Consider the following 230,686-nt stretch of genomic DNA (forward strand, 5'->3'; position numbering starts at 1 on the left):
ACGTAACCAGGTCATATAACGGGAAACGGCTCTTTTGATCGAGGTATAAATAGGCATGGTTTTTTAAATCCACATCTTGAATATGCCAGCCTGAATGATCCATTTTTAGGGGCTTCAGGATATACTTTTGGGTAAACTCTGCATAAGAAAGGCCCGATTTAAGTTCAATAAGATATGCCGCCAGTGCCGAGCCAATGTTAGAATACGAAGAAACGCTCCCTGCCGGGCCTTCACCAAAATTGGCCTTACTATAGTATTGGCCTTGCGGCGATAAATAATTGTAAAAGAACTGGGTTAAAGTTGTATCCTTTAATTTATCACCAAAACCCATTTGGTTCAGGGTTTTTATCGAAACACTGTCATAAGCCCTCAGCTTAGGATAAAAATGATAACAATAATGGTATATCTCTGGGTTATCAATAATCCCCGATGAATGGTTGGTTAACTCTCTGATAGTTATTTTTCCGTTGGGATCGTTAGGGTTAGTTAGCTTAAAAGGCAGCACATCATTAATATCGGTCTCCAGCGTAAAATATTTTAGTTCGATGGCTTTCATCAATGCAACAGCAATAACAGTTTTGCTTACCGAGCCAATGTTTTGAATTGTATTGGCCGAATAGGGGATTTGGTTAGCCACATCTGCATAGCCAAAACTATGGGAGTAGCTAACCTTATTACCATCGGTCATGATCACATACATGCCAGGCAGGCTTTCCTTCGTAAAAGCCTGTTGTAATTTGATGGTTAAAGAGTCTGGTTGGGTTTGCGCCTGGATGCCGCTGGTTATAAGTGCAAGGGTTAGCACACAAAGAAGTGTTTTCAAGGTTTTATAGGTTTTCATACGTCTATATTACAACAAACAGCATATAAACCCCTATCGATCAATGAAAATTATTTTATGTTCTGCTATGATAGTCGCGAACAGGTAATGGTATTCAACAAAAAAGGCCTTGTGAATAACACAAGGCCCAATATTTATTCGCCTAAAGCGGTTTTGAAATCGTCGAGCAAATCGTCGAGGTCTTCAATACCTACCGAGAGGCGGATCATGCTTTCAGGAATGCCCATTTCTGCACGGCGCTCGGCACCAAGCTCAAAGAAAATGGTTTGTGCAACCGGTATGGCCAGGGTACGTGTATCACCAAGATTGCTTGATTTTACAACCAGTTTCAGTTTATTTAAAAATGCCAGGCAGTCTATACTTTCATCAAGCTCGATGCTCATCAAGCCGCCATAGCGTGTAAATAACTCACCGGCCAATTCATGCTGCGGGTGCGATTCAACGCCCGGGTAAAATACCTTTTTAACTTTTGGGTGATTATCGAAATATTTAGCCAGTGCCAAAGCGTTGCTGCAGGCACGGTCAAGGCGCAGGGCCAGGGTTTCGGCACCAACAGATATTGTGTGCGCGGCCTCGGGTGATAAAGTGCCGCCGGCGTCACGTAACCCTTTCTTACGGATCTGGGTCATGCCCAGGTTCTCTGGTTTTACAGCTGCTTTAAATCCGGGGAAAATATTGGGGTAGTTTGCCCAATCAAACAAGCCGGTATTCGTAACCGCGCCACCGAGGGCGTTGCCATGACCGCCAATGTATTTGGTAAGCGAGTTGATCACCAAACTGGCTTTAACATTAACCGGGTTAAACAGGTATGGTGAGGTCATGGTGTTATCAACCACGTACATAATGCCTTTTTCTTCGCACAGATCGCCAATGTTTTTAAGGTCGGCAATTTGCGTGGCAGGATTGGCAATAGTTTCAACAAACACCATGCGGGTATTTGCTTTTACCGCCGCGCGTACATTATCAACCGAGGTAGCATCAACAAAATCAATACTGATACCCATATCAATAAAGGTTTGGAAAATACTGCGGCTGTTCCCAAACAGGAACGAGCTGGCTACGATATGGTCAGTGCCTTTAATAAGGGCCATCACCGTTGCCGAAATTGCCGCCATACCGGTTGAGAAAGCGATACTTGATACCCCATGTTCCATTTGGGTTACCTTTTGCTCCAGAGCGGTAACAGTAGGGTTACCCTGGCGTGAATAAGCGTAACCACTTTTTTTATTTTGGAAAATATCAACCAGGTCCTGCACATCCTCGTGCCCGTAGGTTACAGAGGTGTGGATGGGTTTATGTAATGAACCATGCTCGGGTTTACCAAGCCGGTCGGCATGTAATATGGTGGTAGTGAAGCCTTTTTTTGTACTCATTTTAAATCCTATTAATTAGATATACATAATAGCGGTTGCGAACTTAATTAATTACGCACTAATTACACGAATGGAATTAGCACTAATTGCACGAATGATATCTAATTGACACTAATATTAATAGCGCGCGAGTAAGTTTATAACGTTTATAATCTGATCTAATTACACGATTATCTTATCTATAGCAAGTAGGATCAGTGAAATTAGCCTAAATTGTGGGCAGCAATAAAAAAAGAAATTAGTGTAAAAATTATGAGGGCTGTACTACAACGCGTTACCCAGGCAAGCTGCACAGTAGATGGAAATGTTACAGGCGAAATAGCCGCCGGATTTTTAGTTTTATTAGGAATTGAGGACGCTGATACTACCGAAGACCTGCAATGGCTTGCTAATAAAATTACAGGCATGCGTGTTTTTGGCGACGAGAACGGGCTTATGAACAAAGCCCTTGCCGATGTTAACGGGAATATACTGTTGATATCCCAGTTTACGCTTTTTGCCCAAACTAAAAAAGGAAACCGCCCGTCGTTTCTGCGGGCTGCCAAGCCGGATAAAGCGATCCCAATGTACGAACAAATGGTTCAAACGCTTGAAACATTAACAGGCAAAAAAATAGCTACGGGGATCTTTGGCGCGGATATGAAGATCAACCTGCTTAATGATGGTCCGGTTACTATTATAATGGATACGAAGGATAGGGATAACCATTAAAATAATCCCCCGTCATTGCGAGGTACGAAGCAATCCCCGATTTGCAGATCCACCCTGTATAGTTTGGGATTGCTTCGTACCTCGCAATGACGATGTTAAATAGAAACGCAAACAGGTAAAGACTACGCCAAGCCCTCTTCAATCCTTGCCTGCAAATCTGCTTTAAAAGCATCATCAAGTTTCAGCTCATTTTTTAGCGAATCATGAAATAGCTGCTGCACCATATCATTGATAGCGCGGCTTTGTTTATTGTATAATACACACACGCCGCAACCGGCCAGGTGAATGCGCAGTTCCATTTCCTCGCGGAAGGTAAGTCGTTTAAGCTGCTTTTTTTCAATGAGAAAAGTGGCTTGTTTACAGTTATATATAATTTTTTTTAAATAGCTCATTTCAGTTTAATTCCAGTTTTTTTGAAGGCATGCCCTCAGGTTAACTTTTGCCCGGTGAATGATAACCCAGAAGTTGGCCTGGCTAACATGCAGTTCGGTACAAATGTTTTCGGTAGCCGCATCGTCTATGTGTTTCATGGTAAATACCGCGTTCCACAGGGCAGGTAATTTTTGAAGGCATTTTTGCAGGATGCCGTTCAATTCTTTTTTTAACAAAGGGTCCTGATCATCCATTGCCGCGATGGGCTGAGGAGCATATTCAGCTTTCCAGTGCCCATTGTCTTCCTCAAAAAAATCATCTTGCTCCTGAGCTGCTTTATTAGCCGAAGCTATAGCTAAACCAGATGACTTTTTGCGGTATACATCAATAATTTTATTTTTAAGGATAGCGGTAAGCCACGTTCGTTCGGTGCTTTTGCCCTCAAACCGGTCCACTTTTTCAAGGGCTGCCAAAAAAGTTTCCTGTACCAGGTCTTTGGCCGTGTCCTCATCGTTGATGCGCACAATGGCGTACATATACAGGTAATCGGCATAGGCGGCAACCCATTTATGTGGGTTTAATACATTAGTTTCGGTTAACATGAAATGCGGTAATGCTAATAAAATTACAGGCTTAGTCGGGCGCTGGGCTTAATCCTTACAAAATAAGTTCAAATTTATTTTATTTTAATCCAAGACATTCCTGATGATTGCTAAGTTACGCTACATGCCTTGATTTGAGCTTATTATGCCGATATTTATATCAGTCAAAAAAAGTTAAAAATTATTGTAAGGTTATCCCCATGAACCCGACAAAGCAGTAAAAAACGTATATCATTTAATCTAAGTGAAATGAGAAAGATCAGAATACTTGCGTTTGTGCCGTTTGTTATAGGTGCAGTAATCGTTTCTGTTGCATTTATAAATTGCAAAAGCGGGGCTAAAACCAGCCAAAACGATAATTTAAAGTTTGATGGTAAAGGTTTTGCCCTCGTTGAACTATTTACTTCCGAAGGCTGTTCAAGCTGCCCGCCTGCCGACGAATTGGTAGCCAAAGTTCAAAAAGAGATTGGCGATAAGCCCGTTTATATTTTAGCCTACCATGTTGATTACTGGAACCGTCTTGGCTGGAAAGACGTTTTCAGTAGTGCCGATTATTCAAAACGGCAAAATGAATATGCGCGTTGGTTAAACCTGTCGCAGGTTTACACGCCGCAAATTGTGGTTAATGGTAAAACGGAGTTTGTAGGTTCGCAGGAGGAGCGTTTACGCAGCACTATTAAAAGCGGCTTGCAGGGGAGCGGCAGTGTTCAATTAAACTTAGGTGTTACTCTTAATGCGAATAATACAGCTTCGGTACAATACAAAGTTGAAGGCAATACCGGGAGCGCACCTAATGTGATATCAGTGGCATTGGTACAAAAACAAGCTGTTGTAAAAGTTGAGCGTGGTGAAAACGGCGGCCGCACTTTGGCCCACGCTCAAATTGTACGAAACCTTCAAACTATGCCTTTAAACAAAAACAATGGCAGCGCAACTATTGCTTTGCCTGCCGGGGTTGAGGCCCGGGGATGGGAAGTAATAGGTTTTGTGCAAAATACAAGCAACGGTGCTGTTTTGGCAGCATCGAAAAGCCTGTTCAAAGTTTCGGCGGATGTGGAGCGACAAGATAAAAACATACAATAGTTGTGTTGAATAGCATTAAGAGCATTTAGATGAAAGTAATTAAAGAGAAACACACCCTGTTAATGCGTTGGACGCATTGGGTAAACTTCCCCATCCTCACCATCATGATCTGGAGTGGCTTACTCATTTACTGGGCCAACGATACTTACACGTTCACGCTCTTCGGTGTTACTTTTATTCGCTTTTTTCCGCAGGGTTTTTATGATGCGCTGCACATTCCCCGGCGGCTGGCCGAGGGCATGGCTTTCCACTTTTTGTTTATGTGGTTTTTTGCGCTGAACGGCTTTCTGTATGTTACATATACCATTATATCGGGCCGGTGGCGGGAGCTGTTGCCAAGCCGGCACTCGTTTAAAGAAGCCTGGCTGGTGGTTTTGCACGACCTGCATATCCGCAAAACGGCCCCACCTCAAAACAAATACAATGCGGCCCAGCGTATTGCCTATACGGCTATTATTGTTATGGGCTTTGGCTCGCTGATAACAGGGCTGGCTATTTACAAACCGGTACAGTTTAATTATTTGGCCTGGCTCTGCGGCGGGTACCACCTGGCCCGTATCTGGCATTTTGTGCTTACTATTGGCTATGTGCTGTTTTTCCTGGTGCATGTTGTACAGGTAATACTTGCCGGCTGGAATAATTTCAGGTCGGTTATTTCGGGGTTTGAGGTGATAGATGAAAAACCGCAGCCCGCTATTCAAATTCAAAACGATGAAACTAATGAAAAAGCTGAATAAGGGTTTCAGTAAAAACAAAGGCCCCAAAAAGGAGCTTACCGTTGAGCAGAAGATCAGCCGGCGCAATTTTATCTCCTTCGGCAGCTTCCTGGTATTGGGCGGTGCCGCATATGGCGGCTGGCGCTGGCTTTATACTTCGCCCAATGAGGTGCCGGGCATTACAGGAGATGCCCACAAGCCATTACGTGCGGTGCTTAATGCCAACGAAAAGGTGGTTCGCCAGCTATACAGCAATAAAAACCTGGTAAAAACCTATCCAAAGGAAATGGCGGCGAAGGTGGTGCGCCACAACAGTGATATAGGCTCGGATGGTTTGATTGATGTAGACAACTGGAAACTGTCGGTCAAAAAGCAGAACGGTGAGCTCTTGAATATCGGTATCGATGAAATAAAGAAACTTCCTAAAACCGAGATCATTTATGATTTTAAGTGCGTAGAGGGCTGGGACCAGATTTCGCACTGGGGCGGTGTAAAATTTAGCGATTTTATAGCTCACTTTAAGCTTGATGCCGAAACCCGGTTTGAGTATGTAGGCATGGAAACGCCTGACAAGGAATATTACGTGGGCGTTGACATGCCAAGCGCTATGCACCCGCAAACCCTGCTGGCCTATGAGGTTAACGAAAAACCCTTGCCTCCAAAGCATGGCGCACCGCTAAGGCTCATTATCCCTGTAAAATATGGCATCAAAAACCTGAAACGGATAGGCAGCATTACTTTCAGTAATAACCGCCCCCGCGATTACTGGGCCGAACAGGGTTATGATTATTACGCAGGGTTGTAAAACAACCGGTTAAACCTCCATTATATATTGATGTAATATTTGCATATTGCATTAAATGCCAGCCAATAAACTACCACTTTCCAAACAGCTTGCTTATGCCTGCGGAATGATAGGGTGGAGCATCATGACCAATATTATCATTGTGATGCTGCCTTACTTTTACCTGCCGCCAAACAATGCCGGGCTTACTACGCTGGTACCTCAATTGTTGCTTTTTGGCCTGTTCAATATCATGTCTGTGATTACAGCTTCCGGGCGGTTGGTGGATGCTTTTTTTGATCCTTTTATTGCCTCGCTAAGTGATAAAAGCGAAAATCGTCGTGGGCGGCGCATTCCTTTTATGCAATGGGCTGTTTTACCTGCAGCTTTATTTTGCGGATTAACCTTTTACCCCATGGTAAAGGGCGAAAGTATCCATAACGCTTACTGGCTTACCTTTACGCTTATTTGCTTTTTTATGGGTGCTACGGCCTATATTATCCCGTACAACGCCCTGCTGCCGGAGCTTACCCGCACGGGCAGCGAAAGGGTTAAACTATCATCATTACAACAGGTGGGTTTTGTGATAGGGATTATCCTATCGGCCATGGTCAATAACTTTGCCGACTGGGTACAACGCTTTGCCGGTACCCTCAATCGCGATACCTCCGTACAGTACACCATTTGGGGGCTGGCCATATTTGCCGGGCTGGTGATGCTCGTGCCTGTATTCACCATTGACGAAAAACGGTATTCAAACGGTCACCCATCGCACTTGCCGCTATTGCCTGCTATTCAAAAAACCTTTGAAAACCGGAATTTCAAATATTACCTAATATCCGATTTTTCGTACTATATGGCATTAAGCATCATATCAAGCGGCTTACTGTTTTTTTTAAAATCGTTGTTAAATCTGCCCGAATCTATGGGCGGAGAACTTATGGCTACGATGGTATTGGTATCACTGCTGTTTTATCCGCTGGTTAATTACCTGTCGCAAAAGATTGGCAAAAAACCTATCGTGCTTTTTTCGTTCGGGCTACTGAGTTTGATTTTTGTAGCGATATTTTTCCTGGGCAAACTTCCATTTACACCGCAGGTGCAAATCTATACGCTGGTTATCAGCGCATCGTTTCCGCTGGCCTCGCTGGGTATTTTGCCCAATGCGATACTTGCCGAAATAGCACAGAACGAGGCTAAACGTACCGGCGAGAATCGCGAGGGGATGTTTTTTGCGGTTAAATACCTGTTTGTAAAACTGGGCCAAACACTGGGTATTGCATTGTTTGCGTTTTTAACCATTTACGGAAAAGACCCGGGCAACGATTATGGCCTGCGCCTGAATGGCATTTGCGGTTGTGTACTCTGTTTGCTGGCTTTTGTTTTCTTTAACCGGTTCAGGGAGCGTAGGAACAGGGGCAAAAAAAGAACCGCTCATCATTGAGCTTCAAATCCCGCCAGACCTTAAAGGCAGGTAACATGTTGCTGTGCGGCCTGAATCGGCTGTTTATCGGTTTGCGCTTCAGCAACACAGGCAAAAAGAAGCGAAGCCATCAAAATGACTATGAGGTATTTGATTATAGTTGCGCTCATTTTCCTTTGCCGTTAAATGTGTTATAAAACAATTTGCCCTTGTAGAATAAAAAAGGCCTGCCATTTGTTTTAAATGCAGGCCTTCAGGATATCGGTGTAAAAGCAATATTACACCAGGTTCTTTTTAATATAACTGATACTTTGTGCAATGCTTACAAACGGATCGCCCGGGCAAACATCCTGCTCAACAAAGAAATATTTGAGGCCTGATTTTTTAGCCTGGGTAAAGATCTTTTTAAAGTCGATAACCCCGTTGCCAACTTCAGTAAATTTCTTTTCAGGGGTTTTGTCCATATCCTTAACATGCCAAAGCGGGAAACGGCCCGGGTGTTTATCAATAAGGGCGATTGGGTCCTGGTTTGCTTTATTAACCCAATACAGGTCCATTTCCATTTTTACCAGGTCTTTATCGGTGTTCTCCAAAAGGATCTCATATGGGTATTTACCGTTTTCCTGTATAAATTCAAAGTCGTGGTTGTGATAGCAAAGCTGGATACCCGCGCCTTTACAGGTTTCGCCGGCTATATCAAGCATGTTGGCCACGTTTTTATAATGGTCAAGATTGCCGCGTTCAGATTGTGAAAGATATGCGCAAACCATGTATTGCACACCGGCTTCGGCGGCGTCATCAACGGCTTTTTTCCAGTCGTTCATGATGGTTCCTTTTTGTTGTTCGCCGTTAACCAGCTCCTCGCCTAAACGGTAATGCGCGCTGGGCATGATGAGGCCGTTCTGTTTTAAAACATTTGCAAAATCGCCGGGGCGCATGCCATAAAACAATTCGGTACCGGTATAAGTTGCACCTTCAACAGATGTGAAACCTGTTTTGGCAACCTTTGCCAATGCAGCAACAGGGTCGGCAGCCATTGCATCACGCACAGTATATAATTGTAAGCCTATATATTTTTTATCATATGCAAACAAATTAGGAGCTGCCAACAGGCCTGCTGAAAGTAGCGCCGAAGTTTTTAGAAAAGATCGTCTGGTAGTCATTGGTTTATGATTTTTATGATTGGTTGTGTAAATATAACGCATTAAAAATGCCAAAACAAAGACCGAAATTACGCCGATTGGTTTAATGCAGAGGTATAGTATTGTAATTTTTACAGGCTTAGCTGAATATTTATAAAAATATACAAAAAGAAAAAGCCGCTGTGTGGCGGCTCTTCATATGCTTTGGGTAAAGTATTATCTTCCTTTTTTAATGTTGGGAAACTTCATTTTATAATCCACATCAACCATGCCTTTTGATATATCGTTAAGCTTTTTTTCGATAAGCCGTTTACGTAACGGGCTTAGCTTATCGGTAAACAATTTGCCTTCAATGTGATCGTATTCGTGCTGGATAACACGTGCGGCCATGCCCTTAAAAGTTTCTTCATGGTGTTTCCAGTTCTCGTCATAGTATGACATGCGTACAACCGGCTTGCGGTATACATCTTCACGAATATCCGGAATGCTCAGGCAGCCTTCGTTAAAACTCCATTCCTCACCGGTTTCTTCCAGTATGGTAGCATTGATGAACGCTTTTTTGAAATCTTTCAGTTCCGGTTCGTCATCATCAAAAGGGGTGGCATCCACTACAAATAAACGCATTGACATGCCTACCTGCGGCGCTGCCAGGCCAACACCACGGGCCGTGTACATGGTTTCAAACATATTTTCAACCAGTTCTTTTATATGCGGATACTCGTCGGGCTCTATAGCTGTTGCTTTCTTTCTTAAAACAGGATCACCGTAGGCAATGATAGGATACTTCATCTTGCAAAAATAAAGGATTATTGCTTAGGCTCAAATAGCAAAGTGATCAGGCGGTTATTATCAAAAATTTCATTGCTGATGGTCAGCAATTGCTCGGCACTTACCAGGTTAATTTTTGCAAAGATCTCTTCGAGAGTGTCAACACGGTTAAAATCAATCATGCTTTTGGCCATGGCTATAATGAGGCTCATGCGGTTTTCTTCCGCTAATGCTATTTGCCCGATAAACTTTTGCCGGGCCTGGTGCAATTGCAAACTGCCCAGCTTTTGTTCACGCAGCTTTTTCAGTTCCTTATGAATCAGTTTTGAAGCTTTGTTCGCTTTTTCGGTATCGGTACCAAAGTAAATAGAGAAGATGCCGGTGTCAGTTAAAGGGGTGTAATTTGATTCGACAGTATAGGTTATACCATGTTTTTCCCTGATTTCGAGGTTGAGCCTGCTGCTCATGCCCACTCCGCCCAGGAGGTTGTTAAGCAATAATAAGCCCCATTTATGCTCATGCGACGATGAATAAGCCTGTGTGCCTATAATACAGTGCGTTTGTGAGATAGGTTTGTTAACGATATGGATACTACCCGTACTTTGTACGGGCTTTACCCGAGTTTTTTGAAGCTCATTTAAAGGCACATGGCCGAAATACTTTTCAGACATGGCCACCAGTTTCCTGAACTCATAATTGCCGTGTACAGCAAAGATCATTTCGGTTGTATTATAGTTTGCCGCTATAAACCCCCGGATGTCGTCCCCGTTAAGCCTGCCAACGGTTTCGGGCGTACCTAAAATGTTTTGGCCCATGGGGTGCTCCTTAAACAGCAGCTCTTCAAAATCATCCTGTATGGCTTCTTCCGGTTGGTCAAGATAGGAAGCTATTTCATCTAAAATGACACCGCGCTCTTTCTCCTGTTCATCATCCGGGAACGTGGAATGAAATAATATATCCTCAAAAAGATCCATAGTGCGGTCAAGGTGCTGGTTAAGCAACGACGCGTGGATGCAGGTATATTCTTTAGTGGTATAAGCGTTAAGATCGGCGCCAACAAGCTCGAGCCTGTTGAGGATCTGGCTGGTGTTACGGCGTTCGGTTTCTTTAAACAGCAGGTGCTCAATAAAATGGGCAAGGCCTTCCTGTCCCGGAGCTTCATCGCGCGATCCCGCGTTTACAATAAAGCAACAATGTGTAATTGCCGATGGCCAGTGCTTATACAGTATGCGGATACCATTAGGTAAAGTATAAAGTTGATAGTCAATCATTCGGCTGCAAAGATAAGCTTATATGTCACAATTATTTTTCACGCTATTGTAAGTGATTAATAGTATTTTAGGCGCTTAAAATCCAATTTCGCCGGGATTAATGTAAACGGCGGAATTATACTGCCTTTAAAAAACACAAACTAAACCCAATGACAAAACAAATAGCCGATCTGGAATTTGAGATACTACTAACTGCCGATAAGATTGAAGAACGTATTAAAGCCATTGGCATACAATTAAATGAAGATTATAATAATAGCATACCCGTTTTTATAGGGGTACTCAACGGCAGCTTTCTTTTTATAGCCGACCTGATCAAACAAGTGAGCATTCCCTGCGAAATTAACTTCACCAAATTAGCATCATACTATGGCGGCACCTCCAGTACGCTAAAAATACGGGAAGATATTGATTTAACGGTTGATATTAAGGGACGCGATGTACTTATTATTGAAGATATTGTTGATACGGGCAATACAGCTCACTATCTAATCCAGAAACTGAAGGAAAGAGAGCCCGCCTCATTAAGGTTATGCTCATTATTATTAAAGCCGGCCGCTCTTCAAAAAAAAATAGAGGAGCTTAAGTATGTGGGCTTTGAAATAGGAAACGAATTTGTAGTAGGTTATGGCCTTGATTACAAGGAAATGGGGCGTAATTTAAAAGATATTTATAAAAAAGTAGGATAAGAATAAACAGATCTTAACAGAAAATGTAGCGGTTGCTATTGAGGGATAGTACATTACGGGTAATTTTTTTAACAACTGATTAAAACAATAGCTCCCTTGTTTCGTTTTAGGGTTTATGAAATATACATCTTTACTTTTATCAGGCTGCATAGCAGCATCGTTTTTGTTTTCTTCATGTGATAAAAAAGGGCCGGCTACTTCAACTGTTGCTATTACCATAACTGATGGCCAGACCGGCGCTGCATCGGCAGGTGCAACAGTAAAACTGTATGATGATGTAAATAAACCCAATACCGGGGAAGCGCCCTCATACACACTTACTACGGATGCGTCAGGAAAAGCGACCGCAGTAGTTGCCTATATAGGAGAGTATTACATTGTTGCTGAAAAAGGAACCCAAAAAAGCTATTACAATGGACTGATTCCGATAGGTATTTTTAAAACCCAGGCCGATATTGACAGCAGCCCTAAACAAACACCTGCAGCGATAATTGGCTCAGTGAAATTTAAAGATACCAATAACGATGGCGTTATCAACGACTCAGACAAAGCAAAAGCACCGAATTTGTTTTTACAAGAAGGACAAACGCTTAATTACAGCTTAGCGGTTTATTAATTTACAGAGAGACTCATTTTATAGTAAAGCTACCGGTGAAAATCGGTAGCTTTACTGTTTAATAGAAAGGGCTGTTTTTTTTAAGCAATCAGCATTTCTCAATTAATGAAAAGAATATTTATCAGTCTGGTTGCTATCCTGCTTTTAATAGTTGTTGTTATGTCATTAACTGGCTATAACCTCGCTATTCCGGTGTCGCAGATTAATAATAATAGGCTCAATCCCTTATTGCCTAAAGTAAAGCCGGGCGAAAGGTTACAGCTCTTTTCAAATTGTGATTTTTCAAAAGACGATTGGACTGCCTATATAGTAATTGCGCCCGAAGATTTTGACGGTCTTAATCCTCTTATGAGAAAAAGGATTTGCTGGAAAACAAATAGCAGAACCCTACTGGCTCAAATGAAAAAAAACTGGGTTTTTAAATATCGTGAAAATGATGATATGGCTACAGTAAACAGTTCTTTTTACCTTATACGGGATGGGCATATGGTTTTTGAATCGGGAATAGTACTGGATAAAAATAACCAGGGCTTACAGAACTTAAATTACGGTTGGATGCAGCCGGTGGACGGTACCGCTTTTGTAAATGTTTGCAGAGGCTTTGAGAAAATATACTGGCCCGTCGTGCTTTTTTAATTGGATATAATCGATCACGTATAACATTTGCCTATTTTGCATATCATGCTCGTAACCATAAAAGGATATTACGAAAAGGGTGTATCGTTATAAGCGAAGATGCACCTGTGCAATCATTATTTTCCTTTGCATACCTGTTGTCAGGTCCTCACCACAACTTTTCACCATTGTTGGAATCCCAATGCATAGAAAGACATTATGTTGTTGTGGGGCACGACAACAAGAGATGGTTATATTATCCCCGCCACCTCGCTCAGCATTCTCACCGCCTCGTCAACGCTGTCAATTCCCTCAATGCCCAATCGGAGCGTGTTTTTAACTTCTTTCAAATTGGTGCGCCTTGGGTTATTCTTCACAAAGTCGAGCACATTACGGAAGGCCTCGGTTTCAAAGTAACTTGATTGCTGGTTAGTAATAAAATAACCACGCAAAACGTTTTTCTTAAGCGAGATTTTTTCAAAACCGATGGCCTTGCCCAGCCATTGCAGGCGTAGGGTATTGAGTAAACCGTCAACCTGGGCCGGCACCGGGCCAAAACGGTCGTGCAATTTTTGTTGAAATGCCTGCAGTTCCACCTCGTTTTCCAGTTTGGAAAGCTCGGTATACAGGTTATATCGCTCGGAGAGATTTGTTACATACTCATCGGGGATGAGGATCTCCAGGTCGGTATCAATTTGGGTAAAAGAAATATAGGGGCGGGGCTTATCCTCTGGGAATACGCCTTTAAACTCATCTTCCTTAAGTTCCTGTATGGCTTCGTCGAGGATCTTATGATACATTTCAAAGCCAATTTCGGCAATGAAGCCGCTTTGTTCGGCGCCAAGCAGGTTACCGCTGCCGCGGATGTCCAAATCCCTCATAGCCACATTGAAGCCGCTGCCCAGGTCGCTGAATTCTTCAATGGCGCTCAGGCGCTTGCGCGCCTCGCTGGTTAACGTTGACAAAGGCGGACTTAGCAAATAACAATACGCCTTTTTATTACTCCTGCCCACACGGCCGCGCATCTGGTGCAGGTCGCTCAATCCAAACATATGGGCGTAGTTGATGATAATGGTATTGGCATTGGGAATGTCCAGGCCGGCCTCAATAATGGTTGTAGCTACCAACACATCATACTCGTGGTTCACGAATTTAAGCATTACATCTTCCAGATCGTCACCTTCCAATTGGCCGTGGGCTATACCTATACGGGCTTTCGGTACCAGCTTACGGATCATGCCGCCCAATTGCGGCAGATCGGCCACGCGATTGTGGATAAAGAACACCTGCCCGCCGCGGTCTATTTCAAATTCAACAGCTTCCTTAATCAACTTATCATTAAATACGTGCAGCTCGGTAACAACCGGCTGGCGGTTTGGCGGCGGAGTTGATATAATAGAAAGGTCGCGTGCACCCATTAACGAAAAATGAAGCGTTCGCGGAATGGGCGTTGCCGTTAAGGTAAGCGTATCCACATTAGCGCGCATCTGTTTCAGCTTCTCTTTGGTCGATACGCCAAACTTCTGCTCTTCGTCAATGATCATCAGGCCAAGGTCTTTAAATTTCACATCCTTGCTTACCAAACGATGTGTGCCTATGATGATATCTACTTTACCTTCTTTTAGTTTCTCCAGGGTATCCTTGATCTGCCGGGTTGATTTAAAGCGGTTAACATAATCAATATTGGCAGGAAAACCTTTGAGCCTGTCGGTAAAAGTTTTGTAGTGCTGCGCTGCCAGGATGGTTGTTGGTACCAGAATGGCCACCTGCTTGCTATCGGCAACGGCTTTGAAAGCAGCACGGACCGCAACTTCGGTTTTGCCAAAACCCACGTCGCCGCAAATAAGGCGGTCCATAGGGTGGGGCGATTCCATATCTTTTTTAAAATCGGCAGTGGCTTTTTCCTGGTCGGGAGTGTCCTCGTACAGGAATGATGCCTCCAGCTCGGTTTGCAGGTAGCTATCGGGCGAAAAGGCATTGCCATGCTGGGCTTTACGAAGGGCGTAAAGCTTGATCAGGTCGCGGGCTATGTCCTTAACTTTTTTTTTTGTTGTTTTCTTCAAACGTTCCCAGGTGTCGGTACCCAGTTTGTTCATTTTGGGAACGGAACCTTCTTTGCCGCTAAATTTGGAAATGCGGTTAAGTGAGTTGATATTCACATACAGCAGGTCGTTATCAGCATAAATCAGGCGGATCATTTCCTGTTGTTTGCCGTTCACGTCAACCTTTTCCAAACCTGCATATTTGCCTATACCGTGATCGATATGGGTAACATAATCGCCAGGTTTAAGGTCGCGGAGCTCTTTTAGTGTAATAGCTTGGGAACGCTGGTAGCCCTTGCGGGTTTTGTATTTATAGTAACGGTCAAAGATCTGGTGATCGGTATAGCAGGCTATCTTTTGCTCGTGATCAATGAAGCCTTCGCGTATGGAGATGCTTACCGGCGTAAATTTTACCGTTTTGTCCAGGTCGTCCAAAATGGCGTATAAACGCTCAACCTGTTTGGCCGAATCGGTAAAGATGAAGTTCTCTATCTTATCAGTCTCGTTGTTTTTGAAATTGTGAATGAGCAGCGTAAAGTCCTTATTAAATGATGGCTGCGGACGCATATCAAAATTGATAGCGGTAGCATCATGGTAAAAGAACTGCTTTCCAAACTCTACCACAGGGAAATCATGCAGTTGATCACCAATCAGTTTTTCGTCGGTAAAACCAAATTTGGGATCTATCCAATCAGGGTTTTGCGCTTTTTCATCTGCAGAGAGGGCCTTCCAAAGGTTCACAGCTTTTTTGTACCCGGTTTGAATAATGTCCAGCGTAAACTGAACGTCTTTGATCCATACCTGGGTACCTGCTTCAACATATTCAAGCAGGGAGATATTATTCTCCGTTAGAAATTTAGATTGTACGTTGGGAACAATGGTAATGCTTTTAACATGCTCAACCGATAGTTGGCTCTCGATTTCAAACGTACGGATCGACTCAATGAAATCACCAAAAAACTCAACCCGGTAGGGGAGCATATGCGAAAAAGAAAAGATATCAACAATACCGCCACGGATAGAAAATTGCCCCGGCTCATATACAAAATCAACCCGTTCAAAATCATACTCTATCAAAAACTCGTTGATGAAATCAATACTGAGCTTGTTGCTAACGGCTATTTCGAGGGTGTTTTTTTCAAGCGATGAACGATCGATCACCTTTTCGGCCAAAGCCTCGGGATAAGTTACAATGAGCTGGCCATATTCTGAGCTGTGGTTAAGCTCATTCAATACCTCGGCACGGGCCAGTACATTACTGCTATCGGGCTGGGTAAATTCAAAAGGCTTGCGGTATGATGAAGGGAACAGCAGGGCTTCTTTACCGGTAAGGTTTTCCAGGTCGGCCTGGAAATAACCTGCTTCTTCGCGGTCGGGCAGTACAAATACCATGTGTTTGTGCTGCAAAAAATACAATGCTATCGCCATGGCCGAATCACTTGATCCCACCAAACCACGTAGCTGTACCCTTGGATTTTTTGATGCGTTAAGCGCAGTAGCCAACGCTTTTATCCTGTCATCAGCCTTATATCTGTCTAATATATCACGGATGTTCAAACCGCGGCAAAGATAAACAAAAAAGGAAAGCCAAAATAAAAAAGCGCCAGGCTAAAAATTAATGCAAACAATATGAGGGCTTATTTACTTTTTAATGATAAATTTATGTATGTAAACGCGCATACCGATTTATAAATCAATCTTAATTATATAATTATGAAGAATGCAGTGTTATCAGGGGGTATCATCGGCGTATTAAGTATCATCTGGATCTTTGCTATGCCACGGCTTGGCGTTATGCCGCAAAAAGACGTTGTGGCCCCAGTCGAATACTTTTCATTTATTATACCGGCTATCGGGCTTTTTTTCGGCATCATGAGTTATCGAAAAAACGAGTGTAATGGGCAGATGGGCTTTTTGGAAGCTCTTTTTCAAAGTTTTAAAATATTAATTGTAGGCGGCATCATCGCCGTTTTCGGCTCAATACTTTATATCAGCTACGTATCGTCATCCGGTGCTAACATAAAGGATTTTTCTGAACGGATTTTTGGTGCGTTAATAGTTGGGGTACTGCTCGCCTTCGCGGTATCATTATTATTCACCAACAAAGCAAACAAACTTGATTAAACGTTATTTTTCAAAATATTTTGAACTCTTGTTCTGGATAGCGGCGATGCTTTCATTGGCGATGACCTCGCCAACCGAAGCATCGCACTTTACTCTGTGCCCTCTTAAGCTGATGGGCATAGGCTGGTGCCCGGGCTGCGGCCTGGGGCATAGTATTATTTATCTTTTCCACGGCGATATCAGCAATTCGTTCCGCGCCCACTGGCTTGGCATCCCTGCTGTAGCAGTGATCTTTAACCGGATTTATGTGCTTACCAAAACAAGGCTCCTGGAAAGGAATCAGTTTAAGAGCCTTACCTAAATTTTATAAATCATATCATTGCGAGGAGCGGGAGGGGTATGAGCAGGGCGCGACGTGGCAATCGCATGCTATACAGAGTGGCCATGTTTCCGTGCAATTGCTTCTTTCTGTATAATGATGTGATTGTAAGTTTTTGAGTATTAGGTGCGTTTTTGATCGATATTATAAATTGGGGCGTTGCCTGCGGCCCGTGCTATCCGCTCATACTGCGCAGGCATTAGCCACAGGCCGGTATCCGCTCCTATCACTAACGCGGCCCCAGCGCACTATCACCAAAATATACTTTATACGCCATCACGGTTTTTTTTTGGGATTTCTCAGGTCGTTTCTTACAGCAATGACATTTTATTGCTACTCCTATCCTCGGTAAAATTTCCACGCTACTTTTCACCGTTAAAACCTGTCATTTCACCGACTACTTATCTCCGCTAACCTATCTCCCTTAGGCGTTTTATGAGCACCACTGTACCTTTATATCATAAAACAATCGCAAACTTTAAAACTTACTGAAATGAACGCTTATCAAAATCCATATATGTCTTTCGACGGTATCACTCCCGAAGAATATACATTTCTGCAACAGGCTACTGCCTCATTAACAGAAAACCAGGCTCGCACTTTTATGTCATTTTATGCCAGCAAAAGGCGCAATCCGCAGGATATCATGTTCGCAACGCTTGCAGGTTTCCTTGGTGTATCAGGTGTACAGCGTTTCATGACCGATCAGATCGGTATGGGGATCCTTTATTTTTTCACAGCTGGTTTTTGTTTCATCGGTACCATTGTCGACCTGATCAACTACAAAACCATCGCCAACGATTACAACAGGCAAATGGCTTACGAAAGCTTCAACATAGCTAAAATGAGCAACTAAATCCCTTTAAGGGTATAGTTTCACTATATATCAAAAAAAATCCACCTTCTGTTACGAGGTGGATTTTTTTGTTAAAAACAATCGTCATTGCGAGGAACGAAGCAATCCCCGACTTGAAGGTAAACCATGCAAGGCCGCCCTGTATAGTTCGGGATTGCTTCGTTCCTCGCAATGACGATTTAAGATTGGAAAGCCTTTACTTCATCGATTTTTCCCTTATCGCCTTAAACTCCGAGCCATTTTTCCAGCCGGGGAAGGTTGTTTCGTTACCCAGCTTAGTGCCAACTTCATAAAGGATATTAGCTATCTGTGCCATGCCTGTGGCATCCATAGTATCGGTGTAATTATCGGCCTGTTGGTGATAGCGGTTGTCGCCATAATCTTTTTGTTTAGCTTCGCCGTAGCTGCCGTCGTGTACTGCGCTGATGCTGCCATTGTTAATGTCAAGGGCCGGTACACCAACCTTGGCAAAGTTAAAATGGTCCGACCGGTAGTAGCTGCCAGAGCCGGGGTGCCTGTCGCCAACAGTGCTAAGCCCTTGTGCTTTTACTATTTCGTCAACATAATCTTCCAAATCGTTTTGACCTTTCCCGGTTACAGCAATGTCTTTGGTTTCGCCGTAATCGCCCAGGGCATCCATGTTGAGATCGGCAACTGTTTTGTTAACCGGGTAAATGGGATGGGTGGCATAATATTCCGAACCCAGTAAACCCTGCTCTTCGGCTGTAACAGCTAAAAATACAATAGAGCGTTTGGGCTTTTCTTTGGCCTTGTTAAATGCTTTAGCCACACTGATAATAGCAGCCACACCATCGGCATTATCAACAGCGCCATTGTAAATGCTATCACCTTTGGCGTTAGGCTTGCCTATGCCCAGGTGGTCCCAATGGGCGGTGTATAATACATATTCGCCCGGCTGTGAACTGCCTTTAAGTGTGCCGATCACATTGTGCGATGTGGAATACTTTAACTGGTTGTTGATGGTTAAAGTAACTGATTGCTTAAGCGGAATGGCTTTAAAATCTTTTTTACGGGCCAGGGCGCGGAAATCGCCGGTTATGCCCACTTCAGCTAAAAGCTTTTTACCCATATCTTCGGTGATCCAGCCTTCAACCTTGCAGCGGTTCATGTGCTTGTCCTTTTGCTGCAGGTAAAGTTTGGCACCTGTGTTACTGTTGGATACCACTTCCCAGCCATAGCTTGCAGGCTCTTTTTGGTGGATGATAAGCACCCCTGCAGCGCCCTGACGCGCGGCTTCCTCGTATTTGTAAGTCCACCGGCCGTAGTAGGTCATCGTATCGCCTTTGAAAAATGTAGGATCGCCGTTTTTAAAGCCCGGGTCGTTCACCAGCACCACAACAGTTTTACCTTTAACATCAAGTCCGGCATAATCATTCCAGTGATATTCGGGAGCAACAACACCATACCCGGCAAAAACCAGCGGGGAGTTTTTAAGCGTTACCGAATCAACCTCGCGGCGGCTGAAGGTTACGAAATCTGTAGTAGCATGCAGACTGAGCGGCGTTTTACCGCCGGTTATTTCCATGACAGGAGATGGCGTACTGGTGATCTGCACCATGGGCACATCCTGGAAATAGCTGCCATTGTTACCCGGTTCGAGCCCGGCCAGTTTAAACTGCTCCGAAATGTATTTGATCGCCTTGTTTTCGCCGGCGGTGAAAGGTTTGCGGCCCATCATGGAATCATTGGCTAAAGCCGAGATGTATTTTTTTATTTCGGCCGCAGTTATGGCCTTTTCGGCGGGCACGCTTTTATTATTTTGGCAGCCTGCAAAAATAGCAAGGCCACCAATAAGCATCAGGTATCGGTGTTTGATTTTCATATGATATGAGTTTTCGGGAAAGGATCGAATTTACGCAAATCCCGGTCAATTATCCAATCATTGAAACGTTGAAGAAATTATCGCCACAAATTTTTCCGAATTAATCGAATTGCACGAATTTTTCTTTCCTCACTCAGGGAAATAGCTTTTAACCAGTTGTATATTGAAAAGCAATAAATGAAAATTTTCACACTAATTTTTACGTATTAATCGAGTTACACGAATTGAATTAATTTGAGATTCGTGTAATTCGATTAATTGTGGACAGCATGCAAAGCATTTGTGTGAAAATTTTTCAGTGTGAGATTTGTAAAACAGATCGAATTGTTTAAAAACGATTGCCCTGTTTCTGCACCACGATTTGCGAAGTTGGAATTAATTGTATTAGATGGCCAATTGATTCATGTATTATTATTGCTTCAGCTCAGGCTTGCTTAGTTTAATAATTTGCCAGGCCACTTCCGCACTTGATAATGCAACCAGTGCAAAAACAGCAGCCGAAAGGGCCTTCGGTGTTGAGCTTAATGCCCCGCCAAGTGCTACGCTGTAAACAATAAATGGCAACAGCATTATTAGGCATAGGCCGGTAACGCTAAGCGGGATGCGGAAAGGCCGCTCTTTCATCGGCTCCTTGACGCGGAGTTTTACGAGGGCGATGTATTCTAAAGAAAGCCCCGCGCCGTAAACGGTTACATCAATGATGAGCAGATCGGCAAAAGTCCACAATACCATAAAACTCACTACTATGGAGCAAATGATGATGGAAACAAAAGGTGTTTTAAAACGCGGGTGCAGTTTGTTAACTCCTTTTGGAAGTAAATTATCTTCAGACATTACCTGTGGCACTCGTGATACCGATAACAATACAGCGGTATAGATCCCGAGGGTACTGGCCATACCGCCTGCTGCAACTACTATACCCAGCCAATGCCCGCCAATCAATTCGCCTAATGCAGGAAACCCATTTTCGGTTAAGGTATCATGGTTAATGTCCGATTGCTGGGCAACCCAGATGGCAAAAAAGTACACCACCATTACCAACGCGAAAGCTGTAAAAATAGAAATAAGGTAGGAGCGTACGGGTTTTTCAACTTCTTCGGCATAGGTGGTTACATTATCCCAGCCCAGGCAGTTCCACATTACGGTGTACAATGCCATGCCAAACGATGGAAAGCTAAGTCCTTTTAATGATGTTGCGGGGATATGCATTGACCCGCTGTGGTGATAAATACCTAACGCTATCAATAATATAATGGGCGCAAGTACAGCTGCGCTTAAAAACAGCGAAACCCTACCCACCGGCATAATGCCTAAAATATTTAACCCGGCTGATGCCCAGATGATCACCAAACAAACCGGGATCTGAAAATCCAACAATTCGGGGAAAAAGAAACCGGAGTATTGCACAAACAGCACAGGATAAATTGCAAGGTCGACAAAAGTATAGAGCCAGGTCCACCAGCCCTCAATAAAACCCCAGTGGGTGCCGAGGGCATATTTTACCCATTTGTAATAGCCGCCGGTAACAGGCATCATACTGTTAAGCTCAAGCACTGTAAATATGGCTGGCACATCCCACATTAACGGGGTTATGAGCAGGATGATTAGCGCGGCATGATCGCCTGCATAACTTAATAGCGGCTCAAGGCCGTAAGGGCCACCGGATACAGTAAAAAAAATAACAGCGACAAGCTGTATCGGGCGTATTTTTTTTAATGAGGTTGCAGCGGGCATCGTTAATTACTCTTCTTTGGCTTTTCTTTCAGATAAAAAGGGCTTTGAATTTTTTCTTCTGTATAAATGGAGCTTCGTAATGCCTTGAGTTGTTGCTCTGCCGCTTTTTTTAATGAAAGTAAGCGTTGTAGTTTTTCAATCCCTTGCTCAATTAATATAGCATTGTAACCTTCAAGGTTTGATAGGACAAGTAATTGATGCGCATCGGCAAGGTCTCGCATGTTTAATCCTTTTAAATGAAGCTTTGGGTTTGCATCACGCCATTGTTTTGCGGTATAGCCAAATACACTAACGCTTAATAAATCAGCCTCACTTGCGTAAATCAGCCATTCTTTATCTTTTTCAATATTTAATGGGGGAATAACAAATTCTTTGACGGCAGACGTATGTATGGTGTAATTAGCTTTTGATAAAAAGCGACGATAATCCCATTCTGATCCAAGGCGCTTTTGTTCTTCATCCTTGAGTCTTTGAAATTCTTTTACTAACAGTAATTGAAATCGTGGACTTATCCACATCCCAAATTGAAAGGCAATATCCTTGTGTGCGTAGGTGCCGCCGTATCTTCCGGCTTTTGCGGTAATCCCAATGGCATTAGTTTTTTGTATCCATTCTTTTACTGATAATACAAAACTATTACTGCCTGCCGCATTTTTAATTATACCGAATTCGGTATAATTAAAATCCTTATTGTATAATGTCTCCCATTCGCCCAGATATTCAATTGTGTTTTTTACACTGAGCCACTTAGTAATAATGATATTTTCATGTTGGCTTTTGGCCATATCGGTAAGAGAAATAAAATCATCGTTATTAACAGAAAAGAAAGAAATCTCAATGCCTTCAACTTTAATTTTACTCATATAGGAATGGGTTTAAGCAGGAATATCATAAGCTATAAAAATATAACTTATGCGTTAATATTTTATTTTTTATTGAGCTGAGGATAGGGGGGCAAAAGAAAGGCCAGCTTTTCAGCCGACCTTATTGATGGGATCATTCATAATGCCCTCGTAAAGAGTAAATATTTGTTTTTTTGGAAGACCTTGTTTCCAGATTTTTCCAATACTCAAAATCCCGGATAGCTTTTTCGTATAAGTCTATTTCCATAGGTCGTCGGTGTTTACCCTAACGCCTTTTTTACCTGCTTTTCGTGCTGTTTCACCCGCTAATACCTGTTCAACAAAATCGGCATTGTATGAACCCGTTTCATGCTTCTCAAAATTGATCTTAAGAGCTTTTAAAAAAGCTTTGACAGCAGCTGATTGTTCTTTGTTTTCAGGATGTACAATGAATGTTTCCATAAACAAATTTAATTAATAAATACCAATTGGCATTAACCTTAGATAAAGAAAGGCAAGCTTCTCAGCCAGCCTTTCCCTGTAAATAGTAGTTTTTATATGCTTAACCACTTCTTCCTAACAGCCAATTGCTGCTCGGTTGGGCTATCAAGGGTAACAATATTGTATTTAACGCGGTTGCTTTTCAGTAGGGTAACCGGTAGGGTTATAGCTTGCCCGTCGCGAGTCACGGTAACCTCAATTTTATCGCCGGGATTTTTACCATTGATCAGGGTTGCAGCATCAGTAACCGGCGTTCCGTCAATAGCAGTGATCTCGTCGTTTACGTTAATGCCATCAATATAAGCGGCAGTACCACGCTGCACGCTCGTAACAATAATTTTTTTAGCTGCGGTTGTTGTAGTAGTGATACCTAAAGCCGCATCGTTTTTATCGGCCAGTTCATCCTCTACCTTATAACCGGCATAACCTAAATATTTATTATAATCGATAGGGGTTAGACCATTGATGTATCTGGCATAAAAATCATCCAGTTTTTTACCTGCAAATTTTTCAAAGGCTGCTTTAAACTCAGCATCGGTATAACCGCGCTTTTTGATTTTATAATACTGGGTGTACATGTACTTCATGGCATCATCTAACGAGTATTTGCCTTTGCTGTCGTTGATGATCTCCAGATCAAGCATCATACCAATGATTGCCCCTTTGTTGTAGTATGAAATAGTAGTATTGTTAGAGTTTTCGTTAGGGCGGTAAGCTTTGATCCAGGCATCAAAGCTTGATTCGGCAACGGTTTGTACATTTTTTCCGGGTAGGTTTTCCAGAACATTGAACTCGCCCTCCAAAACATCAAAATAATTCTGAACCGGGAACAGTTGCGTACGGCGTACAATGATACCCTGGTAGTACTCGGTAAAACCTTCGGCTATCCACAAATTGGTAGTATAGTTTTCATTGTCATAATCAAAAGGGCCTAACACAATCGGGCGCAGGCGTTTCACGTTCCATAAGTGAAAATGCTCGTGGGCAACAAGGCCTAAAAAGCTTTGATATCCTTTATCGTTGGTGTAGTTATCGCGAGATGCTCCTAAAACTGTTGAGCTCAGGTGCTCCAAACCACCACCATTACGTTGGCGGTTATGTACAATAAATACATAGTGTTTATTGGGGTTTTCGCCAAAAACAGCTGCTTCCTGGTCAACAATTTTGTGGATATCGGCTTTTAATTTTTCCTTATCATAATTGCCGCCGCCGTACATGCAAATTTCATAATGAACACCAGATGCATCAAATCCAAAAACATCCTGGTTGCCTACTTCAATTGGCGAATCGAACAGGATATCGAAGCTTGGTGATAAACGGGTAAACGGATCATTATTCACCATATCGAGGCTTGTTGAAACTTTATCCCAGTTTTTATATGGTTTGATGTGGATGATAGCGGGCGAATGCAGCATGCTGGCCGGGTAAATAAAGATGCCCGTAGTGGAAAGGAAGCCATGCGAGGCATCTATAAAGCTGGTACGTACGGAGAGCTCAAAGGCATAAACCCTGTATTTTACCGTTACCGATGAAATTCCTTTTGTAACAATTTGCCAGGTATTCTTATTGATTTTGGGTGCTGCAACGGGTTTGCCGTTAGCTTCAGCAGTTAATGATTCGATGTTTTTTGCGAACTCGCGCACCAGGTATGAGCCCGGTGTCCATACCGGCATTTTGAGCTCAAGGGTGTTTTGCTGAAGGCCGGTAATATGCATTTCAATATCAGCATAATGGGCCTGGGCTTCAGGAAACGAAACATTGTAGGTAATCTGAGCGCTGGCGGCGGCTTTGCTGATAGTAGTACTCATAATAAAAATCGTTAGAAAAAATAACGTGCGTAGGTTGGTCAGTTTCATGGCCGCAATTTATAAAATATTATATAATCAGTTATGTATGTGGCGTTACAGCGCCCTAAACACCGTTGTAAAATGGTTGATACATGCAACTATTGTTGATATTATGCTATTAGTTTTACATCGATTTTTAAGTAAATGGAACTGATTGAACCTATTTCGCGCAAGCTGATACGCTTAGGTAAACTGTACCTTAATGTACTGGTAAAGCATACCGTTCACCTGGATGTTACCCGGTATCACTATATACTTTCGCTCATTTACTTTCATGACGGGCAACTTACCCAAAACGCGTTGGCACATCTGCTGGGCAAGGATAAATCGGCTATGGTAAGCATCATTAACCTGCTTACAGCAAAAGGCTTTGTTTACCGCGAAAACAACCCGAACGACAGGCGGCAGCAATTGCTTCGCGTTACCGATAAGGCAAAACTGGCCGTTCCGCAGATCATTGAAACGTTTGAAGCCATCAACGCAGATATTACCGAAGGCATATCCGAAGCCGATATGCAGGTATTTGAAAGCGTACTTACCCGCATGCATAAAAATTTAAAACCATTGATATCACCCGAAACAACCCTACAAGCTAAATCACACACGGATTAAACAAAGTATGAAAACGAAATATATTATTTACTCGGCGCTGGCCCTGCTGGTTGCCTATTTAGTTTACAATAAATTTTTTAGCGAAGGGGCAAAGAAATCGGCCGCGGCTATGGCTTCGGGCAAGGGTGATAAGAAAAAAAGCGGCAGCCCGGTAGGAGTTAAAGTAATGATAGTTAAAGATACTGCCGTAAACAACATTATTGATATTACCGGCACCATTGATGCCAATGAAAAGGTAAGCCTGATAAGCCAAACAGCAGGTAATATTACCGGGATCTATTTTAATGAAGGCACTAAAGTAACAAAGGGCCAGTTGCTGGTTAAAGTGTACAACCAGGACCTGGAAGCATCGTTGCAGCAAAACCAATACCAGGTGGCATTGGCAAAACAACAGGAAAGCCGCAACCGCCAGTTGCTTCAAAAAGAAGCTATAAGCCAGGAGGAATATGATACTTCATTAACATCATTAAATTCGTTAAAAGCTGCCGCAAATGTAATTAAGGCGCAGATTGCCCGTACCGAGATCCGGGCGCCCTTTTCGGGGACTATCGGTTTAAGGAATGTTAGCCCGGGCAGTTACCTCTCGCCATCATCGCCTATTGCCGATCTGGTTAATATCGATCCGGCAAAAGTAACCTTTGCTGTGCCTGAAAGGTACCTTTCTATACTTGGCCCCGGCAGTAAGATCAGGTTCAAAACAGAAAGCTCGATGGAGAGTTTTGTGGGTACAGTGTATGCCATTGACCCTTCAATTGATGCAAGCTCGCGCACTATTACTGTGCGCGCTAAGGCACCCAATCCTAAAGGGATCCTTACCGCGGGCAGCTTTGCCAAGATCAATTTAACGCTTGATCAAATTCCTAAAACCATTTTGCTGCCAACAGAGGCGGTTATTCCCGATTTGAAAAGCAGCCTGGTTTGGATCTACCACAATGGTAAAGCCATGTCAAAACCGGTAAAAACAGATCTGCGTACCGATACAAAGATCCAGGTTATTGAAGGCTTAAAGCCTGGCGACAGTGTGGTAGTATCGGGCCTGATCCAAATGCGGCCAAAAGTGCCTTTGAAAATTTTAAAAGTTATTAAATAAACCAATATGAGTTTATCCTCAGTAAGTATTAAGCGGCCGGTATTGGCAACAGTAATGTCTGTGGTTATTGTTGTATTTGGTATTATCGGCTATAAGTTTTTGGGCGTGAGGGATTTTCCTTCGGTCGACCCGCCCATAATTTCGGTATCAACCAGTTACTCCGGTGCCAATGCCGATGTAATTGAATCGCAGATCACGGAGCCGCTCGAAAAATCCATTAATGGTGTTCCGGGCATCCGCAACATTTCATCAACCAGTTCGGTTGGGCAAAGCAACATCACCGTTGAGTTTGACCTTGATGCCGACCTTGAAACCGCTGCAAACGACGTGCGCGATAAAGTGGGCCAGGCCCAGCGCCAGTTGCCGCAGGATATTAACGCCCCGCCAGTAGTAACCAAGGCCGATGCCAGCGCCGACCAGATCATTACGCTTACCGTGAGCAGTGACACCCGTAACATAAACCAGCTGGATGATTATGCGGAAAATGTGCTGCTGGAAGGCTTGCAAACCATCCCCGGCGTAAGTACCATTAACGTACAGGGACAGCGCCAGTATGCTATGCGCCTATGGATAGACCCTGCCAAGCTTTCGGCACTTGGCGTTACAGCTACCGACATTGGTGCGGCTTTAGCTAAAGAAAACGTAGAGTTGCCTGCAGGTAAAATTGAGGGTAATAATACCGAAGTTACCATTAGGGCTTTGGGCAAACTGGCAACGGAAAAAGATTTTAATAACCTCATTATCCGTGCCGACAGCAACAGGGTGATCAGGCTGAGCGATATTGGTTATGCTGTGTTGGGCTCTGCAAACGAGGAAACCATATTTAAAGAGTCGGGGGTGCCGATGGTTGCTTTGGCCCTGGTGCCGCAGCCGGGAGCTAATTATGTACAGATAGCCAAGGATTTTTATACCCGTTTGGAGCAGATTAAAAAAGATCTTCCGCCTGATATTTCGGTAAAAGTGGCTTTGGATAATACGAGGTTCATTAACCAGTCGATATCTGAGGTGCAGGAAACGCTGATCGTGGCCTTTGTACTGGTGGTAATTATCATCTACCTTTTCTTCCGCGATTGGCTGATCGCTTTCCGCCCGCTGATAGATATCCCGGTATCATTGATCGGTGCGTTCTTTATCATGTACATCTTCGGGTTCTCTATTAATATCTTAACCCTTTTGGGGATAGTGCTGGCGACGGGCCTGGTGGTGGATGACGGTATCGTAGTAACGGAAAATATCTATAAAAAAGTAGAGGCGGGCATGGCTATCCGTAAAGCGGCTTTTGAAGGTTCGGCCGAGATTTTTTTCGCGGTAGTATCTACATCGGTTACACTGGCAGCTGTGTTCTTGCCTATTGTGTTTTTACAGGGTTTCACCGGCCGTTTGTTCCGCGAGTTTGCGGTAGTAGTGGCCGGAGCGGTGTTGATATCGGCATTCGTGTCCCTGTCATTAACACCGATGCTTAACGTAAAGCTGATTCGCAAAAACCAAAAGAAATCAAGGTTTTACGAAAGAACGGAGCCGTTCTTCATTAATATGACCACTTCATATACCGAATCGCTCATTAAGTTCATGAAGCGGAAATGGGTGTCATTTGCTATTCTTGCGGCATCTTTGGTGATTATCGGCATCCTGGTAAAAGTTATCCCATCCGAACTTGCCCCGCTTGACGATCGTAGTTTGCTCCGTTACAGCGTTACCGGTTCGGAGGGCGCTACCTATGAGTACATGACCCGGTATATGGATAAGGTATCTAACCTGGTTGCAGATTCAATTCCGGAGGCCAATGTTAACCTTGAAATTGTTTCGCCATCATTTGGTGGTGGCGGTGCTTCAAATACCGGCTTTGGCAGGGTAGGGCTTGTTGCTCCTGATAAACGTGTGCGCACCCAACAGGAACTTGCCGACTGGCTGAATGGTAAACTACGCAAAATGCCCGATGCACGTGCCATTGTGGTGCAGGAGCAAACTATCAGCGGCGGTGGTTCGGGCTCAAAAACCTCGTTGCCGGTGCAGTATGTTATCCAAAACCAGGATTTTGAAAAGATCCGTAAAGTGCTGCCAACGTTTTTTGCCGAGGTATCCAAAAGCCCGGTTTTCCAGGGAACGGATGTTAACCTCAAATTTACTAAACCCGAGTTGCGCGTGGTTACCGACCGTGAGCGTGCCCGTGACTTAGGTGTTTCGGTTGATGATATTGCCCAAACGCTGCAATTATATTATAGCGCAGGCCGGCTCGACTACTTCCTGATAAACGGTAAACAATACCAGGTAATAGCACAGGTTGACCGCGCTAACCGCGATCAGCCGCTTGATCTGAAATCAATTTATGTGCGCAGCTCAAAAGGGACGTTGGTTCAGCTGGATAACGTAGTTAAAACATCCGAAGGCGCCACGCCTCCGGCCATTTACCATTTTAACCGTTATAAATCGGCAACACTTTCGGCCGGTCTTGCTCCGGGTTATACTGTAGGCGATGGTATCAAGGAGATGGACAGGATCTCCAAAAGCTTACTTGACGATACATTTAGTACCGCGTTAAGCGGCCCCTCACGTGACTATGCCGAAGGTTCGTCAAACATTCTTTTTGCTTTTGGCTTTGCCTTGCTGCTGATCTACCTGGTACTGGCGGCCCAGTTTGAAAGCTTTATGGATCCGCTTATCGTGATGCTTACCGTTCCGCTGGCTATTTCGGGTGCGTTTTTATCACTGTGGTTGTTTAATCAAACCCTCAATATTTTCAGCGAGATTGGGATCATCACCCTTGTAGGTCTGGTAACTAAAAACGGTATTCTTATCGTAGAGTTTGCAAACCAACGGATGGAACAGGGCGTAGCCAAATACGAGGCAGTTATTGAAGCGGCAACGGCGCGTTTACGCCCCATATTAATGACCAGCTTAGCCGTGGTGCTTGGTGCTGTGCCAATTGCGTTTGCATTGGGTGCCGGTGCAAAAAGCCGTGTTTCATTAGGGATTGTGATTATGGGGGGGATGCTGTTTTCATTGGTGTTAACCCTTTACATCATCCCGATGATGTACCTGCTGCTGGCTGCTAAAACCCGTAAAGACCATGACCACGACCCTGAGGACCTGGCTGCAGAGGCTGAAATAGCCGAAGCTGCCCGTCACCCGCACCATCAAGAACCTAAACTGATCGAAAACTTGTAACATAATATGATGATCAAGAAAATAGCCTGCCTGGTTTGTTGTTTCGCTATGATATCAACCATGGCTTTAGCCCAGCAGGATGCACCCTTACTTACTTTAAAAGATGCGGTTGAAATAGCGCTGAAAAACAACTATAATATCAAGTTGTCGCAAAACAACTCAACCATAGCATCAAATAATGTTACACTTGGTAATGCCGGGATCTTGCCGGTGGTTACCGGCGACTTTAACGACAATAACAGTCGCCAAACAACCAAGCAAACCCGTAATGATGGTACGGTTAACAATATCCGCAATGCCAAAAACTCCAATAATAATTATGGGGTAAACCTTAACTGGACAATTTTTGATGGCTTTGCCATGTTTGCAAATTATGATCAGCTAAAGCAAATGGATAAACTGGGAGTACTGCGATTACAGGATACCATACAAAGGACGGTGGCCAGTGTTATCGATACTTATTATAATTTGATCAGCCAAAATGAACAGATCAAGGCATTAAAAGGAGCTATTGATATTTCCCGCACGCAGTTGCGCATTGCCAATGATAAGTTTGCTGTAGGCAGGGCTTCGCGATTGGAAGTATTGAATGCCCAGGTAAACCTGAATACAGATACCGGCAACCTGGTGATCCAGTACCAGCAATTCAAGACAACCAAAATACAGCTTAACCAGTTACTGATCCGCGACCTGCAAACCGATTTTTCTGTTGCCGATACCATTGTAATTGATGAAAAGCTTGCGCTGGCCGATGTGCTTAACAACGCGCAACTGCAAAATCCGGCGATATTATCGGCACAAATAAACCAGCGCCTGGCCGAGATCAATCTTAAACAGGTGCGCGCTACACGGTATCCGCAGGTGGGGGTAACATCGGGATATACTTTTACCAACAGCAAAACACCGGCAGGGTTTACCTTGTCGCAAAATGTACATGGCTTTAATTACGGCCTCACCGCAAGCATTAACATTTTTAATGGCTTTAACCAAAACAGGCGCGAAAAGAATGCCAAGATCCAGATTGACAATGCCGGCATTGCCGCTAAACAAACCAAACTGGATATTGAAAGCCAGATCAACAGCTTGTTTGTGGCATACCTTTCGGGGCTTGACCTGGTAAAGCTGGAAGAAGCCAATGTAAACCTTAACAAAAAAAACCTGGATATTACGCTTGATAAGTATAAGTTAGGTAATATTACCCCGCTTGAGGTAAGGGAAGCACAGCGTAACTATCTTGACGCACAATCAAAATTCTTTGCTGCGCAATACCAAAGTAAACAGGCCGAGATCATGTTAAAACAGATAACAAACAGTATTAACATCAAATAAAAAATATTTTAATAGTAAGTTTAAAAACTTATTTTTGAATCATGACCGCGCCTTTCAAAACCTGTATGCTTATTGATGATAACTACATTGATAGCTTTATAACACGCCGGGTTTTGGAAAGCAGCAACTTTGCCGAAGATATCATTGTGCGTCACTCGCCAATGGAAGCTATTGAATCATTAAAAGATGGATCGGTGAACCCCGACGTTATTTTTTTAGATATCAGGATGCCAATAATGACGGGTTTTGAGTTTCTGCACGAATTTGCCGGTTTGGATATCGCTAAAAAAGGAATAAAAATATATATGTTATCGTCATCGCTTGATCCTACCGATATCAGGGACTCGGAAGATAATAAGCATATTACACAGTTTATTCATAAGCCACTTACTGTTAAAGCGCTCGAAGAAATTTGTCAATGATCTTAGTAGCAGATAGCGGATCATCAAAAACTGATTGGTTGCTGACCGTTTCAGACCAGGAAAGCCGCTCATTCCTTACTGCGGGATTAAACCCCTATTTTTTAACCGAAAAAGAGATAGCCCGCATTGTGCTGGAGCAGGCCCCTGAAATGGTGGCGTTTGCCGGCGAAATTTCTGAAATTTATTTTTTTGGTGCCGGATGCAGCAGTCCCGACAGGCACGAAATAGTATCAAATGCCCTGAGCACGCATTTTAGCAAAGCCTATATCAGTGTTGACAGCGATTTGCTGGGATGCGCTTATGCAACCTGTGGCCAGGAAAAAGGGATTTGTTGTGTGCTGGGCACCGGCAGTAATATCTCCTTTTTTGATGGCGAAGATATCTATGACGGGCAGCATGGCCTTGGTTTTGTTTTGGGCGATGAAGGTGCCGGCACATGGTTTGGCAAAAAGCTGGTTACCGATTTTTTATATGGCAATATGCCGTATGATATCAGCCAGCAATTTGATAAGGCCTACCACCTGAACAAGGAGATCGTGATCAAAAATGTGTATCAAAAGCCGAATGCCAATACCTACCTGGCATCGTTCAGTAAGTTTGTAAGCGAAATAAAGGCCACCGAATACGGACATTCCATGTTGGTTGACGGGTTGGTTGAGTTTATTGAAACCAATATTAAATCGTACCCCGAATACCACAAGTATAAATGCCACTTTGTGGGCTCCATAGCTTATTCGTTCTCCGAAGAACTTATTTCATTATGCCGCCTGCACGGCGTAAAAACCGGCAAGATCATCAAACACCCCATCAATGACCTGATGGCCTTTATCCTGAAAAGGAATGAAATGGCAACGGAGGAGTAGGCTGAATTATACCCGCGACAAAATTAAAACCGGGTCATGCTGAGCTTGTCGAAGCATAGTGGGCAGGCCTTTGCGCGCGAGTCTTCGACAGGTTCAGACTGACAGGCCCTTTTTCGTTTATTTTACCTTCAGAGCCTCCGGATTTAAAATAACTCAATATTTCACCAGTCCTAACTTATCATGGATAATCGTGTCGTTGGGCTTACAAGTCTGTCTTTAACGCTCGCCAGCATATTTACCCCCCCCTCCATTTGTCATCCCAGCCTAATAAAAATTAATTCAGGAACGATTGTTCCAAAATGGGTTTATATTTGTGGAACGATTGATCCAAAATTAAATTAATCTTCCAGAAAATGAAAAAATTAGAAAACAAGGTTGCAGTAGTAACAGGAGCTTCAAAAGGAATTGGCGCAGGTATAGCTAAAAGTCTGGCTTCGGCAGGTGCTGCAGTAGTAGTAAATTATGCATCAGATAAAAATGGTGCTGATAAAGTAGTGGCCGAAATTACCGCCGAAGGCGGCAAAGCTATCGCCGTACAAGGCAGCGTGGCAAAGAAGGCCGACGTCGACCGTCTTTTTGCCGAAACCAAAGAAGCGTTCGGTGGTGTTGATGTTTTGGTGAACAATGCGGGTGTATACCAGTTTACACCAATAGAAGCTGTAACCGAAGAAGAATTTCACCGCCAGTTTGATATCAATGTACTGGGCTTATTGCTTGCTACCCAGGGAGCGGTAAATAGCTTTGGCGATAAAGGCGGCAGCATAATCAACATAAGCTCAACGGTAACCCGTATCACTCCTCCACAAAGCGCTATCTATACCGGTACCAAAGGCGCGGTTGATTCTATTACCCAGGTTTTGTCAAAAGAGCTTGGCCCTAAGAAGATCCGTGTGAATGCCATCAACCCGGGCATGGTCGAAACCGAAGGAACACACACCGCAGGTTTTATCGGCAGTGATTTTCAAGCACAAATTGAAAGCACCACACCGCTTGGCCGTATCGGTCAGCCGGATGATATTGCACCTGTTGCCGTATTCCTGGCATCTGATGATTCTCGCTGGTTAACCGGTGAAATTATCCTGGCCAGTGGCGGTGTGAGATAATCATGCCTGTAAAACCCGGTTAACGTAAACGGGGAAGGGTATAACTAAACAATTAATTAAAAATGAATAGCTTTGCCCAAAACGGGTAAAGCTTTTTTGTTATGGCACGAAGTAAAGATTTTGATGAAGCCGAGGTATTAAGCAAGGCCGTTTGCATTTTTTGGCACAAGGGCTACAATGGCACGTCTATGCAGGATTTGGTTGACGGCCTTGGCATCAGCCGCTCAAGCCTGTATGATACTTTTGGTGATAAACACGCTTTATATATTAAAGCTTTGGATAGCTATCAAAAGGCGGGTGGAAACCAGATGTGTGATATTATCAATAATTCAGCATCGGCCAAAGAGGCTATACAAAAGCTTTTAGAGCTTACCATGCGCGATTTGCTAAACGATGAACAACGTAAAGGCTGTTTCATGGTAAATGCCGAAATTGAACTGGCATCGCTGGATGCTGAAGTTAAGAATGTGGTATGCCGAAATGAGCAGCAGTTTGAAAACGCGATTCTTAGTGCCATAAAAAAAGGACAGGCAAGCGGTGAGATTCGTAACTCCCAGGATTCCCTGGCATTGGCCCGGTTCATCATGAATGCGGTAAGGGGCATGCAGGTATCAGCTAAAGCCACGGCCGATAAGGCTTTTTTTGATGATATTATAAAAACCACCCTTTCTGTACTTGATTGAAAGCCTTTAAGTTGGCCTCCTAAGCTGTTAACGTTTGCTTCTTCCTCAATCTCATCCCCAGTAAAAATAATATGCCAATGCCTGCCAATACGCTGCCGGCTTGCGGAATATAATCGCCGTGTTTAACATAAAATGTGAGCTCACTGTTAAGGTTGATATCTTGCTTGATCGAGGTTTTAACCCACCATTCGGTATGTTTAACCACATCGCCACGTTGGTTTATGAAGCCCGAGATGCCGGTATTAGCCGATTGGCAAACCCAGCGGCGTGTTTCGATAGCCCGAAGTTTGGCATAATCTAAATGCTGGTCCTTGCCCGAGGTATTTTCCCACCAGCCATCGTTAGTAATAATGGCGATGAACTGAGCGCCCTTTTTAACCGAGCGGGCAATGTAACCTCCCCATATCGATTCATAGCAAATAACCGGATCAACCCCGATGCCGCTTTGCGAATAAAGCACTTTTGCATCTTTTTCGGGAGCATAGTTGCCGGTAGCACCGCCTAAATGTTCAAATACGGGTTTCAGGAATGAGAGCGCATCGCCAAAAGGCAGTGATTCGGCTCCGGGTACTAACCGTGATTTATGGTAAGTTTGAATCCTGTCGCCATTTTCAATATTGAGGGCTGTGCTGTAAAAGTCTGCGAACTGGTCGCCGCCCCATGGTGATGGAACTGCCGTTGGTGTTGCCCTGTTGTTATATAGCCTGTATGTTTCAGCGCCGGTAACCAGGTTGCCATTAGGATATTTCCGTAAAAAAAGCTGGGCCTGCTTAATAAAATCATTTTGGCCTATCTGTTCCTCGTTAATATAAACAGGCGCGGGGATAGCTGTTTCGGGCCATATAAAAAATTCGGTATTGGGTTGGGCCACCTGTCTTGAAAGCTGGATCAGGATCTCAAGTTGTGAAGCAGGGGGAATGGTGCCATCTTTCTCGTACGGATCTATATTGGGCTGGGCAATAACGATGTTTGATGGGTTTACTTCTTCAACATAGTTATGATAAACCGATAATGAATAGCCAAGAGGCACTGTTACAACAATTACAATCGCCATGATCAATGCCATTCTGTGGCGTTTGGTTTGAGCTTCGCGAAGACTTGTATAAATTAAAAAAGCCAGGATATTTACAACCCAGATCCATAAAGTGCCGCCGTATACGCCGGTATATTCATACCATTGAACCCATTGATGCGATACGGCAAAACCGTTACCAAGCGTCATCCACGGAAAGTAGAGATCCCAGCTTTGATGCAGGTATTCATACCCGATCCAGAAGCAAACTAAGCCAATTAGTGCAACCCAGCGAGGGGCAACCAGTCTCAACCGGTAATACAGCCAGAAAGCCGTCGCCATCAACAACGGCCCAAGCGAATAGGGGATAAGGGTAATGGGTATGGCTACAACCTCGCCCACTATTTTTAACGCGTTATAAACCCAGTAAACAGATAATGAGTTCCAGATAAAAAAGCCGATGAAAGTTACATTAAATACCCGCCTGCCTTTTTTAGGTTTATCATCATTAATAATGTTTTCAATGGCCAGCAGCATAGGCACAAAGCCAATGAAAAGTAAAAACGTAGTATAAGGAGTAGGTGGCCAGGCTATCCATAAAAGCAAGCCAGATAGTATGGCTAATGGTAGGTTTTTTTTCATGTAGAATATTATTCTTATTCGCTGTTTTGATAACGAATTAGTTTTTATTCCCTCCCCAGGGAGGGGTGCGTTTGGAATGAGCGATGGCAGGGAGGGGTTATACGTTTGTACAACTGCTGCCTACTAATGAAACCCCTCCCTACACCCTCCCAGGGGAGGGAATCGCACTGCCCTCTTCTTTTGGTTCGAACTTTATGATAACGATACTACAACCCTTTTAGAGATTACCACTTCTGCGCTTCCATTTTTAAGTCTTCCGCGCTTATAAACCTCATTTGTTCAATATCATCGTTCCCTGCCTCCAAATCTTCATTATATGTCATTATGGATTGCGGTTCTTCATTCAATTGAAACTCAATTTCCATAAGCTTCAGGCTTTTCAACAACCGCATTTCCTTTTCATGATCGTTAATTTTATCAAGGTCGATGATCAATTTCATATACTAAGTAATGTTTTGAAAATGGAGTAAGCTACTCTTCCTGCTCATCCCTTTCATATTTCCCTTTTGCCGGTTTAGCCGCTGCGCCGGCCACGCACATCACAAACTCGCCTTTCATGGGGTGCGTTTCAAAGTATTGTTTTACTTCAACTACAGTGCCGCGCACGGTTTCTTCAAACATTTTGGTAAGCTCGCGGGATACCGAGATCTGCCTGTCGGCCCCAAAATAGGTGGCCATCTCATCCAGTGTTTTTAGCAAACGGTGGGGCGACTCATATAGTATGATGGTCCGCTCTTCTTCGGCCAAAAACTTGTACCGGGTTTGACGGCCTTTTTTTAATGGCAAAAATCCCTCAAAACAAAACTTGTCGGTAGGAAAGCCCGAATTTACCAGGGCCGGCACAAAGGCGGTAGCGCCTGGCAGACATTCCACAGCGATATTAAACTTCAAAGCCTCGCGTACCAGGAAAAAGCCCGGATCGGAAATAGCCGGTGTACCGGCATCCGAAATAAGCGCGATATTTTTCCCCTGCAGCAAAAACTTAATGATCTCGTTGCTTGATTGATGCTCATTATGTTGATGATGCGCGAATACTTTTTGATGGATCTCGAAGTGTTTCAACATCGGGGCGGAGGTACGGGTATCCTCTGCCAGTATCAGATCAACCTCTTTCAACACGCGGATAGCCCTGAAGGTCATATCTTCCAAATTACCTATCGGGGTGGGGACTAAATATAGTTTGCCTATGGGATTGTTCATGTTGTTTGAGTCGATAGTCGATAGTCGATGGTCCATGGCTCTTCATCGTTCCGGGCTTACACCGCTAACGTAAATTACTATGGACTATCGACTATGGACTATCGACTTATTTATATCTTTGCCTAAAAAATAAAATAATGCTGCAAGTTAGTTATATCCGTGATAACCGGGAACAGGTTTTGGAACGTTTGGCTGTAAAAAATTTTAAACAGCCCCAACTGGTTGATGAAATAATTGAGCTGGATGATAAACGCCGCTCCACTCAAACCAGTATGGATAATGTTTCGGCCGAGGCCAATGCAGCTGCAAAACAAATAGGCGAGCTGATGCGTGCCGGTAAAAAAGAAGAAGCGGAAGGCCTTAAGGGCAAAACCGGTGCCTGGAAAGAAGAGATCAAAAAGCTCGGCGATCTGCTTACCATTACCGAAGAGGAACTTTACCAGAAACTGGTATTGCTGCCCAACCTGCCACATAGTTCAGTACCCAAAGGCTTAACTCCTGAAGACAATGAGGTGGTATTGGAAAACGGTACCAGGCCCGAATTACCTGCCGATGCTTTACCACACTGGGAACTGGCCGCTAAATACAACCTGATTGATTTTGAACTCGGCGTTAAAATAACCGGCGCTGGTTTCCCTGTATATAAAAACAAGGGGGCTAAATTGCAACGCGCCCTGATCAATTACTTTATTGACGAAGCCGAAAAAGCAGGCTACAGCGAAGTAAGCGTGCCGCTGATGGTGAATGAAGCATCCGGCTTTGGCACATCACAATTGCCGGATAAAGAGGGACAGATGTACCATGTAGGTGTAGATAACCTGTATCTGATCCCTACCGCCGAGGTGCCTATTACTAACCTGTACCGTGAAGTGATATTGAAAGAAGATCAGTTACCGGTGCGTAACTGCGGGCATACGCCATGTTTCCGTCGTGAGGCCGGTTCATATGGCGCACACGTTCGCGGACTGAACCGCTTGCATCAGTTTGATAAGGTAGAGATAGTAACCATTGCCCATCCCGATAAATCATACGAAATATTGGAGCTGATGAGCAGCCATGTACAAGGACTGTTACAAAAGTTAGGTTTACCATACCGTGTATTACGCCTTTGCGGTGGCGATATGGGTTTTGGTTCTGCCTTAACTTATGATATGGAAACCTGGAGCGCGGCACAACAACGCTGGCTGGAAGTTTCATCAGTATCAAACTTTGAAACCTTCCAAAGCAACAGGCTTAAACTGCGGTTCCGCAATGCCGATGGTAAAACGCAGTTAGCACATACGCTAAACGGCAGCGCGCTGGCCCTGCCGCGTATTGTTGCTACTTTGTTAGAGAACAACCAGACTGAAAAAGGTATTAAAGTGCCTGAGGTGCTTGTGCCTTATACGAAGTTTGAATGGATTGATTAGCCCCCGGCCTCCTAAAGGAGGAGGTCAAAAGCATAGCGCCCCGGTACATTTGTTGTGCCGGGGCATTTTTTTTCTTGCGATGGTTTAAACATGGGTTAGCGTTTATAACGCGACTGGCCATGCAATAGCCAAACCAGATTAAGCGCTCATTACAAATGAGCGCAAGTTGTTAAGGCCTAAAGCCAAACCACTTTTTGAAAGCTTTCGTGTTCGGCTCCGATGATATCCCTGTATAGTTCAGGCTTCCTGGCCTGAATGTAACGATAGCCACCGGCTTTGGTTAGCTTATCAGGAGTTAGTTCGGCCAAAACTAATTCATTGTCTAATGATCTGCATTCGGCCATAATATCACCGTACGGGTCAATGATCATGGAGCAGCCATTTTTTAGCTGGTCATCGTCCATACCTATCGGATTGGCGAATACTGCATAAATTGCGTTATCATATGCCCGGGCAGGTAACCATTTCATTAACCATTGCCTGCCTTTAAGACCGTCAAATTCCTGGCGAAGTAACACTGTATTTGCTTCTTTGTCTTTCCATAATTCTGGGTCAACAAAACCGGCGCCCGGTCGGGTTGATGGTGTGCACATGGTGACGTGCGGCATAAAAATAACCTGTGCACCGAGGAGGGTAGTTGCACGTACATTTTCAATTATATTATTATCATAACAAATCAATATGCCGCATTTCCATCCATACAAATCAAATACGGTATATGCTGTGCCGGGTAAAAGATGCGGGTTGATAAAAGGGTGCAGCTTACGATGTTTGGCAATGAGTCCGGTTTTATCAACGCATACATAAGCCTTGTAAAGGTTGTCATCTTTGTCCTTTTCAAACAACCCGGCCAGTATGGCAATGTCGTATCGCCGGGCGTATTCGGTTAATGTGGCGATGCTTGGCCCGCCGGGGATTTCTTCGGCCAGGTCAAGCATTTGTGCTTTATTAAGTTTCCGGGCAAAGGTATAGCCTGTTATCGAGCATTCATGAAAAGCTATTGCTTGGGCACCTTGTGCCGCGGCATCCGCTGTCATTTTTTCAATAACTGATAAATTATAAGCTTTATCACCGCTTCTGTTTTCAAATTGAGCAGTGGCGATTGTTAGGTTTTCCATACGCTGATTATCTTTTTCAAAACTACCAGAGCCGGACCTGAAAGCATTGTAAAAAACCGACAAACGCAATTTTAAACCAACGGCATAAAGTTTATTGCCAAAAGATTGTGATTGGCTTTGTATTGCAGGGGAGTAACGCCTGTGTGTTTCCGGAAAAAGTGATTAAGATGCGCCTGATCGTAATATCCGCAGGCATAACTCAATGAGCTTAGCTCTTTTATTGAAGATAGTTTTTGAAGTTGTTTAAGATAGGTTTGAAACTTTACGGCATCAATAAATTTTTTAGGAGAAAGACCTACTTCCTCATTGAATTTGCGCTCAAGTTGCCGTTCGGTTACGGGCATCACATCAAGTAAATTTTTAACATTGATGATACCCTTGCTTGTATGAATGATGCTTATAGCCTGATCTGTAATGCCGGCGTGTTTTCCTTTCGAAGCCGTTTTGTTCAATAAAAACTGTTCGGCAATTGCCGCAGCTGCCTGGAGGTTAGCTGTATTTGCGATCCGGTCTTCAAGTTCAAGGGCTTCTTGCCCGAAAAGGTCTTTTAACGGTACGGTATTGTTAGTTAACTCATAGGTCGCCACATCAAGTAAAGATAGTAAAGCATTAGGTTGTAAAACCACAATCAGCATAGCCAGTTCGCCAACCGAAGTAATATCATTATAATGAGTTATTTGTCCGTAAACAAAACTGCCCGGTTGCTTGCTGGCAAGGGTATGTTGTTGGTTATATTGGAGTAAAGGATCTTTCAAATGAAACACCATCCCCGGATTACCGTCCGAAAACAGGCGGTAATTCATGACAACCCGCTGATTATGCGCTATAATTAAATAGTGCTTAACAATACCCGAAAGCAAGGGATGTGGGGCTATTTGCATGGTGATGTTGAGCCAGATCCTAAAAATAAATAAAAATGTGGAACTGTAGGCGATAGCTTTCACCCATGACATGTTAAAAAAGATCATAATAAAGCCCTGGTGCATTGCGCCGAGGCTTTATATTATTGTTTAATTAAGAAAAAGTAAAATTCTTTTTCCTTAAAATAGAAATGGCATCTTCTGCAAGATCTTCCGTGAGCCCTACCGATGGGCTGGTTAAAACAAGGTTATGTTTTATATTTTCAGGTAATCCATTTAGCATTTTATCATCGTCGATAATCACAAACTCTTGACTCGGTTGATGTTTCTTTTTATACCATTCCAATATTTCTTCAGTACGTGTCTTTTTTAAACTATTTGTCGTCAGTCGGTGAACCTTTTTAGGGCTAATCCCTCTCGTCTTTAATAGATCTTTCCATTCGGCGACTTTATACTTCGATTTATGTGAAGTAGTTAATATTACAGAGGCATTAGTTTCCGCTATAATATGTTGAAGCGCCTTTACCGCCCTTGAATTAAATACGGGAAAGCCGTCGGGCATAAACTCAGGTTTCTTCCACGAGTTTGCTGGGACTAATACTCCATCTATATCTAATAAAATCAACATAATACAAAATTACTACTTATTCGTCATTAGATGTTATTCGTCTTAAAAATTCCAATTCTAATTTATTGTACTCCGCGTCTAATCTATTTAGGTGTTCAATTCCAACAGCAGAATCCCAATCATTTTCATCAAACTCAATTTGGTTCCATGGGGTTTCTTTGGTTGCCGACGTTAAGTTAGTCGCCACTTGTCCCAGCTCAAAATTCATGATCAAAGAACTTAAGTATCTGTGATGCCCATCTATAATCAATTTGCCGCATATTTTTATCTCGCCAAATTTTACATGATGTTCCATCTTGCTACACATTCTTGAGATTATGGGTATAGATAATCTGGATTGCGTTGGAATAAAAGGAATATTATTAGTTGCAATAAATTCCACAATAAACTGCGGTGTGATTTTTTTCATTTTATGTGATAAAAGTTAGGTTGCTTCTAAAGCAATTTCCACTTCCTCCTTAGAGCCTGCGGGCTAATATTTCCTGTAAACGTTATAAAGAATATTCAAATCCAGCTGTGTCATTACCGGTGTTTCATCCGTTTGTACAAAGTGCCGCTTAAAGGCAACAATGGCTACCGGGAGATTGCTGATATCATAGCCAATAAGCTTCAACGCCGTAGCATAATCAAAATTATCGGGCGGAAGCTCCAGCAGTTCTTCGCGCCAAAAGCCGAAGCCTTTTTGAGCTAACAGCTTCCACGGAAATAATGGCCCCGGATCGGGTTTGCGCAATGGCGCTATATCCTGGTGCCCTATAAAATTAGCCTGCGGAATGTTATAGGTTTTCTTCAATTGAGCCAGTAAAGCTAACAGGCTTTTTACCTGTACATCAGTAAAAGGCTCGTGCCCGTTATTGTCAATCTCAATGCCGATGGAACAGCTGTTCATATCGGTAATACTGCCCCATTTGCTGATGCCGGCATGCCAGGCCCGCAGGTAATCATTAAGCATGTGGTAAACCTTGCCGTCTTTGCTTACTACATAGTGTGCGCTTACCTGCGGCTTTACCAGGGTAAAAGTATTGAGGGTTTGTTTAACCGAATCCTGGGCGGTGTAATGGATAATGACATAGTTGGGTTTGCGCAGGTTGAAATTCACGGTGCCGACCCACTCCGAAGGGATGGCGCCTCCCGCGCTGTCAACCAACATGGCCGGCTGCTCGCGGCTAATTACCTCTACCAGTGAATCGGTTTGGTTGTGGTACACTTTATTGGTGGCAGCGAAAGGCTGTACTTTAGGCGAGCATGCGCTAATGGTGGCTGCAACTGCCATAAATAATAAAATGTATGTATTTTTCAAACTTTGATTCTCCCCTGATTAAGAATTTCTCCCTGATGATTTAAACAAGTATACAAAAAACCTTGATCCGTTTGATTTAAAGACTTTCTGATTTTATCAGGTAATCCGCAAATCAATCGAATCAAGGTTCAGATAGCTCATCTCTTTGGAGATAGCCTATTAGTTTTATATTTTCAGCAGCATTATATAGCTGTTGACCGCCTGATTACGCCTAACAGAAGCGCGATAATAGCTATCACCAGCAAAATGTGGATCAGGCCGCCTACCGTTGTAAAAAATACGCCGATTGCCCATCCTATTATAAGGATGACTGCAATGATATACAGGAGTGAGTTCATAATACTTTGTTTTAATTAATGATTTTCATAGATATTAGTATAATAACTGTGACCACTGAAAAGTTTTAGATTTTGTGTTTTTTAGGGGAGATACAGCTCATTTAACGTTGTGTTTTGTAGAGATTTATTCCCGGTGTATCTTTAGGCACCTTACCTCATAAAAACGATGAAATATTTTCTGCTGCTTATCTGCCTGCTGCCCGCCGGGCTTGTGTTTGGCCAGTCGAAACTGCCGGTAATCAAAGCCACTTCTAAAAAAGTAGCCATCAATGATGGTGGATTTTTGGATAAAAATGCATGGTCGCTTTCGCCAAAAACACGACCGGACATTTATACTGCCGATAGGACCCGGGAAACTAAATGGGTTACATTTTTTACCGATATCGATTCGATAAGGGTAAAGGTTAAGCCCGGCACAAGGTATAACTTCGTTGTCCTGCTTAACGGTAAGGATTCATGTTATACGCAAATAGCAAGCGCTATACCGCCGGCGGATGAACAGCAAATCAATCCCAACAAAAGCGACACCATTCCCTTTAAACTTACAGCCTATAATGCCATTGCGGTAAAGGCAGTGATGAATGATACCGACACTTTATCTCTTCACTTTGATCTAAGCTCATTTGACTTTCATTTAACAAGGGATGCCATATTAAATAAAACGAAACTGCTGCCTAACCAGGCTGATGTTTTGGCCGGTAAAGCAAAGCCAAATTTTAATGACATGAGCAAAGCTTTGAAGCTGCAAATCGGCACATCAGTTTGGCACAACCTGGAAATGTTGCCCACAAACATAACCTCGACTGGAATGGATGGCCGTTTTGGTTGGAACCTGTTTGAGGGTAAACAGGTAGAGGTTGATTATGATAACAACCGTATCATCATCCGTAATAAAATGCCTAAAAACTTAAACGGTTATGAACGCTCGAAGATTGGGTTTATCCATTCGTTCCCATATGTTACCGGTACGTTTGAAATAGACGGCAAAAAATACACCGGCAATTTTTCTATGGATACGGGATCCGAGCAGTCATTGATACTGGATAGTGAATGGGCTGTTAAAAATAATTTCCCCAGGGATCTTAAACTCATCAAATCATCCACCATCAGCGATCCGCGCGGGGTAAAATACGAAATGAAGATTGTAGAAACACCACTATTCAGGCTCAATGGATTCCCTGTTAGTAATGTGCCGGCCATTATGCTGAGCAATAAAAACCCGATGGGTTTTGAAATCAACTATTTGGGGAACGGTCTTTTAAAACGGTTCAATATGATCCTCGATTTTAAGAATGATTACCTGTACCTGAAGCCTAATAAATTATCTACCTGAAATAGAATTTAGTTTCCGGCAGGTACCGCCCAGCTTTGCCCGTCTAAAACCGGGTTCACATCCATGCTCTCGTATTGAATATTGAGCTTTTGCTGGCCGCTTGTTGTGGCCTCACGGTACGGAATGGTAATACCCTGTACCGGCCGAAGATCTGATAGCATAGCGAACAGGGTTTTGTCGCCTACCTTATAGCCGTAAGCCATTAGTTGGTTTTGATTATTTATAGCAAACACGTATTCGTTGCCATTTAACCTGCATTGAACCGTATACATATCATTATCGGGGATTTTTTGAGTATTGATGATCTGCATTTGATCAAGCGATGACCTGCGCAACCCAATAACCCCGGTATATAAGGCGGTTTTTATCTCGGCAACGTTATTGGCCGGAAGATCGGATTTGTTGCCGCTGCTCCATTGCCATCCGTTACTGCCTTCGGTTTGTTGCACCGACACCGGTTTGCCGTTTTTCCATATTTCAACGCGTACCTTGCTGTTGGGAATATCAATCAGTTCAACAACTTTTAACCCCGAAACGGAACCTGTTAACCGGGCGGTTTTCAATGCATTCAGTTTGTCGCCTCCATGGGCGGCATTGGCTTTTAAAAGCAGGGTTTTCCCATTTGGCACGGTGGCATTGCTTGTATTTGCGGCGGAGTTTTCGGAAGTTTTTTTAGCCGCGGCTGATGATTTGGTATTGTTAGCGGTGGCATTGTCATCATTGTCTACAAAAAATACCCGCCCATCAACTACAGCCATGCGGGTTTTACCGCCCATATCACAAAAAAAGCTGTGTAGTTCGGTGTGGCCATCGGTATAGGTAAGTGTAAGCACCCCCTTGTTTATTTTATAGGTGCCGCTGCCGTCCCGGCTGCTTGAGCTGCCACCACCAACATTTTCGCCGGCTACCACTGAACCCGAATAGCGCGAATTGCTAAAATGCCCCTTGCCGTCGAAATTCAATCCCTGTGTGCTTAAAGCGCCTACATAAGTTGTACCATAGGCCGCGCCGCCACCGCCCATAGCGCTGATGAACGAGTAATAGCCCGGAGGTATAATGTTCCCCTGAAGTTTAAACAGTTCATGTGCATAATTGGAAAGGCTTCCATATTTGGTTATGCCATAAACAGACGAGCTTTTAGTATATTTAAGCGTTACCTCTCCTTTGCTTATGGTGTAATGCCCGCTTACGCTGGTTTGCCAGTCGGCACTGTTAAGCGAAGAATTGAAAGTACCATCAGGTCTGAATAATATAGCTACGTCAGTTCTGTTCATGCCTCCGCCAAATATCGGACTTGGCGAAAACTCGCATCCGGCATAAACGCCGTCGAGCTTGGTTTGCGCAAACGCATGCTTATTAAAGCAGGAAAAAACGGCAAGTATTACCAGCAAAAATTGTTTCATAGGGCTTCGGTTTTTTGTCGTTAAACCGTATTTGCCGCTTATTGTTTTTGGAAATATTTTAATTAATACGTAATTAATGTTGAGAGATAGCTATTGATTCTTTTTTAGATAAAAGATTCTTTATAAAAAAACGGCCGCGAGGAATAATTCCCCCACGACCGCTCTTAAAAAACTAATAAACGTTAAGCTTTTTCGGCTTTTGATGCCTGGTTAATGCCGGCTTCGGCAATTTGAGTGAGCAGGCTGTCGCAGGTTTTTTCTTCCTGCAGGGTTGAATCAAGGAGTTCGGCTGCGTGGTCATATCCCAGTACGCCGGCCAGCGTGCGGAGGGTGCCGTATGACGCTATTTCGTAGTGCTCAATTTTTTGAGCCGCCGAAATAATACCGGCATCACGGGTAATACTGCCTTTTTCGGTTTCTGATATAATTTCTTCACCTTCTTTGATGAGGCCAGCCATCGCTTCACATTTTACAGCCACAGCTTTTTGGCCAATGGAAGCAAATGCATCTTCTAAACGAATAACCTGCCGCTCGGTTTCGGCCAGGTGGTTTTCGATAGCCGAGCGTAATTCATCGGATGTTGCCGCTTTAGCCATTTTAGGCAGTGCTTTTGTAAGATGTTTTTCGGCCCAGTAAATGTCTTTTAATTCATCAATAAATAATTCATTCAGTGCCGATTCCTGCACATCATTAGTTTGTTCGGGTGTTTTTACTTTAGTAGTTGCCATGATAGATGTTTTAATGTTTTTTGTGAGATAAACACTACAAACACAAAGCCAAAACTTATTCTTTTAAAAATAAAATTAATTATTAGGATAATTTAATCATATTATCTGAAGGATTTTATCTTCTTAAAAAAACAGCTTTCCAAACATTTCCAACCATGAGTTCTGAAAACAACACACGTTGACTCTTTTTGAGGAATAATTCAATTACAGACTTAAAACTTTCAACTACCGTACTTCCGGCTTCATTAAGCTCCTTTCTTGCTTTTTAAACTGGCCATCAGCTGGTCGTACAAATCGTCACTACCTGTTTTACGGGGTTTAAGCTTTTTAACTTTGGCGCGTTTACCTTTTGATTTGGCCTCGATGATCCTGAGCAGCTCATCATTATACTCGTCTTTAAATTTAGATACATCAAAATCTTCTGCATACTGGTTGATCAGCGTGAGGCCCATATCCAGTTCCTTTTTACTTACATCAATCTTATCGGGCAGGTTAAGATCTTCCGTACCACGAATTTCCTGTCCAAAACGGATGCGGGTTACCACCAGTACATTTTTAAGCGGATGAACGATGCAAAGGCTTTCGGTGCTGCGCAGTACAAAACGGGCCAGCCCTGCTTTTTTTGATTGCGTAAGTGCCTGGATAAGCAGGGCATAGGCTTTGTTGTTTTTGGTGTCGGGCTCGGTATAGTATGATGTTTCGTAAAACATGGGGTTTACATCGGCAATATCTACAAAGCTTTCAATTTCAATTACCTTGCTTTTTTCGGGGGCAGCATCCTCAAAGTCCTGCTCGTCCATGATCACGTAGTCTTCATCAAGCTTATAGCCTTTTACAATTTTATCGTAGGGGACTTCCTTGTGGGTATTTTCGTTTACCCGCTGAAAACGGATGCGTGCATGATCACGGCTATCCAGCATATCAAAATCAAGCGAGCTGGTTTGTACTGCCGAATACAATTTAACAGGGATGCTCACCAGCCCAAAACCTATCGAACCTTTCCATATCGATCTCATAACCAAATAAATTAATGCGTTTTAGTATAACTATTAAAAAGGTAAAGGGTTTGAAGGCAGGGGCGATATGTCAAAATTGGGGCTGCGTGATTCCTCCCTGCAACCGCGCATTTCAACGTGCCCCCCAGGGATGGAATTAACTTCACCCCTCAAACAAAACCACCCGCCGGTTTATTTACAAGCATACCAATGGCTTAGCAATTAATTGTAGCCTTACTGTTACACATTAAACTAAACATACGTTACCTTAGTCATAACATCAAATAAAATACACATGAAAAAGCTATTTATCCTTGCCGCACTATTAGCAACTACTGTTGGCGCATTTGCCCAAAACGTTGACCTTAGGCGTAAAATTGAAGTTACCGGCATTGCCGAGCAGGAGGTTACTCCTGATATTATAAACGTAACCATATCACTACAGGAATACATGGATGGCAAAAAACACATTGCCATTAACGATCTGGAAGATCAGCTGGAGAAAGCCGTTAAAGATGCCGGCATCCCATCGTCAGATTTTACGGTGAACAATGTATCAGCCTGGAACAATACCTATCAAAAGAAAAAAGCACCCGACTTTTTGGCCAGCAAACAATACGGCCTGCGTGTGCGCGACCTGAACAAGTTTAACCAGATCATGTCGAAAATTGATCCTAAAGGGATTCAGGCTACCAATATTGAAAGTTATGACTATTCAAAAATGGCTGATTTAAAACGCGACCTTAAAATCAAAGCCCTGTTGGCCGCACGCGATAAAGCGACTTACCTGTTGGCTGCCCTTGGTGAAAAGCTGGGCGGCGCTATCAATATTACCGAAAGCGATAACAGCAGCTTCCCGCAGCCGCGCATGTATGCCGCCAATATGATGACATTCAAAGCTTCGGCAGATAGCAATGTTGGCGATTCGGATATCAGTTTCAAAAACATCAAACTAAGTTTCCAGATCCAGGCCGTATTTGAGATTGTGAAATAATCGGCTCGTACCCCCAAAGGGGGGTGAAAAAATCTGAAGCCTCCGTTCAAACAAACGGAGGCTTTTTTTATTATCATGTATAAAAAACTCCCCCTTTAGGGGGCCGGGGGCAACATATGCAATGGTTTGGCAGACGCGAAAGCGATAACGTAGATGATGAACGCGGTGGTGGCGGCGGCAGGTTAGCCATTGGCGGTGGCGTACTTGGTATTATAGCGGCCGCTATTTATTTTTTTACCGGAGTCGATCCTTCGGCGCTGTTTAACCAGGTGGCAACCAACCAGCCGGCCCGGCAGGAGCAAACCGTTAATAACGGCCCCGAAGATGAGGGAAAGAAATTTGTGCGCGTGGTTTTGGCCGATACCGAAGATATCTGGACGAAGCTGTTTAATGATATGGGTAAAACCTATGAAAAACCGCGATTGGCTTTATTTAGGGATTATACTAAATCGGCTTGCGGTATGGCGAGCTCGGCAAGCGGCCCATTTTATTGCCCCGGCGATTCGCGGGTATATATTGATCTTTCCTTTTACGATGAGTTGAAGAACCGTTTCGGTGCCGCCGGCGATTTTGCGCAGGCCTATGTGATAGCGCATGAGGTTGGCCATCATGTGCAAAACCTGTTGGGGATCTCCCAAAAAATGGATCAGGCACGGTCGCGATTGAGCGAACGCGCATACAACAAGCTTTCTGTAAAACTGGAACTGCAGGCCGACTTTTATGCCGGCGTTTGGGCGCATTACGAAAAAACCATGAAAAACGTGCTTGATAAAGGCGACATTGAAGAAGCGCTCAACGCGGCCAACGCCATAGGTGACGACCGATTACAAAAACAAGCACAGGGCCATGTAGAACCCGATAGTTTTACCCATGGCACCAGTGCCCAGCGCATGTACTGGTTTAAAAAAGGTTTCGACACCGGGGATATTAACCAGGGAGATACTTTTGGCAATGGGGATTTGGATTGATTAGTTTATTGGTTCAATAGTTCAGTTGCTCATTGGTGGGATGCGCATTGGGGGCAGGGAGGAGTTTTGTGGTTTTATAATTTACATCGTCCGCTCTTGGCCGCGGGGGCCAGTTACTTTACCTTAGATGCAAAGTAACCAAACATCAAGACAAAAAAATGCTTCTCCCCGCAGGCCATACTCCCAGGCCCGCTTTTTTGTCGGGCCAGCACACTTTTGTTTTGGGTTTGATAACAATATGTCACGGTTCTTATCTTACTCCTTGACTCTTACCGTCTTGCTTCTTGACTTCTAACAGTCTTGCTTCTTTTCCTCACCCCGTCGGCAGGTAAGCTTCGGGCGAAAGCGGGCAGAACAATGGTGGCCTTGTGCGGCTGCAGGGGCATAGCAAGTTTTTGCAGAAGCCAGGGAACGAGCGGGCAAAGCAGGGCAAAATAATTGCAGCCCGTGGTTCTGCCCGGTTTGCAGGGTAAAGGCAGGGAAAGGCAAGCGGGCGAAGGCCGTGCGGCGAAGAAGCCTCCCTGCCGACTTGACTTTTTGGTTACTTTTGTGTCAAGACAAACGGCGAAGCCCTCTTGAGCTCCTAAAAAAATAAACAATCGCGAAAAACGTAACAGCCAACCCGCGGCGATTGAGCGGGGCCGATGTTAGTTAAATACAACTACGGTTTTTTAAAAGAGCAATAGCGGACTTGACGCCCGGCTCTGTACAGCAAGCGGTTGCCACGCTATCGCTACCCATGACATAATTAAAAAATGGGTGTCATGCTGAGCCTGTCGAAGCATAGTGGGGTGGGCCTCTGCGCGCGTCCTTCGACAAGCTCAGGATGACAAGCCCTCCACATCTATTGTCATTTCACCTTGAGAGGCCTCTGGATTTTACCTACTCGCAAGACATATTTTTATTTAAAACACCAATACCACTTTCCCAACAGTTCTCCCGCTTTCCAGTTGCAAATGCGCATCGGCCATTTGCTCAAACGGAAACACTTTGGATACGTGCGATTTAATGATCCCTTTTTGCAGCAAACCGGCAATGGTAGCCATGTTTTCGGCATTGGGTTTTACCCGGGTGTTGTGGCCATTAATGCCCAGCGCGTTGGCTTTGGGGGTAACGGTTTCGTTCATGCCGGAAACGATGCTTATAATGGTGCCGCCTTTTTTCATCACCTGCAGCGAGCGGTCAATGTATTCGCCGCCAATGGTGTCAAGCACAAAATCGATATCGCCGGTAGCGGTTTCAAAGGGCTGTGCCTTATAGTCGATATGCTCATCGGCACCCAGACCTAACACAAAATCGCGGTTGGCAGCCGAAGAAGTGGCGATAACATAGGCGCCCAAATGTTTAACTATCTGCACGGCATAATGACCAACCCCGCCTGATGCGGCGTGGATCAGTACCCGGTCGCCGGGTTTAACAGGCGCATTGCTGTGGAAAGCCTGCCAGGCAGTAAGCGCGGCAAGTGTAGCTGCCGCAGCCTCCTCATGACTAACGCCGGCAGGTTTCAGTGCAAGTTCATCGGCTTTAGCCTTAACATATTCGGCATAGGCTTTACCGGTTTTGGGGAAATCTATCATGGCAAAAACCTCGTCGCCGGGTTTAAAGCCGGTAACATCCGCGCCCACTTCGGTGATCTCGCCCGAAATATCCCAGCCCAATATAATCGGAGATTCGTCCTTAATAAGTCCGGCAACACCTTTTCCTGAGCGGGTTTTAACATCCACAGGGTTTATGCTGATGGCTTTCAGTTTTACCAGTACTTCATCGGCAGCTATGGTTGGTACAGGTATTTCGGCAGGTACCAGGTTTTCAACCCCGCCAAAGTCTTTTAAAATTATTGCTTTCATGGTTTGATGTTATTCGTTTGATATACCAAAGTTATACCATGGTAAATAAAATACATGGTATAAACGGGGAATATAATTTAGTGTTTTGGGGTATACATCCTAAGCTTTGGTTTTGCGGGGTGGAAAAGGACGTGGTAAATTGGTATACATCATTATGTTTAAACCTTGTTGTAACTAACAAACATCGTCGCCCTCCTGGCCGGGCCATAGCCATTAACCTAAGAGATTAATTTAGCACATGCGCTTTAAAATCCCCTCTTGAGAGGGGGCGTAGTGGGAAAGAGCGGGAGCAGGGGTGTGTTATACAAGCGATAAGCTGCACGTAGAATAACACACCCCTCCACCCCTCTCAAGAGGGGAGTCGCACCTTCCCTCGCTTTGAAGAGTTTTTTCCTTAAGTTAACGGCTATGTTGGCCGTACGGAGTACTTTACCTTAGATGCAATTAACCAAACATCAAGACAAAAAAATGCTTCCACCCACAAGGCCATACTCCCAGGCCCGCTTTTTTGTCGGCCCGGCGCGCTTTTGTTTTGGGCTTGATAACAATATGTCATGGTTCTTATCTTACTTCTTGACTCTTACCGTCTTGCTTCTTTCCTTCTACTGTCGTGCTTCTTCACATTGTCGTCTTGTTTCTTTCCCCAAACTCTTATCTTAGAAACGTGATCAAAGTAACATGCGCTATTATTGTTAATGCCGACGGACTTGTATTTGTCGCTCAGCGGAGCGCAACCATGAGCCTGCCTTTAAAATGGGAGTTCCCCGGCGGTAAAATTGAACCCGGTGAAACCGCCGAAGCCTGCCTCATCCGCGAGATTAAGGAAGAGCTTCATGTGGATGTGGAAATTTTGAAGCCCCTGCCCGCCAATACACACCAGTATCCCAATGTTAGCATACAACTGATTCCCTTTGTTTGTAGAATTGCTTCAGGGCAGATTGTGTTAAAAGAGCATCTTGATTTTAAATGGCTGCCTAAAGATGAATTGTTAGCTTTGGATTGGGCGGAGGCGGATGTGCCTATTGTTAAACATTATATAGAAACCTAAATGCCAGCAATTGAATTAAATTCTGATAGATAAACTATTACGATTGAGAAGAAATCACATGATCTAAGACAATAGCTATACAACCTTCCAAATCCCTTTTTATTTGGTTTTCCCAAAATCTAATAACAGTGTACCCTAATTGAGTTAACGCTAAGTTGTTTTCATTATCTCGTTGGATATTTCTTTCTATTTTAGGAATCCAAAACCCTCTGTTATCTTTTATCTTTTTCTTTTTTTCCTCCCACTTATACCCATGCCAAAATTCACCATCCACAAAGACAACAACTTTACTTTTGTTAATGACAATATCAGGACTGCCTGGTAGTTTTTTATAATTTTTCCTATATCGAATTCCTTGATTCCATAGAGATATCCTTAATTTTGTTTCTGCTTTGTTTTCTTTGCTACGGATTTTTTTCATTAGGTTTGACCGATTAGAGGTTGTTTCAAACCCAAGGCTCTTTTTGAACTTAGGAACAAAGATCTTTTCATCCATGATTTAGTCAAATTCAATTTTAATAATTTTGAATGAGCAAAAATCGTGCATATAATTAAAACAATAATTTACTAACCTTGACAATTACGTATGCAGTTATCTGCGCTTGATATTTATAATAAATTAGTCGTTGAAAATTCTATTATCGGCGAAAAAGGCATAATTAGTTTTATTCTTAATGGACACGATATTAAAATTAGATCTAAAGACTCTGTTGGGAATCTTTTACAAGAATGGCTAAGGGATTGGTTAATTAGTGAAGGGGTATTATTTGGTAGCAGCCCAGGAACACAAGATTTTCCAGACTTTCAATTAGATATAAATGACCCAAAAAAAGGAATGCTTGAAGTCAAATCCTTTGACTATGACAATGCCCCTAATTTTGACGTTGCAGCGTTCCTTGCTTACCGCAGATCTTTGCTATTGCATCCTTACAGGTTAGATTCTGATTATTTAATCATTGGCTATAGTATGGTTGGTCACCATATAGAAATAAAAGACGTCTGGTTAAAGAAGGTATGGGAAATAACGGGCCCCAGCAGTGATTGGCCTCTTAAGTGTCAAGTAAAACAAGGAGAAATTTTTAATATCCGCCCTACCAAATGGTATCTAAGAACAGGGAGACGAGACAGAGGACCAAAACTTCCTGTTTTTAGTAGTGCGCTTGATTTCGTTAAGGCCTTCGACGCAACCCAACGCCAATGGACGGGAACCGCTCGAGACCCACTAACCAGTACTTGGCTTACCAAGGTCATCGCAGGATACAAGACGGCCACAGGAAAAGAATTAATTTAACAGGCTATTTGCTCTGATTGCTCCACTTGAGAGGGCACAAAAAAGGGTGTAATTTTTTCAGCAACAGCAGTTACAACATTAACGGCTACAGTATTGCCGAGCAAATCAAATCCATCTTCTGGCGAAACTGGCATTTGAAACCATTCTGGGAATCCAAAAAGGCGCAGTCCCTCTCTTAAAGTCATACTCCTTAAGCCGGTTCCATCGGGAACAACCAATCGCGCCATATCAGTGGCAACTAATGTCGGAGCAATCCCATTGGGATCTAAGATTTTGTTCACTTCGTAACTCAACTTTCCTGAAACGATATTGTAGCCCGGACTTAACCTTTTGTTTTCTAATCGATAAGTTTTAACCCCCAATAAGGTTTGTTCCGTAACTAAGCTTTTAGGGTGTTCAAATTTTAAGTATTTCTTGCTAACCAAGTCGTCCAACATTTCTTCAAGATTGGGCTTGTCGTAAAAAGTTTTGATTTGATTCAATGTAAGGGGCATGCCATCCATCCAATCGATCCCAATTTCTTTTGCCCAATGTTTCTTTCTACGCTCCTTAAACAACCTATTAAGCAACCCTGCTTGTTCTTTGGTTACTGGCCCTTTTAATTCAATATCCCAACTGTGGATATTGTTGTCACCACCGCGTTTGTCTTTTATGGATTTACCATATAAATCACTTAGCGAAAAGTGCTTTAATAAAAGTTTAATAAACTTGGAATCGATTGTCGGAAGACCAGTTTCAAGTATAGAACTGATAGTGGATCGTTTAGTGTCAAAATGATTTAGATCAACATGTTCATCTAAAGTTCCAACTATGAAAATTCGTTTGCGGGCTTGAGGTAAACCAAAATCCGCAGAATTTAACACCTTCGTTGTAACTTTATAACCCAGGCCTCTCAATTTCGATATAATAACATTGAGGGTTCTACCAAACTCATCCCCTTTATTTTCTAAATCATGCTTCACTAACCCTTCAACATTTTCTAATATAAAACCATAGGGCTTTTTATTCTCCAATATCCTTTCAATTTCAAAAAAAAGTGTCCCTCTTGTATCAACAAAACCCTGTCTTTTCCCCCCCGCACTAAAAGGCTGACAAGGAAACCCTCCCAATAAAAAATCAAAATCAGGAATTTCGTGGTTTTTTACTTTGGTAATATCCCCAACAAAATAATCGTGTGAAAAATTATGATGTAATACATTTAAAGCATGAGCCTTTATTTCAGAGGTCATAACACATTTGGTATCGAAACCTGCTTTTTTAAAAGCTTCTTCAAAACCCAAACGAAGCCCCCCTATTCCTGCAAACAAATCGATAAATTTAACCTCTCTCATAATTTTTTTTTGTTTTCTTAGCATTGTAAAAAACAACTGGTTCTTGCAGCAACGTTGATGATTCTATATCAGGAAAAAAATTCCTGCATCCAATTGCATTAAGGCATTGTATTAAAAAGGCCGCGCTGAAAGTACCACGGCTTATCTTACTATCTATGCTACCTTTAGTTTCTTGTACACCAATTCTATCGAGAAGGCCAACCAATTGCTCAGAAGAGATACCTCTTTTTAGCAATTCGGCCTTTAAAAGCCTTTTAGATTTTTCGTGCCAATCTACAGAATTCATTACGTAAATATGTCATCAAATTATCGTATATGCAAATTTTTGTCAAAAATAGTTTATAATTAATATATACGAGAAAAAATGTCCATTGATAAAAATAAATAGTCATATGTGTTATATAAAAGTTCACTTATCTCCGATTGACAAACACCCTCATTCGGCATAACTTGCCGGATGCCCAACATCAAATTCAACTACCTCTACCGTGATGGCGGCAACTATAAAAACTTCAACAGCATTGTATTTGATAACCTGCAAAATATTGAGTTATCGCGTTTGGAAGGTTTGATCCGCTCGAAACTCATATCTCACCACTGGTTTTACGCAGACCAGTGGCAAGTGCCCGATCTCCATTTCGGCTCATGGGATAACGAACTTGATCATACCTTCCACGAATTTGAAAGTGTGGAGTACACAGATGAGGCCGCTGATAGCGGAATGGATTTGGCTTCGTTTATATACATTCTTCAAACGGTTGCAAATATCACATAGCCGCTAACCATTTTGCCGACATCAACAAAATGGTTATTATAAAATAGCGATTAAATATCGCCCAAATGGTGGCGCTTTATTGTCAGCATCCCAACCACCCCGCATCGCCTAACCTCATTTTCGTTAAAAAACATCAAAAAAACACCAAAAAAATCCCTCTGCCCGGCGCTGCCTCAATTAAAGCCGTATTTTACTCTTAAAAGTTTTAGTAATTGACTGTCAATATTTTATCATTGTTTCAGTCGAAACATTAATTATTTGATTATCAGTGTGTTTCATAAAAAAGATGTTCCGCGTTTTCACACTCAAAAAATGGAACACGCTTATTTTCGCAAAAACGGGCGGTGTGCATTTTTCATTTTTTTGTGGGGAATCAAAAAATTGGGACACCCCATTTTTTTACTTATATTTGAAATTATATGATTCATATAGGCATAGTAGTAATTTAATTAATCGAACAAAATAATGCAAAGGCATAGGGGTAAAAGTTTAGAATGTTGTAATAAAGTAAACGCGTTAAAAGCTTTATTCAATCACTTTAAAATGACAACCCATGATACCCGCTTTAATAATTTGGTTATTTAAAAAATATATCCGGCCTGCCCTTCAAAACAAAACTTTCCCAACGGTAAATATATTCGGTCCGCTAAAATGGGCGGCTATGGTGGTGGCCTTGCTGTGCCTCGCTGTGGGGGCCCTGGCACAGGAACAAACGGTTAAATACAATGTGTTGCACAGCGGCAAGGTGGTTGGCCACATGAACCTGTACCAAAAACGCCAGGGAGATGAGCTGTACCTCAAAATGATCTCCGAAGTAAAAATGCGCTTCATTTTCAGCATCAAGGTGGAGATCCAGGAGGAGAGCACTTTTAATAATGGCAAGCTCATCAGTTCGCAGGTGTGCCGTAACGTTAATGGTAAGGAAAAGTGCAACCGCCAAACCAAAGCTGTTGCCTCGGGCTACCAAACCATCGCCGAAGGCAAATGCGGCAAAACGGTTGATCAAAAACAAATTGCCGCCAACCTCATGCTGCTGTACTGCCATGAACCGGCCGACCAGTCGCAGGTGTACTCTGATAACTTTCAGCAGTTTTTGCAGGTTAAACAGGTGAGCCCCCATGTGTACCGCATCGATCTGCCCGATGGTAATTACAATTTTTACAGCTATACCAATGGGGTGTGCAGCAAGGTTGATATTCATCATTCGCTGTACACCATCCAAATTCAACTGGCCTGATTGATTTTTTAACATTTGGGCTCTATGAATTTAACGGCCAAACAAGCTATCTTTAGCGCTAACATCTACACCTTAAAAGTGGAATACAGCGATAGCACGGCCATCGGTTTAATTAAACAGGGAAGCCCTAAGGCTTTTGAGCGGCTTTTTAAAGATCACTTTAAAAGTCTGCACGCCTATGCCTTCACTTTTTTAAAGGATGATGAAATGGCCGAAGAGGTAGTACAAAACGTATTTTGCCGCATTTGGGAAAAACGCGATCAGCTTAAAACCGATGGCAGTATCAAGGCCTACCTGTACCGCTCGGTACATAACGAAAGTTTGAACTACTTAAAACACCAGAAGGTGCGTGCCAGCTTTGGCGTTTATTATGCCGATGAGATGGAGCAGGTTGGCAGTGATGAACTGGCCTCAAAAAAACTGCTCACGGCCGAGCTGCAGAAGCACATTGAAAAAGCCCTGAGCGAACTGCCCGAGCAATGCCGTATCATTTTTCAGCTGAGCAGGTTTGAGCAGTTGAAATACCAGCAAATTGCCGATCATATGGGTTTATCGATCAAAACCATCGAAAACCAGATGGGCAAGGCGCTGCGGGTAATGCGCCAAAAACTGGCCGAGTTTTTACCCATTATTTTATTGTTATTTATTAATTGGTTTGTATGAGCTATACCGGTATGCCCATAGATGATGATTTGCTGGTGAAATACCTGGTTGGCGAAGCTACGCCCGCCGAGGTGGAGGCTATACAGAACTGGATTGCCGCTTCGCCCGCTAACAGGCAGGAGTATGATAATTTTAAACTGATCTGGGATGAGAGCAGGCAAATTGCTTCTACTAAAAATTTGGATGAGGATGCCGCCTATCTCCGGCTGCAAAAGAGGATCAGCAATACAGTCACAACGCCAACCCAACCGGCACGGATTCACAAAATGAAAACCAGCTGGTGGGTGGGTATAGCTGCATCATTACTGTTGATTTGTACTGTAGCCTGGTTAACTATCAGCCATTATTACGACAACCGGAACATCGCTTTCATTAAAATAGAAAGTGAAGCGAAAACCCGCGTGCAAACCCTGACCGATGGTTCGGTAGTTACGCTGAACAGTCACAGCACGCTTATTTATCCCGAAAAATTTACCGGCAAGATCCGCCCGGTGACTATGCTGGGCGAAGCGTTTTTTAAAGTTACGCCCGATAAAACCAAACCTTTTATAATTAGGGTGAACGGTGTAACGGTTAGGGTGGTTGGCACGTCATTCAATATAAAGAGCCGCGACGGCAAAACGCAGGTTATTGTTGAAACGGGCATAGTTAACGTAAGCGAAAAGAAAAAAAGCGTAAACCTCAATCCCGGCGAAAAGGTATTGGTTACCGGTAAGGATGGCCTGCAGACTAAGGAAAGCATCAAAGGACGTTTATATAACTACTATGCAACCCACGAACTGGTTTGCGATGAAACCCCGCTGCATGAACTGGTAAGCTCATTGAACGAAGTGTACGGCGCGCACATTGTTATCGGCAATAAAGCCATTGCCAGCCTGCCTATCACCACAGTGTTTAAAGATCAGTCGTTAGATCAGGTGCTGCTGGTGATCTCCGAAACGTTCAAGATCAAAGTGGAGCGCGGGAAAAAGGGGATTGTGTTGAAGTAGGGATTGTATGCAGTGGCCAGTCATCCTGAGCCTGTCGAAGGACGCGAGCAGAGGCCCAGCCCACCATGCTTCGACGGAGCTCAGCATGACATCCCTTTAAAAGCCTCATTGCGAGGCACGAAGCAATCCCCGATTAGCAGATTGGCCATGTAAATCCGCTCTGTACAGTTAGGGATTGCTTCGTGCCTCGCAATGACGTGGTGGAGTAATTGGCTACGAGATTGCCGCGCTGCGCTCGCAATGACATGGTTTATTAGAATACTATTTTTATGTTGTATAAACTACATCGTTACCTAAACTATACCATCTGCCTGCTGCTCCTTACAGCCTTAACCGCTCATGCCGATTCCATCCTTTCCAAAAACATATCCGTCCATGTAACCGAAATGCGACTGGGCACGGTGCTTAAAACTATCGAACAAAAAGGCAACTTCTACTTTTCGTACAACAGCAACATTGTAAAAACCGACAGCCTGGTTACCATCAATGCCGATAACTGGACGATTAAAGAAGTGCTTGACCACATGCTTCGCTATCGCTTTGAGTACCGCGAATCGAAGAATTTTATTATCCTGAGATATGCGCCCCGCCAACTCACTATAGTTACCGACAAGGCCGCTACCGAGGGCGACAATTACAACATCAGCGGTACCGTAACCGACGAGCAAACCGGTCATAGCCTGCCCAATGCCAGTGTATACTCGCACGAACAATTGCAATCGGTATTGACCGACAAGGAGGGCCATTTTGATATGACCGTCCGCAACGAAGGCCAGCCGATCACCTTAACAATAAGCAAAGAGTTTTATAAGGATACTACGGTTACTTTTTTAGCGGATGTTAATGTAAAAAGCACCGACACCACCCTGAAGAAAAAACGGAGCCTCCTGGGGTATATCCTTAGTGACGATTATTCTGGGGTCGAAAATACTTCGCTGGGCAGACTGTTTCTTTCCACCAAACAGCAAATCCAGGCGGCCAATCTCGGCGGGCTGATTGCACAGGCCCCCTTCCAGGCTTCGGCCATACCGGGCGTAAGCACTCACGGCAACTTCAGCGGACAGGTAGTAAATGTGGTTTCTCTCAACGCCGTGGGCGGCTATAATGCCGGGGTTGATGGCTTTGAAATGGGCATTATTTTCAATTTAGATAAAGGCGACGTTGGCGCGGTACAAATAGCTGGGATCTTTAATGTGGTGGGCGGCTCAGTAAATGGCATTCAGCTTGGCGGCTTGTACAATAACGTGCTAGGTAACGTGCGGGGCATTCAGCTGGCCCTGCTCCATAACAGCGTAAAACAAAACATGAATGGTTTGCAGCTGTCAGCCCTTTACAACCATACCCGCGGATCAGTCAGGGGCATTCAGTTAGGGGCGATAGGCAATATTGCAGGCAAAAATTCCGACGCGTTACAACTGGGTGGGATTGGTAATATAGCACAGCAAAAGTTTGGCGGCTTGCAGGTGGCGGGATTGTTTAACTATGCCAAACATCTCACCGGTGTTCAACTGGCGCTGGTAAACATAGCCGATACTTCTTCGGGATTTAGTATCGGGCTGTTGAATATTATCAACAATGGTTACCATAAGCTCGCTATCTCCACTAACGAAACTCAAAATATCAACCTCGCCTTTAAAAACGGCAACAGCAAGCTGTACACCATTTGGCAGGGTGGTATGCGGGTTGATGACAACAGTAAATTATATTCATTTGGTTTGGGTTTCGGGCGGGAGTTTGGATTGGGGCAGCACCTGGTTATCAACACTGAAATTGGTTCAAGTTACCTGTACCAGGGCACATGGTCAAAAACCAATCAGCTTAACAAGTTCAACCTTGATTTCACTTATAAGGTAAGCCGGAAGTTTTCCATTTTCGCAGGGCCGTCGTTAAATTTTCTTTATTCAGATCAGCGAGCACCTGTTGATGGTTACGCTTATGTGCGGGACCTGCACCATTCTTTTATCCGTGATAAAAGGAACTGGAGCGGGTGGGTTGGATGGAGTTTTGGGGTTAATTTGTTTTAAGGTGTGTTGGCTGGTAACAGGCCTCAGTTGTATTTGACCAACATTGGCCCGCTCAATCGCCGACGGGAAGGGGTAGAAGTAAGACAGTAAGGGGAAAGAAGCAAGACAGTAAGAGTCAAGAAACAAGACAAAGGCGCTGGGTTTATAAGGAAAAAAGTTATTATAATCTCCAAAACAAAGGTGCGCTGGCCCGCGGGAGGAAGCATTTTTTGTCTTGATGTTTGGTTACTTTGCATCTAAGGTAAAGTAAAGTCCTCCGCCCGGCCAAAAGCGGACGATGTAAGTTAATTACCACAAAAGGCCCATTTGATCCCTAAAACCCTGCATAAAAAGAAAGCTCCAATCTCAAAAGAGACTGGAGCTTCCGTATGCAAAATCACTTAAAAAAGCTTATTGAGCTGGGAACGCGCTGCTGAAGTGCGAACCATCGGGGTAGATCCCGGCAATAATGATATTGCCCTGGATAGGTTTTACAATTGCCTTGTCAATATCTTCGATACTGCTAATCGGCAGTTTGTTAATGCTGGTGATCACAACGCCTTCGGGTATTTCGGCGGCGTCAAATAAACCACCTTCTCGTACCTGGGTAACCAATACACCGGCGTTAACATGCAGCCTGTTCTTTTCGGCAGGGGTTAAAGCGTGGAAGCTTGCGCCCAGTTTGTTAAACAGCTCTTCGGCCGATTTAGACGCCGTGATACGGTTTGATGGCGCTACGGCATCGCCTTTGAGCGTTACCGCGAAATCTTTATCCTTGCCATCACGCAATACAGTGATATTGATCTTATCGCCAGGCTGTAAACGGCCTACACGTTCCTGCAGATCAGATGATTCATAAACCGGCTGACCTTCAACCTTAACAATGATGTCGCCTTTGCGTAAGCCTGCCTGCTCGGCACCGCCGCCCGGTACAAGGTCGTTCACGTATAAACCGTTGGTGGTTGTTACGTCGAGTTTTTGGGCTACGTCCGGGTTAAGTTCGGTGAAAGTTACACCCACAAAACCGCGTTTTACTGTACCGAATTTCTTGATATCGTTCAGTACTTTTTTAGCCAGGTTAACCGGGATGGCAAAGCCATAGCCTTCGTATGAACCGGTGTGCGAAGCGATAGCGGCGTTAATACCAATCAGTTCGCCACGGGTATTTACCAGGGCACCGCCGCTGTTGCCAGGGTTAATGGCCGCATCGGTTTGGATGAACGACTCGATAGCTTTGTTCAGCTTAGGAGTCGACTGGTTGCGGGTACGGCCGAACGGGTTGTCGTCATCACTGTTTTCGCTGCCAATGATACCAATGTTACGGCCCTTAGCGCTGATGATGCCGGCTGTAACGGTTGATGTTAAATTAAAGGGGTTACCCACAGCTAAAACCCATTCGCCAACTTTAGCGTCATCGCTGTTGCCTAATTTTACAATTGGCAGATTATTAGCGCTAACTTTAATGAGGGCAAGATCTGTACTTGGATCGGTGCCGATAACTTTGGCGCTGAAAGTACGGTGGTCATTAGAGTAAACGGTAATTTTATCGGCCTTTTCAACCACGTGGTTGTTGGTTACAATGTAGCCATCGGGCGAAATGATAACACCAGAGCCTGATGCCATCTGTGGGCCTTGCGGACGCACCCGCTGACCAAACATATCACCAAACATTTGCTCCAGCTGGTCCTGTCCGCCGCTGCCTTTGTTAGTATAGGTTGTGCGGATGTAAACCACCGCCGGGGTAGCCGCCGCCGCTGCCTGAGTGAAATCAAGGTCGCCGGTTGATGAAACCGGAGCCGAGGGGTTGCTTGTAAAATATACCTTTTGCTTGTCTTCAAAGCTCAGGTTGTCGGAGTATTTGTTTTCGATAACCTTATATACTCCTAAGGCCATCGCACCTCCAACAAAAGCGGTTAATAGTGTTAAACCAATCTTTTTCATTTATTATTTGCCTTTCTTATTATTAAGTTTACTTATTTTACAGATCAAATTTAATACCATATAGACGAGATAATCAATGATTAGTTATCCCGTTTTTTGTTAAAATTTGTTAAATAGATAAACATCGGCTATTTTAATTGTTAGCACGGGTTTTGTTGAAGATTAAAGGGGCTGATATTAACAGGATAATTGTGAAGATACATTTTTATAAATACCAGGGCGCAGGCAACGATTTTATTTTGATTGATAACCGCGATAACAGCGTTGATCATCATAATCCCAGGCTGATTTCGGGCCTGTGCGACCGTCGTTTCGGTATCGGAGGCGATGGCTTGATGCTGTTGCAAAACAAGGAAGGATACGATTTTGAGATGATTTATTACAATGCTGACGGCCAGCCAAGCAGTATGTGTGGCAACGGCGGGCGCTGTATTGTGGCCTTTGCCAAATTTTTAGGCGTTATTGAATCGGAAACCGAATTTTTGGCAGTAGACGGCCCCCATTATGCCAAAATTTCAGACGAAGGCGATTGGGTAAGCCTGCAAATGATTGATGTAAACGAAGTTAATACCGATGCCGATGCTTATGTGCTCAACACCGGCTCGCCACATTACGTAAAGCTGGTTGACGGGCTTGAACAACGCAATGTTTACCAGGAAGGCCACGCTATCCGCAATAATGCCACTTATCGCAAAAATGGCATTAATGTAAATTTTGTTGAACCAATGAAAGAGGGCTACTTTGTACGCACATTTGAGCGTGGGGTAGAGGATGAGACCTTTGCCTGCGGAACGGGCGTAACTGCCGTTGCGCTGGCCATGGCGCAGCACAAACAGCAAACCGGGCATATTACCACACCTATAAGAGTATTGGGGGGCAACCTCAATATCCGTTTTGATTATGATGGCAAAACTTTTACAGACATTTTTTTAGAAGGCCCTGCTGAAAGGGTTTTTGAGGGAGATGTGGTTGTTTAAGGGAGAGACAAGACGGGTCAGAAGTAAGACATCAAGAATCAGGAAACAAGAGATCAGGAGGCAGGATGACAAGAACCATGATATAAGAATAAAAACAGATCATTGCCACCCCGCGCCCGTAATGATATTTGAGAGAAACGGGCGCTCAATGCACCGGCTTTAATAAATTAAAAAACGTCCCGTCCATTATAACGTTGCCAATGGCGTCAAACGCGCTTTTCCTGGTGACTTCGTCCTGCATATCTTCAGCATAAAAAATATGGTCAACGCCTAATGTTTTAAGGAAAGGATCAACCTTGGAGTGCCATTTGTTTTTATAGCAGCAAATCCTGATGTTTTTGTATGCAATGTTTGCGCTTAAACGGCGAAGGATCTTTTCGATGTCCTGAACAAGATAGTCGTAATCAAGTATGAGCAGGTTGGGTTTGATATCGTGTATGGATGGAAAAATAGCCGGAATGGCTGAAATATGTTTAAAAACCTTGTTATTAGGCAATACCTCAAGGCCAACTACATGGGGGGCAACCAACAGTACAACTTTAGACCGTACACGGATCATGATCAAATAATTAGGTGCTTAAAATTAGGTGTTAAATTTCTACTTATCAAGCATTTATTAAATAATTTAGTAAAGTTTCTACCCTTTTAATTAAATCTTCATTAGTTAATACCTTTTTGCATTGGCCTTTTTATAATTTAAATATTAAATTAACTTTAACGATATTTTTTATGCCTCTGTTAACACAGTTGCTCTCCTTCGTTTTTTCCAGCGGATGATTAACAGGTAAATAATTAACGCAACAAATATTAAAGGCCACAGGGATACTATTGAAAAGAACATGTTTTGCATGGTATCCCAGCCGGTGCTCAGTGAGTTTTTAAACTTATAGCCAAAACCATTGCCATTGTTAACCAGGTTGGCCTGCCTGGTGTAAAAGCTGATATCCAGCGAACTGTAACTCACCTGGCTGCTTAAATAGTTCAACTGCCCTTGTGCCGAATCAATTTCGGTACGGATAGCGGCAAGCTTATCTTCAATAGCCAGCAGGTCGGTCATTTTGATAGCTTTAGCAGCCAACTGCAAATAACGCTGCTCTAACTGCTTGTTATTGTTGATTTGTGCCTTAACGTCGATGAATTGCGTTGTCACATCCCTGATGTGAATGTTTTTGGAGTCGATATGATCTGCATTGGAAGTTAAGCTATTTAAAAAAGCATCAAAGTTTTTAGAGGGAACCCTGATCTTGAGACTGTATTCCTTTTGATTGGTTTCGCCGCTGTTGGTCTCATTTTCTTCGGCAAGGTAACCGCCTAACTTTTTGAGCGATGAAACGATGTTTTGTCTTGCTGCTTTCGGATTGCCGGTTTCAAAACGGATGTCTCCTTCCTTGATGATCTTTTTGGCGGTATCGGTAATTGTTGTATTGGCAGAAACGTGTTTATCGTCAACACCTGCCGGCGTTTTAAATACTTCCATATCAGATTTTTCTGCAGGAGGAACGGGTGCTAACGCCACTTCGGCAATTGTTGCTTTTTGTTCTTTTTGACGTTCACAGGATGTCAGTACCAGTAAAAAACTTACCGACAGTATAAAATAGGTTTTCATAATAAGGTTGTTTAATTGTTTAAATTAAACGATGATTGCCTTATTAAATTATATTAAATAGAAAATAAACGAAATTTAATTTTGTTTATTTGAATATTGTAGAATTTAATTTCAACTATTTCAGTTTTTCATTGTTTTTATGCCGTTCGGCATCCCGGATGCTTTTCTTTTCCATGTTCTTTTCCAGGGCGTCGGTTAGGTCGATGCCGGTTTGATTGGCCAGGCAAATAAGTACAAAAAGCACATCGGCCATTTCATCGGCCAGGTTAACTTCCGTATCTGATTTTTTGAATGATTGCTCGCCGTATTGCCTCGCCATAATGCGGGCTACTTCGCCAACCTCTTCCATTAAAATAGCGGTATTGGTAAGTTCGTTAAAATACCTGATGCCGGTTGTTTTTATCCAGTTATCTACAAGTTGCTGTGCCTGGCTGATCTCCATAAAGTAGCTTTAATGTGGTCGAATTGAGTGTGCACGAATTTCACGAATTTTTTTGATTGATAGCCTATCGGATGGCTTTCTAAATAAAATGAAAATATTTTGTAAGGTTTCATTTATCAACCCGACTAAGCGGCAAATACCAACTAAAAAATCAAACATGAAAATCACATCAATTATTTCGGGCGCCCTTATCGCCACCCTTGCTATTGCCGGCATTACAGCGAATGTACAAGCTAAAACATTAAATCCTGCGCATAATACCGTTATGCTAAGCGACACCGGTAAAATGAAAAAGGACAAGATGAGCAAAGACAAAATGAGCCACGATAAAATGGCTTCAGGCAAAATGAGTACTGATAAAATGAGCAAGGACAAAATGAGCCATGATAAAATGGCATCAGACAAAATGGGTTCGGATAAAATGAGCCACGATAAAATGTCAAAAAGTAAAATGGGTAAAGGCAAAATGGGGAAAGACAGCACAGGTAAAATGTAACCTTGCTTTTGTTTTGTAATTGTTTGAAAGGGGCCGTAAAAGCCCCTTTTTGCTTTTAATGGATCCGGCTTTTCTCTTCCTGGTTGCCGGTATCCTGCTTTTCGGTTTTGTTTTGGCTATTGCCAAAGCGGTAACTGATGCCAACAAGAGCATACCTGTTAATCTGGAAGTTGGTATACTTTTGCCTTACCCCGTTAACGGTTGTGGTAACAGCTGACGCGCTGCTCCTGAAAATATCGTTCATCACAAATGAAACATCAACCTTCTTTTTTAAAACCGAAGCTTTAATGCCAAGATCGAGTTTGTAGTAAGCATCACTTCTGCCTATATGATCTACCTCCGGGAACTGGTACCAAAAATTAACTGCACCTGAAAATGATTTATCGGCATTAAAATAGATGTTGTTGTTGGTCGCAATATACGCCCCGAAGCCATTGATCCCATTTACTGCAGCCAATGCAGATTTTGCATCGGTATGATAAAAAGTGAACTGGTTATTATTATCAAGCCAGCTAAGCAATTGCATCGAATAATTTTCGGAAATACCTACCCGGTAAGTTTTAATAAAATTAAGGGGCGTGGTATAAACCAAATTAGTATCTGGCCGGGCAATGGTTACGTTGTTAAAACCATTGTTGGTAACGTTTAAAAATATAGCCGAAGTAAGCCTGTTTTTATAGGTGTGCGAAAGCTCAAAATTGGTATTATATTCTGGTTGAAGATAGGGGTTGCCTTCGCCATAGCTATAAGCTGTAAACAAGCTCTTGAATGGGTTAAGGTTCCAGAAAGTTGGCCGGTTAACCCGCCTGCCAAAGTTTAGTGATAGGCTGTGATTAACAGCTGCCTGGTAACTCACCGTTGCTGATGGAAACAACCTTGTGTAATTATTAATGGTAGTTTGGTTAAGCGTGTGCGAGTAGCCTTTGGTTTCGGTGTGCTCTGCCCGCAAGCCGGCCTGGTACTTCCATTTACCATCCTCGCGGTTTATGCTGCCGTAAACAGATTGGGTATTTTCGGTATAGGTAAATTCATTGCTTAAGTTCGGGTCATACTTTAGCGAATCGTTGGTTGCCTTTTTATAATAAAAAGCGTTGCTGTAATTATTGATAAAGCTCAGTTTGCCGCCAAAAGCAAAGCGGGCATATTTGGTTGGCAAAAGCGCATCGGCCTTGAATGTATAAATGTTGATGTCCTGCTTATTGGTATCATGGTAGCGATTACGACTGGCTGCATTCAATGATCCGTCAGCGAGGTAAGTGTTGCTCTCAAAGTCCGATCTGTCGGTGCGGTAATAGTTAAAATAGTCGGCATTAAGTACCAGTTTAGCACCTGATGTATCCAGGCTGATGGTGCTATGCAGGTTAACCGCATTGCTGATAGCCACCGGGTGATAGGTGGCATAGGTTCTTAATGTTGAATCGATAGCACCGGTAGTGTTGTTAATGATGGGGTTATTCACATGGTCGGATCCGTCATAGGTATTCTTACCTCCCTGGTAATTTACCCCGGCAGTTACTTTTGAACTAAACCTATAATCGGCCCCGGCAATGAAGTTTAAATTGTGGTAACGATAGTTGCCGGTATCTGTTTGCAGCCAGGTTTGCTTAGGATAGTAAATATCGGTTTCAAAGCCCTCCAGTTCGTGGTCATGGTCAACATTAACACTGGCATATGCGGAGAGTTTGGCCGAATTGTAGTTAATATCGCCGCTGGCATTTAACCACCAGTAATTGCTGGTACCATAAACCGAGGCCGGGCTATGCATCCATTGCTTATCATTAATTTGTACGCTGCCGGTATAGCCATGTTTTTTGCTATGTTTGAGCGTGATGTTGATCAATCCGGCGTTGCCCTCAGCATCATAAGCAGCTCCCGGATTTTTAATTACCTCAATACTGCCTACCTGGCTTGCAGATAATGAGCGCAGGTAACGGAGCAGGTCGGTTCCAGCCAGTTGAACCAATCTTTCGTTCACCATAACTTTAACGCTGCCTTTGCCAACAATGCTCAGGTCATTATCACCAACTTTTATACCCGGCACGCGACCAATAACCGTAAGTACATCAGCTCCTGCCGATGTGGCACTGGTGGATACATTGTAAACCAGCTTATCGCCCTTGTTTTCAACAGAGGCTTTGCCTGCTGTTACGGTTACTTCGTTCAACTGTGTGGTATTATCAGCGAGGGTAATAGATACCGAGGTATCTTGTTGCAAGTTTAATTTAAGTTTGGTTTTTTGATAGCCGGTGAAGGTGATAGTTAAATGATAGGTGCCTTTATCAACGTCAGTAAAACTAAATAGCCCGATGGAATCGGTTTGCACTACCCTTGTTTGCTCTGAATTTTGCTGTTGCAGGTTAACCACAGCAAAGGCCACAGGAACTTTAGAATTGTCGACAATTTTACCGCTAACTTTTATCTGTGCAAACAGGCTGCTATAAATTAAACTAAAAAATAAAAAGCTGCAGATATGTTTCAAGCCGGGACGGGGATGAGGTTTATAATTCCGTAAATTAAATAAAAAACCGCCGCTAATTGTTTAGCGACGGTTCTATTTTATTTTCATTATGTTTCTGAAGGTAGGTTTGGTATTAGATTTCGCTTTTTACGTGTTCTAATCCCCCGTTTTCGGTAATGTGGTATTCGGAACGCAGAAGGGCATCCGGGTTGATGTTATTGTCTTTCTTTTTTCTTTTCCGGGGACCTGAAACGGCCAATATAATAACCGTCAGGAACAGGGTGATCTCTATCAAACTCACTAACATGGGGAGATGTATTTATATGCTTCATTGTGTTGATTGATTTAATGATTGTTTTTTATTCAATTTAGTTTGATTGTAAAATAAGAAAATAAAATCAGTTGTTTTTAACCCAGGTGAAAATTAGTATGATTTTTTGTGCCGATATTTAACCTTATTGCACTTTGTTAGTTATGGCCGATAAGCAACAGGTATTAAACGAACTTCTTGGCAATTTTGCCGGTATGTCTGAAAACGATGTGGCGGTTAGCTTGCCGTATTGGCGCACCCGTAAAATTGAGAAAGGCGATTTTTTTAACATGCAGAACATTGTATGTACCGATCTTGCGCTTATTAACAAAGGTCTATTCCGGATCTACTACGTACACCCCGAAACGCAGGAAGAAAAGAACATCTACTTTTTTTCGGAAAGGCAGTTCCTGGTATCATTCCGCAGTTTTATCAATCAATACCCTTGCGCATATTATATCCAGGCGATGGAGGATGCCGAGATCATCTCCATCAACTATAATGATCTTCAATATCTTTACTCCACGCCAACCGGCTGGCAACGCTTCGGTCGCCTGGTTGCCGAATTATTCTTTAACCAATCGCAAGCCCGTACCGAAGAGTTTTTATTTAATACAGCCGAAGAGCGTTATTTGAAAATGATAACGCAGCATCCCAATATCGTAAGCCGCATTCCCGCATATCATATTTCATCTTATTTGGGCATTAAAAACCCATCTCTTACCCGCATCAAGAAGCGACTATCACAGCAAAAGCCTTAAAAACGAAACTCTGCTGACAAATGCCCCTCCCGATTTTCACCTAAGTGAAAATTGCCGCCACGTTTTGTCCCCAACTTTGCTTTATCAAACAAAACGAAATAAAAATTGAAAGTCATGTCAGCAAATAAAACATTGATCATAGAAACTTCAGCCGCGGCTAATACAGCCCGCGAGTTGCGTAAACTTTATTTTACAAGGGTAGCATTTTCAGTTACCTGGGTAATATTGGTATCGTTATTGGCTAAAACTTCATTTACCGCAGCTACCATACTGCTTGTGATCTATCCGTTATGGGATGTTGTAGGTACATTCCTTGATATCCGTGCTAATCAAGGCAACGGAACATCGGTAACACCTCAATATGTAAATGCAGCTATTAGTATTGTTACAACTTTATCGGTTGCTTTTGCTATAACCAAAGGAGTGCCTGCCGCGTTAATTGTATTTGGTGGATGGGCTTTGTTAACAGGATTGATCCAATTGGTATTGGGCTTAAAAAGACGTAAAGAGTTTGGCGGCCAATGGCCAATGATATTAAGTGGGGGGCAATCTATGCTTGCTGGTGTATCATTTATAGCAATGGCGCACTCGCCTAATATGGGGATTGCGAATTTGGCAGGATATTCGGCTTTTGGTGCTTTTTACTATTTATTGGCAGCCATTAGGTTAGGAAAAAGCGCGAAGACTGTTGCGCAGAATTGATATAAAATCTAAAAAAAATGTCATTTCGATAGAGCTGTGGGGATGGTGCGCCGGGGCGAAAGAGAAATCTTGTACACCATGCATGGCCGGACTGGTCATTCGCTAAACAAGGCGTATAAGATTTCTCACTCGTTCCTCGTTTCGAAATGACAATTTTATTTTTAAGAGAATACTCCCTTAAACTTCAAAAACACAATCCCCTCATTTACCAGTTGCGCATCTGCCTTAACCTGCTCATCAACGGTACTCATCTTTATCTCCAACCCAACCTGGGGGTATTCATTAGGGTTGATGAACGACAGAAACTTGATACTATCAGCCTTAACAAGTCTTAACTTTTTGCCGAGCTGATTTTCCAGAATCTCTTTGACCATCTGCATCATGCACACCCCCGGCACAATGGGATTGCCTGGGAAATGCCCTTTAAAAATATCATGCGCAGGGTTAAGGCTGATGGTTGTTTTGAGCAAGTCGCCATCAGTTGTGGGAGTGGTAAAACTGAAAAAAGTATTGTTGAGCATCTATCTTTCCAAACGTTTAAGACCGATATTAAATTTAAAGTTTTTATGGCTGATGCCAATGGTATCAGGGATGCCATTGTGAAAGCCATGCATAATGGCCTGCACCACGGGTTTCCTGTCGGATGAGCGTTCCATGCGGATTAGCTCTGTTCCGGTTTTATTGGTGATGTAATAGTTGGCGCCTTTTTCCTGCGGGAAAACATAATACAGATAGTTATCATCTTTGCGCATATAACCTGTTTCGGGGTTTTGCTTACGCATCATCACCAGTTCAAAGTCTTTTTGCAGGGTGATGATCACCGGGCGCTTATCCATTTGCTTAATGATGTAATACACCTTGAAGCCGCCATCTGGCTTAAACTCAAAATCGAAAAATTTAAACCCCATTTCATTACTGAACACCATACGCACGCTTTTATCGGGAAGGGTTTTAATAAGCAATAAGCCGCTTAAATGGTGACCGCCAATTACGTCTACTTCGGTTTTATAAAGCACGTTGGTAAAATCCGGCGCGAATTTTTTGATCCCGCGTACATTACCTTCGGCCGGCTTCAGGTTTTTGTACACCGATGAGCAGCCGGCCAGCATTAGCAGGCAGCTACTTAATAGCAAAAAGCGCGTCCGGGATATTGGCATTGATCTCTTTATTGGTGAAATGCAGGGTAGTGCTATCGCCAGTACCTTCCAGCATTTCGATGGTGTTTACCGAATAATCTTTCTTATCTACGGTAATTTCGATGGTTTTAAAAAAATCGCTTAGCTGTTTATTAACAGGAGACAGCGAAACAAGATACGTGCCTTTGTTTTCATAAACTGCCGATTTAAAATCGCCACTGTTCAGTGCCGTTCCCTGGATGCAGTCCACCACAATTTTGTTGATCTGCTTAAATACTTTATTGGAGCGGGTGGATACCTTGTTTTCCTTTTGGCCATCCTTAATGTACACATTATCCTTGTTCAGGATCATGAGATAGTTAAACGGCTGGGTATATTCCATCCGCAGCATATTAGGTTTCCGGTACCAGAATTTTCCTTTAGAGGTGATCTTTTCTGAAAGCATGCTCAGATTTTTATCCTGGGTAAAATCGCTTTTAATGCTGTTTGTTTTTGCAGCAACTTCGGCAAACTGCTGTTTGAATTTGGTAAGATCAGATAGTTGGGTATAACCTGCGTGCTGGGCTTGGGCAGAGATGGCAAAGCTTAGGCACACGAGCAAAACCATCGCCAATTTAAAAAGCAGGGCCCCGCGCGATTCCCCTCTTGAGAGGGGTGTAGGGGTGTGTTTCTGCGATTGACCTATCAAAGCAGAAACACACCCCTGCCAACGCTCATTGCCTTCGCGCCCCCTCTCAAGAGGGGAGTTTAGTATCGTTATTTCTTTACGCATAAGCCTGCAAATTTAGCATTTTATCCAGTCGTACTATTTCGTATCCCTGTGCTTTGGCTTGTTCAATAAACCGAGGCAATACTGAAATTGCTGCGACTCCTGTATCATGAAACAGGAAAATAGCGCCGGGGTTTAAGCGGCGCGTTATCTTATTTAATAGTTTTTGAGGATTGTTGATTACCGTGTCCATCGAGCGCACGCTCCAGCCTATGGGCTCCATCCTGCTTTTTAAAATGGCTTTTTTGACGTTGGGGTTGATCACCCCGTAAGGAGGCCTGAACAACAGCGGACTTAAATTAATCACGTGTCTTACCTGCTGGTTCGCTTGAAGTATATCATCCAGCATTTTGGCTGAAGAAAACAGATCGAACCAAAAATAATGCGAGAAACTGTGGTTGCCGATGATGTGGCCCTCTTCGTGGATCCGTTTTATGATGGTTTCATTCCCCGATATTCTACTGCCAATACAAAAGAATGCTGCCGGGATGTTTTGTTGTTTTAAGATCTCCAAAATCTGTGGCGTGGCGATAGCGTCAGGTCCGTCATCGAAAGTTATAGCGATGATCTTTTTGTTGGTTTTGAGTGAGCACATCACCCGCATAAAAAAGTTAGAGCCGATGTAATAGCACCCGTAAAATAATATCAGCGAGTAAATAAAGATCAACACTGGATAACTCCACCAGGATACCCCTTCTGTAATATCCTGCCAGATTATCAACCCCAGCAGCCCGGCAAAAAGGATATTGGTATTCCTGAAATTTAACATGCCGAAAGCAGGATTAACGAGTGGTGGATATTTTGGTAATGATTATAGATCAATACCTTTTTTAACGAAGTTTGGTCGCTTTCAGGTACAAATGAACAGCCCCCAGCTTTGATTTCATGCGCCGCCAGCCACGTTGCAAATGCCGATGAGGTTGGATATTCGCCGCAGAGGGCTTTGTAATTGATAACAGGCGCATTAGCAAAATCATATTTTAGCAATTGCTCATAAACGGCATCATTTTTTAAATCACCGTTATTACCGGTTATTACCAGGTCAATCTCATGAATATTGGCGTTTTGGCTTTGCAAAAAAATGCCGATCTGTTGTTTTATTTCGGCCGTGTTTCGCGGTTTATAAAAGCTGGATACGCCATCAATTTTAGCCCAGTCATTACCGGAGGCTTCCCGGCTAAGCATGAAAAACGCTGAGCCTTCGCCGGCCATTGTTCCCTTACAGGGAGTGTTAAACAGTTCAAAGTTTGATACAGGATGTTGACGATAAAGGCCCATCCGTTTTAAAATAGTACGGCTGTTGGTTGTGATTTCATCGATACCGCCTACCAATATGTTAGCTGCTTCACCCTCGTATAAAAGCATCATGGCATCGAGCAGGGCGTTTTCAAACGAAGCGCCGCCATTTACAAAGGTGTTGTTGTATTGATGGCATTGCAGCAAAAGGGCTATCTGCGCGCTGATGGTATTATGTGTAGATTGGATAAAGGCCGTGGGGGATAGCGCGTCTTCGTTTTGCTGCACCATTTTGGTGAGAAAAGTGTTGGTATCCTCTAAACAGCCGTAAGCGGTTCCGGTGATGATGGCATCGGGGGCATTGATTCCGGCCTGGTGCAAACAATCCATTCCGGCGGCCACTCCCATTTTAATGATGCGGCTCATGCGGCGAATAAGTTTGGGATCGATCAGGGTTTTGTATTCCGGTTCGATGCATGTCAGCCTGTCGCCGGTGTATTCAACCAGCTCCGAAAGAAACGGCTGATTCCCGAAGGTGTTTTGAGGCGATATGTTGCTTGTTGCCCTGATGTACATCGCCTATAGTTTTGAAAATATTAATGATGAACAATTTCCGCCAAACCCAAAAGAGTTAGATAATACGTGTTTGACGTCCGGCTGCGTTGAAAAATGGGTCTCCGGTGTAAAAGGAAAGCCGTCCATTTGCGTTTCAAACCTCAGATTAGGGTATATCAAACCGCGCCGCACCGCCAATGCTGAAAACACGGCTTCAATGCCGCCGCTTGCTCCGAGCGTGTGCCCCGTGAATGCTTTAGTAGAGCTCATTTTTGGAGAATGTCCTGCAAATAGCTTGCTGATGGCTGTGCCTTCTGAACTATCATTATTTTGTGTGCCTGTACCATGCAGGTTAATATAACCGATATCGGCAGGCTGTAAGCCACTTTTTTTAAGCGCGCCTTCCATGGCCAATAATGATCCAGTTCCTTCGGGCGATGAAGCCGTTTGATGATAGGCGTCGTTTGCGTTATGGTAGCCGCTTAGGGTACAATACAGCTCTTTTTTTAGCGATGATGCTATCCGCGCAGATACCAGTACCACGTAACCTGCACCTTCGCCAAGGTTCAGGCCACGGCGGTTGGCATCAAAAGGCTGGCAGGGCTGCTTATCCAATATCATGAGGGTATTAAAGCCGTTGAGGGTAAAGCGGGTAAATGCATCGGTACCGCCGGCAATAACCACATCCAGTATGTTGTTTTTAATAAGCCTTGCGCCGTATATAATGGCATTAGCCGATGAAGAACAAGCCGTGCTAATAGTGCTTACATAATGCCTTATACCCAGCTGATCGGCAACTAAATTGGTAATGGCCCCGCACTCGTGATTAATGACATTGCGTAATCTGCCTTTGGTGTTATCGTCTAAAAAGTCCCTGAAAAAATCTTCGGTTTTATCCATGCCGCCGACGGTGTTGGCGGAGATAAAACCTGTTCTTAAACCTGCAAGATTGATAATTCCGGTGTCAGCTAAAGCTTCTTTAGCGGCAATTGAACTCAGCATAGCCGTGCGACCGATGCCCGGTTTGAACCCCGACATTTCGGCAAGCTCATTATTGCTTAGTTTAACCTCACCAACCGGAAACTCATCCCGGTGTTCAGTATCCAGGTATTGGATAGGGGCAATGCCTGTTTTTTCCTGTTCAAGCGACAGCAGGTTTTGGGCCACAGTATTACCTATGGCCGAAATTACCCCAACGCCGGCTATAAAAACAGGTTGCTCCATTGTTTAGGCGTTCGGAATCCTGGTGCTTTCAATAAATTCGGCAATGGTGCGTACTGAGCGGAAGATCTTCGGGCCGTCCTCTGCGTTGGAAAGCTTTACTTTATATTTTTGCTGTAGCAGCACAATCAGTTCCAGCGCGTCTATCGAATCCAGACCAAGGCCATCACCAAAAAGCGGCTGGTCATCACCGATATCTTCCGGCTTCACATCCTGTAAGTTCAACTGCTCAATGATCTGCTCTTTCAGATCGGCCATTAATTTATCCATATTGTAAGTTTTATAATTACCCCCTCTAAATCTCCCCCGGTAGGGGAGACTTAAAAAAACACATTTTTAAAAGCCCTCCTTTTCGGAGAGGGTTTGGGTGGGGTTGTAAATTTTATTAATATTTTCTGTTTTGAAGGGCATTACACCGTCCTTTTCTATCAAAAACAAAACTGCTTTATATTCATCGCCAAGCAGCTCCGCCCATCCGCAAATACAAACATTCAATTGCCTGATATCGAGCAAGTTGGAAACGTAACTTGCTATGAAATCTGCATTAAACCGGTCAAAAATATAAAAAGCGTTTTCGCCTTTAAAATGATGACGGATGCAGATCTCGCCGATAACAATGTTGGGTAGCGTATAAACAAATAATGCAGGGCTTGCTATCTCCTGCATCGAATCATAATACCGCTTATCAGCATCAAGACTGGAGTTTGCGTTGGTTAACACCACGCCGATGTCAGTCGGCTGATATTTCGCCTTGTCGAAATCTTTCAGCAAAACTTCAGCAGTAAGCCAACCCAGTTTTGCCAGGTTATCCATCTTATAAAACTTAGGGTATTTTACCCCAAGATGCTGGTAAACCGACAGAAAAAAACCGGGAATATCATTCTCTGTACCCGCAAATACGACTTCGTTATTATAACGAACAATGTTATCGCTGATACTGCAGTGAGCTGATATGTAATATTGGTTCTTCAATTTATAGTTTTACTAATCTCATACTGAAAAATTTCTACACAAATGCTTTGCAAGCGCTCCACAATTAATCGAATTACACGAATCTTAAATTGATTCAATTCGTGTAATTCGATTAATACGTAAAAATTAGTGTGAAAAATTTTCATTTATTGTTTTTCAATTCGTACATGGTTAAATGATCCTGCTTTTAGCTTTTATCGGCTGCTACTAAATCTCTTAGGGTAATAGTACGTGCCAGTTTATGCAAAGCTGTTTCGTGATTTTTAACATACGGATTATCGAGGTCCCAAACATAACCGGCCAATACCGAGCAGATCTGACTTTTAACAAGCGGGTCCTGGTTATTGGCAAAAAATATCGTGTCGAGCACGCCCTCATACCATGCGGTAACGTAGGAGCGGAAGGTATTTACACCCTGCATCATGTGCTGCATGTATTCTTTATCCCAATCCACAGTTTCGCCGTTAAGCTTGCGGATCACCAGTTTGGCTGCTGTTTGGCTCGATACCGTAGCCAGCGTTACGCCCGATGAAAATATCGGATCAAGGAACTCTGTTACGTTACCGGTAAGTACAAAGCCATTACCATAAAACTTATCTGTAGTGGCCGACCATGATTCCAAAACTCTCGGTGCGAAAGTAAATTCCACATCCTCAAAACGCTCGCTGAAATATGGTTGCGACGCTATCAATCCACGCAAAATCTCTTCGTCGGAGCCTTCATGTTGCTTAAAAAACTCAGGATTGCCCACAAAACCTAAGGAGGTAATACCGTTGGCGAAAGGAATGATCCAGATCCAAACGCCAGGCTGATGCACTACGATGGTAATGCGGTTTGGCTCATCGGCCATAGAGCGTTTTTTATCCACCGTATGCACAAAAAGCGCCTTACGCGGAACTTGGGTCGATGGCCTGTCGAGGTTAAATAGCTTGGGGATCACCCTGCCATAACCGCTGCCATCGATGATAAAACGAGCCGAAATCTCTGTTTGATTTCCATCTTTATCCTCCAAAGTAGTTACCGAGTTTTGGCCGTTGAAAACAATATTAGTAACGGTAGTTTCGTAATGAACAGGAACGCCCATTTTCTCAACAGTATCGGCTAAGGTTTTATCAAAATCGGCACGGGGTACCTGCCAGGTCCAGTTCCAGCCGGGAGTGAATTGGTCGGCAAATTGATAATCGCAGATCTTGCCATCTTTCACAAATTTAGCCCCATTTTTTTGCTGAAAGCCTTTTTCGCTTATGGCATCTACAAAGCCGGCTTCGGTTAGCGCTTCCATGCATCGTGGCAGCAAGCTTTCGCCAATCACAAACCGCGGGAAAAGCTGTTTCTCTACAATTTTTACCTTAAAGCCTGCCTGGTGTACGATAGAAGCGGCCACCGTGCCCGCCGGACCGGCACCTATTACCAATACATCTACCTGTTCTGTGTTCATGTTATGAAATATCCTGTTGTGATTTGGTTAAAATTATGGCTGCATTACATCCCCCAAAGCCAGAGGCTATTTTGAGGCAACGGTTAAGTGGCGTTGATATCAATTGGCTGCAAACGTTTACCGGGTTAGCACCGCCCTGTTTGCTAAAGCCTTTGGTAGGAATGATGGTATTTTGCTTTAATGATTGAGCAGAAACGATGGCCTCTATCAATCCCGAAGCGCCCAAAGTATGCCCGTAAAACCCTTTCAGGCTATTGAGTGGAACATGCTGCAAACCGGCCAGCGTTATAGCTTTTGCTTCCATTTCGTCGTTATAAACGGTCGCTGTACCATGGGCAGATATAAAATCAATATCCTCAGGCTTTAAACCGGCAGCATCCATCGCTTTATTGATGGCGTAATATAATTCTTCGCCGGTGCGTGAAGGGCCTGAAATATGGTTGGCATCATTGCTTATTGCACCCGAAACTAATTCAATAGCTTCTCCGGTTGGTTTGTCTGTCGATAGAATAACCGTAGCCGCGCCCTCGCCCAAATTGATACCGTCACGATCTGCATCAAATGGTTTGCATAATCCCTGACTGACGGCCTGAAAAGATTGGAAGCCCGAAAGCACAAATTTTGAAATCACATCTGCTCCGGCTATAACCGCATGGTCGTACTGCCCTGATTGGATCAATCGCATCCCGGTGATCATAGCAACAAGTCCGGAAATACAGGCATGTGAAACTATTATTGGCTCGTTTACAAAACCAAAATGTCGGGCTATTTTTTTTGCTGATGAATGCAGGGCAATGCGCTCATCCAGTTCAGGGCCCGCTTGTTCCGTTTCCAGCAGACTGATGTTGCCTTTGGTACTGGAAATAATCAGAACAGTTTTTTTATCGGATATATTTTTATCGACTCCATGTAAGGTTTCGGTTAACGAAGCGATGAGAAGGTGCTCGAATTTGGTGCAGTATTCATCGGTTTGAAAATATACTTTTTCAAATAGCGATGCGAAAAAAAGATCGTCAGACAGGGCTTTGTCGTCGTGTTGCCTCACGCCTGAAACGCCGTTAACCAGGTGCTCAAAGTTTTGAGTGGTGGTAGCCCCTAACGGCGAGTAAACATTATCGGCAACAAGGTAAACCTTCTTCATCACGGCGTTCTGTTATATCAAACCTTGTTGTTGTTTCCAATCCAGAAAAAAATCCGGGTTGGTAAGTTGCAGTTCAAAATTATCACGGCGAACAAAAACCTGTGTTGTCGATCCTTTAACGATAAGTTCGCCGGTTTGGGCGTTGAGTAACCTGTAAGTAAAATTGATCTTTGCCGACTCGGTAGGGGTGTAGGTGGTTTCGACGATCACCTTATCCTCGTACCGCAAAAAGCGCTTATAATCACAATTTACGTTAACTATAGGCACAACGTAGCCCGCGTTATATACATCCATATAACCCAGGCCATATTGCTTGCCAAACGCCTCGCGGCCATCTTCAAAATATCGGATATAGTTGCCATGCCAAACCACGCCCAGCATATCCACGTCACTGAATTTGACTTCAATCTCAATAGTATTTATTAGCGATTGCTGCAAAACCTTAGGGGCTTAGTATTTTTTGAAAAGATCGAAATCAGCGCCAAAATCGTCCAGGATTACCGGCCATGGGTGTGCCCAGTAATTTCTGAAACCAAATCCACGGCTGTTGCCGGTGCGGAAAACGGTATATAAAACCGTTTTCTTATCCATATCAACAAAAGTTACCCAGGCGCCCCCTTGCGCCCGCCCTTTATCCATGCCTTCAACAATCAGCAACATACCGATGCCTTTATTACCTAAAAAATCATAGTTTTTAATCAATGCATCAATATCTTTTTCGGTCAGCGTTTTGAAATGACCGGGATCAGTATCAAAGAAGTTTTTGGTAAGCGCGTTGTTAACTTTTTCGGTAACATTCATTGCAAAATGAACGGTATCGCGGTGAACCGCCCTGGCTGGGTTATATTTTTTAGGTTCTTTTAGAAAGAAATTTTCCCATAGGGGGATGTATTTGCCAACAAATTCGGCATTGATCACCTCCCGTCTGTAAGCTTCTTCCGAACCAATGAATTTCATTTGTGAAAAATCCATACCTAACCAGGTTATCGGGGTTTTTTTATCGAATACCTCTGCTTTGGTTTGGGCAGATGCCGGTTTTAAGAACGCGGTTAATAAAAGTATCAGTAAACTCAGTTTAATTGCGTTTTTTTTCATGGTTGATATTATTGTGGTTGAATAAATATTTTCATTTCGCATTGGGCTATCGTTATGCCTTTGCAAGTAATTTTTCCTTTGATGATGGTAACATCGAAAACCTGGTTTTCAATTTTTACTTCGGTTTCTATGGTATCGCCAACTTTTGGTAAAGCAAATACTTCCAGGTTTTTTACCGCACCGATAAAGCCCGGCTGTACAGGTTTGCCTAATTGCTGAGCGGCATATCCGGCATCAGCGGCGGCGGTTTGGGCTATGTTTTCGGTCAGTCCGGCTTCGCTTAATTCGCCATCGCTTACCAAAACGTTATCAGCCTTTACCTGAAGCGAGGTTACCGTGTTGTCATCAGTTGATGACAACAGCTTGTCAATCATTACAAATGGCGACCGCTGTGGTATCAACGGTAAAATATCCTGTGTTGGTAAGATCATTGCCAAAAATTATAATAGTTGTACCACTGCTCAGGGTACGTTTTTACCTTGTTTTCAAAGCTGGTTATAAAATCATTTGCCAGTTGTTCCATGCCTTTGCCTCTGCCCCAATCCGAATAATCCTTTACCGGACTGGCGAAAAAGTGGTAATGCAACGCGCTTTCTTTTAGTGCGTAAACAAACGTTACCGGCGCTTTAAATTTTTCGGCCATTACAAACGGCCCTGCCGGGAATTTCGCGTCCTCACCTAAAAACTCCCTTGTTATGGTTTTATTGCCTTCGATATACCTGTCGGCATGCATGCAAACCAGCTCATTGTTCTGAAATGCGGCGTTGATTTTAAATATGTGCGACAGGTCATTTTTGATCACAATGATGTTTATTCTCCGCTCGCCGGTTACCGAATCCATGTATTGCTTGATCTGTTTGTCCTCTCCATCAAACATCACAATGTTAATACGGGTGTTAATGTGGTCAAGCAATTCGCCGGCTATTTCCCAACTGCCAATGTGGGAGCTAAGCAACAACCCGCCTTTGTTCATGGCGGCTATCTGTCGCAGGTTATCTATCCCATCAAAATTAAAGCTGAACTTGTTGGGGATGCCCGACATGATCACCACCTTATCGATAATGCTTTGCCCGAAAAGGTAATAATTTTGGTACAGCTTCAATATTGATTTTATCTTGCCGAAACCGAGCCGCTTGTGGAAATAGTAGTATGTTCCTTTTGATGTTTGCCACGAAAACAGGAAGTAATAAAGCGCCACAAACCTCAACATAAAATAGGCCGGCATTACACCGGCTGTTTTTAAAACGCTCACAAAAATGCGGTAGCCATGGGTATTGCCTTTTGATTTTCCCTGCCAGGCGGGCATTATGCAAGCTCCTTAGGTTGCACGCGCGATAGTACGTAGTCGTAAAAATCCTGGAAGGTTACGATACCCGTAAAATCCTCCGGCTTTACTTTGAACCTAAAGTTGCTTTCAATCACAACAACAAGGTCGATATAATCGAGGCTATCCAGGTCGAGGGTTTCTTTCAGGTTTGCTGTGGGTACCATTTTATCTGCGTCAACCTCAAATTCTTCGGCAAGGAAGCTGTTGATTTTTTCTATGATCTCTTCAATTTGCATAACGGCTTAGTTTAAATATATTTTTTAATAATCAGGGACGAATTAGTGCCGCCAAACCCAAACGAGTTTGACAGGAATGTATCTATATTTTTCCCGATAGTTTCGGTAGCGATGTTAAGCTTCGCCGAATCTTCGTCGGGGTTTTCAAAATTAATGTTGGGTGCAACAAACGAGTTTTGCATCATCAGCATTGAGTAAACGATCTCGCTTGCTCCCGCCATCCAGCACTCATGTCCGGTCATGGATTTTGTTGAGCTTACCAGCGGTTTGTAATCGCCAAAAACCTCGTCAATAGCTTTAGCTTCACTGGAATCACCGGCAGGGGTAGAGGTAGCGTGAGCGTTGATATAGTCAATTTCGGATGCCTGTATCCCAGCATCTTTAAGGGCCATGTTTAACGAACGCACAGGGCCTTCAACCGTTGGGTTTGAGATATGCCCCCCGTTTGATGAAAAACCGTAACCAACAACCTCGCCCAAAATGGTAGCGCCTCTTTTCAGGGCCGAATCCAGGCTTTCCAATATCACGGTAGCTGCACCGCCGCTTGGTACTAACCCGTCGCGGTCACGATCAAAGGGGCGGGAGGCTTTAGCAGGGTCGGCCTCGTGTACAGAAAATGCCGAAAGCGCATCAAAACTGCCCATTGAATAATGACTGAGTTCCTGTGCGCCGCCGCAAATAATGCAGTCCTGCATACCGCTTTTGATAAGATGGTAACCCATACCTATAGAATGCGAACCACTGGCGCAAGCCGCGCTGATGGTAAAATTGACACCGCGCAGCTTGAATATGGTAGCCAGGTTCATGGTAACAGTAGAGTTCATGGTTTGAAAAACCGCACCAGAACCAATGAGCATGGTGTCTTTTTTCTCGCGGATGATATCTGTGGTTTCGATAACAGCTTTGGCAGTACTGTCGTTACCGTATAAAATGCCTACATCGGTTTGGGCGATGTAATCGGCATCGATACCTGCCTGCTGTAATGCTTCGGTGGTGGCTATATATGCATATTCGCCTTGCTCGGGCAACATGATACGCGCCCGGCGATCAAGCGTACCTTTAAGGTTGGGCTTTTCAACCGCGCCGGTAAGCCCTGAGCGGTAGCCAAAATCTTTACGGATAGCATCATATACAATGCCCGACCTGCCGGTATAAAGGGATTCCTTAACTTCATCAAGATTTTTCCCAATACACGAATAGATACCCATCCCTGTTATCACAACCCTATTCATATTTGAGCAAAAACTGATAGTACATAGTCAACAAAATGTGATAAAAATACAAAAAAATAGAACTTAATCTGGTTTTTGTATGTATAGCGCTCGTTTAATGTTTCAAATTTCGGCTATTAAAATACCTGTATCTTAATAGCTTATGATTAAATTTATATTAAGAGTTAATTACTCTTGTGTTTGTTACCCGCAAATAAAATTTGCCACCGCCTTTCTTTTCTTGCGCACGTTTGCAACGTGTGCTTCATATGGTTTGGCGATTGCATCGCCTTTAGCGCGTTACAAACGCTATCCCAGTTTAAGCGCTCGTTGCAAACAAGCGCGAGCTTATATTTTAGTTTCGGCGGCCAGAGGCCGCTCGATAGTTGCCACTCGGCTGGAGCCGAGCGGCGGCGGTAGCTTTGTTTTCGTTTTCTTTACGAATACAACCCTCCATTTATCGAAAGCACCTCCGCCGTAATATAAGCCGCTTCCGGCGAAGCCAGAAAGCCTACCGCATGAGCAACCTCCTCCGGTGTGCCAAATCTTTTTAATGGCACCATCGCTTTCAGTTCCTTTTCATCAAGCCCGGCAGTCATATCGGTAGCAATGAACCCCGGTGCTACAGCATTTACCGTAATCCCCCTGCGACCAACCTCCTGCGCCAATGCCTTAGTTGCACCGATAACACCTGCTTTGGCTGCCGAATAATTCACCTGTCCCGGCAAGCCTTTTAACCCTGAAAGCGAAACCACGTTCACAATCCGGCCGTATTTTTTAACCAGCATTCCGTTAAGGACTAAACGCGTAACGTAAAAGAAGCCACTTAGGCTCGTATTTATTACCCCATCCCATTGCTGGTCCGTCATCCACATCATCAGGCCATCGTCTTTAACGCCGGCGTTGTTTATTAAAACTTCAATGTACTTTTCGGTATTGGTTTCTATCCAGCTGCCTAATTTTTGTTGGATATCGTTCTTATCGGCAACATTAAATTGCAACAGCTCGCCATCGCCGCCATTCTTCCTGATCTGGGCGAGGGTATTGTTGGCTTCGTCGATGTTGCCTTTATAGTTAACCAGTACATAATAACCCATAGCGGCCATTTTGTAGCAAATGGCCCTGCCAATTCCTCTTGAGCCGCCGGTTACTAATGCACATTTCATATGATATTTTTGGTGTTAAAAGGTTTAATAAATTCAGGAAATATTTCGGCCGTTTCAAAATAAGCTTTTACTTGCTGCAGATCCTGGTATTTGGGTTTGTCCTCAATAAATGTAGGGAATATAGCCCTCAAGCCGGTATAAACTTTGTTGGTTTGGGTAGATAGCTTGTTTGCGCAATCAAGGTAATCGACAGCCTGCAGCAGCGTCATAGCCTGGATAGCCAGTACCTCGAAACTGTTATCGATCACTTTTTTTGTTAACAATGCCGCATTACAACCCATGCTTACAATATCCTGGTTATCATTATTGTTTGGGATACTGTGTACGTACATGGGGTACGAAAGGGTTTGGTTTTCGGCAACGGTTGAGGTAGCCGTGAACTGCATTCCCTGCATTCCGAAGTTGAAGCCTAATACACCTAAATTCAAAAACGGCGGAAACTTCTGGTTCAGCTTATCATTCAGTAAATAATTCAACTGCCTTTCTGATAGCATCGATAAACGGGTAACAGCTATCTTGAGTTTGTCCATTTCCAGCGATACATAATCACCATGAAAATTACCGCCGTGGAAAATATTGTGACTTTCATGATCGATAACCGGGTTGTCGTTTACCGAGTTAAGCTCATCAACAACCACATGCTCTGCCTGGGCAATGGTATCATACACCGGACCGAGAATTTGCGTTACACAACGAAGCGAGTAGTATTCCTGAACTTTATCCTCAAAAACCTCCTGATCGATATTTTCGGGATTGTATAAATGCTCTGAGCGGCTACGGGTCATTTGGCTATCCTTCAGGATTTCCCTCAATTGCGTGGCAATAGCATTTTGCCCTTTGTGATGTTTAACCCTGTTTAGCTCGTGCGAGTAATGGTCATCAAAAGCGCCCACAACCTCGTTGATCATTGCTGAAAGCATTACCGACCAGCCCAACAATTTTTTTGCGCGGATGATGTTCAGCAGACCAATCCCCGTCATAGCCGAAGTGCCGTTGATAATAGCCAGTCCCTCACGGATATGGATTTGGAGAGGTTTGATATTTAGCTGTTCAAAAACAGAAGCTGTTGGTTGTACTTTTTCGTTGTAAATCACCTCGCCTTCGCCAATAAGTACTAATGCCAGGTGTGCTAATTGTACCAGGTCGCCGCTGGCACCTACGCCGCCATGTTCAAATATACAGGGAGTAACGTTTTTATTAATGAGTTCGGCAAGCAGGTTCACCAGTTCGGGGTGTACACCGGAATGGGCTTGCATAAAACTGTTAAGCCGGGCAAGCATCAGGGCTTTTACCAACTGGGGCCGCATCAAACTGCCACCGCCCGAAGCATGGCTGCGGATGAGATTATACTGTAATTGCAAACGGTTTTCATCGCTCACCTTGTATTGCGCCATTGGGCCAAAGCCGGTGTTAATGCCGTAAATAAGCTTGTTGGATGAAAAATTGCCAAGAAAATTAAAGCTGGCTTCTACCTTTTGCAGTGCCTGTTCGTCAGGAGCAATCGTAGCACTATTAAAAATTACCTGGTAAAAATCATCCAGCGTAAGGGTTTTTCCTCCAACCTGTAGTATGGGCACAGCAGTTTTATTTAATAAGGTTTGATTACTCTTTTTCACAAAATCAGGGCGAAAATAAGGTAAATGTTCGGATTTGAGAAAAACGCCGCCGCCGCTCGCCTTTGGCGAGTGGCAACTATTAAACGGCCTCCGGCCGACGGGCATTGTATAGCGTAATTGTGCAGGCTTTCTTTTGATCAATTCTTCATTCACATAAAAAATGATAGTTTTGATAACTGACCTTGTCCCGAAATGAAGAAAGCAAAAATCCCAAAACCGTTTATTTACTACGAAGAGCTTAAGTATTGGGAAAAAACTATATTCGTGATTTATGCGATTATAACTCTCTGTATTGCATTCTCCCGGCTGTTTTTTAGCGAAGGGGTTAGGCAAGCAGTAATCTTTATGTATGCCACATTGACACAGGCTTTTTTATACATTTTTCTATATGTGTCATTAAGAAATTTCAGATCATATTTGATCTGGCTATGTTTTGGTGCAATACATATTATGCTCTACCTATATTTTAAGGGAGATTATGATTTGGAATTGCCTAATGGAACGGCGTCCGGGCCTCTTCTCAATACGATCCCTCTACTATTGCTTTTTCAACTCTTAAGATTTCTTAGCAGAGAGTTTCAGAAACGGGATTTTGTTGTTCCTTCTAAAGGAGGAGGCCCCGATTTAATCGAGAACAAGGAACTTACGGCCGCTGATTATATCCTTTTTACAATTTATATGGCTTCATTGTGTGGCCTTAACTTCCTTTCAGTGCATTACTAAACCTGCTTACCTCCTTTGGCGCAAGTCTGGTGTGCAGGACGGTGCAGGGCAGACTTGTGACTCGGTAGCCCAAGTTACCCAATGCTCCTTTGCCATCCCACAAAACTTGAGCTAAGACGGCCGCGTAATGCCGGTGCTCATTCTCAGCAATGCCATGATTTATAACTCCCAACAAAAATTTAACGTTTAATTTAACCTGAAACAATACTTTTGTAAAGTATTAAACGTAAACCCACAAAACCCATTGATAAAAACCTGGACTGAAGCCGGTACGTGCGATTGAATGATATATGACGGATAATTTAGAACTTATACAGGCAAAGTTTAAACAGTTAAAGGTATGCGTTATTATACCCACCTATAATAATCAGGGCACGCTGGCTGCTGTTATTACCGATGTTTTAGCTTATACCGACCAGGTTATCGTGGTAAATGATGGCTCGACCGACGGTACGCAGGCCACCATCCAATCTTTCCCGCAAATAAAATCAGTTAGCTATACCCAGAATGTAGGCAAGGGCTGGGCCTTACGCAAAGCATTTGAATTTGCAACCGAACAGGGTTATCAACATGCTATCACTATCGATTCAGACGGGCAACATTTTGCTACCGACCTGCTTGCTTTTATTGAAAAACTGGAACAGGAACCGGATTCGCTGATTATTGGTTCGCGAAATATGGAGCAATCGTCGGTGCCGGGTAAAAGCAGTTTCGGGCATAAGTTTTCTAACTTTTGGTTTTGGGTGGAGACAGGCATTAAATGCCCGGATACGCAATCGGGCTATAGGCTGTATCCCATTCACCTGTTAAAAAGCACGAAATTCATCACCCGGAAATACGAATTTGAAATAGAGGTAATAGTTCGTGCCGCCTGGAAAGGTATCAGGATAGATTGGGTTCCGGTAAAGGTTTATTATGCCCCGAAAGAAATACGGGTATCGCATTTTCGCCCTTTTCAGGATTTTTCGCGCATTAGTGTACTCAACACTGTACTGGTTATCATAACTTTCGCATACATCAAACCCCGCGATTTTTTCAGGACGCTTTTTGATAAAAAAAAAGCTAAGCTAATGCTCAAAAACCTGTTTTTTAACCCTGAACACTCGCATCAGTTAAAAGCTAAATCTGTAGCTTTTGGCGTTTTTATGGGGATTGTGCCTATCTGGGGTTTCCAGTTGTTGGTGGCTATTTCGCTGGCCTTCCTGTTCAGGCTCAACAAGGCCATCGTGGTTACGGCTGCCCACATCAGCGTTGCGCCCATGATCCCGGTTATTATTTTTCTGAGTTATAAAACCGGGAGCCTATGGATGGGCGGCAAGGATGTGGATATCCCTTTGGATAAAATTTCGCTTAAATCCATTGGCGAACATTTGGAACAATATCTTTACGGCAGCATTTCGCTGGCAATTTTTGCAGGTATTATAGCTGGATTGCTCACTTTTGCGTTACTAAAGCTGTTTAAGCGGAGGCCAGTCCCCGCCCTGTAATTCATGGAAAAAATCCTGGTAGGCATCTATAATTATTTCAATATCCGCAAACCACTGTTTTATACTGTGTTTGCGTTAAGCTTTGTGCTTATCGGTTTTTTCGCTTCGAGGATAAGGTTTGAGGAGGATATTTCCAAAATACTGCCGAAGGATAAAAAGATAGAGAAACTCAACTATATTTTTCAAAACTCCAAGTTTGTTGATAAGCTGGTGGTGATGGTATCGTTAAAAGATTCCACACAACAGCAGCCCGATAGCCTTATAGCCTTTGCCGATAATTTTACCGAAACCGTTCAGCAAAAACTTCCACGGTATGTAAGTAAGATCAATGCAAAGGTTGATGATGGGTTAGTGATGGAGTTGTTTGGTACTATCAATAAAAGTCTGCCCATTTATCTTACCGAGCGTGACTATTTAAATATTGACACACTTATCCGCCCCGATCAGGTAAAAGAAACCCTTGCCCGCGATTTGCGTACGCTGACCTCGCCCGCAGGATTAGCGCTGAAAAGCATGATCAGCAGCGATCCGGTTGGGATCTCGTATCTAGGCCTTAAAAAATTGCAACAGCTGCAATACGACGAAAATTTTGAACTGTACGATAGCTATGTGATGACCAAAGATCACAAAAACCTGCTGCTGTTCATCACCCCCAAATACTCGCCCAATAATACTGGTGAGAATGCCGTAATGCTTAAAGGCATCGACCAGGTTATCGATAGTTTACAAACTAAAAACTTTCAAACAGTTGATTGCAGCTATTTCGGTACCACAGCCGTATCGGTAGGCAATGCCCTGCAATTACGCAAGGACTCCATGTTCACCCAGGGGATTACGGTGGTGTTCCTGATTGTTTTCCTGGGTTTTTACTTCAGAAAAAAGCGCGCACCAGTTGTGATTTTAGTGCCGGTTTTGTTTGGCGCATTGTTTTCGCTTGCGGTGGTTTATTTTGTAAAAGGCAGTATTTCTGTAATAGCCTTGGGCACGGGTTCGGTGGTGTTAGGAATAGCGGTTAATTATTCGCTGCACGTGTTTAATCATTACCGCCATACCCGCAGTATTGAACAGGTGATCCGCGATTTGGCTATGCCGCTTACTGTGGGCAGTTTTACAACCATTGGCGGTTTCTTGTGCCTTGAGTTTGTAAAGTCGGAAATGCTGAAAGATCTTGGTCTGTTTGCGGCTTTTAGCTTAATCGGTGCTTCGTTTTGCTCGCTGGTGTTCCTGCCGCATTTCATCGCCTCCAAAAAAGAACAGGATCAGCATACAGCACAACTTTCGTGGATTGATAAGATAGCTGCCTATAACCCCGAGTATAACAAGTTTATTATTTCAACTATTGCCATTCTTACCGTAGTATTTAGCTATACTGCCCGGAACGTAAGCTTTGAAACGGATATGAACCGCATGAATTTCATGACCGATAAACTCAAAGCATCCGAAGCCAAACTGAACGCTATTAATAAATACGCCCTGCAATCGGTTTATTTCCTGGCTGAAGGCAAAACATTAGATGATGCGCTCCGGACTAACGAAAAGCTCTCGGCACAGATAGAATTACTGAAAGAAAAAAACATCGTCAAAAAATACTCCGGTGTATCATCGCTCATTATTTCCGATTCGCTGCAAAAAGCCCGCATTGCCCGTTGGAATAACTACTTGACACCTGCAAAAAAACAGCAGTTAATGGCTGTATTGGTTAATGAAGGCGCTGCCTTAGGTTTTAAACTATCTGCTTTTGATCATTTTTACGAACTCATCAATAAAAACTTTAAACCAGTTGGCCAGGATGAAATGGCCGGCATCCGCAAAAGTTTGTTGGATGATTACATAACCGAGCGACCGGGCCGGGCAGGGGTAATTACACTGGTTAAGATCTCACAAGCTGATAAAGCCAAATTGTACAAGCTGTTCGAGAACTCGCCAAATGTTACGGTTGTTGATAAGCAGTACTTAACAAACCGTTTTGTGGGGATCATCAATAATGATTTTACCAGCATCGCCATTATGTCGTCATTGCTGGTGTTTACGGTGCTGCTGCTTACTTACGGGCGTATCGAACTTACGCTGGTCTCATTTATCCCGATGTTTATTTCCTGGATCTGGATTTTGGGCTTGATGGGCTTGTTGGGCATTCAGTTCAATATCGTGAACATCATTATATCGGCACTGATATTTGGTTTGGGCGATGATTACAGCCTGTTTATTATGGATGGATTGCTGCAGGAATATAAAACGGGCAAAAAGAACTTATCGTCGTACAAATCATCCATCTTCTTATCGGCTATTACAACGGTTGTGGGTTTGGGCGTGCTGATCTTTGCCAAACATCCAGCTTTGCGTTCAATCGCATTAATCTCCATCATCGGCATAGTTTGCGTGGTTGTGATGGCGCAGATTTTAATCCCGTTTTTGTTTAATCTGCTCATCAGGAACCGGGTAAAAGCGAAACGTTTCCCATGGACATTGAGCGGCTTCATAATCTCCGTTTTTGCCTTCACTTACTTTGTGAGCGGCTGCCTGTTATCAAGCCTGATTGGTTTGTTTTTGATTAAGCTCAACCCGTTTAAAGGCCCAAGAAACAAATATGTTTATCATGCTATCCTGTCGAAGTTTTGCTGGTCGATGATGCATATCATGCCTAACCTGCGTAAGCGTGTAGTGGATAAAGACAGTTTTGAGAAACCTGCCGTGGTGATCAGTAATCACCAATCGTTTTTAGATATTTTGGTGCTGATCATGCAGCATCCTAAACTGATCTTGTTTACCAATCACTGGGTTTGGAACTCGCCGGTGTTTGGTGCGGTGGTGAGGATGGCTGGTTATTTCCCGGTGGCCGAAGGCGTAGAGCAGAACGTTGATGAACTGGCCGAAAAGGTTAAACAAGGATACTCGATGGTGATTTTTCCTGAAGGCAGCCGCTCGCCAGATGGCAAAATGAAACGTTTCCATAAAGGGGCTTTCTTTTTAGCCGAACAGTTGGGTATGGAGATATTGCCCATTGTGTTGCACGGTACAGGTTATAACATGACCAAAGGCGACTTTCTGCTGAAGAATGGAACGATTACCATCAAATACCTGCCGCGCATTGCTGCTGCTGATACATCATTTGGCAATGGTTATGCCGAACGCACCAAAAATATCAGCCGCTATTTTAAAGAAGAATATCAAAAGCTAAGCGCCGAAATTGAGCAACCGGCTTATTTTAAAGAGCAACTGTTTTACAACTACCTGTACAAAGGCCCGGTATTAGAATGGTATATGCGGATCAAAGTCCGCCTCGAAAAAAATTACCAGGTATTTCATGAGCTGTTGCCTAAACAGGGGAAAATGCTCGACCTGGGTTGCGGATATGGGTTTATGCCCTACATGTTGCATTTCGCTGCACCGGAGCGCGAGTTTACCGGGGTTGATTATGATGAGGAGAAAATTGAAGTAGCCAACAATTGTTTCAGCAAAACGGCTGAGATCAATTTTGTTTATGCTGATGCCCTTGCTTTTGAAATGCAGCAATATGATGCCATTATTATGGCCGATATGCTGCATTATTTACAACCCGTTGAGCAAAAGCAATTGATAGAAAAATGTATCACCCAACTAACTCCTAATGGCCAGCTCATCATCAGAGATGGCAATAAGGATATGCAGGAAAGGCACAAGGGCACGGAGCTTACCGAAACTTTTTCGACCAAGTTGCTTGGTTTTAATAAAACAGGAGCAAATGGTCTTTCGTTCCTTTCGGGGAAAATGCTGCGGGATATAGCGGCAGTGCATGATCTTTCGGTCGCCGAGATTGACAACACGAAATACACTTCAAATATTATTTTTGTGCTTAAAAAAGAAGGGCAGCCAGTTTAAATGAACGATAAGTTTGATGTACTGATCATTGGCAGCGGTATGGGCGGTTTGGTTTGCGCCGATATGCTCGGTCGTGAAGGTTACCGGGTTTGTGTTGTTGAAAAAAACAAGCAGCTTGGCGGCTCGCTGCAAACCTACGTACGCGACAAGGTTATCTTTGATTCCGGGGTGCATTACCTCGGCGGGCTCGATAAGGGGCAAAATCTATACCAGATCTTTAAGTATATAGATATTATCGATAACCTGAAACTGGAAAAACAAAACCCCGATGCCTTTGATAAGATCATGATTGATAACGATCCGGTTGAATATCCCCAGGCTCAGGGCTATGATAATTTCATCAAACAGCTGTTGGTTTATTTCCCGGATGAAGAACCAGCGTTACGGGCCTATTGCGATAAACTGAAAGAGGTTTGCGATAAGTTTCCGTTGTATAATTTGCGTTCGTCGGATGATTTTTATGAAAAGGCCGATGTGTTGGAGGTGGACACGGAGGCTTTTCTGGCATCTATCACCAACAATAAAAAATTGCAGCAGGTACTGGCCGGTAACAATTCTTTATATGCCGGGCAGGCCGATAAAACACCGCTCTACGTTCATGCGCTTATCCTTAACAGCTACATTGAAAGCTCCTGGAAATGTGTTGACGGCGGTTCGCAGATTGCTAAACTGATTGCCCGCAATATCCGCAACAGGGGCGGCGTTATTATCCGGAATAAAGCCGTGAAAAAACTGGTAGAACAGGATGGTAAAATAGCGTATGTTGAACTGCAGCATGGCGAAAAGCTGTATGCCGGTCATTTTATATCCAACATTCACCCGGTGAAAACATTGGAAATGACGGACTCATCAGTGATCAAGAACGTATACAGGAACCGGTTAAAAAGCCTGGAAAACTCGGTGTCATCGTTCACTATCAATATTGTGTTTAAGAAAGATACATTCAAATACTTTAGCCATAACGTTTATAGTTTTAAGGACGGGCAGGTATGGCACATGGCCGATTATACGCAGCAAAACTGGCCGCTGGGTTATGCCGTGTTCATGACTCCATCCTCAAAAAATAAAGAATACGCCGATGGTATGACCATACTGGCCTATATGCGCTATGAAGAAGTAAAGCCATGGCAAGATACTTTCAATACGGTATCTGACGAAGCTTATCGCGGAGAAACATACGAGCAATTTAAAAAGCGCAAAGCCGAGGTTTTATTGGATGATGTGGAACTGAAATTTCCGGGTTTACGGGAAAAGATCTATTCGTACTACACCGCCACGCCACTTTCATACCGTGATTATATTGGCAATGATGATGGTTCGCTTTATGGCATTGCCAAGGATTATAAACACCCGCTGAAAACGTTCATTTCGCCGCGTACCAAACTGCCTAATTTGTACTTCACTGGGCAAAACCTTAATTTACATGGAATTTTAGGGGCCGCCATGAGCGGGATTGTAACCTGTTGCGCTTTGTTGGGCAATGATGATCTGATAGATAAAATAAGAAATGCGTAACAGTAAATTTAGCTGGAAGCGGTTTGGGAAAAGGGTGTTGTATACAGGCCTTGTGTTTGTGGGCTTGCTGCTGATCGGCTTTATTTACCTGTACTGCGTAGCTATCGATTACCCGCCCAAACCTGCCGACTTGAGCAGCCTGCAATTACAACGAAAGGAACCTTCGCCGGGGTTTTATACCATTAATAACAACTGGTTCCGGAAAAGTAAGAGTGGTTTGTTTGAGATGTATGTAGAGGGTAAGCCTTTTGAGCGCGGGGTAATTAATGGCAAACTGAGCAAAGAGCTGGTGGTAAACCAGGAGGTTTATTTTACCGATCAGATCAATAAGATCATCCCCTCACAGTCCTACCTGTCATTCCTGAAATATTTTATAGCCTGGTTTAACCGCGATTTGGCTAAGAACGTAAGCGAAGAATATAAAGAGGAGATCTACGGCATCTCCAAATCAGCATCAGATAAATACCAGTATATCGGCTCCAATTATCAGCGCATCCTGAATTACCACGCCGCGCATGATATCGGTCACGCGCTGCAAAGCATGGCCTTGGTGGGATGTACCTCGTTTGGTACCTGGAACGATCGCTCGGCCGATGGTACCATGATCGTAGGTCGGAACTTTGATTTTTATGTAGGCGATAATTTTGCGCATGATAAAATAGTGGCATTCTTCAATCCATCTGAAGGGCATAAATTCATGACCATAACCTGGGGCGGCTTCGTAGGCGCGGTATCCGGCATGAACGAAAAAGGCCTGAGCGTTACCATCAATGCCGACAAGACCAATATCCCATCGGGTTCGGCCACACCGGTATCTTTAGTAGCCCGTGAGATCTTGCAATACGCCCAAAACATTAAAGAGGCCATCGCGATCGCCAAAAAACGCAAAATGTTTGTGTCCGAATCTTTCCTGGTAGCTTCGGCCGAAGATAACAAGGCCGTAGTGATCGAGAAAACACCCGATACGCTGGATGTGTATGATCCTCGCCAAAACTATATTGTTTGCGCCAACCACTTTCAAAGCAAAGGGCTGGCACATTCTAAAGAAAACCTGGTGCAGTTGAGTAATAGCGCCTCACGATATCGCTACCAACGTTTAATGGAACTGCTGAATGCCGAAGGTAAAAACACGGTGCAAAAAACGGTTGATATATTGCGCGACCGCCAGGGCCTGCATGGTGAAAATATCGGCATGGGCAATGAGAAAGCATTGAACCAGTTAATTGCCCATCACTCTGTAGTTTTTGAACCGCAAAAGCTGCTGGTTTGGGTATCAACCTCGCCATGGCAACTGGGGGAGTTTGTGGCTTATGATTTGAAAAAGATCTTCGCCATGAAAGGCATGCAAACTGATCATGAAATTATGGATACCGCGCTTACCATTAAGCCCGATGCGTTTTTGAACACGCGGGCTTATCGTAATTTTATAACCTATCGTACGCTGAAACAAAAAGCTTTTGACGGTGAAGAGATTAACCCCGATAGCGTGGTGGCCAGCAATCCGCAATTTTACCACGCGTATGTGATTGCCGGTGATTATTCGTTTAAACATAACGAGTATAAAAAAGCCCTCGGGTATTACAAAACGGCTTTAACCAAAGTAATTGCCACCGTAAACGAGGAAAACTATATCAAAAAGCAGGTTGAAAAATGTACTAAAAAGTTAAGCTCATGACAGTTTTAGGTGTAGGTATTGATATGATAGAGGTGGAGCGTGTGCAAAGCAGTATTGCTAAAGAACAAGGTTTTCGTGAGCTGGTTTTTTCGGCAAAGGAGATAGCCTATTGTGAGAGCAAGACCAATAAGTATCAGCATTATGCCGCCCGCTTCGCCGCTAAAGAGGCTTTTTTTAAAGCATTAGGTACGGGCTGGCTAAAAGATACCGCTTTTAGCGAAATTGAGATCAGCAATGATGAAAACGGCAAGCCCATTTTAGAACCTACCGGCGAAAGCGCGGGAGTGATTAACCGTAACGGGCCGTTAAAAATTTCCGTATCATTAACCCATCTGAAAACAATGGCATCGGCCGTGGTAATTATTGAACAGTGATAACACAACACCCTAAACCATTAGCACACCAACCCAAACACGAGGTTGTAAAATACCAGGAGCGAAAGCTGCAGGAGTTGCTCGCTTACCTCAGCCAAAACTCGCCTTTTTATAAAGACCTGTTTGCACAGCATCATATTGATATCAACCAGGTCAAAACGCTTGATGACCTGCGCTTGATCCCGACCACCACCAAAGAAGACCTGCAAAAACGCAACGACGATTTTTTATGTGTGGATAGGGGCAAGATCATTGAGTACAGTTCCACCTCCGGCACTTTAGGCAGCCCGGTAACTATTGCCCTTACTGAAAATGATCTTGAGCGTTTAGCTTATAACGAGTACAATTCTTTTACCTGTGCCGATGGCTCGGCGGCTGACCTGTACCAACTCATGCTCACGCTCGACAGGCAGTTTATGGCCGGAATGGCCTATTATTCGGGTATCCGCAAAATAGGGGCGGGCATTATCCGTTTAGGACCGGGTGTGCCATCGCTACAATGGGAAACCATTTTGAGGTTAAAACCTACAGCAATCGTAGCCGTACCATCGTTCATTTTAAAGCTGATCCAGTTTGCACAGGAGCATCACATCGATATCAATGCATCGTCAGTTAAAAAGGCGGTTTGTATTGGTGAGAATATCCGCAATACTGATTTCAGCCTGAATATTTTAGGTCAAAAGATCACCGAAGCCTGGGATATCAAACTGTATTCAACCTATGCCTCTACGGAAATGCAAACTGCCTTTACAGAATGCGGCGAGGGCAGGGGCGGCCATCATCAACCGGAGCTATTGATTGTTGAGGTATTGGATGAGCACAACAACCCCGTTGCTCCGGGTGAATCGGGGGAGGTGACCATTACCACGCTTGGCGTTGAAGGGATGCCGCTGCTGCGCTATAAAACAGGAGATATCTGCCATTATTTTGATGAGCCCTGTGCCTGCGGGCGTACCAGTATCAGGCTGTCATCCATAGTAGGCCGTAAAAAGCAGATGATCAAGTTTAAAGGTACAACCCTTTATCCGCCGGCTTTATTTGATTTGCTGAATGGCATGGAAGAGATCAAAGATTTTGTAGCCGAAGTGTACTCGAATGAGATAGGTATGGACGAAGTACTGCTTCACCTGTTGCCTGTTAACTATACCGATGAATGCGACCGCAAGATCCGGGCTAATTTGCAGGCCAGGCTAAGGGTGAGCCCGCATATCACCTATCTGAAGCACGATGAGATGCAGAAATTACAATTCCCTGAAGCGGTACGCAAGCCTGTTAAGTTTATCGATAAAAGAAAGTAGCTATTATGTGCTAACTTTGCCCCCATGCATAATGCCGATATCCTGGGCCGGTTAACACAACAGCTTGAGCTGCCGTTTAGTAACCCGGTACTTGTCTTTTCGCTGATATTGTTGATCATATTACTTGCTCCAATCATCATGGGCAAGTTCAAAATTCCGGGTATTGTGGGTTTTATTATGGCTGGCATAGCGGTTGGTCCGCATGGGTTAAACCTGCTCACCAAAAATTCGGCGGTTGAGCTGTTCTCTACCATCGGGTTGCTCTATATTATGTTCATTGCCGGCATCGAGCTTGATCTGAACGAGTTTAAACAGAAGAAACATAAAAGCTTTGTGTTTGGCTTCTTTACTTTCTGCATCCCAATACTGATCGGTTTTCCTGTTTGTTATTATGCGCTCGGTTATTCGTTAATAACATCGGCCTTAACGGCCAGTATGTTTGCCACGCATACACTGGTGGCCTATCCCATAGTGAGCAAATATGGCATCGCGAAAAATGAGGCCGTAGCCATAAGTATAGGCGGCACCATATTGACCGATACCGCCGTACTGATTTTGCTGCCCGTAATTATGGGCGCTAAGGATGGCGGGCTGGGTTTCGGCTTCTGGCTGCAGCTGATGATCTCGCTTTCGATATTCGCGTTTATTATGTTTGTGCTGATCCCGCCGTTGGCAAACTGGTTTTTTAACCGCTACCGCGATAGTAAAACGCTGCCATATGTGTTTGTGCTTTTTATTGTGTTTGTGTCCGCCTTTTTATCCCAACTGGCAGGGGTCGAACCCATTATAGGGGCCTTTGTGGCGGGGCTTGCTTTAAATAAAGCGGTACAGCAGTCATCAGCCTTAATGAGCAGGATCGATTTTGTGGGTAATGCCATATTTATTCCATTCTTCCTGATCAGTGTAGGTATGCTGGTTGATTTGCGTGTGCTGGGCCGCGGACCGCAGGCTACCATTGTGGCAGTAAGCTTAACGCTTGGAGCCTTGCTGGGGAAATGGCTGGCGGCATTATCTACCCAAAAAATATTCAAATATTCGGGCATACAGCGTAACCTCATTTTCGGTTTAAGCAGTGCACATGCCGCGGCTACCCTTGCCATTATTTTAGTGGGATACAAGGCGCAGATTATTGACGACAACATCCTGAACGGCACCATTATATTGATACTGGTTACCTGCGTGGTAGCATCATTTGCTACAGAGCGCGCCGCTAAAAAGGTGGTTGCACCAATTGAAGATCCCGGAATTTTATCAGAACCCCCAATTACCGGCCACGAGCGGGAATGATACCAGTAATTGCTTATAAACTTGTTTGTACGCCCGGCTGTAAAATCCTGAGCTGACCGCCAATGCCCAGCGCGTTAAATGATTGCTGCAGCATCTCGCCCGTTTCGGTATAATGCGACCAGCCCTCAAAATGCACCGGAATGATTGTAGCATCAGGAAAGGCAAAAGCGGTATCAATAGCATCATTGGTGCCCATAGTTACATTGAACGGACCGCGGGGCTTGGCTGCCCCGGCAAATATGAAAACATATTGAGGTTTAAATTTTTCTGCAACCTCCTTTACGCCATCGTAAAATACGGTATCCCCGGTGATATAGATCTGGAGCCCGGCAATAGTTACAATAAAACCTGTTACATCGCCGGTAAGTTTTTCGCTGCCTGCAGGGCCATGCCTTGCCGGTGTGCCGGTTATAACTACTTCATCGTTAAGCGCGATGCTTTCCCATGGGGCCAGGCCAAAGGCATTGCCGCCTAATCTTTCGGCTCCTATTTTGGTGGTTAATGTTTTATCAACCTGTTTCAGCAGCTCCCGGCCGGCATGGTCAAGGTTATCGCCATGCTGGTCATGGCTTAGCAAAACCACATCTATTTTACCGATGTCGGTAGTAGCAGGGCCTTCGGTTTTATGGTAGGCAGGCTTATCGTTGATCATGAATTGCTCACCGGCGGGGTCAAGTGTAGGGTCGGTCATGAGCCTTAAGCCGCCGATCTCCAAAATGATGGTTGGTCCACCCAGGTAGGTTACATTAACTTCGCTTTTCATGGGGTCATAATTTTAGTAGTGTCTTCAATTAATGATTGCATCAGCGTGGCGGCTTTTTTATGTTTTAATATCGGCGCTATCTGTCCGCCCCAAAACAAAATCATATCCCATTTTTGCTGCTCAAGCGCGGCTTTTCTCAAAGGCGACATAAAAGTTGTCTGCAGGGGGAAGGGTAAAAATCCGGCTTCCTTTCCGGCCAGGTCTTTAGCAACCCTGCTGGTAATACCCCGGCCAAGCCTGCCGGTAAACGCGCGGGATAAGGTAGTATATTTCGCTGCATCTGAGAACAGCATTTGCCTGTGGACAGGAAGCGCACCCGATTCATCAACGGCCAAAAAAGCAGTCCCTATCTGTACAGCATCGGCACCTAATGTTAAGGCTCCGGCTACCCCCCGGCCATTAGCAATGCCCCCGGCGGCAATAACGGGCACTTTTACTTTCTCCTTAATTAATTGAAGTAACACAAAAGTACCGGTGGTTGATGATTCGGCGGAGGCAAGGAATGATGGCCTGTGACCGCCCGCTTCAAAGCCCGAGGCTATGATCAGATCTACTCCACTTGCCTCCAATGTTATAGCCTCATCCAGCGTGGTAGCTGCGCCTACGGTAACGATGCCTAACTTACGGCACTGCTCCATCACATCGGCAGGCAACGTGCCAAACATAAAGCTGAATACTTTTGGGCGTAGGTCAAGGATCACCTGCAACTGGTTTTCGAACCGTAATTTAAAGGGATCGGGCTTAGGCGGCAATGAGATCCCGGCTTCATCAAAATAGGGTTTAAACAATTGTGTTGCGTGTTCATACTGCGCATCGGTGGCTGCACCGTCAGGTGCATCGGTTTCCGAAACCCATATGTTAATGTTGTACGGTTTATTGGTTGCTGCTTTGATCTGTTTATCTACCGCTGCAATTTCGGGCGCGCTCAGGGTGTAAGCCCCGTAGCCACCCAGCCCGCCGGCATTTGATACCGCGGCTACCAATTCAACCGACGATAAATTACCGCCAAAAGGCCCCTGCAAAATAGGGTAATCAATACCTAATAGTTCCGTTGCTTTTGTGTTATACCACATGGTTTTAGTATTAAGTCGATAGTACAAAGTCTGAAGTCGCAAGTCTGATTTTCTCTTTTCTACACTTAGAACTTATGACTTTAGACTAAAGACTATAGGTCAATTTATCACTGAAACGAAATTAATTCGTATCGCTGATCATTTTATTTACAATGAGCCACTTGCCGTCGAGTTTATGGAACGATAAAAACTCATGATAGTTATAATCGTACATTTTTACCTGTACTTCGGCAACTGCAATTGAATTTACTGCTTTAACAGAAATGATTTTCCCGTTAAATGGTTTGCCCGAATCCTTAGGGCTTACCCTGTTTTTTACCCCATCCAAATAAACATCCAATGTTTTGGCATAAGGCTGTCCTTTTACATCGCCAAAAAGCAGGGTGCCGGTATTCATTACCTGGTTTAACAAATCTAAATTACCTTCATAAATCCCTTTGAAGTAGTAATTTTCAAGCGCCTGTTCAATGGCAGCTTTGCTTTGATCGTTAGTTTCCATTTTTATTGATAAATTAAACATTATGCCTGCCGCTAAGCAAGGCATAATGCAATTGCTAAAAGAATTTTACACTCAATTTAAATTATGGCCTGCCGCCATGCCTCCATCAACATTGATAATGGCCCCGCTGATGAAATTGTTTTTGGCAACGGCGTACACCATTTGGGCTACGTCCTCAACTTCGCCCACCCGGTTCAGCAGGTGTAATCCTGCGCTTTGGTCGGCATCATCACCGTGCATTGGGGTACGGATAGTACCGGGCGCAATGGTATTTACCCGGATATTATCTTTACCAAACTCGCCGGCCAGTTGTATAGTAAGCGCGTGTATTGCACCTTTTGATGCCATTTGTGCTGTAATGGGAACTCCGCCAAGAGCATGGTTAACCAATGGCGTACCTATATTGATCACCACACCATCATGCTGTTTAAGCATTTGCGGAATCGCAGCCTGGGTGGTGAAGTAAGTACCTTTAAGGTTGGTGTTTAAAAAACGGTCGAGGTAGGCTTCATCAACTTCAAGAAACGGCCTGGTTTCAAAAATACCGGCGTTGTTGATCAGCACATCTACGCTTCCAAATTTATCAAGGGCTGTTTGGGCCAGCTTTTTGCCTGTGACTTTATCGCTTACGTTTCCGGCAACCATGGCCAGGTTATCGCCAGCACCCAACTCCTGGTAAACAGCTTCCAGTTTATCGGCAGTTGTTGAGTTGATGACTACGTTATCGCCCTTTTCTAAAAAATAACGGGCTATTTCTTTACCGATACCGGATGATGCTCCGGTAACGATTATTGTTTGCTTTTTCATTGTTTTACTTCTTGTCGGCAGTGATGCCTCTTTCTCTTAATACTGATGTCTGTTCGCCGGCATATCCCCAATCATCCAGCTCAACTTCGCTGATCACTACATGGGTTAAATGCGGGTCTTTATTCAGGGTATCGGTAATCAAATCGGTTACACCCTTTATCAGGATTTGTTTCTGCTCGCGGGTAACACCTTCGCGGGTCAGTTCAATTTTTACGTATGGCATGGCTTTAGTTTTTAAGCAAAGCTGTTTTAAACAGCTTTTGCGGTTATGTTTATATTCAGGTCAAAATCATTGTAGATAAGCGTATCGCCCAGGTCTTTAAAAAAGTTTCCGGAACGAAACCTCATACCATATTTGGTACGGTCGACCACAACTTTACCGGTTGCGTTTACGGTATCGGCTGCGGTAGCAACCTCCGCGTCAAAACTTACGGAATGAGTGATGCCTTTTATGGTCAGGTCGCCGGTGATCCGATAAGTGCCGTTGCTGCCTATGTTGATCGCAGTAACCACAAATTGAGCTTCGGGATAATTTTCTGAATTAAAGAAGTCGTCGGAAGCAAGGTGGCCTGCAAACTGGGCGTTGGTAGCCGGGTCAGTTATGTCAAGAATTTTAATAGAGGTGGTGTCGATATCGAATTTACCGCCGGTTAATTGTCCATCTGCAAAAGTTAAAGAGCCTTCTTTTATAGCGATGGTACCATTGTGTGCGCCTGTAACTTTACGACCAATCCAATCGATGTTACTTTTTGCGCTGATGATTTCAAATTTTTGAGTTTCCATTTTGTTATGTCTTTAATGACAATACAAAGTTGGGGACTAATGGCCTGGAAACTGTGTGACCTACATCACAATTGAAATACCGCTTTATTTATGTGATGTACGTCACATTTTAAGAATGGTATAAACGGCTCAATGTTTCCCTTGAAACGCCTAAATATGAGGCTATTAATTGTTTGGGAACCACATTGTACAACGTAGGGTACTGCGCCAGTAACTCTTCATAACGACGTTTTGCGTTGTTATTCATAAATGATAGCAGCCTTTTTTGAGCAGCTACATAGCCCTTGTTGGTACGCCAGCGAAAAAAGTGCTCGCTTGCGTGAATTTCATTACAAAGCTTTTCGCGATCGTGACCGGTGAGGCAAAGTACTTCGGCATCCGTAATACAATCCAGGCTAATTGTAGCGCGCTCGCCGCTGTAAAGCGCGTTATAATCTGAAGCCCACCAGGTAGGCATAGCAAACTGCAGGATGAACATTTTCATGTCGTCGTTAATAAAAAACGACTTCAGATAGCCCGAAAGTACGAAATACTCACAGTCTACTTTATCACCTTCCCCGATTATAGTTTGCCCTTTTTTGAATGTTTTGTAGGTAAAATGCGAAAAGAAATAATCGAACTGCTCGTCGGTTAGGGAGGCGGTTTTGCTTACGTGCTCTTTTAAAATTTCTTTTGGCTGCATGTGATAAAAATAACTACAAAAAAACTTTATTTGGATAAGAAAGTCAATGTTTAACTTTCCGGCATTTCCGCTTATTTGGGTCTTGATATAAAGTTAAAGCAATTCATGAGGGATTAATGTGATTCCGTAAGTGATAAATTTACGTTTTACTATGGAATGAAAAAATTGAACGATATTTTGCTGCTTGGCGATGAGCGCCTTTACCAGGTTTGCCCGCCGGTATTACGAAACGAATTGCCGCTGGTAAGCGGTTGGGTTGAAGATATGCACCATGTAATGCAGGAGATCAGGCAAAAATACAACTTTGGCCGGGCTATCGCTGCTCCCCAACTGGGCATTATGAAACGCCTCGTTTACATGAATATTGACAAGCCTGTAGTTTTCATTAACCCCGAAATACAGGACGCCAGCGATGAACTTTTTGAACTTTGGGACGATTGCATGAGCTTTCCTAACCTGCTGGTGAAAGTTAAAAGGCATAAAACCATCACCGTAAATTACCTTGACGAAAACTGGCAGCAACAGCAGTGGGTAATGACGGATGCCCTATCTGAACTGATGCAGCATGAGCATGATCATTTGAACGGGATTTTATGTACGATGCGGGCTATCGACAGCATGGCGTTTAAATGGCGGTTATAATCTGATTCATGAAACAATTTATAGCACATATTACTGTAGTTGTAGATAACTACGATGAAGCAATTCAATTTTACACGGAGAAATTGAATTTCGACTTAATTGAAGATACCCTGATCAACGAAAATAAAAGATGGGTGTTGGTAAGACCCAGGGGAGCATTTGAGTGTAGCTTGCTGTTAGCAAAGGCCGTAGGTGATGAACAAAAAAGTCGGATAGGACAGCAAACGGGTGGCCGTGTATTCCTTTTTTTAAGGACCGATGATTTTTGGCGCGACTACCATGCGATGAAGAACGAGAACATAGAATTCGTTCGTGAGCCCCAGGTTGAATCATATGGTACAGTTGCAGTTTTTAAAGACCCCTTTGGTAATTTATGGGATTTGCTGGGTTGATGCCTAAATAAAAATTAAAAACGCCTGTAACGTATGGGGGTAAAGTGTGGTCATAGCTGTATTACCATTAAAACCCCATTTATGAAAAACTATATTTTACTTCTTCTGCTTGCCGGGCAAACCGCGGTGGCAGCAGCGCAAGATGGCGACAGCCGTTCGTTATATCTTACCAGATCATTGGCTAACGATGCCATTACCAGCGCCGTGGTACGTACATCGGCCGGAGGTATTGTAGTTAGCGGGCAGGCCGGGCAAGCTCCGCGGGTGGAAGTTTATATTAAAGGCAACAACGGCAATGATCTTTCAAAGGAAGAGATCAAAAAACGCCTTGACAAGGATTATACACTCGACATATCGGTTAGCGGGCATGAAGTTAGGGCCATTGCAAAAAGCAAGCGTCAAAACTTTTTTAACTGGAGAAGCTCATTGAGCATCTCATTCCGCATTTATGTACCGCAGCAATGCGCAACCGACCTGGAAACCAGTGGCGGCGGTATTGGTCTTGATAACTTAAAAGGCAACGAAAAATTTAGCACCAGCGGCGGTGGTTTAACTATCGACAGGCTTTACGGTACCATCCGCGGTAACACCTCGGGCGGCGGCATTCATGTTTCCAATTCGGGCGATGATATTTCGCTTGAAACCAGCGGAGGCGGTATTGAGGCCAAAAACTGTAACGGCAGGATCAGGCTTGAAACCAGTGGCGGCGGTATAACTTTAGAAAACCTAAAGGGCACCATTAACGCCGAGACCAGCGGTGGCGGCGTTAACGGCAATAACATCAGCGGCGAACTCATCACCAGTACTTCCGGCGGGAGCATTGATCTTAAACGCATGGCAGGGAGTATTAGCGCGCAAACCAGCGGCGGTGGTCTGTACGCTCAAATGCTAAAAGTTGGCAAATATCTTAAACTGGAATCAAGCGCCGGTAACGTTGATATCGAACTTCCGCAAAACCAGGGCTACGACCTCGACCTGCGAGGTGAAGGCGTGTCGCCATCATCTGTTGCTAAATTTAACGGACAATGGGAAAAGGAACGGGTTAACGGTAAATACAATGGCGGCGGCATCCCGGTTAAAGCCGAAGCATCGGGCGGAAGTGTTAATATTAAATTCAGGTAAGCATTTAATAATTAAGCAATAAAGAGAAAAGCTCCGGGTTTATGATCCGGAGCTTTTCTCTTTTCTATCCTTGGTGAGTGTTTCGCCCTGTTATCAGTGCCATTAATCCCCAAACCGGCCCTATGGCCAGTAGCATGTAAATATATCGCGCGTTTTCGGCCGTTCGTAAAGCCGAGATCAGTTGAATACTTACAATGGTAACAGCAAAACCGAAGCAATTGACAATGGTTAGCGCGGTTCCTCTTGATTGCTGATAGGCATTTTGCGCAACCAATGTTGAAAACAACGGCGAATCGGCAATGACTGCAATAGCCCATATCAATAAAAATGAAATCAATATCCATGTCGAGCCGGTAAATAAAAATAGCGGCGATACCAGGCAACAGGTGCAAGAAATTGTCAACGCGATGGTAGCTACTTTTTTCACACCCAGATATTTCGATATGATACCGCTGGCTGCACAGGCCAAAGCGCCCATCCCAATAATGAGAAAAGACAATAAGGGGACATTCAAAACTGCATTTGAGAACCGATTATTGTAGGCGGTTAGCATCATGGGGACAAAAGCCCAAAAAGCATAAAGCTCCCACATGTGGCCAAAATAACCAAAGGCTGCTGCCCTGAATTGCCTGTTTCGAAAACTTTGTAAAAACGCAGCCGGATTAAGTGCTACTACCGGCTTCCTTTCCCGGCCGTCAGGCACCAATAATATCATCGTACATCCGCCCAAAGCGGCTAACATCGATGTCGACAGGATAACGTAGCGCCATGGCAACGTGGCCATCAGGTTTTTAAGCAGGTGCGGCAAAGCTGTGCCCAAAACCAATGCCCCAACCAAAAAACCGAGGGCTTTTCCCAATCCCTGCGGATAATGGTCTGAGGCTATTTTCATGCCCACCGGGTAAATCCCTGCCAGGAAAAAACCTATAGTAAACCTTAGCATTAATATTATTGCAGCATCTGTTCCCGGTAAACATGCCAACGCATTGACAGCTGCGGCAATAAGTGCGCAAGTGAAAAACACCTTCACCGGCGAAAACCTGTCGGCAATACCAAGGATGGCAAAAACAAGGGTGCCGGTAATAAAGCCAAGCTGAACCGCGCTTGTTAAGTAAGCCAGATAAGATGGTTCAAGCTGTAATTGTTTGGCTATATCGCCCATAACCGCGTTGCCTGCAAACCACAGTGAAGTGCAAAAAAACTGGGAGAGTACGATTACCGGGAGGATACGTTTCATTTGGTTTTGAAGAACTATAGCGATGCAATAATAATTATAAACTGTACGCTAAAAAAATAGTACCGCTTTTACCTTGCGTATCCCGTTCAGGAAACGCCACCTGCATTTTTAATTCCCGTTATGTTGCTTTATAAAAATATGTATCTTGAGTTTCAAAACTAAACCTAACCCTGTCATCATTACCAATGGAGAAGCAACAAATTATTGAGCAGATAAAATGGATGATAACCGATGGCAATTCAGATCATGAGATTGAGGCCCTGTTGGTTGCAGAAGGCCTTGCCCGGGCCGAAGCAAAATATACACTCTCGGTAATTAAAAATGAACTGTTCCCGCACGAATATCCGATAATCCCCGAACCTCCCCAAAGCCGAAATTACCTTTGGATCGGCCTTCTAACGGCTACGTTATTGATATTACTACTTGCTTTTCATCCATGGCGCAAATCAAAGACAGCCGAAAGAGAAATAACCCCAGCCGATATGATCCTGCTTATGAAAGCAGGGCCGGGCGTTTATACTACCGAACTCAATAAAATCAACAGCGGATGGGTTTTTGACCAGGATAAAGACAGATGGGAAAATAAGAAACGAAAAACAGCCCTCGCCATCAGGATGGAACAACTCCTATACATGTGTCCTGTGTTGCACGATCATTCATTCCAGGACTATCTTGAAAGTCACGACTTCAGGGACATAATTTATGGAAAACCCGGAAGCAAGATTTACCAAAACAGCGAGTTTATGTTTACTATTCAAACCAATGGAGCCTACACAATGATCTCGCTGGCCAACCGGTAAATTGGGCCGTTGCTCTAAACGTGTCTTTTTCCATCAATTTTAAAAAAGTCAAATTTTTTAGCAGGCGCTTCATAACACCCTTTTTACAAAACGCCAAAATTTAAACATTGTTAATCCCGGGTTAACAAAGCCCGATTATTAATCAATAGTAAAAAGCTGAAAACCAGCCAAAAACAGCATAAATAAGAAAAACAATATTGATTTTAATTAATAGATAAGTTAACCCTATATTTATTTCCTGATAATAAAACTACCGTTGCTTTGCACCAATTATCGCCCTCCTATCTCAACTTGGGCAACTATTAAAACAGGGGTTTATCTTTAATTAAAAACTATGGAAAAAAACTACAGATCTATTCTTAGATTATGGCACAGATCGGGTAAAACGATTTGTCTTTTTATGCTGATGCTTATGGCCTCGTCAGCGGTTTTTGCACAGGACGGCACTATAAAGGGTACCGTTACCGATGAAAGTAATCTTCCTTTACCCGGCGTAGTGGTGACCGTAAAAAGTTCGGGGCGATCAACCTCAACCAACGCTAACGGTGCCTATACCGTAAAAACAAGCGGCGCCGGCGATGTACTTAAATTTACCTTTTTAGGTTCGGTACCAAAGGAGGTTACTGTTGGCGAAAAGAACACGGTAAATGTTACGATGGTTACCGATACCAAACAGCTTAAAGATGTTGTGGTAATTGGTTACGGCACAGCCAGCCGTAAAGATGTAACAGGCGCTATTACCTCGGTAAAAGCCGAAGAATTTAACAACGGCGTTTTAACTACTCCTGCCGAACTATTGCAGGGTAAAGTTGCCGGTTTAAACATTACCAAAAGCGGTGACCCTAACAAACAGCCTGCCACCATTTTAAGGGGGCCGTCAACGTTTCGTGAAGGTGCTGCACAGCAACCATTTTATGTGATTGACGGCGTACCAGGCGCGTCAATAGATCTTTTGGCTCCTGCCGATATCGAAAGCATTGATGTATTAAAGGACGCGTCATCAACCGCTATATACGGTTCACGCGCGTCAAATGGTGTAATCATTGTTACTACCCGTAAAGCTAAAACCGGCCAAACCAGGTTAACATACAGCGGCTATGGCGCTGTTGAAAAAGTATCAAAAAACATTGACGTACTTACCGCCGACGAACTTCGCAAATACCTCGCCGACAATGGTGTAGCCGCGCTTTCAAAGCCAACAGACGACGACGGCTCAAACACCAACTGGCAAAAATTAGCCGAAAAAACCAGTTATTCGCAAAACCATAACCTTTCATACGGTGGTGCGGGTACCAATTCGGAATATGGGGCAAGTGTCAATTATTTAAAAAACAATGGTATATTAAAAAATACCAGCCTTGAGCGTACCATTTACAAAGGTTATATCAATCAGCGTTTTTTTAATGACCGTTTAAAACTGAGCATTAATTTAACCAATAGCGCTACTAAAAACAATGACATATATCAAAGCCAGGTGTTATCGGGCATTTTATTTTATCTGCCAACAGTAAGCCCGTTTAACCCCGATGGTACTTATAAAGAAAATTACACCCGTACAGGCAGCGGCCCGCTAAACCCTTTATCATTAATTGATAATAACTTTATAAGAACAGAAAACAACAAAACTTTAATAAACGGGTCGGCACAGGTTGACATTTTAAAAGGCTTGAAATTCACCTTAACCGGGTCAACCCAAAAAGAGCAGAACAACGTTAACATTTACTCAACAAGCCAATCGGGCATCTTTGTTAACGCTCATGGCGTGGCCAGCCGCAGTGCTTACACTAATACCAGTAACGTAGTAGAAGCTTATTTTAACTACGACCGGGTATTTGGCCAGCACTCATTGAAATTATTGGGCGGTTACTCTTATCAGCAAGATCGTAACAATGATGGTTTTGGCGTACAAACCCAAAACTTTTCAAACGATGCCCTAACCTACAATTATTTGCCGTTCTCTAATCCTACCCAGCTTTCGCAAATAATTTTTAATCCTAATTATGCTATAAACTCTAATGCTCCGGCTATTACCTATATCTCAACTTTAAGGTTGATATCGTTTTATGCCCGTGCGCAATATCAGTTTTCTGATAAATACTTGCTGCAGGCTTCAATCAGGGAAGACGGTTCATCTGCATTTGGTTTAAATACCCGTCACGGTTACTTCCCTGCTGTATCTGTCGGATGGAAGATTATTAGCGAGGATTTTATGAAATCGATCCCGGTTATCAGCGACCTGAAATTAAGAGCAGGTTATGGTGTTTCGGGTAACAGCTTAGGCTTCGATGCCTTTACTGCCCGCCTGATTTATGGCGTGCCTCCTGGTGGTGGTAAATTTTTAAGCAATGGTAACATTGTTAATCCTATCGGCCCGGTACGTAATGATAACCCCGATTTGAAATGGGAAAGTACCGGTACAACCAATATCGGTTTGGATTTTGGTATATTGAATAACCGCATTACCGGTTCGGTTGATTACTATGTTAAAAAAACATCCGATCTGATCGCTACCTATCCGGTTTCATCTACTTTATATTTCTATCCGTTTTATACAGCCAACGTAGGTAAAATTAAAAACAACGGTATTGAGGTTGTCATAAACGCGATACCAGTAAAATCGCAAAGCTTTACATGGCGCACTTCATTCAACGTTTCGCATAACAAAAACGTTGTTGAAAGTTTATCAAACAGCCGGTTCACGCTTCCTTTTATTCAAACGGCCCAGTTGGGCGGTAAAGGCCAATCAGGCAATTACAGCCAGATCATACAGCCTGGTTATGCTATTGGTACTTTTGACCTGTGGCACTATATGGGTAAAAACGCCAATGGTGTAAGTACCTACCAAAAAGCCGATGGATCGGTAGTGGCAACCCAGCCCTTAACTTCTGATCAGTTTATAAAATATGACGCCCAGCCCAAATTGGTTTATGGCTGGAGCAACAGCTTCTTCTATAAAAACTTTGATCTTAATTTCCTGGTTCGCGGCGTATATGGCAACAAGATACTGAATGCAACGCTTGCCTCATTGAACAACCCGGCCGACGCGAGACTGCAGAACATCCCAAGGTTCACTTTGGGCGAATCATTTAAGGATATCAACGCCTACCTAATCTCTGATCGTTTCCTTGAAAGTGGTTCATACCTACGTTTGGATAACGCTACTTTGGGCTATACCGTTAAGCCACACATCCAGGCTATAAAAAGCCTGCGTTTTTATGCATCGGGTAACAACATTTTTATCATCACAAAATACCGTGGTGTTGATCCCGAAGTTAATATCGGCGGTTTAACCCCGGGTATCGATAACCGCGATTTCTATCCTAAAACACGCACGTTCAGCTTAGGTATAACCGCACAATTCTAATAAACCCAGAAAGACAAAAGATGAAAAAGATATTTTTAGCATGTGCCGCTTTCGCTACCATGATTGGCACATATTCATGTACAAAATTAGATGTACCTGTTGAATCACAATATGTAAAATCAAACTTCCCGGTTACTGATGCCGATTATACGGCATTACTGGGTACCATTTATTCAAACCTGTCGTCAAGTTACGCAGTACCATACTGGCGCATGCAGGATATGTCGACCGATGAGGCTATTTTGCCTGCCCGCGACGGTAACTTCGACGACGGTGGCCAGTACCGCCAGTTACACTACCACACCTGGACATTTGACCATCCTAACGTCATAGGCGTATGGCAGTGGGGTTTCGGCGGTATCAACACTTGTAACCGTATTATCACCGTTATCAATGCCTCATCATCAACAGCGGAAAAAAAAGCGTCATCAATTGCCGAGGTTAAAGCAATGCGTGCCTTGTACCTTTACTTCATGATGGACCTGTATGGAAACGTTCCTATCATCACCGACTTTCCGGTAACTACGCAACCGACCAATCAGCCACGCGCAAAAGTGTATGAGTTTATTGAAAGCGAGCTTAAAAGCGTTTTGCCGTTATTGCCCGCTAAAACCAGCAACGCAGCAACAAACGTAGGCCAGTACGGCCGCCCGACAAAAGGCATGGTGTTTGCCCTGCTTGCAAAAATGTACCTGAACTCTGGTATATATACAGGCACCACCCGTTACCAGGAAACCGTTACCATGTGTGATAGCGTACAGGCTAACACCAATTATTTCCTGGATGCCAAATACCGCGACATATTTTTGCCAACCAACGGTCCGCAGATTAATGAAACTATTTTTGCCGTTCCTTACGACCAGCAAATTCCGGGCAACCAGTTTACCCGTTTCGGTTTCTTTTATTACCTGGCCCAGGCCTATGGCTTCAACGTAGGCTTAAGTATTGCCATGAGCACCACACCTGAGTTTTATAACCGCTTTAACATTCCTGGCGATGACCGTAGCAAAACATGGCTTGCGGGACCGCAATATTATCCTGATGGCAATGGCGGCTTCACTAACCAACCTGTTTATTACCCGGCCCCGAACGCAACCAAGCAAATTAACATCATCCCAACCCTAACCCTTACCGGTTTAAAACCAATGGATTTGGGTAATGATGTGACAACCTCACAATCGGAAGGTGTACGTTCAATTAAATACTATCCTGATGTTAACATCATCCAGGCTACCCGTTTAAACAGTAACGATGTACCGGTATTCCGTTTGGCCGATATTTACCTGATGAAAGCAGAAGCTATATTACGCGGCGCTACTCCAACTACCATAAACGGTGACGCACAAACTCCGCTTACTTTGGTAAACAAACTACGCAGCCGTGCCCACGCGGAGCTTGCTACATCAATTGACCTGGATGCTTTGCTGGATGAGCGCGCACGTGAGCTTTCATGGGAAGCATGGCGCCGTAATGACCTGATCCGCTATGGTTTGTTTGAGAAAGAATATCCACTACCGGTTATGGGCGGCAAAACGGACGACCTGAAAATGAACACCGATCCAACCCGTAGGTTATATCCGATTCCATCAACCGAATTAAAAACCAACCCTAACCTGAAACAGAACCCGGGTTATTAATTAGTAACATTTTTTATACAAGCGCAAAAGCCAGGCCTTTTGCGCTTGTTTTGTTAAACCAATAATATATTTACCAAAATGAAACTTACAGGCGGATTAATTGGGGGCATTATTCTTTCAGCATCAGCGCTATTGAGCAACCCAGGCGACCAGAAAATGAACCATTTCCAGGTAATAGGATCGCACAACAGCTATAAGCAGGCAATTGATCCCAAACTATTCCGTTTTTTGCAAAAGCGCGATTCGGTTGGTATGAGTAAGATAGATTATGAGCACATCAGTCTTACCGACCAGCTTAATTTAGGATTAAACGCTTTGGAAATTGACGTTTATGCTGATACCAAAGGTGGCAGATATGCCCACCCCAAAGGGTTGGACTGGGTGCCGGGACAGCCGGCGTTTGATACCCGGGGCGTAATGAAAGAACCTGGTTTTAAGGTTTTTCATATTGAAGATATCGACTACCGCAGCAACTGCGCAACTTTTAAGCTTTGCCTGCAGGAGTTGAAGAAATGGAGTGATGAACATCCTGATCATAATCCCATTTACATTACCATGAATGCTAAAGACGAGCCGTCAAAAAAACCAGGGTTCACTGTTCCGGAAAAATTTACAGCTAAAACCTTTGACAATCTGGATAAAGAAATTTTAAACAACCTGGGCAAACAATATTTAATTACCCCGGATGATGTGCGCGGCACATACAAAACCCTTGAAGCTGCCGTATTGCATAACAACTGGCCGACGTTGAAAGCGGCCAAAGGGAAGTTCATTTTTATTCTTGATGAAAAAGGCGAAAAAAGAGCTGCCTATATCGCCGGTCACCCATCGTTAAAAGGCCGTGTATTGTTTGCCGATGCATTGCCGGGCACACCTGAAGCCGCCATTCACATTATGAATGATGCTAAAAAGGACCTGGCAGCCATTCAAAAACTGGTTAAGAAAGGTTACATTATCCGTACCCGTGCCGACTCGGATACAGAAGAAGCCCGCGCAAATGATATGAGCTCGTTTATAGCAGCGCAAAAATCAGGTGCACAGATCATCAGCACCGATTATTATAAAAAAAGTACGCATTTCAAATCTGATTATGTGATTAGTTTTAACGGTGGTGCTTATTTTAAAGAAGATCCGTTGTTTAAAACCGGCTCACAGGGTTCGGTCGGGAATTAACCAATACCAAATTAAAAAGAAGAAAGGCCTGTAATAAAATTATGGGCCTTTCTTCTTTTAACAACAATCATATTAAACTGTCGCGGTGCTTGTTGTTGGGTCAATGATGGCCTTAACTTCGGCAATACTGCTTACCGGGAAGCCGCCTTTCATGGCATGTTCGCGAATAACATCTTCACTTTCGGCAATGTGGATGCAATAGATCTTATCGGCAGTAACAAACGATTGGATCCAATGGTAGGGCTTACCCAATTCATTCACAACCGAACACGATGCCTGTGAAATCGCCTGTAATTCTTCGGGCGACAGGTTACCGGCGCCGGGCAGCTCCCTTTCAATTACAAATTTTTTCATAAAATATGATTTAATGGTTAAATATTACTTTCAACAGCAACGTTAAATCAAACAGGTGTAATTGGCGGAAATGGAAGATAAAATGCTGCTAAACAAGTAGCAACGTTTTATAAATCAAAGCTATAGAATAAATAAGCAATAACCCAGTTTCGGCGTATTTAATTTTTTACGAGACAGGAATGTTCAGAAAAAAGAAACCCCGCCTGATCTTACACCACGCGGGGTTTTCATTTAATCTTATTTTTAAGATTTAGCCCTGCTGCGGCCACGGGCTGCAATTTTAAGTCTACGCCGTTTAAGGGAGATCTGTGTGTTTTGCTTCCGGTTTTCGGCAACATACTGATAGTAGGTGTTTAAGATCTCTTTATAGGAGATTTGCCCGGCTATGGTATTTCCGGCGGCAATAACGGGAAGCACCTCTGCCGATTCTTCAGCCATGATCTCCACAACACGTTTCAGGGGATCATTACTCCTCACGGCCTGTTTACTTGCCTTGGTTATATTACTTATAGTGAGTTCGGCAGAAATACTATGATTATAAATGTCGGTCAGGCTAACCATGCCTGCATAGCTGCCATCATTTTTAGTCACTATAAAAAAACTTTGGGTAATATTATTTCCGGTAAGCCGGGCCCTTGTTTCGGCTATGGTACTATTGCTTTTTAAGGTTTCACCAACTTCATTATTAACGTCGGCAACAGTCAATACCTGTAACAGATCAGGTTCGTATGAATCAGGGGTGTATACCCCACGGCGGGCAATTTTTTCGGTCATGATGGTATTTTCCATCAGGAAGAATGAAACCAGGTACGATGCTGTGCAGGCACCAAGCAAAGGCAGTAATGCATGCGATTGCATGGTAGCCTCCAGCGCGAAGGTGATACTGGTTAAATAAGCCCTTGAAGCGCCTGCAAACATGGCCGCCATGCCAATAAGCGCGGCTATTGGAACACTTAAGCCCGCATCAGGAAATGCGAGGTGCACCAGTGCGCCAAAAGCCGCACCAGCCGCGCCGCCAATGGTTAACAAGGGAGCCAGCGTGCCGCCCGAAGTGCCGCTGCCCAGGGCTATAGCCCATGAAAGAAATTTGAATAAACACAAACGCACAATTAGCATCAATGATAATGTGCCCGAAAGAATAGTGATAATATTATCATATCCTACACCAAGGGTGTGCGGCGCAAAATAACCTATCAGGCCTACCGCCAGGCCACCAATTGCAGGCCACCACATCCAGTGGATGGGCAGTTTTTCAAAGCTATCTTCAATAAAATAAACTATTTTGGTAAGCCCCAATGAGATAAAGCCAATGACCAGACCAATGATGCTGTAAATAGCCAGGGCGGTATTTGAAGGTGTATCTACATCAGGCATCGGGAATACAGGCCCGGCTTCAAATAACAGATGGTGCCCGGCCGCTCCGGTGATACAAGCTAATGCCACCGGTAATATGGCCCGGGGCGAAAACTCGAACAATAACAGCTCAATAGCTAAAAACACCGCCGCTATGGGCGTGCCAAATATGGCCGACATGCCCGCTGTTGCTCCTGCTGCCAAAATAATTTTACGCTCGTTGGGCGATATTTTGAATAACTGGCCAAAGGTTGAACCAAGTGCCCCGCCTGTTGCAATAATAGGCCCCTCGGCGCCAAATGGCCCGCCGGTACCTATTGCTATGGCCGATGATACGGGCTTCAGAAAAGTTATAATCGGTTTTATTTTGCTTTTATTTACCAGGATCTGCTCCATTGCCTCAGGGATGCCATGCCCCCTGATAGCCTTTGAGCCATACAGGGCCATAAAACCTACTATAATACCGCCTATAGCCGGTATAACAATTACCCATAAACCTAAATGGTTATTGGCCGGGCTGTGAAAGCCGGCATCCAGCGTTCCGTAAAATGAAATATTGGTAACAATATTAATAAGATAGATAAGTCCTTTGGCTATTATACTGATGAGGCATGCAATAAGAATGCAAAGTGCTGATATAAAGATCAGCCTTGTTTTCATTTGCCCGGTGCCTTTTAAACCGGATTTAAAATTGTAAAGATCATTTAATGAGGGCGAAACCGGGATGGCGTTCTGTTTTGTTTCCATGTTTTGATTAGTCCCGCTCCGTTTTTAGGGGACTGTGCTATTTTTCTTGCAAAGGTAATACTTAAAGCAGCATAAATAAATTTATTTTCAATTTTATATTGCACATGCAATGTTTTTATTTAACATTTGCTTAATTTTTAATAAAAATCATTGCACAAACAATAGTTATGAAAATTACCAGCATTATTCTTTCTGTTTTAGGTGCCGCAAGCATCATTGCCGGATTGTTACTATTCAGGAACCTGAATACCGTTAATCCTTTCGATTCCCATCCGTGGAGCATTAACATTAATGGCATCCGCTCATTCCCATGGCCTGTTTTTGGCGGTGCGGTATTGTTAAGTTTGGGAGTTATTTTTAACATGGCTACCTGGGAACAGCCAAAAGGCCGCCGCTTTTAATAAATTAGCATGTTTTTATAACAGCACCGGCTTAAATACAAATCAATAAATGGCGAAAAACAAAGATAAATGCGATTTGGGGACTTGCTTTTTATGCACACACTGCCTGCCCGACTGGATCCCGGCAATCAGCGCCGCCAGGAAAAATATCGTTGTAAAAAAGGGGCAGCAGATCTTTAAAGAAGGTGATCCCGTTACCGGCATTTACTTTGTTTATTCGGGCACGGTAAAGGTTCATAAAAAGTGGGATAAGGAAAAAGAGCTTATTCTCCGGTTTGCCCGCGAAGGTGATATTGTCGGGCACCTCGGGTTGGGTAACACAGAGTTTTACCCGGTTTCGGCCACAGCCATTGAGGCAGGTATAATTTGCTATATCGAAATGCCCTTTTTTGAAAGTACCCTGCAGGTTAACAATAACTTTGTTATAAAGCTGATGCGCTTCTTTGCCAACGAATTGCAGGAATCGGAAAAACGGATGCGCAACCTGGCGCATATGCCCGTTAAGGGCCGTGTAGCCCAGGCTTTTATTTCGCTTAAAAACAAATTCGGGCTAAATGAACAGGGCTTTATCAAGATTGAACTTACCCGGCAGGACCTGGCCTCATTTACAGGTGCGGCCTATGAATCACTGTTTCGCACCATTAATGATTTTATCGATGAGGAGATCATCGAAATATCGGGCAAAAGCATCCGCATAAAAAATGAAGCCACATTGCTGAAACTGACGGAAGAGGAGCAGCAGGCCGGATAGGTTGCCTGAAAAAACCTGACACCACTCAAATATGAAACATTATTTTGAGCAATATAATCCTTCCCGGCAAGGTGTACGAACTGGCAGTTAATGTATTGGCTGATAAGTAAAGCGTGTTATAAGTTTTTACGTTCAGGAAATTAGCAACGCTCAGTTCCAGGTCGGTCTTCCATTTTTCGACCCTGAATTTTGCCGAGGCATCTGCAAAAAAGTATTTAAGGTCAGGATTACCTTGCTGGCGGGTGAAGTAATGCTCGCCTGATAATTTGAACTGTAAATTGGTTACAGGATTATAATTGATCGATGCTTGCTGAAGCAACTGATTAATATGATAAGTTGATGCCTCCGCTGCTGAATGACTTTGGATTTGGGTAAATGCAGCTTTATAGCTAAAGTTTATCTGCTCATTCACTTTGGTATCCGCGCCGGCATTTATAGTTCTGGAAATGGTATTGAAAGGAAGCAGCGCGCTATTCTGGATCTGCACCGACTTATTACTTTGCCATTTTACCCCTCCGCTGAAAGTGGTTTTTAATGCAAAGGAATATTTGCTGACAGTGCCGTTCACCGTCCACGAATCGGTACTGTTGGAATATGGCAGTACTACACGCTGCCGCAGGGTGTTGGTAATTACTTCTGAAGCGATATTATTGGAAGCGATATGGTTATAAACAATGTTCAGGCTGGCGAACAAAAGGGTTAGCGCTTTGCGGTAGTTAAATCCAAGGGCGGCCAACTGGTTCTGCCGTTCGGTAAGGCCGGCATTATTGGCATAAAGTGTCCGGTAATCCTTCAGGATATAGCCCTGGTACATATCTTCTATGGTACCCGCCTCATTGCGGTAGCTGTAAAACAAATTCAGGTAGTTCTCCATCCCGGTTTGATATTTTACTTTTAGCTGCGGATTGAAATATAACCTGGTTAAACCCTTACGCAGGGCATACAGGCTATCCGAATAATTGATCTGCTGCAGGCTTAACGGCAAGGTGAGGTTCACTTTGAGGATACTGCCTGGCAGATCATAAGCTGCTTCGGCATACAGTTTTTTCCTGGTCCAGTTTAAATGGTTGATGGAACTGTCTGATTCAAGGTTAACCGTGTTATCTGCCTGTACAACGTTTAGATCTGAGTTTAACTTTTGTGATTGAACGCTGAACCCTGTTCTGAAACTTTGCGTGATAAGGTTCGACGGTATTTTGAAAGAGATATAGTTATTGGTATACCACGCAGGTACATTTACATTTTGCACCAACTGCGCATAAGGGACATTATTGTTAAATATTGAATTGTTATAGTCAGGCCCAATTGTCCTGCTCTCGGGCTCAGTCGAATGACTGATATAGGAGTAAGCCTGGATAATGTTGTTTGATCTTAAGGATTTGATCAGGTTAAATTCATTAGAAAAATTCAGCGCGTTATCTTTAAATACCTGGTTTACCATGCCGCCGTTTGTATTCAGGTTTGAGTAATTGGTGGACCGGTTGTTATCCATCAGCAACACATCGTTCAGGTAATATTTATCCTGGTTAATGTTCAGCGTAAACTGAGTATGCAATATGTCGGGGCGGAAGCGGTTACGTTGAGTTTCATTATAGCGTACCGTATCGCCGGGTAAAAAGATGGTGGTGTGCTGGCTGTAGTCCTGCCGCCGGGCATCGCGCAAATAGTAAGCATTGATCTTCATCTGCACATTCTTTTTAAAATTGACCAGGTTATTGAGATTGAGGATCCCCGAGCGATTGAATAAATACCGGTTACGTGATAAAGCCGGGTCATTCACCGAACCAAGCGATAACATGGTGGCCGGCACATCGTTATCGATCCGCTGCATATAATCGGCAAAATTGTGCGATACCAGGTCCTGTTGCAGGTCGTTACCTGTGTTATTGCCTTTAAGGTAATTAATGGCCTTGTACTTATCCTTAAACATCATGGCGTTCAAATCTACATCATAATTGCCCGGTAAGCCCGCGCCGATGCTCTCTTGCCCCACCATCTGTAATTTAGCGCCTTTTTTGAAGCTGAGGTTGAGCGCCACATCATCGCTCACTACTTTATTTTGGAGCACTTTAACGGGCTGGTGGTTCTGGATCACCTGCACCTGGTCTACCGCACCTTGGGGAATGGTAGTGGTAGCAATATTATATTTATCGTCCAGCAGGTTATCACCGCCGATGTACAGGTTGGAGATCGGTTTATTGTTATAACTGATCCTGCCATCAGCGGCAACCGTTATACCCGGCAGTTTTTTGATCACATCGCCAATAACTCTGTCCTGCACACTGCTGAAATCAGATACTTTATAGCTTAGGGTATCACCGTTCGTCCGCAACACCGGTCGGCTGCTTTTAATCACTACGGCCTGTAACTGGTTGATGGAAACAGATAAAGTGAAATCAACGGGAGCTTGCAAATCCGTAATGCCCCTGCTTTGGTTTTTATAGCCAATGCAGCGTACCTCGACCAGCAGGCCGCTCACGGGCGTATCTGCCGGGACCGGCAAAATGTAGGCGCCTTTGGTATCGGTAATGGTATAGTTTATAATGTTAGTAGTGGCCGCGTTTTTGAGGTTAATGGTGGCATAAGGCACCGGTTTCCCGGTGCTGTCTTTAACTGTGCCCTTAATACTTTGACCAAAGCCGTGAGCCGAAAATAGTAACCCTATAACCAGCAACCATACTGACTTTATAATCCGGCTCATTTCTTTTCAGGCAATTCTATCGGGTTGTTGATCACCGGTTGCGGACCGATCCTGATATCGATTTTTGGGGCCGGCCTGCCCTGGCTTGCCGCCTGCGCAGCCGCCATTGACTGGGCAAAGGCATTCGGGTCTTTTCGCATGGCCTCCTGCAATTTGGAAAACTCCCTTTCGGTAGTTTTAATGGCATTGGTGGGGAGCTGGATGATATTTGGATCGCCAACCTGGTCGTCCATGCCTATCATCACGGCCATCCGTCCCTGGTTATCAGGAGCTGGGCTGGCCGGCTGATCACTTTTTTGCGGAGAGATGACCGCTTTTTCAATCCCGTCAAACTTAAAATAAACTTCTTTTTTGGTATCATAGGCCTCTACAATCACCCCCGGCAGCCCATTGAGTTTCCATGGGCCTATATGCAGCGGCAGATCGGGACTGAACCAGGCTGTATAATCCCTTCCCTTGAAATGGCCTGTTGCTTTTTGGCAATGCAAGCCTCCAAACGTTGCTGTATCGCTGCCTATTTCCCATTCTATGGCGGGCAGGGCATCTGTTATGAGATAGCTATTGAACAGGAGCGGTTCTTTCCTTGCCAGTTTTTTACCATTCGGGAACTGGTAATAGTCTGTACCTGAGCCCGATGATCTCCGCTGGATATTTACATGCCCATCGGGTGAGTTGGCTACCTGTTCCTGCACCTGCTTTTTAAATAGCGCGTCCTGCAACTGCTTGTCATAACTTTTGTAAACCCCGGCATTTTTACCCACAATCAAAACCATGTTCTCGGTGTAGGGGTGCTCCTGGTTGGTGGTATCCCTGATGTGGGAAAACTTGTAGTGTACCAGCAATTGTGCGGTATCCGGTTTTTGTGCCCGGGCCATAATGGTGCATGATAAAAAGGCTGTACACAATAAAAATTGCTTTTTCATAATTTGGATATTTTTAAGCAATAGTACTTTGCCCTTTAAATCCACCAAAAACTTTGGTATGAACAGCGTCTTCATTTCGGCGTAAAATGGATATTTGTTATTTGAGCTTCTGCCGAAAACAAATTGCCGGTGGCCCTAAGCCCGGATTTCAAAAAATGCACGTTTAGCCGGCAAATCGCTATATTAACATCAATAATTTATGAATAAGCCGGGCTTAATATACTTTTGAAGAATGCACCGTATCAAGGTTAAACATATCATCGAGATACTGATCCACCTGGCGTTCTGGATAGGGGTGTATTACACCCTGAATTCGCTAACCAGCTCAACGGTCAAGATCCGGGTAAACCATAACGGAAAGATCATGGAAAGGAGTGAGGTAGATACAATTTTCCCGTATTCCCGCTTTACACTCGCGTTTTTGGTCCTGCTGTTTTACGGCAATATATTTTGGATCTTTAAAAAGGCGCTTCGGTATAAAAGCTTATTTGCAGGCATCGCTATAGCCGCCTGCTGGTTTATATTGGTCTTTTTGGCCAATTATATTTTAGTTGGTTCTAAATTGAACAATAGCCTGCCCATTGGGCCTCCGCCCCCTGGTTTTGCAGCAGGCAAGGACGGCCTTAATCACCTGATACCAAATCATAGCGCATTTTTTGCAATAGGGAACTGGGTGCACATGCAGCTCACCATGCTGCTTATTTTTTTAACTGCAGCCGGGCTTTCAATAGCCTATTTCTTTTTGAAAGAATGGGCCCGAACTGAACTGGTACGCAATCAGCTGGAGGCTTATCAACTGAGTACCGAGATCAAATTCCTTAAATCGCAGATCAATCCGCATTTCCTGTTTAATACCCTCAATAACCTGTTTTCGATGGCACAGGAAAAGGGGAATGATGAGCTTGCCGACGGCATCTCCAAACTTTCGGGCATGATGCGCTACATGATCTATGACAGCAATGCCGGTGGTGTGCCGCTAAATAAAGAAATAGCATACCTGGAAGACTGTATTACCCTGAATAAGCTGCGTTATGCAGATGATGAGGTAAAAGTGATATTTGATCACCCTGCGCAGACGGGAACTGTCGTCGTCGCTCCGATGCTATTTATCCCTTTTGTTGAAAATGCCTTTAAGCACGGCGTTTCTATTGGGCAAACATCCGGGATAGATATTGCCATTGTGCTTGCAGACCATAAGCTGATCTTTACCTGTGTCAATACCAAATATAGCGCCATCAAAAAAATGGAGGATGAGAAAAGCGGCATCGGGCTCGAGAATGTAAAGCGACGGCTCGATCTTTTGTATCCTGGCAAACATGACCTGCAGATCAATGAAGACCGGGGGAAATATATTGTTAAACTCGAAATTGACCTGGAATGATAACCTGCATTGCCATTGATGATGAGCCTAAGGCGCTTGAAGTGATAGAGCGCTATTGTCTTAAAACCAGCCTGGTTGATTTGAAAGCCACCTTTCGCGAACCGGTGAAGGCCATCGAATTCCTGAACCGCGAAAAGGTAGACCTTATTTTTCTGGATATTAATATGCCTGATATCAGCGGAATGCAGTTGGTGCAAACCTTGTCGCCCAGGCCAATGATCATTTTTACTACCGCTTATAGTCACTATGCGGTAGAGAGCTACGACTTGAACGCCCTCGATTACCTGTTGAAACCTATCACTTTTGAGCGCTTTCTTGCAGCCATAAATAAAGCCGCAGCGGCACTATCTTCAAGAAATGGGGTAAGCAAAGAGGATGAGCCCACCGTTTTTATCAAAAGCGGTCCGCAAACTTACCAGGTTAAAGTAGATGAGATCTTGTATCTGGAAAAAGACGGTAATTATATCACCATTCACCTTAAAGACAGAAATATCCTGGTGCGTGAGAATATGGGCGATATTTTTGACCTCGTGCCAGCAGCGGATTTTTTACGGGTGCATAAATCATACGTGGTGGCCATCAAACATATTACCATGATCGAAGTGCATCAACTTATTATTAACGGCGAAAAAATCCCGATAGGAAGCACTTATCGGGATCTTCTGCGCAGCAGGCTGGGGTTAAAATAATGTCCCCCATGTAAAATGCGACGGCATTTACTTCAGGGTATATAAGGTTTAATGCTTAGAAATTTCTGACTTTAGTGGTGGCTTGACACCACTAAATACAAACTGGTTTTTTGAAAGAATAATAAAGAATGTTTTTACAAACGGCATTTTAATCGTTTCTTAAACTTTTTACCGGATTTGAGGAGGCTGTCTTGATTGTTTGAAAAGCTGATGTCAAAAATGCGGCAAACAACATTCCAATTCCACTAAGAACAAATATCCACCAGCTTATTGCCGTGCGGTCCGCATAGCTTTGTAACCATTTATTCATTGCAAACCAGGCAAATGGCATAACCAATACAAAAGATAAAATAATTAATCCGGCTATCTCTGACGACAATAACTTTACAATTTGTGTTACCGACGCGCCAAGTACCTTTCGGATACCAATTTCCCGTGTGCGCCTGTTGGTATTAAAAATGGTTAGGCCGAGTAAGCCCAAACAACTGATTAATATAGAAAGTCCTGTTGCCCAGCCGAGTAATTTCGATGTGCGCTGTTCGCTATCATAAAAACGGGCTACCTCTTCATCAAAAAAATGATAATCAAATTCAATATCTGGATAAACCTCCGTCCAGGCTTTTCTCATTCTGCCGATGGCATTGCTCCAATCATTATTTCCGGTAGTTTGAGGCTTTAGCAAGATATGGAAAAACCGATCATTAAACCGGTAATGCGGGGTTTGTATAGACATGGGCATGATTGGGTCCCGGAGTGATTTCTGATAAAAATCAGCAACTACGCCAACTATCATCCTCTTATTGCCCTCATAATCAAAAGATGCCCCAACAGCATCCGCGGGGTTCTGAAAACCTATCATATGAGTATATTTTTCATTTACCAGTACGGCGGTCAGTGAATCTGCAGGTTGCAGGTTACGGCCGGCTAATAATTTTATACGGTAAACTTTAAGGTAATTCTCGTCGCCGTTTCGTTGTTGCAGGGTTGCTTTAACTTCTTTTTTTCCGTCGTTATAAGTTACTTCCCATACTCCTATCTTTTCATCAGCAGGCGGCTCGCTTCCAATACTCATTAAGTCGATTTGGGGGATCTGACTTATTTTGTCTTTAAATAACTGTTGTTTGTTAGTATTTATCGTATTGAGAGGAGTACTTATGTTGATGATCCCATCTTTACTGAAGCCCATATCTTTATGCAGCGCATAAAAAACCTGTTTATTAACCAGCAGCGTTGTCATGATGAAAAATTGGGCGATTATAAACTGCGTAACTGACAGCGATTTTCGAAGCAACGTTCCGGTGCTCTTGCCTGTATCTTTGTTCGGCAGGTTATGTAATACAGATACCGGCCGGTACCCGGAAAGGATAATTGCGGGGTACAATCCGGCCAGTAGGGTTACTGTTATTAGGAGTGTGAATAAAAACAGCAACAGGTTGCTATCAAAATAATTAACAGATACGCCCGGGGGGATAAAATCTGCAAAGAATTTCAGTATCACCGGTGTCAGTACCATGGCTATGCAGATGGCAACAAGTGTGATAACCAAAGTTTCGCTCAAAAACTGTACAATTAGCTGCCATCTGCTGCTGCCCATAGTTTTACGGATCCCAATTTCCCGGGCCCGCTGTGCAGCCTGCGCTGTTGAAAGATTAATAAAATTGATGGATCCGAGCAATAACAGAAATCCGGCAACAATGAGTAAACTATATAGCGTAGTCTTGCTCGCCCGCCTCCCTTTTTCAAAATTGGGATATACCGGGTCGAAATGCAGGTCGCGGAATGATTGTAAATGTTCAGTCTGGCCGTCTCCGGGCCTTAGTTCCTTATTGTATTTTTTCAGCAACCCGTTGATCCGCTCTTCTATGTCAGCGGCATTCGCATGTTTATCAATCTTAATGAATAATTGCCACACCACACCCGGCCACTCGGTTAAACGGGTCATGTTTTTCAAATTGGCATTATGCAGGCAGGTTGGATAGGATATAAAATCCTTAAAATAAAAATCGGTATTTTGAGCGGGAGTTTGAACTATACCCGAAACGGTTGTTTTGATGCTGTCATATATAACCGTTTTGCCCAATAATTGGTTGTAAGGGGCATTGGGGAAATATTTCCTGGCCTGATCAGAGGTAAGTACCACCTGGTATGGCTCTCGAAGTGCTGTAGCTGGCGAACCTGCCAGCCATTTATAATTAAACAGATTAAAATATTCATCATCAGCCAGCACAATACTACTTTCACCTCTGAATTTAACCGGACTTGATGTTTCATCGGGGACCTGTACATCAGTGTTTTTCATTTCTAAAAAGCGGGTGGCAGTTTTTATACCAGTTGCTTCTGCTTTTACTATTGCGGGAAGCGGGCCATTTACCATGCCCAATTTGGCTACTACCTTATCCATGTATGAAAAGTCTGTTACGACCCTGTAAATCCTGTCACTATCGTTGTGAAACCTATCGAAACTGAGATCAAAACTTACGATAACATAAATAGCCAGGGCCGCACTGACACCAATAGCCAATCCCACTATATTTACGAAAGTAAAAAAACGGTGCGCCCGGAAATTGCGAAGCGCTGCTTTAAAATAGTTTTTGATCATGGCTGTATTGATATGTGAGGTTGATGTTAAGGTTTAGCGGCTGCGTTTCGCATAGGGTTTAATTAGATTCTTTATGCGATCAATTTAAAGAATTTAATTTGTTAAAAATAAATAATTCAACATATTATTATATTTAACCCAATCCATTTAATATCAAAGGCTATGGTCATAGGAAGCCACTCAGATTAAATGCTCTTATTTCAACAATGACTTTGTTTGTTTGCCTGCCAAACTGAACCACTTAATCATTCACTCCTCAAACTCTTCACCGGATTAGCTTTTGCCGCTTTTATTGCCTGGAAACTTATGGTTGCAAGTGCAATAACAATTGCTGCTATTCCGCCTGCAGCAAATAGCCACCAACTGATATTGATGCGATAAACATAAGCTTGCAGCCACTGGTGCATGTAATACCATGCAATGGGGGTGGCGATGGCAAAGGCGATAGCAATGAGTATAATAAACTCTTTCGAAAACAAATAAACGATGCTGCCTGACGTAGCGCCAAGTACTTTGCGGATGCCGACTTCTTTTATCCGTTGTACAGCCATGAACGAGGCTAAGCCATACAAACCCAGGCAGCTTAGAAGTATGGCGATTACCGCAAAAATTTTATACAATTGGGCTAACTGATTTTCCTGTTTGTAAAAACTTGCAATTTTATCATCCAAAAACCGGTATTCATAAACAAAGTTGGGAAATGTTTTTTCAAATACTTGTTTAACGGATTGCATCGTCGAAAAAACATTCGTGGTTTTAAGCTTTATGCCGGCCTGATTATACATGGTGATGTTTGTGGCGATAAGTAATGGTGCAAGGCCGTGCCGGAAAGACCTGTCATTAAAATCTTTTAATACGCCAACAACCGGGCATTTTATTACACCATCCCATATGCTGATTTCCTTGTTCAATATATCCCCGGGGTTTTTAATCCCTAAGCTTTTTACAAGCGATTCGTTTACCAAAAACTCCCTGGTAAAGGGGGATGGCTGAAGGTTTCGTCCGGCTATTAACTTTAGTTTGTAGGTTGGTACATAGCCTTCGTCGGCAAATTTGGTAATCGCCTTGAAACCTGTTTCTTTTGTTGCATGGTCAAACCTGACTGCGCTCCACGTATCATTACCGTTTTCAATTGGGGTGTTCGAACTGTAGCATACCGCCTGTACGCCGTTTATGGATAATAACTGGTCCCTCAAATAACTCAGCCTGCTCATTCGAAGACTATCTACCCGGAACGGAATATTAACAATTGTTTCTTTATCGAAGCCTAAAGGCTGATCCATAAAATAGTCCATTTGCTTTACAATGACGAGCGTTCCGATGATCAATGCCTGCGCAATGATGAATTGAAACACCACCAGGCCCCTTCTTAATGAAATTCCCTTTGCCGGATCTGTCGTGAGTTTACTTTTTAAAGCATTAACAGGATTGAAACGCGATAAAACAATAGAAGGATAAAAACCCGCTAATGCGGTTACAACAACTGCTACAGCCAGAAGGAATAAAATAATTGAAGGATTGCTGAATATGTTGAATGAAAGCGATAGCTCTAAAAGTCGGCTTATATAAGGTAATGCAAGTATGGTAATAGCAACTGCAAGTAATACAGCGCTTGCTACGATCAAAAATGTTTCGACAATGAACTGGAGTTGCAATTGCGATTTATTGCTCCCCAAAACCTTTCTGACACCAACCTCTTTTGCCCGGTTAACAGCCTGCGCGGTAGAAAGGTTGATAAAGTTTACACAGGCAATGAGCAGGATGAACGCGGCAATTAGCCACAGTACATTGAGCAACTGATGACTGGCTGTTTGGTTGCTGTAGTTGCCTGTTTGGGAATCATAATGAACGGCATTTAACGCTTGAATAATATGGCTGTCCTTATTATCAGAAGATTGTACCTTTTGTGAATATGCTCTCAGCTGTTGATTAAAATTGTCGGCAGAAAGGTTCTTGGGTAACAAAATATAGCAGCCAAAATCAGTTACCGTTCTGTTCCAATCTGTAGATTTTGCTAAATAGTCTCCGGTAAACCCAGTCCCAAAGCTAACAACAAGTTTGAGCTGAAAGTCAGAATTTGGAGGAATGGTAGCCAGGACCCCCGACACTCTTAATACGTCCGTGCCATGCTCAAACATAAAGCCGCCCATTTGCAATTTAATGGTTTTACCTATTGCCGATTTCCAGTCGCCAAAATACTTTTCAGCAACCTCTTTGGTAAGCAGTACGTTGTCAGGGTCTTTTAATGAAGCGTACGAGCCGGCAAGCAGCGGGAAGTTGAAAATTTTAAAGAATGATGGATTGGTGTAAAACAGGCCCCTTTGTTCCTTAAACATTTTTATCGTGGCCCCATTTTCGTCAGGAATAATCAACTGGTCATTCTGGCTTGCAAAAATTGGGGCAACCTGTTCTATTTGGGAGAAAGCCGTTTTTAATCCTAAAGGCAACGGAAAGGGGATGTCTTTACCATAGGTAATATCACCGGTTTCTGTGTGATGGTATTCGGTTAGCACACGATAGGCACGATTTTTCTTCGGGTGAAAACTATCAAAGCTTGTTTGAAACTGTATAATGATAAAGATCATCATACAAACAGCAATACCTACGGCCAGGCCGGTAATGTTAATAGCGGTATAGCTTTTATTGCGCATTAAATTACGCCAGGCGATTTTGAAATAATTTTTAAACATAAAGTTGCGGTTTGTTTTATCACGAGACCATTTAGGAGCGGTTTCATGATTCAAAACTACCGGCGCAAATTGGGTCTCGCTTCTCAACTTATAAGTTGGGTACTCTTTTTTTAAGTTGTTTTTATATTCCTGCGGGCTTTTTCCGGTCACTTGCTTGAAAATGCGGCTAAAGGTACTTTGGGAGTTAAATCCCGATTCAAACGCTATCCCTAAAAGGGTGATATGATCATTAGCGGGATCCCGCATTTTCCGCGCAGCTGCCTGTACCCGGTATTCGTTAATAAAATCATTGAAGCTTTTTTTGAGCACTGTATTGATGATCCGTGATAACTCATGGGGATGCATACCGAGCTTTTCGGCCAAAGAACTTAAACTCAATTCAGGATCCTGGTAGTAATTATTTTCTTTAACAACCCGCTTTAACCAGGCGCCTTTTTGCTTCAGCTCCGCTGGTAGTAATGGTTTAAAAACCGGTAAGCTATCTGCCTGTGCGGTAATTTCCGGCCTTAAAAATGCTCTCGCCGCCATCCAGATAAGCGCGGACATTAGCAGGAAATACAAAGGGTAGTAGGCCTGTATGCCCAATTGGTAATCATAATAAAAATCGTCGGCAGCTATAAAAGGGATCCACAAAAGCCATAACAACCCGAAGCCTGTCAGTAGGTTATTTATCCATTTTAACTCGTGCCGGTACCGGTCGCCTCCGTTAAATTTTAGCTCCTGGTAAAAGTTTTCGATCAGCTTGCGGCACCGGTATAGATAAATAATTATCGAGATAAATGCTAATAGTAGTAATACAGGGTTTATTCGTTGAAATATCAGCGTATCATAAGTTGCCCGGCCCGTTTTTATACTTTCCAGCACTTCTAAAGCCCAGGCGCTTAGTTCGACTAACAGTGGGCTGAAATGCAGCAGGTCCCTGCGGGTGAATTTATACTCCGGCTGGGTTATTTTAAGTACATAAAAGAAAATGAGCGGGCCAAATGCCAGCGAAAACTGCAGCGGCAGCCGGCCCCAGCTGGTAATATAGGTTGACAGCCCGATATCGGTGCCCAGGATCCGGACTATCCACAAAGCGGCAATTGCCAGTGCGACCGCCAAAAACCGATTTGCCGACTGGTTTGTTTTCCTGGTGAACCATAAAAGCAGGATAAAAGTGAGGCCGATAAACAGCATCCCAAAAAACGCAGCGTCATAAAGGGTGATATGGAATGTATACGGCTTCAAGCAAATGAATGAAGTTAATAACTACTCCAAATTAATAAAATACTAATGGATAATAGGTTAACGGATAAATTAAATCCAAAATACACGGTTCTGCTTTGCAGCGTTTTTTAAATGACTGTATACCCTCGGCTTGTCATAGCATGTGTACAAAAAAGCAGCTTGGTTTGGTAAAGCGGCTTAGTAGTTATCTAATACAAATACTTCAGGGTATTGCCAGATATGTTCCAAAAAGAATTAATCCCAAATACCGTTCTGCGCTGTGAATATCACGGCCTCACCGCCGGTTACCATAATGGTGTGCTCGTGCTGTGCAACAAAACCGCCTTTATTACCAATTAATGTCCAGCCATCGGCTTGAGTATCGGCAATTGTCGACCGTGTTGAGATGAATGTCTCTATCGCCACCACCGAATTCTTTTTAAAGCGCGCAGTGTTATATCGGTCGCAGAAGTTGGCAACTTCATGCGGCTCTTCGTGCAAGCTGCGGCCAACACCATGCCCGGTCAGGTTTTTTATTACCGTGTAGCCGGCTTTTTTGGCTTCAGTTTCAATTAACCTGCCGATCTCCGAAATCCTGACACCGCCTTTGATGTTTTTGATCGCTTTTTTTAAGATCTCTTTCGAGGCCTCCACCAATTTGCCATAGCCGTGGATATCCTGCCCTAAAACGAAGGAGCCGCCGTTATCGGCCCAGTAACCATTTAGCTCTGCCGATACATCAATATTTACCAGGTCGCCTTCTTTAAGGATCTTATCAGCCGAAGGTATGCCGTGCGCTGCTTCCTCATTCACGCTTATACAAGTATGTCCCGGGAAATTGTAGGTTAACAAAGGCGCAGATCTTGCGCCCAGCTGTGCCAGCAATTCGCCGCCGTATTCGTCAAGTTCTTTTGTAGAGATACCCGGTTTTGCGTACTCCCGCATCCTCCTGAGCGTAATAGCTACAGCATCGCTGGCCTGCTGCATTCCAATTTTTTCGTCTTCGGTGGTTATAGACATTCTTAAACTTTTATCTGTTGCAAAATTAACAATTAATGCGGTTGGCAGGGTTTACCAAATGTCAGTTTGTGAGGGTAGGTGCTGTGTTCCCGGAAGTAATTAAAAAAGCCGCTCTACTTTCGTAAAGCGGCTTCGCTGCGTGTTTGGGAAATCCGGCCCCTGGCGAAATGTTACTTTTTCAGCGGGCCAACGTGCCGGTAAGTGTTGACGAGCAAACCGGTGGGTGTACTCTTCGAGTCGACAAAAGCAAGCTCCCGGGCGTCAATAGTGTCCGACAATAAGCGTTTACCCCGGCCAAGCAACACCGGGTAGGTGATGAGCACAACCTCGTCAGCCAGTCCCTGGTCAAGCAACACAGAAGTTAGCGTTGAACTTCCAACGACGATCAGGTCGGGGCCGTCGGTTGATTTGAGATCGCGAATAGACGCTATAATATCCTCGCCTAAACCCTTTACTGGTCCCCATGCCAGGCTGTCGGGTCTGTGGGTTACTATGTATTTTGTTGCGGCATTTATAGCATTAGCCATTGGGAAATCTCCGGCAGTAGGCCAAAAGCCACTAAATATATCGTAAGTGTGGCGGGCAAGCAGCAGGTCGAAGTTTGGTCCGTATGCCTCTAAAAGGGTTGCCGCCCCGGCAGGACTGCGATAAGGTGTTGTCCATGCGCCATAGGTATAGTCTCCGTCATGTTCTATCACGCCATCCAGCGAGATATGTTCAAAAATTCTGATTTTTCTCATTTGTTTATAAATAGTTATAGGTAAATAAAATTCCTTTTCCTGCGGTGGTATCTTCAGATTGCATTATTGCGGCTTTATTATTGTAAAAAGCCATTCAGAAGATCTGATATCGTTTTTGTTTGCTGCATTAAGCTTACATGTCCCTGTGCAGGAACAATGGCCAAATGTGATTTTGGCATCGGCGCCAAATCAGCAGATATGCCGCCTCCCAGTAATTGGTACGTTTTTGCCAACTCCACTTTGTCCAGCCCGTCATTATCGCCAGAAATAAGCAACACCGGCGAGGTGATTTTTGCAATATTGGCATCACCCACGTCAAAGGGTACCCCGGCAAAAACAATCATTTGTTCAACAAACTTTCTCCATTTTGTTTTGTCGGGTGCTACTGCATCATATGCAGTTTTTAACGGAGTATTGTCAAAAAATTCAGGCTTAAAACCTTTAAAACCACCATTTACCACAGGCAGCCAGCCGTTAGTTTTGTACGTAGATGAAATGATCACTAATTTTCTTACCCGTTTAGGGCTTTTTACTGCCAACTGGTAAGCTATGGAACCGCCCATGCTATACCCGGCAACATCGGCACTATCAATTTTTAGGTAATTCATTACACCTTCCACATCACTTGCCAGGGTAGCGATATCTAATTTTCTGTCGGAATATGGCGTGTGCCCATGCCCCTGCATTTCGAGGGCAATTACCTTTCTTGTTTTTGACAGTTCAGGGATTAACTGCGCCCAGTTCATCTCAATGGTATAAAAAGCGCCATGCAGCAAAACGATAGGCTTTCCCTCTCCATAAACTTCGTAATAAACTTTGATGCCATTAACCGGTGCATAGCCGCTGGCGGCAGGCTTAAGCTGTTGCCCTTTAGATTGGAATACGGTAAAAAAAAGCATAGCAATTATTAATACCGGTTGGATGACATTAGATCCTTTAAATACTCTTTTCATGGAATGTTAGTTTAATTGTTTCGATTTGATTGACAATACAAAGATGGTGAGTATTGTAAGAGTAAGTACTGTGTGAAAACGACATGTTGAGGGGGGGATCGCGACAAAGATATTGCTGGTGAGTTTTCTTTATATTTAAGCCGATACCGACCGAATGCCGCGGCGCTAAAAGATCCAATTAAAACCGCTTTGCTTTTCACTTTAGTAAAGTCTCTTCCCTGGTTGTAGGGAACTATCTCGAACCTATTGTGCGGTATTGAGTATGCGACGCAGGGAGCGGAGTAAAATACTCGTGACTTCTCAGGTGGTTTCCTTTATTTAGTAACTTGTAATCGAAATAGTAGCCTGCAATTTCAACTACTAAAATTTAACCGTTAACAGATATCACATCAATGAAACAAAAAGAATTAGCCGAATTAACAAACGACGAATTATTACAGGATGCAAGGAAGATCAAGTCTGGTAAGCTTATGGATGCCGTGATCTTTGGTTTTTTAATCGGAGTGTCCGTTTATAGTGTTGTCAGAAATGGGTTTGGATTGTTGACCTTTCTTCCATTGGTTTATATTCCGATTGCGGCGAGGAATAGGGTCAGGAATAAGGAAATAGAGAGATTGGTGACCGAGAGGGGCTTGAAATAGATCCTATCCGGCCTGAATATGCAGCGCTGGGATGCAGCGTAGAGTGCCCGTGGCTTCTTAGTTTTGATAAGTCACGGGTACGCCCACTCCCTGGCTTTTGTTTCGCATCCTCATGCCAGTGAAGAGAAGGAGTTTTAAGCTTTTTATAATATCTTGAATATTAAACTGTTGTTCAACATTCGACGATCCCCGGTAAAATTAATCCCCTTGTTTCAGTGATGAAACCTTCTTGCCTTAACTAATATCCAAACCTTTAAGCTTTCGCCCCCACCCAAAAGATAATCGCAAATAAATTTGCGCAACTCAAAAGTTGCATATATATTTACGCAACTTAAAAGTTGCGCGTTTTAAAATGAAACAAGATCTATTCCAGGCTATAGCCGATCCGACACGCAGGGCTATTTTAACATTAATTGCTATTAAGGCGTTGACACCTAATGCAATGGCCGAAAAATTTGACATGACCCGGCAGGCAGTATCCAAACATATTAAAGTACTTCATGAATGTGAATTGATTAAACCAGAGCACTCGGGCAGGGAAATTTATTATCACTTTAATGCAAAGAAAATGCAGGAGCTCGACAACTGGTTAGCCCAATTCAGGCAGAGCTGGGAAACGCAGTTTAATCAGCTCGACAAAGTATTATCAACAATTAAACAACAGAAAATATGAACAACGATTTGCTATTTGATTTTACCGTTGATAAAGCAGCGCAAAAGGTATTTATAACCCGGGAGTTTGATGCCGGGCTTGACCTTGTATGGGATGCTTTTACAAAGCAGGAGATACTTGACCAATGGGCTGCACCCGCGCCAATGCGCTCCAAAACTAAATACATGAATTTTGAAGTTGGGGGACGAAGATTTTACGCCATGATAAGCCCCGACGGGCAAGAACGCTGGCTGCTGCAGAAATATACGTCTATTACCCCCAAAACCAATTTTCAATTATATAATTCTTTTGCCGACAAAGATGAAAATCCCGAATTACCGGGCTCGGAATGGGATTACAATTTCAGTGAACAAGATGGCATAACAACAGTGAATATTTCCATTTATAATGAATCGCTCGAACGCATGGAGCGCTTAACCGATGGTTTCACTAAAGGAATGATGCTGATGTTGAAAAACCTGGACGACTTGTTTGCAGCCTTATCGCAAAAATCATAAGGTGAACTGAATATTAATAACCGAAGAGATAAACAAAAAACATAACAATTTAAAACTAAAATTATGAGAGCAATTAATCCCTGGATCAACTTCAATGGCAACGCCCAGGAAGCATTCAATTTTTACAAATCAGTTTTTGGCGGAGAGTTCACCAGGATCATTCGCTTCAAAGACTTAGCCGGCCCTGAATTCCAGGTGTCGGAGAGTGAAGAAAACAAAATAATGTACATCGGTTTACCCCTCGGTAAAAACAATGTATTGATAGCTAATGATGTTCCTGAATTTATGGGACGGGTAAGCGAAAACGAAAACAGGTCTAAAATATATGCTGGCGCTGAAAGCCGTGAAGAAGCCGATAAAATATTTAACGGCCTATCAGCAGGCGGAGACGTTGAAGGGCCAATTGGCGACAGTCCATGGGGTACATACGCCGGTATGTTCAGGGATAAATATGGCATTGAGTGGATTGTGGAGTTTGATCCGGGGTATAAGGGGTAAAATTAAGTGAGAAAGTGCAGCTCGGCTGGTTCAGGTCCGCTGCATATATTTCAAAATCCAACAATAAGGCTGATTAACGAAAGGTTTAATCGGCCTTTTCGTTGGATGTAGTTGACTTGTTTTGAAGTTTATCTGTGTTAAATCTCGTATTACCATTCCCTCGCTGTTGTTTCTGCTCCACTTTGCTTTTAAAGTAAGGAATGGAATTTCCATTATAGCGATGAACCGCAAATACGTGAGCGAATTGATACTGCTTTTGTTTGGCTGTTCAATTTGTGCGGCTTTCAGTATGGTCGGGCAGTAACGATTTTAATATTGCAAAAGGGGAGTTTGCTTACACCATGCGGCGCGCTTACGGTACTGAGAGGATTGATATTTATAGAAATGCGTGAGAATAATCTGCCAAATAATGTAACTTACCCAGGCTAAATCTTGTCAGGAGAAACCATTTTATGAGCTATATCACATATAACATAATTGCTAAAGTCGAAAATAATCGAGAGGCCTTAATAGACAACCTTACGAAGAATTTAAAATATCAATATGTACATGAATTTTTCACTCCATTTCATGGGGTTGTTTGTCAGACAAATGATAATCTGAGAGAAATTCCATATACCCGGTTTAAAGATGGGGAGTTTAACAACGAAACAGAAAAGATTTATAAAGTTGAGAATCAGTTAAGAGACTACAGCATCGAACTTTCGAAAATTTTTGCAGGTACGGAAATTGCATTTATAAACGTTGATTGTTTTGGCGGTAAATGTTCGTCAAATGGGTTTGTTGTTAAAAACGGGCAGAAAATATACGAGAATGATGGTCATCACTCTGCTCACATGGATATCTTAAAACAGATATCGGCAGATTACTCAGGATGGCATTTCCATCCGTTCACCAGAAACTTTTACTCCCGCAATGCCGGGGTCAAGGGCGGCATAGTGGGTGATATCGTCAACTTCACTTTACCCGCAATTTGGATGTCTTTCAACATTGAGTTTGGCAATAATCCATCGTATCATATTGCAATCACAAAAAATGAGCTATTAGTTGAAAAGACAAATTTTTTTGAATTCTATTTCATGAAAATTGACGATGAATGGCTGAAGGTTTTAGGTACCATATTTGATGATTCTGCAGAAAATTTAGCTGATATGGAAAACACAATGTCAGAAAATTTATCCGGGCTTGAATATCAAGTACAATTTGATTTGTTTGATGGTTCACTTCAAAAAAAGATTGGAACATTACCAATCGAATTTGGCTTTGAAGTTGCTCAAAAGAGTTACAGATCTAAGGCCTTCAACGAAAGACCTTTTCAATTTCCTCCCAGGGAAGATAATTCACAGCAAACGGGTTCAAGGCAGGATGCAAATGCCGGGGAGTCTTCCAATGATAAGAAAGGGTTTTTCAATACCTACCTTTTTAAGTTGTTTCGGAGGAAATAGTTTTTAAAAACGCAGCTGCAATAGTAGCGTCTTTTTAAAAATGGCTCAGCGGTTGCGGTAGCTATAAATGACGATCACTTATCAGACAATCTGTGATTTTGTATCAGGCCGTCATAGTCGCGGCCTTCGGCTATGATGATAGCCGAAACGCAATTTATAATTGTGTCCCCCTAAATTATTTTTATATTTAGCCGCCACTTATTACAGGATGAAAAAGTTACTAACCTTATTATTTGCGCTCTTTACTATTTTATCGGCCTGCAAAAAAGAAATTGCAAAACAACAAATAGATCCAAAGCCGTCACCTGTAATGAGCAGGGTAAAAATAGAGCCTTTATCAACATCATATACCTGGGGCGACCAGGTTAAGCTAACTATAGATTCCCTCACAATCCTCAATACCAGCGATATAACTATAGACTTCGGTTCAAACATAACACTTCACCCAACACGTATTGATACCACAAACGTTTTTTTCAAGGTGCCTAACGCGCTGTTGAATAGATCTAATCTTTTTAATGTTACCATCAATGGGTTGAAAAGCAATGACGGGTATTTAGAGCTTAAGTCGCCAGCTGTGTCCGTTTTGAGTAGTACTATTTTAATGCCCGGCAGCACAATCACTATTTCGGGGCAATATTTTAATCCTGTACTGGCAAATAACCGGGTATTGCTGGATACTATTGCCCTTAGCGTGGTTTCGGCTACGCCCACTCAATTAGTTATAAAGGGAGATAATATACCGATGTCAAACAAGGGAAGTTTGATTATCAAAACGGGGAATGATCTTTCAACGATAGCGCAAGGCGATTATATAGTTTATAAATATTTAGCACCTAAGAATGATTTTCCAGGCGCGGCGCGGTTCGGAGCGACTGCTGTAACCATTAACGGAAATATTTACTTCGGATTAGGGAAATCGAAATCAACAAATAATCCCTTAGCTGACTGGTGGAAATACGAACCGGGTGCCGACAAATGGACACAGCTTGCCAGTTGCCCGATGGCATCATATATTGTGAATTCCTTTAGTATCGGTACAAAAGCTTATGTAGGGATGGGAACAGGAACCTTATATGATAATAATTTTTGGTGTTATGATACTTCCTCAGATACCTGGAAGTCAATAGCTTCTTTTCCTGGTACCTACACGATGTTTCCGGTATGCCTGAGTTCAGATAAATACGGTTATATTATAGGAGGCAGTCTGGCTACATCCGGTGCAATCACCAGGACAAACGATGTATGGCGTTATGACCCGGTTACCGATAAATGGAAGCAGACAACGAGCTTTCCGGGGTTGCCACGTGATGGGGCTATGGGATTTACTTTGAATAACAAGGGTTATGTAATTGGAGGGGCAGCCCAAACCGGCGGTTCGAATCCATATGTAGCGGATGCATGGTCATTTGATTTCGGGACTGAAACGTGGAAGCAATTATCGGAGCCGCCACAGAATGTTGCCCGTAGCCAGGGTTTCGCTTTCTCCGCGCAAAACAAAGGGTATGTAGGCGGCGGTACAACTACAGATGGAGGAAGCTTGCCATACGTTTATGAATACGACCCTATTACTGATACCTGGGCCCTGAAGGAAAAGATTTTTGGTTCAATCAATATTTATTCGGCCTTTGCGAGCGTTAATGGTACAGGTTATATAATTACCGGAGAAGGGTATTTCAATTGGTATTTTGCGGGATCTCAGAGTTTTTTCCAGTTTAAACCATAATCTATCCGAACCAAATCTATATTGAAAGTAAGATTCTGCCGGATACGGTTGGAAATCGCATGATTTAGATATTGACCTTAGCATTCTGATACTAAGAATATTCGCGATAGCACGTCCGCCTCGGCTGGTGCAGGCATGCAGCATGTTCCAAAATAAATTTGCCTCCAACAAAAAAGCCGCCCTGCAAATGCAAAGCGGCTTCGTAGCCCGTAGGGGAATCGAACCCCTGTTTGAAGAATGAAAATCTCCTGTCCTAACCCCTAGACGAACGGGCCTTTTTATTTTGTTTCCTGTAACTTGCATTACACAATCCCGGAAAACGCTGGATTGATAACGTATTAAAAAACCCCAGATCTTTCGATTTGAGGTTTCGTGTCTTGTGGTAGCCCGTAGGGGAATCGAACCCCTGTTTGAAGAATGAAAATCTCCTGTCCTAACCCCTAGACGAACGGGCCTTTCTTATTGTTTCCCTTGATTTGGGATTGCAAAGATAGAGTTTAAATAATAAAATTAAAATAAACAATAAAAAAAATCCAAGTTGTTGATGAAAGTTATTGTATATCAATTAAATAAAATAAAAAATTGAGATGGGGCTTGCAAACTTTGCCGGGTTAAAGCTATCTTTATTCCATAAATCAATCATCTTTTTATGAAAGCTATCTGGAATAACCAGGTCATTGCCGAAAGCAATGACACTATTGTTGTTGAAAATAATCATTATTTCCCTAAAGAAAGTGTTAAGGCCGAGTATCTTAAACCGTCCGACGTGCATACAACCTGCCCGTGGAAGGGACTGGCATCATATTATTCCCTCGATGTTGACGGTAAAGAAAACCAGGATGCCGCGTGGTATTATCCCGAACCAAAAGATGCTGCAAAAAACATTACCAACTATGTGGCGTTTTGGAAGGGCGTGAAAATTACCGAATAAAGCTATGAAAACATACGATGCCATTGTTATAGGCGCCGGTCAGGCCGGCGCCCCATTAGCCAAAAAATTGGCTAATGCCGGGAAAAAGACCGTTATAATTGAGAAACGATTTTATGGCGGTACTTGCGTTAACGATGGCTGTACGCCTACTAAAACCATGGTTGCTTCGGCAAAGGCGGCTTACATGGCCGGTAAAAGTTATGAATTGGGCGTGCCTGTAAAAAAGTTTTCGGTTGATCTTGCCGCCATAAAAAAACGTAAGGATGATATCGTATTACGCTCGCGTAATGGCGGACTAAAATCTGCCGAAAAAACACAGAACCTCGATGTGGTGTTGGGCGAGGCGACTTTTACCGGCGAAAAAACGGTTGAGGTTAAGCTTAACAGCGGCAAAAAGCAAACGATTACTGCCGATCTTATCTTTTTAAACCCCGGCGCGCTGCCTTTGATTCCCGAAATTGAAGGATTGAATGAGATAAAATATCTCAACTCAACCACCATACTTGATTTGGAAGAAGTACCGGAGCATCTGCTTGTGCTTGGCGGAAATTACATTGGACTGGAGTTTGGGCAAATGTTTCGGCGGTTTGGCAGTAAAGTTACCATTTTAGAAAAATCGGAGCGGATAGTTTCGCACGAGGATGAGGATATTTCGGCAGAGATGCAAAAGATCCTCGAACTGGAAAAAATCGAGATCTTAAATAATGCCCAGGCCCTTAAGTTTAAACAAAAAGCCGGCGGCAAAATAACAGCGACGATAGCTCAAAAAGGGGAGGAGCGCAAAATCAAATGCACCCATGTATTGGTGGCCATCGGCCGTAAACCGCAAACGGAGGCTTTGAATTTGCCCTTCGCCGGGATTGAAACGGATGAGCATGGTAATATCAAAGTAAATGACAAGCTGGAAACTACTGCCACCGGTGTTTACGCACTTGGCGATGCAAAGGGCGGCCCGGCGTTTACACATATTTCCTACAACGATTATACCATTGTTTACCGTAACCTTTTTGAAAAAACGGATTATAACATCCAGGACCGTCCGGTGCCTTATTGCATGTTTACCGATCCGCAACTGGGCAGGATCGGCTTGGATGAAACGGGAGCAAAAAAGCTGGGGATTAAATATAAAGTAGCAAAGCTGCCCATGGCCCATGTGGCGCGTGCTATTGAAACCGGCGATACGCGTGGCTTTATGAAAGCCATTGTTGATCCCGATACAAAAAGGATCTTAGGCGCTACGGTACTTGGCCCCGAAGGTGGCGAAATCATGACCGTGTTGCAAATGGCCATGGAAGGCGGTATTACTTACGATAGGATCCGCTATTGTGTTTTTGCCCACCCGTTGTATTCCGAATCACTGAACAACCTTTTCATGACCCTTGGGGATTAAACCGGCGCATGATCAAGGTTGATAAGGTAAGCAAATATTTTGGCGGGGTTAAAGCGGTTGATGGGGTATCTTTCGAGGTAGAGGAGCAGGAGAACCTCATTTTGTTAGGCACCAGCGGCTGCGGTAAAACCACCACGCTAAAAATGATCAACCGCCTTATTGAGCCAACTCAGGGGAGTATTTACATTCATGGTAAAAATATCATGGAGCAGCAGCCTGAAATCCTGCGCCGCGGAATTGGCTATGTATTGCAAAATAATGGCTTGTTTCCGCATTATACGGTTGCTGAAAATATAGCGGTTGTTCCTAACCTGTTAAAATGGGATAAGCAGAAAACTGAAAAGCGCACGGCCGAGCTAATGGAAAAACTCCACCTCGATGCTTCGTATCTGAATATTTACCCTAACGAACTGAGCGGTGGCCAGCAGCAGCGCATTGGTTTGGCAAGAGCATTGGTGTCGGATCCGCCGGTGTTGCTGATGGACGAGCCTTTTGGCGCGCTGGATAATGTTACCCGCTCAAAGATTCATGCCGAGTTTAAAGCCCTTGATGAGCTTAAGCGTAAAACCATTATCATGGTAACGCATGATGTGCAGGAAGCTTTTGAACTGGGTGACAGGATCTGCCTGATGGATAAAGGAAAGATTGTACAGTCGGGCACACCTGCTCAATTGCTTTTTAATCCTGTCAATGATTTTGTAAAGGATTTTCTGAAACATCAGCGGTTGCAACTGGAATTTAAGGCCATTAAGCTGATCGATCTCTGGGAGCTGCTGCCTGAATTGAACAAAGAAGCAAAAGCCTCGTCATTTGATGCTGGTACTAACCTGTGGGAGGCCCTGGAGAGTTTTAAATTTAATAACGGCGAAACCATTAATATCAGCAAAGATCAAAACCAGGTTAAAACGGTAAGCTTTGAACAGCTGATGACGGCCTTTTATCAATATAAAAACCATCAGGCCCATGAATGAGCAGCAGCAAACCTTATGGCAGTTTATGCAGCAGCAGTCGGGCAAGCTGCAGGAGCAAACCCTGCAGCATATCGGGCTTACTTTTATTTCGTTGTGCATAGCTGTATTGGTTGGCTTGCCGCTGGGCATTCTTATTGTTCGTAAAAAACAATTATCAGGCATAGTTTTAGGGATTGCAGGAGTACTGCAAACAATTCCCAGTATAGCGTTGCTTGGTTTCATGATCCCGCTTTTAGGGATTGGTCCTAAGCCAGCCATTGTTGCATTATTGCTATACGCACTTCTACCCATTATCCGCAACACCTACACGGGCATTTTAGGGGTTGATGCGTCGGTTAAAGAAGCTGCTGTTGCTATGGGGATGAGCAAATGGCAAATACTGTTTAAGGTAGAATTGCCCCTGGCTATGCCGGTAATATTTGCGGGCATCCGTACCGCTACGGTGATCAACGTTGGCGTGGCAACACTGGCCTCGCTCATTGCAGCCGGTGGTTTGGGCGAGTTTATTTTCGGTGGGATCTCACTTAATAATACCAACATGATCTTGGCAGGAGCAATCCCATCGGCCTTGCTTGCTGTTATTTTTGATTTATTACTGTCGATGGTGCAGAAGGTCAGCTTTAAAAAGCTTAAACGGGTGGTATATGCTTTTCCGGTATTGCTGATTGTTTTATGCCTGTTCTATATCATCCCGGCAAAATCAGAAGGAAAGCTTACCGCGGGTTTTACGCCCGAGTTTATGGGCAGGCAGGACGGCGACCTCGGCCTTAGGAGCAAATATGGCTTAAAGATCCATACTATCGTAATCAGTGATGCTGTAATGTATAAAGCTGCGTTTGAGAAGCATCTCGACGTGATCAGCGGATACTCAACTGATGGCAGGTTAAAAGCTTACGATTTGGTTGTACTGGATGATGATAAGCACATTTTTCCGCCATACTATGCGGCGCCAATTGTGCGCGATGATGTCCTGAAAAAATTTCCTGACCTTGAGCCGACATTAAACCTGCTTTCGGGCAAAATAAATGATTCAGTCATGACGGTTTTAAATTACCGTACCGACTATCTTCACCAAAGCCCCGAGCGCGTTGCAAAGGATTTTTTGGTTGCCAATAAATTATGGCGACCGGAACGGGGCGGGAACGATGGTATAGTGCGGATAGGTTCAAAGATATTTGGTGAACAATACATCCTGGCTAATATGTACAGCATGCTGATAAAGGGTTATACAGATCATGAGGTATCAACCAAAACAGGCCTTGGCGGCACCAAAATTTGCTTTGACGCGCTAACCAATAACCAGATAGATTTTTACCCAGAATACACGGGGACGGGTTTGCTGGCTATTTTACAGGCATCGCCAAAAACGGTTAATGAGGTAACAGTAAACAGGGATAGCACATACAATTATGTACAACGCCAGTTTGAAAGCAGGTATCAAATTAAATGGCTTAAACCCATTGGTTTTAACAATGCTTACGCTTTAATGATGAGGCAGCAGCAGGCCAGGAAATTGGGGATTAAAACAATTTCAAACTTAAAACAGTTTTTGGATAAGAAATAACATCGATGGATTTAATAGCCCGGTACAAAGAGGTACGCCAACGTACAGAAAAAATTTGCTCGTATTTGCAAACCGAAGACTATGTGGTACAGCCTGTGGTGGACGTTAGTCCGCCTAAATGGCATATCGGGCACGTTACCTGGTTTTTTGAAACGTTTATCCTTAAGCCCTACTTCATGGGTTACAAGGAATATAATCCTGATTATAACTTCGTTTTTAATAGCTACTACGAAACTGTAGGCACACGCGTGATCCGTACCGACCGCGGCAACCTGAGCCGCCCAACGGTTATTGAAATTTACAGTTACCGTAAATATGTTGACGAGGCCATGGAGGGCTTTTTATGCGGCGAAGTAAGCGACGATGTTAAAGAACTCCTTATTCTCGGTTTTAACCACGAAGAGCAGCACCAGGAGCTTTTAATGACGGATATTAAATACATCCTGGGCCATAATCCGCTGTTTCCTGCCTATAATAAAAATTATGCTGCCCCTCGTATTGATGAAGGGAAGGATGATGCTTTTATCAGCATGGATGAAGGCATTTATGAAATGGGCTTTAACGGTGATGGCTTTTGTTTTGATAATGAACTCAACCGGCATAAAGTATACCTCAATGCCTATGAAATAAGTCCCAAACTGGTAAACAATGCCGAATACCTGGAATTTATTAACAGCGGCGGTTATCATGATTTCCGGCACTGGCATGCCGAAGGCTGGGATTGGGTGAAAACCAATAAAGTAGAAGCGCCTTTGTATTGGCATTTGGTAGATAATGAATGGCATAACTATACCTATCACGGCTTAGAGCCATTGCATTTAAAAGATCCCGTTACACATATCAGCTATTTTGAAGCTTACGCTTATGCATCGTGGAAAGGATTGAGATTGCCAACGGAGTTTGAATGGGAAGCGGCATCCTCGAAATTTAACTGGGGTCGCCGCTGGGAGTGGACAGAAAGTTCATACCTGCCGTATCCGGGCTTTGCCAAAGCGCCGGGTGCCATAGGCGAATACAATGGCAAATTTATGGTTAACCAGAAAGTTTTGCGCGGCGCGTCAGAAGTTACACCTCCGGGTCATAGTCGTGCAACTTATCGCAATTTTTTTCAGACAAATTTACGATGGCAATTTACTGGCATAAGACTTGCGAGGTAAATTGACACAAAACACCACCACATCTATGAACCAAGCCTTTACACCCACAGCCGTAAATTGTGACATAAGTGCCGAAAACAGGCAGTTTTATGCCGACGTTGTAGCAGGGCTGCAGGCGGAGCCAAAGCACCTCAATTCAAAGTATTTTTATGATGCCAATGGCGATAAGCTGTTCCAGGAGCTCATGAACTGCCCTGAATACTATCCGACTAACTGCGAACTGGAGATCTTTTCAGAAAAAACCGCTGAAATCTGCGATGCACTGATTGCCGATGGAGATGCTTTTGACCTGATAGAACTTGGTGCTGGTGATGCCACAAAATCCTCTTACCTGCTTAAATATCTGCTGGATAAAAAGGCTGATTTTACCTATTTGCCTATTGATATCTCAGATAATGTAATATCATATCTCAATATAACCCTGCCCGTAACTTTGCCCGGCTTAAAGATCACCGGACTAAATGGCGAATATTTTGAGATGCTGAAAAAGGCCGCCGCTATTTCGCCAAGGCGTAAAGTGGTGCTGTTTTTAGGTTCAAACATTGGCAATATGCCACTTGATGGGGCCATAGAGTTTTGCCGTGAGCTAAGGAATAACCTATCAGAAGGGGATATGGTGTTAATTGGCATGGACCTGAAGAAGGACCCGCGAGTTATCCTTGCTGCTTATAATGACAAAGATGGTATTACCCGCGAGTTTAATCTCAACCTGTTACGCCGCATTAACCGCGAGCTGCATGCTAATTTTGATATAAGCAAGTTTGAACATTATCCAACCTACGATCCTGAAACCGGGGCCTGCAAAAGCTACCTCATCAGTTTGCAAGATCAGCAGGTAAGCATCGGTAACGAAAAAATAGATTTCAAGAAGGATGAATACATCTACATGGAGATCTCCCAAAAGTTCACCCTTATGCAAACCGATCAGATAGCCATAAACACAGGCTTTCAACCGGTAGGTCAGTTTTTTGATACCAAAAAATGGTTTATCGACGCGGTTTGGGTAGCAGCATAGACAAACCATGATTTGCCTGATTTAAGGATTCCCTGATATCAGGATACCTTAAAGGCGAACAAATAGGCGCTTATATTGCTTAGGAGAGTATACATGATTTGCCTGATTAAAAACATCAAGTTAATCTTCAAATCAGGCAAATCATGGTTACAACACCTTCGGGTTCAACTCCGAATCAATCAGCTCGCCGATAGGCTTACCCATCAGCCATTTTTGATGATCATTTTTTTGCCATTCGTTTTTGTAAGGGGTGACGCGGGCACCATCGGCTACATAAATGATGGTCATGATCTCGCGCATTTTATCTGAGTTGTTGCCGGGAGCATTGTGAATAGTGAAGCCCCGGTGCCAGGTTGCATCGCCGGCCTTCATGGTTTGGGCGCGGGTTATTTCAAATCCTTTCTCTTTCACATATTCGTCAAACGCCGATTCCGATTCGTCAGAAATTTCATGGTTAAAAACAGCGCCATTAACGTATGAACCCGAGGCAAAGGTCAGCATACCCATGTTTACGTCAATATCAACCAGGGGCATCCAAAGGGTTACCGTATTGTTGGTATCGATGGGCCAGTAATACTGGTCCTGGTGCCATGGGGTAGGGCCGCCGCCGGGCTCTTTAAAGAGTGCCTGGTCGTGATAGATACGTACATTTTCAACCCCCATCAGGTCGGCGGCAATTTTGGCCAGGCGTTTGGCCATTACAAAGGTTTTAACATCTTCATCAACCTGCCAAAGGTTCATGATCTGCAAAAAGGCTTTACCATAAGTGTCGCGCTCTTCCAGTTTGCGCTTTTCGGTGTTGTACCTGTCGGCAGCGCCAACAATTACAGGGCGATAAGCGGCAATCTCATCTTTTGTAAGCACTTCGTGCACAAGGGTATGGCCTTTTTCGCGAAATTCATTAATATTGTGGTTGGATAGTTTTATAAAATTATCAAGTGACGGTAAATGAGCGATCTGTGTATCCATAGTTTTTAGGTTTATATTTCAAAGTAAGGTTAACTTTAGTTGAAAAAAAATGAAATGAATGGTACATTTATGGATGATTTTATCCGTAATTTGAATTAGAATTTTATTTACGTTAAAATATGCAATGATAAAAGCGTCGTACGAAGTTCTTCAACCTACAAATACGCAGTCATTTCTGGTACGGAAATTTGATAAGCTGGCATTTGATGCCCCTTATCATTTTCATGAAGAATATGAATTAACGTGTATCATCAGCGGCACCGGCAAACGCTATGTTGGCAGCCACATGGAAGATTTTGCGTCCGGCGATCTGGTGTTGCTTGGTTCTAACCTGCCGCATTGCTGGAAACTTGAACCCAACGAAACAGTGCTTCGCGAGGCAAGCGCGGTGGTGATCCAGTTTAATGATGCTTTTTTGGGCGAGGAGTTTTTTAACAAATTTGAGCTTCAGCTCATCAAAAAACTTTTTCAGCAAAGCGGTTGCGGAGTGTCATTTTATGGCGAAACGCGTGCCGAGGTTAACAAACTGCTGCTTAGCCTGGTTGAAGAGAAAAGCAATTTCAGGATGCTGATAGGTTTGCTCGAGATCCTGCACCGTATGGCTTCATCAGAAGAGTACGTGCTGCTCGATCAGAACCGCATTATTGGCGAGCGCTCAAATACCGAGCGTGAGCGTATTAACCCGGTATTTGCTTACCTGGTTGAAAATTTCAGAAAACATGTATCATTAGATAAAGCGGCCGGTATTGCCAATATGACCCCGAATGCTTTTTGCAAATACTTTAAAAAAGTTACCCGCAAAACATTCATGGAAACTATAATTGAGTACCGCCTTAATTATGCCATACAGCAACTGGTGCAAACAGATAAGCCTATTTCAGAGATCTCCTATGAGAGCGGCTTTGGCGATGTATCGCACTTTTATAAAATGTTTAAAGCCAAAATGAACCTGAGTCCGCTTAACTACCGCAAAAGATTTATGCGTAACCTGGCCGGCGATAAAAAGTTATCGGCGTAGTTGTTACTAAGTCCAACGCCGGAAGTCCGAAAGTTCCCTTTTCTATAGCTTAGTACTAATGGTTACGTGACGTTAATAATACCACGCTTAATGGCATAAATAACCAATCCCACTAAATTTTTCGACCCGGTTTTTTCAAACAGCCTTGCACGATACCCTTCAACAGTACGTACACTCAGAAAAATTTTATCTGCTATTTCCTGATTGGAGCATTCCTGGCAAACCAGTTTAAGCACTTCAATTTCGCGCTCGTTAAGGTCGGTTTTGCTATTGGAGATATTATCGGCGTGATCGTTGCCTACCAACTGTTTGATGAGCGTTATAGAGAGATGTTCATTAAAATAAAAACCTTTGTTATAAACGGTTGATACAGCTTCGATGATCTCTTCCGGTTCGGCATTTTTAAGCAGGTAGCCCGATGCTCCGGCCTTCATCATATCCACAATGTATTTGTCTTCATTAAACATGGATAACGCCAGGATCTTAATGTCCTTAAAATGCTGATGGACATAGGTGGCGGTTTGGATGCCGTCCATTTCGGGCATTTTAATATCCATCAATATAACATCGGGGGTTTTGTCGGTCAATAAGCCTATCAGCTCTTTGCCGTTCGAAGCCTCGAGTACCAGCTCAAAACCTCCGCAATCTTCAAGGGTAGCTTTTAAACCATTTCTGAAAATTTTATGGTCGTCTACTATACCTAATTTAATTGGGCCCATAGGTTGTTAACAAGATTCAAATTATCAATAAATATAAACTATTGATTTTAACTATGCTACTTTTAATTTAATGATAGTGATTGCGCCGCTAAGCGGTTTGCTGTACGTATTTATTTCGCCATTAATGAGTTGCACGCGGCTTTGTAAATTTTTAAGACCGAAACCCTGCTTAACATCGCCCATATTAAAGCCTTTGCCATTGTCCTTAAACTCCATAATGAGGTAGCCGGCTTGTAAGGCCATATTAAGGTTTATGACCGTAGCTTCCGAGTGTTTGATAGCATTACCAAACAACTCCTGGGCTATGCGGTACAATGCCAGTTCAATTTCATTGGAGAAGCGTTTATCGACAAAATTTTTAGTGAAATTAACTTTGATATGGGTGTTGTTTTCCACTTTGGTGCACAGCGCCTCAACAGCAATCAGCAGTCCATAGTCGGTAAGTATAGGAGGCAGCACATTTTGTATAATGTTCCTGATCTCCTGGATGCACTCATCGGCCAGTTTGCGGGTATCTATCAGCAGGGGTTGGCTTACCTCGCTCACGCAATTTTTGTCCAGCCGGTGCAGGTTAAGCTTGATTGCCGAAAGCACCTGGCCTACGCTGTCGTGCAGGTCTTCGGCCAGGCGTCTGCGTTCACTTTCCTGGGTTTCAAAGACGGCGTTCATGAGGTCGGTTTGCCGTGCATCATGCATGGCGCGTAACTCTGCCTGGTTTTTTAGCATCCTCCGCTGGTAAATAATCACGAAGAAGAATAAAAAGCCGATCAATATAACAACCACGAGTGTCCCGATGATGAGTACCGGGATTAGGCCATTTTGGGTTATCTCTAAAATAGGGCTGTTATACATGGTCATAATGTGCAAACCTGCTTATGCCTTTTTTTGTGGCTTGCAAAGTAATGCAACAGAGTATATTAGATTCGTAATAATATTAGTTATGCTAAAGATAACATAATAATCTGCTTTATCCTTGTCTGGTATTCTGTTAAAAACCATAAATAAAAAAATATTGACTGCCGAATAAAATAGCACACCTGAATTAAACCAAAACGGCCCCTGCTTTTCGATATGAATAAATGTTTGAGGATTTAATAATTGATAAAAATAAATGAGCGATAATATTATTAGTAGAAGACCAGAAGCTGTATTTGATATCGATGGATAATCAAAATAGTCAATAGCCTTATAAATTACAATGGATAGTGTTACGCCCGATAATATAATGGTGATTGTTTTTAAAATCGGTTTAGAAAACAGATTGTAATATATCGTTCCGAAGAATACTATGCTGATTATAACAAATAGATGTAATAGCGGAATTGTATTTAATGGTTTCCCGTCATGTGGTTTATAATTATAAGCAATCCATTGAGTGAGATCAAAACAGCAGGATATCAACAGGAATAGAGCTAATAACTTCATTAAGCTATCTAAGCGCTTGTAATTGTAAGCGGCGGCTGCTATTGGTAACAATCCAGATGCAACAGAGATATTAGCTATCAGCAAACTTACAAGCATTAGTTAAAGTTCAATTAGTCTTGGGTTAGGATATTTTGAGGACAGCCAGCTGTTCCGGGACAAGGCATAGCCTGTTCACCAACAATACTGTCATTTTCGGCTGTCATAAGTGCGAAGGTTTGAACACCTTTGGCAGACTCTTTAGCCGCTGCTGATTTATTGCCTGGAAGTTGATCCTCTCCATCAGCCGTTACCCCTGTGATTATAAAATGCTGCTGCCCGCTAACATTGGCGATAACGGATAAAAGGAAATTGCTTACAGAAACCCAAAACTTTTGCCAGCTATTAAGTTTTTGATCGTTGGCATAATAAATACGGATACCCATACAACCATCCTGCTTTAATATGGTGTTTAATATTTCCTGTCCGAAAAATTGTGATATGATATCTTTTGGATTACGATGCCTATGATTCTTTGTCCATTCGGCGGCCAGGTTAATATCAATCGGTGCGCCTTCTTTTCCGGTGATAGGTGATGATGGTCTTCTTTCTTGTGTTTCCATAAAAAATAATAGCTTGTAGGGATTTTTTTGTATAAAACTAATACTAATAAGTATCTCTTTCAATGAGATGCCCCGGCCATATAGGTTATGATAGGTTTTTGATTTGGTTTTATATTGTTGGTTGTTAGTTGATTACAAATTAGATGCGTTTTATTACCCGCGTATTATACGTATTTTTACGTATCAGAAACTGTAATCTTACGTGGCATGAAATTGCTGGTTATATAGGCCTTTTGCGCTTAAATAATCCTGTTTTTCAGGATGCAAAAAAGTTTTTAATATAATATCTAAATATGGATATTGTTTATTAAATTGCTTTTGATAATAATATCACAAAAACCTAAAACCCGATTTTATGAAACAAGAAATGCTAATTACACAGATCAGCCCTGATCAGGTAGGCGAGTTCATCAGCGAAAGCTTTTATCAAGAGTTAACCGAAAATTTTCAGCAAAAATTCCCTACAGAAGTTAAGTCGGTAATGCTTAGCCGCACAGCTGTTGAAACTGTTTTGAATGGTGAAAACATATCCGGTATCAAGTTTATGAACGGCCTTGAAGATGCCAATGATCCTTCATCAAGAATGTTGATACTGATCCCCTGTAATTACACCGTAACTGCCAGTTTACCTAATTCCATTATCAACCAGCATGGTTTTATGACTAACACTGGTGAAGTTATTTCATTAGAAAGAACATGGCAGGTATTATTTAATCATGTATTGAATTTTAAAAAGCTTGATCCGACTATGGCTTATACACAAATTAACCGCGGATCGTTCATGGGAAGAGAAATATTAACCGAACTCGTATGTAGCACAAAAGTAAATAACTTGGTCTATCACTTCGGGCACAGTATTGATGCTGACTACTCTTATAAAGCAATTATACACCCTGAAAGCAATATGTTTTTAATAGGAGATCAATCATATCCGTGTCCAGGTTCAACAGGCTGCCCAACTACAGGCAAAGACCCATGCGCTCTTACCCGTATTACAACTACCATGTTAGGCACAGAAGCCGAAGGCCAGTTAAATACACTTCGCGCGTTCCGCGATAAAATATTGACCGAAAAGTTTAGCGGTGTGGAAGTTGAAAAGTACTATACTATTTCGGCATCCTTGCTGGAAGCTATCGATAAAACACAAAACAAAGAGGCGATATTTAAAGATCTGTACGATAACTACATTGCTACTTCGCTTAACGCTATAAGCCAAAACGATGAAGAAACTGCATTCCTCCTGTTTCAGGAAGCTATGCAGCACCTTACTGAAACGTATCTGTATCAATAACAACCTAAAATGTGATTGCAAAGCGTCTTTCCCGCCCGGAAAGGCGCTTTCTTTTTTATACCGAAATTTCCCTTAAAACGTAATTCTACGTTTGGTTCATGTTGATGATACGCTTTTATATCACGTACAAGCACAGGCTATAATAGCGTACTGGCAACGTTGATTGCGCAGCCGTTTTACCCAAACTTTGACACAGCAAATGAGCTGGACATCAGCCTGCTTGCGGTGGAGTATGCTGAAAATCCAGTTTAAAGAGTAAGCCGGTACAAATACTAATCAAAAACTTATGAACTACATTATTAAAGGGAACCTTCGCGGTTTATTATGCTCAGACTGCGAACTGCCCGTTGCGGGTACATCGGTAAAAGTTTATCGCCCTTCCGATCAGCAAAATGAAACCCGGCTTGCTGTAGCCGATCCTAAACAAACCTTTCACCAGGTAAATGATGAAGAACTGAAAGCCAAGGAACGGCTGTTCATCACCCAGGCCGATGTGCAGGAAAACGGCGATTTTACTATAGAAATCGATGGCGGCAAATCAGGCTATGAAGGCGGCAGTATTGATGTAGACTGGTATTGCGGCAACGTACCTTTCAAAATTCCCCTGCCTAAAAAAGGCCCGGCATTACAGTTCCACATTACTACACTGCAACCCCTGTATAAAAGCAGCCAGGAAAATGTCCAATACGCAAGATTTGATTATAAAATAGATGCCAAATGGTTTTGCCGCATCCTTACCTTATTGGACATTTGGGTAGTTTGCGGTTATGTAAACGATTGTGAAACCCAAAAGCCAATCCCCGGTGTTAAGGTTTTTGCTTATGACGTAGACCTGCTGCAAGACGACTATTTGGGCAATGCTTATACCGATAACAATGGAAAATTCACTATTATATATCCCGGCGATAATTTTAGGAAAACCTTATTGCCATGGCTTAATGTAGAATGGCCTGCCGGACCTGATTATTATTTCAGAGTTGAAAGCTCATCTGGCACTGTATTGTTAGCGGAAGACCGCACCCGCGGCCGCCAAAACGACAGGCACAACGCCAATAACTGTTTCTGCGTAAAGCTGTGTATTAAAGGCGGCGGCATCATTACCAGCGATACGCCATGGTTTACTTCGGTAGGGAATTTCAGCATTACATCTGATATCGACGGCAGCGGTAAAACCCTCATCAGCAAATTTGGAGCGGGTGGCACAGGTTACGGTTTCTTTGGTTCGGTTAAGCTGGGGGGCTACGCCACCAAGAAAGTGCCCACCGCGCCGGCCAGCCCGCTTTATTACCGCTTTTTATTTTCTACCGATAACGTGAACTTCAGCCCGGTAACTACCGCCCAAATGGAAGCGACAGCCTTAAAAGTTGCCACCCGGCAAATCATCTGGAATGGTACAACTGCCTTTCAGGATGTAGTGATCGATATCAATAAACCTGCTTCTGTGCCCGATAGCGTTCCGGCAGATAATTATCCTAACCCAATCCCGGATCATGTGCTGCACCCGGATGTTAACGGCTGGGTACGGGTTGACCAACCCGCGCTTGATAATGGCTTTTATGGCTCGTTGTTTTACTTAAACACAACTACCATCATCGGCGGCGGCGATGCCAGCGCCGGGTTAACGCCTGGTTTAGCTGTGCCTGTGGCAGATCAGAAAAACGGCAGAATGTTATACATCCAATTTCAAACTACTGACGATCCGGCTAATGCCACTTCGCCAAATCTCAACACCCAATCGCTTATTGGCAAAATCTATGTGAATAACTGGAACGAAGTAAGCTTGCTTAAACTGGAAGAGCTTTTTGCCGGCGGAGGCAGCGGCTGCACTCCGGTAAGCGGAACCGCCCATGCCGATTACACAGTTGATCATGAACTGATTGCCAGCTGGTCGCTGGGTGTATGGTCAAACGCTACGGGTACGGTCAGCGGTCTGCCCAGTGGCACAACTCCGCGCGGAGACGCTAAGAAATTTGACATGGCCTCGCCGTCACCATTTGTTTTAACTCCTCCTTTTAGCGCATGGCCCTCATGCGCCTATAGCCTAACCCTGACAACCTATCGCAAATTAACCACCGGCGAAAGTAACGACTGGGGAAAAACGAACCAGGTTATCTTTTGCAAGTAACCTGCATGTGAACGGGGGAAGAGGGTGCCGTTGCATGTCGGCGCCCTCTCATTTTAACCGTTAAAATAATCTCAGGATGTACGAGGCCTCGTACAAAAGGAACACGATCACCAATGCCGCGTGAAAGTTGCGGTTCTCTACTTTAATGGCTATCATACATAATATAAAATGACTGATATTGCGGATTGGGTACTCGATGTTATAGTGATGTACATAGCTTGGCCCCTTTATTTCGGTATCTATGATATCAAGCAGATAGCTGGCCCCCAAAATGCTGAAGATCCATTTCCGGCGTGAGTAAAAGTAGTCTTTGTAGTCCTGATAGTCTTTTAAATCATCAGGATAGAGCAATGCACAGACGCTGTAATAAGTAACAATGTAGATAATGATGAAAAAGTACTCGGCAAAAAGCCAGTGCTTTATTTCGTGCAGGCTAATCTCCCACCACCAAAAGTGCAGCAGCAATATAAACACGTAAAGCGCCCACAGGTTATGCACCCAATAAGGTTTATCCCGGCCGGGGTGCTGAATTTGCTTGGCCGCCCCTTTAAGCAGGTGGGTAATGCTAAGCCCCAATGTAATGCTGATAACAGCCTTGATGTGACTAAAGGTATCCATAGGCAGTTTATTACTAAAATAAAAATAGCGTTTTATTTTTAGTAATTGATCGCCTGTCATTTATATATAATCACCACGTCATTGCGAGGAACGAAGCAATCCCCTACTGTATAGGGACGACTTGCATAGTCACTCTGTAGGTTGGGGATTGCTTCGTACCTCGCAATGACGATTTTGTGAAGGGTGAGGATGCAACTTTAAAATATCGCTTCAGCAATACGTTTAGTAGGCCCGGCGTTGCTCATGGTATAAAAATGCAGCACTGGCGCGCCAAAGGCAATCAACTCTTTACATTGATTGATCATCCATTCAATACCTACTTCTTTAACATCCTTTTCGGTGGCGCAGGCATGGATGGCATCACTCAAATCTTCCGGGATATCAATATGGAATGTCTTTGACAGCGTAACCAATTGTTTTGATGATGTGATCGGTTTCAGCCCCGGAATAATAGGCACATTGATACCATTGGCCCGGCAGCCGTTTACAAACTCCTTGTATTTACCAATATCAAAAAACATCTGGGTTACAATGAACTGTGCACCCATTTCTACCTTTTGCTTCAGGTATTTAAAGTCGGTTTTAAGGTTCGGGGCTTCAAAATGCTTTTCGGGATAACCGGCTACGCCAATACAAAAGTTTGTTTTGGCTGTATTGCCATGGTCCTCATGCAAATAAATACCGTTGTTAAGGTTTACTACCTGCTGCAGCAAATCGGTAGCATAACAATGGCCATTAGGCGTAGGTACAAATGATGAATCGCCAAGGCGCGCATCGCCACGCAATACCAGTACGTTTTCGATACCTAAAAACTCTAATTCTATAAGGGCGTTCTCGGTTTCGTCTTTGGTAAAGCCGCCACAAAGCAGGTGGGGCACGGTATCAACCTTATACCTGTTCATGATAGCCGCGCAGATGGCAATAGTGCCCGGGCGTTTGCGGTACGATAATTTTTCGAGCAGGCCACTTGGGTGCTGCTTGTAAATAAAGTCCTCGCGCAGGGTAGTAACATCAATAAACGGAGGTTTAAACTCCATCAGCGGATCAATAGCATTATAAATGCCCTGGATGCTCTGCCCCTTTAAAGGCGGGATCAGTTCAAAAGAAAAAAGTGTTTTGCCGTTGGCGTTTGCTATATGTTCAGGTATTTTCATTTGACCCCTACCCCCCCTAAAGGGGGAATTTTTATTTAAGTTTTATAATTACAATTCAAGTTCCCCTCTCGAGAGGGGGCGCGGTGGATTTGTGTGTTGGCAGGGGTGTGTTATGCGGCGTTTATTATCGCTTTGTTAACACACCCTCCACCCCTCTCAAGAGGGGAACCGCACAAGCCCTCGCTTTGTCGTTTCTTCCCTTACTCCCCCTTTAGGGGGCAGGGGGGCTAATAATTAATATTCGGCCCTAGCCATCTTTCCACATCCTCCAATGGCATTTGTTTACGGATAGCATAATCCTCAACCTGATCCTTACTGATTTTACCCAAGCCGAAATATCTTGCCTGCGGATGTGCGAAGTAGAAACCGCTTACCGATGCGGCCGGCAGCATGGCCAGGCTTTCGGTTAGGTGCATGTTTGCGTTGTCTTCTGCTTTTAGTAATTCAAACAAGGTGGTTTTTTCGGTATGGTCCGGGCAGGCCGGATAACCCGGTGCCGGACGGATGCCCTGGTATTCTTCCTTAATAAGGTCGGCATTGCTTAGCTGTTCGCCTTTGGCATAGCCCCAGTATTCCTTACGTACCAACTCGTGCATTTTTTCGGCGAAGGCTTCGGCAAGGCGGTCGGCAAGGGCTTTGGCCATGATGCTGTTATAGTCGTCATGATCGGCCTCAAACTCAGCAACCAATTCATCACAACCCAAACCGGTTGTTACCGCAAAGCCGCCGAAGTAATCAGGCACACCGCTTTCTTTTGGCGCGATAAAATCCGACAATGCATAGTACGGATCGTTCTTTACCTTTTCGGCCTGCTGGCGTAAGGTATGGATGCGATTTAAAACTGTTGTGCGACTTTCATCGGTATATAATTCAATATCATCACCTACGGCATTGGCCGGCCAGAAGCCAATTACACCTTTCGCGGTGAACAGTTTCTGGTCAACAATACGTTTCATCAATACCTGCGCATCATCAAATAGTTTTTTGGCTTCAACGCCTACAAACTTATCGTCAAAGATCTTCGGATAGCTGCCGCGAAGTTCCCAGGTGTGGAAAAATGGCGTCCAGTCGATATAAGGCAGCAACTCTTCCAGCGGGAAATTCTCAAATACTTTGGTGCCTGTAAATGCGGGTTTCGGCGCCACATCGCCATCCAGGCTAATCTGGAATTTACCGGCACGGGCTTCTTCGATTGTTACGAAACGCTTGTCCGATTTTTTATTGGCATGTGCCTCGCGGGCTTTGGCGTATTCGTCTTTAATGCTCTGGATATAGGCATCCCGGTTGTCCTTGCTCATTAGATTGCTGCAAACGGTAACGCTGCGCGAAGCATCCAAAACGTGAATGACAGCCCCGGAGTATTGCGGCGCCACTTTTACGGCAGCGTGAATGCGCGACGTTGTAGCACCACCAATGATTAGCGGAATAGTAAAACCTTCGCGTTCCATTTCCTTGGCAAAATGCACCATTTCATCAAGCGATGGGGTGATTAAACCACTTAACCCAATGATATCAACGTTTTGCTTTTTAGCCTCTTCAATAATGCGTTGCGCGGGCACCATCACCCCAAGGTCTATCACCTCGAAGTTATTACAGGCTAATACCACACCAACTATATTTTTACCAATATCATGTACGTCGCCTTTTACGGTGGCCATTAACACCTTACCGGCGTTGGCACGCTGATCGGCATTTACATTGTTCTTTTTTTCTTCTTCGATAAAAGGTAGCAGGTAAGCCACCGCCTTTTTCATTACACGGGCTGATTTTACCACTTGTGGTAAAAACATCTTGCCGGCACCGAACAAGTCGCCTACGATGTTCATACCATCCATCAACGGACCTTCAATAACCTCAAGTGGTTTGCTGTAGGCCTGGCGGGCTTCCTCCACATCGTCGTCAAGGTATTCAACAATGCCTTTTACCAGCGAGTGGGAGAGGCGCTCCTGAACGGTGCCTTTGCGCCATTCTTCGTCGCGTACAACTTCTTTTCCTTTGCTTTTGATGGTGTCGGCAAATTCCACCAGGCGCTCGGTAGCATCCGGGCGGCGGTTAAGGAGTACATCTTCTACCAGTTCTAAAAGGTTTTTCGGAATCTCCTCGTAAACCTCCAGCATGCCGGCGTTTACAATCCCCATATCCATACCGGCTTTAATGGCATGGTACAGGAATGCCGAGTGCATGGCCTCGCGCACGGTATTATTACCCCTGAACGAGAACGAAATGTTACTTACACCGCCGCTCACTTTAGCGTGCGGCAGGTTTTGCTTGATCCAACGGGTGGCCTCAATAAAATCTACCGCGTAGTTATTATGTTCTTCCAGGCCGGTAGCAACTGTTAGGATGTTCGGATCGAAAATGATATCCTGCGGCGGGAATCCTACTTCGTTCACCAGGATCTCATATGATCGTTTACAGATCTCGATCCGGCGCTCCAATGAATCAGCCTGACCGGTTTCGTCAAAGGCCATTACAACGGTGGCGGCACCATAGCTTAAGATTTTCCGGGCATGCTCTTTAAACTTTTCTTCACCCTCTTTCAGGGAGATGGAGTTCACGATACCTTTACCCTGTACGCATTTCAAACCGGCCTCGATCACTGTCCATTTGGATGAGTCGATCATAATAGGCAGTTTGGCTATATCCGGTTCAGAAGCAACCAGGTTCAGGAATTTTACCATCACAGCCTCCGAATCAATCATGCCCTCATCCATGTTAATATCGATGACCTGCGCGCCGCCTTCCACCTGTTGCAGGGCAACACTTAGAGCTGCCTCATAATCTTCGGCAAGGATCAATTTGGAAAACTTAGGGGAACCGGTAATGTTGGTGCGTTCGCCCACGTTTACAAAAATGCTTTCGGGTTTAATGGTGACCGCTTCCAGGCCGCTCAGGCGCATATCCGGCTCAATTTGAGGGATAGGGCGGGGCGGATATTTGGCAGCCTTATCGGCAATGCACTTAATATGCTCGGGTGTGGTACCGCAGCAGCCACCAACAATATTAACCAGGCCGGCTTTGATAAAATCATCAACCTGGTGAGCGGTTTCATGCGGAGTTTCGTCGTACTGGCCAAACTCGTTGGGTAAGCCGGCGTTTGGATAGGCCGAAATAAATACGCCTGCTTTTTCAGAAAGTTCGGCAAGGTGCGGGCGCATTTCCCGGGCACCCAAAGCGCAGTTTAGGCCTACCGATAGCAGGTTGGCATGGCTTATCGAGTTCCAGAAAGCTTCGACAGTTTGCCCGGAAAGGGTACGGCCTGAAGCATCGGTAATAGTACCTGAGATCATGATACCGCCCGAATCCCTGAAAGCGGGAAAATCCTTACCTGCAGCTTTACATTCCTGCTCATAACGTTTTATGGCAAACAGCGCAGCTTTGGCATTAAGGGTATCAAATATGGTTTCAACCAACAACAGGTGCGAACCACCGTCAACCAAACCCCGTACCTGGTCATAGTAAGCTTCGGCCAGGTCATCAAACGTAACGGCGCGGTATCCCGGATCGTTTACATCTGGCGACAAAGACGCAGTGCGGTTTGTTGGCCCGATGGCACCGGCAACAAAGCGCGGTTTTTCGGGGTTATGCCGGGTATATTCGTCGGCTACTTCGCGGGCTATACGCGCACCTTCGTAGCTTAGTTCATAAGCCAGTTCTTCCAGGTGATAATCGGCAAGGGAAATTACCTGTGTGCTGAAAGTGTTAGTTTCAATGATATCCGCACCGGCATCCAGGTATTCGGCATGGATGGCTTTGATAATATCAGGGCGCGTGATATTGAGCAGGTCGTTATTGCCCTGCAGGTCGCTATGATGATCGCGAAAACGCTCGCCACGAAAATCCTTCTCGGTAAGCTGGTACCTTTGAATCATGGTACCCATTGCTCCGTCAATCACCAGTATGCGTTTCTGTAATTCTTTTCTAATGTCCATTTTTTGAGATGTGAGATATGAGATTTGAGACGTGAGATTTTAGCGGAGAGAACCTTGCTAAAACATCATGTCTTTCACCTCATATATCTGATAAAAAGACATTAAACAGGCGATTGAAAGAGCCGAAGCTATCTCAAATCTCACGTCTAATATCTCAAATCTAAATACAGCTTATCTCGAAAAGTCGGGTGTTGTTATGACTTTCGCTTATCTGTCCGGGCGCGTAATTGCTGCCTGGTAGAATGTAGCACCTTGTGAAGCACAGGTTGCTAAGACATCGCAGGGTCTAATCCCTCCGTCTTTCTCCATAAGCAGTGCAAAGTTGCGCAATAAAGTTATCATTTGCAAGTATATAACATACGCTAAATATCATGCCTAAGCCACATTGTTAAACAAAAAAAGCCGCCTTTTGCGGAGGCAGCTTTATGATTGAATTTCTTAATGAGATTATCTTCTTCTGCCGAATAAACGGAGGAGCATAAAAAACAGGTTGATCAGTGTGATGTACAATGTTAGCGCACCCATCAGGGCCAGTTTTTTCGAGCTTGCATCACCGTATTCAATACCTGCTCCAATGCGTTTTAACATTTGCATATAGTAGGCAGTTAAACCAGTAAATACAGCTATGCCTATGTAGCTGATGATGTAACTCATTTGTTCGCTGTGCATAAAGAAGTTAGCTAATGAAGCTACAAAAATCCCAATGAACAGGATGTACATGATTGAACCAAACTTTGTTAAATCCATCTGGGTAGTATAACCGGCAATGCCCATAATACCGAAAGTTACTGATGCGGTAATGAAAACACCCAATATTGATGCAGATGTGTAGATCAGAAATATCAAACTTAAGCTGATGCCAATAAGTGTTGCATAAGCTACGAAAAGCAGCACCAATACCGGATAAGAGATTCGGTTATAGCCAAATTGCATTACCAATGAAAACGCCAGTGGCGAAAACAGCGCAAAATAGCCAAAACCCGTAAGGCCGCCTGTTGGTGCAACGATCAGACTGATCAGGCCCATATTTAAAAATAGATAAACTGTTATTGCTGATACGCCAAGCGCAACGAACATCCAGCTGAAAACGCCGGCCATAAACCTGCGTGAAGCAACTTCTGATTGATCCCTAACTTCGATTACATTATCGAAGTTGTATTTAGATTCTTTAAATTCCATTTTGTGTTAAAAATTATAGTACGAATATATAAATAAAAGGTGAATACAGCATGAAGAAGCAAGACTGCAAGAATCAAGAGTCAAGAAACAGGAAAGTTTTCCGAAATGTCTTGTCTCTTGACTCTTGATTCTTGCAGTCTTGATTTCTGTTCTTCCTGCTTCTTGACTCTGTAACCCTCAATTCAAACGGCGCATCAACTGCTCTTCAACCTTTTTGAAAACCTGTATGGGTTTCAGGGTGCGCCAGCCAAGGCTATCGAGTTCGCCGCCAAAATTGATGTAATAGTCGATATTGCTGTGTTTAAATTCGTCTATCACGTGTTCGCGGAAGTTGATGCCTGCTATCCAGCCGTCTTCCACGTCCTGGAACCACTCTTCGTAATAGCAATCATCGCTTGAATGAAAGTTGAGTACGTTTTCGCCGATCAGGATAAAATGACTGATGCCATTATCTATCATCAGGTCGAGCAGCTCACGCTTCAGCAGCATAATGTCGTTATTGATGGCATCATTCCATTCGCCTATCAGCTCAATGATGGTATAGCCTTTATCATAATCGGCAAAAAGTACTTTTAAATAAAGGGTATTGGAGCCGAATGAGTCCCATTGTGGGTGCAGCAGGTAATTGTATACCTGCTTGTCAAATTCAAATTCGCTGTATTCTGTCGCATAAAAAGGCGAAAACTCATCTTCCGATGCCACGTAATCATCTCTCCAGCGGTAATATGGTTCAATATCGTGCATGTTTTTGATTTCAAATTGTCTGAACCCGAATTTTTTGAATTTGAGAATTTATCGAATACAAGCATCTTCAAATTTCCAAATCAACACATCTTCAAATTCAGTTTATTTTTTTTTATAATGATCAACAGCGCTTCGTACGCTGCCGTATTGTTTCAGTAACCCGGCTGCTTCTTCTTCGTTCAGCCCGGTTTCGTCCATTACCATGCGGGTGCCCCTGTTCACCAATTTGTGGTTGCTCAATTGCATATCAACCATCCTGTTCCCTTTTACGCGGCCAAGCTGGATCATTACGGTTGTGCTTAGCATATTTAAAACTAATTTTTGCGCCGTGCCTGCTTTCATGCGGGTTGACCCTGTTAAAAACTCAGGGCCTGTTACTACTTCAACCGGGTACTGTGCCACAGCCGCTACCGGACTGCCGCTGTTACAAACAATACAGCCGGTAACTAAATTATGCTCATTAGCTGTTTTTAAGCCGCCGATCACATACGGTGTAGTGCCCGAAGCGGCTATGCCAACAACCACGTCTTTATCATTAATGTCGAAAGCTTCCAGATCTTTCCAGGCCTGCACAGCATCGTCTTCAGCAAATTCTACCGCTTTGCGGATCGCGCCATCGCCGCCTGCTATCAAGCCCACCACCATATCAAACGGAACACCGAATGTCGGTGGGCATTCCGATGCGTCAACCACGCCTAAACGGCCACTGGTACCGGCGCCTATGTAAAATAAACGTCCGCCGTTTTTCATCCTTTCTGCGGTGATAGTTGCCAGGGCTTCTATCTGTGGCAATGCCTTTTCCACAGCCAGCGGAACCGTTTTATCCTCGTTATTAATGTTTTCTAAAATTTCCCTTACGGTCTGTTTTTCGAGGTTTTTATAGTGCGATTCCCTTTCGGTGGTGGTTTCCATAGCCTATTTTCAAATAATTTATAACAAAATTCGGTAAAAATCATCAAATGCAAGGGTGCGGGTAAAAATTATTGACCCTGCAATTATTAACTTTGTGTGTAATAAGTTATGAAGAGGACCGCGGGTGTAATTTTCCGGACAATAATCCTGCTGCTGGTAGGGGTGATGATAGGCCAGGTGCTTAACAAGGATTTTGCCGCGCATAACCTTGGCTTCTCCTTTGTGAGCAATAGTAAAATAGCAAAGGTGTTGCAACTGGTTGACCGCAACTATGTTGACAGCGTTAATATCGATAGTATTGAAGGCGTGTCGGTAAATAACCTGCTTCAAAACCTTGATCCGCATTCGCTTTATTTACCGCAGCAGCAGGCGCAATCCATCAATGAACGGTTAGACGGTGGTTTTAACGGTATCGGTATCGAATACCAGTTACTTCGTGATACACTGATCATTACGCAGGTTTATGCCGGCGGTCCGGCCGAAAAAGCGGGCTTACTGGTGGGCAGTAAGGTGATCAATGTCGACGATAAAAAGTTTTCGGGCAGCAAGCTAACAGCCACCCGTATAAATAGTGTTTTCAGGGGCGAAAAGGATGCTGAAATAAAACTGAGTGTTGTGCCTCCGCTGAGCAAAGATTTAAAAATACTTACGGTTAAACGGGGGCATGTTGACCTGAGCAGTGTTGATGCTGCCTATATGGCCGATGCTAACACCGGCTATATCAAGATCAGCAAGTTTTCGGCCACTACCGACCTCGATTTCAGAAAGGCTTTAACGGCGCTAAAAGTTGACGGTATGAATAAATTGCTGCTCGACCTGAGAGGCAATGGCGGTGGGTACCTTAATGCTGCTACTTCATTAGCCGATGAGTTTTTAACTGATGGAAAGCTGATAGTTTATACCAAAGGGATTCACGAGCCCCGGACTGATTACTTTGCCACCGATTCGGGCATGTTTCAGAAAGGGAAACTTACCGTGCTTATTGATGAATATTCGGCCTCGGCCAGTGAGATTTTAGCAGGGGCCCTGCAGGACCTTGACAGGGCTACTATTGTTGGTCGACGATCATTTGGTAAAGGCCTGGTACAGCAGCAGTTTGCTTTTGACGATGGTTCGGCAGTTAATTTAACAGTGGCCAGGTACTATACCCCTTCGGGCCGCTCTATCCAGAAATCATACAAAAACGGGGTTGACAGTTATCGCAATGAACTTGCCCAGCGCATGCAAAAAGGTGAACTTTTTTCAGAACAAAGCAACCTTAACGATAGTGTTTTTAAAGGCACCCCATCATTCCATACTTCAAGCGGGCGTAAAGTTTTTAGCGGCGGAGGCATTATGCCCGATGTTTTTGTACCGGCGGATACCAGCAAATTCACCCCGCTTATCCAGGACCTGAGCCAGCAGCAATTATTTACCGCTTACGTTGTTGACCGCCAGCAGCAATTGCTTAAAAAATACCCGACTGAAGCTGAGTTTTTAACTCAATATGCTGTTAGTAATGACGAGGTCGATAAATTTATACTGTATGCCTCGCAAACCATTAAAGAAATGGATTCGCACGAAGTACAGATCTCCAGGGAGCCGATAAAAACAATCCTGAAAGCCCAGGCGGCCCGCTTTAAATGGGGTGATAACGCCTACTTTAAAGTGATCAACACGGGTGATGTAACCTTTAAAAAAGGGTTGGAGCAGTAAGGAGGCTAAACAAAAAATGTCATTTCAAGTGAGTCCGTGAGGGGCATGAGCGCCGGTGCGAAAGAGAAATCTTATACATTATGCTTGTATGGCTGTGCCTGCGTATAAGATTTCTCCTCACGGGCGTGGCGCGATCCCCGCGCTTGTTCGTCGAAATGACAGTAGTTTTTACGCTCTACGTATCCTAATTCTTTCCCACCAGAAAACCTCATTAATCAATTCCAAATTTGCCATAACGCCTGCCATGCCGCCGCTGTTAACCGCGTTGGCTATGGAGCGAATGCCTGAAGCACTGTCACCGGCGGCATAAACGCCGGGTACCGTTGTTTTTTGCTGTGCATCAACCTGGATATGGCCCTGATCGGTAAATGAGCAGCCTAATTGTAATGCAATATCACTGTGTTGCACAAATGGGAGCCTCGCATATAATGCCTTAAGTTTTATTTCGGAGCCGTTTTGCAAATGGATGGTAGTTATCTGGCCGTCATGATGATCAAACGCTGCTATTTCCCCCTCAATAATTTGTATATTATTATGACTGATAATGGATTGCTGATCTCCTGTCAAAGTTGATTTTCCGTTAGTGAACAGAATGAGATCTTTTGTCCAGTTTGAAATAAGTTTGGTCAGCTCAAAAGCCATTTCGCCGTTAGCAAATATGCCTGTAGGCTGATAACCGTATTCATAACCATGGCAATAGGGACAATGAATAATCGATATTCCCCAGCATTCGGCGAAGCCGGGAATATCGGGCATTTGGTCTTTAATACCGGCAGCAAGGATAATTTTCTTTGCGCTGAATGTTTCACCGGATATTGTACTAACCTCAAAGCCCTTAGTTATTGGTGTACATTGAGCTGCCTCACTATGGAGCAGTGTGATAGTTGGGTATTTTAAAGTTTGTTCACGGGCAATAGTCAAAATCTCGTGCGGAGTTTGACCATCGCGGGTAAAAAAGTTGTGCGAATGTGGCGTTTGGCGGTTGCAGGGCATGCCACTATCAATAATTAACACTTTACGCATGGCACGGCCCAAAGCCATGCCTGCAGATAAACCGGCGCTGCTACCGCCGATAATGATCACATCAAAATCCTTCATATGATATTGCGATTAATTATGGATAAAGGTAAATGACAAAAACACAAAATGCAACCATGTTGCATTTTGTGTTTTTGAACTGACAAAGTAGAATGGCCGGCCGGCTAAAAAATGCCAATAGGGCGCCGGTATTTTATTTTTTATTGATTTTGTTCAGTGTTAATAATCCGTTGAAATAGGATAATAGTTTTCGGTTATCATCCTGAATGTAGGCCACCGGATAATCGTAATTTATAAAAGTAACCTTCCATACTTTGGCAAAATGCGGCTGATCAGGCGTGTCCGGCGTTAGGTTATAATATCCGAACTCCGCATTAAGGCATGATGATTCATTAACATGGTTATCAATGGTATAGCCATCTTTTTTAAAAGCATCAATAAAAATTTTACGTATTTGGGGCAACGGGGCCGTTGCCGTAGTATTCAGGCTAAGTGTGCCATAGCGCCGGCCAATGGTAGTTGAAAAAACCTCGTTCCTAAAATGATAGCCTATTCCCGAATTAAAGATGGGCAAACCTTTGCTTTCTTCATAAGCTATAACATGCTGGTAGATATTAAGCGGGCCATTATTGCTTATGCTATCATTTAAAATTACCCTGTATATCACCAGGCCGTTAACCGGGATGTTGTTTTTTTGCAGGAGCTTAATGGCCGCTGCCAGCTCAACTTTATTGCTGTCGCTATAATCACGTTTAACGCGACTGATGCAGCCATTATCTTCTTCGCCGGCAGATGATAGCTCACCTTTTTTGCATGCCGTAAAAGCAGCCAGTACTATTAGTACTAAACAGTAAAACTTTTTCATGAAGTGTAAAGTATTGAGGTTTAGTAGTATTACGGAGAGGGAGATGGAAACGTAACAACCAGGGGGTAAAAAACGTCATTGCGAGGAACGAAGCAATCTCGGACTAAGCAGGGCGTACCTTCAAATAGGAGATTGCTTCGTTCCCCGCAATGACGCGGTGGTGAAACTTTGTAAGTCTGGATTTGATAGACCAAATTCAAGGTAATCCTCAAATCCTAAAAATCAAGGTTCTTACTTCTGCCTGAACCAAACCTGTATCGGCGCGCCCGAAAAATCAAAATTTTCGCGGAGTTTATTTTCGATAAAGCGGTAGTAAGGTTCTTTAACGTATTGCGGCAGGTTACAGAAAAACGCAAACATGGGCGATGAACCTGCAATTTGAGTAATGTATTTTATTTTAACGTATTTACCTTTTATGGATGGCGGAGGGTAGTTTTCGATAATTGGCAGCATTACCTCGTTCAGTTTTGAAGTAGGGATCTTGCGGGCGCGGTTCTGGTAAACCTGGTTGGCTACATCAATCACCTTTAATACCCTTTGCTTTTCGGTAACTGAGGTAAATACAATAGGCACATCGGTAAAAGGGGCTATCTTATCGCGGATCTGCTCTTCAAATACTTTGATGGTTTTGCTGTTCTTTTCAATCAAGTCCCATTTATTAACCACAATCACTATGCCTTTTTTATTCTTTTCGGCCAGGTGAAAGATATTGATGTCCTGCGATTCAAAGCCTTCAACCGCATCAATCATCAGGATAATTACATCGGCTTCTTCCAGCGCTTTGATGGTGCGCATTACCGAGTAAAACTCAATGTTTTCCTTAACCTTGGTTTTTTTACGCATCCCGGCAGTATCTATCAGCATAAAATCATGACCATACTGGTTATAATGGATGTGGATAGAATCGCGGGTGGTACCGGCAATAGGGGTAACTATGTTACGGTCTTTACCGATAAGCGCGTTAATGATAGATGATTTACCCACGTTGGGGCGACCGACAATAGCATATTTAGGGCGGGTGTTTTCTTCCAGTACTTCGTCTTCAAAGTGTTTTACCACTTCGTCGAGCAATTCGCCGGTACCTGAGCCGGTCATTGATGAAATGCTGTAGATTTCGCCAAGGCCGAAGCTGTAAAACACCATGGCATCGGCAACCTGGTTGTTATTGTCCAGCTTGTTCACTACCACAAAAACAGGTTTGTTGCTTTTGCGCAGGCGGTTGGCAATCTCATCGTCCAGATCGGTGATGCCGGTTGTAACATCAACAACAAAAAGGATCACTGAAGCTTCCTCAATGGCAATATCAACCTGTTCGCGAATGGCGGTTTCAAAAACATCGTCGGAATTGGCAACGTAGCCGCCGGTATCAATAACAGTAAAATTGTGGTTAAGCCATTCGGCAACGCCGTAATGCCTGTCGCGCGTGACACCGCTAAAGTCATCAACAATGGCCTTGCGGCTTTCGGTTAAACGGTTATATAATGTTGATTTGCCTACGTTGGGCCTGCCCACAATGGCTACTATGTTACTCATGCTTTTTTATTAAGAGTCAGGATGCAAGAAATCAAGATTCAGGAATACAAATCTATCTAACTTAACAAATGCTTCTACGAAATTTTTAATTTTTATTAATGATAAATCAAGATGTTGGATTATCCTGCATCTTGATTCTAAAAGTCTTGATTCTGTTCTTTCTATTCGTACCCGAATTGTTTGAGGTAATTCTTTTTGGTACGCCAGTCGGGGATCACTTTTACAAACATCTCCAGGAAAACCTTTTGTTGGAAAAAGTCTTCCATGGCGCGGCGGGCATAGGTGCCGGTAATTTTTAACATTTCGCCGCCCTTGCCTATGATGATGTTCTTTTGCGATTCGCGTTCCACAATAATCTCGGCGCTGATGCGGTAAAGCTTTTCGCCCTCAATAAAGGCGGTTACAATAACCTCGGTGCTGTACGGAATTTCTTTCTTGTATTGCTTAAACACCTGTTCGCGGATCATTTCTGAAGCGAAGAAGCGGTCGTTACGGTCAGTTAACGCATCTTTTTCGTAATAAGCGGCATGCTCCGGCAGGTTTTCGATCACGAAATCCATAATGGCCTTGATGTTGTGGCCATGCAGTGCCGATATGGCGAAGATGGCTTTAGGGTTTAATTTTTCCTGCCAAAATTCAACTTTCTTTTTTACGGTTTCTTCATCGCTTTGGTCAATTTTGTTGATGAGTACGGCAAGAGGCGCTGATGAACGCTCCAATTTTTTAAGAACGTCTGCTTCATCATATTCCTCATAAATGTCGGTAACCAGCAAAATAAGATCGGCATCAACAATAGAGCCGTCAACCTGGTGCATCATGCTTTCGTGCAGGGCGTAGTGCGGTTTGATAACACCAGGGGTGTCCGAAAACACGATCTGGTAGTTTTCGTCATTCACAATACCCAAAATGCGGTGGCGTGTAGTCTGCGCTTTAGGGGTGATGATGGACATTTTTTCGCCCACCAGCGCGTTCATAAGGGTTGATTTCCCTGCGTTGGGTTTACCTATTATACTTACAAAACCTGCCTGATGAGCCATAAAAAAATAATTAAAAATATATTTGGACTGCAAAGAAACGAATTATATCTTTGCAGTCCAATTAAAACGGAGTGCAAATTTGCATTTTGATAATTGGAAGCACCTTTCCGGGGTTATGGCCGGATCTCAAATATATAGCACAAATACAGTGCGGGATGGAGCAGTTGGTAGCTCGTCGGGCTCATAACCCGAAGGTCGTAGGTTCGAGTCCTGCTCCCGCTACGAAGAAAATGAAAAGCCTCAAGTTGAAAAATTTGAGGCTTTTTTTATAAAAAAAATCATAGATTAGTTTTACCAAAAGAACCTAAGTCTATGGCCACGCCGCCGCAAGAAGGGAAGTTATTATACCATTTAACCTCTTTCAAGAATATTGAAAGCATATTTCGAAATGGCTTGATTGCAAGGAATGATTTGAATAGTTTCGATGATGTTGCTGAACAAAAAATTATCGATCATCGGGAAGCAATGGATCTAAATGGCCTTGTACCTTTTCATTTTTTTGGGGGAACACCATTTGACGGTGCCGTTCAGAACACTCATACTGGCAAGGCTTTTGTGTTTATAACGATAAAAAGAACTTTTGCTTATAGAAATGGATTTAGGATATTAACACAACACCCTCTTTCTTTAACCAATTGTACAACATTGCCGTATGAGGAGGGTTTTAATTCAATTAATTGGGATGTAATGAACTTAAGGGACTATAGTAGTCATGTTTGTAGAGAAATTTGTATGGCGGAATGTTTATCTCCGATTACCATAAACCCCGCCGATTTTTTTTGCATATATACTCCCAATATTGAAGTTAATAAGAAAGTCGAAAAGTTGAGAGATTCAATTTTGGGAGAGAGTGCGTTTTTTGTTAACGTTAATGCGGCACTTTTTGTAAAATGATAAATTACACAATAGGAAATATACTTGAATCAAGCTCGGACGCAATAGTTAACACTGTTAATTGTGAAGGCTATATGGGCAAGGGTATAGCTTATCAGTTTAAGATTAAATATCCTAATAATAATAGACGGTACGAGGAAGCCTGCAAGTCTGGGAAATTTAAAATAGGCTCTATTTTGACATTTACTGAAAATGAAAAATTGATTATTAATTTCCCGACTAAGGCAGAATGGCGGAAAAAATCCGAATATTCCTACATATCAAAAGGTCTTGAAACGTTAGTTACGATGTTGCCAAAACTAAACGTTAGATCGATAGCATTTCCTCCCTTGGGCTGCGGTAATGGAGGGTTAGAATGGACTAAAGTAAAGGCTCTTATTACTGAAGCGGTAGAGCCATTTGAGAGTTATTTCGATTTCACGTTGTACGAACCATCTAATAATATCAGTTCAATTACGAACTCAAAAAAGATTCCTAAACTGAACGCGTCTCATGTAATTTTGATGCATCTAAAACTGGGCTTAAGAAAATTTAATAAGACAAGACTTCAAAAGGCCGCCTTTTTTATCAATATATTTAGCGGAGAACAATATTTTAAATTTAATGCTTACAACTATGGGCCTTATACTCACTCTATTGATATATTAAGCAGAGATATTAAAGAATATCAACAGTATTTTAATTTTACAACGGAACAAGCCCTACAAGCGGCAGAAAACACCTTGGTTAGTAATTCTTTAATCGGCAAACTTGAACGATTTGAAGAGCCAATTTTGCAATCTCTATCTTTATCTAATTATATCGAATCCGACAAAGAGTTAGAACTTATATCGACAATCTTATTTATTTTAACTGAAAAAAAAGCAGTGAGAATAGAAAATTTTCAAATGGAATTTTTAATGTGGTCAGAAGAAAAGGCTTCAAAATTTACAAAGACGGATATTGAAAGCGGAATTCTCTTATTAAAATCAAAAGGGATTATTGCCGATTCATTGCTTGGATTCGAATTAAACGAGCATTAACTATAAAGAGATAACCCGAAGGTCGTAGGTTCAAGTCCTGCTCCCGCTACGAAGAATGAAAGCCTTGAATCGAAAGATTTGAGGCCTCCCGACTACAGGTTTCAGGTAATTTTCAGGATCAGACTGGTTACTTACCAGTATAGGTGCCTTATTTAACGAATATGTTTTACCACGGGGCGGCCGTAATTTTCAAATGGCTGTTATTTTAACACCCATTTTACGTTTTGATGAAGTAAATGAAATAATAGTATTAGTACCCTACCATCTTTTTTACATTTTGATTACTATCCGTGGAAATTTTTACCTATCATTACAACATGCATGTTGTAATTGGTTCCAAACTCCTCCTTGTAGCTTGTTTATCACTTATGAAGCCGGCAAAGCCTGCCGTATTTCACGCATCAAAAAAACATAAAGCAAATAAAACGGTAAAATTGCATAGCCATGCAAGGTTGAGGCATCATTATGCCGAAGTTGTGGCCAATTATGAAACTGGCGAAACCACGCCCGACGAGTTGGTTGAATTTGCCCAAACCCTGAAAGGCATCAGGTATCGGTATGGTTCAAGCAACCCGGAAAAAGGTTTTGATTGCTCGGGTTTTGTTAATTATGTTTTTACTCATTTCGGCATCTCTATTCCCCGCAGTTCATCGGATTTTGCGCCGGTTAAGGGGATTGATATTAAAGACGCCAAATTTGGCGATCTGATTTTGTTTACCGGAACCCGCAGTCACAATTACCACAGTGCAGGGCATATTGGTATTGTGATATCACAACCTGGTGAACCATTGGTGTTTATCCATTCTACATCGGGTGATGAAAATGGCGTTACTGAAACCGCCATGAATGATCGTTACCAGCGCAGGTATATTAAAACCATCCGTGTGTTTAAGGAAGAGCCTCAACCACAGGAAGAGGACGAAGATGCTGTTCCTGATACGTTAGAAGAAGCCCGTTAATCTTAATGTAGAGACGCATCACATGCGTCTCCCGTTTGCAGGTTGCAAAACATGTAAGCCCGCTCTGCGCATTGTGAGATGTGTAACCCCTGTTGTGTTTTATTTAATTGATTATCAGTTACTTGATAGTTTGTTTCTGGATTTGTGTTAACCCTCATCCGCAATGATGATCTCTACGTTTCCCAGTTCTTAATAACTCCTGTTTACCAATCTCTGATCAATAAAAAGATAGCCCACAAATCCTGCAACCAGTGTTAATAACAGCCATTTAAAGCTGATAATTGCATTTAAAAACATATCACCGCTTTCTGGGCTCATTATCGATAGCAACCCATAGGCCAAGGCCAAACCCGCTGCAAATATCCCAAGCGCCAACAAGTTAAAGCGCAGATCGTTTTTACGGTTGATTTGCTCCTGCAGTTTTCTCCTAACGTTAGCGGCAAAACTCATAGGCAGGCCTTCTTTTGGCTCGGTACCCAGTGCGGTAAATAAGTTTTGATAAGCGAGCAGGTCGTTCTTATCTTCTTCCGAAAGTGTTTTGTTATCCGGAACCAAGCCGCTGTTCAATAGTTCCTGTAATTCGTCGTCATCCAGCTCTTTCATATATTTTCTTTCTTAAGGTCTTTTTCAATTTTCTCTTTCAATAATTTCCGCGCCCTGAAAAGATGGCTTTTCACTGTTCCTTCCGGGATGCCCGTGATCTCTTCGATCTCAGCACATGAAAACTCATTTAGGTGGTATAGCGTTAACACTGTTTTATATTGATGCGGCATTTGCTCAATAAGCAGGTTAACATAAGCTGCGGTATTTTTTTTTATCAGTTCCTGTTCGGGGTTTTCATCTGTAAAATGATAATTATCAATATTTTCTGGATATTCGGCAGGGGAATTGTTCTTATTCTTTTTTAAATAGTTTACAGCGGTTAAATAGGCTATACGTGCTATCCAGGTTGACAGTTTCGACTGAAACTCAAACCGGTGCAGGTTTTGGTGAATCTTAATGAAAACTTCCTGGCATATATCCTCCTTGTTTTGCTGGTCTTGCACCAGCCGGTTTATCACAAAGAAAACCAGCTTTTCGTACTGCTTTACCAGCAGTTCAAAAGCCCGGAGATCTTTATTTAATATCCTGGATACAACCTCGTGTTCATTAAACATATTACAGTAGTCAATATATAAGGTTTAGCGGTTGCAAAAAAGGAATAAAAAATATTTTAAAATAATTGCAACCGCGGTACCGCATGTGTTGACTACTGTAGCAAATACTTAAACAAACAAGATCATGAAACAGTTAATGCCATTCATCGTAATCATAATATTCTTTATACTGATTGCCATATTCATACTTGCCCTTTATAATTACATGCTGAAAAAACGCATTATTAAATCGGGGCCGCTGGATGAGAACAGCGTGAAATTTCTGGCCCAGTTAAACTCAGGCAACGAAGCCTTAAAATGGGGGCTCATCCTCCTTTGCGCCGGTATAGGTTTTATAGTAATGCAATTCATTCCCTACAGTGCCGAAGATTCGCCCGTTCCTTACGGAGTTGAAATGATCTTTATCTCAGCCGGCTTTCTAATCTATTACCTGCTGCTTCGCCGCCGTAAGGATTAAATAATCAGCCTGATTTATTGTGCTAAGCGGCGGTTTAGCCGCCTGTACCATCAAATTTTAAAGAGGGAGATTCTCTCCGGGAATCCTTTTGCCTAAAAAATCAACCAAAATCTAACACCCTCACAAATATGAAAACTAAACAAATAGCAATACGGTTAATCATGATGATAGCTGTGTTAATCACTTATAACCTCAATAGTTATAGCCAAACCGCGGTGCAGGTAAAAGGGGATATTGTTGATTCGGTAACCAAAGCGCCTTTGTCATTGATAACCGTACGACTAAAGAATGCTGCCAATGAAACCATTATGGTTGCTGTTACTAAAGACGATGGCTTCTTCAGTTTTGCTTCGGTACAACCGTCAAACTATTCGCTGTCGATTAACGCTATTGGCTACAGTTCAAAAACAATAGCCCTCGATCTTACACATCAACAGCAAACACTGATGCTAAAACCGGTTTATTTGAGTGATGTAATGACCAACCTGAAAGAGGTTGCCATAACCGCCGAAAGACCGGTTATCAGGCAAAAGGCCGACAGGATAATTTACGACCTGAAGGCGGATCCTGAAAGTAAGGGAAATAATGTACTAAGCATGATGAGGAAAATTCCTTACCTGTCATTAGATGGGGATGATAATTTACTGCTTAAAGGAAATTCAAGCTTTAAAGTGCTTATTAACGGTAAGCCCTCCGGCAGCTTGGAAAGCAACCTTAAAGCCGTTTTAAAAAGCATCCCGGCATCAACCATTGAGCGGATTGAGGTGATCACCACACCGCCATCAAAATATGATGCCGAAGGTTTGGCGGGCATCATTAACATCATCACCAGCAAAAAAATCAACGATGGTATCAATGGTTCTGTAAATATCAATGAAAGCTTGCCTGCAGGTGGCCCCGGCATCGGAGGTTCTGTTACGGCTAAAAAAGGCAAGTTTGGTGTTTCTGCTTTTGGCGGTGGCAGCATCAACAATTCGCCGCAAACCTATAATACCAACAAACGTGTTGATGCTGCCGGTACAACACTGGCGCAAAACGGTTATCAGCGTTCAAATAATAAAACCGCTTATTTCGGCACCGAATTAAGTCTGCAGATAGATACACTGAATTTGTTAACCGCCCAGTTCAATTATAACGGCAGCCGTGTAACCGATCATAACGGGCAGTCGTCCCTGCTAACCGGCGATAGTCAGCCTGAACAATACCGTTTTCAAAACAATAATAAAGCCGCCAGCCATGGCATTGATGCCGGGATCAATTATGAATTGGGCTTTAAGGGAGTTAAAAACAGGCTGCTTACATTTTCATATATGTACAGCAGCAACACAAATAACAAAAATGGCGACGTTCAATTTTTTGACCGGGTAAATTTCCCAGGCGCCAATTTTCAACAAAGCGATAAACAAAAATTTAAAGAACACACTGTACAAGTTGATTTTGTTACCCCGGTAAATAAAATGACCATTGATGCCGGCATTAAAGCTATATTCAGGAATAACAGCAGCGATTTTAGCTATAGCTCATTAAATGAAACAACCGGTTTATATGAGCATGATGCAGCGCAGTCAAACGCATTTACCAATACCCAAAATGTATTTGGCGCTTATAACTCCTATCAATTGGCTTTAAACAGCTGGAATATCAATGCCGGTGTACGGGTTGAAGAAACTGTGATCCGTGCCAATTTCATAAGTACAGCATCTGTGGCCGATCAAAACTATTTTAACATTGTTCCTTCTGTTTCGGTAAGTAAAAGATTTAAAGACGAAAGCAGTATCAACTTCGGTTTTTCACAAAGGATCAGGAGGCCGGGAATCAACAGGCTTAACCCTTATGTTGACCGCTCAAACCCTAATTATGAAGTTACCGGTAACCCCAACCTGAGACCTGTTTTATTGAACGATATCCAGCTTGGGTATGGCAGCAATAAAAAATTATCAGTAAACATCGGGCTCGACTATTCGTTCATGAACAACCTCGATTTGCAGGTAGTTAATTTTGATCGGGCTACCCAGGTTACACGAGTTACCTATGCTAATACAGGCAAGGCCAGCAGTGCGGGCGTTAATTTTAACCTTAGTTATCCTGTAACTAAAATTTACAACGTAAGCCTCAATGGTAATATGATGTACTTGTGGCTGCAGGGCCAGGCCGGTGGGAAAGTAGTGAACAATAACGTGCTGATGTATGGGGCTACGCTATCAAACGTAGTACGCCTGAACCATGGCTGGGGCCTGAATGCCGATTTGGGTATAAATAGCCGCAATCCTACAGGTTTACAGGGACACACCAACGGCTTTTTTTACAGCGCGTTCAATTTCAACAAGGATATTGTAAAAAATAAGTTCAGTATCTCTGGGGGGATCAAAAATCCGTTTACCAAATACCGCAACAGTGTAAGCAAAACATTTGGTCCTCAATTTAATCAAACCTACCAAAGCATGAACTATTACAGGTCATTCAGCATCAGCTTAAACTACAATTTTGGCGGCTTAAAAGACAGAATCAATAAAAACAAAACAGGGATCGAAAATAATGACGTAGCTAATTGATGATAGCGTATCTGATTATTGCAAAGGCCTCAACAATTTTAGTTAAGGCCTTTTTAACGTTGGTCAAAACATTTTTTTTGTAATAACTTAAGAAAAGCGGGTTTGAACAACAAAGAGAGGTATGGTTAAAGCGTAATTTTTATAAAAGGGCCCAGGCTCGTAAGTAGCTTTAAGCTAAGTGTGCCAGCCCGTCAGGAAACATTCCTTTGGCCACTACAACCATATCCAGCGCTTCGCGGATGAGCTTGATCTTACCATTTTCGGCAACCACGCGTCCCATATAGGTTTGCGGATAAACCCGACCGGTTGAATTGACTATAGCGTTCACATCATATTCGCCAAAGGCCTGGTCAGGTGTATCAATATGGATCCTGATGTTTTGAAATTTAAAGTTGCCGAATGTTTTGGGCAGGTTTTTAAGGAAATTATATATTACTTCCCGGCCTTTCCATTGCCAGGGTAAACCTAAACTTGCAAAGTAGGGAAGCTCGAACACTGCGTCGTCGGCAAAAAGTTCAATAGCTGCATCGGGGTTATTGATCTGCTCAAGATAGTTGAGCAATAATTCTTTAGCGGTTTTCATTTCTTTGAAATTTTATGATCCTGTCCGTTCATCGGTCGGGGTATCACAAAGGTGCAAAGTACCCAAACGCCACACATTGACTTATAGTAAGAAAGAAATTGACTTATGTCAACGAAATTAATGAGTTAGGTGATAGCATGTTAAGTAGTTATTAACAGTATACCACCATTTGTGACAAACAGATGTGATAACTTATCGTACATTTGCACTATCAAAACAGTGCGGGATGGAGCAGTTGGTAGCTCGTCGGGCTCATAACCCGAAGGTCATAGGTTCGAGTCCTGTTCCCGCTACCAGAAAAAAAGTCAAAAGCCTTGAGTCGAAAGATTTTAGGCTTTTGTTTTTTTAAGCTATATTGATCTGTGTTGGTAGCTCGTTAGACTCATATCTGTCGGCTGACCGGCAGACAAACGACTTTGGCTGATAATGTTTTAATGCGATAGGGTTTACGATTAGTTTTTAATATTTTGTGAATTTGAATAACAATATTTATCCTTGCTAAAATAGAACAGTGCTTTCTAAACCTCCTATCATGTTTATCGAAGTTATTGAATGGGCTAATAATAAATTATATAGCTATAGTCAGGAGCCTTCCTTTTATTTAGAACGGGATGATTGGGACGACTATCATTACCGCACTTCGTATTATTTACATTTATCTGGCAGGCATTCTGAAAGCGGAAAAAATACTTTGATCGGCCATCTGAAGATTTTGAAGGAGGGCCAGCAGGAAAGGGAAAGTTATCTGATTCCCTTAGGCGGCTTGAAACAGTTGGATGACGGGTTTTGTTCCTTAGGTCAATCGCTGGATTATTACGAGAGAATTGCCCAGTTGGATAAGGACTTGCGCAATGATTTATTTATTGCGTTGCGGGACATTGTAATATTTCCAGATATGGAAGAGGGGTTAAATAAGGAGCCGGGGTTTGAAAAATCCTTGCTTCGGTTTGTAAACCGGAAAGACGATATCTTCTCCATTGCACCGTTATTGATCTCGCGGGACTTTAATAAGTTACTAAGCCTTGATCTGCAATTTGATTTTAAAATCCCCGATTTAGCAGAACCCATAACGTTTGATTTTAATTCCCCAACCTATGGTTGGAATAGTAAACACTTGCCAAACCGTATCGCGGTTATCATTGGGCGAAACGGTTCCGGAAAAAGTACTTTACTTGCGAAAATTTCAAGGATCGCTTTTGCTTCCGCCAGTGACCGTAGCGATAAATCATTGCAACAGGTTGGTGTCATCTCGCCGGCAGGTTTGGGTTTTCCCCGAATTATAAATTTAGCTTACAGTGCGTTTGACAGTTTCCAGGTACCAGGCATTTATATTAATGAAAAGGAGTTGATCGTTCAGGAATTGAAGGAGGGTTTGGGCCGTTATATATTTTGTGGCATCAGAGATATAGTCAAGGAATTGGAAGATATTTTGCCCAATCTCAAAACCCGGCACAACGGCAAGTTACTGCCAGAGGATATTATAAAAGATAGGCATGAAAATTCTTTTTTAAAACCCGTCCGAACATTGGCGGAGGAGTTTTGCAAAAACCTGGACATTATTAGTACGACTGAACAGATCGAATTATTCCCGGAAGTAATGGAAATCCTGGCCGGGGAAACTTCTATGCACACGATTGCGGAAATTGACTTTTTGGCAAAGGGGCGGGATGAAAACTTTGCTTTTTTTATGGAGCTAAGTACCGGGCATAAATTCGTATTTCATGCGCTTTCCTCCATCGTGGCATTAACTACGCTCCGCTCCTTACTATTGTTTGATGAACCGGAGACGCATTTGCACCCACCCATTTTAGCGGTTTTGATGCAGGCGATCCGCCATGTATTGGAAAGACGGAATTCTTTCATGATAGTGGCCACTCATTCACCAGTGGTTTTACAGGAGACTTTAAAGCGGCACGTTTTCGTCGTTAGGCGTGAGGGTAGTGCTTTGGTCTGCGGTCATCCAGAGATTCAGACTTTTGGAGAAAATATTGGTTTAATCACCGCTACTGCTTTCGGCCTTTCCTCTGAAATAACGGACTATCATTTAACGCTGGATAAAGTTATTGGAGCCTTAACTTCGTGGGTTCTGGAGCCCGACCCCGACGAATTGATTATAGAGATAGAGAAAATATTCGACCAGGAATTAAGTATGCAGGCCAGGGCCTATATTTTAACCAAATTGTACGCTAAGTAATGTGGAAATTAAAATTACCTGATAACAAAGCGGCACTGGACGAACTGGAAACAGCCCTGACTCTGAAAAATGGGAAAGCCAAGTTTCCTTTATCCGCAGCGGATAAAATCATTGTTCAGGAAATTTACGACAATTATGAAACGCTTAAAGGTGTCTCAAATAATAAGTTGTTAGGCGCTGGTTTAACCATAGGTTTGGCAGAAGCCATTGAAGCAGGTTATGGCGAAGTGCAGCTGAATAATCGTTTAGAGGATTTACGAAACCGGCTATTAGTTAATGCGGGGTTATGTCCATGTTGCGGCATATTGCCAGCGGACGAGCTTGATCATCATTTGCCAAAATCTGTTTTTAAGGCTTTGGCTGTTTATTCCAGCAATCTTGTTCCTTATTGTCATAAATGCAATAATAAAAAACGTGCCGTCACTGGTGATGATCCAGCTGAACGGTTTATTCATTTTTATTATGACGATGTGCCAGAAGATGTCCAATTCTTTTTCGCGGTTACCAAAATTACCAACAACGCCTTAGAGGTGAATTTTGAACTACGTGCCATACCAGAATTAAATGCCGAACTGTATGGCCAATTAAGTTTTCAAACACAACGCGTGGGTCTAAATAGCCGGCTGGCGAAGACGGTTAATGATTATATGTCTTCATTTGCTTTTGGTTTGGCAGACTCCTTCAACAGCGGGGGCGAGGTTGCGGCTCAAAAATTCCTTCAAGGGAACGCACGCCAATTACAGCGGCAGTTCGGGATTAATCATTGGCGGACTGCATTACTTACAAATCTTTCTGAAAATCGGCTTTTTTACAACGGCGGTTTTTTTGTACCGCTGGCTTTGACTGTATAAAAGGAGAACATCTTTGGTCTACTTTGGTATTTGTAAATATTCTATTCCTGTCGCTTCCTAAAAATGCCATCTGTTTTTTTACGCTCAATCAAGGTGTTTGTATCATGCTGATAATAGGCGCTCTACATGAATCTAAATATTGCTTCGAGATCATTCACAAGGTTCGACATTAGTCCTGTTCCCGCTACCAGAAAAAAGTCAAAAGCCTCGAGTCGAAAGATTTGAGGCTTTTGTTTTTGCATGAAGGCGCAACTTTCCAACTTAATTAAACTTAAAAACGGCCATTAGCACCACAATAAAGAAGATGCAAAGCTGTATAAAATGAAACCTGATCATAGTACGGATAGCATCTTCAACCTGCTGGGCTTTCACATTGTTGCCTGTTGTCAAACTTTGTTTAAGCCCGTTCCCGCTCTTTTGCCCCATTAACATGCCGTTAAGCACAAGCCCAAGTACAAATATCATCTTAATTTTAAACCATAGCTGATTGCCGAAGGCATTATGCGTAATAATCAGGAAACCTATTCCTGAAAGTACTAATAATATACCGCCGATAAGTAGTAAAACGGAAAATCTGGATAGTATACCAATTTGGTGTACTGCGGCATCTTTATTAGTTTGATAGGTTTTTAAAATGCTTCTGAACGCAACAAACTCAACAATATCGGTTCCCGCCATTAGCGTGAGACCGGTAAGGTGCATAAAGAGGCATATTTGTAAAAGCGTGTAGGAATTCATAAAATTAATTAAGATTTAAATAATAAAAAACTGGTGATAGCCATATAAACTGCGGTTAACCCATGGATCATTAAGTGAGAAATATCCGATGGGCCGTTTGTTGAAAGCACAATGAGGAAGTCGGCTGCCGGAACAGTTATTGCTGATGTAAATACCCAGGCTGTTGCCCTGCGCATACGCAACAATAAAAGGGGTAGCAGGACCACTCCCGAAAAAATGTCGCGGATGCCTTTTATTCTTCCAAATGGTAAATCATCGTTATTAATGGTGGGAATACCGTAGCCTATAGCGCCGGCCGCAGGGTTTATTATAAAGCGGACACCAATAAAAATGATGCCCACTGCAATGAACAGGATCATCCAAAAGGATGCCGACCGGATGCCCCATTGCTGTGTTTCGTGTATTGTTTTCATGTACTGTTATTTTTAACAGTACAAAATTGGGCAATGGAAATCTTCCATCCATTCACCCAGGTTAATTAATGCTTATCCCAGATCCGTTTACGGATACGGCTTAACGATTGTGGTTTAATACCTACATAGGAGGCTATATAGTATTGAGGAATACGCTGTGCAATATCGGCATACTCACTTAAGAACTTCGCATACCTTGTTTCGGGCGAATCGGTATATAAAGAACCTATCTGGCTGATTACACTTACAAATACCTGTTCTATTGCCAGGCGGCCAAATCTTTCGCCTGCTTTTACCTCATTATAAAATTGCTGCATACCAACGTAACTGATCACCCAGATAGTGGTATCCTCCAGTGCCTGTATATTAACGTACGAGGGAGTTTGGGGCAGGAAACTTATATAGTCGCATACAAACTCGTTTTCTTTGTTAAAGTAATTGGTTTGTTCTACTCCATCATTGTTAATATAATATCTCACAAGCCCGGTTTCGATAAAAACAACGTAGCGGCAAATATCGCCTGCTTTAAGCAGATGCTCGCCCTTTTTAAGAGTTTTCTTGTGAAATAAAGTGCGCGCTATACCTTCGTCATCGAAAGAGAGCGGGACATAACTTTTAATTTTTTCTATTAACAACTCCATTGAGCTAAATTAAATTACAGTATCGTTAAACTCAAACTTCAAGAACAAAGTTTGTTATGCTCTTCCTCGTTTCTGCGTTTGCCTTTCAATTTATCACTAATGCTCTTGCTTTATCGGAAATGAGGCTCTTTCCCGGGAATGGCGAGTCTTTCCAGGGAACAGGATCAGAAACAGGCTGGAGGAATGTGGTTTCCATAATTTTATTACCTGTTAAAGTTGTTTTGATAGGGCCCTTGATACCTTTTATTAACTTTTTAAGGCAAGAGCCGGATACGCCGCCCCCGTTTTTTCTTATCGGGTTCGCATTCTACTGGACTATGCTTGCCCTGGCTCTTTATTATCTTTTTGGTAAAATAAAACGCTCTGCAAATAAGCATGATTTTTAACAGGATCAGAATATGCTGCGCTTGTTAATTTCCGGGCAGTATTGAAACTAATGCGCCCTGTTTTGTTCACTATCCGCACCGCCGGTATCACGCTTTTTAGGGACGTTTGTTAATTTGCCGAAGCTATAGTTAAAGGCAAGGGTTACCACCCGGGTATCTAAAAAATTATGGAAGGTTGCATGTGCTCCCTCAATATTGGTAATGGTACCGCTTGGGCGAAACGAGTGAAAGATATCCCGTGCATTTAATTTGATTGAACCTTTGTTATTCAATATTTTTTTCTGAATAGCGGCATTGAGCATGCCTTTGGGTATCGTAACAAACTGGCCGTAAGTGCCGCCGCTATCATAAAAGCCGCTTAATTCGGCACTCCAGGTTTTTGATAAGGTGAATTGGTTATTGCCATTGCCGCTAAATGTGCTTTGAGATTGATGGAGGTAGCCAGAGTAAAACATGCCCTGGTAGGTGTTATTATATACCTCGGCATATAAATTAACCGACCACCATTTGGTTGGCTGAAGATTGGTATTGACAGAAAAATCCAGTGTTTTCCGTTGCCCTATGTTACCGGTGGTGCTGATGAATACGTTGCCATTTTTGTGAATGGTTTCATTTTGAACATCGGTGGTATAATTGTATGCAACCGCAACGGTAAACAGGCTTTTGAAACTATAGGCCAGCTTATAATTATCGGTAAACTGTGGTTTCAGGAAAGGGTTGCCTGAAAAGTAGGTAAACTTGTCTACAAAAAAGGTAAAGGGGTTTAAGCTCCCATAATTCGGCCGGCCTATCCGGCGACCGTAAGAAATAACCAATACTTTATGTCCTGCCGTATCGAGGTTGTAGGAAAAATACGCGGTTGGAAACAGGTTTGTATAATGATTAGCAAAAGACGAGTCGGCCCTTTGAACATTACCCAATTGATGCCCCTTGCCATTGGTGTTCTCTAACCGCAAGCCGGTTTGTAATGCGAAGCGGCCTAATTTTTTATTGAAATTAACATAGGCGGCATTTATATTCTCTTTATATAAAAAACGGTTAGTGTTGTTATAATCAATAGTGCTTACGTTATTAATTACATTAAAGTAATTGGCGGCATTATCCGTATTTACATAGCTGCTCTTAAAGCCGGCCTCCAGCTTTGCCTTGCCTTTGAGTGGATGGGAATAATCAGCTTTTGCAGAGTAGATATTGATAGTAGCAGGTAAATTATCGCTCAACGTGGTTGAGTTTGTTAAAGAGCCATCGGGCAAAAAGGTATTATTTACAAACAACTGGTTACTGCCCGATACATTGCGGATATAATCCAGGTCGAATGTGAGCGCCCTGCCGGCACTATCAAATTTATGGGTGTAATTTAGGTTGATGCCTCCGCTTTTAAAGCTGTTTTTGGAAGTATTGAGGGTATTAATTGTTGAATCTAATTCACCGTTTTTACCATATAATAAACTGTTTACAGGGCTGCTGTCATGGTCGTGCGATAAGGTGCCGGTAAACACCACTCCCCAGGTTGTTTTCGGTGATGCATAATAATCCATCCCGGTTTTAATATTGGTATTGTTGCTTGCCGGTCTGAAATAGGAAATATCTTTTAGCGAGGAGGTTTGGTCTCCGTTCATATCAAAATAATCGCGGTCAATTTCAAGCCTCCGGTAGGTTCTTTGTTTATTATAAGCAAGGTTAGCAAAAAGGTTAACTTTGTCGATACGGTAATTAAGGTTGATGCTTTCATTATTACGGTAATAAAAACCCAGCGCGTAATCAGCAGACACTACCGCATTAAATCCCCGGGTGGTGTTTTTCTTAGTTTTGATATTGATTACGCCCGCGTTACCTGCCGCATCATACTTAGCCGGCGGATTATCCATCAGCTCTATCTGGTCCAAAGACGAAGATGGTAAAGAACGCAGGTACGTGGCCAGGTTTGCAGCCGAAAGATAAGTTGGTTTATCATCAATCATTACCAGCACCCCGCTTTTCCCCTTAAAAGTAATATTGCCATCAGCATCTATTTGCACACCGGGCGTTTTCGACAGCACTTCCAAAGCATTGGCGCCGGTATTGGATATCAACGCGCCTACGTTAACTATCGTGCGGTCAATTTTTTGCTGAACATAAGATTTTTTACCGGTTATAGCTACCTCATTCAACGTTTTGCCTGCTAACGATAAAATGAATGTCGGTAAGTTAACCGGTTGTTGCTGGTTGAGCACTACATGACCGCTTCGGTAATTTTTATAGCCCATATAGGTTGCCTTAACCAGGTAAGTATCATCTTTTAAATTTTGAAAGGCAAAACTGCCATCCGGACGGGTAAGCAGCGTACTTACAACCGTCGAATCTTTTGCGATAAGTAAGGTTACGGTTGCACCATCGAGCGGTTTTTTAGCGTCATCTAAAACTATCCCCGAAATTTTACCGCCTCCGGTTTGCGCATCGGCAATGGCGGACAGAAGCAATGTGAATAAGGTTAAAAAGAATGCCTGGAGTAATTTCATAACTACAAGACATCATTTTAGTTAAAAAAGTTACATTAAAATGGTAACTGGAAAGATACATCATGCATCGAAAAATGGATTGTGCTCTTAATGCCAATGTCAAGAAATACGCATTCGTTAAAATTTATCTATATAAATAGTACCTTCATCTTCAAAAACCTGAATGAGCGCAATTATAAAAAACCGGATAACGTCTATTGACTTTCTCCGGGGTACTATCATGATTATTATGGCCCTTGATCATGTGAGGGACTATTTATACTCCGGATCATTTTTTTATGATCCGCTTGACCTTACAAAAACAAGCGGCATATTGTTTTTCACCCGGTGGATCACTCATTTTTGCGCCCCGATATTTATGCTGCTTGCCGGAACATCGGCATACCTCATCGGGCAAAAGAAAACTAAAAGAGAGTTATCCATATTCCTGGTAAAACGGGGATTGTGGCTTATATTTCTCGAAATGTTCGTGGTTAACTTCGGCTGGAACTTCAATATCACATTTCCCATGTTTTTCTTTATTACTATATGGGCGCTGGGCTTAAGCATGATCATACTGGCGGCATTGATCCATCTGCCTAAAAAATTGATCCTGGGCATTAGCGTTATAATCATATTGGGGCATAATCTTTTAGACGGCGTTCATGTGCCGGGCAGCACTTTGCCGGCTTTTGGCTGGTCGCTGCTTCATGACCAGCAGTTTTTTACCTGGCATAAGGAAATTTTATTGGTTGGGTATCCCATTGTACCTCTAATGGCGGTTATGTCATTAGGTTATTGTTTAGGCGGATGGTATACGGCGGGCTATGAGGTTGGCAAAAGGCAACGAAACTTATGGATAGCCGGCGCCACTTGTATTGCTTTGTTTATTGTATTACGTTATACCAACCTATATGGAGATCCGGTGAAATGGAGCGTACAGAAAAATACATTATTTACCATCCTGTCATTTATTAAGGTAAATAAATATCCGCCATCGTTGTTGTACCTGCTGTTGACGCTGGGTGCGGCCTTTCTGTTCCTGTCATTCACCGAAAAATCAAAAGGAGCTGTTGTAAAAGTAGTTTCGGTATATGGCAGGGTGCCCATGTTTTATTACCTTATTCATATTTATATAATCCACCTGATAGCAATTATCGCATCAGCGCTTACGCCCGGGCAGGACTGGAAGATCTGGTTCCTGAAACAACCTATCTGGTTTACAACAAACCTGAAGGGCTACGGGTTTTCATTACCGGTTGCGTATCTTGTTTGGATTGGAATAGTAATGGCTTTATATCCTTTATGCAAGCGCTATGATGATTACAAACAGGCCAACAAAGGAAAATGGTGGTTGAGTTATTTATAAAAAGTAAAAAATGGAAGCTATAAATGAAATTTCAGAACCAACAGGAAAACATACCCGCACAGCATGGATACCAGCTTTTGGCAGCGGGTTGCTATCAGTTTTAATAATTTTTATGTTATCGATATCTTCGCCACATAGTGCCACCGCCCAGGATAAAAACAATGTGGTACGCATAGCCAAACTTGTAATTGATTCTGCTCAATTGCAGAATTATATGGCCGCGCTTAAAGAGCATGCCGAAACCGCCGTACGCGTTGAGCCGGGAGTTTTAACGCTATACGCAGTGGCTGAAAAGAATAATCCAACCCGGGTCACGGTTTTTGAGATCTATGCCGATGCCGCCGCATACCAGGCCCATTTGCAAACGGCTCATTTTAAAAAATACAAAAGCACCACAAAAGATATGGTTAAATCGCTTGAGCTTGTGGAAACTGTTCCGATAGTGCTTGCCGCTAAACCGCGCTTATAGCGCGTTACGTCGTAAATCTTGTTCAGGCTGCCGGGGTGCTTTTCTTTTTTCCCAGCTTCGGGTTTTGACTTGCCGATAAATTAAAGGATATTTAGCCATGGTATTGCGCCCGGTTCGCATTGCGCATTATTGAAGCTGAGTTAACCAATTTATTATACTTGTTTTTTCCTGCTGATGAGTAAAAACCCTACGTACCTTGAATCAAAAGGTCATTATCAAATTCTTGACGGATTGCGCGGTGTGGCATCCCTTTTTGTAGTGGCTTTTCATGTTTTTGAAACTTATTCCGGCAACCGTTTTAATCAAATAATAAACCACGGTTACCTGGCGGTCGATTTCTTTTTTCTGCTCTCGGGCTTTGTAGTCGCTTACGCCTATGACGACCGCTGGGGCAAAATGACCCCATGGGATTTTTATAAGCGCCGTCTCATTCGCCTGCAGCCCATGGTTATTGCCGGATCAATTATTGGCGCCTTGTTTTTTTACTCGCAAAGCGGTGCAGTGTTTCCGCTTATTCATGACACGCCGGTTTGGAAAATGTTGTTGGTAATGCTGGTTGGTTGTACGCTGATACCGATACTGCCTTCTATGGATATCCGCGGCTGGCAGGAAATGCACCCGTTGGATGGCCCGGCCTGGTCGCTGTTTTTTGAATATATCGCTAATATTCTTTACGCGCTGGTGATCCGCAAGTTCTCCAAAACGCTGCTGGCCATATTGGTGTTTGCATCGGCCTGTTTGCTGATCCATTATACAGTAATGGGACCGCAGGGTGATGTAATTGGCGGATGGTCGGTTAATAAAACACAACTCTATATTGGCTTCACGCGGTTGCTTTATCCCTTTTTTGCGGGGATGTTGCTGTGCCGCATGGGTAAGCTCATTCATGTTAAAAGCGCATTTACGGTTTGCAGTGCTCTAATCATTGCCGTTTTATGCGTGCCGCGGATAGGAGGGCCCGAACATTTATGGATGAATGGTTTGTATGAGTCGTTTTGTATTATTATCGTTTTTCCGTTAATTGTGGCTATCGGCGCCGGTGGAACGTTAAAGAGTAAAAGTTCAGTAAGGGTTTGCAAATTTATAGGTGATCTGTCGTACCCGCTTTATATCACCCATTATCCTCTCATTTATTTTCATACAGCCTGGGTAACAAATAATAAGATCCCTATGACAGAAGGGCTGCTTGTAGGTTTGGGCCTTTTTGTAGCGAGTATCGCCATCGCCTACGCCTGCCTCAAGCTCTATGATGAACCTGTTAGGGAGTGGTTAAAGAATCGTTTTCTGCTGAAAAGGCCTAAATAATATTAGGGTAGGATGGGTATTAACTCAACCCGGGATTGCTATGCTCGTCGCCCCTCTCTACGCAAGCGCAAAGAGGGGATTCTTTTTCCTTCTCACCCGAAGGGTAAAGCGGCTGGTCCGGCGAAGCGCCGACCGTGTAAGTCGATTTATGCATTGATATTATATGATTTTAATAATAAATTAAATGGGCATAAATAAGTCTTGAAAATATCGTTTATAAATCTCATCTTTAGATAATTGTAAACCTTTGAAAAAGACCATCGCTTTAATATTGCTCAATATTTACCTGCTTAACATTGGCGGACAGCTGGCTTTGCACCAATACCTGGTTTATAAATCGGACCGGTTTTTTAATGAACAGGTTGGGAAAGGCTTGTATAATGTAAATGACCTTACCGAAGTAACTATCCCGGTTAACTTACCTGCTATTCATGATTGGCGAGCTTTTGAAAATATATCGGGGCATATTACATTTGGAAACGCCACCTACAATTACGTAAAAATGCGATTGACGAGGAGTGCCCTTCACCTGATGTGCATTCCTAATTATAAAACTACCCGCTTTGCCGATAGCAATGTGCTTGATGCAAAAGGAATAAAGGGGGCTCCTGTTTCTCCCAAAGAGCATGTGCCCTTTGGCAAAATGGTTTTAAAGGATAATGTAAGCCTTTCATTTGCGCAATTTGAATTTTACTGCCCTGTAGTGCCATTGCCTGAAAACGTTGTACAACCTGTGCAATCGTTAGTAAGTTCTCATCAGGATATTCCCGAACAACCACCCAAAGCAACCTGCTGATTTTCTCCATTTAGTCTATTTACCGACCTGCATTTGTTTAATGCCCATGGTCGTGTTGTCCGAAATTTCTATTGACAATTTAATACCACATCTCGCGGGTAAAAGCCCTGGCATTTTATCCGCGAGGGTATATAAAAATCCTATGATAAAGAAAAAAGTTACCGCCGCGCTTGTGCTGCTGTGCGGCTTTACCATAATAGCATCATGCCAGAACTCATCTAATGAGGAGATGGCCCAGGTGCTGAAGCAGATAAATAAAAAGAATAATACCATTTCAAACCCGTTTAACCCCGAAATGAAGCTGGCTTATTGCGATTCGTTGCTTAAAACCAAAAAGCTTGGCAAAAGCCCCGAGGTGTTATTTTCAAAGGCCTCACTGCTATTAAAAGCAGGACAAGAGCAGCAATCAGTTGATATTTATAAGTACCTGATGGATAACATCGATTTCATGTCGACTGATGAAACGTTGCCTGAACAGGCCATAGCTTACATGCGTTTGGGTGAACGGAGCAATTGTATGCTTAACCATACCGGCTCGTCGTGCATCTTCCCAATTAAAGATGATGGGGTACACAAGATCCAAACCGGCTCAAGAAAAGCAATTGAAGTGTATAAAGCATTGTTAAAGCTTCGTCCTGATGATTATGAGTCGCGCTGGTTAATCAACATAGCCTATATGACGCTTGGCGAGTATCCGCAAAAAGTGCCTAGGAATGCCTTAATCCCCGGCCTTAATGCCGACCCGGATACTGCAGCACAGGTTAAACCCTTTGTTGATGTGGCCGGTAGCCTTGGCCTTAACATCAACGGCCGGGCAGGCGGGGTCATTGTTGATGATTTTAATAACGACGGCTATCTTGATATCATGACATCGGGCTGGGACCTGAGCGATCCGATGCATTACTTTCAAAATAACCAGGACGGCACGTTTAGTGACCGAACCGAAGCCGCCGGTTTAAAAGGGATTACCGGGGGGCTTAATATCCAGCAAACGGATTATAACAATGATGGTAAACTGGATGTTTTTGTTTTGCGTGGCGCATGGCTCACCAAGGGCTTCGGCAACCAACCAAGTTCCTTATTGCGCAACAATGGCGATGGGACTTTTACTGATGTAACCGCCATAAGTGGTTTGTTTATGCTTCACCCTACTCAAACCGCAACCTGGGCCGATTTTAATAACGATGGCTGGCTGGACGTGTTTGTTGGTAACGAAAATTCGGAGTCGATATACTACGCCGATGAATCAACCTGCCAGTTATATATGAATAACCGTAATGGCACATTCAGCAACATAACCACGGCTGCCCATTGCGGCATCAAAGCTTTTGTAAAAGGGGTAGCGTCTGCCGATTATGATAACGACGGCTTTGCCGACATATTTATTTCAACCATGGACGGGCGCAAATACCTGCTTAGAAATAAAGGCAAAACCCAAGACGGAGTTGATTTTGAAGATGTGACCGTACAATCGGGCCTTGACCAGATCAAACAACGGACTTTTACTACCTGGTTTTATGATTATAATAATGATGGCTGGCCCGATTTGATGGTGGCCAATTACCATTTTGAGCGTACTTTGGGGTATTACAGTGCCGCTGCTGCCCTGGGCAAAGCCGTTCCGGAAGCAGGTAATATCTACCTGTATAAAAACAACCATAATGGTACATTTACCAATGTTACCAAAGAGGCGGGACTGGATAAAGTAGTTTACAGTATGGGGGCCAATTTTGGCGATATTGATAACGATGGCTATCCTGATATGTATTTTGGTACAGGTAACCCCGATTTTAAATCGCTTGTGCCTAACAAATTTTTCAGAAATATAGGGGGTAAACGTTTTGCTGATATCACTTCTTCATCGCGTACGGGTAATTTGCAAAAGGGGCACGGCATCGCATTTGCCGATTTGAGGAATAACGGCCATCAGGATATTTTTGCCGAAATGGGAGGGGCTTACATTGGCGACTCGTATACCAGTTCATTATACATGAACCCCGGTATAAGCAATAATAATTGGATCAGTCTGAAATTGAATGGCACAAAAGCCAATAATGCAGCCATCGGAAGCCATATCAAACTCACTTTTACCGAAAATGGGGTTAAACGTTCTGTTTATAAAGACGTTAATTCGGGCGGGAGTTTTGGGTCGTCGCCTTTGCGGCAGGAGATAGGAATTGGCCAGGCAAAGATGATTGATGAGATTGAGATAAAATGGGCAGGCAGCAGCGCTGTGCAATACTTTAAAAATGTGGCGCCCAATCAGTTCTTAAATATCACCGAGGGTAATGCACAATACAAAACTACCCAGTTAACAAAACTGATTTTCCGCAGCAAAAACATGCCTGGTTGTATGCCGATGCAAATGGCAGCCAAAACAAATTAAATCATGTTTCTGTAATAGAAAATATTAGCTCTGGTTTTATACCAAAATAGTTACATTTATATCAACAACAATTAAAATAAATCTTAACCATGAGAAAACTCTTATTACTATGCTGCATGTTCATTGGATTGGCTGTAGCAGGCAACGCGCAAACCAAGCCCGGTGCCAAACCTGTTGAAAAATCAAAAGACCTGCAAAAGCAATTAAAGCTCACTGATAAACAAACCGAAAAAATTGCGGTGATATACCAGGAATCATCCGATAAGTTTGAAAAGATCAAAGCTGCTGATAAAGGTGATAACACGAAAATGATGGTTGATATTAAGCCATTACGGGAAGCTACCATCTCAAAGATCAAAGCTGTTTTAACTAAAGAACAAACAGTAAAATACGATAAGCTTTTGAAAGGCAGCAAAGCAGCAGGTGGCAGTGGCTGGGGTGATGGCTGGAGCGCCACAAGCGGACAATAACCAGTAGTAACAAAATAACAGGCCGCTTTTCTTGTGATTAGAGCGGCCTGTTTATTTATAAAATTTGTTTAACCGGCATACAGTGCCATGGCAGATAGTTCATATCGTACTTCAACTGTTTCTTAATCCAGTATCTCTATCGGCCGGTTAAGTACTTCTTGCAGCGGGATCTTTTGAATACGCTTATCTTTTTTGATATAATTTAAACTAACCGGGAGAAGTATTGGCCCGGCGGTAACAGACCATCCCGGCGGATCGCCGCCTTCTGTTAATCTCAAGAAGCCGTCGCTGATGTAAAGGGGCATAAGCCATGCGTCTCCGGTATCCATTGCGCCAAGATCTATTTGCAGGGAAGTAGAATGGAAAGATTTAGCTGTACGTTCCGGATCTGTAAATTTATTGATATCGGTAGGGTCAAACATTTCACTTACTTCACCAAGCTTTAAACGGTTGATGTCGAGCTTTACAGATTCTGCTTTGCCTTTTCCAACTTGTTTAATAATTAAGCAGGCAACTGCCGTACCCATTGGCTTCAGCTTTTTTTTCTTGTATAAGGATGTAAATTCCTCCAGGTAAGTGGAAGAGATTCCATAGTCGGGGTGATAGCTTCCGGCAGCGATAAGATCATCTATTTCGTTCTTCATTACCGGATAAACTAAAGGGCTGTGATCCTTTTGGCCGGCAGCATCTTTCATCTTATTGTATGAGGCTATGCTCATTTCGCCATAGCCAATTTCAAATTTTGCATTGGCGGTATCCAATTGTTTGGCAAGGCTGTCTAATTGTTGCCTTTTTATAGTATTGCGCTTTTGCCGGGCAACATAAAAATACAGGTTGCCGATGATCAGGACACTGCCAGCCACTATCAGGATAAGGGCGAGGCTGTTTTTAGGTTGTTTGGCCGGTACTGGGTTTTCGTTATTTTCCATTCTTATGAATATCTGATCATTGTCGAACTATCCGCGCCCCTGCACCCCTTCGGCCAGCCTAACCGGGCTCAGCATTTTTCGTATTACTAATGATTTACGGGCGGTATCCGCCGGTTCTGTATAGTGGATATTATCCGGCAGAAAAATGGTTTTCGATTCAATTTTCCATTGTCTGTTTTTATTAACAGCGTTTGGTTTATCATAGGTCACGAATAAGGGGATTAAAATTCCTTGCCCGGTTGAAAGCCTTGAAGGTAGTTTTATAATTTGTTTCACAGCGTTGCCTTTGGCCCTGATCTGGCTGTCATAATCATTTTTGCTTTGAGGGGCTTCAGTTATGGTAAGCGGCTGGCTAATATTGAGCTTGCTCACGTCAAGTTCAATGTCTGATGCATCGCCTTTGCCTTTGTTCTGGATCATGAGGCAGGTGATAAACAGGTCATAATCAACAGCCGTGGTGTCGTTAAAAAGCTGGTCGGTTTTCTGGAGGTTTTTATCTGAAATTTCATTAGTGAGTATGGGATAATCAAGATAAAAGGCATCCTTTTTCCTTACAGCACTATCACCCCCCGCCAGGGCATAAATATCATTGACCATGCTGATATACGAAATTTCGAGGCTGGCCTTCAGATCAGGGTTAACCGGCGGTGGCGGATCTTTCTTAATCAGATTATACCCGGTAGTTATTAAACCTAAAATAACAGTAATTACGCCCAGCTTCAATTGCAGGCTTTTCCATATGCTGTCTTTATCGGCTGTTTTCTTTTTGGCCATGCTTCCCGGTTATTGATATGGTTAGGAATATCATGTAGTTGTATTACATGATTGTTTTACAGGTGCTTGCAGTATAAAATTAAGAATAATAATTAACAGCACAGATATTTTATGTTGTATTTTTTTTCTTTAGTTAAACTCCTATCTTCACCTAAACTTAAATACTGTCATGAATAAATTTTTAATAACAAAGTTGTCTTTTGTTGCGATACTTCTGTTTTTCATCCCGGCTCTGCTATTGGCCAACACATATAACAGAATGACAAGAAATATAGACATCGCCGGTCTCGTTGTTGATTCAAAAACCTTATTGCCAATTGAAGGAGCTGGTATTTTCGGGGCTGATGAAAAACTGCTTGGAAAAACGGATGTGCGGGGCTATTTTAAGATCTCACTTAGTTTTATGGCCGATGGGGAGATGAGGTTTAAGTTAAAGATCATTAAAAAAGGCTATAATAACATTATGCAAAGCGAGCATTGGGGCAGTTTGCCGGGCAATACAAAAGCGCTAATGTATTTTGGGTTAGATAAAGGATCAGGATCAAACTCTTTTTCAAAACTGGTAAACAAGGCGATTGGCGATCTGGATTATCACAGTACGCTGGAACATTTTGATCAGATAAAAATCGCCCGAACATTTGATAATAAACTATCTGCAGCAAAAGCTGGCAATCAGGATGTGTTGGTTAAGGTTGATAATAAGTTTTATATGGTGGATGAAACAGGATGGATCGTGATATCTTCCGATAAGGACTCGATATTGATAAATAAAAAACAATTGGTAATTGCAGATCAACTAAACGGCACGATCAAAAGAAAAGATATTAAATGGATGACACCGCTCAATGCTAAAAATACAAAGTTCGCTGTTTATACTAAGTAAGCTATATAGAACTATCGTAGTCGATTTAACGAAACGGCCTTCGTGATTAACATAGAGGCCGTTTTAAAATGCTTCATTCAAGCCCAAAAAGAACCCCTTTGAACCATACCGACCAAAGGCATAGTCAAGACAAAGATTGGTACGGGTTGCTTTATTAAATAGTACCCGCAAACCGCCGCCATAACCCGGTTGCCATACCTGGAATATTTTGGTGCCCGATTCATCATTGGTTGTTTGCAGGTTGGCAAATGCCACGCCGCTTAAAAATTTATTCCGCAGTATCGGGAAACGGTATTCTACTTCCGAGTAGTTGTATTGCGTACCCTTAAAATATTGTACTACATAACCCCTGCCGCTCCGGAAGCCCGGATCTTTGCCGGTGCCTGGCAGCTCGAGATAGGGGATGTTACCGCTGATAAGGTATGAGCCCCAGTTCCAGAAGGCAACAACATGTTCGGGGTTAGTTTCTGACAGGCTGAAATACTTCCTGAAATCTGTAGTGAACTGTACCGCATTTTTGGAGCTCCCCATCCAGCTTTGATTAATGCGGAAGCCGGCATCGACGTAAATCCCTCTGTAGGCCCGGTTTTGATTGTCGCGGGTAGTGTATTGTAAGTTAAAAAGCAAGCCGTTAGCAGCATAATGGTCGCGGGCAAATCCATGACGGTCGCTATAGATATTGTATGGGGTAAGATCAGTTGTTGATTTGGTATCCTCAATTTTTCGCCTGATATCAAAAGAAGCGCCCGCGCCTAAAAATAATCCCTTATCTATCTCTTTGTATACCTTCTCGCGGATATTATAAAATTGCGAATGCAATGCCCTGCCTTTACGCCCGGGATTGGCCAACACCTGGTCGGCTTCGCTGCCGCTTGATGCCTGGCCAATTCCCAAGCCGTAATCGGGCGAAACTGTTTTGGCTGCAACCAAACTGCCCTGAAAATTCCATTTATTACCCGGTGTATATATGTTATGGTTGATATAAAAATAGATGATCCCCTTGGTAGTAATAGAAGCCGATGTGGCAGCAACCGAAAGCAGGGTATTTGGATCGTTCCCTAATTTTTTTCCGGCTACAGCCTTGATCCCAATTTGTGAGCCGATAGTGGGATTGGATGCCACATTGGGTATGATGGTAATTCCCGATGCCTTTTTATTAGGAGGTGCAGCCGGTCGGCCGGGGTGAAGTATGTTACGCACCAGATCGCCAAAGTCATATTGTTTATATAAAGTATCGGTCGGTTTGGCCGGTTTTACTACTTTTTCTTTAATGCGCAATGAATCGGCTTTTACCGAATCGGCAGGTACAGGTACCTGGCCGAAAGCATGTACCGATATGCCTGTAAATAGTATGAATAAAACTGTTTTTAAAAGCAGGGTAGAAATTTTATGTGGTGGTTTGTGATGCACGCTAACGGATATAAATATTAAAAATTCAATTTACTGACTGTTTAATTGTGATTGGTGTTAGCTCATTTCTAAACCCCGAAATGTGCATAATGTTTGAACTTCAAATTTGTACGGGCGCTAAGCCGACGGATTTAGTTGCATTATTTTTTGTTTCGCTTAAATATTGCTATCTTAATATTCTATTGTTATAAACCACAGAAAGTCTGTTTCGTCCTGCTAAAGCTTAACCAATTATAATCATGAACGTACCTTACATTCGTTTTGTGGCCTTCATTGTTTTTATGTTTGTTGCCATTTCAGGGGCCGCGCAAAACAATCAAGGCAGAGCAGACACTATTGACCGCAAATGGTGGAAGGAAGCCGTAGTTTACCAGGTTTATCCCCGAAGCTTTAAGGACAACGATGGAGACGGTATTGGTGACCTGAAAGGCATTATCTCCAAACTTGATTATATCAAAAGCCTCGGTGTTGATGTTGTTTGGCTTAACCCAATTTACAGCTCGCCTAATGACGATAATGGCTATGATGTAAGCGATTACCGCAACATCATGAAGGATTTTGGAACCATGGATGATTTTGATGTTTTGCTGAAAGGCATGCATTCCCGCGGCATAAAACTGGTGATGGACCTGGTAGTAAATCACAGCAGCGATGAGCACGAATGGTTTAAACAAAGCAGGAGCTCGCGCAAAAATCCGTACCGGGAATATTATCACTGGTGGAACGCCGAAAAGGGCAAACCCGCTTATCGCTACAGTTTATTTGACGTAAACCACGATGCCTGGCGTTATGATTCGCTTACCAATGCCTATTACCTGCATTATTTTTCGCGCAAGCAGCCCGACCTTAACTGGGAAAATCCAAAACTGAGGAATGAAGTATACGGCATAATGAAGTTTTGGGCTGATAAGGGGATTGACGGTTTCCGGCTGGATGCCTTCCAATTTGCTGCAAAGGATACTACCTTTCCGGCCTTTCCGAAAGGGTTTGAAAAAAACTTTACCCAATATTACGGCGTACAGGGCAATTTGCACGGATACCTGCAGGAAATGAACAGAGAAGTGCTCAGTAAATATAACGTAATGAGTGTAGCCGAAGGTGCAGGCAATACTTTTGAAGACGGCCATAATTTAGTTGATGCCGACAGAAATGAATTGAACATGGCTTACGCATTTGAAGGTGTGGATATTGCCAAACCCGAAGGCTATAGCGTAGTTCACTTAAAACAGGTATTTACCAAATGGGATAGTGCCTTTGCATCAAAGGGGTGGTTATCAATATTCTTAGCCAATCATGACCAGGCCCGGCTGGTAAGCAGGTTCGGCAATGATAGTCCGGAGTTCAGGGCTGTATCATCAAAAATGCTCACTACATTTTTGATGACTATGCGCGGTACGCCATACTATTATAATGGCGACGAACTGGGCATGACCAATGCTGGCTTTAGCACAATTGATGACTATCGTGACGTGCAAACGTTAAACGAATATCAGCGGCAAAAAAATATTGGTGCCGATTTGCCTACATATTTAAAACGAATAGCCTTTGAAAGCCGTGATAACGGGCGCACTCCATTTCAATGGAACAGCACGGCCAATGCCGGTTTTACAACGGGTACACCCTGGATAAAGGTAAATCCCAATTATAAAAGTGTCAACGCTGCTGCGCAGGAAAAAGATGCCAATAGCACGTTGAATTATTTCAGGCGGATAGTAAAGCTGCGGAAGGATAACCCGGTACTGGTATACGGAAAATATACATTGCTCGATGCACAAAACCCCGATACTTATGCCTACACCCGGGAGTTGAACGGCAGGAAGCTGCTGGTACTCCTGAATTTTACAAGTAAAACAGCTCCGGCTCAAACAGGTATGAATTTGGGTAATGCAACGGTTTTAATCGGCAATTATCAAAAGCCATCAAAAAATGGCACGCTGATGCCGTATGAGGCGGTGGTTTATGAGGTGAAATAGGAGGGTTTAACGTGTAGAGACGCATAATTGCGTCTCTAATGTACTGAGCCTCATTTAATTGAAAATTGCATGCGTGACCTGCCTGCGAGAGACGCAATTATGCGTCTCTACATTAATTAATTTTACCTCACCACCAACGAGATCTGCAACACCCTCGGCTTATCGCCAATTGCAGGCCCTCCCCAGTCTGTTTCATCACCATTAAGGATGCGAAGCGATTTAAATACGCCTTGATCATACCAGCCTTCTTCAACCTTAAGGTATTGCCATGCCTTACCGGTGTTGCTGCCGGCCGGGCGGAAGGTGATGCGACAGTTTGTTCCAGTCGCGATAAATTTATTTTCATTAAGGCTAACAATCATGGCTTTACCGTTATGGTCTTTATTAGGTTTAAGTTCACCACCCCGGCCGCTGCCAAATTTTACAATGGCATCCCAGGCACCAAGTTTAATGCTTTGCTCCGCGCCATCTTCATGTTCAACAACGGCTTTGATCTTATTTTCAAATGCCCATTGTGCCAGTTCACGCATCATTGGTGCTGCCATGGCATATTCATCCGCAAAAGGGGAAAGTAGCTCGGCCAAATGATCATCGTTTGAACTATCGCCATTGTCATCTATCCCGAAAGGTGAAAAGCCAATACCACCGTGGGCCAACACATCATAAAAATATTTGGCATTATCAGCCATTAAGCCAGCTTCGGGTACAAACAGGGGATTATCTGCGCGGGTATACAGGTCAATTACTTTCAACACCCTTTCGCTGCCCGACAGGTAAATATCAGGAGCAAGCAGGTTAATTGATGGGGCGGCTACTTTCCAGATCGGGATTACGTTATCTGTCGCGCCCCCGCTTTCATAATGGGTTGCCGGCGGATTGGTAAGCGGATCACGGAGCGCCACGTTTACGTATAATGGCAGCGGATACTCAGCTTTACCGGCTGCGGCCACCTGTTCGATGAACCGGGCTATTGACCAGGCCTGGAAATATTCGTCAGCCCTGTCGCCAAAAACTTTGGTCCACGAGCCTTTTGAGTGTTCCGATACATTCAGGGCTTTTAGTACAGCTGGTTTTAACAGTTGGGCGGGGACATCGCCTTCAAACAGTTTTTGCGCCTTAGCTGAATAGTCGCGGACGGTATCCCATGAGCCGGGTTCGTTTTCAACCTGTACCATGATAACTGTATGCTGCTGATCTGCCTGCTTTAAGTAACGCATAACTGCCGAAAACGCCTTGATATCAGCATCTAAAGTGGCTTTTGAATGAGGTGAAGGTGAGTCAATGGGCTTGCCTGTTTTGCCTGTTATGTTTGGATATTTCTCCGCGTCGCGTTTCATCCATTCGGGCATGTAGTGGTTACTGCCGTTTTTCCAGGTACCAAACCATAATAGTACCAAATGAACGTTATGCTGCCGGGCTTGGGTAAGCAATGTATCTACCAATGTAAAATCAAACTTCCCGGGCTTGGATTCTATCTGTTCCCAGTAAATGGGTACTTCAAGCGTGTTAAGGTGCATTACCCCGGCCGATTTCCATACCGCTGGCATTAAAGCGGGCCATGCGCTTGAGTTATGCGCCTGGCCTCCCAGCATCAAAAATGGTTTGCCATCAACTAAAAACGCGTGCCTGCCATTTTTTTCAATAAGCTTAGGTAACGATGTATCATTGGTTTGAGCAAGGGTTTTACCCCCCGCAAATAATAGTAATGTAAGCAGAAGCGTATTTTGAGTTTTTTTGCCAATTATTTTAAGCATGATAACAAAGGTTTATGACCATGCAAAATAATTACAAAACAGCACTTTTGGTAATACTAAATAAACCGTTTATGGTTAAAAATGTGCCAAATGCAGCATTTATTTAGCCAACTCCAGCTTGGCAAAAAAATCATTAAACATGAGGTTGATATCTAACCTGCGATAAACACGGATATTTCGGCCATGGGCATTGTAATCATATCCGCCTTGTGCGTTAATAAGCGGGCAGGGCTTTAACACATATTCACTTGATGATGGGTCGGCTTCAAAGGATGATTGCAGCGCGGTAAGCAACACCAGCGGACTATCACCTATGATATAGGTTTCACCCAAATTAAGACGATATTGCTGGATGAGCTTCATGACGTTTTCAAGTGCGCCAGCCAGATATTTCCCTGTTTCGCCTTGCGGCTTTACTTTAAGCAGTAATTCTGAGTAGGAAAGTATGGCCTGGCGATATCCATCCCTCGGAATCTGCCATAATTTTAGCTGAGAATGGTTAAACACAGCTCTCGCCGCATTGATATCGATATTGAGGTTATATTCGGGGCTGCTGTAATTGGGTGGGGGTAGTGCAAGATCGCTGTACTCCAGGCCGCCAATCCACACCAGTGTGAGTTTGTCGGCAATTTTTGGATCGGTTAATACAGCCGATGCAATTTCGGTAAGTCCGGCGCCACAAAGGATGTAAAGAGGTAAGGAGGTGTCTGTACGGGATGCTTCTTTAATGATCAGATCGACAGCTTTACTTTTTACCGGGGTACTGTCGTTTACCATCGCGGTGTTAGAGCCTGCTATTACCGGGAATTGATCTTTAATCTTTAAAACAGCTAACAGGTCTGCAGCCTTTTTTGCCGCGTTCTCCGCCTGGGTTTTAGATCTGTCGAACCCATCGTTGGCATTCAGGTGCGAACCGATGATCCCCCTAACTTCAACCGATGGCGATAGCACCAGATGAGTAAGCGCAAATAAACCATCCGGATCACCGCCAAAATCATTATCCATGATCACCCTGATGCGGGGCGAGATGAGTTTATTGTTTGCATCTGATTGCCCTTTTGAAACAAAAGGAAAAACAAAAAGCACCAGCAGGAATGCTAAAAACTTGCTTTGGGTCATAGCTTAAAGGTTAATTGGTTGCAGCACACAATATAAGCGTTTTAGCCTGAAACAAGAGGATGTTTATTGCATAGTTAATATAAGGGACAAATGGTGCGGGATTGAGCGATTCCCCTCTTGAGAGGGGCGGAGGGGTGTGTTTCTGCTTGATAAGTCTACCGCAGAAACACACTCCTGCTACCGCGCTTTCGTTCGCGCCCCCTCTCAAGAGGGGAATTGATAAGTTTTGTTTAATAGGCGATAACTTATCCCGCTATACTTGCAAAAGCTTCAAGATATTTATCAATATAAAATTGCTTGCTTGCCGTTTTATACTGCATAATAAAACGCGGATGTTCAAGTGCTATGATCTCGCCAAAGAAATGGTATTCATCGTTTAGCTTGCGCAGGAATGTTTCATTTTTTCCCGTACCAAAACAAAAGCATTTTTCGGTATTAATGCCCAGGTCAATCTGCTTGCGGATATTTTCGATCATAAACTGATAAACGGCTTTGGTTAGTTCCTTACTGTCGTAATAGTTATAGTTCTTTTCCTTTCCGTTTGCATCAACACTTGTAAAACCAAGCGGACAGGGCGAATTAATATAGATTTGTTTATAAAAAGCTTCCGGGCCGCCAAAGGCGTTGATCACCTCATAAACAAACACAGAAGAAGGCTCATGCGACATTTTGCCTTCGTAATTGATGTGGCATTCAGAGATCAGTCGTTTAGGATCCGTAAAAGGGATGCCTGTTAAGCCACCGCCAAACCTGCCGGGGTTAATGCCCAAAATGATATGCCGCTGCTGATTATCATTATAATATTTATGGTAAAACTCATCGACAATACGCATGGTTTGCGGATGTTCCTTAAAAGGGTTCATAATGCGGATGCCTTCAGGTAAAGGATCGCCGGTGTAGGTTAGCTGCTCATTGAATTGGATAATCCGGTCTGCAAGTGTCATAGCTCAAATTTAGTATTTATAAATTCTTAAGGCTAATCGCTTTTTACCAAATGGTAAGTGGAACCGATTTTTTACGGCGGAAATTTGTGGTGTCTAAAAAAGAATAACATCATGAACAATCAAATTGAAAGTAAATCGTCATTAAAGGGCAAACGGGTAATTATATTGGGTGGCAGTACAGGTATAGGCTTCGCGACAGCAAAAGCAGCTGCTGACGAAGGTGCTAAAGTTGTCATAGTTTCAGGTAATCAAAGCAAGATCAACAACGCTTTAAGCCAGTTACCTGAAGATGCTGAGGGCTACGCGGTAGACCTATCACACGAAGAAAATATAAAATCGTTTTTTGAGCAGACCGGTAATTTTGATCACCTGGTTTACACCGCTGCTGAAAATCTTAATTTGAATAATATCGATCAAACAGATATCGAGGCTGCGCGTAAGTTTTTTAATCTGCGCTACTGGGGAGCTTATGCTGCTGTTAAATATGGCGTGCCGTTCATCAACAAAGGCGGCTCTGTAAACCTAACCGGTGGCACGGCGGGAACAAGACCGGCTGCCGGTTGGTCGATAGCCAGCAGTATTTGCGGTGCTATGGAAGGTTTGGTAAGGGCATTAGCTGTCGAGCTTGCTCCTATACGTGTAAACGCGGTAATACCCGGCGTAATTGATACTAACCTTTGGGATAGCCTGCCTGCCGAAGACAAAGAAGGCCTTTACAATTGGGCAAAAGATACGTTATTGCTTGGTCGTGTTGGCCATGCGGATGATGTTGCCCTTGCCTTTGTTTATCTTATGAAGCAAAGTTTTGGGACGGGATTGAATTTGGTGGTTGATGGGGGGACGTTGCTGGCATAATGGTTTATAGGAGGCGCTCCATTTTCAATTCCCTCCCCCGGGAGGGGTGTGGTTGGAATGAGTAGTGGCAGGGAGGGGTTTGTGCGTCATTAAAGCGCATAGGTATGTCGACGAAACCCCTCCCTACACCCTCCCAGGGGAGGGAATCGCACAGGCCGTCGCTCAAAAAGTATCTTCATCACACTATCGCTGTAATCTTCAGCTTTTGTATCTTAGCATTCATCAATCCTAAAAGCTATTGACAAGTGCCCCGATACATTTTAATAAAACCCGCATTGCTCCAACACCAAGCGGGTTTTTGCATGTGGGCAATGTGCTGTCTTTTTCTATCACCGCGACATTGGCGCGTAAACATGGCGCTAAAGTTTTATTGAGGATTGATGACCTCGACCGGGCAAGGGTTAATCGGGAATACCTGACTGATATTTTTGATACGCTACGATTTTTGGAGATCCCCTGGGATGAAGGACCGCAGGATGCCGACGATTTTGAAGCCAGGTTTTCACAAATTCACCGGATGCATCTGTATAACGAAGCCCTCGAGCAATTAGCCGCAGGTGGTTTTGTATTTGCCTGTGCCTGCTCGCGCAAGCAAATGAGTGAAATTGGAAGCTGTACCTGCTCAGATAAGCAGATTCCTTTAAATACCCTTGGAGCGAGTTGGCGCTTACGTACAGATAACGTTGCTACATTGCTCGTGAAAAGTTATACCGGCAAAATTATCCAAACTCAGCTACTTGCCGAAATGGAAAATTTTGTGGTCAAAAAAAAAGACGGTTTCCCGGCTTATCAACTTACTTCTGTTATTGACGATCTGTTTTATGGCATTGACCTGATTGTGAGGGGTGAAGATCTGTGGGCGTCAACATTGGCTCAGATCCAGTTGGCGGCTGTGTTGGATAAGCAGGATTTTAATGATATCGTATTTTATCATCATCCGCTGTTGCTTGAAAAAGACGGTAAAAAGCTATCCAAATCGGCCGGCTCAACGTCGATTAGATATCTAAGGCAGGAAGGCAAAAGTGCGGAAGATGTATTTATGCTTATCTCAGATCTTTGTTCACTTCCCGAAAAAGCTGGTAACTGGCAGGAGCTCGGTGCATCAATTCTTCGCCATTTGTCATAGCATATTAACACTTCTTTATAAAATGCGTATTTAATGTGACTCCAGCTTAATCGAACGGTGTCAATTTGTATATTTTAATGTGATGAAAATGTTAAGTCATTTACAATAAATTAAAGCATTTGGTGCTTTTACTTTACCATGACATAACTGCCTGTACATATCTGAAGGATAAATTTGTGGCAACAAATACAAATTACGATGCAAGCAGCATTTTGCCACAAGCACCTGAAATTTCTGTTTTTTGTTATTCTTACCTTCAGAGCCATTACCTGCCAGGCTCAAAACAGCCCCCTCTCCAAAGGTTTCGCCCATAATGATTACTGGCACAACCGGCCCCTGTACGATGCCCTGGATAACGGTTTTCAAAACGTAGAAGCTGACATCTACCTGCGCGATGACGAATTGCTGGTGGCACATATGCTGCCCGCTTTTCAAAAAAGACGTACCCTGGAGCAGCTTTATTTAAAGCCATTGTTTAACTGTTACGAGGGTAAAAACAGGGAGGTGGTATACCCACTTTCTCCGGTTACGCTGATGATCGATATTAAATCAGACGCCGAAAAAACTTATGCAAAGCTGTCGGAAGTATTAAAACGCTATGCGCCTATGCTGTCGAGTTATAATGATGGCGAAATAATAGAGGGAAAAGTAACAATTGTTATAACCGGCAATAAACCTTATAAAATGCTTCAAGCACAAAGGCAACGCTATGCTTTTATTGATGAAGACCTGATGCAGGTGCATACCGATACACTTTCAAACACTGTTTATAAAACTGCCAGCTGCAAATATTCGCTCCTGATCAGTTGGACAGGTAAGGGTCCGATGCCTGAAGATCAGAGACAGTTGCTTCGTGATTATGTAGCCACGGCACATCACTACAAAAAACGGGTACGCCTGTGGGCATCCCCCGAAAATAAAGAAGTATGGAAAGCTTTGCTTGAATGTGAGGTAGACCTGATCAACACAGATAAATTAGCCGAATTAAGAGAGTTCCTGATGACGGGGCCGGAGCCTGTAAGATACGCGAAGGTGAACACCAGGTAATAACCACTAATCACTCAATAAGATGAAAAAGATTAGAGTAGCATTTTTCGCCGAGATACTTATTGAAGATTTCGATGGTGCCGTACGTACCATGTATCAGCTCATTAAACGGATTGACCGTAATATTTTTGAGTTTCTGTTTGTTTACGGTGCCGGGCCGGATAGCATAGCCGGTTTTGAATCATTAAAAGTGCCGGCTTTGACCTTGCCGATCAATACCGGTTACACTATGGCGATACCTGCCCTGGTGATGGGCGAATTGAAGCAAGAGATTGATAATTTTTCGCCAGATGTTGTACACATCGCCACGCCATCGCTTTTGGGCAATTTTGCGTTAAAATATGCTACCCAGCAAGGCTTGCCTGTTATGAGCATATACCATACTCATTTTATTTCCTACATCGATTATTACCTGAAACATACCCCCTTCCTCATCAATAAGGTTAAGCAGATGATGGCCGAGAGTCATAAGGTTTTCTATAATCAATGTGATCAGGTATACGTGCCTTCAATTACTATGAAGGATGAGCTGATTGATATGGGAGTTGATACCTATCGCATGAAACTATGGCAAAGGGGAATAGATACCCGGCTGTTTTCGCCAAGGCATAAAAAAAGTTTGTACTCGATAACAGGAAATGATAATCCAACTATTTTATTTGCGAGCCGCCTGGTTTGGGAGAAAAACCTGGAGACCCTGTTTGAGATCTATACCATAATGCAGGACCGCCATCCCGAAGTTAACTTCATCATTGCAGGCGATGGCATTGCACGCAAAGCCTGTGAAGCGAAGATGCCCAAGGCCGTATTTACCGGTAAGGTAGATCATAAAACGCTCTCGGTTTTATACGCGTCATCAACCCTGTTCCTGTTTCCATCGGTATCTGAAGCTTATGGTAACGTAGTACTTGAGGCTATGGCATCGGGCGTACCGTGCGTTATTGCCGCCGGCGGCGGCTCAAAAGATTTTATTGAGCAAGGCATTAATGGTTTTAAATGTGAGCCATACAATGCCGGCTGCTATGTTGAGCGGATTGAATTATTGCTGAAGAATAAAAGCCTGCGGGAACAGTTTATTGAAGGGGCCCTCCAATACAGCAGCCGCTTAAGCTGGGAGCATCTCGCATCGGTATATTTTGATGACCTGGCCGAAATGGCAGGTGTAGATGTGTTTAGCGGGGTAGTATAAAAGCTTGTTATTAGATTTGCGACTGAGTTGATTGTTTAAAAAATAGATTTTATTATCTAATTTTATAATCATACAGCTAATAAATAACCTATGGCCGACACACAACCGGATGAAAGTTTTAACAAGTTTAAATCACAGATAAAAACAGAGCTTGACTTTGAAGTTTTTAAGTACTACCAGGAAGAGCAGTCGAAAAGGAGTGAAAATAAGTGGCTTAAATCACAGTATGCACCGATAATCCTCTCAGCGATATTTGCCTTACTCGGTATCGGAGTAGGCGCATGGATACAGGGTGTTGCAAATCGAAATCTGGAAAAACAAAAATTTGAAGCAGACCTGGTTTTAAAAATGATAGAAACCAACGGCGATCAACAGGCAGCTGCGCAAAACCTGAACTTTTTAGTGCAAACCGGCCTCGTTAATGATGATAGCTTAAGAGTTAAGCTTTCCAAAATAATTAAACACCCGGGAGAAGTACCCTCGCTGGGCGATCTGTCTGCTGATAGAAAGATTGATTTATTAACCGAAACGCAAAAGCAGTTAAAATCACTTGGATATTATGCCGGACCGATAGACGGGCAAGAATCTGATATATTCAGAAAAGCGGTGATGGCTTTTCAGGAACATTGTAAGCTTATTCCGGATGGTATGCTGGGTGCTAAAACACTTCAACAACTTTCAACAGCGAGTAAATGATTATAACGGGGATGTTATAATATGCCACAATTCTTGTACTCCCTTTCCTATTTCTTTACATTTGCCGTTTGTTTTAATAATAGGGGTTGAGTATCAAATCATAATAGGGAAATTTCATGTACGATATTTGTTGTGTAGGGCATATTACGTTAGATAAAGTGGTAACACCGCAAGCGGTTAAACACATGGCTGGCGGTACTTCTTTTTACTTTTCAAACGCCATCCGTAACATGGATGTGAATTATACCCTGGTTACCTCGCTTGCTTTGAGCGAAATGCCGGTTGTTGAAAAACTCCGTAACAAAGGTATCGAAGTACATGCTACTACAGGCGGCGAAACGGTTTACTTTGAAAATATTTACTCTGTTAACCAGGATCACCGTACCCAGCGCGTGTTACAAAAAGCGGATCCCTTCACTATTGAACAGCTTGACGAGATCCAGGCCGACGTTTATCATTTAGGTCCTTTACTGGCCGATGATATCTCCGTAGAATTTATAAAGAACTTGGCTCAACGGGGCAAGCTTTCTCTTGATGCACAGGGCTACCTGCGTAAGGTAGAAGATAAAAACGTAATAGCCATCGACTGGCCCGAAAAGCGTGACGCTCTGCAACATATCCATATCCTGAAGGTGAACGAACATGAAATGGAAGTACTTACTGGTATAACTGACATTCATGAAGGTGCCAAAGTTTTGAATGACTGGGGCGTTAAAGAGGTAGTGGTTACATTAGGCAGTATGGGCTCGGTGATTTATACAGATGGTGTTTATTATCAGATCCCGGCCTACAAACCGGTTGAAGTAGTTGATGCTACAGGTTGCGGTGATACTTACATGGCAGGCTATTTATACCAACGCGCCAAAGGGAAGGATTTCCAGGAGGCCGGCGAGTTTGCTGCTGCTATGGCCAGTTTTAAAATAGAATCATCAGGACCTTTTACCGGTACCGAAGAAGATGTACTGGAGCTGTTAGCGAAACACAGCATAAAGCCGAAAGCTTAAGGCTTTAAGCCCAAAGCAAATACACAAATACTGGTTCAAGTTTAGCGATAGCGTAACTTGGACCTAAAATAGGTTAAGCTTTCAGCTTAACCGAATAGTTATAATATGATTGATGATCCACGGAAGCAGAATGCTTCCACGATTTGAGGACGAAGTTACGCTGTCGCTAAACTTCGACCAGTGGAAGAAAGAAAGAATTGAGTTTAAAAAGCAACCTTTCGCCTTTTACCTTTGTCCTTTCACCTCCTCAAAAACTATATTTGCTTAGCGTCCGAAGCATTGATCCAGCCCTCGTTGCCGCTGGCCAGCCTGATCTTTATCCAGTCGTTGTTGTTTTCCAGTATCTCAACCTTTGTACCGTCATGGATCAGGAACAGATTTTTAGCGTTGGGCGTTGGCGCGCTTTTTACATTAACAGACGTGCTGAATATGATTGCGCCATGGTGTGCGTCAAAATATTGATCCTGGCGACTTGCAACAAACATGCTTGCAAAACCGAAAAGCAGGATTACTAAAGCCGAATAAAACGACCATTTTTTAATGCTTACCGAATTAGTGAACCTGTACACTGTCAGCAATGCACATCCTGCAATAAAGAACAGGATCGTCATCACCGCCAAAGTTGTTAATGAAAAGCGAAGAATAAACGAGTGCCACCATTTGGTAATGAAGAACTCGGTACCGGCCTCTACCTTATCTGTTGTTTTTTGATTGGCAAATTGAATATTGAAATTGATATCCTCATCGCCCGGCGAAAGCTTGTGCGCCTTTTCATAGTAAAGCAACGCCGATGGCACATCCTCATTTTTAAAATAAGCATTGCCCAAATTATAGTAAACTAATGCCGACTGGTGCCCGTCGTCCACAATTTTCTGGTAGGTGGTTATGGCTTCCTTATACTGGCCTTTGGTGTATTGGTCGTTTCCTTTTTTTAACAGGATGTTGGCATCATCGTTAGCTAATGCGTACACAGGCATAACGATGATAAGCAGTAAGTATATAATGCGCTTCATCATGTTATATTTTATTTTCAATGTTATTGATCATGTTCTGGGCCTTATCAAATACCTGTTGCTCGGTAATGCCTGATACCGGTGCATAACGTGCCATTTCGCAAAGGTCAAGCGTGTCCAACATCTCGTTAATGAGGCTTTCATCAAGCGAGCAGGCTTTTAGTTCCGAAGCTATCTTTTCACGGTTAAGATCTGCGTAAGGAATATTAAGTTTATCACTCAAATAGCCATATAAACCGCGGAAAAGGTTTTCATAAAAAGCCTTTTTATCGTTTAGTTGCTGTTTGGCGCTGGCCAGGTGTTTGGCTGCCACTTTACCTGCTTTGCGACTTTTTAAACCAACCACGTCGGCATTATTTTTATCTCGCCATTTACCGTAAACCAAAGCGCCTAAGAAACCTGCCGGACCCAAGATCAGCAGGAAATAATATAATCCAGAGCCATAAAAATCGCTGCCTACTTCATTTAGCTCGCTGCCGGTTTTTATGTAACGGATATCATTACTCAGCACCTTAACATCCTGTTTGCCCGCGTTTGAAAAGGCGGTAACGTTACTGCCATCGCTGCTGCCTTTGGCAACCTTTACATGAAATGCCGGGGTGCTTAATGAAACGTACCTGCCTGTAGCCGGGTTAAAGTATGCAAACTTAACCGGGTCGATAGTAAAATCGCCCTGGTGCCTCGGGATCAGCAGATAAGTGTATTTTCTGCTACCTGATGCCCCGCTGGCATTTATGGTAATAGTATCGGTGATCTTGGGCTCATACTTCTCAAAGTCGGCTGGGAAAGTTGGCGTTATCGGTTTCAACAACTTCAGGTTGCCTGCGCCGCTTACCTTTATGGTGTAATTAATGGCATCATTAGCTTTAACATCATTTTTATCAAGCGAAGCCTCAATATTAAACTTGCCCACAGCGCCTGTAAATTCGGCAGGCTTGCCTGCTAATGGCAGTGGTTTCACGTGAATGACAACGGGCGCACTTTTAATCTTGTACTTCACATCCTCATATCCGCCAAAGAATGCATCGAAGGGGTCGCCTGATGATGAAGCGGCCTGCTGCCGTACTATAAAGTTCATGACAGAAGGCTCAATAGTGATATTGCCCTCATGCTCGGGAAACAGAACGGTTTGTTTAATATCGGTTACGTTGTACCGTACACCATTTAAAATTTCGGTGCGCCATTGGGCGTTAGGATTGGTGTTTTTGATCTCCTGGCTGTAAAAACCATTAAGATCGGGGATTTTTTCCGGTTCGCCGTTGGCGATATTAACCCGGGTGTATAGGCGCAGGTTCATCATGATCTGCTGACCCATGTAGGCGGTTGTTTTATCAACCTCGGCACGTAAAAACAATGATTTGGATATATCGCTTACACGCCCTTTTTGAATGTTGCGGCTATCGGGCCCATTGCTGCCTTGCTGCTGAGCTTGTTGACTGACCTGCCCACCCTGGCCTTTTACTACTTTTATTTTAATAGGAGAAGTGCTGTAGGGTCTTCCTCCCGCCATAATAGTAGCAGGGCCGATGGTTAATTCTCCCTCTTTGGTTGGTACCAGATCATACCCGTATGCTATGCTTGCCGAGGTAACGCCATTGATCATGGATATGCTATTGGATACGTTGGGGCCGCCAACCACCTGGAAACCACCAAATGAAGGCGGCGCAAAACGATCGGCATTGGCATTAATAGAAAAAGTAACTTCAAGTACTTCGCCTGTCCCTATGGTAGTTTTATTTACCGATGCCGTGAACTTTACCTGTGCAAAAACCAGGCTTGAGCAACACAGCAGCAGCGTTAATATGGAAAGTTTAATTTTCATTAGTATCTACAAAACAACAAAGATTTACCAATCTTTTGAAATAGGCACCTTAGCGCCTTTTAATTTTTTATTCTTCAGCTTATCCTGGGTTTGCTTTTCATCATTGTTAAGGGCATCAAGCATCCGCTGGGCATCATCTTTTGACAATTGGTTTGGCTGCTGTCCCTGCTGATCTTTCTGATCCTGGTTTTGCTTATCCTGATCTTTCTTGTCCTGGTCCTGCTTATTTTTATCCTGGTCTTTTTTGTCTTTATCCTTGTCCTTATTGTTTTTGTTATCTTTATTCTTATCCTTGTTTTTGTCTTTATTATTATTGTTGCCCCCGCCGCCTTTATTTTTATTCTGCTGGTTTTTCAGCATTTTTTGGGCATAGGCAAGGTTATACCGGGTTTCCTCATCTTTAGGGTTATTAACCAGCGCTTTTTTATAGGCGTCGATACTTTCCTTGTATTTTTTTTGTGTTAAAAAGGAGTTGCCAATGTTGTGATAGGCGCCTGCTTTTACATTTTTATCAATAGATGCAGTTGCCAGTTTATTGAACTGTGCGGCGGCATCATCATATTTTTTTTGCTTAAACATTGCGTCGCCAAGGTTAAAATTACCCTCTAGGGTTTTGGCCTTTTTGCTCATGGCCTGACGGTACGCGGCTTCGGCTTCTTTATACTTTTTTTGCTGATAGAGTTGGTCACCCTGCCTCAGGTATTTTCTTTCCTGCTGGGCAAAAAGAAATGAAGCCTGCAGCACTAATAAAATGGCTATGATATATTGCTTCATGTGTTTTTTACTTCAAATAATTTGATCTTGCTCAAGCGCATGTTTTTGCGAATGGAGATGAAGAACTCAACCAGTAACAGCACAAAGGCAATGCCCAGGAAAAACTGGAACCTGTCTTCAAAATCCTTAAACTGTTTAGTATCCGTCATTTTGCGTTGCACCTTGGCAATCTGGTCCATCACAATGTTAAGGCCGCTGTTGGCATTGTTGGCCCGTACGTAAACACCGCTTCCTGCTGCGGCAATCTCCTTACCCATGGTTTCATCCAGCTTGCTAACTACTGGGTGTCCGGTGCTGTCATTGTGAAACCCAACTTGCTTGCCGCCCTGGTAAATTGGAACCGGAGCACCTTCTTCAGAACCTACTCCAACCACATTCACAGTAACATTTCTGGCTAAAGCGGCTTTGGCTGCCGATACGGCATCATCCTCATGATTTTCACCATCGGTAATAATGATCATGGATTTACCGGTGCCGTTCTTAAAATCAAACGACTGCATCCCCAGGTTAATTGCCGCACCAATGGCAGTACCCTGTGTTGGCACCATTTCGGTGTTAATGGTATTGAGGAACAGTTTGGCCGCTGCGTAATCGGTAGTTACCGGGAGCTGTACATAGGCCTGGCCCGCAAATACAACGATGCCGATACGGTCGTCGTGCAGTTTATCAATCAGTTGAGATAGCGCACGTTTGGCATTTTCCAGCCGGTTAGGGGCCAAATCCTGCGCCAGCATACTGTTTGAAACGTCGAGCAGGATCATCAGATCAGCGCCTTTGCGTTTTACCTCTTCGGTTTTTGAACCAAGCTGAGGGTCAGCTATGCCGATAACAACAAGCGCATAGGCTAAAATAAAAAAGATGAACTTGATCCAGGGGCGTGAAAAGGATACCTGTGGCATCAGCTGCATCACCACCTCCTTATTACCCAGCGAGGCAATTGCTTTACGTTTCCACCAGTTTACCCTCAAAAAAATAAAGAGCAGCAGCGGAATAGCAAGCAATCCCCATAAAAATTCTGTATTTGCAAAACGTAGCATGCTGTTATGTTATAGCTCCCTTAAGCAGGGTGTGTCTTGTTAAAAATTCCAACGATAAAAGCGCCAGTGCGATAATTGCGAACGGTAAAAAGCGCTCTGTTTTTTTGCGGTACTGGGTAACATCAATCTTGGCTTTTTCCAGTTTGTCAATCTGCTCGTAAATATCCTTCAATGCGCTGTTGTTGGTAGCCCTGAAGTATTTGCCGCCGGTAATGGTGGCAATTTTGTTCAGCGTACCTTCGTCAATATCAACCTTCATGCGCTGGTATTGTACACCCATTGGCGTTTGAACAGGATAGGGGGCATAGCCGTTGGTACCTATACCAACTGTATAAACCCTTACACCAAACTGTTTGGCAATTTCGGCAGCGGTAACCGGGGGGATAGAGCCCGAATTGTTTGAACCATCCGTAAGCAGGATCACTACTTTACTTTTGGCTTCGCTATCCTTTAAACGGTTTACGGCTGTTGCCAAACCCATGCCAATGGCGGTTCCATCTTCAATCATCCCGTTTTTGATGTCGGCATAAAGATTTACCAATACCGAGTGATCGATGGTGAGCGGACATTGCGTAAAGCTTTCACCACTGAAAACTACCAGGCCGATCCTGTCATTAGGGCGGTTCTGGATAAAATCGATGGCGATGTTTTTGCCGGCCTCAAGCCTGTTGGGCTTAAAATCTTCGGCAAGCATACTGCCCGAGATATCTGATGCAATAACGATATCAATACCTTCGGTCGTAGTATCCTGCCAGCTTAACGACGATTGCGGCCTTGCCAGCGCAACAATAAGCGCCGCCATAGCCAGCGAACGTAATATGATGCTCAAATGCCTGAAACGGGGCAGCATGCTTTTGGTGATCATGGCAAAGCCCCTGATAGTTGGCATAGCCAGGTTACCCTGCAGCTGCTTTTGTTTCCAGATGTACCAGCCCACCATAAGCGGAATGCTGATGAACAGCCAGAAAAAGCTTGGATGAGCGAATTCTATTCCTTTAAGCCAAATCATTTTGCCTCATCTCCCTTCACATTTACATCGGTTGGCCGAGCATGGGGCTGTGTGTCCTTAATAAAGGTGACAGCGTTTTCCATGCTCTTTTCATTTTCATGGGCCGCAGGTTTCTCTTTGGCAAATTTCACCATGTCCGATAGCACAAGCAATTGCCTTAGCAGGTTCCTGTCTTCGCTGGCGATGTCCATATGCCTTAAGCTGGCAAAAATTTCTTCGGATGTTTGCTCGAGGGCCTGTATCGTGTACCTTTTTTCGAGGTACTCGCGCACCACGTCGCTCAGTTCAATATAATATTGCTTAACCTGATCGTGCTGCCAGAGCTGCTTGCTTTTGATCTCCTCAAGCTTTTGAAGTGCCTGGATATGCAGCGGAATGTCGGGTTTAACCTCTTCAACAACAACTTCTTTTTTAGGCTTTTTGAGCAGATAAAATATCGAACCTCCGCCAACAATCAAACCTGCCAGTATACCTGCAATCAGCTTCCAGTTATCACGCAGCCAATCCCAAAAAGTATATTTAATGATAAGCGGCTGTTTAATATCATAAAATGCTTTAGTTGTATCAACCGCAACTGTTTTAACATCAAGGTTTAATGTATCCGTTGGTAAATCACCTACCGGCGATTTGAACACGTATGACGGTATAACATAAGTACCGCTGTCAAAAACAGTAATAGTATAATGCCGGGTTACAGTTTTGATGGATTTATCGCCCGGGTCAAAAGCAGTATCAGCTTTAAATTTTACCACCTGGATTTTGCCTATACTGTCGGCCAGTTTAGGAAAGCCGATGCTGTCTTTAGCGTGAAAACGGATGCTTAAGTTGAGCTGTGTTTGCTCGCCTATCAGGATAGATTTTTTATCCAGTGTAGCTTTAGCCCCAAAGTTTTGCGCCCTGCCTGTTTGATAAAAGCCTGCAAGCAATACCAACATAGCCAGGGTGTATTTAATGTACCTGTTCATATATTTTACCGCCGGCCTTCCCGCTTTTTAAATAATGTCATTAATGGTTTAACGTATGATTCATGTGTGCCAATGGTAGTATAATCAACCCCCGAGCGACGAAAAGCGTCCTGCAGGGCGGCGTTGCGTTTCACAGCATCCCATTTAAAGGCATCGCGAACGGCCTTATCACCGGTATTTACCCACATGATATGGCCGCTTTCTTCGTCCTTAACCGGAATGAGGCCCAGGTTAGGGAACTCTTCCTCGTGTTTATCGTACAGTTTTAAAGCGATGATATCGTGTTTTTTATTGGCGATCTTGAGCTCACTTTCAAATTCGGGCGTAATAAAATCAGATATCACGAAAGCAGTACATTTCTTTTTGATAACGCTTGTGAAGTATTTTAAAGCCTCGGCTACATTGGTACCTTTATTTTCGGGCTGAAAAGCTATCAGCTCACGGATGATCATCAGGATATGGCTGCGGCCTTTTTTGGGCGGGATAAACTTCTCGATCTTATCGCTGAAAAATATCACGCCCACCTTATCATTGTTCTGTATGGCCGAAAATGCCAGTACCGCGCAAAGCTCGGTTGCCAGGTCCTGCTTTTGCTGGTTTTGTGTGCCGAAGTTTTCCGAACCGCTCACATCCATCAATAACATCACGGTAAGCTCGCGCTCCTCTTCAAATACTTTTACGTACGGCGCATTGAAGCGGGCGGTTACGTTCCAGTCGATAGTACGGATCTCGTCGCCGATCTGGTATTCGCGCACCTCGCTAAAGGCCATACCACGCCCCTTAAAAGCCGAGTGATACTCGCCCGAAAATAAGTGGTTACTTAAGCCACGGGTCTTGATCTCTATCTTCCTTACCTTTTTTAGCAGATCCTTGGTTTCCATAGGCCCCCTCTAAATCTCCCCCGGTAGGGGAGACTTTTGAATGTTTTAGTTAATTAATAATACCTTGCTTCTAAAGCCCTCCCTTCCGGGGAGGGTTTGGGTGGGGTTACGGTACCTCAACCACGTTCAGGATGCCGGTAATGATATCCTCACTGGTGATGTTTTCGGCCTCTGCTTCGTAGCTTAAGCCAACACGGTGCCTTAACACATCATGACAAACTGCGCGTACATCCTCGGGGATCACATAACCGCGACGTTTAATAAAGGCATATGCTTTTGCTGCCAGCGCCAAACTGATACTTGCCCTTGGCGATGCGCCAAAGGTGATCAGTGTTTTGTATTTGGCAAGCTTAAACTGATCGGGGAAACGGGTAGCGAAAACAATATCGATGATGTATTGCTCTATTTTTTCGTCCATATAAACCTCGCGCACAATTTTGCGAGCCTTGATGATTTCATCTGGCTTGATGATGGCGTTTGGCTTATTCATGCCCGAAGGCGAGATATTGGCGCGCATGATCTTTTTCTCATCCTCCTTGTTAGGATATTTGATCACTACTTTTAGCATAAAACGGTCAACCTGTGCCTCGGGCAGGGGATAGGTACCTTCCTGCTCAATAGGGTTTTGGGTTGCCAATACCAGGAACGGGTCGGGCAGTTTATAGGTGGTATCGCCAATAGTTACCTGGCGCTCCTGCATGGCTTCAAGCAACGCACTTTGCACTTTGGCGGGTGCACGGTTGATCTCATCGGCCAAAACAAAGTTGGAGAAGATTGGGCCTTTGCGCACAATGAACTCTTCTTTCTTTTGGTTGTAAATCATGGTACCCAATACGTCGGCAGGGAGTAGATCAGGTGTAAACTGGATTCTGCTGAAATCGGCCTGGATGGCCCTTGACAGGGTATTGATGGCAAGTGTTTTCGCCAGTCCCGGTACACCTTCCAATAGAATGTGCCCATTAGCCAGTAAACCGATCAGCAAACGCTCAACCATATAACGCTGACCAACGATCACTTTATCCATCTCCATAAGCAGTAGGTCGATAAACGCGCTTTCCCTTTGTATCATTTCATTCAGTGCCCTGATATCGGTTGAATACGATGTTGGAGCTGCCGGAGCTGCTGATGAAACATTTCCTGTGTAACTATTTTGTTCTTCCATTAATTTTTTTTGTTTCGGTAGGCAAACTTAAACACCCGCTCAATTTTTCGCCAACTAAAATCCATGCTTAAATGTTAAAAAGTGTTAAATCGTTATATATCGCGGCGGATATATCTGTTTAACACTCACAATGTTTGATAATAATTGTTAAATCCGGCCGTGTTAAGTCCCAATATACACTATTTAGTTGCTTGTGGTGATATATAACGTGTTAAAGTGGGTTTTATTGATTGGCGTAGGTTAAAGTTTTCCGGACTTTATTATCTATTTTTAATCAACATTATCCGGGCGATATGAAAAAGAGAAGATTGTTATTTATACTGGTGATAACCGTTCTTTCGGCAATGGCTGCGAGGGCGCAAAATATGTATAAAAATATCCCTCTGCCAAAAGCCATCAACGGTGTAAACGAAGAATTTTCGGGTATGACCATTTATGGCGGTCGCCTTTACCTCGAACCGCAATACGGCGATCATAAAGAAACAAAATTGGATGGCACATTTAACCTGTATAGCATCCTTGCAGATAGCATCAACAGGGTTATAGATGGACAGGACACAGCATTATTAGCCTTTAAAACCATCAGCGTAAAAAAATTGAACTTGCTCCCTGATTCTGTAAAAGCAAACTATGAAGGCTTTGAAGCTATCAGCATCGCTAATCATACGGTATTCCTTTCTATCGAAACGGACGATAAATACCCGTACTGTTTTGTGCTGAAGGGCAAATTAGATACCGTTAAAGGAGAAGTGATAGTTGATGCGGAGCATTTTATTTCCCTGCGAAGATATCCATCCATCAGCAATGCCGGGTTTGAAAGTGTTACTTATCTTCCTAAAGAAAACAAATTGCTGGCTTATTATGAGTTTAATGCCATGCCTAAAGGCGGCTGCGGCTATTTGATAGATACTTCGTTTAGTAAGGCGCCTCAGCAAATTACAACACCATTCCTGTATTTCAGGATCACGGACATAGCAGCAGCCAATGATGGGAAGATCTATGGTGTCAACTATTTTTGGAATGGTGATTATGATGCCTATTTAAATAATGATTGGGTTAAAAAGCCAGAAGCAGCTATAGGTAAACTAATACCGGAGCTTGGTAGTAGGTTGAGCGCCGATCCTGATTACCTGCACAATAACCCCTACGCATCAATTGTGACGCTTGATACCCGTAAAAGTAAGCAGTGGAGATATGTGCGCTCATTTGATGGTGTAAAAAATAACTGGGAAGGCATAGCCCTGTTTAAGAAGGGGGCATTGATTGTTACCGATGCCAACAGGAGTAGTAAGCAGGTTTGCAGGCTGGTTTATGTGGATTTTTGAGGAACGAACAGCTACCGTCATCCCGAACTTGTTTCGGGACTCCATATAATTAGTCGACGTTAAGCATGCTGGTGCTTAGCGAGTGGGGTGCTGAAACAAGTCCAGCATGACTTCTGATTATTGGGTTAAAGCAAAAAAGCCGCTCATCGCGGCTTTAATATATTAAGTATTTAATAATTTTATTCTTCAACCATTTCGCTGTTGGGGCTGGCTACTTCTGGTTTTTCGTGTTTAAAATAGCGCTTCTGGTACAGGAGAATCATAATTACGCCTACACAGATAGAGGCATCGGCCAGGTTAAAAACCGGCCTGAAAAACTCGAACGACTCGCCTGCCCAAACCGGGAACCATGACGGATAGGTGCCACGCAATAGCGGAAAGTAAAACATATCAACCACACGGCCATGAAATAAAGGAGCATATTTATACATTATACCATAAAAGGTTGAATCGATAATATTGCCCATGGCGCCGGCTAAAATGAGCGCTACGTTCATGATGAGCCCGCGATGGTATTTGTGTTTAATTAAATAAATAAGGGTGTAAATTATACCGCAAACCGCAACTATGCGAAACAGCGTTAAAGCCAGTTTGCCCGCATCACCGCCCCATTCCATACCAAATGCCATACCGTTATTTTCGGTGTAATGCAGCATTCCCCTGCTTCCCAGGAAGCGAATTTCGTCCTGGAGCTGCATGTGTGCACGTACCCAGGTCTTGATGATCTGGTCGGCAAGGATGATGAAGGCAGCAGTTAAAAAAGGTTTGGTATAAGCAGCCTTCATTTATTGCTTTAATTTAGCTTCCATAGAGAGGGTTGTGTGCGGAACAGCACGTAAACGCTCTTTCGGGATCAGCTTGCCTGTTTCGCGGCAAACACCGTAAGTTTTATTTTCAATACGTACAAGGGCAGCTTCAAGCTGCTCAATAAATTTTTTCTGACGGGCGGCCAATTGGTTTATCTGCTCTTTTTCAAGCGTGGCCGAACCATCTTCTAATGTTTTGTAAGTACCGGCGGTATCATCAGTGCCGTTGGCATTAGGCGAACTCAATGAGGTAGCCAATGAGTTTAATTCCTCGCGGGCTATGCGCATTTTATCCAGGATAATCCCTTTAAATTCCTGCAGGTCAGCTTCAGAATATCTGGTTTTTTCTTGTTCTTGTTTCATTATACTTTACTAATAGCAATCAATATTTCTTGTTCGTCAATTGTAACAGGTTCTCCCCCGGTAAGGTTATCCACAAACGTAATGCTGTCGGCCAAAATTTCGGCGCAAATGTAGGATAGATTGTTTTCCACGGCCTCTCTGATCGCCGGGGTGCTGCTTACCTGCACGTTTATCCTGTCAGTTACTTCAAATCCTTTGGTCTTACGTATATTCTGCACACGGTTGATAAACTCGCGCGAGATACCCTCCTGTTTTAATTCATTGGTTATGGTAACATCTAAAGCCACGGTTAGTTTTCCCAAATTTGCTACCTGCCATCCGGGTACATCTTCGGCTATGATCTCAACGTCGGTAGCTAATACTTCGTATTTGCCATCAAGAACCGGGATGTTACCGTTAGTTTCTAAAGCGGCAATATCTTCCTGGCTGAAATTTGTGATGGCTTCGGCTACAACTTTCATATCCTTACCTACTTTTTGGCCTAAGGCCTTAAAGTTTGGCTTTATTTTCTTTTTGATGAAACCTGCGGTATCGGTAATATACTCGATATCCTTGATGTTAGTTTCAGACAAAATGAGGTCTTTTACCTGCTCAACGTGTAATTTAAAGCTTTTATCCAGTATTGGCAATAAAATTTTGCTCAATGGCTGGCGCACATTGATATTCACCTTTTTACGAAGTGACAAGGTTAATGACGAAACATCCTGTGCCAGCTGCATGCGCTCTTCAAGCTCGGCATCAACCAAAGCGCTGTCATACTCAGGAAAGTAAGCCAGGTGTACCGATTCAAACTCCTCTTTACCCGTAACAGCATTCAGATCGCAATATAATCTATCGGCAAAGAATGGTGCAATTGGGGACATTAGTTTGCTGATAGCGATGAGACAGGTATATAATGTTTGGTAAGCGGAAAGTTTATCTTCTGTATTATCAGATTTCCAGAAGCGGCGGCGGCTTAAACGGATAAACCAGTTGCTGAAATGCACATCAACAAATTCCTGGATAGCACGGGCCGCCTTGGTTGGCTCAAAATCGGCATAGTAACCGTCAACCTCTTTGCTCAGGGTGTTTAACAGTGATATGATCCAGCGGTCAATTTCAGGGCGTTTGCTGATTTCAATTTCGGCTTCGCTGTAAGTGAACTTATCAATGTTAGCGTACAGGGTGAAGAATGAATAGGTGTTATACAGTGTACCAAAAAACTTACGCCTAACTTCATCTATACCCTCTTCGTTAAATTTAAGGTTATCCCATGGCGATGCATTGCTGATCATGTACCAGCGGGCGGCATCAGCTCCATATTTTTCGATGGTTTCGAACGGATCAACAGCGTTGCCTAAGCGTTTAGACATTTTATTGCCGTTTTTATCAAGTACCAAACCGTTTGATACTACATTTTTGAACGCGATACCTTTATTACCAACCAGCTCATTAATTGCTTTTACTTCATCACTTGCTTCGCTCAACATTACAGCTATGGCATGCAGGGTGAAGAACCAGCCGCGGGTTTGGTCAACGCCCTCGGCAATGAAATCTGCCGGGTACGCATTCTTAAATTCGTCCTGGCCTTCAAACGGGAAATGCCATTGCGCATAAGGCATAGCGCCAGAATCAAACCAAACGTCAATCAGGTCGGGCTCGCGCAGCATTTTACTGCCGGTTGACGATACTAAAACAACATCATCAACATAAGGACGGTGCATGTCTTCCAACTTAAAACCCTCAGGCATGAAACCTGCTTTGATCGATTTTGCAATCTCTTCATTTAATTCGGCAATTGAACCAATGCAGATCTCCTCAGCACCGTTTTCTTCGCGCCAGATGGGCAGCGGGGTGCCCCAGTAGCGTGAACGCGATAGGTTCCAGTCAACCAGGTTTTCCAGCCAGTTACCAAAACGGCCTGTACCGGTTGATTCCGGTTTCCAGTTGATAGTTTTGTTAAGCTCCACCATTTTATCCTTAACCGCGGTGGTACGGATAAACCAGCTATCGAGCGGATAGTATAATATCGGCTCATCGCTGCGCCATGAGTGCGGGTAGCTGTGCTCGTATTTTTTAACGTCGAACGCGCGGTTCTCTGTTTTTAATTTGATAGAGATGAGTACGTCGGTCGGTTTAAAACCTTCTTCGGCACGCTCGGCGTCGGTATAATATTCTTCCTTAACGTAACGGCCGGCGTAATCGGTAACTTCATCAACAAAACGGCCTTGTTTGTTCACCAACGGAACATCTTTGCCGGTTTCGTCTTTCACCATTACCGATGGTACATTGTTTTCCTTACATGCCCTGAAGTCATCCGCACCAAAAACAGATGCGGTGTGTACTATACCGGTACCGTCTTCCGTGGTAACAAAGTCAGCAGGAATAACGCGGAACGCGTTTTTCTCCAGATCCTCGTTGGTTACATAAGGCATCAACTGCTCGTAGTGGATGCCCACCAGTTGACTGCCTTTTACTTCTGCCTCAATTTTCCATGGGATGATCTTATCACCGCCTTTGTAATCAGCAAATGAAGCATTCTCACCTTCGGCTTTAAAATATTTCTTAACGAGGTCTTTAGCCAGCACTACGCAAACCGGTAGGTAGGTGTAAGGGTTAAAGGTGCTGATCTTAACGTAGGTAATGGCTTCGCCAACTGCGAGGGCGCAGTTTGATGGTAAAGTCCATGGGGTAGTTGTCCAGGCAAGGATAAATACTTCCGTATCTATTCCGTTGAACAAAAACTCCGAATCGCCGTCGCGTTTAACTTTAAACTGCGCGGTGATGGTGGTATCCTTCACCATTTTGTAAGTGCCAGGCTGGTTAAGCTCATGTGAGCTTAGGCCGGTACCTGATTTTGGAGAGTATGGCTGTACGGTGTAACCTTTATACAGCAGATCTTTGTTGTGCAGCTGTTTAAGGATCCACCAAAGGCTTTCAATGTATTCGTTTTTGTAAGTGATGTACGGATCGTTCAGGTCAACCCAGTAGCCCATTTTTTCGGTCAGGTCGTTCCAAACATCGGTATAACGCATAACTTCCTTGCGGCAGGCGTCGTTATAATCTTTAACGCTAATTTTTTTGCCGATATCATCTTTGGTGATGCCCAGGGCTTTTTCAACGGCAAGCTCGATAGGCAGTCCATGAGTATCCCAACCGCCTTTGCGTTTTACCTGGTAACCTTTAAGGGTTTTGTAGCGACAAAAAATATCTTTAATTGAGCGCGCCATTACGTGGTGAATACCGGGCATACCGTTAGCGCTCGGCGGCCCTTCATAAAAAGTATAAGGGTTACCTGCCGGACGGCTGGTAATGCTTTTCTCGAAAATATTTTTCTGTTTCCAGAAGTCCAGTATCTCTTTGCCGGTTTGCGATAAGTTTAACTGCTTATATTCCTTGTACATCTATTATTTCACCTCGTTTTTAAGAGGTTGCAAAAATACAGAATTTAAAAATGATTTTTTTAATTTACGCCGATGAAAAATAAAGCAAAACGCTCTGTTTATCTTTTGTTAATAGGTATTATCCTGTTTTCGGCAGGGATGGCCATTCCCAGCGGCCCTGGCGAAAAATGGGACGACTACGCACGCGGTGCAGGAGCAGGGTTATTTATTGCCGGCTTTATTGGTCTGGTGACCTGGCTCATTGATGTGGTGAAGGAAAATAAGTAAGTCTTAAGTCCTGAGTTGTTAGTCGTAAGTTCAAACCCGGATAGGTATTGCAACATTGCTCAGCCGGAGTCACCACAGTATTTTAAATCATAAATCACTGATTTCGAAGTTAAAAGTCAACAATATTACTTCTTACTAAATACTTTCAACTTAGACTTTTTCATATACTAAAACTTTAGTTGATGCGTTATGGATAAGACTAAAAAATAAAAGCCTCCTTGCACTCGCTGCTTGGAGGCTTTAAACCTAAACCTTATCACAAATCAAGGTGGTAACCTTGTATTGAAATAGCTACAAATCTAATACATGGATTGCTAAAATCAAAAAAAAACCGACGAATAGATTAAATGAATCGACGGATTATCAAAAACTATCGTTTTTTGTTTAAATTTTTCTAAAAAATTAGAAATATTGCGGGCAGGTAACTCGTTTTTCCAAAATAAAACAGGTCGTCAGGGAAATGAAATTCGCTGTAGCGTTTCGGATGAATAGGGGCATGTTTGGCTGGCTATTTTAATCCGGAAAATTTTGCGTTTAAATATTGAAATGTGGGTCTGTTCATTAATTGTTCGCTAAGGCAGCTTTCTTTCAAAACTAATAACTTTTTAAGATCAGGATGTTCTGTATCATTGCATAGCCTTGCCAGGTCGTCTAATAAATAGCCAAAAGCCCTTACTTCAAGCCGTTCAAGTTTGTCGGCTACTGTTGTATTGGCTGTATCATAAAAACATGCGGCCCCAAAATCGCTGAACAGTGTGTTGGCTTCATCATCAATCAAAATATTGTGTGCATACAGGTCGCTGTGCATAATCCCCTTGCAGTGCAGGTGCTCCGCCACGGATGCAATGGTACCTGCAATTTTTAATACATGTTCGGGTGTCAGAGTCAGATCAGGCTTAAAAACATCACGCGTGCAGCTAACAAGGCTGGGAGGCAGGCCGAGATTGTAAAAACTCCCTGGTATGAGCTTCATCACCAGCCCTTTTTTATTTTCGGGATGATTGGCGATTTGGCCTATTAATTCTACCAATCCCTGATGGTTGCCTGCGGTAATACAGGCGTTCATCTCATCTTCGGGCAGGCCATCGCTGGTAATTGCTCCTTTGAATATTTTAACCGCAACCTCAGTGGTTTCACCGGCATGCCGCCAGGTAGCTTTGGAGATAACACCGGATGCGCCTTCGCCAAGCAATTGGTTGATTTCCAATTCGCCGCTATCAATCGCTGTAAGTGAATGTACTGTTGGTTTATAGCTGAAAGGATTGCCCGAAAACGCCAGCCATGATAGTTTGGGCATAGATAAGAGCCATTCGGGAAATTCACTTAGCTGATTGGCGGAAATCCGGAGCAGCTCCAAGTTACGACAGCCAGCAAGTGTAGCCGGCAGTTTTGTTAGTCTGTTACCCGCAAGCATTAGTTTCTGCATCCTGCTGCAGTTGCCTATATGAGTGGGTAACTCAGTAATTCTGTTGTTGGTGAGGATGAGCCAGCGGAGATTTGAATTAAGCGATGCCGGCGGTACCTTTTCTATCCGGTTTGATTTAAACCCTGCGATATCCAAAAAGGGGCAATCGGCAAGTACTCCGGGCAAAACCGTAAAGCAGTTTTCTGAACAGAAAAAGGTTTTCAGCTTTTGGAGGCGACCAAAATCTGACGGTAATGCGTCCAGTTTATTGAATGAAAGATCAAGATATTCCAGCGTGTCTGCCAGGTCAAAAATTTCAATAGGAAAGTGGGAAAGATTTTCTGATAGTTTAAGCGATACTGCTCCTTTTAATTCTCCGTTTTGTAACTGTTGTAACGTTTGCATAGGCTAAAGCAAAAGAACAAAAAATGCTTAACATTTTGGTTGTGCCTCATATATGATATGGTGGAATCGCGTTTAGATTTATTCAGCTTTTAAGATGATTTTTTATTTCTTGATCTACGTCATCTTTTTGTTTTTCAATTTCCTCCACTTTTGATGTATTAATGAGAGAGATAAATAATATCAATTTAAACATCGTCATCCATGGAACACAATATTACAATAATTAAGAAAGCAGCTATAAAATCGCATACGGGCTCGTTAAAGCTGATGTTTGCAATGGCAATTATCAGCTTAGTAAGTTTTACAAAGGGTTGGGCACAAACACAAGTGTCAACTTTACCCACTCCCGGTACATCGGCAACAATTGGCCAAATAGACGGTATAACAATATCAACTGCAGTTCAATCACCCTCCAATCAGCAAACACCACTTCAGGTAATTTGTGTTTTTGAATACACAGAGGGCGATATTTTTAATTCACCGCCCGCATTGCCACGCAATCTTAACGGCCTTGTACATGTAGATGAGGCCTTAAAAGGGATGCTCACCGAATTGCGTAAAAGCGGCAGGTTTGAAGGCCGGACCCTGGAAACAATGCTTATTACACCATCAGTTGGCAGCTTGCCTGCCGGAAAGTTGCTGATCATAGGGCTTGGCGACCGAAAGTCCTTTAATCCTGAACTAATGATCAGCGTTGGCCGTGTTGAAATGCGCGAAGCTTTAAGGCTGGGGGTAAGCAGTTACTCGCATGCCAGCGATTTAAAGGATGCCGGTATTGATTCGCCTACAGGCGTTGTTGCTGTCAACATTATTAAAGGCGCTATAAGCGCCTATGAAACCGAGGCTTTTTTGAAAGATCACTTGCTGAGTTCGGCTAAGCCTTTAACTCAAATAACATTACTTGCCGGGCCGGCATTTTTTCAAACCACGGCCAATGCTGTTAAAGCTTTTCTTTATTCTTCAAAGGATAATTAACTACAACTATACGATCAATAATTGAAATGGCTTTTGATAGCTGTTTGGATTGTTAGTCTGAAATCTGGCTTTTCTGTTCAAGCTTAAAAATAAGGTCGAGTAATACTTTTTATTATTTCCTCGTATTCACATACGCTGGATAAGCGCCAGCCGGGCCTGAGAAATATTTATATATTTGCGCCCAAATTAACGGCACTTTTTATCTTAAACCCAAACCATCACAATGAAAGCCCAGGGCTTGTTTAGCACAGTCTATGTACTAAGTTTCATTTTTTTAATATTACAAGGCTGCAGTAAAAATACCGCAAGTGTGATTCCGGAAAAGCCTATGTTTTTTGTAAAAGGAGAAACCATAACCTTATCATCGCAACTAACCTCTTACCCGCTTAAAAAAGATGCAAAAATAACATCGATATATAAAATTGGTGCCGGGGGCTCTGTTAAAACTTATAAATCAGGTAGTGACTATTTACTGACTAAGGATGGAGGCATACAAAGGACTGTTAATTCAGCCATACCCGATTTCTCTACCTATAATGTAATTTTTGACCCTAACGGTATGTTTTCTTATACTCCCCAAAATCCACCCTTCCCTTTTTTTTGGCAAGTTATGATTGACTATACAATCGAGACTGATTCCACAATACACTCCCAAAGTTTGTATTTATCTGATACCTTGAAAAGTAAAATATTGTCAAAAAAAGACTTATCTATTTATTCAATAGGTACATCGATAACAGCAGGGGCAAATACCGCAGTTACATGGTATGGTCAGGTGGCAACCGAAATATACCCAAATTTTGTGGGCAGGGCACTTAATAAGCTATATGGAAACTTAGTAACAGTCACAAATTTAGCAGTTGGCGGGGCCACAAGTGAACTTTTAACTGCCAACGTCACTAAAATAAAAGCCGACAAGCCAGATTTGGTTTTTATTGAATTTGGAATGAACGAGCACGATCGGAGCAAAAACATGGATGAGTACTTAGATAATATTGAAGTTGATGTTAAATCCATAAAAGCCAGCGGTATTGATTGTGTTATTGTTGGTTTTTTACAGCAAAACCCTAAATGGAATAATGAAAGCTATCCGCGATCCGTTTATTTTAATTTACAACTTAACGAAATAGCCAAAAGAAATGGGTGTTTTTTTGCAGATATTTATAAGGCTTTTGGAGGTCTTCCTCAAACAAAACTGTACACTGATATCTTAGCTGATTATATCCATCATCCAACTGAATTTGGGCAAAAGATATATTACCTGACAACTATGCCCGTTTTTTTATTTGATGATAATGTCACCGAAACGAAATTGTTATCATTTATTCAGCAATAGGAGCGAGTTGCGGGGAGATAAAATACAAAACTATTGATCAACATCAGCAGAACATAAAAAAAACCTTTCAGATTTCTGAAAGGTTTTTTTATTAGTGGGAACTACTGGGTTCGAACCAGTGACCCTCTGCTTGTAAGGCAGATGCTCTGAACCAGCTGAGCTAAGCTCCCTTTGTTTTTAATTTTACCATTGTTTTGGTAAAACCGAGCGGCGAAGTTAAATCACTTTGCCATATAATGCAAATACTTTCGTGAAGTATTTAGCGAAGAGCGCAAGTATAAAAAAGCCCAACATTACTGTCAGGCTTTTGGTGGGAGCTACTGGGTTCGAACCAGTGACCCTCTGCTTGTAAGGCAGATGCTCTGAACCAGCTGAGCTAAGCTCCCTTGCTTTTGGGACTGCAAATATAGGGCTTGATGTTTATTCTTCAAAAAATATTTTGCATTTTTTGTAATATATTGATTTTTAATGAGATGTATTTTAGTAATTTACTTCACATCCCTGTACTGGGCACGCGGACGGGGGTCTTCCGGGAGGATTTCCATTTCCGGAAATTCGATATAATGGGCATACCATTGTATGGCGCCTACCAAATCCAGCGCGTCTTCGGCAGCTACACTAACCGTTTCAAAGGCGTAAAGCTTCTGGTCGGCGTAGCCGTAAAGCTGAATCTCGTTGTCATCCGGACTAAATTGTTCTTCATCAAGGCAGTAAACTTTTACCTTGAGGCGTGTATCCCTGGAGTGGATCACATCCCTACAGGGGTTTTGGGGATCGGTTGCCAGTAAATATACATTATAGTCCATAATCGGTTTAACAAAGTTTATATGGGATGGTTTCTTTATTAAGCATTTAATACTCAGAATTGTTTGATTTTTTAATCTGTTTCCCCGGGTGTGGAAATTGCACCCTCGTTTGGGGAAAAAATCTACAGTTTAATATTTAAGTAATATTAAAAAGCTGTTTTTAAGGTATATAGATGCATGTTTAACAATTGGCATTTCGTTTGAATAAATGTTATTACCCTTCTCAAAGGGTTGTTTTTCATAGGTAGATGTAGGGTCGAAATACTGCGAGAGTATTTCGACCTTTTTTATTATCCAATGTTTGGTGCCGGTTTCCTCTTTAAGCAGGTTTATGTAACCGGATAGGTCATCCAGTTTGGGTGATGATGGGTGAGGTAGTTTAGCCGATCGAGTTTTAACCTCTGGGAAAATTATACCACTATTTCCAGGAAAGTATTTACTCACTTTATATTCACTACGCCTTTGAAAATGCGTTCTGAGTACTGGAAAGGCATTTTGGCATTTGGCCCCTGGTTTGAATTACAGTTAATACCCTTACTAAAAAGGGTTGTTTTTCATAGGTAGATGTAGGGCCGGACCAACTGCGAGAGTTGTCCGGCCTTTTTTTATTACGGCGTTATGTTGCCTGATAATTAAAATGTAGCCTGCCGAAATTAACCATTGGGAAATTAATTCCCGGTTTTGGGTGTCATTTCTACACATTGAGGTGGGGTTGTGTTTTAAAAAGCTGCCAATTAGGCATTTAAAGCCATTTTTAAACATTGGCATCAGGTTTGAATATAGTTTAATACCCTTCTCAAAGGGTTGTTTTTCATAGGTAGATGTAGGGCCGGAATAACTGCGAGAGTTGTCCGGCCTTTTTTATTTAGCGGAAATTTCAATCTCTCTCTGATCTGATTGCTTTTTAATTAAGAATATTTAATGACAGTAGCTTATAATCCCCGATTTTGGGATTGCTTTCCACACGGTGACAACTGTTAGCTTCAAAAAGCTTATTTATAGAAGTTTAAAGCGGTTTTATGATTTGGCACCCGGTTTGGATAAGTATTAACACCCTTCTCAAAGGGTTGTTTTCATAGGTAGATGTAGGGCCGAAAAGCTGCGAGAGTGTTTCGGCCTTTTTTATTATTCCCAATTTTTTCTGAAGTTTTTTTAGCTGTAAATAGGGCCATGGGTTTTACCTGCAGTTAAACACTCCAATTAAGAGTAGATTAATTATCGTAAATTGAAATCTGTTGGATTATAACGGGCGTATATCCATCTACAAGATAACTAATTATAGCATTAAAAATCGAATTCTATGAAAACATCTGAACAGGAAAGCATAGGCGGAGCAAATATGGCCAGGAGGTCATTTTTACGCTATGCAGGGTTAGGCGTGGCATCAGCCGGACTCTTAGCTACAGCAGCTTGTCACAAAGACCATAAGGTAATTGTTGGCGGGGGCATTGATATCGGTGCCAAAGGCGATCTTGCGATCCTTAACTACGCTTACGCGCTTGAGCAACTGGAAGCTGCGTTTTATATCCAGGTAATTACCACCCCATATTCGGGGATGACCTCCGATGAAAGAGCGCTTTTAACAAGTATTCGTGATCATGAGATACTCCACCGTGAATTTTTCAAAGCTGCTTTAGGAGGTAATGCAATCCCTGCTCTTACCACCGATTTCAGCACTATCGATTTTACAAAAAAAGCAGCCGTACTTGGTGCTGCTAAAGCATTTGAAGATACCGGTGTTAAAGCTTATGATGGTGCAGGTTACCTGATTAAGGATGCCGGTTATTTAACCATTGCCGGTAAAATTGTATCGGTTGAGGCCAGGCACGCAGCATTGATCAGTAATATGCTGATGGCAGGGTCATTTGCTGCCGATGACCAGGTAGACAGCAACGGTTTGAACAAATCAGCTACCATTGCCGAGGTATTGCCTATCGCAAACACCTACCTCAAAACTAAAGTGAGTGCATCCAATTATAGTTACACAGCTTAATTCCACATCGCCATGAATTTATTTAATATAATAGACGAGATAGAAAAATTTGATCCCGAACTGAACGACAGGCTTAATCCGCGTCGTGCAGCTATCAAAAATATAACCAGCTTCGGTTCAAAAGTGGCTATGGCTGCTGTGCCGTTTGCCATGGGTACCATGCTCAAAAAGGCGTACGGGGCTGCTGCTGCTCCAACAGTGATTGAGGTTTTAAATTATGCTTTAACACTTGAATATCTTGAGTCGTCATTTTATAATACAGGTGCTGCCTCAGCGGGGTTGATTCCTGCTGCAGGCGCCTCTTATATCAACACAGTAAAAGACGACGAAAACCAACATGTGGCCTTCCTGAAATCAGCCATTACAGCTTCGGGCGGTACGCCGGTTACTTCGCCCAAGTTTGATTTTACAGCAGGCGGCGGCACAGGTAACGGGCCCTTTAAAGGTTTGTTCGGAAATTACAACTTGTTTTTGAAGGTGGCGCTGGCTTTTGAAGATACGGGTGTACGTGCTTATAAAGGCCAGGCACCTAACTTACTGGGCAATAAAGATATTTTGACCGCGGCTTTATCAATCCATGCGGTTGAAGCCCGCCACGCATCGGCTATCCGACAGTTGCTGGGCGTTTCCCCGTGGATTACCAGTACCGCTACTTTGGGTAATGATACCGGTGTGACGCAGGTTAACGGAAATTACGATGGCGAACAAAACGTTACCCAGGGTGGTGTTAACGTTACCACATTACCTGGTTTATCAAGCTCTTCAACTTCTGTTGAGGTGGCTACCGCAGCTTTTGATGAGCCATTATCTATGGACCAGGTGTTGGCTTTATTAGTAGGTACTTTTATCTACACCTAAATAAAGTTGTTAATTGAGTTAAAAAAAAGACCGGTTGCTTATAGCGCCGGTCTTTTTTTATAGGTTCAATTGAACTATTTATTCAATGCCTGCCTGCCAAATTTAATGAGGTCATTTGCCCTGATATAGCCTACGGTTCCTGATACGGGTTTGCCTTTGCTGGTAAATATAATCATGGTAGGGTAGGCCTGCAGTCCCCATTCGGCAGCCAGGGCAGGGCCTTGTCCTTTTTCCATGTCGATAGCTACATTTACAAAATTATCGTTGTAAAAATCGGCTACTTTGTTGTTTTTAAATGTGGTAGCCTTGAGCATTTTGCAGGGACCACACCAAGTGGCATAAGCATCAACAAAAATATATTTGTTTTGACGGGCAGCCTGTTTTAGAGCTTCGGTCCAGGAGTTTTCAATAAAGTTGATTTGGGTTGATGGCTTGCTTACGTTTTCCTGTGCCCTGACGGTGGAACTGAGTACGATAACAAGTGCGATGATAAAATAATTAATATGCAGGAATTTCTTCATTGTTAATAATAGCGATTATAAATAAAAACAGCACGTATATAATGCTTTATACGTGCTGTTTATTGTAGCGGTTATAAATTTATTCTACCGGTTTGCAGGTCGCCTTTCCTGCTGCTGGCGTTGTTGTTGCTGCTGTTGCTGACGCTGTTGTTGTTGCTGGCGTTGCTGCTCCTGCTGCTGACGTTGAGCCTGCATTTGTTGCTGGCGTTGCTGTTCCTGTTGCTGACGTTGAGCCTGCATTTGTTGCTGGCGCTGTTGTTCCTGCTGCTGACGTTGGGCCTGCATTTGTTGCTGGCGCTGTTGTTCCTGTTGTTGACGTTGGGCCTGCATTTGTTGCTGGCGCTGTTGTTCCTGTTGTTGACGTTGAGCCTGCTGTTGTTGCTGGCGCTGTTGCTCCTGTTGTTGACGTTGAGCTTGCTGTTGTTGCTGGCGCTGCTGCAACTGCTGCTCTCTTTGAGCTTGCTGACGTTGTTGTTCCTGTTGCTGCCTTTGTGCCTGCTGGTCAGGTTGGCTTTGTGGGCGCTGTTGTTCACCTCTGGCCTGCTGTTGTTGCTGGCGCTGTTGTAACTGCTGCTCTCTTTGGGCCTGCTGTTGCTGCTGTCTCTGTTGTACTTGTTGTTGCCTTTGGGCTTGCTGTTCCTGCTGTTGGGACTGCGGACGGTTCTGCTGCTCGCTTTTTACCCGTTGATCTTGCTGCCTTTGCTGTAATTGTTGCTGACGCTGGGCTTGTTGTTGCTGCTGGCGTTGGGTTTGATTATTTTGTCTTTGATCAAGCTGTTGTTGCCTTTGTGCTTGTTGCTGTTGCAGGCGTTGCTGAGCTTGATTGTCTCCCGGCCTTGCATTTGGCTGATTTGGGCGTGCTCCATTTTTCGGGTTAGGCCGGGCTGCCGGGCCTGGATGGTTAACCTGTACTATTTTGTTATCAGGTCTTTCGTTACGGGCAATTTGACGCAGACGGGCCGCATTATTGGGGTTGATAGTTGCGTTACCGCCGCGTCTGTTGGCGATGCCATCATTAGGGTTTTGCTGCCTGTAAGCGGCAGCGTTTACTACCCTTGCAGGTCGTGCATCGGGTGCTTTTCTTACTTCCGGACGGTAAATATTTACTGTATTATTAACTACCCTGCCGCCGCCGTTTGGCCGGTTAGAGTTGTTAATGTTGTAAACACGTACGTTACGGTTGTTGGTAACCTGCCTGATCTCGTTAATTCTTGGGCCGGCTATATAGGTACGGTTATTATTAACATAGGTGTTGTTAATAATTGTTGTTTGATGAATAATGTTAACTACCCGTGTTTGCGGCACATAATAATTATAGATATTTGGCCTGGTGATGTATGCCTGTGGTGCGCAAACCCAGTAGTTGTCGGGCACATTATAACTATTGCCAAAAGAGATATTGATGCTTATACCTGGCTGTAAAGGCGCCCAGCCGTAATAACCGCCGCCGTGCCTCCAGCTAACCCATGCCGGTGCCCATTCATGGCCCGGGATCCATTCCCAGCCATAATAATCATCATAGCGCCAGCGCCCATAGTGGAACGGGGCCCAGCCCCATTCATAATCGGATACCCAGGTATTGCCATAGTCGGTTACTACCCAGTGGCCCCGGGTAGCGTATGGCCTGAAATTGTCGCCGGCGTCCGGGATCCAAACGTTACCGTATTGCGGGTCGTTAACCCAGGTACCGTAAGGGTCAAGTTCGTCGTAAAACTCCTGGTCGGATACATAGCCTCCTTCCTGGGCTTTACTCATGTTTGGTGCGGCAAGCATTATTAAAAATGCTATTAAGCTAATACCGCATATTTTATTAATAAATTTCATAATAATGTATGTTTAAGATGGCCTGTCACATTGGTGTTGCTGAATGTATGACAAGCAGAAGTATAAAACGTTTAAAGCAAAAATTGTTTTAACGAGTTAATGCGAACAGAGCCAGTGTAATTATGGGGATAAAATTTTATTGCTATCTTGTGTACCGCGCTTAAAAATTAAATAATTTTGCTTCCTGTTTTATAAACTATAACTATGAGCACAATAACTATTCCACGCCTGGATCTGAATACCTATATAAACGGCAATGCCGATGAACGCGAGCAATTTTCGAACGATATCGGCAAGGCTTTTAACGAAACAGGATTTGTTACCATTACTAATCACGGTCTCAGTAAAGAATTGATAGATAGGCTTTACGACCAGGTTAAAACGCTGTTTGCCCTGCCCGATGCAGTAAAACAGCAATATGAAATCCCGGGCTTAGCAGGCCAGCGCGGATACACCGGTAAAGGCAAGGAAACGGCAAAAGGTTTTAAAACCCCCGACCTGAAAGAATTTTGGCAAATTGGCCAAACCGTAACTGATGACGAGGTACTGAAAGCACAGTACCCGGATAACGTAACCGTTAATGAGTTGCCCGAATTTAACCCAACCACCATCGAAGTGTACAAAAAACTGGAAGCAGCAGGTAAGCATTTGCTCCGCGCAATCGCCGTTTACCTCGAATTGCCCGAAAACTATTTTGATGATAAAGTTCATAACGGTAATTCCATACTTCGCACCCTGCATTATTTTCCGATAACCGACCCCGACTCGGTACCAGATGATGCTGTGCGCGCCGGAGCTCACGAAGATATTAACCTGATCACCCTGTTAATAGGAGCCAGCGCCGACGGTCTTGAACTGTTAACCCGCGATAATACCTGGTTCCCGGTTAAAGCTTATGGTGAAGACCTGGTAGTTAACGTTGGCGACATGCTGCAGCGTTTAACCAATAACAAGTTAAAATCAACAACCCACCGCGTAGTAAACCCACCGCGTGAGCTGATGAAGTTCTCCCGTTTTTCCGTGCCGTTTTTCCTGCACCCAAAATCGAACATGGATTTGACAAGTCTTGATTCATGCATTGATGAGCAACATCCTAAGCTGTATTCTGATATTACCGCAGGCGAATACCTGGATGAGCGCTTGAGGGAAATTGGTTTGAAGATGTAATGCAAAGACACGTTTATAACAACAAAAGCCCTTTCAATTTTGAGAGGGCTTTTCTATAATATCTTTCCCAATGATACCCGAAGAGAAACCTCACCACCCATTTAACGAAGATTTTTGCATTTACCTTGAATATCATTTATCAAAGACATTCAGAAATTTTGAAGATAATGAAATAAGACGTTTTTGGTGCGATGGGGTGGCAATGCCATTTGTTGATGAGCAATTAATGGCTAAAAGCGTTAATGACATCCGCAAAATTATAACAAAGGCTTGGATTGGTGCAGACGGGCAAGGGGAGTATGAAATGACGATAAATTTCGGCCCGAAAGCGCTTAGCTGGTATGCACGGGGATTGGATCTGAAAGAATGTGTTCCGTCTGAAGAATCTTTGGATTGGATTAC

212 protein-coding genes, 6 tRNA genes and 1 riboswitch (2 of these 219 cut by a window edge) are annotated in these 230,686 nt (G+C 43.3%); of the genes, 100 read left to right on the plus strand and 118 right to left on the minus strand.

Annotation, left to right across the window (positions count from 1 at the left end):
* Together FHW88_RS14720 and FHW88_RS14725 are read right to left on the minus strand one after the other, a co-directional pair.
* Positions 1–841, minus strand: partial view of a serine hydrolase domain-containing protein gene (locus FHW88_RS14720; protein WP_176626374.1) — the 5' portion only. 353 nt of this gene lie to the left of the window's left edge; only the first 841 of its 1,194 coding nucleotides appear in the window; the start codon lies at positions 839–841; its stop codon lies beyond the left edge, outside the window.
* Between the two features lie 134 nt (positions 842–975).
* On the minus strand, positions 976–2,214 hold the full coding sequence (locus FHW88_RS14725) for a cystathionine gamma-synthase family protein (protein WP_176626376.1): 1,239 nt from the start codon (positions 2,212–2,214) through the stop codon (positions 976–978).
* Between the two features lie 252 nt (positions 2,215–2,466).
* Between FHW88_RS14725 and dtd the strand changes: the two genes are divergently transcribed.
* Positions 2,467–2,925 carry a D-aminoacyl-tRNA deacylase gene (gene dtd, locus FHW88_RS14730; protein WP_176626378.1) on the plus strand — a complete coding sequence of 153 codons (459 nt, stop codon included), beginning with the start codon at positions 2,467–2,469 and terminating at the stop codon, positions 2,923–2,925.
* 122 nt (positions 2,926–3,047) lie between these two features.
* Here dtd and FHW88_RS14735 read toward each other — a convergent pair whose 3' ends face one another.
* The gene (locus FHW88_RS14735) at positions 3,048–3,317 is read right to left on the minus strand and encodes a hypothetical protein (protein WP_090533444.1); all 270 of its coding nucleotides are present in this window, start codon (positions 3,315–3,317) and stop codon (positions 3,048–3,050) included.
* 6 nt (positions 3,318–3,323) lie between these two features.
* Positions 3,324–3,899, minus strand: a complete 576-nt coding sequence (locus tag FHW88_RS14740; protein WP_090533446.1) for a sigma-70 family RNA polymerase sigma factor — start codon at positions 3,897–3,899, stop codon at positions 3,324–3,326.
* Between the two features lie 249 nt (positions 3,900–4,148).
* On the opposite strand from FHW88_RS14740, the gene FHW88_RS14745 reads away from it, so the two are divergent.
* The 4 genes from FHW88_RS14745 to FHW88_RS14760 are packed head-to-tail and all read left to right on the plus strand — an operon-like array spanning position 4,149 to position 7,926.
* Positions 4,149–4,982 (plus strand): DUF1223 domain-containing protein, encoded by an 834-nt coding sequence (locus FHW88_RS14745; RefSeq protein WP_176626380.1) that lies wholly within the window; start codon positions 4,149–4,151, stop codon positions 4,980–4,982.
* A 29-nt stretch (positions 4,983–5,011) separates the two neighbouring features.
* Positions 5,012–5,719 carry a cytochrome b/b6 domain-containing protein gene (locus FHW88_RS14750; RefSeq protein ID WP_175490093.1) on the plus strand — a complete coding sequence of 236 codons (708 nt, stop codon included), beginning with the start codon at positions 5,012–5,014 and terminating at the stop codon, positions 5,717–5,719.
* On the plus strand, positions 5,694–6,503 hold the full coding sequence (locus FHW88_RS14755; RefSeq protein ID WP_255485335.1) for a molybdopterin-dependent oxidoreductase: 810 nt from the start codon (positions 5,694–5,696) through the stop codon (positions 6,501–6,503). Before FHW88_RS14750 ends, FHW88_RS14755 begins: the two co-directional genes overlap by 26 nt.
* Positions 6,504–6,558: 55 nt before the next feature.
* Positions 6,559–7,926 carry an MFS transporter gene (locus FHW88_RS14760; RefSeq protein ID WP_090533451.1) on the plus strand — a complete coding sequence of 456 codons (1,368 nt, stop codon included), beginning with the start codon at positions 6,559–6,561 and terminating at the stop codon, positions 7,924–7,926.
* Between the two features lie 257 nt (positions 7,927–8,183).
* Here the strand turns inward: FHW88_RS14760 and FHW88_RS14765 are convergent, their stop codons facing one another.
* The 3 genes from FHW88_RS14765 to FHW88_RS14775 form a co-directional block, all read right to left on the minus strand.
* Positions 8,184–9,068, minus strand: coding sequence for a sugar phosphate isomerase/epimerase family protein (locus FHW88_RS14765; protein WP_090533817.1), 885 nt, complete (start codon positions 9,066–9,068; stop codon positions 8,184–8,186).
* A 195-nt stretch (positions 9,069–9,263) separates the two neighbouring features.
* A complete protein-coding gene (gene def / locus FHW88_RS14770; protein WP_176626382.1) occupies positions 9,264–9,836 on the minus strand; it encodes a peptide deformylase in 573 nt (190 codons plus the stop codon).
* Positions 9,837–9,853: 17 nt separating this feature from the next.
* Positions 9,854–11,083: a M16 family metallopeptidase gene (locus FHW88_RS14775; protein WP_176626834.1), complete on the minus strand. Its 1,230-nt coding sequence runs from the start codon at positions 11,081–11,083 to the stop codon at positions 9,854–9,856.
* A 152-nt stretch (positions 11,084–11,235) separates the two neighbouring features.
* Between FHW88_RS14775 and hpt the strand changes: the two genes are divergently transcribed.
* From hpt to FHW88_RS14790, 3 genes are all read left to right on the plus strand, one after another.
* Positions 11,236–11,775 (plus strand): hypoxanthine phosphoribosyltransferase, encoded by a 540-nt coding sequence (gene hpt / locus FHW88_RS14780; protein WP_176626384.1) that lies wholly within the window; start codon positions 11,236–11,238, stop codon positions 11,773–11,775.
* A gap of 115 nt (positions 11,776–11,890) precedes the next feature.
* The gene (locus FHW88_RS14785; RefSeq protein ID WP_090533461.1) at positions 11,891–12,391 is read left to right on the plus strand and encodes a hypothetical protein; all 501 of its coding nucleotides are present in this window, start codon (positions 11,891–11,893) and stop codon (positions 12,389–12,391) included.
* Positions 12,392–12,496: 105 nt separating this feature from the next.
* The gene (locus FHW88_RS14790; protein ID WP_090533463.1) at positions 12,497–13,027 is read left to right on the plus strand and encodes a hypothetical protein; all 531 of its coding nucleotides are present in this window, start codon (positions 12,497–12,499) and stop codon (positions 13,025–13,027) included.
* Positions 13,028–13,257: 230 nt separating this feature from the next.
* On the opposite strand, the gene mfd is transcribed toward FHW88_RS14790, so the two are convergent.
* Entirely contained in the window at positions 13,258–16,605 is a 3,348-nt protein-coding gene (mfd, locus tag FHW88_RS14795) for a transcription-repair coupling factor (protein ID WP_176626386.1), read from the minus strand.
* A gap of 156 nt (positions 16,606–16,761) precedes the next feature.
* On the opposite strand from mfd, the gene FHW88_RS14800 reads away from it, so the two are divergent.
* The 3 genes from FHW88_RS14800 to FHW88_RS14810 all read left to right on the plus strand — a co-directional run bounded on the left by FHW88_RS14800 (position 16,762) and on the right by FHW88_RS14810 (position 18,347).
* Positions 16,762–17,172, plus strand: a complete 411-nt coding sequence (locus tag FHW88_RS14800; RefSeq protein ID WP_090533467.1) for a DUF4199 domain-containing protein — start codon at positions 16,762–16,764, stop codon at positions 17,170–17,172.
* Positions 17,165–17,473, plus strand: a complete 309-nt coding sequence (locus tag FHW88_RS14805) for a DUF2752 domain-containing protein (protein WP_254780226.1) — start codon at positions 17,165–17,167, stop codon at positions 17,471–17,473. Before FHW88_RS14800 ends, FHW88_RS14805 begins: the two co-directional genes overlap by 8 nt.
* Positions 17,474–17,984: 511 nt before the next feature.
* Complete coding sequence (locus FHW88_RS14810; protein ID WP_090533469.1) at positions 17,985–18,347, plus strand: TM2 domain-containing protein; 363 nt, start codon at positions 17,985–17,987, stop codon at positions 18,345–18,347.
* 196 nt (positions 18,348–18,543) lie between these two features.
* On the opposite strand, the gene FHW88_RS14815 is transcribed toward FHW88_RS14810, so the two are convergent.
* The 5 genes from FHW88_RS14815 to FHW88_RS14835 form a co-directional block, all read right to left on the minus strand.
* Positions 18,544–20,190: a M28 family metallopeptidase gene (locus tag FHW88_RS14815; protein ID WP_176626388.1), complete on the minus strand. Its 1,647-nt coding sequence runs from the start codon at positions 20,188–20,190 to the stop codon at positions 18,544–18,546.
* A 411-nt stretch (positions 20,191–20,601) separates the two neighbouring features.
* Positions 20,602–21,924: an APC family permease gene (locus FHW88_RS14820; RefSeq protein WP_176626390.1), complete on the minus strand. Its 1,323-nt coding sequence runs from the start codon at positions 21,922–21,924 to the stop codon at positions 20,602–20,604.
* Positions 21,925–21,926: 2 nt separating this feature from the next.
* Entirely contained in the window at positions 21,927–22,787 is an 861-nt protein-coding gene (locus FHW88_RS14825) for a KilA-N domain-containing protein (RefSeq protein ID WP_176626392.1), read from the minus strand.
* A gap of 237 nt (positions 22,788–23,024) precedes the next feature.
* Positions 23,025–23,228, minus strand: coding sequence for a DUF2683 family protein (locus FHW88_RS14830; protein ID WP_176626394.1), 204 nt, complete (start codon positions 23,226–23,228; stop codon positions 23,025–23,027).
* A 92-nt stretch (positions 23,229–23,320) separates the two neighbouring features.
* Positions 23,321–25,075 (minus strand): M61 family metallopeptidase, encoded by a 1,755-nt coding sequence (locus FHW88_RS14835; protein ID WP_176626396.1) that lies wholly within the window; start codon positions 25,073–25,075, stop codon positions 23,321–23,323.
* 183 nt (positions 25,076–25,258) lie between these two features.
* Between FHW88_RS14835 and FHW88_RS14840 the strand changes: the two genes are divergently transcribed.
* The 8 genes from FHW88_RS14840 to FHW88_RS14875 all read left to right on the plus strand — a co-directional run bounded on the left by FHW88_RS14840 (position 25,259) and on the right by FHW88_RS14875 (position 34,381).
* Entirely contained in the window at positions 25,259–25,726 is a 468-nt protein-coding gene (locus tag FHW88_RS14840) for a MarR family winged helix-turn-helix transcriptional regulator (protein WP_176626398.1), read from the plus strand.
* A gap of 7 nt (positions 25,727–25,733) precedes the next feature.
* Entirely contained in the window at positions 25,734–26,816 is a 1,083-nt protein-coding gene (locus tag FHW88_RS14845) for an efflux RND transporter periplasmic adaptor subunit (RefSeq protein ID WP_176626400.1), read from the plus strand.
* Between the two features lie 6 nt (positions 26,817–26,822).
* Positions 26,823–29,981: an efflux RND transporter permease subunit gene (locus tag FHW88_RS14850; RefSeq protein WP_176626402.1), complete on the plus strand. Its 3,159-nt coding sequence runs from the start codon at positions 26,823–26,825 to the stop codon at positions 29,979–29,981.
* Positions 29,982–29,987: 6 nt separating this feature from the next.
* On the plus strand, positions 29,988–31,310 hold the full coding sequence (locus tag FHW88_RS14855) for a TolC family protein (protein WP_255485336.1): 1,323 nt from the start codon (positions 29,988–29,990) through the stop codon (positions 31,308–31,310).
* 41 nt (positions 31,311–31,351) lie between these two features.
* On the plus strand, positions 31,352–31,732 hold the full coding sequence (locus FHW88_RS14860; RefSeq protein WP_090533485.1) for a response regulator: 381 nt from the start codon (positions 31,352–31,354) through the stop codon (positions 31,730–31,732).
* The gene (locus tag FHW88_RS14865; RefSeq protein WP_176626404.1) at positions 31,729–32,595 is read left to right on the plus strand and encodes an N-acetylglucosamine kinase; all 867 of its coding nucleotides are present in this window, start codon (positions 31,729–31,731) and stop codon (positions 32,593–32,595) included. The genes FHW88_RS14860 and FHW88_RS14865 overlap by 4 nt, the downstream gene beginning before the upstream one ends.
* Before the next feature lie 353 nt (positions 32,596–32,948).
* Positions 32,949–33,698 (plus strand): SDR family NAD(P)-dependent oxidoreductase, encoded by a 750-nt coding sequence (locus tag FHW88_RS14870; protein ID WP_112656429.1) that lies wholly within the window; start codon positions 32,949–32,951, stop codon positions 33,696–33,698.
* Positions 33,699–33,799: 101 nt separating this feature from the next.
* Positions 33,800–34,381, plus strand: a complete 582-nt coding sequence (locus FHW88_RS14875; protein ID WP_176626406.1) for a TetR/AcrR family transcriptional regulator — start codon at positions 33,800–33,802, stop codon at positions 34,379–34,381.
* A gap of 19 nt (positions 34,382–34,400) precedes the next feature.
* On the opposite strand, the gene lnt is transcribed toward FHW88_RS14875, so the two are convergent.
* From lnt to rsmI, 3 genes are all read right to left on the minus strand, one after another.
* Positions 34,401–36,035, minus strand: coding sequence for an apolipoprotein N-acyltransferase (lnt, locus tag FHW88_RS14880; protein WP_176626408.1), 1,635 nt, complete (start codon positions 36,033–36,035; stop codon positions 34,401–34,403).
* A 224-nt stretch (positions 36,036–36,259) separates the two neighbouring features.
* Complete coding sequence (locus tag FHW88_RS14885; protein ID WP_176626409.1) at positions 36,260–36,475, minus strand: hypothetical protein; 216 nt, start codon at positions 36,473–36,475, stop codon at positions 36,260–36,262.
* A 31-nt stretch (positions 36,476–36,506) separates the two neighbouring features.
* Positions 36,507–37,235 carry a 16S rRNA (cytidine(1402)-2'-O)-methyltransferase gene (gene rsmI, locus FHW88_RS14890; RefSeq protein ID WP_176626411.1) on the minus strand — a complete coding sequence of 243 codons (729 nt, stop codon included), beginning with the start codon at positions 37,233–37,235 and terminating at the stop codon, positions 36,507–36,509.
* Positions 37,236–37,372: 137 nt separating this feature from the next.
* Between rsmI and serS the strand changes: the two genes are divergently transcribed.
* Positions 37,373–38,644 carry a serine--tRNA ligase gene (serS, locus tag FHW88_RS14895; protein WP_090533497.1) on the plus strand — a complete coding sequence of 424 codons (1,272 nt, stop codon included), beginning with the start codon at positions 37,373–37,375 and terminating at the stop codon, positions 38,642–38,644.
* A gap of 176 nt (positions 38,645–38,820) precedes the next feature.
* On the opposite strand, the gene FHW88_RS14900 is transcribed toward serS, so the two are convergent.
* The 6 genes from FHW88_RS14900 to FHW88_RS14925 form a co-directional block, all read right to left on the minus strand.
* Positions 38,821–39,762 (minus strand): nitrilase family protein, encoded by a 942-nt coding sequence (locus FHW88_RS14900; RefSeq protein WP_176626413.1) that lies wholly within the window; start codon positions 39,760–39,762, stop codon positions 38,821–38,823.
* 71 nt (positions 39,763–39,833) lie between these two features.
* Positions 39,834–40,715 carry a helix-turn-helix domain-containing protein gene (locus FHW88_RS14905; protein WP_176626415.1) on the minus strand — a complete coding sequence of 294 codons (882 nt, stop codon included), beginning with the start codon at positions 40,713–40,715 and terminating at the stop codon, positions 39,834–39,836.
* A 61-nt stretch (positions 40,716–40,776) separates the two neighbouring features.
* The gene (locus FHW88_RS14910; protein WP_090533499.1) at positions 40,777–41,250 is read right to left on the minus strand and encodes an HAD domain-containing protein; all 474 of its coding nucleotides are present in this window, start codon (positions 41,248–41,250) and stop codon (positions 40,777–40,779) included.
* A 16-nt stretch (positions 41,251–41,266) separates the two neighbouring features.
* Positions 41,267–41,659, minus strand: a complete 393-nt coding sequence (locus FHW88_RS14915) for a hypothetical protein (protein WP_176626417.1) — start codon at positions 41,657–41,659, stop codon at positions 41,267–41,269.
* A gap of 63 nt (positions 41,660–41,722) precedes the next feature.
* Complete coding sequence (locus tag FHW88_RS14920; RefSeq protein WP_176626419.1) at positions 41,723–42,523, minus strand: N-acetylmuramoyl-L-alanine amidase; 801 nt, start codon at positions 42,521–42,523, stop codon at positions 41,723–41,725.
* A 209-nt stretch (positions 42,524–42,732) separates the two neighbouring features.
* Positions 42,733–42,888 carry a lmo0937 family membrane protein gene (locus tag FHW88_RS14925; RefSeq protein ID WP_139160049.1) on the minus strand — a complete coding sequence of 52 codons (156 nt, stop codon included), beginning with the start codon at positions 42,886–42,888 and terminating at the stop codon, positions 42,733–42,735.
* A gap of 166 nt (positions 42,889–43,054) precedes the next feature.
* On the opposite strand from FHW88_RS14925, the gene FHW88_RS14930 reads away from it, so the two are divergent.
* Complete coding sequence (locus tag FHW88_RS14930) at positions 43,055–44,221, plus strand: hypothetical protein (protein ID WP_176626421.1); 1,167 nt, start codon at positions 43,055–43,057, stop codon at positions 44,219–44,221.
* Between the two features lie 8 nt (positions 44,222–44,229).
* On the opposite strand, the gene FHW88_RS14935 is transcribed toward FHW88_RS14930, so the two are convergent.
* The 3 genes from FHW88_RS14935 to FHW88_RS14945 form a co-directional block, all read right to left on the minus strand.
* On the minus strand, positions 44,230–45,624 hold the full coding sequence (locus FHW88_RS14935) for a hypothetical protein (protein ID WP_176626423.1): 1,395 nt from the start codon (positions 45,622–45,624) through the stop codon (positions 44,230–44,232).
* A gap of 182 nt (positions 45,625–45,806) precedes the next feature.
* Complete coding sequence (locus FHW88_RS14940; RefSeq protein WP_090533509.1) at positions 45,807–46,352, minus strand: ferritin-like domain-containing protein; 546 nt, start codon at positions 46,350–46,352, stop codon at positions 45,807–45,809.
* Positions 46,353–46,597: 245 nt separating this feature from the next.
* Complete coding sequence (locus FHW88_RS14945) at positions 46,598–47,368, minus strand: Ku protein (RefSeq protein WP_090533511.1); 771 nt, start codon at positions 47,366–47,368, stop codon at positions 46,598–46,600.
* A gap of 274 nt (positions 47,369–47,642) precedes the next feature.
* Between FHW88_RS14945 and FHW88_RS14950 the strand changes: the two genes are divergently transcribed.
* Complete coding sequence (locus FHW88_RS14950; protein ID WP_176626425.1) at positions 47,643–48,341, plus strand: SIMPL domain-containing protein; 699 nt, start codon at positions 47,643–47,645, stop codon at positions 48,339–48,341.
* 116 nt (positions 48,342–48,457) lie between these two features.
* On the plus strand, positions 48,458–49,309 hold the full coding sequence (locus FHW88_RS14955) for a neutral zinc metallopeptidase (RefSeq protein ID WP_090533515.1): 852 nt from the start codon (positions 48,458–48,460) through the stop codon (positions 49,307–49,309).
* A gap of 905 nt (positions 49,310–50,214) precedes the next feature.
* Here the strand turns inward: FHW88_RS14955 and FHW88_RS14960 are convergent.
* A complete protein-coding gene (locus FHW88_RS14960) occupies positions 50,215–51,156 on the minus strand; it encodes an NADP-dependent oxidoreductase (RefSeq protein WP_176626427.1) in 942 nt (313 codons plus the stop codon).
* Between the two features lie 664 nt (positions 51,157–51,820).
* On the opposite strand from FHW88_RS14960, the gene FHW88_RS14965 reads away from it, so the two are divergent.
* The gene (locus tag FHW88_RS14965; protein ID WP_176626429.1) at positions 51,821–52,204 is read left to right on the plus strand and encodes a (deoxy)nucleoside triphosphate pyrophosphohydrolase; all 384 of its coding nucleotides are present in this window, start codon (positions 51,821–51,823) and stop codon (positions 52,202–52,204) included.
* Between the two features lie 37 nt (positions 52,205–52,241).
* On the opposite strand, the gene FHW88_RS14970 is transcribed toward FHW88_RS14965, so the two are convergent.
* Positions 52,242–52,700, minus strand: a complete 459-nt coding sequence (locus FHW88_RS14970; protein WP_176626431.1) for a very short patch repair endonuclease — start codon at positions 52,698–52,700, stop codon at positions 52,242–52,244.
* A 90-nt stretch (positions 52,701–52,790) separates the two neighbouring features.
* Here FHW88_RS14970 and FHW88_RS14975 point away from each other — a divergent pair, with 90 nt between their 5' ends.
* On the plus strand, positions 52,791–53,495 hold the full coding sequence (locus FHW88_RS14975) for an NgoBV family restriction endonuclease (RefSeq protein WP_176626433.1): 705 nt from the start codon (positions 52,791–52,793) through the stop codon (positions 53,493–53,495).
* On the opposite strand, the gene dcm is transcribed toward FHW88_RS14975, so the two are convergent.
* Both dcm and FHW88_RS14985 read right to left on the minus strand, forming a co-directional pair.
* Positions 53,492–54,826 (minus strand): DNA (cytosine-5-)-methyltransferase, encoded by a 1,335-nt coding sequence (gene dcm / locus FHW88_RS14980; RefSeq protein WP_176626435.1) that lies wholly within the window; start codon positions 54,824–54,826, stop codon positions 53,492–53,494. The genes FHW88_RS14975 and dcm overlap by 4 nt on opposite strands.
* Positions 54,813–55,112 (minus strand): DUF6471 domain-containing protein, encoded by a 300-nt coding sequence (locus FHW88_RS14985; protein WP_176626437.1) that lies wholly within the window; start codon positions 55,110–55,112, stop codon positions 54,813–54,815. Before FHW88_RS14985 ends, dcm begins: the two co-directional genes overlap by 14 nt.
* A gap of 171 nt (positions 55,113–55,283) precedes the next feature.
* Between FHW88_RS14985 and FHW88_RS14990 the strand changes: the two genes are divergently transcribed.
* From FHW88_RS14990 to FHW88_RS15010, 5 genes are all read left to right on the plus strand, one after another.
* Positions 55,284–55,601: a hypothetical protein gene (locus FHW88_RS14990; protein ID WP_176626439.1), complete on the plus strand. Its 318-nt coding sequence runs from the start codon at positions 55,284–55,286 to the stop codon at positions 55,599–55,601.
* A 553-nt stretch (positions 55,602–56,154) separates the two neighbouring features.
* Positions 56,155–56,838: a DUF6134 family protein gene (locus FHW88_RS14995; protein ID WP_176626441.1), complete on the plus strand. Its 684-nt coding sequence runs from the start codon at positions 56,155–56,157 to the stop codon at positions 56,836–56,838.
* A 24-nt stretch (positions 56,839–56,862) separates the two neighbouring features.
* Positions 56,863–57,501, plus strand: a complete 639-nt coding sequence (locus FHW88_RS15000; protein WP_176626443.1) for an RNA polymerase sigma-70 factor — start codon at positions 56,863–56,865, stop codon at positions 57,499–57,501.
* Complete coding sequence (locus FHW88_RS15005) at positions 57,498–58,490, plus strand: FecR domain-containing protein (RefSeq protein WP_176626445.1); 993 nt, start codon at positions 57,498–57,500, stop codon at positions 58,488–58,490. Before FHW88_RS15000 ends, FHW88_RS15005 begins: the two co-directional genes overlap by 4 nt.
* 269 nt (positions 58,491–58,759) lie before the next feature.
* Positions 58,760–60,514, plus strand: coding sequence for a carboxypeptidase-like regulatory domain-containing protein (locus tag FHW88_RS15010; RefSeq protein ID WP_176626447.1), 1,755 nt, complete (start codon positions 58,760–58,762; stop codon positions 60,512–60,514).
* 390 nt (positions 60,515–60,904) lie between these two features.
* Here FHW88_RS15010 and FHW88_RS15015 read toward each other — a convergent pair whose 3' ends face one another.
* On the minus strand, positions 60,905–62,434 hold the full coding sequence (locus FHW88_RS15015; protein WP_176626449.1) for a Do family serine endopeptidase: 1,530 nt from the start codon (positions 62,432–62,434) through the stop codon (positions 60,905–60,907).
* A gap of 191 nt (positions 62,435–62,625) precedes the next feature.
* On the opposite strand from FHW88_RS15015, the gene dapF reads away from it, so the two are divergent.
* A complete protein-coding gene (gene dapF, locus FHW88_RS15020; RefSeq protein ID WP_176626451.1) occupies positions 62,626–63,411 on the plus strand; it encodes a diaminopimelate epimerase in 786 nt (261 codons plus the stop codon).
* A 145-nt stretch (positions 63,412–63,556) separates the two neighbouring features.
* Here dapF and FHW88_RS15025 read toward each other — a convergent pair whose 3' ends face one another.
* The 3 genes from FHW88_RS15025 to FHW88_RS15035 all read right to left on the minus strand — a co-directional run bounded on the left by FHW88_RS15025 (position 63,557) and on the right by FHW88_RS15035 (position 65,459).
* Positions 63,557–63,970, minus strand: a complete 414-nt coding sequence (locus FHW88_RS15025; protein ID WP_176626453.1) for a hypothetical protein — start codon at positions 63,968–63,970, stop codon at positions 63,557–63,559.
* 168 nt (positions 63,971–64,138) lie between these two features.
* The gene (locus FHW88_RS15030) at positions 64,139–65,017 is read right to left on the minus strand and encodes a DUF4349 domain-containing protein (protein ID WP_176626455.1); all 879 of its coding nucleotides are present in this window, start codon (positions 65,015–65,017) and stop codon (positions 64,139–64,141) included.
* 115 nt (positions 65,018–65,132) lie between these two features.
* Positions 65,133–65,459, minus strand: a complete 327-nt coding sequence (locus FHW88_RS15035) for a nucleotide pyrophosphohydrolase (protein ID WP_176626457.1) — start codon at positions 65,457–65,459, stop codon at positions 65,133–65,135.
* A gap of 157 nt (positions 65,460–65,616) precedes the next feature.
* Here FHW88_RS15035 and FHW88_RS15040 point away from each other — a divergent pair, with 157 nt between their 5' ends.
* Complete coding sequence (locus tag FHW88_RS15040; RefSeq protein WP_176626459.1) at positions 65,617–65,955, plus strand: pentapeptide MXKDX repeat protein; 339 nt, start codon at positions 65,617–65,619, stop codon at positions 65,953–65,955.
* A 55-nt stretch (positions 65,956–66,010) separates the two neighbouring features.
* Here FHW88_RS15040 and FHW88_RS15045 read toward each other — a convergent pair whose 3' ends face one another.
* The gene (locus FHW88_RS15045) at positions 66,011–68,434 is read right to left on the minus strand and encodes a TonB-dependent receptor domain-containing protein (protein WP_176626461.1); all 2,424 of its coding nucleotides are present in this window, start codon (positions 68,432–68,434) and stop codon (positions 66,011–66,013) included.
* A gap of 112 nt (positions 68,435–68,546) precedes the next feature.
* Positions 68,547–68,720 carry a hypothetical protein gene (locus FHW88_RS15050; protein WP_175490098.1) on the minus strand — a complete coding sequence of 58 codons (174 nt, stop codon included), beginning with the start codon at positions 68,718–68,720 and terminating at the stop codon, positions 68,547–68,549.
* Between the two features lie 167 nt (positions 68,721–68,887).
* On the opposite strand from FHW88_RS15050, the gene FHW88_RS15055 reads away from it, so the two are divergent.
* Positions 68,888–69,484, plus strand: coding sequence for a Crp/Fnr family transcriptional regulator (locus FHW88_RS15055; RefSeq protein WP_090533545.1), 597 nt, complete (start codon positions 68,888–68,890; stop codon positions 69,482–69,484).
* Positions 69,485–69,598: 114 nt separating this feature from the next.
* Positions 69,599–70,186 (plus strand): DUF308 domain-containing protein, encoded by a 588-nt coding sequence (locus FHW88_RS15060; protein ID WP_090533547.1) that lies wholly within the window; start codon positions 69,599–69,601, stop codon positions 70,184–70,186.
* Positions 70,187–70,347: 161 nt separating this feature from the next.
* Here FHW88_RS15060 and FHW88_RS15065 read toward each other — a convergent pair whose 3' ends face one another.
* The 18 genes from FHW88_RS15065 to FHW88_RS15150 form a co-directional block, all read right to left on the minus strand.
* The gene (locus tag FHW88_RS15065; RefSeq protein ID WP_090533549.1) at positions 70,348–70,707 is read right to left on the minus strand and encodes a hypothetical protein; all 360 of its coding nucleotides are present in this window, start codon (positions 70,705–70,707) and stop codon (positions 70,348–70,350) included.
* On the minus strand, positions 70,708–71,343 hold the full coding sequence (locus FHW88_RS15070) for a hypothetical protein (RefSeq protein ID WP_176626462.1): 636 nt from the start codon (positions 71,341–71,343) through the stop codon (positions 70,708–70,710).
* Positions 71,306–72,094 (minus strand): LolA family protein, encoded by a 789-nt coding sequence (locus tag FHW88_RS15075; protein WP_218117202.1) that lies wholly within the window; start codon positions 72,092–72,094, stop codon positions 71,306–71,308. Before FHW88_RS15075 ends, FHW88_RS15070 begins: the two co-directional genes overlap by 38 nt.
* A complete protein-coding gene (locus tag FHW88_RS15080; RefSeq protein ID WP_176626464.1) occupies positions 72,087–72,860 on the minus strand; it encodes a polysaccharide deacetylase family protein in 774 nt (257 codons plus the stop codon). Before FHW88_RS15080 ends, FHW88_RS15075 begins: the two co-directional genes overlap by 8 nt.
* Positions 72,854–73,903 (minus strand): beta-ketoacyl synthase chain length factor, encoded by a 1,050-nt coding sequence (locus tag FHW88_RS15085; RefSeq protein WP_176626466.1) that lies wholly within the window; start codon positions 73,901–73,903, stop codon positions 72,854–72,856. The genes FHW88_RS15080 and FHW88_RS15085 overlap by 7 nt, the downstream gene beginning before the upstream one ends.
* Positions 73,904–73,906: 3 nt before the next feature.
* Positions 73,907–75,106, minus strand: coding sequence for a beta-ketoacyl-[acyl-carrier-protein] synthase family protein (locus tag FHW88_RS15090; protein WP_176626468.1), 1,200 nt, complete (start codon positions 75,104–75,106; stop codon positions 73,907–73,909).
* Between the two features lie 3 nt (positions 75,107–75,109).
* Complete coding sequence (locus FHW88_RS15095; protein WP_090533560.1) at positions 75,110–75,373, minus strand: phosphopantetheine-binding protein; 264 nt, start codon at positions 75,371–75,373, stop codon at positions 75,110–75,112.
* A 66-nt stretch (positions 75,374–75,439) separates the two neighbouring features.
* Positions 75,440–76,075: a hypothetical protein gene (locus FHW88_RS15100; protein ID WP_176626470.1), complete on the minus strand. Its 636-nt coding sequence runs from the start codon at positions 76,073–76,075 to the stop codon at positions 75,440–75,442.
* A 187-nt stretch (positions 76,076–76,262) separates the two neighbouring features.
* A complete protein-coding gene (locus FHW88_RS15105) occupies positions 76,263–77,513 on the minus strand; it encodes an NAD(P)/FAD-dependent oxidoreductase (protein ID WP_176626472.1) in 1,251 nt (416 codons plus the stop codon).
* A 1-nt stretch (position 77,514) separates the two neighbouring features.
* Positions 77,515–78,654 carry a beta-ketoacyl synthase N-terminal-like domain-containing protein gene (locus tag FHW88_RS15110; RefSeq protein ID WP_176626474.1) on the minus strand — a complete coding sequence of 380 codons (1,140 nt, stop codon included), beginning with the start codon at positions 78,652–78,654 and terminating at the stop codon, positions 77,515–77,517.
* A gap of 12 nt (positions 78,655–78,666) precedes the next feature.
* On the minus strand, positions 78,667–79,092 hold the full coding sequence (locus tag FHW88_RS15115; protein ID WP_217633217.1) for an acyl-CoA thioesterase: 426 nt from the start codon (positions 79,090–79,092) through the stop codon (positions 78,667–78,669).
* Positions 79,093–79,104: 12 nt separating this feature from the next.
* Positions 79,105–79,749, minus strand: a complete 645-nt coding sequence (locus tag FHW88_RS15120) for a hypothetical protein (protein ID WP_090533571.1) — start codon at positions 79,747–79,749, stop codon at positions 79,105–79,107.
* An 8-nt stretch (positions 79,750–79,757) separates the two neighbouring features.
* Positions 79,758–80,180, minus strand: a complete 423-nt coding sequence (locus FHW88_RS15125; protein ID WP_176626476.1) for a 3-hydroxyacyl-ACP dehydratase — start codon at positions 80,178–80,180, stop codon at positions 79,758–79,760.
* A complete protein-coding gene (locus tag FHW88_RS15130; protein WP_176626478.1) occupies positions 80,177–81,055 on the minus strand; it encodes a lipid A biosynthesis acyltransferase in 879 nt (292 codons plus the stop codon). The genes FHW88_RS15125 and FHW88_RS15130 overlap by 4 nt, the downstream gene beginning before the upstream one ends.
* Positions 81,055–81,312, minus strand: coding sequence for a phosphopantetheine-binding protein (locus tag FHW88_RS15135; RefSeq protein WP_176626480.1), 258 nt, complete (start codon positions 81,310–81,312; stop codon positions 81,055–81,057). The genes FHW88_RS15130 and FHW88_RS15135 overlap by 1 nt, the downstream gene beginning before the upstream one ends.
* An 11-nt stretch (positions 81,313–81,323) precedes the next feature.
* The gene (locus FHW88_RS15140) at positions 81,324–82,544 is read right to left on the minus strand and encodes a beta-ketoacyl-[acyl-carrier-protein] synthase family protein (protein WP_176626482.1); all 1,221 of its coding nucleotides are present in this window, start codon (positions 82,542–82,544) and stop codon (positions 81,324–81,326) included.
* Between the two features lie 416 nt (positions 82,545–82,960).
* Positions 82,961–83,689 (minus strand): 3-oxoacyl-ACP reductase FabG, encoded by a 729-nt coding sequence (fabG, locus tag FHW88_RS15145; RefSeq protein ID WP_176626484.1) that lies wholly within the window; start codon positions 83,687–83,689, stop codon positions 82,961–82,963.
* A complete protein-coding gene (locus FHW88_RS15150; RefSeq protein ID WP_317171368.1) occupies positions 83,686–85,458 on the minus strand; it encodes an aromatic amino acid ammonia-lyase in 1,773 nt (590 codons plus the stop codon). The genes fabG and FHW88_RS15150 overlap by 4 nt, the downstream gene beginning before the upstream one ends.
* Positions 85,459–85,497: 39 nt before the next feature.
* Here FHW88_RS15150 and FHW88_RS15155 point away from each other — a divergent pair, with 39 nt between their 5' ends.
* From FHW88_RS15155 to FHW88_RS15190, 8 genes are all read left to right on the plus strand, one after another.
* On the plus strand, positions 85,498–86,028 hold the full coding sequence (locus FHW88_RS15155) for a hypothetical protein (protein ID WP_176626486.1): 531 nt from the start codon (positions 85,498–85,500) through the stop codon (positions 86,026–86,028).
* 290 nt (positions 86,029–86,318) lie between these two features.
* Positions 86,319–87,515: a DUF2062 domain-containing protein gene (locus tag FHW88_RS15160; protein WP_176626488.1), complete on the plus strand. Its 1,197-nt coding sequence runs from the start codon at positions 86,319–86,321 to the stop codon at positions 87,513–87,515.
* Positions 87,516–87,518: 3 nt separating this feature from the next.
* A complete protein-coding gene (locus tag FHW88_RS15165; protein ID WP_176626490.1) occupies positions 87,519–91,373 on the plus strand; it encodes a 1-acyl-sn-glycerol-3-phosphate acyltransferase in 3,855 nt (1,284 codons plus the stop codon).
* The gene (locus FHW88_RS15170; RefSeq protein WP_176626492.1) at positions 91,374–92,888 is read left to right on the plus strand and encodes a phytoene desaturase family protein; all 1,515 of its coding nucleotides are present in this window, start codon (positions 91,374–91,376) and stop codon (positions 92,886–92,888) included.
* Positions 92,881–94,563 carry a C45 family autoproteolytic acyltransferase/hydolase gene (locus FHW88_RS15175; RefSeq protein ID WP_176626494.1) on the plus strand — a complete coding sequence of 561 codons (1,683 nt, stop codon included), beginning with the start codon at positions 92,881–92,883 and terminating at the stop codon, positions 94,561–94,563. Before FHW88_RS15170 ends, FHW88_RS15175 begins: the two co-directional genes overlap by 8 nt.
* A complete protein-coding gene (gene acpS, locus FHW88_RS15180; protein ID WP_090533594.1) occupies positions 94,560–94,937 on the plus strand; it encodes a holo-ACP synthase in 378 nt (125 codons plus the stop codon). Before FHW88_RS15175 ends, acpS begins: the two co-directional genes overlap by 4 nt.
* On the plus strand, positions 94,934–96,235 hold the full coding sequence (locus FHW88_RS15185) for a phenylacetate--CoA ligase family protein (RefSeq protein WP_317171369.1): 1,302 nt from the start codon (positions 94,934–94,936) through the stop codon (positions 96,233–96,235). Before acpS ends, FHW88_RS15185 begins: the two co-directional genes overlap by 4 nt.
* A 24-nt stretch (positions 96,236–96,259) precedes the next feature.
* Positions 96,260–97,522 (plus strand): cation:proton antiporter, encoded by a 1,263-nt coding sequence (locus FHW88_RS15190; RefSeq protein WP_176626496.1) that lies wholly within the window; start codon positions 96,260–96,262, stop codon positions 97,520–97,522.
* Positions 97,523–97,535: 13 nt separating this feature from the next.
* Here FHW88_RS15190 and FHW88_RS15195 read toward each other — a convergent pair whose 3' ends face one another.
* The 7 genes from FHW88_RS15195 to FHW88_RS15225 all read right to left on the minus strand — a co-directional run bounded on the left by FHW88_RS15195 (position 97,536) and on the right by FHW88_RS15225 (position 102,129).
* Positions 97,536–98,285, minus strand: a complete 750-nt coding sequence (locus tag FHW88_RS15195) for an MBL fold metallo-hydrolase (RefSeq protein ID WP_176626498.1) — start codon at positions 98,283–98,285, stop codon at positions 97,536–97,538.
* Positions 98,282–99,358 carry an NAD(P)H-dependent flavin oxidoreductase gene (locus FHW88_RS15200; protein WP_176626500.1) on the minus strand — a complete coding sequence of 359 codons (1,077 nt, stop codon included), beginning with the start codon at positions 99,356–99,358 and terminating at the stop codon, positions 98,282–98,284. The genes FHW88_RS15195 and FHW88_RS15200 overlap by 4 nt, the downstream gene beginning before the upstream one ends.
* 121 nt (positions 99,359–99,479) lie before the next feature.
* Positions 99,480–99,857, minus strand: coding sequence for a nuclear transport factor 2 family protein (locus FHW88_RS15205; protein ID WP_218117203.1), 378 nt, complete (start codon positions 99,855–99,857; stop codon positions 99,480–99,482).
* A gap of 72 nt (positions 99,858–99,929) precedes the next feature.
* Positions 99,930–100,664, minus strand: coding sequence for an SDR family NAD(P)-dependent oxidoreductase (locus FHW88_RS15210; RefSeq protein ID WP_176626504.1), 735 nt, complete (start codon positions 100,662–100,664; stop codon positions 99,930–99,932).
* A 4-nt stretch (positions 100,665–100,668) separates the two neighbouring features.
* Positions 100,669–100,887 carry a tautomerase family protein gene (locus FHW88_RS15215; protein WP_176626506.1) on the minus strand — a complete coding sequence of 73 codons (219 nt, stop codon included), beginning with the start codon at positions 100,885–100,887 and terminating at the stop codon, positions 100,669–100,671.
* Between the two features lie 26 nt (positions 100,888–100,913).
* Positions 100,914–101,447, minus strand: a complete 534-nt coding sequence (locus tag FHW88_RS15220) for a YceI family protein (protein WP_176626508.1) — start codon at positions 101,445–101,447, stop codon at positions 100,914–100,916.
* A 109-nt stretch (positions 101,448–101,556) separates the two neighbouring features.
* Positions 101,557–102,129 carry a Crp/Fnr family transcriptional regulator gene (locus FHW88_RS15225; protein ID WP_176626510.1) on the minus strand — a complete coding sequence of 191 codons (573 nt, stop codon included), beginning with the start codon at positions 102,127–102,129 and terminating at the stop codon, positions 101,557–101,559.
* A gap of 156 nt (positions 102,130–102,285) precedes the next feature.
* Between FHW88_RS15225 and FHW88_RS15230 the strand changes: the two genes are divergently transcribed.
* The 3 genes from FHW88_RS15230 (at position 102,286) to FHW88_RS15240 (ending at position 104,285) form a co-directional block, all read left to right on the plus strand.
* The gene (locus FHW88_RS15230) at positions 102,286–102,771 is read left to right on the plus strand and encodes a peptide deformylase (RefSeq protein WP_176626513.1); all 486 of its coding nucleotides are present in this window, start codon (positions 102,286–102,288) and stop codon (positions 102,769–102,771) included.
* Positions 102,772–102,779: 8 nt separating this feature from the next.
* A complete protein-coding gene (locus tag FHW88_RS15235) occupies positions 102,780–103,163 on the plus strand; it encodes a VOC family protein (protein ID WP_090533614.1) in 384 nt (127 codons plus the stop codon).
* Positions 103,164–103,244: 81 nt separating this feature from the next.
* Positions 103,245–104,285 carry a DUF4097 family beta strand repeat-containing protein gene (locus FHW88_RS15240; protein WP_176626515.1) on the plus strand — a complete coding sequence of 347 codons (1,041 nt, stop codon included), beginning with the start codon at positions 103,245–103,247 and terminating at the stop codon, positions 104,283–104,285.
* Between the two features lie 64 nt (positions 104,286–104,349).
* On the opposite strand, the gene FHW88_RS15245 is transcribed toward FHW88_RS15240, so the two are convergent.
* On the minus strand, positions 104,350–105,522 hold the full coding sequence (locus FHW88_RS15245; protein ID WP_176626517.1) for an MFS transporter: 1,173 nt from the start codon (positions 105,520–105,522) through the stop codon (positions 104,350–104,352).
* A gap of 185 nt (positions 105,523–105,707) precedes the next feature.
* Between FHW88_RS15245 and FHW88_RS15250 the strand changes: the two genes are divergently transcribed.
* The 4 genes from FHW88_RS15250 to FHW88_RS15265 all read left to right on the plus strand — a co-directional run bounded on the left by FHW88_RS15250 (position 105,708) and on the right by FHW88_RS15265 (position 112,496).
* Positions 105,708–106,322 carry a hypothetical protein gene (locus FHW88_RS15250; protein ID WP_176626519.1) on the plus strand — a complete coding sequence of 205 codons (615 nt, stop codon included), beginning with the start codon at positions 105,708–105,710 and terminating at the stop codon, positions 106,320–106,322.
* Between the two features lie 334 nt (positions 106,323–106,656).
* The gene (locus FHW88_RS15255) at positions 106,657–109,686 is read left to right on the plus strand and encodes a SusC/RagA family TonB-linked outer membrane protein (RefSeq protein WP_090533621.1); all 3,030 of its coding nucleotides are present in this window, start codon (positions 106,657–106,659) and stop codon (positions 109,684–109,686) included.
* A 20-nt stretch (positions 109,687–109,706) separates the two neighbouring features.
* A complete protein-coding gene (locus FHW88_RS15260; protein ID WP_176626521.1) occupies positions 109,707–111,323 on the plus strand; it encodes a RagB/SusD family nutrient uptake outer membrane protein in 1,617 nt (538 codons plus the stop codon).
* A gap of 78 nt (positions 111,324–111,401) precedes the next feature.
* Entirely contained in the window at positions 111,402–112,496 is a 1,095-nt protein-coding gene (locus FHW88_RS15265) for a phosphatidylinositol-specific phospholipase C1-like protein (RefSeq protein ID WP_090533626.1), read from the plus strand.
* A 72-nt stretch (positions 112,497–112,568) separates the two neighbouring features.
* Here FHW88_RS15265 and FHW88_RS15270 read toward each other — a convergent pair whose 3' ends face one another.
* Both FHW88_RS15270 and FHW88_RS15275 read right to left on the minus strand, forming a co-directional pair.
* A complete protein-coding gene (locus FHW88_RS15270; RefSeq protein WP_090533628.1) occupies positions 112,569–112,850 on the minus strand; it encodes a DUF4242 domain-containing protein in 282 nt (93 codons plus the stop codon).
* Between the two features lie 243 nt (positions 112,851–113,093).
* Positions 113,094–114,950, minus strand: coding sequence for a chloride channel protein (locus tag FHW88_RS15275; RefSeq protein ID WP_176626523.1), 1,857 nt, complete (start codon positions 114,948–114,950; stop codon positions 113,094–113,096).
* 167 nt (positions 114,951–115,117) lie between these two features.
* On the opposite strand from FHW88_RS15275, the gene FHW88_RS15280 reads away from it, so the two are divergent.
* Positions 115,118–115,351 carry a hypothetical protein gene (locus tag FHW88_RS15280; protein WP_090533632.1) on the plus strand — a complete coding sequence of 78 codons (234 nt, stop codon included), beginning with the start codon at positions 115,118–115,120 and terminating at the stop codon, positions 115,349–115,351.
* 49 nt (positions 115,352–115,400) lie between these two features.
* Positions 115,401–116,102, plus strand: coding sequence for a Crp/Fnr family transcriptional regulator (locus FHW88_RS15285; RefSeq protein WP_176626524.1), 702 nt, complete (start codon positions 115,401–115,403; stop codon positions 116,100–116,102).
* A 25-nt stretch (positions 116,103–116,127) separates the two neighbouring features.
* Here FHW88_RS15285 and FHW88_RS15290 read toward each other — a convergent pair whose 3' ends face one another.
* On the minus strand, positions 116,128–118,803 hold the full coding sequence (locus FHW88_RS15290; protein ID WP_176626526.1) for a TonB-dependent receptor: 2,676 nt from the start codon (positions 118,801–118,803) through the stop codon (positions 116,128–116,130).
* Entirely contained in the window at positions 118,800–119,726 is a 927-nt protein-coding gene (locus FHW88_RS15295; RefSeq protein ID WP_176626528.1) for a GLPGLI family protein, read from the minus strand. Before FHW88_RS15295 ends, FHW88_RS15290 begins: the two co-directional genes overlap by 4 nt.
* 232 nt (positions 119,727–119,958) lie before the next feature.
* Between FHW88_RS15295 and FHW88_RS15300 the strand changes: the two genes are divergently transcribed.
* Together FHW88_RS15300 and FHW88_RS15305 are read left to right on the plus strand one after the other, a co-directional pair.
* Entirely contained in the window at positions 119,959–121,107 is a 1,149-nt protein-coding gene (locus FHW88_RS15300) for a sensor histidine kinase (protein WP_176626530.1), read from the plus strand.
* Positions 121,104–121,796, plus strand: a complete 693-nt coding sequence (locus tag FHW88_RS15305; RefSeq protein WP_090533640.1) for a LytR/AlgR family response regulator transcription factor — start codon at positions 121,104–121,106, stop codon at positions 121,794–121,796. Before FHW88_RS15300 ends, FHW88_RS15305 begins: the two co-directional genes overlap by 4 nt.
* 148 nt (positions 121,797–121,944) lie before the next feature.
* Here FHW88_RS15305 and FHW88_RS15310 read toward each other — a convergent pair whose 3' ends face one another.
* The 5 genes from FHW88_RS15310 to FHW88_RS15330 all read right to left on the minus strand — a co-directional run bounded on the left by FHW88_RS15310 (position 121,945) and on the right by FHW88_RS15330 (position 131,004).
* Positions 121,945–124,395 (minus strand): FtsX-like permease family protein, encoded by a 2,451-nt coding sequence (locus tag FHW88_RS15310; RefSeq protein WP_176626532.1) that lies wholly within the window; start codon positions 124,393–124,395, stop codon positions 121,945–121,947.
* A gap of 245 nt (positions 124,396–124,640) precedes the next feature.
* Positions 124,641–128,312 carry an ABC transporter permease gene (locus FHW88_RS15315; protein ID WP_176626534.1) on the minus strand — a complete coding sequence of 1,224 codons (3,672 nt, stop codon included), beginning with the start codon at positions 128,310–128,312 and terminating at the stop codon, positions 124,641–124,643.
* A gap of 234 nt (positions 128,313–128,546) precedes the next feature.
* Positions 128,547–129,311 (minus strand): type I methionyl aminopeptidase, encoded by a 765-nt coding sequence (gene map, locus FHW88_RS15320; protein ID WP_176626536.1) that lies wholly within the window; start codon positions 129,309–129,311, stop codon positions 128,547–128,549.
* A gap of 170 nt (positions 129,312–129,481) precedes the next feature.
* Positions 129,482–130,051, minus strand: coding sequence for a dihydrofolate reductase family protein (locus tag FHW88_RS15325; RefSeq protein ID WP_176626538.1), 570 nt, complete (start codon positions 130,049–130,051; stop codon positions 129,482–129,484).
* Positions 130,052–130,128: 77 nt separating this feature from the next.
* The gene (locus FHW88_RS15330) at positions 130,129–131,004 is read right to left on the minus strand and encodes an alpha/beta fold hydrolase (protein ID WP_176626540.1); all 876 of its coding nucleotides are present in this window, start codon (positions 131,002–131,004) and stop codon (positions 130,129–130,131) included.
* Positions 131,005–131,396: 392 nt separating this feature from the next.
* Here FHW88_RS15330 and FHW88_RS15335 point away from each other — a divergent pair, with 392 nt between their 5' ends.
* The 6 genes from FHW88_RS15335 (at position 131,397) to FHW88_RS15360 (ending at position 136,484) form a co-directional block, all read left to right on the plus strand.
* Positions 131,397–131,645 (plus strand): FUSC family protein, encoded by a 249-nt coding sequence (locus tag FHW88_RS15335; RefSeq protein ID WP_176626542.1) that lies wholly within the window; start codon positions 131,397–131,399, stop codon positions 131,643–131,645.
* A gap of 352 nt (positions 131,646–131,997) precedes the next feature.
* A complete protein-coding gene (locus FHW88_RS15340) occupies positions 131,998–132,318 on the plus strand; it encodes an ArsR/SmtB family transcription factor (RefSeq protein WP_090533654.1) in 321 nt (106 codons plus the stop codon).
* Positions 132,315–132,815, plus strand: coding sequence for an SRPBCC domain-containing protein (locus FHW88_RS15345; RefSeq protein ID WP_176626544.1), 501 nt, complete (start codon positions 132,315–132,317; stop codon positions 132,813–132,815). The genes FHW88_RS15340 and FHW88_RS15345 overlap by 4 nt, the downstream gene beginning before the upstream one ends.
* A gap of 63 nt (positions 132,816–132,878) precedes the next feature.
* The gene (locus FHW88_RS15350) at positions 132,879–133,313 is read left to right on the plus strand and encodes a VOC family protein (protein ID WP_176626546.1); all 435 of its coding nucleotides are present in this window, start codon (positions 132,879–132,881) and stop codon (positions 133,311–133,313) included.
* A gap of 452 nt (positions 133,314–133,765) precedes the next feature.
* The gene (locus FHW88_RS15355; RefSeq protein ID WP_176626548.1) at positions 133,766–134,758 is read left to right on the plus strand and encodes a hypothetical protein; all 993 of its coding nucleotides are present in this window, start codon (positions 133,766–133,768) and stop codon (positions 134,756–134,758) included.
* A 208-nt stretch (positions 134,759–134,966) separates the two neighbouring features.
* A complete protein-coding gene (locus tag FHW88_RS15360) occupies positions 134,967–136,484 on the plus strand; it encodes a Kelch repeat-containing protein (protein WP_176626550.1) in 1,518 nt (505 codons plus the stop codon).
* A gap of 203 nt (positions 136,485–136,687) precedes the next feature.
* Here the strand turns inward: FHW88_RS15360 and FHW88_RS15365 are convergent.
* Positions 136,688–136,759 (minus strand) — tRNA-Glu (locus FHW88_RS15365).
* A 105-nt stretch (positions 136,760–136,864) separates the two neighbouring features.
* A tRNA-Glu gene (locus tag FHW88_RS15370) sits at positions 136,865–136,939 on the minus strand.
* Between the two features lie 194 nt (positions 136,940–137,133).
* Here FHW88_RS15370 and FHW88_RS15375 point away from each other — a divergent pair.
* Genes FHW88_RS15375 through FHW88_RS15400 form a run of 6 tightly spaced genes read left to right on the plus strand, consistent with a single transcriptional unit; the run spans position 137,134 to position 143,512 of the window.
* Entirely contained in the window at positions 137,134–137,415 is a 282-nt protein-coding gene (locus FHW88_RS15375) for a DUF427 domain-containing protein (protein WP_176626552.1), read from the plus strand.
* 4 nt (positions 137,416–137,419) lie between these two features.
* The gene (locus FHW88_RS15380; protein WP_176626554.1) at positions 137,420–138,805 is read left to right on the plus strand and encodes a mercuric reductase; all 1,386 of its coding nucleotides are present in this window, start codon (positions 137,420–137,422) and stop codon (positions 138,803–138,805) included.
* 8 nt (positions 138,806–138,813) lie between these two features.
* Positions 138,814–139,776, plus strand: coding sequence for an ABC transporter ATP-binding protein (locus FHW88_RS15385; RefSeq protein ID WP_176626556.1), 963 nt, complete (start codon positions 138,814–138,816; stop codon positions 139,774–139,776).
* Positions 139,769–141,340 carry an ABC transporter permease/substrate-binding protein gene (locus tag FHW88_RS15390; protein ID WP_176626558.1) on the plus strand — a complete coding sequence of 524 codons (1,572 nt, stop codon included), beginning with the start codon at positions 139,769–139,771 and terminating at the stop codon, positions 141,338–141,340. The genes FHW88_RS15385 and FHW88_RS15390 overlap by 8 nt, the downstream gene beginning before the upstream one ends.
* Before the next feature lie 5 nt (positions 141,341–141,345).
* Positions 141,346–142,497 (plus strand): ergothioneine biosynthesis protein EgtB, encoded by a 1,152-nt coding sequence (egtB, locus tag FHW88_RS15395; RefSeq protein ID WP_176626560.1) that lies wholly within the window; start codon positions 141,346–141,348, stop codon positions 142,495–142,497.
* A gap of 25 nt (positions 142,498–142,522) precedes the next feature.
* On the plus strand, positions 142,523–143,512 hold the full coding sequence (locus FHW88_RS15400) for an L-histidine N(alpha)-methyltransferase (RefSeq protein WP_176626562.1): 990 nt from the start codon (positions 142,523–142,525) through the stop codon (positions 143,510–143,512).
* 147 nt (positions 143,513–143,659) lie between these two features.
* Here FHW88_RS15400 and FHW88_RS15405 read toward each other — a convergent pair whose 3' ends face one another.
* On the minus strand, positions 143,660–144,481 hold the full coding sequence (locus FHW88_RS15405) for a phytanoyl-CoA dioxygenase family protein (protein WP_176626564.1): 822 nt from the start codon (positions 144,479–144,481) through the stop codon (positions 143,660–143,662).
* A 124-nt stretch (positions 144,482–144,605) separates the two neighbouring features.
* Between FHW88_RS15405 and FHW88_RS15410 the strand changes: the two genes are divergently transcribed.
* Positions 144,606–145,499: an AraC family transcriptional regulator gene (locus FHW88_RS15410; RefSeq protein ID WP_090533677.1), complete on the plus strand. Its 894-nt coding sequence runs from the start codon at positions 144,606–144,608 to the stop codon at positions 145,497–145,499.
* Positions 145,500–145,561: 62 nt separating this feature from the next.
* On the opposite strand, the gene FHW88_RS15415 is transcribed toward FHW88_RS15410, so the two are convergent.
* The 4 genes from FHW88_RS15415 to FHW88_RS15430 are packed head-to-tail and all read right to left on the minus strand — an operon-like array spanning position 145,562 to position 148,305.
* Positions 145,562–146,218 carry a response regulator transcription factor gene (locus tag FHW88_RS15415; RefSeq protein WP_176626566.1) on the minus strand — a complete coding sequence of 219 codons (657 nt, stop codon included), beginning with the start codon at positions 146,216–146,218 and terminating at the stop codon, positions 145,562–145,564.
* A 51-nt stretch (positions 146,219–146,269) separates the two neighbouring features.
* Complete coding sequence (locus tag FHW88_RS15420) at positions 146,270–147,076, minus strand: sensor histidine kinase (RefSeq protein ID WP_176626568.1); 807 nt, start codon at positions 147,074–147,076, stop codon at positions 146,270–146,272.
* 15 nt (positions 147,077–147,091) lie between these two features.
* Complete coding sequence (locus FHW88_RS15425; RefSeq protein ID WP_176626570.1) at positions 147,092–147,739, minus strand: hypothetical protein; 648 nt, start codon at positions 147,737–147,739, stop codon at positions 147,092–147,094.
* A 14-nt stretch (positions 147,740–147,753) separates the two neighbouring features.
* Positions 147,754–148,305, minus strand: coding sequence for a hypothetical protein (locus tag FHW88_RS15430; protein ID WP_176626571.1), 552 nt, complete (start codon positions 148,303–148,305; stop codon positions 147,754–147,756).
* A gap of 292 nt (positions 148,306–148,597) precedes the next feature.
* Between FHW88_RS15430 and FHW88_RS15435 the strand changes: the two genes are divergently transcribed.
* Both FHW88_RS15435 and FHW88_RS15440 read left to right on the plus strand, forming a co-directional pair.
* Positions 148,598–149,533, plus strand: coding sequence for a hypothetical protein (locus FHW88_RS15435; RefSeq protein WP_176626573.1), 936 nt, complete (start codon positions 148,598–148,600; stop codon positions 149,531–149,533).
* 286 nt (positions 149,534–149,819) lie between these two features.
* Positions 149,820–151,658: a hypothetical protein gene (locus FHW88_RS15440; protein WP_176626575.1), complete on the plus strand. Its 1,839-nt coding sequence runs from the start codon at positions 149,820–149,822 to the stop codon at positions 151,656–151,658.
* Positions 151,659–151,718: 60 nt separating this feature from the next.
* On the opposite strand, the gene FHW88_RS15445 is transcribed toward FHW88_RS15440, so the two are convergent.
* From FHW88_RS15445 to murQ, 6 genes are all read right to left on the minus strand, one after another.
* Positions 151,719–152,336 carry a hypothetical protein gene (locus FHW88_RS15445; protein WP_176626577.1) on the minus strand — a complete coding sequence of 206 codons (618 nt, stop codon included), beginning with the start codon at positions 152,334–152,336 and terminating at the stop codon, positions 151,719–151,721.
* 137 nt (positions 152,337–152,473) lie between these two features.
* A complete protein-coding gene (locus FHW88_RS15450) occupies positions 152,474–153,430 on the minus strand; it encodes a methylenetetrahydrofolate reductase (protein WP_091173421.1) in 957 nt (318 codons plus the stop codon).
* Between the two features lie 227 nt (positions 153,431–153,657).
* Positions 153,658–157,362, minus strand: a complete 3,705-nt coding sequence (gene metH, locus FHW88_RS15455) for a methionine synthase (RefSeq protein WP_176626579.1) — start codon at positions 157,360–157,362, stop codon at positions 153,658–153,660.
* A 204-nt stretch (positions 157,363–157,566) separates the two neighbouring features.
* Positions 157,567–157,676: riboswitch (SAM riboswitch) on the minus strand.
* Positions 157,677–157,809: 133 nt separating this feature from the next.
* Complete coding sequence (locus FHW88_RS15460) at positions 157,810–158,541, minus strand: Bax inhibitor-1/YccA family protein (RefSeq protein ID WP_176626581.1); 732 nt, start codon at positions 158,539–158,541, stop codon at positions 157,810–157,812.
* A gap of 177 nt (positions 158,542–158,718) precedes the next feature.
* Complete coding sequence (locus FHW88_RS15465; protein WP_176626583.1) at positions 158,719–159,285, minus strand: hypothetical protein; 567 nt, start codon at positions 159,283–159,285, stop codon at positions 158,719–158,721.
* 102 nt (positions 159,286–159,387) lie between these two features.
* Positions 159,388–160,197 (minus strand): N-acetylmuramic acid 6-phosphate etherase, encoded by an 810-nt coding sequence (gene murQ / locus FHW88_RS15470; RefSeq protein ID WP_176626585.1) that lies wholly within the window; start codon positions 160,195–160,197, stop codon positions 159,388–159,390.
* 108 nt (positions 160,198–160,305) lie between these two features.
* On the opposite strand from murQ, the gene FHW88_RS15475 reads away from it, so the two are divergent.
* Positions 160,306–161,892 carry a S41 family peptidase gene (locus FHW88_RS15475; RefSeq protein ID WP_176626587.1) on the plus strand — a complete coding sequence of 529 codons (1,587 nt, stop codon included), beginning with the start codon at positions 160,306–160,308 and terminating at the stop codon, positions 161,890–161,892.
* A gap of 168 nt (positions 161,893–162,060) precedes the next feature.
* Here FHW88_RS15475 and FHW88_RS15480 read toward each other — a convergent pair whose 3' ends face one another.
* The 4 genes from FHW88_RS15480 to era all read right to left on the minus strand — a co-directional run bounded on the left by FHW88_RS15480 (position 162,061) and on the right by era (position 166,365).
* A complete protein-coding gene (locus FHW88_RS15480; protein ID WP_176626590.1) occupies positions 162,061–162,990 on the minus strand; it encodes an NAD(P)/FAD-dependent oxidoreductase in 930 nt (309 codons plus the stop codon).
* Positions 162,991–163,123: 133 nt separating this feature from the next.
* Complete coding sequence (locus tag FHW88_RS15485) at positions 163,124–163,795, minus strand: hypothetical protein (protein WP_176626592.1); 672 nt, start codon at positions 163,793–163,795, stop codon at positions 163,124–163,126.
* Positions 163,796–164,026: 231 nt separating this feature from the next.
* The gene (gene der, locus FHW88_RS15490) at positions 164,027–165,328 is read right to left on the minus strand and encodes a ribosome biogenesis GTPase Der (RefSeq protein WP_176626593.1); all 1,302 of its coding nucleotides are present in this window, start codon (positions 165,326–165,328) and stop codon (positions 164,027–164,029) included.
* Between the two features lie 161 nt (positions 165,329–165,489).
* Entirely contained in the window at positions 165,490–166,365 is an 876-nt protein-coding gene (gene era, locus FHW88_RS15495) for a GTPase Era (protein ID WP_090533711.1), read from the minus strand.
* A gap of 149 nt (positions 166,366–166,514) precedes the next feature.
* On the opposite strand from era, the gene FHW88_RS15500 reads away from it, so the two are divergent.
* The 4 genes from FHW88_RS15500 to FHW88_RS15515 all read left to right on the plus strand — a co-directional run bounded on the left by FHW88_RS15500 (position 166,515) and on the right by FHW88_RS15515 (position 169,240).
* A tRNA-Met gene (locus FHW88_RS15500) sits at positions 166,515–166,587 on the plus strand.
* Positions 166,588–166,677: 90 nt separating this feature from the next.
* Positions 166,678–167,259 carry a DarT ssDNA thymidine ADP-ribosyltransferase family protein gene (locus FHW88_RS15505; protein WP_176626595.1) on the plus strand — a complete coding sequence of 194 codons (582 nt, stop codon included), beginning with the start codon at positions 166,678–166,680 and terminating at the stop codon, positions 167,257–167,259.
* On the plus strand, positions 167,256–168,281 hold the full coding sequence (locus FHW88_RS15510; RefSeq protein WP_176626597.1) for a macro domain-containing protein: 1,026 nt from the start codon (positions 167,256–167,258) through the stop codon (positions 168,279–168,281). Before FHW88_RS15505 ends, FHW88_RS15510 begins: the two co-directional genes overlap by 4 nt.
* A 368-nt stretch (positions 168,282–168,649) precedes the next feature.
* A complete protein-coding gene (locus FHW88_RS15515) occupies positions 168,650–169,240 on the plus strand; it encodes a C40 family peptidase (RefSeq protein WP_175490099.1) in 591 nt (196 codons plus the stop codon).
* Between the two features lie 189 nt (positions 169,241–169,429).
* Here the strand turns inward: FHW88_RS15515 and FHW88_RS15520 are convergent, their stop codons facing one another.
* Together FHW88_RS15520 and FHW88_RS15525 are read right to left on the minus strand one after the other, a co-directional pair.
* Entirely contained in the window at positions 169,430–169,843 is a 414-nt protein-coding gene (locus FHW88_RS15520; protein ID WP_090533718.1) for a hypothetical protein, read from the minus strand.
* Entirely contained in the window at positions 169,840–170,397 is a 558-nt protein-coding gene (locus tag FHW88_RS15525) for an RNA polymerase sigma factor (protein WP_176626599.1), read from the minus strand. The genes FHW88_RS15520 and FHW88_RS15525 overlap by 4 nt, the downstream gene beginning before the upstream one ends.
* A 124-nt stretch (positions 170,398–170,521) precedes the next feature.
* Between FHW88_RS15525 and FHW88_RS15530 the strand changes: the two genes are divergently transcribed.
* Together FHW88_RS15530 and FHW88_RS15535 are read left to right on the plus strand one after the other, a co-directional pair.
* Complete coding sequence (locus FHW88_RS15530; protein WP_176626601.1) at positions 170,522–170,854, plus strand: DUF6249 domain-containing protein; 333 nt, start codon at positions 170,522–170,524, stop codon at positions 170,852–170,854.
* Positions 170,855–170,982: 128 nt separating this feature from the next.
* Positions 170,983–173,406, plus strand: a complete 2,424-nt coding sequence (locus tag FHW88_RS15535; protein WP_176626603.1) for an outer membrane beta-barrel protein — start codon at positions 170,983–170,985, stop codon at positions 173,404–173,406.
* Positions 173,407–173,575: 169 nt separating this feature from the next.
* Here FHW88_RS15535 and FHW88_RS15540 read toward each other — a convergent pair whose 3' ends face one another.
* On the minus strand, positions 173,576–173,989 hold the full coding sequence (locus FHW88_RS15540; protein ID WP_176626605.1) for a nuclear transport factor 2 family protein: 414 nt from the start codon (positions 173,987–173,989) through the stop codon (positions 173,576–173,578).
* A 220-nt stretch (positions 173,990–174,209) separates the two neighbouring features.
* Between FHW88_RS15540 and FHW88_RS15545 the strand changes: the two genes are divergently transcribed.
* The 3 genes from FHW88_RS15545 to FHW88_RS15555 all read left to right on the plus strand — a co-directional run bounded on the left by FHW88_RS15545 (position 174,210) and on the right by FHW88_RS15555 (position 177,034).
* A tRNA-Met gene (locus FHW88_RS15545) sits at positions 174,210–174,285 on the plus strand.
* A gap of 236 nt (positions 174,286–174,521) precedes the next feature.
* Positions 174,522–176,183 (plus strand): AAA family ATPase, encoded by a 1,662-nt coding sequence (locus FHW88_RS15550; protein ID WP_176626607.1) that lies wholly within the window; start codon positions 174,522–174,524, stop codon positions 176,181–176,183.
* A complete protein-coding gene (locus tag FHW88_RS15555) occupies positions 176,183–177,034 on the plus strand; it encodes an HNH endonuclease signature motif containing protein (RefSeq protein ID WP_090533731.1) in 852 nt (283 codons plus the stop codon). Before FHW88_RS15550 ends, FHW88_RS15555 begins: the two co-directional genes overlap by 1 nt.
* 261 nt (positions 177,035–177,295) lie before the next feature.
* Here the strand turns inward: FHW88_RS15555 and FHW88_RS15560 are convergent, their stop codons facing one another.
* The 4 genes from FHW88_RS15560 to FHW88_RS15575 all read right to left on the minus strand — a co-directional run bounded on the left by FHW88_RS15560 (position 177,296) and on the right by FHW88_RS15575 (position 181,710).
* Positions 177,296–177,772 carry a DUF2214 family protein gene (locus FHW88_RS15560; protein ID WP_090533734.1) on the minus strand — a complete coding sequence of 159 codons (477 nt, stop codon included), beginning with the start codon at positions 177,770–177,772 and terminating at the stop codon, positions 177,296–177,298.
* An 8-nt stretch (positions 177,773–177,780) separates the two neighbouring features.
* The gene (locus FHW88_RS15565; protein WP_176626609.1) at positions 177,781–178,185 is read right to left on the minus strand and encodes a DUF4267 domain-containing protein; all 405 of its coding nucleotides are present in this window, start codon (positions 178,183–178,185) and stop codon (positions 177,781–177,783) included.
* A gap of 65 nt (positions 178,186–178,250) precedes the next feature.
* Positions 178,251–178,826 (minus strand): Crp/Fnr family transcriptional regulator, encoded by a 576-nt coding sequence (locus FHW88_RS15570; RefSeq protein WP_090533738.1) that lies wholly within the window; start codon positions 178,824–178,826, stop codon positions 178,251–178,253.
* Between the two features lie 433 nt (positions 178,827–179,259).
* Positions 179,260–181,710, minus strand: coding sequence for an outer membrane beta-barrel protein (locus FHW88_RS15575; protein ID WP_176626611.1), 2,451 nt, complete (start codon positions 181,708–181,710; stop codon positions 179,260–179,262).
* A gap of 163 nt (positions 181,711–181,873) precedes the next feature.
* Here FHW88_RS15575 and FHW88_RS15580 point away from each other — a divergent pair, with 163 nt between their 5' ends.
* The 6 genes from FHW88_RS15580 to FHW88_RS15605 all read left to right on the plus strand — a co-directional run bounded on the left by FHW88_RS15580 (position 181,874) and on the right by FHW88_RS15605 (position 188,484).
* The gene (locus FHW88_RS15580; protein WP_090533744.1) at positions 181,874–183,058 is read left to right on the plus strand and encodes a DUF1624 domain-containing protein; all 1,185 of its coding nucleotides are present in this window, start codon (positions 181,874–181,876) and stop codon (positions 183,056–183,058) included.
* Between the two features lie 10 nt (positions 183,059–183,068).
* The gene (locus FHW88_RS15585) at positions 183,069–183,527 is read left to right on the plus strand and encodes a putative quinol monooxygenase (RefSeq protein WP_176626613.1); all 459 of its coding nucleotides are present in this window, start codon (positions 183,069–183,071) and stop codon (positions 183,525–183,527) included.
* Positions 183,528–183,701: 174 nt separating this feature from the next.
* Positions 183,702–184,832 carry an acyltransferase family protein gene (locus FHW88_RS15590; protein WP_176626615.1) on the plus strand — a complete coding sequence of 377 codons (1,131 nt, stop codon included), beginning with the start codon at positions 183,702–183,704 and terminating at the stop codon, positions 184,830–184,832.
* Between the two features lie 247 nt (positions 184,833–185,079).
* Complete coding sequence (locus FHW88_RS15595; protein ID WP_176626617.1) at positions 185,080–185,628, plus strand: hypothetical protein; 549 nt, start codon at positions 185,080–185,082, stop codon at positions 185,626–185,628.
* A gap of 142 nt (positions 185,629–185,770) precedes the next feature.
* Positions 185,771–188,014 carry a CRTAC1 family protein gene (locus FHW88_RS15600; RefSeq protein WP_176626619.1) on the plus strand — a complete coding sequence of 748 codons (2,244 nt, stop codon included), beginning with the start codon at positions 185,771–185,773 and terminating at the stop codon, positions 188,012–188,014.
* Between the two features lie 89 nt (positions 188,015–188,103).
* Positions 188,104–188,484: a hypothetical protein gene (locus FHW88_RS15605; RefSeq protein ID WP_176626621.1), complete on the plus strand. Its 381-nt coding sequence runs from the start codon at positions 188,104–188,106 to the stop codon at positions 188,482–188,484.
* Positions 188,485–188,606: 122 nt separating this feature from the next.
* Here the strand turns inward: FHW88_RS15605 and FHW88_RS15610 are convergent, their stop codons facing one another.
* Positions 188,607–189,413: a hypothetical protein gene (locus tag FHW88_RS15610; protein WP_176626623.1), complete on the minus strand. Its 807-nt coding sequence runs from the start codon at positions 189,411–189,413 to the stop codon at positions 188,607–188,609.
* Positions 189,414–189,440: 27 nt separating this feature from the next.
* On the minus strand, positions 189,441–190,187 hold the full coding sequence (locus FHW88_RS15615; protein ID WP_176626624.1) for a hypothetical protein: 747 nt from the start codon (positions 190,185–190,187) through the stop codon (positions 189,441–189,443).
* Positions 190,188–190,446: 259 nt separating this feature from the next.
* Here FHW88_RS15615 and FHW88_RS15620 point away from each other — a divergent pair, with 259 nt between their 5' ends.
* Positions 190,447–191,070: a hypothetical protein gene (locus FHW88_RS15620; RefSeq protein WP_139160055.1), complete on the plus strand. Its 624-nt coding sequence runs from the start codon at positions 190,447–190,449 to the stop codon at positions 191,068–191,070.
* A 63-nt stretch (positions 191,071–191,133) separates the two neighbouring features.
* Here the strand turns inward: FHW88_RS15620 and FHW88_RS15625 are convergent, their stop codons facing one another.
* Complete coding sequence (locus FHW88_RS15625; RefSeq protein WP_229701714.1) at positions 191,134–192,480, minus strand: BamA/TamA family outer membrane protein; 1,347 nt, start codon at positions 192,478–192,480, stop codon at positions 191,134–191,136.
* Between the two features lie 239 nt (positions 192,481–192,719).
* Between FHW88_RS15625 and FHW88_RS15630 the strand changes: the two genes are divergently transcribed.
* Positions 192,720–194,453, plus strand: coding sequence for a glycoside hydrolase family 13 protein (locus FHW88_RS15630; RefSeq protein WP_218117204.1), 1,734 nt, complete (start codon positions 192,720–192,722; stop codon positions 194,451–194,453).
* 122 nt (positions 194,454–194,575) lie between these two features.
* On the opposite strand, the gene FHW88_RS15635 is transcribed toward FHW88_RS15630, so the two are convergent.
* The 3 genes from FHW88_RS15635 to FHW88_RS15645 form a co-directional block, all read right to left on the minus strand.
* The gene (locus FHW88_RS15635; RefSeq protein WP_176626626.1) at positions 194,576–196,207 is read right to left on the minus strand and encodes a DUF5597 domain-containing protein; all 1,632 of its coding nucleotides are present in this window, start codon (positions 196,205–196,207) and stop codon (positions 194,576–194,578) included.
* 99 nt (positions 196,208–196,306) lie between these two features.
* The gene (locus FHW88_RS15640) at positions 196,307–197,326 is read right to left on the minus strand and encodes a nucleoside hydrolase (protein WP_176626628.1); all 1,020 of its coding nucleotides are present in this window, start codon (positions 197,324–197,326) and stop codon (positions 196,307–196,309) included.
* A 245-nt stretch (positions 197,327–197,571) separates the two neighbouring features.
* Positions 197,572–198,270, minus strand: a complete 699-nt coding sequence (locus FHW88_RS15645; RefSeq protein ID WP_090533767.1) for an SMUG2 DNA glycosylase family protein — start codon at positions 198,268–198,270, stop codon at positions 197,572–197,574.
* A gap of 111 nt (positions 198,271–198,381) precedes the next feature.
* On the opposite strand from FHW88_RS15645, the gene FHW88_RS15650 reads away from it, so the two are divergent.
* The 6 genes from FHW88_RS15650 to FHW88_RS15675 all read left to right on the plus strand — a co-directional run bounded on the left by FHW88_RS15650 (position 198,382) and on the right by FHW88_RS15675 (position 204,187).
* A complete protein-coding gene (locus FHW88_RS15650) occupies positions 198,382–199,125 on the plus strand; it encodes an SDR family oxidoreductase (RefSeq protein ID WP_176626630.1) in 744 nt (247 codons plus the stop codon).
* A 238-nt stretch (positions 199,126–199,363) separates the two neighbouring features.
* Positions 199,364–200,251 carry a glutamate--tRNA ligase family protein gene (locus FHW88_RS15655; protein WP_176626632.1) on the plus strand — a complete coding sequence of 296 codons (888 nt, stop codon included), beginning with the start codon at positions 199,364–199,366 and terminating at the stop codon, positions 200,249–200,251.
* 198 nt (positions 200,252–200,449) lie between these two features.
* Positions 200,450–201,298, plus strand: coding sequence for a phosphatidylinositol-specific phospholipase C/glycerophosphodiester phosphodiesterase family protein (locus FHW88_RS15660; protein WP_176626634.1), 849 nt, complete (start codon positions 200,450–200,452; stop codon positions 201,296–201,298).
* Between the two features lie 22 nt (positions 201,299–201,320).
* Complete coding sequence (locus FHW88_RS15665; protein WP_176626636.1) at positions 201,321–202,487, plus strand: glycosyltransferase family 4 protein; 1,167 nt, start codon at positions 201,321–201,323, stop codon at positions 202,485–202,487.
* Between the two features lie 90 nt (positions 202,488–202,577).
* Complete coding sequence (locus FHW88_RS15670; RefSeq protein ID WP_176626638.1) at positions 202,578–203,183, plus strand: peptidoglycan-binding domain-containing protein; 606 nt, start codon at positions 202,578–202,580, stop codon at positions 203,181–203,183.
* Positions 203,184–203,299: 116 nt separating this feature from the next.
* Positions 203,300–204,187, plus strand: a complete 888-nt coding sequence (locus FHW88_RS15675; RefSeq protein WP_176626640.1) for a PfkB family carbohydrate kinase — start codon at positions 203,300–203,302, stop codon at positions 204,185–204,187.
* 254 nt (positions 204,188–204,441) lie between these two features.
* On the opposite strand, the gene FHW88_RS15680 is transcribed toward FHW88_RS15675, so the two are convergent.
* The 8 genes from FHW88_RS15680 to FHW88_RS15715 all read right to left on the minus strand — a co-directional run bounded on the left by FHW88_RS15680 (position 204,442) and on the right by FHW88_RS15715 (position 212,754).
* The gene (locus tag FHW88_RS15680; protein ID WP_255485338.1) at positions 204,442–205,203 is read right to left on the minus strand and encodes a tetratricopeptide repeat protein; all 762 of its coding nucleotides are present in this window, start codon (positions 205,201–205,203) and stop codon (positions 204,442–204,444) included.
* Between the two features lies 1 nt (position 205,204).
* Positions 205,205–207,022 (minus strand): BatD family protein, encoded by a 1,818-nt coding sequence (locus tag FHW88_RS15685; RefSeq protein ID WP_176626642.1) that lies wholly within the window; start codon positions 207,020–207,022, stop codon positions 205,205–205,207.
* A gap of 24 nt (positions 207,023–207,046) precedes the next feature.
* Complete coding sequence (locus FHW88_RS15690) at positions 207,047–207,796, minus strand: tetratricopeptide repeat protein (protein ID WP_176626644.1); 750 nt, start codon at positions 207,794–207,796, stop codon at positions 207,047–207,049.
* Positions 207,793–208,833 carry a vWA domain-containing protein gene (locus tag FHW88_RS15695; protein WP_176626646.1) on the minus strand — a complete coding sequence of 347 codons (1,041 nt, stop codon included), beginning with the start codon at positions 208,831–208,833 and terminating at the stop codon, positions 207,793–207,795. The genes FHW88_RS15690 and FHW88_RS15695 overlap by 4 nt, the downstream gene beginning before the upstream one ends.
* Before the next feature lie 4 nt (positions 208,834–208,837).
* Positions 208,838–209,842, minus strand: a complete 1,005-nt coding sequence (locus FHW88_RS15700) for a vWA domain-containing protein (protein ID WP_218117205.1) — start codon at positions 209,840–209,842, stop codon at positions 208,838–208,840.
* Positions 209,839–210,807: a hypothetical protein gene (locus FHW88_RS15705; RefSeq protein ID WP_176626648.1), complete on the minus strand. Its 969-nt coding sequence runs from the start codon at positions 210,805–210,807 to the stop codon at positions 209,839–209,841. Before FHW88_RS15705 ends, FHW88_RS15700 begins: the two co-directional genes overlap by 4 nt.
* A gap of 5 nt (positions 210,808–210,812) precedes the next feature.
* A complete protein-coding gene (locus FHW88_RS15710; protein ID WP_176626649.1) occupies positions 210,813–211,688 on the minus strand; it encodes a DUF58 domain-containing protein in 876 nt (291 codons plus the stop codon).
* A gap of 106 nt (positions 211,689–211,794) precedes the next feature.
* Positions 211,795–212,754 carry an AAA family ATPase gene (locus FHW88_RS15715; RefSeq protein WP_371328328.1) on the minus strand — a complete coding sequence of 320 codons (960 nt, stop codon included), beginning with the start codon at positions 212,752–212,754 and terminating at the stop codon, positions 211,795–211,797.
* Between the two features lie 389 nt (positions 212,755–213,143).
* Between FHW88_RS15715 and FHW88_RS15720 the strand changes: the two genes are divergently transcribed.
* On the plus strand, positions 213,144–214,175 hold the full coding sequence (locus tag FHW88_RS15720) for a hypothetical protein (RefSeq protein WP_176626651.1): 1,032 nt from the start codon (positions 213,144–213,146) through the stop codon (positions 214,173–214,175).
* Between the two features lie 179 nt (positions 214,176–214,354).
* On the opposite strand, the gene FHW88_RS15725 is transcribed toward FHW88_RS15720, so the two are convergent.
* The 3 genes from FHW88_RS15725 to ileS are packed head-to-tail and all read right to left on the minus strand — an operon-like array spanning position 214,355 to position 218,727.
* Positions 214,355–214,960 (minus strand): lipoprotein signal peptidase, encoded by a 606-nt coding sequence (locus FHW88_RS15725; protein WP_176626654.1) that lies wholly within the window; start codon positions 214,958–214,960, stop codon positions 214,355–214,357.
* On the minus strand, positions 214,961–215,344 hold the full coding sequence (locus tag FHW88_RS15730; RefSeq protein WP_090533802.1) for a TraR/DksA family transcriptional regulator: 384 nt from the start codon (positions 215,342–215,344) through the stop codon (positions 214,961–214,963).
* Positions 215,344–218,727, minus strand: coding sequence for an isoleucine--tRNA ligase (gene ileS, locus FHW88_RS15735; protein ID WP_176626656.1), 3,384 nt, complete (start codon positions 218,725–218,727; stop codon positions 215,344–215,346). Before ileS ends, FHW88_RS15730 begins: the two co-directional genes overlap by 1 nt.
* A gap of 72 nt (positions 218,728–218,799) precedes the next feature.
* Between ileS and FHW88_RS15740 the strand changes: the two genes are divergently transcribed.
* Complete coding sequence (locus FHW88_RS15740) at positions 218,800–218,994, plus strand: hypothetical protein (RefSeq protein ID WP_090533806.1); 195 nt, start codon at positions 218,800–218,802, stop codon at positions 218,992–218,994.
* Positions 218,995–219,502: 508 nt separating this feature from the next.
* Here the strand turns inward: FHW88_RS15740 and FHW88_RS15745 are convergent.
* Positions 219,503–220,804, minus strand: a complete 1,302-nt coding sequence (locus FHW88_RS15745; protein ID WP_176626658.1) for a leucine-rich repeat-containing protein kinase family protein — start codon at positions 220,802–220,804, stop codon at positions 219,503–219,505.
* Positions 220,805–221,005: 201 nt separating this feature from the next.
* Between FHW88_RS15745 and FHW88_RS15750 the strand changes: the two genes are divergently transcribed.
* Both FHW88_RS15750 and FHW88_RS15755 read left to right on the plus strand, forming a co-directional pair.
* A complete protein-coding gene (locus tag FHW88_RS15750; protein WP_255485339.1) occupies positions 221,006–221,779 on the plus strand; it encodes a M17 family peptidase N-terminal domain-containing protein in 774 nt (257 codons plus the stop codon).
* A 223-nt stretch (positions 221,780–222,002) separates the two neighbouring features.
* Positions 222,003–223,115: an SGNH/GDSL hydrolase family protein gene (locus FHW88_RS15755; protein WP_176626660.1), complete on the plus strand. Its 1,113-nt coding sequence runs from the start codon at positions 222,003–222,005 to the stop codon at positions 223,113–223,115.
* A 95-nt stretch (positions 223,116–223,210) separates the two neighbouring features.
* Here the strand turns inward: FHW88_RS15755 and FHW88_RS15760 are convergent.
* The 4 genes from FHW88_RS15760 to FHW88_RS15775 all read right to left on the minus strand — a co-directional run bounded on the left by FHW88_RS15760 (position 223,211) and on the right by FHW88_RS15775 (position 224,365).
* Positions 223,211–223,285: transfer RNA gene (locus FHW88_RS15760), tRNA-Val, on the minus strand.
* Positions 223,286–223,423: 138 nt separating this feature from the next.
* Positions 223,424–223,501: transfer RNA gene (locus FHW88_RS15765), tRNA-Val, on the minus strand.
* 102 nt (positions 223,502–223,603) lie between these two features.
* A complete protein-coding gene (locus FHW88_RS15770; protein WP_090535036.1) occupies positions 223,604–223,921 on the minus strand; it encodes a hypothetical protein in 318 nt (105 codons plus the stop codon).
* A gap of 129 nt (positions 223,922–224,050) precedes the next feature.
* Positions 224,051–224,365: a hypothetical protein gene (locus FHW88_RS15775; protein ID WP_090535037.1), complete on the minus strand. Its 315-nt coding sequence runs from the start codon at positions 224,363–224,365 to the stop codon at positions 224,051–224,053.
* Positions 224,366–225,221: 856 nt separating this feature from the next.
* On the opposite strand from FHW88_RS15775, the gene FHW88_RS15780 reads away from it, so the two are divergent.
* Together FHW88_RS15780 and FHW88_RS15785 are read left to right on the plus strand one after the other, a co-directional pair.
* On the plus strand, positions 225,222–225,914 hold the full coding sequence (locus tag FHW88_RS15780; protein WP_176626662.1) for a ferritin-like domain-containing protein: 693 nt from the start codon (positions 225,222–225,224) through the stop codon (positions 225,912–225,914).
* A 12-nt stretch (positions 225,915–225,926) separates the two neighbouring features.
* A complete protein-coding gene (locus tag FHW88_RS15785) occupies positions 225,927–226,772 on the plus strand; it encodes a ferritin-like domain-containing protein (RefSeq protein WP_090535042.1) in 846 nt (281 codons plus the stop codon).
* 74 nt (positions 226,773–226,846) lie between these two features.
* Here FHW88_RS15785 and FHW88_RS15790 read toward each other — a convergent pair whose 3' ends face one another.
* A complete protein-coding gene (locus FHW88_RS15790) occupies positions 226,847–227,293 on the minus strand; it encodes a thioredoxin family protein (protein WP_176626664.1) in 447 nt (148 codons plus the stop codon).
* 84 nt (positions 227,294–227,377) lie between these two features.
* Complete coding sequence (locus tag FHW88_RS15795) at positions 227,378–229,117, minus strand: DUF6600 domain-containing protein (protein ID WP_176626666.1); 1,740 nt, start codon at positions 229,115–229,117, stop codon at positions 227,378–227,380.
* A gap of 204 nt (positions 229,118–229,321) precedes the next feature.
* Here FHW88_RS15795 and FHW88_RS15800 point away from each other — a divergent pair, with 204 nt between their 5' ends.
* Together FHW88_RS15800 and FHW88_RS15805 are read left to right on the plus strand one after the other, a co-directional pair.
* Positions 229,322–230,284, plus strand: a complete 963-nt coding sequence (locus tag FHW88_RS15800; protein ID WP_090534465.1) for an isopenicillin N synthase family dioxygenase — start codon at positions 229,322–229,324, stop codon at positions 230,282–230,284.
* A gap of 70 nt (positions 230,285–230,354) precedes the next feature.
* Positions 230,355–230,686 carry the 5' portion of a hypothetical protein gene (locus tag FHW88_RS15805; protein WP_090534467.1) on the plus strand. The gene runs 43 nt beyond the window's last position, so the window shows 332 of its 375 coding nt (coding positions 1–332); its start codon is at positions 230,355–230,357; its stop codon lies off the right edge, out of view.

Origin of the sequence: Mucilaginibacter sp. SG538B (genome assembly GCF_013376065.1) — a bacterium.
Taxonomy (GTDB): Bacteria; Bacteroidota; Bacteroidia; order Sphingobacteriales; family Sphingobacteriaceae; genus Mucilaginibacter; species Mucilaginibacter rubeus.

Excerpts from the sequence above, each read along its gene's own strand:
- FHW88_RS14725 (WP_176626376.1), bottom strand. The coding sequence starts at position 2,214 with ATGAGTACAAAAAAAGGCTTCACTACCACCATATTACATGCCGACCGG.
- dtd (WP_176626378.1), top strand. The coding sequence starts at position 2,467 with ATGAGGGCTGTACTACAACGCGTTACCCAGGCAAGCTGCACAGTAGAT.
- FHW88_RS14735 (WP_090533444.1), bottom strand. The coding sequence starts at position 3,317 with ATGAGCTATTTAAAAAAAATTATATATAACTGTAAACAAGCCACTTTT.
- FHW88_RS14740 (WP_090533446.1), bottom strand. The coding sequence starts at position 3,899 with ATGTTAACCGAAACTAATGTATTAAACCCACATAAATGGGTTGCCGCC.
- FHW88_RS14745 (WP_176626380.1), top strand. The coding sequence starts at position 4,149 with ATGAGAAAGATCAGAATACTTGCGTTTGTGCCGTTTGTTATAGGTGCA.
- FHW88_RS14750 (WP_175490093.1), top strand. The coding sequence starts at position 5,012 with ATGAAAGTAATTAAAGAGAAACACACCCTGTTAATGCGTTGGACGCAT.
- FHW88_RS14755 (WP_255485335.1), top strand. The coding sequence starts at position 5,694 with ATGAAACTAATGAAAAAGCTGAATAAGGGTTTCAGTAAAAACAAAGGC.
- FHW88_RS14760 (WP_090533451.1), top strand. The coding sequence starts at position 6,559 with ATGCCAGCCAATAAACTACCACTTTCCAAACAGCTTGCTTATGCCTGC.
- FHW88_RS14765 (WP_090533817.1), bottom strand. The coding sequence starts at position 9,068 with ATGACTACCAGACGATCTTTTCTAAAAACTTCGGCGCTACTTTCAGCA.
- def (WP_176626382.1), bottom strand. The coding sequence starts at position 9,836 with ATGAAGTATCCTATCATTGCCTACGGTGATCCTGTTTTAAGAAAGAAA.
- hpt (WP_176626384.1), top strand. The coding sequence starts at position 11,236 with ATGACAAAACAAATAGCCGATCTGGAATTTGAGATACTACTAACTGCC.
- FHW88_RS14785 (WP_090533461.1), top strand. The coding sequence starts at position 11,891 with ATGAAATATACATCTTTACTTTTATCAGGCTGCATAGCAGCATCGTTT.
- FHW88_RS14790 (WP_090533463.1), top strand. The coding sequence starts at position 12,497 with ATGAAAAGAATATTTATCAGTCTGGTTGCTATCCTGCTTTTAATAGTT.
- FHW88_RS14800 (WP_090533467.1), top strand. The coding sequence starts at position 16,762 with ATGAAGAATGCAGTGTTATCAGGGGGTATCATCGGCGTATTAAGTATC.
- FHW88_RS14810 (WP_090533469.1), top strand. The coding sequence starts at position 17,985 with ATGAACGCTTATCAAAATCCATATATGTCTTTCGACGGTATCACTCCC.
- FHW88_RS14815 (WP_176626388.1), bottom strand. The coding sequence starts at position 20,190 with ATGAAAATCAAACACCGATACCTGATGCTTATTGGTGGCCTTGCTATT.
- FHW88_RS14820 (WP_176626390.1), bottom strand. The coding sequence starts at position 21,924 with ATGCCCGCTGCAACCTCATTAAAAAAAATACGCCCGATACAGCTTGTC.
- FHW88_RS14825 (WP_176626392.1), bottom strand. The coding sequence starts at position 22,787 with ATGAGTAAAATTAAAGTTGAAGGCATTGAGATTTCTTTCTTTTCTGTT.
- FHW88_RS14830 (WP_176626394.1), bottom strand. The coding sequence starts at position 23,228 with ATGGAAACATTCATTGTACATCCTGAAAACAAAGAACAATCAGCTGCT.
- FHW88_RS14835 (WP_176626396.1), bottom strand. The coding sequence starts at position 25,075 with ATGAGTACTACTATCAGCAAAGCCGCCGCCAGCGCTCAGATTACCTAC.
- FHW88_RS14840 (WP_176626398.1), top strand. The coding sequence starts at position 25,259 with ATGGAACTGATTGAACCTATTTCGCGCAAGCTGATACGCTTAGGTAAA.
- FHW88_RS14845 (WP_176626400.1), top strand. The coding sequence starts at position 25,734 with ATGAAAACGAAATATATTATTTACTCGGCGCTGGCCCTGCTGGTTGCC.
- FHW88_RS14850 (WP_176626402.1), top strand. The coding sequence starts at position 26,823 with ATGAGTTTATCCTCAGTAAGTATTAAGCGGCCGGTATTGGCAACAGTA.
- FHW88_RS14855 (WP_255485336.1), top strand. The coding sequence starts at position 29,988 with ATGATGATCAAGAAAATAGCCTGCCTGGTTTGTTGTTTCGCTATGATA.
- FHW88_RS14860 (WP_090533485.1), top strand. The coding sequence starts at position 31,352 with ATGACCGCGCCTTTCAAAACCTGTATGCTTATTGATGATAACTACATT.
- FHW88_RS14865 (WP_176626404.1), top strand. The coding sequence starts at position 31,729 with ATGATCTTAGTAGCAGATAGCGGATCATCAAAAACTGATTGGTTGCTG.
- FHW88_RS14870 (WP_112656429.1), top strand. The coding sequence starts at position 32,949 with ATGAAAAAATTAGAAAACAAGGTTGCAGTAGTAACAGGAGCTTCAAAA.
- FHW88_RS14875 (WP_176626406.1), top strand. The coding sequence starts at position 33,800 with ATGGCACGAAGTAAAGATTTTGATGAAGCCGAGGTATTAAGCAAGGCC.
- lnt (WP_176626408.1), bottom strand. The coding sequence starts at position 36,035 with ATGAAAAAAAACCTACCATTAGCCATACTATCTGGCTTGCTTTTATGG.
- FHW88_RS14885 (WP_176626409.1), bottom strand. The coding sequence starts at position 36,475 with ATGAAATTGATCATCGACCTTGATAAAATTAACGATCATGAAAAGGAA.
- rsmI (WP_176626411.1), bottom strand. The coding sequence starts at position 37,235 with ATGAACAATCCCATAGGCAAACTATATTTAGTCCCCACCCCGATAGGT.
- serS (WP_090533497.1), top strand. The coding sequence starts at position 37,373 with ATGCTGCAAGTTAGTTATATCCGTGATAACCGGGAACAGGTTTTGGAA.
- FHW88_RS14900 (WP_176626413.1), bottom strand. The coding sequence starts at position 39,762 with ATGGAAAACCTAACAATCGCCACTGCTCAATTTGAAAACAGAAGCGGT.
- FHW88_RS14905 (WP_176626415.1), bottom strand. The coding sequence starts at position 40,715 with ATGTCATGGGTGAAAGCTATCGCCTACAGTTCCACATTTTTATTTATT.
- FHW88_RS14910 (WP_090533499.1), bottom strand. The coding sequence starts at position 41,250 with ATGTTGATTTTATTAGATATAGATGGAGTATTAGTCCCAGCAAACTCG.
- FHW88_RS14915 (WP_176626417.1), bottom strand. The coding sequence starts at position 41,659 with ATGAAAAAAATCACACCGCAGTTTATTGTGGAATTTATTGCAACTAAT.
- FHW88_RS14920 (WP_176626419.1), bottom strand. The coding sequence starts at position 42,523 with ATGGCAGTTGCAGCCACCATTAGCGCATGCTCGCCTAAAGTACAGCCT.
- FHW88_RS14925 (WP_139160049.1), bottom strand. The coding sequence starts at position 42,888 with ATGAACTCACTCCTGTATATCATTGCAGTCATCCTTATAATAGGATGG.
- FHW88_RS14930 (WP_176626421.1), top strand. The coding sequence starts at position 43,055 with ATGAAATATTTTCTGCTGCTTATCTGCCTGCTGCCCGCCGGGCTTGTG.
- FHW88_RS14935 (WP_176626423.1), bottom strand. The coding sequence starts at position 45,624 with ATGAAACAATTTTTGCTGGTAATACTTGCCGTTTTTTCCTGCTTTAAT.
- FHW88_RS14940 (WP_090533509.1), bottom strand. The coding sequence starts at position 46,352 with ATGGCAACTACTAAAGTAAAAACACCCGAACAAACTAATGATGTGCAG.
- FHW88_RS14945 (WP_090533511.1), bottom strand. The coding sequence starts at position 47,368 with ATGAGATCGATATGGAAAGGTTCGATAGGTTTTGGGCTGGTGAGCATC.
- FHW88_RS14950 (WP_176626425.1), top strand. The coding sequence starts at position 47,643 with ATGAAAAAGCTATTTATCCTTGCCGCACTATTAGCAACTACTGTTGGC.
- FHW88_RS14955 (WP_090533515.1), top strand. The coding sequence starts at position 48,458 with ATGCAATGGTTTGGCAGACGCGAAAGCGATAACGTAGATGATGAACGC.
- FHW88_RS14960 (WP_176626427.1), bottom strand. The coding sequence starts at position 51,156 with ATGAAAGCAATAATTTTAAAAGACTTTGGCGGGGTTGAAAACCTGGTA.
- FHW88_RS14970 (WP_176626431.1), bottom strand. The coding sequence starts at position 52,700 with ATGGATGAAAAGATCTTTGTTCCTAAGTTCAAAAAGAGCCTTGGGTTT.
- FHW88_RS14975 (WP_176626433.1), top strand. The coding sequence starts at position 52,791 with ATGCAGTTATCTGCGCTTGATATTTATAATAAATTAGTCGTTGAAAAT.
- dcm (WP_176626435.1), bottom strand. The coding sequence starts at position 54,826 with ATGAGAGAGGTTAAATTTATCGATTTGTTTGCAGGAATAGGGGGGCTT.
- FHW88_RS14985 (WP_176626437.1), bottom strand. The coding sequence starts at position 55,112 with ATGAATTCTGTAGATTGGCACGAAAAATCTAAAAGGCTTTTAAAGGCC.
- FHW88_RS14990 (WP_176626439.1), top strand. The coding sequence starts at position 55,284 with ATGCCCAACATCAAATTCAACTACCTCTACCGTGATGGCGGCAACTAT.
- FHW88_RS14995 (WP_176626441.1), top strand. The coding sequence starts at position 56,155 with ATGATACCCGCTTTAATAATTTGGTTATTTAAAAAATATATCCGGCCT.
- FHW88_RS15000 (WP_176626443.1), top strand. The coding sequence starts at position 56,863 with ATGAATTTAACGGCCAAACAAGCTATCTTTAGCGCTAACATCTACACC.
- FHW88_RS15005 (WP_176626445.1), top strand. The coding sequence starts at position 57,498 with ATGAGCTATACCGGTATGCCCATAGATGATGATTTGCTGGTGAAATAC.
- FHW88_RS15010 (WP_176626447.1), top strand. The coding sequence starts at position 58,760 with ATGTTGTATAAACTACATCGTTACCTAAACTATACCATCTGCCTGCTG.
- FHW88_RS15015 (WP_176626449.1), bottom strand. The coding sequence starts at position 62,434 with ATGAAAAAGATTGGTTTAACACTATTAACCGCTTTTGTTGGAGGTGCG.
- FHW88_RS15025 (WP_176626453.1), bottom strand. The coding sequence starts at position 63,970 with ATGATCCGTGTACGGTCTAAAGTTGTACTGTTGGTTGCCCCCCATGTA.
- FHW88_RS15030 (WP_176626455.1), bottom strand. The coding sequence starts at position 65,017 with ATGAAAACCTATTTTATACTGTCGGTAAGTTTTTTACTGGTACTGACA.
- FHW88_RS15035 (WP_176626457.1), bottom strand. The coding sequence starts at position 65,459 with ATGGAGATCAGCCAGGCACAGCAACTTGTAGATAACTGGATAAAAACA.
- FHW88_RS15040 (WP_176626459.1), top strand. The coding sequence starts at position 65,617 with ATGAAAATCACATCAATTATTTCGGGCGCCCTTATCGCCACCCTTGCT.
- FHW88_RS15050 (WP_175490098.1), bottom strand. The coding sequence starts at position 68,720 with ATGTTAGTGAGTTTGATAGAGATCACCCTGTTCCTGACGGTTATTATA.
- FHW88_RS15055 (WP_090533545.1), top strand. The coding sequence starts at position 68,888 with ATGGCCGATAAGCAACAGGTATTAAACGAACTTCTTGGCAATTTTGCC.
- FHW88_RS15060 (WP_090533547.1), top strand. The coding sequence starts at position 69,599 with ATGTCAGCAAATAAAACATTGATCATAGAAACTTCAGCCGCGGCTAAT.
- FHW88_RS15065 (WP_090533549.1), bottom strand. The coding sequence starts at position 70,707 with ATGCTCAACAATACTTTTTTCAGTTTTACCACTCCCACAACTGATGGC.
- FHW88_RS15070 (WP_176626462.1), bottom strand. The coding sequence starts at position 71,343 with ATGCCAATATCCCGGACGCGCTTTTTGCTATTAAGTAGCTGCCTGCTA.
- FHW88_RS15075 (WP_218117202.1), bottom strand. The coding sequence starts at position 72,094 with ATGCGTAAAGAAATAACGATACTAAACTCCCCTCTTGAGAGGGGGCGC.
- FHW88_RS15080 (WP_176626464.1), bottom strand. The coding sequence starts at position 72,860 with ATGTTAAATTTCAGGAATACCAATATCCTTTTTGCCGGGCTGCTGGGG.
- FHW88_RS15085 (WP_176626466.1), bottom strand. The coding sequence starts at position 73,903 with ATGTACATCAGGGCAACAAGCAACATATCGCCTCAAAACACCTTCGGG.
- FHW88_RS15090 (WP_176626468.1), bottom strand. The coding sequence starts at position 75,106 with ATGGAGCAACCTGTTTTTATAGCCGGCGTTGGGGTAATTTCGGCCATA.
- FHW88_RS15095 (WP_090533560.1), bottom strand. The coding sequence starts at position 75,373 with ATGGATAAATTAATGGCCGATCTGAAAGAGCAGATCATTGAGCAGTTG.
- FHW88_RS15105 (WP_176626472.1), bottom strand. The coding sequence starts at position 77,513 with ATGAACACAGAACAGGTAGATGTATTGGTAATAGGTGCCGGTCCGGCG.
- FHW88_RS15110 (WP_176626474.1), bottom strand. The coding sequence starts at position 78,654 with ATGAAGAAGGTTTACCTTGTTGCCGATAATGTTTACTCGCCGTTAGGG.
- FHW88_RS15120 (WP_090533571.1), bottom strand. The coding sequence starts at position 79,749 with ATGAAAAAAAACGCAATTAAACTGAGTTTACTGATACTTTTATTAACC.
- FHW88_RS15125 (WP_176626476.1), bottom strand. The coding sequence starts at position 80,180 with ATGATCTTACCAACACAGGATATTTTACCGTTGATACCACAGCGGTCG.
- FHW88_RS15130 (WP_176626478.1), bottom strand. The coding sequence starts at position 81,055 with ATGCCCGCCTGGCAGGGAAAATCAAAAGGCAATACCCATGGCTACCGC.
- FHW88_RS15135 (WP_176626480.1), bottom strand. The coding sequence starts at position 81,312 with ATGCAAATTGAAGAGATCATAGAAAAAATCAACAGCTTCCTTGCCGAA.
- FHW88_RS15140 (WP_176626482.1), bottom strand. The coding sequence starts at position 82,544 with ATGAATAGGGTTGTGATAACAGGGATGGGTATCTATTCGTGTATTGGG.
- fabG (WP_176626484.1), bottom strand. The coding sequence starts at position 83,689 with ATGAAATGTGCATTAGTAACCGGCGGCTCAAGAGGAATTGGCAGGGCC.
- FHW88_RS15155 (WP_176626486.1), top strand. The coding sequence starts at position 85,498 with ATGAAGAAAGCAAAAATCCCAAAACCGTTTATTTACTACGAAGAGCTT.
- FHW88_RS15160 (WP_176626488.1), top strand. The coding sequence starts at position 86,319 with ATGACGGATAATTTAGAACTTATACAGGCAAAGTTTAAACAGTTAAAG.
- FHW88_RS15165 (WP_176626490.1), top strand. The coding sequence starts at position 87,519 with ATGGAAAAAATCCTGGTAGGCATCTATAATTATTTCAATATCCGCAAA.
- FHW88_RS15170 (WP_176626492.1), top strand. The coding sequence starts at position 91,374 with ATGAACGATAAGTTTGATGTACTGATCATTGGCAGCGGTATGGGCGGT.
- FHW88_RS15175 (WP_176626494.1), top strand. The coding sequence starts at position 92,881 with ATGCGTAACAGTAAATTTAGCTGGAAGCGGTTTGGGAAAAGGGTGTTG.
- acpS (WP_090533594.1), top strand. The coding sequence starts at position 94,560 with ATGACAGTTTTAGGTGTAGGTATTGATATGATAGAGGTGGAGCGTGTG.
- FHW88_RS15190 (WP_176626496.1), top strand. The coding sequence starts at position 96,260 with ATGCATAATGCCGATATCCTGGGCCGGTTAACACAACAGCTTGAGCTG.
- FHW88_RS15195 (WP_176626498.1), bottom strand. The coding sequence starts at position 98,285 with ATGAAAAGCGAAGTTAATGTAACCTACCTGGGTGGACCAACCATCATT.
- FHW88_RS15200 (WP_176626500.1), bottom strand. The coding sequence starts at position 99,358 with ATGTGGTATAACACAAAAGCAACGGAACTATTAGGTATTGATTACCCT.
- FHW88_RS15205 (WP_218117203.1), bottom strand. The coding sequence starts at position 99,857 with ATGGAAACTAACGATCAAAGCAAAGCTGCCATTGAACAGGCGCTTGAA.
- FHW88_RS15210 (WP_176626504.1), bottom strand. The coding sequence starts at position 100,664 with ATGAAAAAGCAAACAATAATCGTTACCGGAGCATCATCCGGTATCGGT.
- FHW88_RS15215 (WP_176626506.1), bottom strand. The coding sequence starts at position 100,887 with ATGCCATACGTAAAAATTGAACTGACCCGCGAAGGTGTTACCCGCGAG.
- FHW88_RS15220 (WP_176626508.1), bottom strand. The coding sequence starts at position 101,447 with ATGGAAACTCAAAAATTTGAAATCATCAGCGCAAAAAGTAACATCGAT.
- FHW88_RS15225 (WP_176626510.1), bottom strand. The coding sequence starts at position 102,129 with ATGCAGCCAAAAGAAATTTTAAAAGAGCACGTAAGCAAAACCGCCTCC.
- FHW88_RS15230 (WP_176626513.1), top strand. The coding sequence starts at position 102,286 with ATGAAAAAATTGAACGATATTTTGCTGCTTGGCGATGAGCGCCTTTAC.
- FHW88_RS15235 (WP_090533614.1), top strand. The coding sequence starts at position 102,780 with ATGAAACAATTTATAGCACATATTACTGTAGTTGTAGATAACTACGAT.
- FHW88_RS15240 (WP_176626515.1), top strand. The coding sequence starts at position 103,245 with ATGAAAAACTATATTTTACTTCTTCTGCTTGCCGGGCAAACCGCGGTG.
- FHW88_RS15245 (WP_176626517.1), bottom strand. The coding sequence starts at position 105,522 with ATGAAACGTATCCTCCCGGTAATCGTACTCTCCCAGTTTTTTTGCACT.
- FHW88_RS15250 (WP_176626519.1), top strand. The coding sequence starts at position 105,708 with ATGGAGAAGCAACAAATTATTGAGCAGATAAAATGGATGATAACCGAT.
- FHW88_RS15255 (WP_090533621.1), top strand. The coding sequence starts at position 106,657 with ATGGAAAAAAACTACAGATCTATTCTTAGATTATGGCACAGATCGGGT.
- FHW88_RS15260 (WP_176626521.1), top strand. The coding sequence starts at position 109,707 with ATGAAAAAGATATTTTTAGCATGTGCCGCTTTCGCTACCATGATTGGC.
- FHW88_RS15265 (WP_090533626.1), top strand. The coding sequence starts at position 111,402 with ATGAAACTTACAGGCGGATTAATTGGGGGCATTATTCTTTCAGCATCA.
- FHW88_RS15270 (WP_090533628.1), bottom strand. The coding sequence starts at position 112,850 with ATGAAAAAATTTGTAATTGAAAGGGAGCTGCCCGGCGCCGGTAACCTG.
- FHW88_RS15275 (WP_176626523.1), bottom strand. The coding sequence starts at position 114,950 with ATGGAAACAAAACAGAACGCCATCCCGGTTTCGCCCTCATTAAATGAT.
- FHW88_RS15280 (WP_090533632.1), top strand. The coding sequence starts at position 115,118 with ATGAAAATTACCAGCATTATTCTTTCTGTTTTAGGTGCCGCAAGCATC.
- FHW88_RS15285 (WP_176626524.1), top strand. The coding sequence starts at position 115,401 with ATGGCGAAAAACAAAGATAAATGCGATTTGGGGACTTGCTTTTTATGC.
- FHW88_RS15290 (WP_176626526.1), bottom strand. The coding sequence starts at position 118,803 with ATGAGCCGGATTATAAAGTCAGTATGGTTGCTGGTTATAGGGTTACTA.
- FHW88_RS15295 (WP_176626528.1), bottom strand. The coding sequence starts at position 119,726 with ATGAAAAAGCAATTTTTATTGTGTACAGCCTTTTTATCATGCACCATT.
- FHW88_RS15300 (WP_176626530.1), top strand. The coding sequence starts at position 119,959 with ATGCACCGTATCAAGGTTAAACATATCATCGAGATACTGATCCACCTG.
- FHW88_RS15305 (WP_090533640.1), top strand. The coding sequence starts at position 121,104 with ATGATAACCTGCATTGCCATTGATGATGAGCCTAAGGCGCTTGAAGTG.
- FHW88_RS15310 (WP_176626532.1), bottom strand. The coding sequence starts at position 124,395 with ATGATCAAAAACTATTTTAAAGCAGCGCTTCGCAATTTCCGGGCGCAC.
- map (WP_176626536.1), bottom strand. The coding sequence starts at position 129,311 with ATGTCTATAACCACCGAAGACGAAAAAATTGGAATGCAGCAGGCCAGC.
- FHW88_RS15325 (WP_176626538.1), bottom strand. The coding sequence starts at position 130,051 with ATGAGAAAAATCAGAATTTTTGAACATATCTCGCTGGATGGCGTGATA.
- FHW88_RS15330 (WP_176626540.1), bottom strand. The coding sequence starts at position 131,004 with ATGAAAAGAGTATTTAAAGGATCTAATGTCATCCAACCGGTATTAATA.
- FHW88_RS15335 (WP_176626542.1), top strand. The coding sequence starts at position 131,397 with ATGAAACAAAAAGAATTAGCCGAATTAACAAACGACGAATTATTACAG.
- FHW88_RS15340 (WP_090533654.1), top strand. The coding sequence starts at position 131,998 with ATGAAACAAGATCTATTCCAGGCTATAGCCGATCCGACACGCAGGGCT.
- FHW88_RS15345 (WP_176626544.1), top strand. The coding sequence starts at position 132,315 with ATGAACAACGATTTGCTATTTGATTTTACCGTTGATAAAGCAGCGCAA.
- FHW88_RS15350 (WP_176626546.1), top strand. The coding sequence starts at position 132,879 with ATGAGAGCAATTAATCCCTGGATCAACTTCAATGGCAACGCCCAGGAA.
- FHW88_RS15355 (WP_176626548.1), top strand. The coding sequence starts at position 133,766 with ATGAGCTATATCACATATAACATAATTGCTAAAGTCGAAAATAATCGA.
- FHW88_RS15360 (WP_176626550.1), top strand. The coding sequence starts at position 134,967 with ATGAAAAAGTTACTAACCTTATTATTTGCGCTCTTTACTATTTTATCG.
- FHW88_RS15375 (WP_176626552.1), top strand. The coding sequence starts at position 137,134 with ATGAAAGCTATCTGGAATAACCAGGTCATTGCCGAAAGCAATGACACT.
- FHW88_RS15380 (WP_176626554.1), top strand. The coding sequence starts at position 137,420 with ATGAAAACATACGATGCCATTGTTATAGGCGCCGGTCAGGCCGGCGCC.
- FHW88_RS15385 (WP_176626556.1), top strand. The coding sequence starts at position 138,814 with ATGATCAAGGTTGATAAGGTAAGCAAATATTTTGGCGGGGTTAAAGCG.
- FHW88_RS15390 (WP_176626558.1), top strand. The coding sequence starts at position 139,769 with ATGAATGAGCAGCAGCAAACCTTATGGCAGTTTATGCAGCAGCAGTCG.
- egtB (WP_176626560.1), top strand. The coding sequence starts at position 141,346 with ATGGATTTAATAGCCCGGTACAAAGAGGTACGCCAACGTACAGAAAAA.
- FHW88_RS15400 (WP_176626562.1), top strand. The coding sequence starts at position 142,523 with ATGAACCAAGCCTTTACACCCACAGCCGTAAATTGTGACATAAGTGCC.
- FHW88_RS15405 (WP_176626564.1), bottom strand. The coding sequence starts at position 144,481 with ATGGATACACAGATCGCTCATTTACCGTCACTTGATAATTTTATAAAA.
- FHW88_RS15410 (WP_090533677.1), top strand. The coding sequence starts at position 144,606 with ATGATAAAAGCGTCGTACGAAGTTCTTCAACCTACAAATACGCAGTCA.
- FHW88_RS15415 (WP_176626566.1), bottom strand. The coding sequence starts at position 146,218 with ATGGGCCCAATTAAATTAGGTATAGTAGACGACCATAAAATTTTCAGA.
- FHW88_RS15420 (WP_176626568.1), bottom strand. The coding sequence starts at position 147,076 with ATGACCATGTATAACAGCCCTATTTTAGAGATAACCCAAAATGGCCTA.
- FHW88_RS15425 (WP_176626570.1), bottom strand. The coding sequence starts at position 147,739 with ATGCTTGTAAGTTTGCTGATAGCTAATATCTCTGTTGCATCTGGATTG.
- FHW88_RS15435 (WP_176626573.1), top strand. The coding sequence starts at position 148,598 with ATGAAACAAGAAATGCTAATTACACAGATCAGCCCTGATCAGGTAGGC.
- FHW88_RS15440 (WP_176626575.1), top strand. The coding sequence starts at position 149,820 with ATGAACTACATTATTAAAGGGAACCTTCGCGGTTTATTATGCTCAGAC.
- FHW88_RS15445 (WP_176626577.1), bottom strand. The coding sequence starts at position 152,336 with ATGACAGGCGATCAATTACTAAAAATAAAACGCTATTTTTATTTTAGT.
- FHW88_RS15450 (WP_091173421.1), bottom strand. The coding sequence starts at position 153,430 with ATGAAAATACCTGAACATATAGCAAACGCCAACGGCAAAACACTTTTT.
- metH (WP_176626579.1), bottom strand. The coding sequence starts at position 157,362 with ATGGACATTAGAAAAGAATTACAGAAACGCATACTGGTGATTGACGGA.
- FHW88_RS15460 (WP_176626581.1), bottom strand. The coding sequence starts at position 158,541 with ATGGAATTTAAAGAATCTAAATACAACTTCGATAATGTAATCGAAGTT.
- FHW88_RS15465 (WP_176626583.1), bottom strand. The coding sequence starts at position 159,285 with ATGCACGATATTGAACCATATTACCGCTGGAGAGATGATTACGTGGCA.
- murQ (WP_176626585.1), bottom strand. The coding sequence starts at position 160,197 with ATGGAAACCACCACCGAAAGGGAATCGCACTATAAAAACCTCGAAAAA.
- FHW88_RS15475 (WP_176626587.1), top strand. The coding sequence starts at position 160,306 with ATGAAGAGGACCGCGGGTGTAATTTTCCGGACAATAATCCTGCTGCTG.
- FHW88_RS15480 (WP_176626590.1), bottom strand. The coding sequence starts at position 162,990 with ATGAAGGATTTTGATGTGATCATTATCGGCGGTAGCAGCGCCGGTTTA.
- FHW88_RS15485 (WP_176626592.1), bottom strand. The coding sequence starts at position 163,795 with ATGAAAAAGTTTTACTGTTTAGTACTAATAGTACTGGCTGCTTTTACG.
- der (WP_176626593.1), bottom strand. The coding sequence starts at position 165,328 with ATGAGTAACATAGTAGCCATTGTGGGCAGGCCCAACGTAGGCAAATCA.
- era (WP_090533711.1), bottom strand. The coding sequence starts at position 166,365 with ATGGCTCATCAGGCAGGTTTTGTAAGTATAATAGGTAAACCCAACGCA.
- FHW88_RS15505 (WP_176626595.1), top strand. The coding sequence starts at position 166,678 with ATGGCCACGCCGCCGCAAGAAGGGAAGTTATTATACCATTTAACCTCT.
- FHW88_RS15510 (WP_176626597.1), top strand. The coding sequence starts at position 167,256 with ATGATAAATTACACAATAGGAAATATACTTGAATCAAGCTCGGACGCA.
- FHW88_RS15515 (WP_175490099.1), top strand. The coding sequence starts at position 168,650 with ATGAAGCCGGCAAAGCCTGCCGTATTTCACGCATCAAAAAAACATAAA.
- FHW88_RS15520 (WP_090533718.1), bottom strand. The coding sequence starts at position 169,843 with ATGAAAGAGCTGGATGACGACGAATTACAGGAACTATTGAACAGCGGC.
- FHW88_RS15525 (WP_176626599.1), bottom strand. The coding sequence starts at position 170,397 with ATGTTTAATGAACACGAGGTTGTATCCAGGATATTAAATAAAGATCTC.
- FHW88_RS15530 (WP_176626601.1), top strand. The coding sequence starts at position 170,522 with ATGAAACAGTTAATGCCATTCATCGTAATCATAATATTCTTTATACTG.
- FHW88_RS15535 (WP_176626603.1), top strand. The coding sequence starts at position 170,983 with ATGAAAACTAAACAAATAGCAATACGGTTAATCATGATGATAGCTGTG.
- FHW88_RS15540 (WP_176626605.1), bottom strand. The coding sequence starts at position 173,989 with ATGAAAACCGCTAAAGAATTATTGCTCAACTATCTTGAGCAGATCAAT.
- FHW88_RS15550 (WP_176626607.1), top strand. The coding sequence starts at position 174,522 with ATGTTTATCGAAGTTATTGAATGGGCTAATAATAAATTATATAGCTAT.
- FHW88_RS15555 (WP_090533731.1), top strand. The coding sequence starts at position 176,183 with ATGTGGAAATTAAAATTACCTGATAACAAAGCGGCACTGGACGAACTG.
- FHW88_RS15560 (WP_090533734.1), bottom strand. The coding sequence starts at position 177,772 with ATGAATTCCTACACGCTTTTACAAATATGCCTCTTTATGCACCTTACC.
- FHW88_RS15565 (WP_176626609.1), bottom strand. The coding sequence starts at position 178,185 with ATGAAAACAATACACGAAACACAGCAATGGGGCATCCGGTCGGCATCC.
- FHW88_RS15570 (WP_090533738.1), bottom strand. The coding sequence starts at position 178,826 with ATGGAGTTGTTAATAGAAAAAATTAAAAGTTATGTCCCGCTCTCTTTC.
- FHW88_RS15575 (WP_176626611.1), bottom strand. The coding sequence starts at position 181,710 with ATGAAATTACTCCAGGCATTCTTTTTAACCTTATTCACATTGCTTCTG.
- FHW88_RS15580 (WP_090533744.1), top strand. The coding sequence starts at position 181,874 with ATGAGCGCAATTATAAAAAACCGGATAACGTCTATTGACTTTCTCCGG.
- FHW88_RS15585 (WP_176626613.1), top strand. The coding sequence starts at position 183,069 with ATGGAAGCTATAAATGAAATTTCAGAACCAACAGGAAAACATACCCGC.
- FHW88_RS15590 (WP_176626615.1), top strand. The coding sequence starts at position 183,702 with ATGAGTAAAAACCCTACGTACCTTGAATCAAAAGGTCATTATCAAATT.
- FHW88_RS15600 (WP_176626619.1), top strand. The coding sequence starts at position 185,771 with ATGATAAAGAAAAAAGTTACCGCCGCGCTTGTGCTGCTGTGCGGCTTT.
- FHW88_RS15605 (WP_176626621.1), top strand. The coding sequence starts at position 188,104 with ATGAGAAAACTCTTATTACTATGCTGCATGTTCATTGGATTGGCTGTA.
- FHW88_RS15610 (WP_176626623.1), bottom strand. The coding sequence starts at position 189,413 with ATGGAAAATAACGAAAACCCAGTACCGGCCAAACAACCTAAAAACAGC.
- FHW88_RS15615 (WP_176626624.1), bottom strand. The coding sequence starts at position 190,187 with ATGGCCAAAAAGAAAACAGCCGATAAAGACAGCATATGGAAAAGCCTG.
- FHW88_RS15620 (WP_139160055.1), top strand. The coding sequence starts at position 190,447 with ATGACAAGAAATATAGACATCGCCGGTCTCGTTGTTGATTCAAAAACC.
- FHW88_RS15630 (WP_218117204.1), top strand. The coding sequence starts at position 192,720 with ATGAACGTACCTTACATTCGTTTTGTGGCCTTCATTGTTTTTATGTTT.
- FHW88_RS15635 (WP_176626626.1), bottom strand. The coding sequence starts at position 196,207 with ATGCTTAAAATAATTGGCAAAAAAACTCAAAATACGCTTCTGCTTACA.
- FHW88_RS15640 (WP_176626628.1), bottom strand. The coding sequence starts at position 197,326 with ATGACCCAAAGCAAGTTTTTAGCATTCCTGCTGGTGCTTTTTGTTTTT.
- FHW88_RS15645 (WP_090533767.1), bottom strand. The coding sequence starts at position 198,270 with ATGACACTTGCAGACCGGATTATCCAATTCAATGAGCAGCTAACCTAC.
- FHW88_RS15650 (WP_176626630.1), top strand. The coding sequence starts at position 198,382 with ATGAACAATCAAATTGAAAGTAAATCGTCATTAAAGGGCAAACGGGTA.
- FHW88_RS15660 (WP_176626634.1), top strand. The coding sequence starts at position 200,450 with ATGCAAGCAGCATTTTGCCACAAGCACCTGAAATTTCTGTTTTTTGTT.
- FHW88_RS15665 (WP_176626636.1), top strand. The coding sequence starts at position 201,321 with ATGAAAAAGATTAGAGTAGCATTTTTCGCCGAGATACTTATTGAAGAT.
- FHW88_RS15670 (WP_176626638.1), top strand. The coding sequence starts at position 202,578 with ATGGCCGACACACAACCGGATGAAAGTTTTAACAAGTTTAAATCACAG.
- FHW88_RS15675 (WP_176626640.1), top strand. The coding sequence starts at position 203,300 with ATGTACGATATTTGTTGTGTAGGGCATATTACGTTAGATAAAGTGGTA.
- FHW88_RS15680 (WP_255485338.1), bottom strand. The coding sequence starts at position 205,203 with ATGATGAAGCGCATTATATACTTACTGCTTATCATCGTTATGCCTGTG.
- FHW88_RS15685 (WP_176626642.1), bottom strand. The coding sequence starts at position 207,022 with ATGAAAATTAAACTTTCCATATTAACGCTGCTGCTGTGTTGCTCAAGC.
- FHW88_RS15690 (WP_176626644.1), bottom strand. The coding sequence starts at position 207,796 with ATGAAGCAATATATCATAGCCATTTTATTAGTGCTGCAGGCTTCATTT.
- FHW88_RS15695 (WP_176626646.1), bottom strand. The coding sequence starts at position 208,833 with ATGCTACGTTTTGCAAATACAGAATTTTTATGGGGATTGCTTGCTATT.
- FHW88_RS15700 (WP_218117205.1), bottom strand. The coding sequence starts at position 209,842 with ATGATTTGGCTTAAAGGAATAGAATTCGCTCATCCAAGCTTTTTCTGG.
- FHW88_RS15705 (WP_176626648.1), bottom strand. The coding sequence starts at position 210,807 with ATGAACAGGTACATTAAATACACCCTGGCTATGTTGGTATTGCTTGCA.
- FHW88_RS15710 (WP_176626649.1), bottom strand. The coding sequence starts at position 211,688 with ATGGAAACCAAGGATCTGCTAAAAAAGGTAAGGAAGATAGAGATCAAG.
- FHW88_RS15720 (WP_176626651.1), top strand. The coding sequence starts at position 213,144 with ATGAAAAAGAGAAGATTGTTATTTATACTGGTGATAACCGTTCTTTCG.
- FHW88_RS15725 (WP_176626654.1), bottom strand. The coding sequence starts at position 214,960 with ATGAAGGCTGCTTATACCAAACCTTTTTTAACTGCTGCCTTCATCATC.
- FHW88_RS15730 (WP_090533802.1), bottom strand. The coding sequence starts at position 215,344 with ATGAAACAAGAACAAGAAAAAACCAGATATTCTGAAGCTGACCTGCAG.
- ileS (WP_176626656.1), bottom strand. The coding sequence starts at position 218,727 with ATGTACAAGGAATATAAGCAGTTAAACTTATCGCAAACCGGCAAAGAG.
- FHW88_RS15740 (WP_090533806.1), top strand. The coding sequence starts at position 218,800 with ATGAAAAATAAAGCAAAACGCTCTGTTTATCTTTTGTTAATAGGTATT.
- FHW88_RS15745 (WP_176626658.1), bottom strand. The coding sequence starts at position 220,804 with ATGCAAACGTTACAACAGTTACAAAACGGAGAATTAAAAGGAGCAGTA.
- FHW88_RS15750 (WP_255485339.1), top strand. The coding sequence starts at position 221,006 with ATGGAACACAATATTACAATAATTAAGAAAGCAGCTATAAAATCGCAT.
- FHW88_RS15755 (WP_176626660.1), top strand. The coding sequence starts at position 222,003 with ATGAAAGCCCAGGGCTTGTTTAGCACAGTCTATGTACTAAGTTTCATT.
- FHW88_RS15770 (WP_090535036.1), bottom strand. The coding sequence starts at position 223,921 with ATGGACTATAATGTATATTTACTGGCAACCGATCCCCAAAACCCCTGT.
- FHW88_RS15780 (WP_176626662.1), top strand. The coding sequence starts at position 225,222 with ATGAAAACATCTGAACAGGAAAGCATAGGCGGAGCAAATATGGCCAGG.
- FHW88_RS15785 (WP_090535042.1), top strand. The coding sequence starts at position 225,927 with ATGAATTTATTTAATATAATAGACGAGATAGAAAAATTTGATCCCGAA.
- FHW88_RS15790 (WP_176626664.1), bottom strand. The coding sequence starts at position 227,293 with ATGAAGAAATTCCTGCATATTAATTATTTTATCATCGCACTTGTTATC.
- FHW88_RS15795 (WP_176626666.1), bottom strand. The coding sequence starts at position 229,117 with ATGAAATTTATTAATAAAATATGCGGTATTAGCTTAATAGCATTTTTA.
- FHW88_RS15800 (WP_090534465.1), top strand. The coding sequence starts at position 229,322 with ATGAGCACAATAACTATTCCACGCCTGGATCTGAATACCTATATAAAC.